This window comes from Candidatus Pantoea floridensis (assembly GCF_900215435.1).
Taxonomy (GTDB): domain Bacteria; phylum Pseudomonadota; class Gammaproteobacteria; order Enterobacterales; family Enterobacteriaceae; genus Pantoea; species Pantoea floridensis.
Genome location: NZ_OCMY01000001.1, coordinates 2872453 through 3103138, shown reverse-complemented (window position 1 = coordinate 3103138; position 230686 = coordinate 2872453). Strand labels below are relative to the sequence as shown.

The following is a 230686-nucleotide window of genomic DNA, read 5'->3' as shown; positions in this document are numbered from 1 at the left end:
CGTTATAACCTGATCTCCGCCGCCGTTACCGATGCGCAAGGCAAGCTTATTGGTCGTATCACCATCGAAGACGTGGTTGATTTGGTCAATGAAGAGAATGAAAGCAACATTCGTAAAATGGGCGGTATCAGCCAGGGCGAAGATGTGTTTGCGCCGGTGCGTAAAGCGGTTGGTAAACGGTGGGCCTGGCTGGCGGTAAACCTGTGCACCGCGTTTGTTGCGTCCCGCGTGATTGGCCTGTTTGAAGCGACGATTTCACAGCTGGTGGCCTTGGCCGCACTGATGCCGATCGTTGCGGGCATCGGCGGCAATACCGGCAATCAAACCATCACCATGATTGTGCGTGCGCTAGCGCTGCACCAGGTGGAACCGGGTAACTTCTCGTTTCTGATTATGCGTGAACTCGGCGTGGCGCTAATTAATGGCCTGTTCTGGGGCGGTATTATGGGCGGCGTCACCTGGCTGATGTATGACAATCTGCAATTGGGCGGCGTGATGATGCTGGCGATGGTGCTCAATCTGCTGCTGGCCGCGCTGATGGGCGTGCTGATTCCATTAATCATGACCAAGATGAAACGCGATCCTGCCGTTGGCTCCAGCGTACTGATTACGGCAATCACCGACACCGGCGGGTTCTTTATTTTCCTCGGTCTGGCGACCCTATTTTTGCTGCATCACTAAGGCACAAAATCAAGCGCACAGCCAGTGAAGTACATATAAACTCTGTAAATATCACTGACCTGATGGAGAAAAAGCATGTTTAAGGTGGATGATTTTGTACAGTCGAAGACCGGTGGCCCAAAGATGCAGGTGCTGCGCGTGGAAGGCGATATGCTGTGGTGCGCACGCGTTGACGATCACATTAAGCGAGAAATTGAACTCAAAGCCGATACCGTGAATCTGTATCACGAAGACGGCGATTTCGGCGTCTGCTAAAAAATGGCCCCATTTCGGGGCCATTTTTACGGATTGTCGCGCTGAACATTATTCTGCCCGATACCGCCGATAAACGGCAGACGCAGCCTGAATGGGGTGAAATCCAGTCCCATATTCAGACCCAGCACATTCACCTCTAATCCCTCTTCCGCTCCCACCGTTACGCCAAGCACACCGAGTACAGAGAGCTGTACGCCGCGTCCTGAAGGCGGTAACCCCACCGGATTCAACAGTGAGCGATAATCCTTGCCGAGCGCATTGGCTGGCAGATCCAGTTTCAGCACGGGCACTTCACGGCCAATATGCGCCATAAAGGTGTTGCTGTTGGGTCCCGGCCAGGCGTGATAGGTCGTTGGCCATGGATACGATTTAATCGCCGCTTCGATCTGTGGAATCATCGCCTGTGCCGCGCTGCCACGATGATCAACCAATAAACGAGGTCTAGCGCCGTACCAATAGCCATCCGGCAGATTACTGTTACGCCGCACTTTATCGCCGCTGCCCCAGCTGATGACTTCATAGCGATTGTAGTGGGTCTCCCCGGCGCGCTTGAAGATAATCCACGGATGCACCGCCACTGCGCCTTTCCAGCCATACGTTGGCGCGGCATAGACCTGTACGATAGCTTCGGATGCGTAACGCTTAGGATCCGGTGCGATGCCGGCAGAATCGCGTCGGGCGGACGCCCAGCCGCCGCGTTCCGACGTTAACTCACCACCACGCGTTGCCTGCGCCAGACTGGCGCCTAATGAGAGCAAGATGATGCATAGAAAAGAGATCAGTACGGCTTTGAAAGGCAACATCGACGGCATCCTGATGAGTAAAAATCACTCGCTATATTGCAACGAAAGGGGCGAGTTTGTATTCACGAACTATGCGATTGAACTTTATTGAATGAACGCCCTATTACTAACCAAAATACAAATATAAAAAAGCCCGCAGTTAAGCGGGCTTCGTTTTTACGCATGACTCAGAGTCGGATTTATTCCCACTCAATCGTCGCAGGTGGTTTACCCGAAATATCATAAACCACGCGGGAGATGCCGTTCACTTCGTTGATGATGCGGTTGGAGACGCGGCCGAGGAAATCGTACGGCAGGTGCGCCCAGTGCGCGGTCATGAAGTCGATGGTCTCCACTGCGCGCAGGGATACTACCCAATCATATTTACGACCGTCGCCCATCACGCCCACAGAACGTACCGGCAGGAATACGGTGAAGGCCTGGCTGACCTTGTTGTACAGATCGGCTTTGTGCAGCTCTTCAATGAAGATAGCATCGGCACGGCGCAGCAGATCGCAATACTCTTTCTTCACTTCGCCCAACACGCGTACGCCTAAACCTGGGCCCGGGAACGGGTGGCGATACAGCATGTCGTACGGCAGGCCGAGTTCCAGACCAATTTTGCGCACTTCGTCTTTGAACAGCTCTTTCAGCGGCTCAACCAGCCCCATCTTCATCTCTTTCGGCAGACCGCCCACGTTGTGGTGCGACTTGATCACGTGCGCTTTGCCGGTCGCTGAAGCGGCAGATTCAATCACGTCAGGATAGATGGTGCCCTGCGCCAGCCATTTCACGTCTTCCAGACGCAGCGCTTGCTCGTCGAAAACTTCAACGAAGACACGGCCGATGATTTTACGTTTGGCTTCCGGATCGTTCTCGCCAGCCAGCGCATCAAGGAAACGCGCCTCAGCCGCAACGTGTACGATGTTCAAACCAAAGTGGTCGCCAAACATCTCCAGAACCTGCTCAGCTTCATTCAGACGCAGCAGACCGTTGTCCACGAACACGCAGGTCAGACGATCGCCGATGGCGCGGTGCAGCAGCATCGCGGTCACCGAAGAGTCAACGCCGCCTGACAGGCCAAGGATCACTTTATCGTTACCCACCTGCTGACGAATACGCTCAACCGCATCTTCGATGATTTTGGCTGGCGTCCACAGCGCTTCACAGCCGCAGATGTCACGAATGAAACGCTCCAGCATACGCAAGCCCTGACGCGTGTGCGTCACTTCCGGGTGGAACTGCACGCCGTAGAATTTCTTTTCTTCATTCGCCATGATGGCGAACGGACAAGTTTCGGTGCTGGCAACGGTTTCGAAACCGGCGGGAATAGCGGTAACTTTATCGCCATGGCTCATCCACACGTCCAGCAGCGGTTTACCTGCCGCGCTAATCGCATCTTCAATGTCACGCACCAGCGCGCTCTGGGTCAGCACTTCTACCTGCGCATAACCAAATTCACGCTCGTTGGAGCCTTCAACCTTGCCGCCCAACTGCATCGCCATGGTCTGCATGCCATAGCAAACACCCAGCACTGGAACGCCAGCGTTGAACACATATTCCGGCGCACGCGGGCTGTTCTGCTCGGTGGTGCTTTCCGGACCGCCAGAAAGAATGATGCCGTTTGGGTTGAACTGGCGAATTTGCTCTTCGGTGACATCCCACGCCCAGAGCTCGCAGTAGACGCCCAGCTCGCGCACGCGGCGCGCAACCAGTTGCGTGTACTGAGAACCAAAATCGAGGATCAAAATACGATGTTTATGAATATTTTCAGTCGTCATTGAGGCGTTTCCATTGGGATGGACTTAATAATAAAAGCGCCCGGCTGGTGCCGGGCGCTAAATTTTACGGGATTATGAACCCATGCGGTAGTTTGGTGACTCTTTGGTGATGGTCACGTCATGCACGTGGCTTTCGTTGATGCCCGCGCCGCTGATACGTACGAACTCTGCCTTGGTGCGCAGGTCGTCAATGGTGCCGCAGCCGGTCAGACCCATGCAAGAGCGCAGGCCGCCCATTTGCTGGTGCACGATCTCTTTCAGGCGGCCTTTGTAGGCAACGCGCCCTTCGATACCTTCTGGTACCAGTTTGTCTGCCGCGTTATCGCTCTGGAAGTAACGATCTGAGGAACCTTTTGACATTGCGCCCAGTGAACCCATGCCGCGATAAGATTTGAACGAGCGGCCTTGATAAAGCTCGATTTCGCCCGGGGATTCTTCGGTACCGGCCAGCATTGAGCCCACCATAACGGCTGCTGCACCGGCTGCGATCGCTTTAGCGATATCGCCAGAGAAGCGGATACCGCCATCTGCAATCACCGGAATACCGGTGCCTTCCAGCGCGGCAACCGCGTCAGAAACGGCTGTGATTTGTGGCACGCCAACGCCAGTGACGATACGCGTGGTACAGATTGAGCCCGGGCCGATACCCACTTTTACCGCGCTCACGCCGGCTTCCGCCAGCGCCAATGCGCCTGCGCCGGTCGCTACGTTGCCGCCGATAATTTCGAGGTTTGGATATTTTGCGCGGGTTTCACGAATACGCTGCAATACGCCTTCTGAGTGGCCGTGTGAAGAGTCAATCAGCAGCACGTCAACACCGGCAGCCACCAGCGCATCAACACGCTCTTCGTTGCCCGCGCCTGCGCCAACCGCTGCACCGACGCGCAAACGGCCTTCCGCATCTTTACAGGCGTTAGGTTTACGTTCGGCTTTCTGGAAATCTTTAACGGTAATCATGCCCAGCAGGTGGAAGCTGTCATCAACAACCAGCGCCTTCTCAACACGCTTTTCGTGCATTTTGTGCAACACGACTTCACGTGCTTCACCCTCTTTCACCGTCACTAAGCGCTCTTTCGGCGTCATCACTGCAGAAACCGGCAAGGTCAGGTCAGTCACAAAACGCACGTCACGACCGGTGATGATGCCCACCAGTTCGTTGTCGGTGTTCACCACGGGATAACCGGCAAAACCGTTACGCTCGGTCAGCTCTTTAACCGCCGCCAGCGCGGTGGTCGGCAATACGGTTTGTGGATCGGTTACCACGCCGCTTTCGTGTTTTTTCACCTTGCGAACTTCATCCGCCTGGCGCTCAATTGACATATTTTTGTGGATAAAGCCCAATCCCCCTTCCTGCGCCAGCGCAATAGCCAGACCCGCTTCAGTTACGGTGTCCATTGCCGCCGAGAGCATTGGGATGTTCAGACGAATGTTTTTTGTCAGTTGCGTGCTGAGATCAGCGGTGTTGGGTAAAACAGTGGAGTGAGCGGGAACGAGCAGAACGTCGTCAAATGTGAGGGCTTCTTTCGCGATTCTTAACATTGCAATATCTCCACCTGGGGGCGATTAAAACAGATAAAATATTGCCGCGGCATTATACAGGCCGAAACCGATTGCCTCCAGTGTTTTTTCAGAAAAAGTCTTGATCCTCAGGGTGAGCAATGTAGTATCAGTTGATTAACCCTCTGATTTAAAATTTGATCTACATCACATGTCGCTACCGCCAACCGCCAATATTTTTACTGTCAGCCGCCTGAACACCACGGTGCGTCAACTGCTGGAAAATGAGATGGGCCTGGTGTGGCTCAGCGCTGAGATTTCAAATTTTACCCAGCCCGCTTCCGGCCACTGGTACTTCACATTGAAGGATGATGGTGCGCAAGTGCGCTGCGCGATGTTCCGCAACAGCAATCGTCGCGTCACTTTCCGTCCTCAACACGGCCAGCAAGTTTTAGTGCGCGCCAGCATTACGCTGTATGAACCGCGTGGTGACTATCAGCTGATTATCGAAAGCATGCATCCGGCAGGCGAAGGCTTGCTGCAACAGCAGTTCGAACAGCTGAAGGCGCGTTTGGCGGCAGAAGGTTTATTTGATCAACAGTTCAAACAGCCGCTGCCGGATCCAGCCCGTCAGGTGGGCGTGATTACCTCCGCCACCGGAGCGGCGCTGCACGATGTGCTGCGCGTGCTGCATCGTCGCGATCCCTCCTTGCCCGTCATCATCTATCCTACGGCGGTGCAAGGCGTGGATGCGCCGGCCGGGATTGTGCGCGCCATTGAGCTGGCCAACCAGCGTGATGAGTGTGATGTGCTGATTGTGGGACGTGGCGGCGGTTCACTGGAAGATTTGTGGAGCTTCAATGACGAACGCGTGGCGCGGGCGATTTTTGCCAGTCGCCTGCCCATCGTCAGCGCCGTCGGGCACGAAACCGATGTCACCATCGCCGACTTCGTTGCAGATTTACGCGCGCCAACGCCTTCTGCGGCGGCAGAACTGGTGAGCCGGAACCAGCTGGAGCTCTTACGCCGTTTGCAATCGCAGCAGCAGCGTATGGAGATGGCGATGGATTTCTATCTGGCACAACAGCAGCGCCGCTTCACCCGTATCCAGCATCGTTTACAGCAGCAGCATCCGCAGCTGCGTCTGGCTCGCCAGCAAACCGCGCTGTTTCAGCTGCAGCGCCGTCTGGGCGAAGCAATGGACCAGCGCATGCGTGTGGCGAATCGTCAGCAGGACCGCCTGCTGCAACGCCTGAACGCACAGCAGCCGCAGGGACGTATTCTGCGCGCTCAGCAGCAGCTGCAGCAGTGGCACTATCGTTTACAGCAGGGCATGGAAAAGCAGCTCAATCATAATCGTCAGCGCTTTGGCAACCTGGCCGCGCAGCTGGAAGGTGTGAGCCCTTTGGCGACGCTGGCGCGTGGCTTCAGCGTCACCACTGACACGCAAGGTCAGGTGGTGAAGAAAACCCAGCAGCTGAGTAAAGGCGATCTGCTACGCACCCGGCTGGATGATGGCTGGGTGGAAAGCCAGGTTACCGCGCTGGAACCGCAGAAATCCCGGAGCCGTAAAGCGCGTTGATAGGTTAAAAACTATACTTTTGACATATTCATTTATGATCAGGAGTTAGTATGCCTTTTAGCGTTATTCCTCCCTACATGCTGCGCAATATCATTGATAACTGCACCGGTGCGCAGCAAGACTACGCGCGCCGCACTCTAACGCACGTGCAACAACTGATGGGTGAACATAACCATCAAGCCCCCAGCGTCGCCATTGCCAAACCAGGCATCGTACAGCGCGCGATTTACGACGCCGAAGGCACGCAAAATCTACCGGGTACGTTAATCCGCGCAGAGGGTCAGCCGGATAATGGCGATGTCGCCGCCCAGGAAGCCTGGGATTATCTTGGCATTACCTACGATTTCTTCTGGCAAACCTACCAACGCAATTCACTGGACAATAAAGGCCTGAAGCTTGATGGCACCGTGCATTACGGTAAGGAGTACCAGAACGCCTTTTGGAACGGTCAACAGATGGTATTTGGCGACGGTGATGGCCAGATATTTAATCGCTTCACCATCGCACTGGATGTGGTGGCCCACGAGCTTACGCACGGCGTAACGGAAACCGAAGCCGGACTGATTTACTTCCAGCAGGCTGGCGCCCTGAATGAATCAATGTCAGATGTGTTTGGCTCGCTGGTGAAGCAGTTCCATCTCAAGCAGAGCGCCGATCAAGCTGACTGGATTATCGGCGAAGGATTGCTGGCACAGGGCGTTAATGGTCGCGGGCTACGCTCGATGTCGTCACCTGGCACCGCTTATGACGACCCGGTGTTAGGCAAAGATCCGCAGCCGGCCGATATGCAACACTACATCGAAACGCGCGACGACAACGGTGGCGTGCATTTGAATTCCGGTATTCCCAATCGGGCATTTTATCTGGCGGCAAAAGCGCTGGGTGGCTTTGCGTGGGAAATCGCCGGGCAGGCCTGGTACGACACGTTGTGCGATAAAACCCTGCCGCAGGATGCTGATTTCAGCACCTTTGCGCGCTTTACCGTGCAGCACGCCAATCAACAGTTTAATCAATCAGTGGCGGAAAAAATTCAATCCGCCTGGCAGCAGGTGGGCGTAACGTGGACATCCAACTGACCGACGACGCCATCATCGAGCTGGCACGTGAAGGCGGTATCGCCTTTATTCCCAAGCTGCGCGGTGAGCGGCGCTTTGCGTTGTCAGAATTGCCTGAACCGCAAAAGCAGCGCGTCTGCCAGGTATTGGAACAGGCCATGCCGCTCGGCGAACCAGAGGATCAGGCTGCCAATCTGGGGCACGGAGACCAGCGTTACTATCGCATTCAAATCACCTATGCCACCCACCGTGAGGCCAGAACATTAGTGATGTTAATTCCCGAGCAGCTGGCGCCACCCGAGCTGCAATCGCTGTGGCGCGACGGCGAATAAGTTATAAGATATCTCTCAAGGAAAGACATAACTTATTGACTATACTCATTATGTGGCTAGCTAGTCCACGTCGAAGAAAACACCCTTAGATGAGGTCTCTGCTATGACACAAAAAAAGCAACGAGGTGGTGCCGGGAACTTTGCAGAGGACCCGGAGCGCGCCAGGGAAGCAGGTAGCGCTGGCGGCAAAGTCAGCGGGGGTAATTTCAGAAACGATCCTGAAAGAGCCAGGGAAGCTGGAAGAAAAGGAGGTCAAAAAAGCCGCCGCCCTTCTAAGCAGCAGTGAATAAGGTACCTTGAGGGATAAAGTGCGCTAAGGATGGTAAAAAAAAGGCCGGCATCATGATGTCGGCCTTTCTCATAGTGGAACTTATTTGCTGTCTGGCAACGCGTAAGCAATCACGTAATCACCACGGTCTGGCGATTGACGTGCGCCACCTGCGGAGATCAGGATGTACTGTTTGCCGGTTTTTGGCGAAACATAGCTGATTGGACCGCCCTGGCTGCCCACTGGCAGACGTGCTTTCCACACTTCTTTACCGGTTGAGCTATCGAAAGCGCGCAGATAGTAATCCTGCGTACCGGCGATAAATACCAGGCCGCCCTGCGTGGCCAGCGTGCCGCCTAATGTCGGCATACCAATTGGCATTTTCGCGCGCATTTTGATGCCGAACGGACCGGTATCTTCTACGGTACCAACTGGCACCTGCCAAACGATTTGGCGCGTTTTCATGTCAATCGCCGACAGTGTACCGAACGGCGGTGCCTGGCAAGGAATACCCAGCGGAGACATAAAGCGGTTTTTATTCACCGCGTAAGGCGTGCCTTTCAGCGGAACCGCACCCATACCGGTGTTGATCGCTTCACCACCGTTGCTGGCAGCCGTTTTGCTGGTGTCCTGCGGGATCATCTGTACCCACAGGCCCAAACGCATATCGTTGACGAACATGTACTGATTGTTCGGATCAAACGAAATACCGCCCCAGTTCATACCGCCCAGGGAACCAGGGAAGCTGAGGGATTTATCGGTATCCGGCACGGTGAACAGCCCATCGTAACGCATGCCTTTAAAGGCAATACGGCACACCAGCTGGTCGAACGGCGTTGCGCCCCACATGTCAGACTCGGTCAGCTTCTGGTTACCAATGCCCGGCATCTCCACTGAGTGCGGCTGGGTTTTGGTGTACTGCTCGTTCGGGATATGGCCCTGCGGCATCGGTTGCTCTTCAACTTTCGTTAAAGGCTTGCCGGTCAGGCGATCCAGCACCCAAATCATGCCGGTTTTGGCACCGATGACCACGGCTGGCTTATTGGTGCCATCCTTCATAGGGAAGTCGACCAGGCTCGGCTGCATTGGCAGGTCGAAATCCCACAGATCGTTATGTACGGTCTGATAAACCCACTTCTGCTTACCGGTGGTTGCATCCAGCGCCAGGATGGATGCGCCGTAAGTGTGATCCAGTTTGGTACGGTTCGCACCCCACAGATCCACTGACGAACTACCCATCGGCAGGAACACGGTGTTCATCGCCGGATCGTAAGACATCGGCGCCCACGAGTTTGGTGTGCTGCGAGTGTAATCTTTGCCCGGCATCAGGACCGCATTAGGATCGTCGTTGCCTGGGTCAAACGCCCAACGCATCTGGCCAGTGATCACGTCAAAACCACGCAGCACGCCGCCAGGCATGTCGGTTTGAACATTATCCGCGACGCGACCACCCACTACTACCGTGGTTCCGGCCATCGCAGGGGGCGACGTCAGCTGATATTGCGGATCGGGCGCGTTACCCAGACCGATTTTCAAATCAACCACACCGTGTGTACCAAAGCTGTCACACAGCTCACCGTTGTCGGCGTTGATAGCAATCAGGCGCGCATCAATGGTATTCATCAGAATACGACGCTGGCAGGTATCGCCTGCGGGCAGCACGGCGGCCGTGACCGGCGTTGAACCCGGCTGGCTTGGCTGCTGCAAGGGTTTAGTCGCATCGAAGTAGGCTAAACCACGGCAGCGGTTCCACACTTCAGCCTGCGCGTTGATTTCACGTTTCCAAATTTGCTTACCGCTATCAGCGGCTACCGCAATCACGTTGTTGTGTGGCGTGCACAGATACAGCGTGTTGCCAATCTGCAGCGGAGTTTGCTGATCTTCCGCACCGTTGCCCGTTGGGCTGATCGGCGTATCGCCCGTATGGAACGTCCAGGCAACCTGCAGATCTTTCACATTATCGCGGGTAATCTGATCGATGGCTGCGAAACGGTCGCCACCCGGCGTACGACCGTAGCTGCTCCAGTCCTGCTGCGGTTTCGATTTATCCACCGGAATCAGCGGCAGCTCTTTGCCATCAAACGCCACGGTAGGATGCGGCTGGAACATCTGCACGAAAGTCACCACCATGCCAACCGCGATAACCGCGGACAGTACATAGGAGACTTTCGCCAGGGAGTTTTTGCCTTCACGCTTACGCAGGGCTGGCCAGGTGATGAATGCCAGCAGCATCAAGCCAGCCGGAACCATCAGACGTGATACCAGCGGCCAGAAATGCCAACCAGCATCAAACAGTGACCAAATCAACGTACCGGCAAACACCAGAATAAACAGCGTGACGGCGGATGATTTGCGACGGAAGAACTGGACGGCCGACAGCAGCATCACGATACCGGCGATGAGGAAGTACCAGCTGCCGCCCAGCGCCACCAACTTGCCACCGCCGATAGCGAAGAACAAGCCGATTGCAACCAGGACCAGGCCTAACAGTACAGACCAGATGCTCAGCCCTTTGCCGGGACGAGCGGAATTTTCTGCCATAACAAAAACTCTCCTGAAAAAATAACGCGCTGGTGCCGGTAAGCCTGTGGCAGCCGGTATTGGCTCCTGCCGAGGCGGGAGACAAGAACATACCTTTACGCTTTATTTTATATCTATTGGTACGGGAGCAAGGCCCGTGATTCGTCGCTTGTGAGCGAGGACACAACGCAGATGAGAGTGATTCTCGCCCCAAGGCGGCAGGATTGTACCACCTGGTACATTAAAAAGTGAACATCCATAACGCGGTAGTTACTGGTTAATAGCATTTTTGCTACAAACCGGGTCGTAACCTATTAATAAATAGACCGGCGTTGAAAGACATTTCTCAGGAGGCAGGCAGATCAGGCACAAACTCCACGCGTTTTTTCGAGATTAAACCGTCGCCATGCTGACAAAAATAGTCCACGGCGCCGCAGGCTTTCAGCACCTGTAAGGGTTGATGGCAATCAGGACATAAGGCGATGTGTTCGAAATGACGTTCACAGCTGGAGCAGTTAAATCCGGTTTCATCGTGAGTCAGCGGCTGCTGGCAGATTGGGCATGGAGAATTCATAGATCATCCTCTGTATTTGGCGGTTGGTCACCATAAATGGCGCCCTACGTTTAAAGCACTCGGTTTTCGTAGGGTTCGCATTCATGCGCACCTGCATAAAAAAAGGGCCCTGCTGGGCCCTTCTCATTTTAACGCTTGTTTTTCTTCAGATGCGACATCAAACGCTGACGTTTACGCTGCTGCGTTGGCGTCAACAGGTTGCGTTTGCCCGCGTACGGGTTATCGCCTTCTTTGAACTGAATGCGAATTGGCGTGCCCATCACGTTGAGTGAACGACGGAAGTAGTTCATCAGGTAACGCTTATAAGAATCCGCGAGATCCTTCACCTGGTTACCGTGGATCACCACGATTGGCGGGTTATAACCCCCGGCGTGCGCATATTTCAGCTTCACGCGGCGGCCTCGCACCAGCGGTGGCTGATGATCGTCGGCTGCCATGGTCATGATGCGCGTCAACATTGCCGTGCCCACACGCTTGGTGGAGCAGTCGTAGGCTTCGGTCACGGATTCGAACAGGTTACCCACGCCGCTGCCGTGGAGAGCTGAAATAAAGTGGATGCGCGCAAAATCGATAAAGCCCAGACGGAAGTCCAGCTGCTCTTTGACTTCATCTCGCGCTTCCTGCGTCATGCCGTCCCACTTGTTGACCACAATCACCAGTGAGCGCCCACTATTCAGGATGAAGCCAAGCAGCGACAGATCCTGATCGGAAATTCCGGCACGCGCATCAATTACCAGCATCACCACGTTAGCATCTTCAATTGCTTGCAGCGTTTTGATCACAGAGAATTTTTCTACCGTCTCGGTAATCTTACCGCGCTTACGGACGCCAGCCGTATCAATCAGAACATACTCGCGCTCGTCACGTTCCATCGGAATGTAGATGCTGTCGCGCGTGGTGCCCGGCATGTCGTAGACCACAACGCGATCCTCACCAAGAATACGGTTGGTGAGCGTTGACTTACCTACGTTTGGACGACCAACGATAGCCAGTTTGATCGGCAGTGTAGTTGGGTCGAAATCTTCTTCTTCCTCTTCCTCCAGCGCCTTCTCGCCATCTTCTTCTAATGCGGCCCAATAGGCGGCGTTCTCTTCTTCTTCCGTGAGTTCCACTTCTGGAACGATTTCGTCCATCCACGGCAGCAAGGCGGTTTCCAGCAGGCTATTCACGCCGCGGCCATGCGACGCTGCAATCGGGTGAATTTCACCTAAGCCCAGCGCATAGAAATCCAGCACTGCCGCTTCAGGATCAATTCCATCCGTTTTGTTGGCGACGACAAAGGTCGCTTTCTCGCGTGCACGCAGATGATTGGCGATTTGCTGATCCGCCGGCATGACGCCCGCGCGCGCATCAACCATAAACAGCACCACATCGGCTTCTTCAATCGCCAGCAGCGACTGTTCCGCCATGCGGTTTTCAACGCCTTCCTCGGTGCCATCAATACCGCCGGTATCAATAACAATGAATTCGCGCCCTTCCACTTCGGCGCGACCATATTTGCGATCGCGAGTCAGTCCAGGAAAATCCGCTACCAGCGCATCACGTGTGCGTGTTAAACGGTTAAATAGCGTAGATTTTCCCACATTGGGACGCCCAACCAGCGCGACCACAGGTACCATAAGACTTGCCTCAGTTTTTTAAATAATTCGCCCGAATGGCGTGATTATAACGATATTTGACGCCAGACGTCAGGCTGAAGGCGCAAAGAATACCATGCCTGACTAAAAACGAAACGGCCCCTGACGAATCAGGAGCCGTTTAAGCGAGCGGAAAATGGATTCCCGCAGAGCCAAATCCTTAACGGGTAATGGCGTAAACCTCACCGCCTTTCGCCTGGATTAGCAGCTTGTCACCGGCAACAACCGGTTCAGTCTGGAAGCCATCGCTATCCAGTTTCTGCTGCGCCACGAAGCGTCCGTCAAGCGTGTTGATCCAGTGCAGATAACCTTCGCTGTCACCCACCACCAGATAACCGTTGAACAGCACGGGCGAAGTCAGGTTGCGATGCAACAGGTCGCTTTGACGCCAGATAGCCACGCCACCGTCAGCATTAAGCGCAATCACACGGTCATCTTGATCGACCAGATAGATACGTCCCGCATCGACCACCATGTCTTTCACACCACCAATCTCACGTTTCCACAAGATCTGACCGGAACGCAGTTCCAGCGCGGTAAGGTTGCCATTATAGGCCAGCGCATATACCACACCGTTAACCACGACAGGTGTGGTATCGACATCACTCAGACGATCGATTTCAGTGGCGCCACTTGGCTGAGAAATACGTTGCTGCCAGATCAGTTGGCCCTGATTGAGAATGACTGCACTCACACGGCCGTTATCACCGCCAACGATCGCGCCGCCGAAGGCAACAGTAGGTGCAGATTCACCGCGCAGCGACAGCGCAGGCATATCGAGGTTTACGCTCCACTTGATCGCGCCAGTGCTCTGATCAAGTCCCTGCAACATACCGTTGCTGGTGTGAATCAGAATCAGACCATCGCTCACAACCGGACGCGACAATGCTTCACCGGCCACTTTGGTCTGCCAGGCAATACCACCGTCGCTGGTATTCAGCGCAAATACCTGACCACGTTCGCTACCGATATAGATGCGGTCGCCGTTGGCGGTTACGCCACCCGAGAGCAGTGCAGAGATGTTTTTAGAGAAGAAGCCGGTTTTCTCAGAGAGATTAACCTTCCATTTCTCTTTGCCATTGCTGGCATCAAGCGCTTTAACCACGCCAAAACGATCCGCAGCATACACGGTGCCATCTAGCCAGGCTGGATGCAGATTGGAATAGAAATCACCCACGCCATCGCCAACAGACGTGCTCCACGCCGTTTGCGGCGTAAACTGGTTTTCTACCTTTGGCAGCGGGGCCATTTTCACTACATCTTCTTCGCCGCTGAACAGCGAGCAACCGCTGAGCAGAGTGACTGAAATCAGCCCTGGCAGCAGGTATTTACGTAATTCCATGTGCGCTCTCTTGACTGGCTTAACTTAAGTTATTCATCTTCATCTGCAGCATTTGCTTCAGCGCAGGAGAGGCCTGCGATTCAGCACCTTTGCTCCAGGCATCACGTGCGCCCTGCTTATCGCCTTTGCTCAGCAGTGCTTCTCCGCGAATATCCGCCACAATGGCTGTCCAGCCATCACCCTTGACATTGTTAAGGGTAGAAAGGGCGGCATCGGCCTGACTTTGCTGCAATTGAATGCGTGCCAGACGCAGGTTAATTACCGCCTGCAGGTTGGCATCTTTGGTATCTTTCAGCCCACTCTGTAACAGAGCGATTGCTTTGTCTAACTGATTGGCTTCAACGTACTGCTTAGCCAGATCCAGCGATGCCAGCGCACCATAGGTGTTGTTATTTTCGCTGGCGAATTTGGCTACCGCGTCCAGCGTTTGCGGCTTGTCAGCCTGCATCGCGCTGGTCAACTGCTGGTACTCTGCTGATGCCGCTTTATCGGTTCCTTCCTGATGGCTGGACCAAAAACGCCAGCCACCCAGCGCAGCGATACCGATGATCACGCCAACGGCCAGGAATTTGCCATTGTTGGCAAAGAACTGACGCAGCGCGTCAACTTGTTCGTTTTCGTTGCTGTAAACTTCCACGCAATCCCTCTCTTTAAAATGGCTGTTGCAGTGCTGCGGTTACTGCAGCAGCGTGCGCAACGTCGCAGCGGCGTCGCTCTGAGCCAGCGTCTGTTGATCGCCGGTACGCAAGTCTTTAACTACCACCTGGCCCGCTTTCACTTCATCTTCGCCCAGCACCAGTGCAATGCGTGCGCCCCACTTGTCTGCACGGGCAAACTGTTTCTTGAAGTTACCGCCACCAAAGTTGGTCATCAACTTCAGCGCCGGCTCGGCATCACGCAGTTTTTCCGCCAGTTGCATCGCGGCGGACTGAACGCCCTGCCCCGAAGCGATAACATAGACATCAACAATGCGCGTCGGTTCAAATTCTGGATTAACCGCCTGCACCAACAACACTAAACGTTCCAGGCCCATGGCAAATCCGACGGCTGGCGTGGCTCGGCCACCCAACTGTTCGACCAGGCCATCATAACGTCCACCAGCGCATACGGTACCTTGCGAGCCAAGACTGCTGGTGACCCACTCGAATACGGTACGGTTGTAGTAATCGAGGCCGCGCACTAAACGCTGATTGACGCGATATTTGATGCCGGCGTCGTCCAGCAGCGCGCACAGGCCGCTGAAGTGCTCACGTGAGTCTTGATCAAGGAATTCACCGAGCGTCGGTGCATCGTTGAGCAGTGTCTGAATATCAGGATTCTTACTGTCGAGTACGCGCAGCGGATTGGTATACATGCGGCGCTTACAATCTTCGTCCAGTGCTTCTTTATGCTGCTCAAGGAACGCTACCAGCGCATTACGGTAGTCAGCGCGCGCCTCCAGCGAACCGATAGAGTTCAGTTCCAGCTCAACGTGATCGGCTATTCCCAGCGCTTTCCACCAGCGAGCGGTCATCATGATCAGTTCGGCATCGATATCCGGACCCTGCAGACCAAAAACTTCCGCACCAATTTGATGGAACTGGCGATAGCGACCTTTCTGCGGGCGTTCATAGCGGAACATAGGGCCAACGTACCACAGGCGTTGTTCCTGATTGTACAGCAGACCGTGCTCGATACCGGCGCGCACGCAACCTGCGGTGCCTTCCGGACGCAGCGTCAGGCTTTCACCGTTGCGGTCTTCAAAGGTGTACATCTCTTTCTCAACCACGTCGGTGACTTCACCGATTGCACGGCTGAACAACGGGGTGTGCTCAACGATTGGCAGACGGATTTCACTGAAACCATAGCTGGCCAGCACCTGCTTCAGGGTGCCTTCAATACGCTGCCAAATCGCGGTATCCGCCGGCAGGTAATCGTTCATCCCGCGAATCGCTTGAATATTCTTCGCCACGTTAGAATCTCTTTAAGACAAAAAAACCTGAGCGGCATCATACCTTATGAGGATGAAACCGCACAGGTTCAATCACAAACTGGTACGCGATGCGCGCGTACCTTGGTTATTTTTCCAGCTGCTGTACGTTGATACGACGGCTTTCATCCAGCATGGAAGCTTTAGCACGAATACGCGCTTCCAGCTGATCGATCATGTCATCGTTATCGAGGCGATCGCGCTGTCGCACGCCATCTTCGTAGAAGCCACTTTTCTTGGCTCCGCCGGTTACGCCGAGGGTAGAAACCGTGGCTTCGCCCGGACCATTCACCACACAACCGATGATCGAAATATCCATTGGCGTGATGATGTCCTCCAGACGTTCTTCCAGCGCATTCACTGTGCCAATGACATCAAACTCCTGACGTGAACAGGTTGGGCAGGCGATAAAGTTGATGCCGCGCGAGCGGATACGCAGGGATTTGAGGATGTCATAGCCCACTTTTACTTCTTCAACTGGATCGGCTGCCAGTGATATACGCAGCGTATCACCGATGCCTTCGGCCAGCAGTAGGCCTAAGCCAATCGCCGACTTCACCGAACCGGCGCGTGCGCCACCCGCTTCGGTAATACCGAGGTGCAGCGGCTGATCGATGGCTTTCGCCAGCAGGCGGTAGGATTCAACGGCGAGGAAGACGTCCGAGGCTTTGACGCTCACTTTAAACTGATCAAAGTTGAGGCGATCGAGATGATCCACATGGCGCATAGCGGATTCGAGCAGCGCCTGCGGCGTTGGCTCACCGTACTTTTCCTGCAGATCTTTTTCCAGCGAACCGGCATTAACGCCGATGCGAATGGGGATGTTGTAATGGCGCGCACAATCCACCACCTGGCGGATACGCTCATTGTTACCAATGTTGCCCGGGTTGATACGCAGGCAATCCACGCCATACTCGGCGACTTTAAGCGCAATGCGATAGTCAAAGTGAATGTCCGCTACCAGCGGCACGTTGACCTGTTGCTTAATCAGTTTGAAGGCTTCAGCCGCATCCATGGTCGGAACGGAAACGCGAACAATATCCACCCCGACGCGCTCAAGCTGGCGAATCTGGTTGACGGTCGCGTCCACATCGGTGGTGCGGGTGTTGGTCATTGACTGAACGGCGATGGGCGCACCATCGCCAACTGGCACCTTGCCGACGTAAATCCGTGTTGATTTGCGACGGATAATGGGTGCTTCGTTATGCATATTCTCTCTCCACAATTCCCCGGAAAGCGCGCTGCGCGTTATTGCGCACCCAGCGTCAGACGGGCAACCTGGTTATTACGGATAAAACGACTTAAATCAACGGGCTGATTCTGATATTGCACGTCAACCGCACTCGGTGCGCCAATTTTCAGACGATACGGAGCCGTACCAGACAAACTCAGTTTACCGCCGCTACGTTGTAAACCGCTGAACAATTTCTTGCCGGTTGCATCGCTCACTTCCAGCCAGCAATCTGCCTTGAAGTTCATCACTACGGTATTTGGATCGCCTGCCGGCTGGCTGACTGCCGCGTTAGCGGTAGGCATTTGGCCGGCCGGAACGCTGTTAGCAGGAGCCGGAGACGTGGCCGCTGGCGGCGCATTATCAATCGGAGCCTGGCTTGGTGAAACCACGGCGTTATCGCTACCGTTGGTTTGCGCAGTATTACTCGCAGCAGGCGCGCTGCTCGCGGTGTTGCTTTCAGGCGTTGCGACGGCACCCGCACCGTTATCGACTGGCGTACCGGCTGCATTGGTATCCGCATCGGTATTGCTGTCGGTGCTGTTATCACCCAGTGGAATGGATTGGCTGTTGTCGCCGCTGCCATTTTGGTCGGCCATCGACACCAGATCCGCCTGTGACGCTTTATGGTTCTGCCACCACCACGCACCGGTTAAACCCACTACGACAAAAATCACCAACCAGGTGAAGATCATCAGCCAGCCATCGCGCTTTTTACGACGCTTACCCAATGAGAAGCTCTGCATTGGCTCGATCTTAGCGGCACGCACCGGAGCCTGTTTTGCCATCATCGGCAGCAGGTCATCTTCCGGCACATGCACCAATCGGGCATAGGAGCGAATGTAGCCGCGCAGGAAGGTAGAAGCTAAATCAGCAGGTGATTTATCCTCTTCAATATCACGCACGGTAGTAAGTTTCAGGCACAGGCGTTCAGCGACGTTTTGCTGGGTCAGCCCCATTTGCTCACGGGCCAGACGCAGGCGTTCACCTGTGGAATGTACTGCAGAATTCTCTTGAGTGGCTTCAGTATTCATTAGCTAAATAACGCTGGTACTGTATCGATTGTGGAAAACTTCGCGCCAACCGGTCGCCATAACGTGTAACGTCAGCAGCGTTTCCCTGTTGCGCGGCGAAACGTATCTGTAACCATGTGCTCTCTGCCGTTGCAGGCAAATGCTGATGGTACACTTCTAAAAGCAGCGGAACCGACGTATGTTCCGGCTGTTCAAGCCGCCTTTCCACTTCCCTTAGCAGTTGATTGCCCTGCTCCGGTGCGGCATCCAGCGCGTAACCTAACTGCTCGCGCGCTGCGGCACTCTCATCAGCTTGCAGGTAACAATAGCCCGAAAACAGAAAAGCATCCTGACGAGCGTCGATCTCCTGCGCGGTAATTGCCAGCTTAAACTGTTGATGCGCTTCGTCATACTGCCTTAAACCGCAGAGAAACGCACCGTAATTGTTAGCCACATAACCATTCAGCGGCGCTAATTGCTGCGCCCGTTGATAGTGCCAACGTGTTTGCGCGCTATTCTGCTGCGCCTGCGCCACGCGAGCCAGGGCCAGCGAGACACGATAATCATCCGGTGCTGCCTGCTGAGCACGCAATAAATTGCGCTGTGCTGCGGCATAATCCTTCACCGCCAGGTAGTGCAATCCGAGCTGCAGGCGGATATCCGCTGCACTCTGCTGTACAGGATGATTGACACAACCGGTTACAACAAAACCAGCCAGAATCGCTGCGGGTAATCCGTTACGCATTTCAGTCTCTCCCTAAAAAGTGTGCGGAGAGACTGACACGAGTTACGCCCGGTGAGTATCACCAGGCGCTGGCTTTCAGAGCGCCTTCACAGAGATGGCTTCACCCGCCATTTTCTTACGCAATGTCCGCTTGGTGCGGTCAATCACATCGCCCGCCAGCTGACCGCAGGCGGCATCGATATCATCACCACGGGTTTTACGTACGATAGTGGTGAAACCGTAATCCATCAGCACTTTAGAGAAGCGATCGATACGGCTGTTAGAGCTGCGGCCATAGGGCGCGCCTGGGAACGGGTTCCAGGGAATCAGGTTGATTTTGCACGGCGTCTCTTTCAATAACGCTGCCAGCTCATGGGCATTGTCGGTGCTGTCGTTAACGTGATCCAACATCACATACTCGATCGTCACACGGCCCTGATTGGCGTTAGACTTGCCGATGTAGCGTTTTACCGCCGCGAGGAAAGTCTCGATGTTGTACTTTTTGTTGATCGGCACGATTTCATCACGAATGGCATCATTCGGCGCGTGCAGTGAGATTGCCAGCGCTACGTCGATCATATCGCCCAGCTTATCCAGCGCCGGCACCACGCCTGACGTTGACAGCGTCACGCGACGTTTTGACAAACCGAAACCGAAGTCATCCAGCATGATATCCATCGCCGGTACCACGTTGTTCAGATTGAGCAGCGGTTCGCCCATGCCCATCATTACCACGTTGGTAATGGGGCGCTGACCGGTGATTTTCGCCGCACCGATAATTTTGGCGGCGCGCCACACCTGGCCGATAATCTCAGACACGCGCAGATTGCGGTTAAAGCCCTGCTGCGCCGTCGAACAGAATTTGCACTCTAGCGCACATCCCACCTGCGAGGAGACGCACAAAGTGGCGCGGTCAGCTTCCGGGATATACACGGTTTCCACCAGCTGATCGCCTACGCGAATCGCCCATTTAATGGTGCCATCGCTGGAACGCATCTCTTCCGCCACTTCCGGCGCACGAATTTCAGCGCGCTGCATCAGTTTGCCACGCAGCACTTTGTTGATGTCGGTCATCTGCTCGAAATCATCGCAGCAGTAGTGGTACATCCACTTCATAACCTGATCGGCACGGAATGGCTTTTCGCCCATTTCAAGAAAGAATTCGCGCATCTGCTGACGGTTAAGATCCAGCAGGTTAATTTTTTCGTTTTTTGGGGAAACAACCACGGGGGAAGCGGACGACGGCGTCACAATCTGTTCGGACATAATGTTCTCTGGCCTCGTTGTTACACGTTACGGCTCTGGTTAATAGTAGGAAAAAAACAGCGCCCTCGCTGAGTCGGACTCAACAAGGGCGCATAATTGTACTACATCTGCTGCATGATGCCAGGGGAACCGTTTCACAGATGTTGAACAGCTGTAAACGCGCGTGTCCGCTTAGGCATCAACGCGACTTAGCGAGTGCGTGGGCAGACTTCGTTTTCTGCGAAGAAGTACGCGATTTCGCGTGCTGCAGATTCAGCAGAGTCAGAACCGTGGGTTGCGTTCTCGGTGAAGCTGTCTGCGTAGTCAGCACGCAGAGTGCCTGCCAGCGCGTTGTCTGGGTTAGTTGCACCCATCAGATCGCGGTGACGCTGAACGGCGTTTTCGCCTTCCAGCACAGAAACCACAACTGGACCAGAAGTCATAAATTCAACCAGACCATCAAAGAATGGACGACCTTTGTGCTCAGCGTAGAAGCCTTCAGCCTGCTCTTTGGTCAGGTGCAGCATTTTTGCGCCAACGATTTTGAAGCCCGCGCTTTCAAAACGGTTATAAATTGCACCAATCACGTTCTTAGCGACGGCGTTTGGTTTCACGATTGAGAAAGTACGTTCGATTGCCATGTTGACCTCTAGTTAGCATCCTGAAGAATCCGGGAGTCCGCTCCCGGTAAGAAAACGCGCCGATTATAGGGATATCGTTGGGCGTTGCCTATTGGCGATTGGTGGAATTATTGAAAATAATTGATTTTTGTCGGGGCGCACAGGCAAAAAATATGCCATATCGCTCTACTTAACCGCGAGTGAATACCACCGATGACAGCTGCCCGGCTTCATCCATCACCACTAATTGATAGTTGCCCGGTTGGTCAAGCACTAACGCCGCACTATTTTTCCCGGCATCCCGCTCCAGCGGCTCTCCATTCAAAAACCACCAGCGCTCGGTACCTTGCCCGCCCTGAACGGCGACCGGCATTACCAGCACTACTTTGCCCGGCAGCGGCTGCACGCGCTGGCCGCTGATGACACCAGTGATCACCAGCGGCGGCGCATTGCCCTGATTGAGCGGCGGACAGGCGGGATCGATGGGCGGTAAACGCTGCGTTCGCCGCTCTGCAATCGGCAGCCATGGCTCAAGCGGCAATGGCCACATCACACGTTCGCGGCTTTGCGCGTCAGGACAATCGGCCGCCACCCGCAAACCGTGGCTATTCTGCCAGTAGCGCTGGCGCAAGCCATTGACGCTTTCCTGGCCCGGCGCCAGCAGCGTCGGCGGCACGGTTTGATTCAGTACCCAACTTTGACGGCGCTGACGGCAATTTTCGTCGTTTAAGGGCAACGGCTGTCCGCCGGGCCAGCAAATGCTCATTGCGCTGACAGAAGCTGGACGAGGATCGCGTGGCACGCTCACCGCCCCGTGTCCGGCCAGCAGATGATTGACCTGATTCATCACTGGCACTGCCGAAGCAAATCCAAACTGTCCGGCGACCGGCGTGGCATCCGGCCGTCCCACCCACACGCCAATCAAATAGCGCTGCGTGATACCTATGGTCCACGCATCGCGATAGCCGTAACTGGTGCCGGTTTTCCACGCCAGCGGTGCAACATCGGCGACTGCGCCACTGGCCGGCGGTTGCGCTGCACCCGCCAGAATTCGCCGTACAATCCATGCGGCACCCGGCGACAACAGCCGCCTTTCTTGCAACGGCTGTGTCGTCAGCCAGCGAAGCTGCGCCGCGTTACCGTGTCGGGCAAAAGCGCTGTAGGCCGCCACAATGTCATCCATCCGCGCACCGGTACCGCCAAGGATCAGCGACAGATTAGGTTCTGCTCCGGCCGGGAAGCGTAGGTTTAGCCCCACATTACGCAGTCGTGCAGCGACCGTTTTCGGCCCCAGGGCATCCAAAAGCTGCACCGCTGGCAGATTCAGCGATCGCTCCAGCGCTTCACTGGCGCTTACTGGCCCATGGAAGCCCGAATCAAAGTTGCCAGGACGATAGTCGCCAAAGCGGCGCGGTACATCCTGCAACAGTGATTCGCCATGAATCAGCCCCTCATCCAGTGCCATGCCATAAACAAAGGGTTTTAGCACCGAGCCCGGCGATCGCACGCTGGCTATCATGTCCACATGACCAAAGCGGCTGTCGTCAGTGAAATCCGCCGATCCCACATAGCCCCGCACCTTCATGCTCTGGTGATCCACCACCAGCAGCGCCAGCGAGGTGCGCGGCGGCAGGTTGCTTTTTAGCGACGCCGCCAGATTCTCCAGCTCGCGCTGGAGCGACAGATCAATTGTGGAGGTAATTTTGTTGTCGGGTGATAGCGACAATAAGCGCCGGGCCAGCAGTGGCGCACGTTGTGGCATCTGGCGCGGCGGTAGCCAAACGGCTTCTTGTTTGATTTCGGCGACATCTTGCATCGACCAGACGTGATACTCAGCCAACCGATCCAGCACTTTATTGCGTGCCGCTGCGGCGCGCTGCGGCCAGCGGTCCGGACGTAAGCGGCTCGGCGCCTGTGGCAGCACCGCAAGCAGCGCGGCTTCACCTTTGGTGAGCTGTGACGGCGGCTTTCCCAGCCAAATCCAGCTCGCCGCGCCAACGCCTTCCACCGTGCCGCCAAAAGGCGCGCGATTAAGATAGAGCGTGAGAATATCGCGTTTGGAGAGATGATATTCCAGCTGCAGCGCACGCCACGCCTGCACCACTTTACCGCGCACGGTGCGCGGCTGTGGATCGATAAGTCGTGCTACCTGCATGGTGATGGTGCTGCCACCGGAAACCACCCCGCGGTGCAACACGTTTTGCCCAACGGCGCGAACAATCGCCAGTGGGTTAATGCCGGGATGGCGCCAGAACCAGCGATCTTCGTAGGTGAGCAGCGCCTCGATATAGGCGGGTGACACCTCATCAAGAGTGACCGGGTAGCGCCATATGCCTTGCGGGTCTGCAAAGCGCCACAGCGGCGTGCCATCTTCTGCCACCACCACGCGCGCCGGTTGTACTTCACGCAGCGGCAATGGCATGAGGCGATCCAGCAGCCACAGCGCAGCCACCAGCAGCAGTAAACAAAGCGGCAGCCAGCGCCACCGCTTTGAGCGGTTCCTCCTACCCATCAACACTTATCGCACATTGATTTTTTCAGGCGTCGTACCAATCGCGCGCCACTCAGGCACATACATCGATTCCACCTGCGGCGGCGGCAGGCGATAGCTGCCCGGCGTGACCGCACGCGCCAGATACAGCAGCGTGCCCGGCGTGTAGCCGTCGAGCGCCAGCGCGGCGACAAAGCGATCGTCACGGAACTCAATATGTTTAATATTGGCCTGCTGCATATCCATCATGCTCTCTTTCAGCGCATCGGCGCTGTCGCCCAAGCTGGCGCTGCTGTCGCTCAGGTTCTGGTTTTCCAGCTCGAGTCCGGCAGGCAGCAGATCCACCACCAGCGCATCGCTGACCCGCTCGCTGGCCGCAATCTTCAATCGTACCACCAGCAGTTCGCCACTTTTCAGGTTGGTGAGGTCGGCGGGCTTACCGTCCAGTGAAAAGTATTCCCGGCTGATCTTCAGCACATTACTCATTGGCGCCGGTGCGTTGCGCGGATAGCCCACCACATTCAGCGTGCCATAAAGTGGCGACGCGTTGTCGCTTTTTACCGACACGCCTTGTCGCAGCTGATCTTCAGTCATGCCGATATTCAGTGGCTGATTGCTACTCAGCGGCTGCGCGTTGCCTTGCAGTGTCGCCTGCCAGTTTTCACCTTTGTACTGCTGCAAGGTGCGAGCGGCAAGGAACAACGCATTGTTTTCCTGGGTGGAGAACCAACGTTGCCCATGAACAGCTTTCGCCAGCTCGATCAGCAGCGGACCTTGCATCTCCGGCAGCAGTTGGTTTTCGGCGAGTAGCGACAGAATCAGCGCGCGATCGCGCACCGGGCTGCCGTAATCACCAAGCCAGCTGTTCGGCTTACGTTCAAGACCAATACCTTGCGCCAGCGCCAGCTGTGCGCGTTGCTGATCGCCCATCATTTTCAACGCCACGCCAAGCTGCACCATTGCCAGCCCGGATTTGGCCTGCTCACGCTTTTCATACAGTGCGCGCAATGCGCCAAGTGGAGCCTGTTGCTGGCGGGCCAGCACCAATCCAGCATAGGCCTGCACGCTGAAACGTAAACCATCGGCATCGCTGCTCCAGCTGGTTTCGATCTGCGCCGGGTCCTGCAGGTAGCGCAGCAAGCGTTCATCGGCGCGGCTGATCACGCCATCCGGAACGCTGTAGCCCGCTTCGCTGGCGCGCAACAAGAAATCGGTGACGTAAGCGGTCAGCCAAAACTCTTCCTGACTCTCTTTGCTCCACAGGCCAAAGCTCCCGTTGCCACGCTGCATGCCAGCCAGACGCGCGATGCCGGTATCAATTGACGCGCGGCGCGCCTCATCGCTACTGGTTTTAATGCCCATCGCTGTCAGCTGCGCATGGTTGGTGAACACCGAGGGCCAAATGCCGCTGGCGGTCTGCTCCAGACAGCCGTAAGGATAGGCATACAGCGAGCTGATGAAGCTGGCGATATTCAGCGGTGGACGGTTGCTGAGTGACAGTTGTCCGCTCAGGGTATCCTGCTGTAGTCCATTAAAAGCACTCGCCATCACCTGCCAGTTCTGGCCGGTTTGCATCACGTTATCGAAGCTCAGCGTTTGCGCCGGATAAGCCGGGCGTACGCCAATTTTCCAACTGCGCTCACTCGCTGCCAGGGTTTCGCCCGGCAAACTCATGCCGGATACGTTGACCTGCACATTGCCTTCGCCAAAGCCGCCCTGCGCTTTCACCGGGATCTGCAGCGTGGTGCGTGCGCCTTTCGCTAGCTGCACGCTGGCGGGGATCTGGCCGTTAAGAGCAACCAGGCCGCTGGCGCTGACGTTAATTTTTAGCGTTTGCGCTTGATCGGTGAGATTGGTGAGATCCAGTGCCAGCGTGGATTGATCGCCGCTGGCAAGGAAGCGCGGCGTCGCCAGTTCGCTGATCAACGGTGCGGCAACCACCAGCTTGCGATCGGCAGCGCCAAAGCTATCGTCGCTCCAGGCCTGTGCCATTAAACGCAGCTCACCATTAAAAGCCGGGATCGGCAGTTCCAGCGTGCCTTCACCGTTGGCATCCAGCGTCACCGGCTGCAGCTGTTGTGCGATGATCTGCACGTCGGTAATCGGCTTTTTACCGCCGCGCGAAAGCGCGTCCGCCTCGTCGCCGTCACCGCCAAAGCGCAGCGCGGCCAGCTTGCCGCCGCCTTCAATTAGCTGACCAAATACATCGTATTGATCGGCGTTATAGCGCTTACGACCAAAGAAGGCGTCCCATGGGTTGGGGGTTTTGTAATCGGTGATGTTAAGCACGCCGCTGTCTACAGCAGACAGCAATACCTGAACCTGCTTCGGCAATGCGCCACCTTCACGGCTGGCTTTTACCTTCACTTTTAAGGTCTGCTCAGGGCGGATTTTATCCGGCGCGTCCAACGCTAAGCTGAGGCGGCGCGCTTCAGTGGCCATCGGCAGATGCAACAAGCCGACCGCACGTTTCGGCGTAACGCCGCTGGCTTTGTCGCCGTCACGTACTACGATGGCGCTGAGATAGAGATCGTGTCGCTGCCAGCTGTCGCTAATCGGCACATCAATGGTTGCGCCGCCCGCCGGAACATCTAACGGTTGCCACCACAGCGTGCCGCTGCTGGATTCCACCATCAGATAGCCTTTACCGGCGGCGGGTGATTCAAACTGCACATGCGCGGTGTCGCCCGCTTGATAGGCGGTTTTATCAATCTTCAGTTTGACCTGATCCGGACGCAGCGCGCCGGTGCCGTTGGTGTTGTCCTGCCAGCCATATCCGGCCTGGAACCGTACGCTGCTGATGATGTTGTCACCGGCATGTACTTCCAGACGATAGCTGCCCCACTCCACCGGGAAACTCACTTTCTGACTGCCGCCAGCGGGAAGAGTGATGCGCTGCTGCTCTTCCTGCAGATCTTTTTGATCGTAGCGCGATTGCCAACCTTCGCTGTCGGAGAAGCTCCAGTAATAGTCGCGGCGTTCGTGGATCAAGCGTACATCCAGATCCTGCGCCGCCAGTTTTTCACCCTGCGCATTTGCGTATACCACATCAAACTCGGCGAGGCTGTTTTCCGCCACCGTGGGCTCATCGTGATAGCGATCGGTACGATAGTCATATACCGATTCACTGTTAAACAGCGGACGAATCCCCGGCAGCGCAGGCGCGGGCCAGATTGCCTGGGTAGCGCGACGCGTCACCGGACGGCCGCCGGTTTCCAGCAGGCTGGCTTGCAGAATCAGGTTGAGCGGCGAATGGCTCTCCTTCCAGCTGCTCTCAACCTTAAGCTGCAGCTTTCCGCTCTCATCCAACTTCTCGTCTACGTCATCCAGCGTACGTTTCACATCTTCGGTGATGTCACCAAACTGATAACCCGGCAGCGCCGCAACCGCGTCACGCGCTGGGCGCAGGAACAGTTGCCCTTGTAATTCATTGCCAGCAGCAGGCGCGCCGTATAGATAGCGCCCGTCCACATCAAAGGTAACGTCTGCAGCCGGATTGAGCGGCTGCGCGTTGTTACTCAGCGCCAGCGCCATGCGCTCGGGTAGGAAATCTTCGACGTGGAACGGCCAGCTACGCGGCTGGTTGTCACCGCTGTTAATGCGCAGTGTCCATTCACCGGTCATGGCTGAGGGAGGTAACGCGAAGCGATGTTGATAAACGCCGTTGTCCGCTTGCCAGACGAAGGTTTGCGATACTTCACCATTCGGCTGCACCACTTCGGCTTTCACCGGCTGCGGCGGCAAAGGTTTACCATCAGCATCACGCAGTAGCGCATTGACGATCACCGTTTCACCGGGACGATAGAGATCGCGCGGGCCAAAGATGAAGAACTGTTTGTCATAGCCTTGCGGGCCATCAATCGGGAACTCCGCCAGATCCAGCGCGGGTCGAGCGAGATCGATCAGCGAAGTTTGGCCTTTTTGTGTTGCCAGTAGCAACTTGCCTTTGGCATGCGCGGGTAAACGCAAATGGCCGTTACGGTCGCTGGTACCGCTCGCCAGCTGCTTGCCCTTTTCATCCAGCAACTGCACGCTGACGTCATCAAGCGGTGCGCCATTAACCAGACTTTGGGCAAACAGCTCCAACTGATCAGGGAATTGGTGCAGCGACAGACCGATGTCGCTCAGGGTAAACAGTGTCGCCGGTTGCGTGTAGCTGTAAGTTCCAGCCTGTTTCATCACCGCCAGATACACGCCCGGCTGTTTTAGCGCCTCGACACCGCCCAGCGGCAGCTGCATTTTTTCGCGCGTGTTACGCGCCGGATTAAGATCGAAACGCCCGCTATAGACCAGATCGGCGTTTTTGAGCAGATCGCGTGATTCCCAGTACGAGATGTTATTGCCGTAATTCCACTGAGCGAGGAAATCCGCCAGCGTGGCCTTCTTCACGCGGAAGAAATCCACGTCGACGTTGTTCACATTCAGTGCCAGCACCGGTAATCCCTGTGTCAGGCGCAGCGGCAGCAGCGAACCGCGGCTGGCAAAACCCACCATCGGCTGGATATCACGCGTGGTCAGGGTCTGGCTAAAGGGCGCAGATAACGTGCTGCCATCGATCGCTTTGAGGCCAGCATCGACATTGACGGTCAATTTGCGAGAGGGTTCAGGATGGCGAAAACGTAGCGCTTTACCGTTTTGCGCCAGCTCCCAGCCGCCATCAACTTTGCCACTTTTGTCATCGATAATTTGCACGCGTGCCGCGAAATCCTGCTGGCTATCGAGCGGCGCGTTAAAGGTCAACACCAGCGCTGCGGCACCGTCGAGTTGCAGTTCGGAGAGATCGATAACGGAGAGTGATTTCTGCGTTGCTGTTGCGGCTGCAGTTTCCGCCGCGTAGAGCGTCGATGCTGTGCCGCCCACTAGTACACCACCGATCAGCATGCTGAGCAGCAACCGGTTAGAAGGTTTTGCCATGGTAAATCCCTCACCACTCTCAAGTTAAGAAAACGTAATGTTGCGCAATTTCACATCAACCCGCCAACTTTAGCAATCATGCCCTTGAGATAGCGTTCACATTCCCGGAGACTGGTCTTTTCCCGTTTGCTGAGAAGAGGTTGCTATGACAGCCATATTTGTGTCCGCCGATTGGTTGAAAGAACATTACAACGAGGAAACGTTGCAGGTTATTGACGCCCGCATGTTGCCACCCGGCCAGGAAGCCGTAAGGGATCTGAAGGCTGAATATCTTGCCGGCCATTTACCGAATGCACCGTTCTTCGATATCGAAGCGCTTTCAGATCATACCAGCCCCTATCCGCATATGATGCCGCGCGCCGAAGCCTTTGCGGTAGCAATGCGCGAGCTGGGCATCAGCCGGGATAAACATCTGGTGGTGTATGACGAAGGCAACCTGTTCTCCGCGCCGCGCGCGTGGTGGATGCTGCGCGCCTTCGGTTGTGAAAACGTGTCAATTCTCGCCGCGGGATTACAGGGCTGGAAGGCCGCCGGTTTCGAATTAGCCAGCGGGCCGGTTACTCTGCCAGAAGCGGAATTTGAGGCGACCTATGACAGTACGCAGGTAAAACGTCTGACCGACGTGCTGCTGATTAGCCATGAAGGCGGCGCACAGATTGTGGATGCGCGCGCGGCTAACCGTTTTAACGCCGAAGTAGATGAGCCGCGTCCAGGGCTGCTGCGCGGTCATATACCTCATAGCCTCAACGTGCCGTGGAACAGTTTGGTGGCGAACGGTGAACTGAAACCGGCGGCAGAACTGCGCGATTTGTTTGAAAAAGCAGGCGTGAAGCTGGATCAGCCGGTGATTGCCAGCTGTGGTTCCGGTGTGACGGCGGTGGTGGTGATTTTGGCGCTGACCTCACTTGGCGTACGCGATGTGACGCTGTACGACGGTTCGTGGGGGGAATGGGGCAGCCGCGACGATTTACCGATTGAGAAGTGATGATCAGGTCGCCATGAATGGCGCCCCTACATCTAAGGTGCGCATTCATGCGCACCAGGCAATACATCAAATAATCCGCTGGCTGCCTTTGAAATCGCGCAGGAAACTGCCCCAGCGACGCTCGTAAAAAGGCGTAATGTGGGCAGTAAAGAAATGGCTGACGCCGCGATCTTCACTCACCACTTCACAGATATCAATCGGTGCATCGTCGGCGAGCGTATCGGTTGCCACCCCGCCCGCTGCCTGAATAATCTCATCAATATCGCTATCCGCTTCGATGCCAATCAATAGATTCGGCTCTTCCGCTGCGCTTTCACGAATGCTGGCAACGTAAGCACGGCGCACCTGCTTATACTTGGCAAACAGCTGCGTCAGCGAATCAATCATCTGCGCCGGTGGCTCTGCCACTTCGGAGAGCAGCAGCGCTTGTCCGCCTTCCAGCACGGTTTGCTGACTCAGCGCACTGCCCTCTTCACTCAGCAAATGGGCAATTTCGCCCGGCGAAAACTCTTTGCCGGCAGGCAGTTTCGCATTGAGAAACAGCGTGTCGCCCTGTGTAATCTCAAACAGCGTACGCACCGGCATGCGCAGATACGGCTGTTCACCTTTGATCGCCTCGCCCATCGCTTCTTCGGAAGTGAAGAACGGGATTACGCTGCCGCCGCCCTCTTTTTCCCAGTGCTGTAACTCAACCGGTGAGGTGGCATCAAACTGTTCGGCAGGACTTTCGCCAGGTACCCAAACATCGGCTTCCAGCAGCAGTTGGAAAAATTCCGGACGGTGCGCAGGCTCAGTGGCGGCCAACTTCAGCACCTCTTCAAGACGGTTACTCATGTAGTCATTTCCAAAAAAAGCAGGCCTGCGCCTGCCGTGATGGGGATTATTTCAGCAATAGATTGGCGACGGTACGCACACCTAAACCGGTTGCACCGGCGGACCACTGATCCACCGCACCTTTGCGATAGGTGGCAGAGCAGTCAATATGCAGCCAGCCCTGCTGGTATTTGCTGACGAAATGCGACAGGAACGCGGCCGCGCTGCTGGCACCCGCCGCGTGTGACGGGCTGGCGATGTTATTCAAGTCGGCAAAGTTCGAAGGCAAATGGCTCCGATGGAATTCCGCCAGCGGCAGACGCCAGAAGGCTTCGTTCTCACCGGTTGCGCTGCCGAGCAGCGATTCGGCCAGCACATCGTCAAAGGTAAATAGCGCGTGGTAATCGTTGCCCAAGGCCGTTTTTGCTGCGCCCGTCAGCGTGGCGGCATCAATCAGCAGCTCTGGATTTTGCTCGCTGGCATCGATCAGGCCATCGGCCAGCACCAGACGGCCTTCCGCATCGGTGTTCATTACTTCAACGGTTTTACCGTTGCGATAGCGGATGATGTCACCCAGACGGAACGCGTTGCCGCTCACCATGTTGTCTGCGCAGCACAGGAACAGTTTCACGCGCTTGTTCAGACCACGCGAAATCGCTAACGCCAGTGCGCCGGTCAGCGTTGCCGCGCCGCCCATGTCGGACTTCATTGAATCCATAAAAGCGCTCTGCTTCAGGCTGTAACCGCCGGTATCAAAAGTAATACCTTTACCCACCAGACACGCATAAACCGGTGCAGCTTCATCGCCGGTTGGGTTGAAATCAAGCGCCAGCAGTACCGGTACGCGCGAGGAACCACGCCCAACGGTGTGGATGCCGGCATATCCCTGCTCGCGCAGATCGTCACCTTTGGTAATGCGGTAGCTCACCGCTTTGCCGCCGACTTCGCTAATCAAATCAACCGCGTTATGCGCCAGCTGCTCGGGGCTGAGATCTTCCGCCGGCAGGTTGATGGTGTCGCGAACCCAATCAACGATCTTCAAACGACGCTCAAATTCAGCTTGATCGGCTTCATTGAATTCCGGCCACTCGACCTGGCGCTTGCCTTTCGGGCTACGATAGCCTTGCCAGAATGCCCAGCATTTTTCCAAATCCCAGCCTTCGCCGTGCAGCGCAACGTGGCGAATGCCCTGACCGTCCAGCTTGCGCCCGGCGCGCTGGATGCTCATCAGCGCGTCGGCGCCAGTCAGGTGAACGGTCATGCCACTTTCGTTGCTGCTCAGCAATGCTTTGTCACCCCAGCGCGCGTCGGCGGCCTGGGAGCTGAGCGTAATTATCATCGGTTGTGTTGTCATCGCGTGGCTCCGTTTGCGTTAGGTGTCACCTTGCGCCAGAACCGGCGCAAGGGGTGCATGAATTAGCGGGAGGTTGCCGCAGGCGATACTGCCCGCAGGCGCGTTACCGCTTTATTAACCAGCTCGATAGCGTACTCAATTTCTTCTGCGCTTGTGAAACGTCCGAGCGAAAAACGCAGCGAGCTGTGTGCCAGCTCCTGCTCAACGCCCATTGCGCGCAGTACATATGAGGGTTCGAGACTGGCCGAGGTACAGGCGGAACCGGATGAGAGCGCCAGATCTTTCAGCGCCATAATCAGCGATTCGCCATCAACGTGGGCAAAACTGATATTGAGGATGTTTGGTGCGCCCTGTTCGAGCGAACCGTTGAGGTTCACATTACCCAGTTTACTGATGCCGCTCCACAGACGCTGGCGCAGCTCAGCCAGACGCGCCATTTCGCTGCTCATCTCTTCACGCGCAATGCGATAGGCTTCGCCCATGCCAACAATCTGGTGCACCGGCAAAGTGCCTGATCGCATACCACGCTCGTGTCCACCACCGTGCATCTGCGCATCGATTTGCAGACGCGGTTTACGTCGCACCCACAACGCACCGATGCCTTTGGGGCCATAGAGCTTGTGCGCCGAGAACGACATCAAATCCACCGGCAGTTCACTGACGTTAATCGGTAACTTGCCGACGCTTTGGGTGGCATCAACGTGGAACAGCACATCTCGCGCATGGCACAGCGCGCCGAGGGCAGCGATATCCTGAATCACACCGGTTTCATTATTAACGTGCATCAGCGACACCAGCACCGTATCGTCGCGCAGTGCAGATTCAAGCATCTGCGGCGTGACAATGCCGTCGCTGCCCGGCTGTAAGAAAGTGACATCAAAGCCTTCATGCGCCAGCTGCAAACAACTGTCGAGCACCGCTTTGTGTTCGGTTTGGCTGGTAATGATGTGTTTGCCGCGCGCCTGATGGAATTGTGCTGCTCCCTTAATTGCCAGGTTATCAGCTTCTGTTGCGCCAGAGGTAAAAACGATTTCACGCGGATCGGCATTGACCAGCTCAGCAATTTGATTGCGAGCAACATCAACGGCCTCTTCAGCCTGCCAGCCAAAACGGTGAGAACGGGAAGCGGGGTTACCGAAGGTGCCATCCATGGTGAGGAACTGCATCATTTTGGTGGCAACACGTGGATCGGCAGGCGTGGTGGCTGCGTAATCCAGGTAAATCGGTAATTTCATTGCGCTAAAACTCCGTATAAAAAATCATACGTCTTTATAGCATGCTTCGGCCTAACCTACCTTAGCAGGAAAGGCCGAAGTGAGATCAATTACGCGCGGAGATTAACGTTGATGGTTTCTTGCACACGATGCTGCTGGAAGCGGCGATTATCGATCGCGTTCTGGCGATCGGCAACATCGAGGATTTCCTGATTATTCACCAGTTCCGCCAGCGTGATGTTGTTAAGGAAGTCGCTGATGCGCTCACTCAGATCGCGCCACAGAACGTGCGTCAGGCAACGCTCGCCGCCCTGGCAGCCTTCTTTACCCTGGCATTTGGTGGCGTCGACAGATTCATCAACGGCGGTGATTACCGCACCCACGGCAATGGCGCCAGAGTCTTTACCTAACAGATAACCGCCGCCCGGACCACGAACGCTGGCCACTAAGCCATGCTTACGTAAGCGTGAGAATAACTGCTCCAGATAGGATAGCGAAATGCCCTGACGCTCAGAAATGTCAGCTAGCGGCACAGGGCCTTCGTGTGAGTGCAGTGCAACGTCCAGCATAGCGGTTACGGCATAACGTCCTTTGGATGTCAGTCTCATAGCATACAACCTCGTAAGCGTCCGTCCGGTTATCGGCGGGTTATCTGATGAATTGACGCCAGTCTGACATTCCCGAGTAAAACGGTCAACTATTTAACCAAGTAATTTACTCAACTATTTAACCAACTGTTTCACTCAACTATTATCCCCATTACCTTTGCGCTTTTCGAATGAGGCCATCATGCCGCGCAGGATATTCAGCTCATCGCGTTCCGGACGTGCGCGCGTGTATAAACGACGCAGCTTGCTCATCACCTGGCTTGGCGTGCCTTCACGAATAAAACCGCTGTTCAACATCATCTTCTCAATGTGCTGATAGAAGCGCTCCAGATCGTCGACCAATGGATACGGGGATTCTTCAGGCTCGGCAACCGGCGCCGCTTTATCTTGCGCGTCCAGCCACGCCATCCGCACTTCGTAAGCGATGATCTGTACTGCCATCGCCAGATTTAGCGAGCTGTATTCCGGATTGGCCTGAATCGCCACATGGTAATGACACTTCTGCAACTCTTCGTTGGTCAACCCCACACGCTCACGGCCAAATACCAGCGCAACCGGTGCCTGCTGGCCCTCTTCCACGCTTTTAATGCCGCACTCACGCGAGTCAAGCATGGGCCACGGCAGGGAACGCGAACGGGCGCTGGTGCCGACGACTAAACTACAACCGGCAATGGCTTCATCCATGGTATCGACAATGCGCGCATTGCCAATGACATCGCTGGCGCCGGCGGCGAGGGAAATGGCCTGAGAATCAGGTTTTACCAACGGGTTGACCAGATAAAGGTTGGTTAAACCCATGGTTTTCATGGCGCGTGCGACAGAGCCCATGTTGCCGGTGTGAGACGTTTCTACCAGTACGATTCGGATATTTTGCAGCATAATTAGAGGCGATCAGGGAAATGATGGCGCGCATCCTAACATAAAAGGAGGACATTTGCTGAACACACTGATATACTCCGCGCCGTTTTCCCCGTTCTTTAACATCCAGCGAGAGATACCGATGCATCCGATGCTCAACATCGCCGTGCGCGCAGCGCGCAAGGCCGGAAATTTAATTGCCAAGAATTACGAAACCCCGGACGCTGTCGAAGCCAGCCAAAAAGGCAGCAACGACTTCGTTACCAATGTTGACCGCGACGCAGAACGTCTGATTATCGAAGTAATTCGTAAATCGTACCCGAAACACACCATCATCACCGAAGAAAGCGGTGAACTGGCGGGCGAAGATCAAGACATTCAATGGGTAATCGATCCGCTGGATGGCACCACCAACTTCATTAAACGTTTACCCCACTTCTCAGTATCTATCGCTGTGCGCATCAAAGGCCGCACCGAAGTGGCTGTGGTTTACGATCCCATGCGCAACGAACTGTTCACCGCTGTACGCGGTCAGGGCGCACAGCTGAACGGTTATCGTCTGCGCGGCAGCACCGCTCGCGATCTGGACGGCACCATTTTGGCTACCGGCTTCCCGTTCAAGCTGAAGCAGCATGCCACTCCTTACATTAATATCGTAGGCAAACTGTTCACCCAGTGTGCAGATTTTCGTCGCACCGGTTCGGCTGCGTTGGATCTGGCTTACACGGCGGCTGGACGCGTGGATGGTTTCTTTGAAATTGGCCTGAAGCCGTGGGATTTTGCGGCGGGCGAACTGCTGGTACGCGAAGCGGGCGGCCTGGTGACTGACTTTACCGGCAACCACGGTTACCTGATGTCAGGTAACATTGTCGCCGGTAACCCACGCGTGGTTAAAGCGATGCTGGCCAACATGCGTGAAGAATTAAGTGAAGCGCTGAAGCGCTAAGTAAGAGAAGGCGGCTGAATCAGCCGCCTTTTTTATTACCGACGTTCGTGACTTAATACCTGATGCGGCTGTGTCTTACGACCAATCCGCCCCAAAACGCCCGCCAGAACCGCTTCGATGATCAGCATAAAGAAGGTAAACCAGCTTGCTTTTGCCGTTGCCGCAGCCGCTTTCTCAGCAACTTCACGTGCTTTCTGCTCCGCTTGCTGTTTCAACTGCTGATACTGCTGTACGGCTTTTTGGTAACTTTGCTCGGTCTGCGTAACAATTTGATCAACTTCCTGATCGCTTTTACCGGTACGAGCTTTAATAATATTTTTCAGTGCGTCGCGATCGGCCGCTTGTAAGGTATCGGAATGACGACTCATTACCCCTTTCAGCCAATTTGCCAGATCGGTATCCGCATTTTGTGGATTTTGCGCGCTTTGTTTCGCCTGATCCTGCGCATTATTTGCTTCGCTATTTACCTCTTTTTGTAAATTCTCAGGTTGCAATTCCGGCTTACCCGTCTGACGAAGGGTCGTTTGCAGTTCATTCTTTAAATCATCCAGATTAATGTTATTTTCCTGAAGCTGTTGTTTTGCCATATTGGTTACCGATGGCGCAACGGCTGAAATTCCACTGCCTACGGCATTAACACCCGCACCTAAAATATTAAAAGCACCGCCAATAATACCGGTTGCTAAGGTTATCGCCAGCCACAGGGTTAAAATGGTACTCACACCAAACATCAATAACCCATGTAGTGCGCCCTCCCGTTGCGCCAGCCGTCCAGCGACATAGCTACCTACACCAATCGCCAACAGCATACTTACGCCGGTCCAAATTAACGCCCCCGTGCCCAGATGTTGCAGCGGATTTTGTTCCTGTTGCGGATCGATGGATGTCGCGCCAATGGCTGTACCTAAAATACCTAATAATATATGGATGATTAGCGCAGCGATAACGCCGGCAAATACTGCGCTCCAGGAAATACGTTTCAACGGTAAACCGACATGGGCTTCATGCACAGTTTCCACGCTGCCATTATTAATCCGAGATTCAGGCATCGTTCTCTCCTCGCAAAATATCACGATAATTTTTTATTATTGCTAAATGGACCAGAAGTCTCACTGGTGTAATTGAGCTTAGTAAGAGAACGCTATTTTCACCAGATAACGACGAATGAGATATTTAATTATATGAAGTAGAGAACAAAAATAAACGCAGCGGAAGGATGTTCCCGCCGCGCTTATTATTTTTTTACTTAAATGAAAGGACGAATTCCGCCGCCAATACCCGGCGAAGCACTTTGCCACAAAGCAACGCCTGCAGCGATTAATAGCACGCTTCCCAATAAAGCGAGCAGCGGCATCAGCAGCTTTGCTGACTGGCCGGTGCCACGTGAATTTCCTAAACGTAGCGCCAGTGTACGTGAACACTGCACCAATAAACCCAGTGCCGAAACGGTTAATGCCGTGCCCGCCGCCATCGCCACGGCTGATGCCACACCCCAGACATAAACACCAATTACTTTAGAAAACAGCAGCATCATAATGGCACCGGAACAGGGCCGCAGCCCCATGGAGAGCACCACCAGCGCCTGCGTTTTAGCGCTCACTGCCTTGTCCATCTGCGCCGCCGTTGGCAGATGCGCGTGGCCGCAACCGCAGTGTTCATCATGCTGATGCTGCAGATGAATCGCTCGAATCTGCATTCTCTGCGCAGGACGTAAATATTGGCTCAGCAAACGTAGTGCACGCCAGCCTACCCACACGCCAAGCGCAATCACCAGCAGATAACTGCCCTTCTCCAGCCAGTAGCTGCCGAGATGCAGCTGACGTGATGAGGTCTGCAGCACCACCAGCATCATCGTGACTAAACCGATCGCCACGCCGCCCTGTAACAATGCCGCCAATAGCGTCAGCTTCAGGCTGGTTTTGAGCTTCGCGGGATGCGTTGCGAGAAACGTACTGATCACCACTTTGCCATGCCCCGGGCCAAGCGCGTGAAGCACGCCGTACGCCAGGCTAAACAGCATCAGCGTTCCCCCCGCCTGCTGCGGTTTTTCAGCCACCTGTTGCAAGAGTTGCGTCATCTCGCGATTGAGAACTTTTTGCCACAGCACGCTTTGCAGCAAAATTTGCGTCCAATGCTGCCAAAGCAGCACGCCAGCCAGCAGCAGCAGCACCGCCATTAGCCACAGCGGCCATAGACGACGTGAAGGAGAAGAAATCAATGACATGTCAGGGTTACCGTTTGGGCAAATTGCTGGCCGAGATCCATATCTTCCGGCGGCGCATCGGCCTTATCCAGCGACAGCGCATACTGCTTGAGCGAGTCATCGGGTTTAGGCGTATGCAAATCGATTTGGCAGTGTGATTTAACGGTGTCGTCCATGGTTAATGCCTGCGGATTGTCGTAATACATATCCACGAAATAGCTTGGATCAAACGTCTGAATGCGATACTGCTTCGCGCTTAATGACTGCGGCTCCCCCAGCGGCACAATAAACTCCAGCACCGCTTTGTTACCCGCGCGCGACAAGTTGTACTCCTTCGGCAAGTTGAGGAATTTAACCCGATTTTTGTCTTGCCACACTTCGGTGAAATAGTGCTGACCCAGCACATTAGCCATCACCTGCGCCGCCAGCTTTTTCCACACCACGTCGCCGGGCTTCGCTTTTCCTGCGTCGTAGAGCAGGTCAGCCGAGGTGATTTCATCCATGGTCCAGACCATTTTCATACCACTTAAACGATCGTTTTCACTGATGAACTGGGTTTTCATATCAATAAAGCTATGCGGATGAGACCAGGCTAGCGTGCTGAATAACAGCGTAAACGTAATGAGAGCAATTTTCATGTGTTATAACGTAACAATTTTAAAGTGAAGTGGAGAGTGGTCCAGAAAAATTGTGACCCGCCCTAAAGCTCTGAACAAAAGTCACGACAAAGTACAGGGCTACCACGTGGAGTTAGCTATTCTTAGCTCAAAAATGACCTGCGGATTAACCCTTGATGAGTTCTGCACCTTCTTCTGCACCACTCTTCAGCCGTTCCCAGCGTCGTTGTCATCTGCTACTGCTGCTATTTCTGCCCGCTCCCGCGTTGACGCTTGAAAAGCTCTGCCAGTTAAATGGCGTGGCGCCTGTTGTCGCCAGACAGGATATCGCGGATGTGGGAGAGGAGATACAGCGTTACCATCAACTGGAGCTACACCAGATGGTAGATGGCAGCTTCCGCATTCACGGGACGGAACTGGACAGGCGACTCTGCCTGATCCACTGGCTGCGACGCGCGCTGCGTTTGTCGCAGGATTTCGTCTGCGAGCATTTTGCCCCGGTTCTGCGCCAGCGCCTGAAAGTATTGAAAATTGAGAAAGCGCTCTGGGATGAAACCAATCTGCAGGCGTTAATTCAGCACTGTAGCCTGCGACTCGCGCGTGAGTTTAGCCCACGCGATCGTCTGTTTTTGCAGATCTTTATGAAGTATTCCCTGTGCCAGCGCCAAAACGCCATCTTTAGCGAGGCGCAGCGCGCGTGGCTGGCAGAGAAGATAGAACGAAGCGCCGCTGATGATGTTATCCACCATTGGCAGAAACGCTGCCATATAGCGCCTGATGTGAGCGAAGCCGATTTCTGGACGCTGCTGTTTAGCCTGATTCACGCGCCTGATGGTGCGCAGCTCCGCGATCCTCAGGCGGTGAAACTGATGGGTGCGGTACACGCGCTCATTGCACGCTTTGAACAATTGGCGCAGACGCAGTTTAGGAATCAGCCTGAGCTCACCCTGCAACTCTTTACCCATCTGGCGCAGGCGCTGGACCGCAGCCATTTCGCTATCGGTATCGATAACAGCGTGGCGTTGGATGTGGCACGGCTTTACCCACGCCTGCTGCGCACTACGGAGCGCGCACTGCAGCATTTCAGCAGTGATTTTGGCACGCGTTTTAGCGCTGAGGAAGTGAGCCTGGTGGCGGTGTTATTTGGTGCCTGGCTGATGCAGGAAAGTGCGCTGCAGGAAAAACAGGTCCTGCTGCTGACCGGCGCAGATTCGGCGCTGGAAGAGCTGCTGGAGCAGCAGCTACGTGAGATGACGCTGTTGCCGATCAACATCACTTATCAAGACGTGATGCACTTTCAGCGTGAAGGGGCATCACGTGATATTGCGCTGGTCATCACGCCCTATGCTATCTCGTTACCGCTTTTTTCACCGCCGCTGATTCATGCCGAGCTGCCGCTGAGTAGCCATCAGCAGCAGCGCATTCGCCAGCTGCTGGAGACTTAAGCCACGCGCGGGCGCAGGAACAGTGCCGGAAGCGCCACGAGGGCCATTACCCAAAACAGGTGTCCTTGCAGATGGGTGAAAAGTACGCCGCAAATCATCGTCATTACCGCAATACCGCCGCCCATCGCCAGCGCGGAGTAAAGCGACTGCAAACGAATCACTTCTGCGCCTTTGCGTGCGGCAATAAAGCGCATCGCAGCCAGGTGGCAAACGGTAAAGCTGCCACAGTGCAGAATCTGCGCCACGATCAGCAGCGGCAACGCCGTGCTGGAACCGAGCAACGTCCAGCGCACAATGGCGCATACGCCAGACAGCAGTAATAGATCGCGCGCGGTCCAGCGGCGGAACAGCTTGCTGCTGAGGGCAAAAACAACGATTTCGGCCACCACGCCCAGCGACCACAAATAACCGACAATCGACGCTGAATAGCCACTCTCTTGCCACCAGATAGCGCTAAAACTGTAATAGGCTGCATGCGCGCCCTGCAATAACGTTACGCACAGCATGAAACGCCATACGGCATTTTCACGCAGCAGCTCACGCCATGCTTGCCAGCCTCCGTCGGTCGTTGCCTGACGTTCATTGCCTTGTGGCTTCGTCGCTGGCGTTAACATCATGCCGCCTAACATGCTCATCGCCCCCAATGACAGCAGCACGAGAATCGCCTTTGATGAAAAGGCGCTGACTAACATGCCGGTCAAGGCGGAACTGATGACAAATGCCAGCGATCCCCAAAGGCGAACCGGGCCGTAAGCCAGGCCGATTTGCTGGGTCCAGGTTGCGGCTAATGCGTCGCTGAGGGGCACCAAAGGCGAGAAAAACAGGTTAAAGCCCACCATGACTAACAGCAGCCACATCCACTGCTGTCCAATCCAATAGCCGATCGCAAACAGACATGTCATTAACGCCAGCAGGCGTAGCGCGGTGATGAGCTGCGAAGGATTTTTCACCTGGGAAGCAATCAGCAAACTCCCCACAAAACGAGCCACCATGCCGCAACCAATGAGCAGGCCAATTTTTTCGGCATCCAGACCGGTACCTTTTAGCCAGACGCTCCAGAAAGGCAGGTAAATACCGTAGCAAAAGAAGTAAGTAAAGTAGCCTAATCCAAGCCATTTGGCCGAGCCGATTGCCATATTCCCTCCAGCAAAAAATGCTGCTCAGCAGCATGAGTGGCCGCTACTTTGTCAGAGCCCCGCGGCCACGGCAATAAAAAAAGGATGGCTTACGCCATCCTTTTTATACCGCATCGGCAAGCGTAAAACTTACGCGTATACCGGCAGACGGGTGCAGATATCCAACACTTTCTGCTTAGTGCGTTCGATAGTTGCTTCGTCGTTAATGTTGTCCAACACGTCGGCGATCCAGCCCGCTAATTCACGGACTTCAGCTTCTTTGAAGCCGCGACGGGTAACGGCTGGAGTACCAATACGGACGCCAGACGTCACGAATGGGCTTTTCGGATCGTTTGGTACGCTATTTTTGTTTACGGTAATGTTGGCGCGGCCCAGAGCAGCATCCGCTTCTTTACCGGTCAGATTTTTGCTTACCAAATCGATCAGGAACAAGTGGTTGTGCGTGCCACCCGAAACGATGTTGTAGCCGCGCTCAAGCAGTACTTCCACCATCGCTTTGGCATTCTTAGCAACCTGCTGCTGATAAGTTTTGAACTCTGGCTCCATCGCTTCTTTGAACGCCACCGCTTTACCAGCAATCACGTGCATCAAAGGACCACCCTGACCGCCCGGGAACACCGCGGAGTTCAGTTTTTTGTACAGCTCTTCGTCACCGTTTTTCGCCAGGATCAGGCCGCCACGTGGACCCGCCAGGGTTTTGTGGGTGGTCGAAGTGACGATGTGTGCATGTGGAACAGGGTTTGGATAGACATCTGCCGCGATCAGACCCGCAACGTGTGCCATGTCAACGAACAGGTACGCGCCAACGCTGTCAGCGATTTCACGCATTTTGGCCCAGTCGCAAATGCCAGAGTAGGCAGAGAATCCGCCTACGATCATTTTCGGCTTGTGGGTTTGCGCCAGCTCAGCCAGTTCGTCGTAATTGATTTTGCCGGTTTCATCGATGCCGTAAGGGATAACGTTATACAGCTTGCCAGACAAGTTAACCGGAGAACCGTGCGTCAGGTGACCACCGTGCGCCAGGTTCATACCCAGGATGGTGTCGCCCGGCTGCAGCAGCGCGGTATATACCGCGAAGTTAGCCTGAGAACCCGAGTGCGGCTGCACGTTAGCGTAATCTGCGCCGAACAGCGCTTTAGCACGATCAATTGCCAGCTGCTCAACGATATCAACGTATTCGCAGCCGCCGTAGTAGCGCTTGCCCGGGTAGCCTTCAGCATATTTGTTGGTGAGCTGTGAACCTTGTGCCTGCATTACGCGTGGGCTGGTGTAGTTTTCAGAAGCAATCAGTTCAATGTGCTCTTCCTGACGCACTTTCTCTTGCTCCATCGCCTGCCACAACGCGGCATCATAATCGGCAATGTTCATATCACGCTTTAACATCCGGACTCTCCTGACTCAGCTTACTTTTTAACGGCAGTTTAGGCCCCGGCAAAGGGGCGAAGGCGAACAGTGTAAACGGTTTTGCCAGGTGACGGTAGCGCCAACACCCTCTTTTTGCGCAATCGATTGGCATGGCATTGGAACGGGTTTTTTACGCTTTTTTTGCAGCCAGTAAATCATGATATTTCCTCACTCTCATCCCGATAAAATTTCAGGTTTGCGGCCCAGCCCGCACCTTTTTTGCTTAATCCTTAATCATTACGAGGGATTTACAGGCGCTTAGATTGAACTTAAGATGCATTTAAAATACATGTTTAAATTCACCCTAAGGATTTCACCATGCTTGATGCCCAAACTATCGCCATTATCAAATCGACCTTGCCTGCTATAGCGCAAATCGGCCCCCAGCTTACCGGCCATTTTTATCAGCGCCTGCTGACGCAGCATCCCGAATTGAAAAATGTGTTCAACATGAACAATCAACGCAGTGGTAATCAACGGGAAGCGCTGTTCAATGCGATCGTCGCTTATGGCAGCAATCTGGAAAATCTGGCCGTACTGCTGCCTGCAGTAGAAAAAATTGCCCAGAAGCATGCCAGCTTAAATATTCAGCCCGATCAGTACGCCATCGTCGGAGAAAATTTGTTGGCAACCATTGATGAGCTGCTGCATCCGGGTGAAGAGGTGTTAACCGCGTGGGGTAAAGCTTATGGCGTGCTGGCGGATGTGTTTATTCAGCGAGAAGAAGCCATTTATCGTGAATCCGAAGAGAAAATAGGCGGCTGGCGCGGCGCGCGTGATTTCCGTATTCGCGCCATCAAACAGGAAAGCTCCGTGATCAAACGCTTTGAGCTGGTGCCAAATGATGGCATGCCGGTGGCGGCCTTTCTGCCCGGCCAATATCTGGCCATTAGCCTGCATCCAGCGGGCAGTGAAAATATCCAGCACCGCCAGTATTCTTTAACGCATCAGCCTAACGGCAAATTTTATCGAATTGCCGTGAAGCGCGAAGCCTTAGGCAGCGTCTCGGGCTGGCTGCACGATAACGCGCGGGTCGGAGATATTTTGCAGTGCGCTGCGCCAGCTGGCGATTTCTTCCTGCAGGCGCACCCTACGACGCCCGTTACGCTGATTTCGGCTGGCGTTGGTCAAACGCCCATGCTGGCGATGCTGGCAAATCTTGCCGAGCAACAACACCCTGCCGCAGTCAACTGGCTGCACGCGGCTGAAGCGGGTTCACAACACGCATTTGCTGAAGAAGTGCAGGCACTCGGTGCACGTCTGCCAAACTTCACGCCATACATCTGGTATCGCCAGCCGGCAGCCACCGATGCCGGGCGCTTTGATGCGCAAGGCTTGATGGATCTGGCGAGTATCTCTTCCGCACTCAATCAGGCCGATCGTCAATTCTGGATCTGCGGCCCGCTGTCGTTCATGCAGTTTGTCGCACGTCAGTTAATTGATGCGGGTGTAAACGCCGATCGCATTCACTACGAAGTGTTTGGCCCACACAAAGTGTTGTAAAACAAAAAGCCTGCGCAAGGCAGGCTTTTTCAGGTAATGCGCGGAGGGGCTTAAATTGCCTCTTCGTCCTCTTCACCGGTACGAATACGTACCACGCGCGCCACGTCGAAGACAAAGATTTTGCCATCACCAATTTTGCCGGTTTGCGCGGTTTTCATAATGGTTTCTACGCAGGTGTCGACGATGTCGTCACCCACCACCATTTCGATTTTCACCTTTGGCAGAAAATCGACCATGTACTCGGCACCGCGATACAGTTCAGTATGGCCCTTCTGACGCCCAAAACCTTTCACTTCACTGACGGTCATCCCGGTGATGCCTACCTCGGCTAAAGCTTCACGTACATCATCGAGTTTGAATGGTTTGATAATTGCATCGATCTTTTTCATGACAGATCCTTTTTAACTCCCTCCATGATGGACGGATACCGTTAGTATAATTGTTCCTGACGCTGCCGCAGCAAGCTACTCTTTAAATTCGCTGGCGTCCAATTCATGGCGCGACAGCAGCTTATAGAATTCAGTACGGTTACGTCCAGCCAGACGCGCGGCGTTAGTCACATTTCCTTTGGTCATCTGCAGCAGCTTGCGCAGATAGTTCAGCTCAAATTGATTGCGTGCCTCAACGAAAGTAGGCAACGCAGTATTTTCTCCGGCCAGCGCCTGCTCCACTAGCGCATCCCCGATCACCGGTGCGGTACTTAGCGCTACGCACTGCTCAATCACATTCACCAGCTGGCGTACATTACCCGGCCACGACGCGCCCACCAGCCGTTTCATGGCATCGACAGAGAAACTGCGCACAAAGGGTTTATGGCGATCGGCGGACTGACGCAGCAGATGATTGGCCAAGAGCGGGATATCTTCCGCGCGCTCATGCAGCGCGGGAATTCTGAGATTTACCACATTGAGGCGATAGTAAAGATCCTCGCGGAAACTTTTTTTCTCCATCGCTTTCGGCAAGTCGCGATGCGTCGCCGAAATAATACGCACATTAATAGTTAAATCGCGGTTGCTGCCTAGCGGGCGCACTTTGCGCTCCTGCAGAACACGCAGCAGTTTCACCTGTAGCGCCTGCGGCATATCACCAATTTCATCAAGGAATAGCGTGCCGCCTTCCGCAGCCTGGAACAAGCCTTCGCGTGCGCTAACGGCACCGGTAAACGCGCCTTTGGCGTGGCCAAACAGCTCAGATTCCAGCAGTTGCTCCGGCAGCGCGCCGCAGTTAATCGCAATAAACGGTTTTGTCGCGCGCGGGCTGGCCGCATGAATCGCCTGCGCCAATACCTCTTTACCGGTGCCGCTTTGACCATTGATCAAAATACTGACGTCGGATTGCGCCACCATATGTGACTGCTCCAGCAGGCGCAGCATTTGCGGATTACGCGTCACAATCGCTTCACGCCATCCCTCATCGCCGATGGGCGCACGCTGCGCCAGCGCTTCATCAATCGCTTTGTAGAGCGCATCACGGTCCACCGGTTTTGTCAGAAAGCTAAACACGCCTTGCTGGGTCGCCGAGACGGCTTCCGGAATCGAACCGTGGGCGGTGAGGATGATGACCGGTAATCCCGCGTGACGTTTCTGGACTTCGCCGAACAGAGCCAGACCGTCCATCTCATCCATGCGCAGGTCGCTTATCACTAAATCGACCTTCTCTTTTTGCAGATGACGCAACGCTTCCGGACCACTGGCCGCCGTCGCCACCTGATAACCTTCACTGCTCAGACGCATACCGAGCAATTTCAGTAAGCCCGGATCGTCATCCACCAGCAGTAAGCGTGCGGCTTGTTTCATGATTACTGATCCTCACTTTGCACATCGCTACCGTGCGATGTGTCGCTGCTGTCTGCGGCTTTGCGCGATGACAACTGGCGTTCAATATCCGTTAAACGCTCGAGTTTGCGTTGGGTATCCGCCAGTGACTGACGCATTTTGGTTTGCTGCTGACGCAGGTTATCCATTTCAGCATCATTGCTCTGCTGCAGGGCAGCGTAACGTCCACGCGCTTCACTCAGCTGCAGCTGGGCCGCTTGATTACTGCGCCACAGCTGCAGCAACGGCCGAACTGACGCCGGATAAAAGGTGCCGTAACTATCTAAGGTATCGACATAAGAGCGGCGCTCAACCGGCGTCACGTTGCCGTTCGACAGTAAGATGCCTTGCTTAAAGGCGCGCGCCCATCCCTGTACCGGCCAGCGACGCGCTTCGGCGCGCGCTTCAGCAGGTGATAAGCGCTCTGCACAATCAATGGCGCGCTGCCAGTAAAGCGGGTTGCTTACAGCGGCTGGCGTTTCGATTTGCCACAGGTTTTGGCAATCGGTCGCCAGATAATCGGGCAGACGCACGTCCGGCTCAGGCAAGCTGGCGCCATTATGCTGCGCAGGATCGCGTGAGGGGGCCTGGCAGGCGCTAAGGCCCAACGCCAGCAATGCACAGCTCACAAATTTGCATAGGGTTAATTTCATTAATCAGGCATTCCCGGCGCTGGTCGTCAAAATTATACGAAAACAGACATCCGCATCCTTGCGCGTTACCAACTGCAAATCACCTTGCATCCTGCGCAGGCAATCTTTGGCAATGCTTAAACCTAGCCCACTGCCTTTAACCGGCCCTTTACGCTGTTGGCTGCCCTGATAAAAGGGCTCGAAAATCATCGCCTGCTCTTCAGCCGGAATTGGTGTGCCGGTGTTTGCCACCTCAATCCACACCTGGTTGCCTTTCTGCTGGCTCTGCAGCCAGATGTTACCGGATTCGCTGCCGTAGTTCACGGCGTTCGAATAGAGGTTATCAATGACGCGCTGCAGCAGCGTGGCTTCCGCCAGGCAGTGATGAACTTGCAAATCTACGTGCGTTGTCATTGCTCGCGCGTTAGCCGGCAGTGAATGTACTTTCAGCACCGCAGCGATGATGTCATTTAACGCAACCGGTTCCAGCGTCAGGGGGCCATCGGCCAGCTTGCGGTTGTAATCCAGCAATTGTTCAATCAGCCGCTGTAAATGACGGCTGCTGGTATCGAGTATCGCCACCACTTCCTGCTGCTCGGCATTCAGCGGTCCAGCGACCTGATCGGCCAGGAGTTCTGTCCCTTCGCGCAGGCTGGCGAGCGGCGTTTTCAGTTCATGGGAGAGATGGCGCAAAAATTCATGGCGCTGCGCTTCGAGCCAGCTCAGACGCTCACTCAACCAGACAATGCGTTGTCCCAGCGAGCGAATCTCGCGCGGGCCACGAAAACTGCCGCTATCACCCAGCGATCTGCCCTCACCCAGACGATTAATCATGCGCTCAACACGTTTTACTGGGCCAATGATCATGCCGGTAAACAGCAAAACCAGCACCAGGCTAATCAGGAAGAGAATCAGTGCCTGCCAGCCAAAGAACTGACCGCGATCGGCAATTTCACGCTGCAGCTGGAGGCCGCGCGAAAACACCACTTCACGCGTCGCCTGAACCATTTGTGTGTTGGCGTCGGAAAATCGTTCCAGCGCACTACCAGCCTGAGCTTCGGGATTCCCGTTATCGCATTGCATCTGCTGCAGCTGCGGCAAAGTGGTTTGCAGCACTTTAAAAGAGGGAAGATCGGGCAAACTGGCGGCGTGGCTGCTCAGCATCTGGCCGAAGCGCGTCCACTGCGTTTGATATAGCTTCGCCAGTGACACATCACCCAATACGCAATATTGGCGATAGCTACGCTCCAGCTCAAGGGCGGTACGCGCCATTGCCTCGCTACGACGAACGTCGGTGAAGGTATTGCGGTTGGTATCCGCCGCCTGATTGCTCAGCGCCGAGAGGCTTTCCCACGCTTGCCATGCCAGCACCAGCAATGGCAGTAGTACCAGCAGAAAGGCCATCAACACCAACTGCCGCAGGGATCGGGGGAACAAACGCCATTTCTTCACAACCGCGCTTCCTTAAATGTGAGCTGCAGGCATGCTAGCGAAGTATCAAAACGGAAGAAAGGCCGGATATGAAAACGGCAGGCCTTTTGGCCTGCCGTGAGAGCGACGCCGCAGCATCGCTTGCAAAATAGGTGGAGCCTAACTCAACGTTGCGTCCGATGTTTGATAACGTTGCAAAGCAAGCGATTATCGATGAGGTGGACGACAGGCTCCGTTTGGTGCGTCATTCAGTTTTTATGAGCTCAACCGCCGAAGCGGGGCAATCATAAACAGGAGAATGAGCCACAATGTGAGTATAGCAAGTATCGTGCCAGAAAATAAATAGTGTTGATTATCAGAGGAGTGCCAACAAGGCAGCGAGAATTGTCGGTAAAGCGGACCGATTGGTCAGATACAAGTGTCGCCAATTAGCAACGCGTTAAGAGCCCTCATTTTTCAACATTATAAATCAATGGGTTAAATGTCACCTTTTGACGACACTGGCATGGCGGGATTGTCGCCTTTTTCCGACAGTTTGCATACTTGTGCGGTTTTTAGCCAGGTCGCCATTAATGGCGACCCTACAAAAAAATAAAGGCCGCGGTTAAGCGGCCTTGTAAGGTGCGCATTGATGCGCACCAGCATAACAACTCAGGATGAACGCTTAGTCCAACTGCTTACGCGCATTGCGGAAGATACGCATCCACGGGCTGTCTTCGCCCCACTCTGCCGGGTGCCATGAGTTGCTCACGGTGCGGAACACGCGCTCAGGATGCGGCATCATAATGGTCACACGACCGCTTTCGTTGGTGACTGCGGTGATGCCGTTTGGAGAGCCATTCGGGTTCGCCGGATAGCGCTCCGTCACTTTGCCAAAGTTATCGACGAAGCGCAGCGCCACCAGACCTTTGCTCTCCAGCTGTGCCAGATGCGCACCGTCACGCACTTCGACAAAACCTTCGCCGTGTGATACGGCGATGGGCATGTGCGATCCTACCATGCCGTCCAGCAGCAGCGATGGGCTCGCCGCCACTTCGACCAGGCTGAAACGCGCTTCAAAGCGCTCGGACTGGTTACGTACAAAGCGTGGCCACAGTTCGCTGCCTGGAATCAGTTCACGCAGGTTCGACATCATCTGGCAGCCGTTACAAACGCCCAACGCCAGCGTTTGTGGGCGATGGAAGAAGTTCTCAAACTCATCACGTACGCGGCCGTTGAACAGGATGGATTTGGCCCAACCCTCACCCGCACCCAGTACGTCACCGTAAGAGAAACCACCGCACGCAACCAGCGCCTGGAACTCTTCCAGGCCGCGACGACCGGCCAGCAGATCGCTCATGTGTACGTCAACCGCAGTAAAGCCAGCACGATGGAAAGCAGCCGCCATCTCCACGTGAGAGTTGACGCCCTGCTCACGCAGCACCGCCACACGCGGACGCGCGCCGGTGGCGATCATCGGTGCCGCAACGTCTTCTTCTGGCTTAAAGGTTAGATGCACGTTCAGACCTGGGTCCTTGTCATCTTTCTTCGCTTCATGCTCCTGATCGGCGCAGGCTGGGTTATCACGCAGACGCTGCATCTGCCAGGTGGTTTCTGCCCACCAGGTACGCAGCGTGGTGCGGCTTTCGCTGTACACCGCACTGTCGCCAGAACGGATCACGAAGCGGTCGCCCGGCAGCGCTTTACCCATCACGTGCACGTTAGCGCTCAGGCCGTAGTCAGCGAACACCTGCTCCACTGCCGCGCGATCCGCTGCGTTGATTTGCAGTACTGCGCCCAGCTCTTCGGTGAACAGCGCTGCCAAAGCATCGCTGCCCAACGCGGCGATATCAACGTCGATACCGCAGTGTCCGGTGAAGGCCATTTCTGCCAGCGTCACCAGCAGGCCGCCGTCGGAACGATCGTGGTAGGCCAGCAGTTTCTGCTCGGCCACCAGCGCCTGAATAGCATTGAAGAAGCCAGCCAACTGAATGGCATTACGCACATCGGCTGGCTTGTCGCCAAGTTGGCGATAAACCTGCGACAGCGCGGTTGCGCCCAAAGTATTAGCGCCGTTACCCAGATCCACCAGCAGCAGCAGATTGTCTTGATCGGCCTGCAGCTGCGGCGTGACGGTGCGACGCACATCTTCAACGCGCGCAAACGCGGTGATCACTAATGACAACGGCGAGGTCATTTCACGCTGCTCGGTGCCTTGCTGCCAGCGGGTTTTCATCGACATCGAATCTTTGCCTACTGGGATAGTGATACCCAGCGCCGGACACAGCTCTTCGCCAACCGCTTTCACTGCGGCATATAAACCCGCATCTTCTCCCGGGTGGCCAGCTGCGGCCATCCAGTTCGCAGACAGCTTGACGCGTTGCAGTGAACCAATTGAGGTGGCTGCGATGTTGGTCAGCGCTTCGCCTACCGCCAGGCGACCGGAAGCCGCGAAGTCGAGCAGCGCGACCGGTGCACGTTCACCAAGGGAGAATGCTTCACCATGATAGCTATCGAGGCTGGCGGTGGTGACAGCGCAGTTGGCAACGGGGATCTGCCATGGACCCACCATCTGATCGCGCGCGACCATGCCGGTTACGCTGCGATCGCCGATGGTGATCAGGAAGGTTTTTTCCGCCACGGTTGGCAAATGCAGCACACGATGCACCGCATCAGCAATCGTAATACCTTCACGCTGCAGCGCATCGCCTTTGGCTTGCTGGCTGGCAACATCGCGCGTCATCTTCGGCGTTTTGCCCAGCAGCACGTCGAGCGGCATGTCGATTGGCTTATTGTCGAAATGGCTGTCAGCGAGGTTCAGATGCAGCTCTTCGGTGGCTTCACCAATCACCGCATACGGCGCGCGCTCACGCTGGCACAGCTCATCGAACAGCGCCAGTTTCTCTGGCGCCACCGCCAGCACATAACGTTCCTGCGACTCGTTGCACCACACTTCCAGCGGGCTCATGCCTGGCTCATCACTGAGGATGTCGCGCAGGTTGAAGTTACCGCCACGGTTACCATCGCTGACCAGTTCAGGCATGGCATTCGAGAGACCGCCCGCGCCGACGTCGTGGATAAACAGAATCGGGTTGGCTTCACCCAGCTGCCAGCAACGGTCAATGACTTCCTGGCAGCGACGTTCCATTTCCGGGTTGTCACGCTGTACCGAAGCAAAGTCAAGATCGGCATCTGACTGGCCTGAAGCCATCGAAGAAGCTGCACCGCCGCCCAAACCGATGTTCATCGCCGGACCGCCCAGCACGATCAGCTTGGCGCCCACCACAATCTCGCCCTTCTGTACGTGATCGGCACGGATGTTACCGATGCCGCCCGCCAGCATGATTGGCTTGTGGTAGCCGCGCAGTTCCACGCCATTGTGGCTGTTAACGCGCTCTTCATAAGTACGGAAGTAGCCATTCAGGGCAGGACGACCAAATTCGTTGTTGAATGCCGCGCCGCCCAGCGGGCCTTCGGTCATGATGTCCAGCGCAGTGACAATGCGATCCGGCTTACCGAAATCCTCTTCCCACGGCTGTTCGAAGCCTGGAATGCGCAGGTTCGAAACCGAAAAACCGACCAGTCCGGCTTTTGGTTTCGCGCCACGGCCGGTTGCGCCTTCATCGCGGATTTCGCCACCGGAACCGGTCGCGGCACCCGGCCATGGCGAAATGGCAGTTGGATGATTATGGGTTTCGACTTTCATCAGGATGTGCGCTTCTTCCTGATGGAATTGATATTCGCCCTGCTGCGCATCCGCGTAGAAGCGACCAACCTCAGAACCTTCCATCACCGCGGCATTGTCTTTATAGGCCGACAGCACGTGCTCAGGGTTATGTTCAAAGGTGTTTTTGATCATTTTAAACAGCGATTTCGGCTGCTTTTCGCCATCAATAATCCAGTCGGCGTTGAAGATCTTGTGACGGCAGTGTTCGGAGTTTGCCTGCGCAAACATATAGAGCTCAATGTCGTTAGGATTACGCCCCAGCTTAGTAAAGGCATCAAGCAGGTAATCGATCTCATCATCGGCCAGCGCCAGGCCCAGCGTGGTATTGGCCTGTTCAAGCGCGCGGCGGCCTGCGCCCAGCACGTCGATGCTTTCCAGCGGCTGCGGCTGATGATGGGCAAACAGCTGCTGCGCATCGCTAAGGTCAGCGAATACGGTTTCCATCATGCGGTCATGCAGCAGGCTGGCAAGCTGCTGCCACTGCGCTTCCGTCAGCTCGGGGGCCTGCACATAGAAAGCCATACCGCGCTCAAGGCGTAACACCTGGGGCAGATCGCAGTTGTGTGCGATGTCGGTGGCTTTCGATGACCACGGCGAGATGGTGCCGGGACGCGGCGTAACCAGCAACAGACGCCCTTGGGGCGCATGTTCGGCGAGAGAAGGACCGTATTTCAGCAGGCGTTGCAGGCGGGCGTGTTCATCCGCGCTGAGCGGTGCGCTGACATCGGCAAAATGGACGTACTCGGCGTAAATATCACTCACTGGAAGGTGAGCGTCCTGAAAGCGGGTCAGCAGTTTGTTTACACGAAATGCCGACAGAGCGGGCGAACCACGCAGAATTTCCATCATTAAAGATCTCTCGTCTTTGAAGTGCCGGGCGACGCTTCATTGGGCGCAACAGGGGAAAACGGGCGGTATTATAGAGAAACAGCACGGGATACGAAACCGTTTGCGCATAAATTCTGGCACCTGGCGTTTGGCTGAATTTTGCACAATTCTTGCTATAAAAGTTGCCCTGCCTCTTTTTGTTGCGCAAAATGCCCCTCGCTCTGGGAGTTCAAACAACATAAATACTGCCTTTTAAAAGACAGAGGCCTGTGAGCCATTACGAGACAACTATTTGAAACGCCTAAAAATAAACTATCTGTTTATCGGTCTGATCACCGTGCTGCTTGCGCTAGCACTGTGGCCCTCCATCCCGTGGTACGGGGGAGGAAAAGACGCGCTATCACAGATCAAATCACGCGGAGTGCTGCGCATCAGCACGGTGAACTCTCCGCTGACTTACTACACCATTAACAATGCACCAGCCGGAATGGATTACGAGCTGGCGAAGCGCTTCGCCGATTATCTTGGCGTGAAACTGGAAGTTGAGGTGCGTCCTAACCTTGGCGATCTGTTTGACGATTTGGATGATGGTAAAGCGGATTTGCTTGCCGCCGGTTTGATCTATAACAGCGAACGCCTTGCGCACTATCAAAGTGGCCCGAGCTACTATTCGGTGTCGCAGCAGCTGGTGTACCGCATTGATAAGCCTCGCCCAAAAAATCTCGGCGATCTTAAAGGCCGCCTGATTGTGCAGTCCGGTTCGGCATATCTGTCAACTTTACGTTCCGCCAAAGCTGACAGCTATCCCGATCTCGACTGGGCGATCTCCACCGATCAAGGGCAGAAAGCGCTGCTTGAAGCCGTCGCCGACGGTAAGCTGGATTATACCGTAGGTGATTCGGTCACCATTGGCTTGCTGCAACGCATTCATCCGCAGCTGGCGGTGGCATTTGATGTGACGGATGAAGAGCCGGTGACATGGTATCTGCCGCGTAACGATGATGACAGTCTGAATGCGGCCATGCTCGACTTCTATAGCCAAATGGGTGAAGAAGGCGCGATGGCGCGGCTGGAAGAGAAGTATCTTGGTCACGTCGGCACTTTCGATTACGTAGATACGCGTACTTTCCTGCGCGCCATCGATAATACGCTGCCCGATATCAAACCGCTGTTTGAGAAATATTCCGCCACCATGGATTGGCGCTTGTTAGCGGCGATCTCTTATCAGGAGTCGCACTGGAATCCGCAGGCCACCTCGCCCACCGGCGTGCGCGGCATGATGATGTTGACGCGCAATACTGCGGACAGCCTTGACGTGAACGATCGGCTCGATCCCGAGCAGAGTATTCGCGGCGGCAGTGAATATCTCAAGCGCATGATGGAAAAGGTGCCGGAAACGATTCCTGAAGATGAGCGCATTTGGTTCGCGCTGGCGGCCTACAACATGGGCTACGCGCACATGCTGGACGTGCGTAAGCTGACCGCGAAACAGGGCGGCAACCCGGATAGCTGGGCAGATGTGAAGCTGCGCTTGCCAATGCTGAGCCAGAAACGTTATTACACGCAAACCACTTACGGTTACGCACGCGGCCACGAAGCTTATAACTACGTGGAGAATATTCGTAAGTATCAGATCAGTTTGGTGGGATATTTGCAGGAGCAAGAGAAGCGCATCGCGCAACAGTCGGCGCTGGAAGCGGAATTAGGCGCCGGTTACCCGGCAGTCGAACCAAAAATTGCGATGAATTAACCGCTGCGCTGCGCCTGTCGCAGCGCTTTCTTTTGCTCGCGACGCATGCGGAAGAAGTCACTCAGCATCCCGGCACACTCGTCTGCCAACACACCGCAATCAATCTGGATTTGATGATTCATGCCGGGATGACCAATAACGTCCAGTAAAGAACCCGCCGCACCGGTTTTCTCATCTTTGGCGCCAAATACTAACCGCGTGATGCGACTGTGCACCATCGCACCGGCGCACATCACGCAAGGCTCCAGCGTCACATACAGCGTCGTATCCAGTAAACGATAGTTTTCCAGCACTTTGCCGCCCTGACGCAGCGCCATGATCTCCGCATGCGCGGTAGGATCGTGCTGACCAATCGGACGATTCCAGCCCTCTCCAATCACGTTATCGCCCTGCACCAGCACCGCACCCACTGGAACCTCGCCCTGCTCCCACGCACGACGCGCCAACTCCAGCGCATAACGCATCCAATATTCATCTGTTTGTGGGTTCACCGGGCAACTCCTGCGGGCATCAAAGGCGGCGCATTATAGCGATGCTACTGCCGGAATCGAAGCGTTATTCCAGCTGTTGCAGCTCGCCGCGCGGCGTAACGCGCCAGCGATGCTGACAGAAGAACAGCAGCGGGTTGTCCTGCTTGCTGTCGCTGTAGCCACTATACAGCTGAAGAGGCGTGCCAATTTTCTCCTCCAGCTGCGCCACCTTTTCGTGCCCCAGGCAACGCATGGCCAACAAACGTCCACCGCGGCCCGGTTTCATCTGGCTGGCTATAAGTTGCACGCGCGGCAGGAACGCTGAATCAAAATAAACTTTTTCTACCAGCGACTGCGGAGAACCGGTAATCAGCCAGACATCGGCATCATTGCTGCTGAGATAATCGGTAAGTCGCTGTTGCACCACCGGAAAGGCGGTCACGCGTTCGCGGAACCAGTCAGCAAATTCGGCTTCACGCTGACGCAGGCGCGTTTCACTGTGGCCAAAAGTAATCGCCCATAGCAGTAAACTCATCGGCCAGCGCGCCGCGCGACCTTTGATCAGCATACCGAGCCCAATCACCGGTAACAACGGCACCACCAACAGCACATTGATCGGCTGACGTCGCAGCAGGTAGCGCATAAAGGTGCCAAACATATCTTGCTGATGCAGCGTGCCGTCCAGATCGAAGAACACCACGCGTCGTTGCGTACCTTTTGTCAAACAACACTCCTTTTCTATCCTTCGCGGTTTCTGCACTACAGTGTAGCCAGCTTCAGCGTTCGGGGCGAAAACTGCTATTTTTAATTCCAATGACTACAATGCCAGCTGAATAGTTTATTCTCTTTGCCCGCGCGTTGTTATCTGGCCGAAGCCTGCCAGCACCACGAGTGCAAAGCGCTCCGCGCTATCTGGAAAGCTGAATTAAGGATCTAACCATGAGTTCATTGCTGCGAATTCGCCAACTTTATCCTCGACTGGCGCTAAATGAGCGTCGATTGGCGGATTTTTTGCTGTCGCAGCCGGATCGGGCACGGCATCTGAGTTCGCAAAAGCTGGCGGAAGAAGCCGGCGTTAGCCAGTCCAGCGTGGTGAAATTTGCGCAAAAGCTGGGCTATAAAGGATTTCCGGCGCTGAAGCTGGCGCTGAGCGAATCGATGGCCGACCGCGATGCGATTACGGTACACAATCATATTCTTAGCGACGATCCGCTTAAAGTGGTGGGTGAGAAACTGCTCACCGAGAAGATCTCCGCGATCCGCGCCACGCTGGATATCAACAGCGAAGAAAAGCTGATGCAAACGTTGCAGCTGTTGAAAAATGCCAATCGTATTTTACTGGTTGGTATTGGCGCATCCGGTTTGGTGGCAAAAGATTTCTCGTGGAAGCTGATGAAAATCGGCATCAATGCGGTGGCTGAACAGGATATGCATGCGCTGCTGGCCAGCGTGCAGGCAATGGCGCCCGGCGATGTGTTATTGGCAATTTCCTATACCGGCGAACGGCGTGAAATCAATTTGGCGGCGCAGGAAGCGGCGCAGGTAGGCGCCGATGTGCTGGCCTTCACCGGCTTCACGCCAAATGCGTTACAGCAGTGTGCAACCATTTGCCTGTATACCGTGGCCGAAGAGCAAAGTACGCGTAGCGCGGCGATATCATCCACCAGCGCACAACTGGCGCTGACCGATCTGCTGTTTATGGCGCTAGTACAAAACGATCCTGAACGCGCGTCCAGCCATATTCGCCACAGCGAAGCGTTGGTGAAAAAGCTGGTCTGATGAGATGAGCCGCGTATAATACCCGCGCCTTTTCTGCTGTTATTGGATTTTTGCTATGGCCCTAGTCATCACCACAAAATGCATCAACTGCGATATGTGCGAACCTGAATGCCCAAATCAGGCAATCAGCTTAGGCGACGCGATCTATGAGATTGATGTTGACCGCTGCACCGAATGCGTGGGCCATTATGATGTGCCGACCTGCCAAAGCGTCTGCCCGATTGATAACACCATTATTGCGGATCCACAGCACCCGGAAAGTCGTGAGATGCTGTGGGAGAAATTTGTGGTGTTGCACCCTTAGTTCTCGATAATTACCGTCGCGCAAGCGTAATGGCGTTCATCCGCTAACGTCACATGCACGTGCTGTACGCCGAGCTGGCTGGCAATCACTTTAGCCTGTTCAAAGAAACGTAACCCCGGCTTGCCCAGCGCGTCGTTGTACACTTCAAACTGATTGAACGCCAGGCCACCGCGAATGCCGGTACCGAACGCTTTCGCGGCCGCTTCTTTTACCGCAAAACGCTTGGCAAGAAAACGCACCGGCTGCTGGTGCGCCTGATATTGCTGCCACTCGGCTTCGCTCAATACGCGGCGCGCCAGGCGATCGCCGGAACGCTCAATCACGCCCGCGATACGCTCGATCTCTACGATGTCGCTGCCAAGTCCGAGAATCGCCATTAGCGACGCGCTTCCCGCATCAGTTGTTTCATCTCAGTAACCGCATCCGCCAAACCGCTAAACAGCGCGCGACCAATGATTGCGTGACCGATATTCAGCTCATGCATCTCAGGCAGTTCAGCAATCGGCTGTACGTTATGGTAGGTCAAACCGTGGCCGGCATTCACTTTCAGGCCAAGGCTGGCCGCGAAGGTAGCGGCTTTTCGGATACGCGACAGCTCAGCCTGGCGCTCGAGTCCTTCTGGCGCTTCGGCGTACGCGCCGGTGTGAATTTCAATATAGGGCGCGCCACTGGCAACGGCGGCTTCAATCTGGCGATGATCGGCATCGATAAACAGCGACACCAAAATCCCCGCTTCACTTAGCAAACGCACCGCCGCATTGATTTTATCCTGCTGGCCAGCCACATCCAGCCCACCTTCGGTGGTGACTTCCTGACGCTTTTCCGGCACCAGACAAACGAAGTGTGGTTTGATTTCGCAGGCAATGTCGATCATCTCGTCCGTGACCGCCATCTCCAGATTCATGCGCGTCTGAATGGTATCACGCAGAATGCGCACGTCGCGGTCGGTAATGTGGCGACGATCTTCACGCAGATGCACGGTAATGCCGTCGGCACCGGCCTGCTCGGCAACAAACGCGGCCTGTACCGGATCGGGATAGTTTGTGCCACGCGCATTGCGCACGGTAGCAATGTGGTCAATGTTGACGCCTAACAGCAACTCAGCCATGACAATCCTTAAATGTGTTCAGTGTGTTTGCAGTGTACCGTGCTGAATATATCAGGCGGTAGAACCAGCGCTAGTCGTTTGCCACATCGGGTTTCTTTTTTGGCACAAACTGGCGAAACAGCTCCTGACTCTTCAGCGGCTTACCACCAAGATAGGGCTTCAGTGCCATGCGCGTAAAGCGTTTAGCAGCGCGCAGGCTATCAGCATCCGGAAAATCACGTTCCCATATTGCCCGCAGCTGACGGCCGGTAAAGCTACGCTGGTTCACCACCAAACTGGCAATAAACCCTTTCTCTTCACGATAGCTGTAGGTCATCTCATCGGCGATCTCTTCGCCGCTGCCGGCGCAGTGCAGGAAATCCACGCCGTAACCAAGATGTCCCAGTAGCGCCAGCTCAAAGCGGCGTAGCGCCGGTTCAGGCGAGCCGTTGCCTGCCGCCAGCGTTTGGATGCAATGCAGATAATCGAAGAACATGTCAGAGAAGGGAATTTGCTGCTCCAGCACGCGTGAAAGCAGTTCATTAACGTACAGCCCGCAGTAGAGCGTGATGCCGCTCAGCGGTAATGCCAGTGAAACGGCTTCGGCGTTGCGCAGCGTTTTGACGTCGCCGCGGCCGCCCCAGCGCACCAGCAGTGGCGTGAAGGGTTGCAGCGCGCCTTTTAATTGAGAGCGGCGCGAACGGGCGCCTTTGGCAAGGACGCGGACGCGCCCTTCGCTTTCGCTGAACAGATCGAGGAGCAGGCTGGTTTCGCTGTAAGGGCGACTATGCAGCACAAAGGCGCGTTGCCAGCCTTCCATTGATTAACCTTCGTCAGAGTAACCTAAGCTGCGCAGCGCACGTTCATCGTCCGCCCAGCCAGATTTCACTTTAACCCACAGTTCAAGATGCACTTTCGCCTCAAACATCTCTTCCATGTCTTTACGCGATTCAATGCCGATGGTTTTGATCTTGGCGCCTTTATTGCCGATCACCATCTTCTTCTGGCCTTCGCGCTCAACAAGGATCAGGCCATTGATGTCATAGCCGCCGCGATCGTTAGAGACGAACTGCTCAATTTCTACGGTGACGGAATAAGGCAGCTCAGCGCCAAGGAAGCGCATCAATTTTTCACGGATGATCTCAGATGCCATAAAACGCTGCGATCGGTCGGTGACGTAATCTTCCGGGAAATGATGCTCAGATTTTGGCAGGCATTTGCGCGCAATCGCTGCAATAGCGTCAACGTTTTTGCCGCTTTCCGCAGAGATTGGTACGATTTCAAGGAAGTTCATCTGCTGGCTGAGGAACTGCAGATGGGGCAATAGAATGCTCTTATCCTGAATGTTATCGACTTTATTGATCGCCAATACCACAGGAACTTTGTTATCACGCAGCTTGTTAAGCACCATCTCGTCGTCTGGCGTCCAGCGCGTGCCTTCAACCACAAAGATTACCAGCTCAACATCTCCGATGGAGCTGCTGGCTGCACGGTTCATCAAGCGGTTGATCGCCCGCTTCTCTTCCATGTGCAGCCCTGGCGTATCCACGTAGATCGCCTGATAAGCGCCTTCGGTGTGGATGCCCATAATACGGTGACGCGTGGTTTGCGGCTTGCGTGAAGTGATCGACACCTTCTGTCCCAGCAACTGGTTCAGCAAAGTGGATTTACCGACGTTTGGTCGGCCTACAATCGCGACAAAGCCGCTATATGTTTCGAGTTCGCTCATTCGAGTCCTGACTTGGGCAGCGCCGCTTTCGACGCTGCGATGTGACTTATTTATTCGAGGCCAAGCTTAATTAATGCCTGTTCGGCGGCAGCTTGCTCGGCTTTACGGCGGCTGGAACCAATGCCCACCACCGGTTCTGCCATACCACTCACCTGACAGTGAATGGTGAATTCCTGATCGTGGGCTTCGCCACGCACCTGCACCACCAGATACGAGGGCAGCGGCAGGTGACGCCCTTGCAAATACTCTTGCAGGCGCGTTTTCGGATCTTTTTGCTTATCGCCTGGGCTGATCTGCTCCAGACGCGAGTGATACCAATCAAGAATCAGCTTTTCGACGGTCTGAATGCTGCTATCAAGGAAAATGCCGCCAATCAGCGCCTCAACGGTATCCGCGAGAATCGATTCCCGACGGAAACCGCCGCTTTTCAGCTCGCCCGGACCAAGACGTAAACATTCGCCGAGGTCAAATTCACGCGCCATCTCTGCCAACGTATTGCCGCGCACCAGCGTGGCACGCATGCGGCTCATATCGCCTTCATCGACGCGCGGGAAGCGGTGATAAAGCGCATTAGCGATCACGTAGCTGAGAATAGAATCGCCAAGGAATTCAAGACGTTCATTGTGTTTGCTGCTGGCACTACGGTGCGTCAATGCCTGCTGCAATAAATCCGGATGAGTAAAAGTGTAGCCCAGTTTGCGCTGCAGCTTGTTAATGACGATGGGGTTCATGCGATTCCAGTTGTTCTGTGCGTCTGTCACTCTGCATACGAAACAGGGCTGCGTACCAACCTGTTCTGTTTCGTGTGCACTGGCCTCCCTTACGGAAGGCCAACCTTTTTTTAAAGCTAATTAGTGAATCCCACCAATGCGGCTAAAGCGCACGCCGGTCGGCCACTGTCCTTCTTGTTTCTCGAAGCTCATCCAGATAGCAACCGCTTTGCCAACCAGATTCTTCTCGGGCACAAAGCCCCAGTAGCGGCTGTCGGCGCTGTTATCACGGTTATCACCCATCATGAAATACTGCCCTTCCGGCACAATCCAGGTCGATTGCGGCTGACCCGGCTGCTGATAATACATGCTTGCCTGACTCTGCGCTTCGTTTACTAACAAGATATCGTGCGTTACGTTGCCCAATGTCTCTTTACGCGTGCCGAGACGCAGGCCGCCCTTCATGGTTTCGCCCTGCGGTGCTTCGAAGAAGCCGTTGCCGGTTTCATTACCATCGAAACCGCTGAAGGTCTGAATGAAGTTGCTTGGCTCAACGTTAGTGTACGTCACCGGCAGTGCCGTGTCGCAATTGCCGCTGCTGCAACCCGGATTGATAGTCAGGGTTTTGCTGTACGGATCAAACACCACTTTGTCGCCCGGCAAACCAATCACGCGCTTGATGTAATCGACGCTTGGATCTTTCGGGTATTTGAAGACCGCGACATCACCACGCTGCGGATGACCGGTAGGGATCAGCGTATTTTGCGCAATCGGATCTTTAATACCGTAGGCAAACTTCTCTACGAGGATGAAGTCGCCAATCAGCAGCGTTGGCATCATTGAACCTGATGGAATCTGGAACGGCTCAAAAATAAATGAACGCACGATCAACACCACTGCCAGCACCGGGAATACCGATGCCGTAGTTTCAACCCAACCCGGTTGCGCTGCGACTTTCGCCAACGTTTTACTGTCGAGCGCGTTGCCTGCCTGCGCTTGTGCCGCAGCTTGTTTAGCACGACGAGCCGGAGCCCATTTAAAGCGATCGATACACCAGATAATGCCAGTGACCAGCGTGGCGATCACTAAAACCAGGGCGAACATGTTAGCCATTAAAAATCCTTATTTGCTGTCTTTACCGACATGCAGAATGGCAAGGAATGCTTCCTGCGGCAGCTCAACGTTGCCGACCTGCTTCATTCGCTTCTTACCGTCTTTCTGCTTCTGCAACAGTTTCTTCTTACGGCTAACGTCACCGCCATAGCATTTCGCCAGGACGTTTTTACGCAGCTGCTTGACCGTTGAGCGAGCGATAATGTGGTTGCCGATTGCCGCCTGAATCGCAATATCAAACTGCTGACGAGGGATCAGATCTTTCATCTTCTCCACCAGATCGCGGCCACGATATTGCGAGTTATCACGGTGAGTAATCAGCGCCAGCGCATCAACACGTTCTGAGTTAATCATCACGTCGACACGCACCATGTCAGAGGTTTGGAAACGTTTGAAGTTATAATCCAGCGACGCATAACCGCGTGACGTTGATTTCAGACGGTCGAAGAAATCGAGTACCACTTCAGCCATCGGAATTTCGTACGTCAGCGCGACCTGCTTGCCGTGGTAAACCATGTTGGTTTGCACGCCACGTTTTTCGATACACAGCGTAATGACGTTGCCGAGGAACTCCTGCGGCAGCAGCATATGACACTCAGCGATCGGCTCGCGCAGTTCGGCGATGTTATTCAGCGGTGGCAATTTCGACGGGCTGTCGACGTAAATCGTTTGACCGTCGGTGGTTTCCACTTCATACACTACGGTTGGCGCGGTGGTGATCAGATCGAGATCGTACTCGCGCTCCAGACGTTCCTGAATGATCTCCATGTGCAACAGACCGAGGAAGCCGATGCGGAAACCGAAGCCCAGCGCGGTTGAGCTCTCTGGCTCGTAGAACAGTGACGCATCGTTCAGACTCAGTTTGCCCAGCGCATCACGGAATGCTTCATAGTCGTCGGAACTGATTGGGAACAGGCCAGCGTAAACCTGTGGCTTCACTTTTTTGAAGCCCGGCAACACTTTTTCCGCCGGATTGCGCTGCAAGGTCAGCGTATCGCCCACTGGCGCGCCGAGGATGTCTTTAATCGCGCACACCAACCAGCCTACTTCACCGCAGTTCAACTCGTTGCGATCAACGCGTTTTGGCGTGAAGATACCTAAGCGGTCAGCGTTATAGCTTTGGCCAGAGCTCATGACCTTCACTTTGTCGCCTTTGCGCAGCGTGCCGTTCTTAATGCGAATCAGCGACACCACACCAAGATAGTTATCGAACCATGAGTCGATGATCAGCGCCTGTAAAGGACCTTCTGGATCGCCTTCTGGCGGCGGAATATCGCGCACCAAACGTTCCAACACATCGGGTACGCCGATGCCGGTTTTCGCCGAGCAACGTACCGCGTCGGTCGCATCGATGCCGACGATATCTTCAATCTCTTCCGCCACACGCTCAGGATCGGCCGCAGGCAGGTCGATTTTGTTCAGTACCGGTACCACTTCCAGATCCATTTCCATTGCGGTGTAGCAGTTTGCCAGCGTCTGTGCTTCAACGCCCTGTCCTGCATCGACCACCAGCAATGCTCCTTCACACGCCGCCAGCGAACGGGATACTTCATAGGAGAAGTCAACGTGACCCGGAGTATCGATAAAATTGAGCTGGTAAGTTTCACCGTTCAGCGCTTTGTAATCGAGCGTTACGCTCTGCGCTTTAATGGTAATGCCGCGCTCACGTTCCAAATCCATTGAGTCAAGAACTTGCGCAGCCATCTCACGATCGCTCAGGCCACCACAAATTTGAATCAAACGGTCAGAGAGCGTTGATTTGCCGTGGTCAATGTGAGCGATGATGGAGAAATTTCGTATGTGCTTCATTTATATGAATATCTTCACGTAAAAAATCAGTGGAAAACTTGAGCACAGACACTTTCAGGAAAGGGAGCTTTCCCCGAAACCTTGTCGGCCTCATTAATGACGACGCATATTACACTGTTAACGTCGCGCGTTAAAGAATGGAACTGTGGGGAATCGCAACAGAATTCAGAGATTAAGCAGAACGAAAAAGGCCGCACTAGACGCGGCCTGATGGGGATCAAGCTTCGTTTTCCACACGCAGTGCATCAGGAGGTAACGCAACGCTGAGAATCACGGGCTGAAAAGCCTCGCGATCGCCAAATAAGTTAGAAACACCTTTAGCGACAATAAAGCCACCGATTCCGCCCAACAGCGCGCCACAGGCCGCCGCTAAATCGCTGTGGAACAGCATCTGAAAAATCCCTGCAACTAAAAACAGGCCAAACAGCGGCGTCATGTAAACCAGCAACGCTGAACCCAAAAGGCTACTTTCACGGATGCCCAACTCAATACGCTGACCCGGTTGGAGCGGCTCAGCGCTGGCGATTGTCATCACGTGGGCGTTTTTAGGGCCCAGCTGATTAAGTGCGTGGCTGCCACAGCCTTTGCGTGCTGAGCAGCTATTACACGAGGTTTTTGCTTCCGTGTGCAGCGTGGCAACACCTTCTTTCCACGCCACAACGGTGGCCCATTCTCTCATCATTTTTGTGCACCCGAATCTATACTGTCCGCAATACGTTTGGCAGTGGCGGGCGGTAATTCACCCACCACCGTAATTTCACGATTATCGCGCACTTCTGTCTGCACCGTACGACGCCCAGTGCGCAATGCTTGCACGCTACTGCTTTTATCGGCAGGGGTGATATTGATAGCAAAACTAAATAAGCCATCGCTATACAGACGAGATTCAACGGTTTTGTTCATCGACGGAATATCACGTCGGCTTTGTGAAATCAGCTTCATGCCCGCCGGAAGCCAGTTTGGCTGCCAACTGAGTTCAACTTTGTCACCAGCCGGTAACGATAGCGAAGGCGGCAAGTTGGCCTTTTCCAGCCCCTGCATCAAATTACGTACGCCTTCATCGACGGCAAAACTGATCACGCGGAACTGCTCCAGCGTTTCGCCATCACGATCCAGCAGATCGATCCGCAGCGGCAATTTGGTATCGACATCCAGCCACACCACATAGCTGTAGCGCGTACCATCACGTGACACGATGCGCACCACTTCACACAGCTGATCGGCCATGCGCGAGCGCCCCACCGGGATGAAATCGTAGGCCTCACCCAAACGGGAGAAGTCCGCGAACATTAACCCAGGTAGCGCATCAATAATGTGATTGCCCGGCAGAGAGAAAGGATCCAATCCTGGCTCGAAATAGCTGATGTCATTACCACGCTGGATGACTTCACGGCGCGGCCCATCCATCTGCAAGAGTTGGGCGAAGATACGATTGTCGATAACCGCGTGACGATAACGCAGAGATTCAATGCCAAGGCGCGAGACATTGATGTAGGCAAATTCGTAGTTGAGGTTCTGGCTTGCCTGCTCCATCTGTTGCAACAACGCCCCGGACGCAGAGGTCTGCGCCGAGGCGATAGATGAGCAAAACAGGCTGCCTGCCAGCAGGCTAACGGCACACCAAAGCTGCTTCATTACTGCTGCTGAGTTCCTAACGACTGATTTCCGGGAACATTAGCCTGAGCCTGTTGCGGATCGTTCTTTTCAAACTGAACCTGATCGGCATGCAGACGACGTTGCAACTCATAATCCTGCAGCATGGCATTCACGCGACGACGCTGTTCCTGCACCTGCTGGTTAGAGCTGTTGGTATCAAATGCTTCTGAAGGCACGCCCAAGCTAACTGGCGATGCTTTACCCATCATTGGCAGCGTATTAAACGCTGGTGAATCAGAGGCTTCAGTAGCACTGCCCGATGGAGAACTGTTGAAATGCTGAACACCAACGATGACTGCCAGTGATACGCAAGCCGCCACACCAACCTGAGTCAGTTGAGCAGCCCAGCTCCCACCGCGGCGCCAAAACGGCATTTTCTCATAACGAGACGGCTCAGGCTGCGCTTCAGGGATCAGCGGAGTCACTTTGCGCGCTGGCTCATTTTCGATGGCCGCAGCCACGCGTGCGGAGATATCAAAATGCAGCACTTCTCCGATATCACCTCGCAAGGTGTCGCGGATGATGTGGTAGCTTTCCCAGCTTTGCTGAAGATCCGTATCCCTGGACAACGATGCCAACACTTCGTTATCTAAAGTTTCACCATCCATTAAAGCGGAAAGTTTTTCTTTCTGCATGCTTTGGTACCCTTCCAGTAGCCGTTATCACTGACGTTGGATAAGCGGTTGAACTTTATTATCAATAGCCTCTCGTGCACGGAAGATACGCGAACGTACGGTACCAACCGGACAATCCATGATGACGGCAATCTCTTCGTAACTTAGGCCATCCAATTCCCTGAGGGTAATAGCCATACGAAGATCTTCGGGAAGCGCCTCAATGGTGCGAAAGACGATTTGTTTCAGTTCCTCAGACAACATTAAGTTCTCAGGGTTCGAAATTTCTTTCAGTGCGCCTGCACTTTCAAAATTTTCCGCGTCAATCGCATCCACATCGCTGGATGGTGGACGTCGCCCCTGAGCAACCAGATAATTTTTCGCTGTGTTAACCGCAATGCGGTACAGCCATGTATAAAAGGCGCTGTCGCCACGGAATGATTCCAGTGCGCGATACGCTTTAATAAAAGATTCCTGAACCACGTCAGGCACATCGCCTGAAGGAACATAGCGTGAAACCAGGCTCGCCACTTTATGCTGGTAACGAATCACCAGTAGATTAAAGGACTTTTGATCTCCCTTCTGAACCCGCTCAACGAGAACCTGATCCGTTAACTGCTCGCTCATCCGAGGTAATGTCTCCCCAAAACTTTTTTATGCGTAAGTGAACTGCCAGCACATCTCATTGTTCTGAGCAAGCATGCGCTTAGAGTGATCTGTTGGCCTGAAGTTCACTACGACCAGAATTTTTCCGTATCGGAACCACGACATCATTGTTGTTGATTGTCTTTCAGTGTAGCGACTTGCCACACTGGCGGTGTCTTTTGCGGCACCGATAATCGCTGGCAGAGTACCTTATGACGCCTGCATTTTCATCTTTATTACCTGAATTTTCAGAGTGTTTGATATAAAAAACACGTTCTGTTTATTTTTCAACTTAACTCACTGATATCGCGTTACAATCTCTCTTTGCTGGATAATTTTTCCACGTATCTTGTTCAAAATACTTCACAGCAACCGCATCCGGGCTTATGCTCAAGCCACCTTTTGTTTAGTAAATTAAACATTATGACTACGCTCCCTGAATATCAGTGTGATGTGCTTATCGTCGGAAGCGGTGCCGCAGGTTTGTCATTAGCATTACGCCTGGCACCGCATTATCAGGTTACCGTGCTGAGCAAAGCCCAGGTCAATGAGGGTTCAACTCTATATGCCCAAGGCGGAATCGCGGCCGTATTTGATGAGACCGACAGCATTGAATCGCATGTGGAAGATACGCTGATTGCCGGTGCAGGCTTGTGCGATCGCGACACCGTAAACTTTATTGCCAGCAACGCGCGTCATTGCGTGCAATGGCTGATTGATAATGGCGTCGCCTTTGACAAAGAGCCGCACGGTGATGGGGAAGCACGTTACCACCTCACGCGTGAAGGCGGCCACAGTCATCGTCGCATTCTGCACAGTGCCGATGCCACCGGTCGCGCGGTGGAAACCACGTTGGTAAGCCAGGCGCTTAGCCATCCCAATATCCGTATTATTGAACGCACTAATGCGGTGGATTTGATCCTCTCCGATAAACTCGGCCTGCCAGGGAAACGTCGCGTAGTGGGCGCGTGGATCTGGAACCGCAATCGTGAACAGGTAGAAACCTGCCGCGCGCGCGCCGTGGTGCTAGCGACAGGCGGTGCGGCGAAAGTGTATCAGTACACCACCAACCCCGATGTCGCATCGGGCGATGGTATTGCCATGGCATGGCGCGCCGGCTGCCGCGTGGCCAATCTGGAATTCAATCAATTCCATCCCACCTGTTTATTCCATCCGCAGGCGCAGAACTTCCTGTTAACCGAAGCATTGCGCGGTGAAGGTGCCTGGCTGTTGCGTCCCGACGGCACGCGCTTTATGCCAGATTTTGATCAACGCGCCGAGCTGGCGCCGCGCGACGTCGTGGCCCGTGCCATCGATCACGAGATGAAACGCCTGGGCGTTGATTGCATGTATCTCGACATCAGCCATCAGCCGGAGAGTTTTGTGCGTGCGCACTTCCCGATGATCTATGAAAAGCTGCTGACGTTTGGCCTCGATCTCACCAAAGATCCGATTCCCATCGTACCCGCAGCACACTACACCTGCGGCGGCGTGATGGTCGATCAACAGGGCCGTACCGACGTTGACGGGCTGTATGCCATTGGCGAAGTCAGCTACACCGGTTTGCATGGCGCGAATCGGATGGCATCAAATTCGCTACTGGAGTGCCTGGTTTATGGATGGTCAGCGGCTGAAGACATGATCGCTAGCCTACCCGATGTCACCGCAGTCGAACATTTGCCTGCATGGGATGAGAGCCGCGTAGATGATGCAGATGAACGGGTTGTTATCCAACACAACTGGCATGAGCTGCGGCTCTTTATGTGGGATTACATGGGCATTGTGCGCACCACCAAACGTCTGGAGCGCGCGCTACGGCGTATCAATTTGTTGCAGCAGGAGATCGATGAGTACTACGCTCACTTCCGCCTCTCTAACAATCTGCTGGAACTGCGCAATCTGGTACAGGTCGCCGAGCTGATGGTGCGCTGTGCGCTGGAGCGCAAAGAGAGCCGCGGGCTGCACTTCACCCTCGACAATCCCGAGCTTCTTGCCGACGCGTTACCCACCATCCTGCAGCCTAAAAGTTAGCGGAATAGGTAGAACGCTTTGACCAGGCTGAGCCAATCTGCCGAATAGCTTTTATCTTCATTACGAATGGCAAGACGTTCCAGCAACGTTTCGCCAGCGGTGGGTGAAAAGCCCAGCACCAGGCGATTCGGCGGACGCTGGGCATAAGCGGCAACGTCGTAGCGATAACGCAGATGCCATCCATCCGCCTGCGCCAGCGAAATCAGCGTTTCACCCGCCTCAGCGGGCAGCACCACGCAAAACAGGCCCTCTTCTTCGATCAGCTGTGCGGCACAGCGCAGCAGCGTGCGATGATCGAGCGTGGTGGTGCTGCGCGCGGCATCTCGCTCTGCGCTGCTGGAAGCCATGCCTGGCGCAAAGAAAGGCGGATTACTGACGATCAGTGAGTAGCGCTTTTCACACTGCTTGCTCCAGCTCACGATATCCTGATGATGGACCGTTATTCGATCCGCCCACGGCGAGGCCTGCATATTTTCCTGCGCCTGGCTCGCCGCATTGGCTTCCAGTTCAACCGCATCAATTTCAACCGGTTGCGGCGTGCGTTGGGCCAGCATTAACGCAATTAGCCCGCTACCGCAGCCAATGTCGAGAATGCGGCGCACACCCGCAACCGGTGCCCAGGCACCGATTAATACGCCATCCGTACCGACTTTCATCGCACAGCGATCGTGCGCTACAAAAAACTGCTTAAAGGTAAAACCATCTTTTCTTAACGTCGCCCGCACCGGCGGTTGGTCCTGAGACATGCTTAACTACCATTGAATTTTTTACTGCCGGAAGTGTAACGTGGTGGGGATGGGAATTCACCTGCGCCTGTAATACCTACACAAACAGATGAAGATTATATTCGTTCTGTCTATAATCAGCGCCCCAAACTGAGGTAGACCATGACCGTAACCACATTCTCCGAACTCGAACTCGACGAAAGCCTGCTACAAGCTTTGCAGGAAAAAGGCTTCACTCGCCCTACTGTTATTCAGGCCGAGACCATTCCTGCCGCGCTGGAAGGCCGTGACGTTCTGGGTTCGGCTCCAACCGGGACGGGGAAAACTGCAGCGTTTTTGCTGCCCGCTTTACAGCATTTGCTCGATTTTCCGCGCAAAAAGTCAGGCCCACCGCGCATTCTGATTGTTACCCCGACGCGTGAACTGGCGATGCAGGTTGCCGATCACGCACGTGAACTGGCTAAACATACGCACCTTGATATCGCCACTATCACCGGCGGCGTGGCGTATATGAACCATGCTGAAGTCTTCAGCGAAAACCAGGATATCGTGGTGGCGACCACCGGCCGCTTACTACAGTACATCAAAGAAGAGAACTTCGACTGCCGCGCCGTCGAAACGCTGATTCTTGATGAAGCTGACCGCATGCTCGACATGGGCTTCGCTCAGGATATCGAGACCATCGCCGCAGAAACCCGCTGGCGCAAACAGACGCTGCTGTTCTCTGCGACGCTGGAAGGCGAACACATTAAAGACTTCGCTGAGCGCTTGCTGAACGAGCCGGTTTTCATTGAGGCCGACCCAAGCAAAAGCGAACGTAAAAAGATTCAGCAATGGTATTACCGCGCCGACGACCTCGAGCATAAAAACAAGCTGCTGATTCACCTGCTGAACCAGCCCGATGCAACGCGCGTTATCGTGTTTGTACGCAAACGTGAGCGTCTGCATGAGCTGGTTACCTGGCTGCACGAAGCCGGCATTCGCACGAGCTATCTTGAAGGTGAAATGGTGCAGGTGAACCGTAACGAAGCCATCAAGCGCATGAATGATGGCCGCGTTAAGGTGATGATCGCCACTGACATTGCCGCGCGCGGTATCGACATTGACGATATTTCGCACGTCATTAACTACGATTTGCCACGCACCGCTGATACCTACCTGCATCGTATAGGTCGTACTGCGCGTGCGGGCCGTAAAGGTACCGCGATCTCTCTGGTTGAAGCGCACGATCACGTGCTGCTGGGCAAAATCACCCGTTACATCAACGAACCGTTGAAAGCGCGCGTGATTGAAGAGCTGCGTCCAGCAAGCCGCGCGCCAAGTGCCAAAGTAACCGGAAAACCGTCGAAAAAGGCGCTGGCGAAGCGTAAAGAGAAGAAAGAGAAAGAAGAAGAGAAACCGCGCGTGAAAAAACGCCATCGCGATACCAAAAATGTCGGTAAACGCCGCAAGCCAAGCGGCAGCGAGGCGTCAGAATCCGGTGCGGAATAAAACAGCACTCACTACATTTAATCGCCTCTTTTGAGGCGATTTTTTTATTTAAGCGTAGCGAAATACTGCTTTCGCAGTGGAATTACTTTAAGACTACGATCCGGTCCACTGAACTGAACCCCTAAAAAGCAAAAAAGCCGCGTCGATCGGCCTCGACGCGGCTTGTATTGCTGTGTGTATTTTCGTCAGCGCTAAAATTACAGGCTTTCGGTGAACGTACGGGTAATCACATCACGCTGCTGTTCTGGCGTCAGCGCGTTGAAACGAACTGCATAACCAGAAACGCGGATGGTCAACTGCGGATATTTTTCTGGATGGTTTACCGCATCTTCCAGCGTTTCACGACGCAGCACGTTAACGTTCAGATGCTGGCCACCTTCAATGCGCACCTGCGGTTTCTGTTCCAGCGGGATTTCACGATAGGCAATTTCACCCAAATCGCTGATCGCAACGATTTGATCTTCAACGAAATCACCTTTGGCGCACAGGCAGCGCGCTTCGGCTTTATCATCATCCAGCAACCAGAATGAGTTCAATAGCTGTGGATTGTTTGCCTGAGTAATTTGAATACCGGTAATCATAGAAGGCCTCCAGGGCATTACGCCGTCGCATCAGGACGGCGAGGTTAATGACGTTATCGAATGCTCTGGTATATCACCGCGAGAAGACCGCTGTTTTGACCTGTATCAATTTCGCCCAATCATCAATCAGCGGTTTAAATCTAACAAATTGATTCATAACAATTTAAATAATTAACTTTTTCTGCAATTATTCAAATTATTTTTACCCTTCTGCTGTTGAGCATGACACGTTAAGCTAGTTGCAAAATTTTGCAGGGAGTCAATGATGGCTGAGAAGCTAACCTGGCACGACGTGCTGGCTGAAGAGAAAGAGAAACCTTACTTCGTTGAGACGCTCAAAGCGGTTGCCAATGAACGCGCCGCGGGCGTGACGGTTTATCCGCCGCAGAAGGATGTATTTAACGCCTTCCGCCTGACTGAATTGGGCGATATCAAAATGGTCATTTTAGGGCAAGATCCCTACCACGGCCCAAATCAGGCACATGGATTGGCCTTTTCGGTGCTGCCAGGCGTGGCTATTCCGCCGTCACTGCTAAATATGTACAAAGAATTAGAGCAGGATATTCCCGGCTTTATTCGTCCGCAGCACGGTTTTCTTGAAAGCTGGGCGACGCAAGGCGTGATGTTGTTGAACACCGTGTTGACGGTGGAAGCCAGTAAGGCGCATTCACACGCGCGCTTTGGCTGGGAAACCTTTACGGATAACGTCATCAGCGCCATCAATCAACATCGCGAAGGCGTGATTTTCTTGCTGTGGGGATCGCACGCGCAGAAGAAAGGCAGCATCATCGATACTCAGCGACATCATGTATTGAAGGCGCCACATCCCTCTCCGCTCTCCGCACATCGCGGCTTTTTTGGTAGTAAACACTTTTCTCAGGCTAACGCGCTGCTAAGCCAATCAGGTCAAACGCCGATTGACTGGATGCCAATTTTGCCCTGAAAAACAAACGGCCGCATTCAGCGGCCGTTGTCATTACAGTAACGGATTAGCCTTTGGCTTTCGTCACTGCCACCATCGCCGGACGCAACAGGCGGCCGTTAAGGGTGTAACCGCGCTGCATCACCATCAGCACATGGTTTGGCGCCATATCGTCAGACTCCATCATTGACATCGCCTGATGGATTTCCGGGTTGAACGGCACGTTAGTATCGCCAACCACTTCTACACCAAACTTACGCACCGCGCCCAGCAGCGACTTCAGCGTCAGCTCGATGCCTTCAATCATCGAAGCCAGTTCGGCGTTATCTTTGTCTGCAACTTCCAGCGCGCGCTCCAGGCTATCAATCACTGGCAGCAGCTCGTTGGCAAATTTTTCCAGCGCAAACTTATGCGCCTTTTCTACATCCATCTCGGTACGGCGGCGGATGTTTTCGATCTCCGCTTGCGCACGCAGCTGTGCATCACGCACGCCGGTCTGCGACTGTGCTAATTCAGCTTCCAGTTGCGCGATACGTTCATCACGAGGATCCACCTCAGCGGTTGTCTCTGCGTCCACGTGCTGCTGATCCTGTTGAATTTCTTCTGAGACTTGCTCGTTTGGGGTGTTCTGTTCTTTACTACTCATGAATTTCTCCGCGTTTTGCACATTCATCTCGCTGGTTGGCTTATTATGGGGATCAGTTTGACGGTTTCAAGTAAACCCATCACATTGCCGGGCCGTTTTGGCTTATAAGGAACTCGCGCTAAATGAACAAACACTTTAACTGCATCGGGATTGTCGGTCATCCGCGTCATCCTACGGCGTTAACCACCCATGAAATGCTCTGGCGCTGGCTAACAGCGAAGGGTTATGAGGTGATTGTTGAGCAGCAGATTGCGCGCGAGCTGGATTTAAAAAACGCCGAAACCGGCAGCCTGGCGGACATTGGCCAACGTGCCGATTTAGCCGTGGTTGTTGGTGGTGATGGCAATATGCTCGGCGCGGCACGCGTATTGGCGCGCTATGACATCAAAGTCATCGGCATTAACCGTGGCAATCTCGGTTTTCTCACCGATCTCGATCCAGACAACGCACAACAGCAGCTTGATGATGTGTTGCAGGGCGACTATTTCGTTGAAAGCCGCTTCTTGCTGGAGGCGCAGGTGTGCAAGGAAGCGTGTTCACCGCGAATTGGCAGCGCCATCAATGAGGTCGTGCTGCATCCCGGTAAAGTGGCGCACATGATTGAATTTGAAGTCTATATTGATGAGGTTTTCGCTTTTTCACAGCGTTCCGATGGACTGATTATCTCTACGCCAACCGGCTCAACAGCCTATTCGCTCTCGGCTGGCGGCCCTATTCTTACGCCATCGCTGGACGCGATTACCCTGGTGCCGATGTTCCCGCATACGCTCTCCGCGCGTCCGCTGGTGATCAATAGCAGCAGTACGATTCGCCTGCGCTTTTCATCTTTGCGTAGCGATCTGGAGATCAGCTGCGACAGCCAGATCGCCCTACCAATCCAGGAAGGTGAAGATGTCCTCATTCGTCGCAGCGCCAATCATTTGAACCTCATCCACCCAAAAAACTATAACTATTTTAATACGTTAAGTTCAAAGCTAGGCTGGTCAAAAAAATTGTTCTGAAAATCACCGCTGAGCACTTTACTGTATAAAAAACCAGTTTATACTGTATGTAAAACCATATCTGTTTTTACATACAGGTGATTCTATGTTGGCACAATTGACCATCAGTAACTTTGCTATCGTTCGTGAACTGGAGATCGACTTTCATCGTGGTATGACGGCGATCACGGGAGAAACCGGCGCAGGTAAATCCATCGCAATCGATGCGCTGGGTCTGTGTTTGGGCGGCCGCGCTGAAGCAGATATGGTGCGTCAGGGTGCCCGTCGCGCGGATATCTGCGCCCGCTTCCAGTTGAAATCGTCCCCCTCAGCGCAACGCTGGCTGGTAGAAAATCAGCTGGATGAAGGAAACGAATGCCTGCTGCGTCGCGTGATTAGTGCCGACGGACGGTCGCGTGGCTTTATCAATGGCACATCGGTGCCGTTGTCGCAGTTACGTGAATTGGGTCAATTATTGATTCAAATTCACGGCCAGCATGCCCATCAATTGCTGCTGAAATCGGATCATCAAAAACATCTGCTGGATGCGTACGCTGCACATGATGGCGTGCTGGCTGAGATGCGCCAGCATTACCAGCGCTGGCATCAGAGCTGCCGGGCATTGGCGCAGCATCAGCAGCTTTCACAAGAGCGCGAATCGCGTCGTGAGTTGCTGCAGTATCAATTAAAAGAACTCAATGAATTTGCCCCTCAGTCAGGCGAATTTGAACAGATTGATGAAGAGTACAAACGCCTGGCAAACAGCGGCCAACTGCTTTCGACCAGCCAGCAGGCGCTCCAAATCTTGGCCGATGGTGATGACACGAATCTGCAAAGCCTGCTGTATAGCGCTCGCAATATGCTGGGTGAGCTGCTGACGTTGGATAATAAAGTCAGCGGCGTATTCAATCTGCTGGAAGAAGCGGCAATTCAGCTCAGTGAAGCCAGCGACGAACTGCGCCATTATTGTGAACGTCTGGATCTCGATCCCAACCGTCTGCATGAACTGGAGCAACGTCTGTCACGACAGATTGCCCTTTCGCGTAAGCATCACGTTTCCCCTGAAGCCTTACCCGTTCTTTACCAGCAACTGCTTGATGAAGCGGAGCAGTTGTCGCAGCAAGAGAGCGACCAGGAGCTTCTGCAGTCTGAGGTGGTAGCCCATCATCAGGCAGCATTAGCCAGTGCGGAAAAACTGCATCAACTGCGTGAACATTCGGCGCAGGAATTGAGCCAACTGATCACACAAAGCATGCGCACCTTAGCCATGCCGCACGGCCAGTTTGCCATTGTGCTGGAGTTCAATGCCGATCAACTCACCGCTGATGGCGCGACGCGCATTGATTTTCGCGTAACCACTAACCCAGGCCAACCCTTACAGCCGCTAGGTAAAGTGGCTTCAGGTGGTGAACTGTCGCGTATAGCTCTCGCGATTCAGGTGATCACCGCCCAGAAAATGGAAACGCCAGCGATGATTTTCGATGAAGTGGATGTCGGCATCAGCGGCCCAACCGCCGCTGTCGTGGGGCAAATGCTCCGTCAGCTTGGTGAGTCAACGCAGGTGATGTGTGTAACGCATCTGCCGCAGGTTGCCGGTTGTGGCCATCAGCACTTCTATGTCAGCAAAGAAACAGATGGTGCGATGACGGAAACCCATATGCAGCCGCTGGACAAACGTGCCCGCTTACAAGAGTTGGCCCGTTTACTGGGCGGAAGCGAAGTCACGCGTAACACGCTGGCTAACGCTAAAGAACTTTTAGCCGCCTGATAACGCACTTTTTTTCCGACTGGTGGTCTTATGCTTGCTCTGTAGAGGTTTCAAATAGCGAAAAGGTTTATTATCATCGGCTGTTATAAAGATCGAGTGATAAAGCCTGCCGCAGGCAGAGTTCAGAATTTGATGGCAGAAAAATAGCCTGCTGAAAGGCGTTTGGCCCCAGAAAAGGAATGTATAGATGCGCTGTAAAACGCTGACTGCCGCGGCAGTAGTAATGTTGATGATGACCGCCGGATGTTCCACCCTTGAGCGCGTTGTGTATCGTCCGGATATCAATCAGGGGAACTACCTGGTCGCCAACGATGTGTCGAAGATTCATAACGGTATGACGCAGCAGCAGGTCGCCTATACCCTTGGCACGCCGATGATGCATGATCCCTTTGGCAGCAACGTTTGGTATTACGTGTTCCGTCAGGAACCAGGCCATGAAGGCGTTAAACAGCAGACGCTGACCTTGACCTTCGACAGCAATGGTACGTTGACCAACATTGATAACAAACCAAAGCTCTCTGGTAGCGAAGGCTAAGTGAACACCATAAAAAAAGGCGCCTGGGCGCCTTTTTTGTTTTTTAATCTCAGCTATTTCTTCTCAGCGGAACGTTCTGCACGTTGACGACGCAATTCTTTAGGGTCAGCAATCAGTGGACGATAGATTTCAATACGATCCCCATCCTGCACAACATCGCCTGGCTTTACAGGGCGACTATAAATACCAACTTTGTTGCTATTTAAGTCAATATCCTTACGTAGCGACAACAAACCCGATGCGTTAATGGCTTGCTCAACCGTTGTGCCCTCTGCCACTTTTATCGAGCGCAAATACTGCTTATCGGGCAACGCGTAAACCACCTCGACGCTGATATCAGGCACGATAAACCTCTTTCGCGCGCTGACTGAACGCCTGCACCATGCTGTTGGCAAGCTCTTTAAAGATACGGCCAAATGCCATTTCAACCAGCATATTGGTAAATTCAAAATCGAGATTCAACTCAACTTTACAAGCATCATCACCTAATGAAGTGAAGTGCCAACCGCCTGTCAATTTTCGAAATGGGCCATCAACCAGCTGCATTAAAATACTCTGGTTACTGATCAACGTATTGCGGGTGGTGAAGGTTTTACTGATGCCCGCTTTCGAGACATCAACCGCCGCAGTCATTTGATCCCCGTTGTTATCCAGCACGCGGCTGCCCGTGCAGCCCGGCAGAAACTGCGGATATGCGTCTACATCATTCACAAGACGGTACATTTGCGCAGCGCTATAAGGGACCAGCGCTGAACGACTAATCTGGGCCATAATGGTTCCTGTTCGTCACAAAACCATTGAATAATACCATTTTCGGTCACCAAACAAAAATTCACGGCTTTGCCTGGTGTGCTAAAATGGAGTGTTTTTTACCGCCCTGCAGGACAGGGGATGCGCCCATAAACTGAGTGATGTAGACTACGCCGCACTATGACAAAGAAAAAAGCTAACAAACCCGGTTCAGCCACTATTGCCCTCAATAAACGCGCACGCCACGAATACTTCATTGAAGAAGAGTTTGAGGCGGGTATGTCGTTACAAGGATGGGAAGTCAAATCACTCCGTGCCGGCAAGGCTAACATCAGCGATAGCTACATACTGCTGCGCGATGGCGAAGCTTATCTGTTCGGCTCGACTTTCCAGCCGCTGGCCGTTGCCTCAACACACGTGGTGTGTGATCCCACGCGCAATCGTAAGCTGCTGCTGAACCAGCGCGAACTTGATTCGCTGTACGGTCGTGTTAACCGCGAAGGTTTTACCGTGGTTGCACTATCAATGTATTGGAAAAATGCCTGGGCCAAACTGAAAATCGGCGTGGCACGCGGCAAGAAAGAACATGACAAACGTGATGATGTTAAAGAACGTGAATGGAAAATGGATAAAGCACGTATCATGAAGAATTCAAAGCGTTAAGCGCTGGATTTCAACGTCTGTTTTCTGTAGTATAGAAATTTCTTGGGGCTGATTCTGGACTCGACGGGATTGTGAAGCCTTAGGAGCATGCCGAGGGGCGGTTTGCCTCGTAAAAAGCCGCAAAAAAATAGTCGCAAACGACGAAAACTACGCTTTAGCAGCTTAATAACCTGCTTTGAAGCCCTCTCTCCCTAGCTTCCGCTCTTAAGACGGGGATCAAGAGAGGTCAAACCCAAAAGAGATCGTGTGGATGCCTTGCCTGGGGTTGAAGCACTAAATCTAATCAGGCTAGTTTGTCAGTGGCGTGTCTGTCCGCAGCTGGCCGGCGAATGTAAAGACTGACTAAGCATGTAGTGCCGACGGTGTAGTAATTTCGGACGCGGGTTCAACTCCCGCCAGCTCCACCAAAATCCTTCGAAGATGATTCCAGAGTCATCCGTAGAAGTCCTAGAAGCCCGCACGGCACAAGCCCTGCGGGCTTTTTTGTGTCTGTAATCTTCCGAGACGATCCGCCTGAATCCAGTGATAATTGGTATACGAATTGGTATACGCTAGAATGTATGCCAATTCCGTATACCAATTCATGCAGGAAATACAGACATGGCAAGGACTACGCGCCCATTAACCAACACAGAAGTTCAACGCGCTAAAGCAGATGATAAAGATATGACCCTGCATGATGGCGATGGGCTTTTTCTGGTCATAAAAACCAGTGGAAAAAAGCTTTGGCGCTTTCGCTATCAACGCCCGGTAACGAAGCAACGGACCATGATCGGATTAGGGCCCTTCCCTGCCCTTTCACTTGCCAATGCCCGTAGCTTAAGAGCGGATTATCTTTCCCTATTAGCTAATGGGATCGATCCGCAAGTACAGGCAGAGGTTGCAGAGGAGCAGCATCAGATTGCTCTGGATAGCATTTTCTCAACTGTCGCTGCTAACTGGTTCCAGCTTAAAAGCAAAAGCGTCACACCTGATTACGCGAAAGATATTTGGCGCTCATTAGAGAAAGATGTATTTCCTGCCGTTGGTGAAATACCTGTTCAGAAAATTAAAGCCAGAACGTTAGTTGAGGCACTTGAACCCATCAAAGCCAGAGGTGCTTTAGAAACGGTTCGCCGATTAGTGCAGCGTATAAACGAAATAATGATTTATGCTGTAAATACAGGTCTAATCGATGCCAATCCAGCATCTGGGATTGGCATGGCTTTTGAGAAACCTAAAAAACAAAATATGCCAACTTTAAGGCCAGAAGAACTTCCAAAATTAATGCGCTCTTTAGCCTTATCAAATCTTTCAGTTTCGACACGGTGCCTGATTGAATGGCAACTAATTACTCTTGTCCGGCCTTCGGAGGCTTCAGGGACGCGCTGGGCTGAGATAGATTTCGATGCAAAACTATGGACTATCCCAGCTGAACGAATGAAGGCTAAGCGGGAGCACATCATTCCGTTGCCGACTCAAGCTTTAAGTATTCTTGAACTGATGATTCCAATTAGTTCACATCGAGAATACGTTTTTCCAAGCAGGAATGATCCGAAGCAAGCAATGAATAGCCAGACGGCTAACGCCGCTTTGAAACGAATGGGATATGGAGGCAAGTTAGTTGCACATGGTTTACGTTCAATAGCTAGTACAGCCATGAATGAAATGGGTTTCAACTCTGATGTTATCGAAGCTGCACTTGCTCATAGCGACAAAAATGAGGTCAGAAAAGCCTACAACCGAACAACATATTTAATGCAACGAACCGAGTTAATGAGTTGGTGGGGCGACGCCATTTATTCAATTGATTTCTTTAAAAGGGAGCCGAAATGAGTAAATATCAAAAAATAGATTTAGCATATAACTTTCTAATTGAGAAGGAAAAGGAAGGAGCCACTTTTAAGTTGACTGAGTTGTCAGCGGCAAGCACGTGGTCACTGAAAACCTGCTCAACACATATATCAAAAAAGCTTAGCACCTATTTCCAAAGAGAAGGTGAAGATTATATAACCAATGGTATTCTTTTTTTGAGTAAAAATGACTTCAGAGCAACACTAAGTCAAATATCGACACTCTCGAATAATTACTCCAGAAAGGGGATCCTTCTTAACAAAGCCAAAGAATTTGCAGTGCTTGCTGTTTCCACCTATAACAACCCAACCATAAAATTCAAAACTTATGGTTTTATAGTGAACATGAACATAGCTTTCACATCGTTGTTTCACGCCATATTTGAGAAAAATGGAGTTGATTACTTTTACAAAGATGGACTTGGGGTTACTATATTCATTGATGGAGAAGAAAAAGCATGGGAACTAAAGGAATGTACAGAGAAATATTGGCCAGGCACAACCTCTCCAATTAAGTCGAATCTTCACTTCTTAATTGGCCTTAGAAATAAAATTGAACATCGTTTCTTACCTGTAATTGACTTGATGTGTAGTGGGGAATGTCAAGCAGCGTTAACTAATTTTGAAAATATCATTACTAAAGAGTTTGGCGATGAGCATGCTTTGCTGGTAAACCTAGCTGTATCTATGCAACTTAGCCGAGCATCTACCGAAGCTAAGGTTGAAGCATTAAAACAATTCCAATCACAAAACTACTCCGTTGTGAGGGAGTTTATGAGTGCCCAACATCATGAGCTAGACCAAGAAACATTGGAGAGTCAAGAGTATCGTATCAAAGCCTTTTTAATTCCTAAAATTGGAAACCACGCCTCCACATCAGATTTATCAATAGAGTTTGTTAACTTTAGGAAGCTTAATGATGAAGAAAAAGAGCAATATGAACAAGGAATAACCTTTATAAAGGAAGTAAGGACTCCGTTTATACATAAGCCATCTGACATCGTATTAAAGATAAAGGACACACATCAGTTCTTTAATATGGCACTGCATACCAAGTGCTGGAAATTTTTCGAAGCCAGACCGATAGAAGTGAACGTTGACTTCAAAGGACCTTACTCTGGATTTGTTTTGGGATTCAATAACTACCTTTATACTAATGATTGGATTGTATATTTAAAAGAACAGCTCAACGATGAAGTTACACTACATAATATTCGTGCATATTAAGGATTAATGATGAGTGGCTATTTTCGGTTAGATAGAGACTGGGGCTTCTTACAGGCTTTAGAGGAAATCAATTCTCACTATAAACCCGGAGGCATGGTTTCCGGAATGGCTAGAAATGTTCAAATACAAAACTGGGGGGTCATAGTCGGTCGAACTCGAGCACTTGCCGAGGTTGAACTTGCAATATCATCATCAGGCTCAAAAAACAAACTTTGCAAATTAATACAAATCTCAGCTTCATCATTGAATTCTATGATTAGTTTTTTTGAACGTCTTCCTAATGACATTAATAATCATGGCACCCTACAGGGAATATCAGTCGCAGGTCATTTTTTACTTCGTCAGATAGGAAATGGAGGGAATGCAGTAGTTTGGAAAACGAGGGATGAGAATAATAAATTCCACGTAATGAAAATCGCGAGACGCGCCAAAGGCATATCTTTATCAAGATTCAATGATGAGATCGCTACATTAAAAAAACTAGCCGCCATCAATGACAGCAACATTCACACAATACCCATAATAAGCAATTATTCAAACTTGGATGATGATGGATTAGCTTGGTTTACTATGCCTGAAGCCATTCCATTAGATAACTATTTCGAGAAACACTCGTCAACTCCCCTGAGTATTCTAAAAGGCATGATTGACATTTGTATAACCATTGAAAGACTTCACGCAAACCACATATTCCACCGAGACATTAAGCCGGACAATATTCTTATTCATCAAAACAAATGGGCTTTAGGTGATTTCGGCATTGCAACATTCCCTGATAAGGAAAAAGTAACGAAGGAAGGGACTAAGATGGGATCATTGCATTACTATGCGCCGGAAATGTTAAGCAACTCCCCTGAAAACTCAGGTTCACATGCAGATGTATATAGCTATGCAAAGTCATTATGGGCTCTATTAAGTGGAAATAGATTCCCCATAGCTGGAGAACTCCGCTTAGACCGTCCCGAGGCCTTAATATCAACTTACTGTAAGCTTGAGAATGTTGAGTTATTGGACGAAATAATCTCAGCTTGCACAAGTTATACGCCAACGAATCGCCCTTCAATTTCTGAGCTAAAGACTACCCTTGAAAAAGTGATTGAGGGTAAGTGATCCCCCGCAGCGCGCACTCGTACCCCCGCCACGCCTGCCCGCTTTATGTAGCAGTTATCATGCGGTTGCATGAGTCCCTTCAGGCCGCGCCACTGCTGGCCTGAATTGCATTAAGTCAGCTGCATTTATTCATGCGTTTTCATGCAGCATAGGCATGCACTCATGCGCTTCAGGCTGGCCAGAGAAAAGGGATGTAAAAAACCGGCACGATGACCGGTAAAGTGTGGCTGATAAAAACTCAGCTGGGGGCGTTCTGGCGGTTCGATAGTCTGCTGGCTGATCCATAACGGTTTAGCGTCTGCCGTTGTGGCGGTAATTCTTTCTTGGGGACATCTTCAGTTACCTTCTGCGGTTTCATGATAATGGTGTCCAGACTCTCCAGAGTAGTGAACGTGCAGGAGCAGTCGATATTACGACACTGATACCACGTCTTTTTTAACGTACCTGTCTGATATTCGCTGGTACGCGTGTGTGCGGTCATGCTGCATTCAGGGCATTTCATTGCCATCACGTTTTTTTCCTTCTGTTTAACGCCAGTCCCCGTCCAGGCTGGAGTTACGGTTTATAAAGCCGTTATCGTTAGCTTTCTTTGTAGGGGGAGAGCCAATGGCGGCTCCGGTGAATGCATTGTGCCGTTGCTGGCACAGTCGAGCTATCGGATGGCGTTGTGTGATGGCCCAGACAAAATGACCTTCTTCTGGCTGGCGGCAAGGTGACATATTGGCTCCCTGCTCAACTTTTAAATTTATATATATCCTTCACCATTCTTCACCTTAATAAAAAAGAGAGTAAATACAGTATATTAAAGGGTGAACAATTAATGGTTATCCCTTCACCCAGTGTTCACCATGCTTCACCTGGCTTTTTATGCAGATAAACTTTATCGAGTGTTTATTTCGATTGGTTTAAACATAATTAATCATTGAAAACGATTTGCATAATTCATCTCAGCACTATTGGTCTATATTGCCCTATATTTACCTGAGCAAAAAACAGGCGGTTAATTTTTGCGCGCCTGTGCCAGCCGCAGCACCATCTCGCCTTGTTGCTTTGGCAGTAAATATGCTGAGAATAAAGAGCTACCCGACTCCGGACGTATCTGTCCGTATCACCACGGACTCAATAAGAGGTAGCTCATGCACACCGTATTATCCGCAAACTCCTCCGCTCCTGCGGCCCCGGCTTTACCCGTAAACCCGGTGCTAAATGACCGCTTCCTGCGGCTGCCGGAAGTCATGCACGTCTGCGGCCTGTCCCGCTCCACCATTTACGACCTTATCAGCCGCAACGCCTTCCCGGCGCAGGTGTCGCTTGGCGGCAAGAACGTGGCATGGCTCGCCAGTGAAATCAGCGTCTGGATGAGCGATCGCATTGCAGCACGCGGTCAGGAGCGCACCGCATGAGGTTTTTAAACCGTGCGGGTAAATCACGCGAACCCTCTGTCGCGCATACAGTGCCGCCTGTGCATGTGACTGGCGCCGGGATGGGTAAACCGCTACAGCCGCAGCGCTTTCGCGCAACGAAGCCAGCCTTAAGCCTGCAATGTGCAGGCGTCCCGCCCTCCGGTATCCGGACTGTTTCCCGTGGCGACATTTCTCCCGCCAGCTGCTGAGGTTGCCTGATGTCACTTTTAACTGCTGCCTCCGGCTTGCGCGCCGGGGCCATTCCCTGGTACAGTAAATCCGCTGTCGCAAAATCGGCAGCCGGGCGTAGGAACCCGAGTTACTCAATGGCGACACCAGACGCGCCATGCGTCTTTTTTTGTGTCCAAGCCTCAGTGCACCCATTTTTCGGGCAACGGTTCTGTATCCGTTGCGCCGTCTGCGTAATGGTGGCCCGGGCGGGGCAGCCTTCGGGCTGGCCGGTATCCATTGAGGCCGGTATTCCTACCCCCGTTCGGGCTACCACCCATGAGTGTAGGAACTCCGGTGGTAGCGATAACCGCTACTCTCTGGAGACTGCCATCATGGCTACGGTCCTTAATTCCCCATACCCTCAGTTTGTTTTCGTCTTTGCCGCCGTGCGCCGCTGCGAGCGCCAGCAGCATATTCATATGCTCCGCACCGTTGCCGCCGATGAGCGCGCCGCCCGCCTTTTGCTGGCCCGCGACTACGTGCTGTCCTTTGCCGCCCGCCTGCCGGTCCGGGAGGTGCGCGCATGACTCACGCCACGATTTCTCACGCCGACCTGGTACGCCTTGAGCACCTGCGTAACGCCGGGCGCTTCGTCAGCGACATGACCGCCTTTCAGGAGTGCCACGAACTGCCGCAGCCCGCTCAGCGCGCGCAGCTGGCTTCGCTGGTCTTTCTCATCACCGAGCAGCTGGATGACGTGGTGACGCGCTGCCAGAACAACTGGATGAACGCGGAGGATGAATCATGAAAGACCGCACCCTTTCGCCTGAACTGCGCGCCGCGCTTTCTCGCCGCGCCGTCGCCTGCGCGTGGCTGACCGTCTGCCGCGAGCAGCAGCGCTACCCCGGCCTGACGCTGGCGCGCCTTGAGCACATTATCGAAACCGAGCTGGAGGGCTTTTACCTGCGCCAGCACGGACGCCTGCGCGGTCAGGAAATTGCCTGCGCGCTGCTGGACGACCTGCTGTCCACCGGGCCGCTGAAGTCGGCCCCGCGCCTGAGCTTTCTCGGCCAGGTAATGATGGATGAACTCTGCGGGCGCATGACAGACGCCCCGGTGCTGCACTGAGGGAGAACAGAACGATGAAAATGACCGTATCAGAGGCGGCCACTGCTGCGCGGGGCCACTGGCCCCGCATTCTGCCCGCGCTGGGCGTGAAGGTAATCAAAAACCGCCACATGCCGTGCCCGGTCTGTCAGGGAACGGACCGCTTTCGCTTCGACGATAAGGACGGTCGCGGCACGTGGATTTGTAATCAGTGCGGAGCCGGTGACGGCATGGACCTGGTGAAAAAGGCGCTCAGCATTACGTTCAGAGAGGCCGCCGCGCGCGTAAACGACCTGACCGGCAACCTGCCGCCGGTAGCGGCCGGCAACAGTACCGCAGCCGGTCCCGAAACGGACGAGGCATCCCGCGCCGCAGCGGCTGCACTGGCGCAGCAGCTGGTCAGCACGGCAAAGGAAGCGGCGGGCAACGCCTATCTGTCCCGGAAGGGGCTGCCAGAGCAGGCGTGCCTTACGCTTTCAAAGGCGCATAAGGTGGCGTTAACGACCTACCGCACCGGCGATGTGGTTGTGCCCCTGCACGACATGAGCGGCCGGCTGGTTAACGTGCAGCTCATCAATGCCAGCGGAGAGAAGCGCACGCTCAAGGGCGGCCAGGTGAAAGGCGCCTGCCACGTTCTCAGCAGCGCTAAGCCTGCAAAGCGCATCTGGCTCGCAGAGGGCTACGCGACCGGCCTGACGGTGCACAACCTGACCGGTGATGAGGTGTGGGTTGCGCTCTCATCGGGCAACCTCCTTTCTCTGGCTGGCCTTGCCCGGGAAAAGCACGCCACGCTGCAGCTGATGATTGCCGCCGACCGCGACCTTAACGGCAACGGTCAGGACAAGGCGAAGAAGGCCGCTGATGTCAGTAACGCCGTCGTCGCGCTGCCGCCCGTGTTCGGCGACTGGAACGACGCCTTTGTGCAGCACGGCGACGTCCCGACAAAGCAGGCGCTTGCTGAGGCCGCCGCGCCCGCCACCGCCTGCCCGTTTGACGTGATGAGCGAAGCGGAGTTTTCGGCGATGAGCGCCAGCGAAAAAGCGGAGCGCGTTGCTGAGCACTACCGCAATGCGCTGGCGGTGGATGCCAGCGGCGAAATCCTGTCACGCTATAAGGCGGGCGCGTGGAAGGTCATTTCGGGTAAGCAGTTTGAGCGCGACGTAGCGAAACTGTTCCAGCGGCTGCGCGCGCCGTTCTCGGCGGGCAAGATTTCAGGCGTGGTGGATACGCTGAAGCTGATGCTGCCGCAGCAGTCCGACCCGGCGCGCCGCCTGATAGGTTTCCGCAACGGCGTACTGGACACGCGCACCGGCAGCTTCAGCCCGCACAGCAAACGCTTCTGGCTGCGCACGGTCAGCGAGGTGGACTTTACCCCGCCCGTCAAGGGTGAGACGCTGGCGAGCCACGCGCCGCACTTCTGGCAGTGGCTGGACCGCGCGGCCGGACGCGACGCGGCAAAGCGCGATATTATTCTCGCCGCGCTGTTTATGGTGCTGGCAAACCGCTACGACTGGCAGCTGTTTCTGGAGGTCACGGGCCCCGGCGGCAGCGGCAAAAGTATCATGGCCGAAATCGCCACCATGCTGGCCGGAACGGACAACACCACCTCCGCGACCATCGAGACGCTGGAGTCATCGCGCGAGCGCGCGGCGGTGATTGGCTTCTCGCTGATAATTCTGCCCGACCAGGAGAAGTGGAGCGGCGACGGCGCGGGCATTAAAGCGATTACCGGCGGCGACGCGGTATCCGTGGACCCGAAATACCGCGATGCCTACACAACGCACATTCCGGCGGTGATTCTGGCGGTAAACAACAATCCCATGCGCTTCACCGACCGCAGCGGCGGCGTGTCGCGCCGCCGGGTTATTCTGCACTTCCCGGAAATTATCCCGGCAAACGAACGCGACCCACAGCTGAAGGAAAAAATCAGCGGCGAGCTGGCCGTTATCGTGCGCCAGCTGATGCAGCAGTTCAGCCAGCCGCAGGACGCAAGGACGTTGCTTCAGTCGCAGCAGAACTCCGATGAGGCGATGCGCATCAAGCGCGACGCGGATCCGATGGTGGACTTCTGCGGCTATCTGTTCACCACGCCGGAACCTACTTCGCTTTACATGGGGAACGCCAGCATCAGGCCCTTACAGCCGAGACGCTATCTTTACCATGCCTATCTGGCTTACATGGAGGCGAACGGCTACAGGAATCCACTCAGCATGAAGATGTTCAGTCTGTCGCTGGAGAGCATTATGCGCGAGTACGGGCATCATTATCTGAAGCGGCGCACGAAGCTGGGGATGCAGACCAATCTTGATCTGACTGAGGAAAGCAGTTCTGACTGGCTGCCCAAGTGTGATGCCACCTGAAACTCATAATATTTAGAACCGGCGAAAGCCGGTTTTTTTGCGCTCGTTATAGGCGTTAAATTCATCCAGATGCATATAAAAAACACATTCTCTGTTATGCAAGAGAATTTCGCTTGCCACATCTTAAATTAATCGAGTCTGCTATGAGCGGGGTGCGTACATTTAGAGCAGTGCCTCCATTTTAATCTCTTTTGATTGCTATAGGCGACAAGATATATTACTGATGGCAAATTGATATTACTTAGGCTTTCAAGGACGGCCCATGTACATCCAGCACATAGAGATATCTAATTTCCGAAAGCTACTTTCTGTGCGAATTGATTTCGCTAACGAGACCACGCTGCTTGTAGGTGCAAACAACAGCGGCAAATCCTCTGCCATGCTGGCACTACGGAGATTTTTGGTTTCTAAGGCTTCAGCTTTTCGGCTCCAGGATCTGACTCTTTGTCATCTCGCCAAGCTGGATGAGATTGGTAAAGTGTGGGAGAACGCGCCGGAAAACTATGAAATCCCTACAGCCAAGGACTGGGCTGACTGGCTCCCTAGTCTGGATATCTGGGTGTCGGCAGATCAAGGGGAGTTTCATTACATCCGGGATCTCATACCCAACTTTGCGTGGCGCGGGGGGCTAGTGGGAATGCGTTTTCTGCTTGAACCTGATGATATGAATACGCTGTACACTGACTATCGTAAGGAGCGCACGAGGGTTGTAGAGCTTGAGGATGCTCTAGAGATGGAAGAAACACCCGGTAGGCCGCTGAAGCTATGGCCGCAGAGCCTACATGATTACCTGACCCGTCGGCTGGGAGATAAATTCAAAATACGTTGGTACCGCCTAGATCCGCAACAACTTAAAAAGCCTAACAAGTCGACTAGAATGGCGCAAATGCAGCAATTGAGCCCTACTGCCCATCCCTTGGAAAGCAATCCTCTCAGTGGATTAATTCGAGTACATGAAATCAATGCACAGCGGGGATTCGGCGACCATTCTGACGACAAACAGGGAGATTACATTAGACCCAGCGGCGCTCAAAAACTCTCGGAACAACTCAGATCTTATTACTCCCGACACCTTGACCCAGGTGACAGCCCAGATGTCTCAGACCTCGAAGCGTTGCGGGCGATAGAAGCAGCTCAATCGGCATTCGATACGAGGCTTAGTAGCAGCTTCGAACCTGCTATTAGAGAGGTTGAGGGATTGGGCTACCCAGGCCGTAATGACCCACGCATTAAAGTCGCAAGTCGCCTAGCAACAACCGACGGCATGAACCATGAAGCGGCCGTCCTTTTTGAGTTGGATTCAATCCAGGGTGCCCCTGGATCCCCTCCTCTTCATTTACCAGAGACCGCTAACGGGTTAGGATATCAAAACCTGATATCTATGATTTTCCGGCTGATGGGCTTCAGGGACGAGTGGCTGAGAAAAACCAGAGCAGCCAGCACGGAAGTAATAGACCGCGTCGAGCCCATCCACCTCGTGCTCATTGAAGAACCTGAAGCCCACCTTCATGTTCAAGTGCAGCAAGTGTTCGTGCGGCACGCTTACCAAGTTCTATGTCGAGACGCTTTGCTTGAACGCTACCCAAATCTGAAGACTCAGCTTTTGGTGAGCACTCACTCCAGCCATGTAACACATGAAGTGGAGTACCAGAATCTTAGGTATTTCAGGCGACTTCCAGCCGGGATGTATGATATCGGTGTACCGGTGTCGACGGTCTCTAATCTCTCTAACGTGTTCGGTGAAGGAACAAAGACGAAGGAGTTCGTTACCAGGTATCTGCGGGCACAGCATGCAGATATATTCTTCGCCGATGCCGTCATATTGGTAGAGGGTTCAGCAGAGCGAATGATGCTGCCGCATTTTTTGCGAAATAAGTTTCCATTCCTTGACCGCTGCTACATCACAACCCTCGATATCGGTGGCAGTCACGCACACCGATTAAGGCCTTTAATTGACGCCCTTGGCATCCTCACCCTGGTTATTACAGACCTTGATGCAGGGCTTAATAAAGCTGCAAAACCGGTGCAAAGAAACTCAGATCAGATTACGAACAATCCGACATTGCGAAGCTGGATGAAACTGATGCATCTGGGCAGCACAGTGAATGAACTGCTTGAGTTACCAGCGAACCAAAAAGAGCACAAAATCGACGACCTGTACTCTGTACGCATAGCCTATCAAACTCCTATTTCAACCCATCTGCCCGCTACTGGTGAAGAAATACAAGCTCTTCCAAATACCTTTGAAGACAGCTTTGTGCTTAGCAACGCTGGTTACTTTGCGGAAAAGACAAATGGTACTGGTCTGATGAAGGCTTTCGTAAAAGTTTTGAATGAGGCGCAAACATCAGAAGCCGTCGGAGAAGGTTTTTTCAAAGAATTACGCGAAGGAAAGAAAGCAGAGTTTGTGTTGCTTGTTTTGGGCGACAAAGATTTTCCCAGCCTCAAAATCCCTGAATACATCATCGAAGGCCTCAACTGGCTTGAGTCCAAATTGCGAAGCAAGCAAAAAGAGCTTCTGGTAATTCCGCCCGAGGGCGCGGAGGTGACGTCATGAGCGAAGCAGTTGTCGCAGATGCCGACACAATTATGCAGGCTTGTCTGAATCTGGCAGATCCGAAGAGTTTTTTTCTTTACGCAGGAGCGGGCTCAGGAAAAACCCACTCACTCGTCGAGGCTATCCGCGAACTCAAAAGCCGCGAGCGAGAACGCCTGACATTCGAGGGGAGGCGCATTGCGGTGATTACCTATACAAACGCAGCATGCGAGGAGATTCTTCGAAGGCTAGAGTTTGATCCACTCGTGGAAGTCTCAACCATTCACGCGTTCGCATGGCGCCTAATCCAAGGATTCGACAACGAGATCAGAGAGTGGCTAAGGATCAAACTTGCCCAGGACATTGAGAAGATCGAGGGCGAGCTAGCACGCTCGAGAGGCGACAATAAAACATCTCGAGCAAACCGACGGAAGCTACGAAGCAAAATACGCAGACTTGAGACTCTCGACGAGATTACTAAGTTCATCTATAGCCCTACAAGTAACAACAAAGAACGACAAGCACTTAATCACGATGAGGTCATCAAGTTGACCGCAGCATTCGCTCCTAAGCGCCCTTTGTTGGATGTTCTAGTAGACCTCTACCCAGTTGTATTGATTGACGAAAGCCAAGACACCCACGCGCCATTAATGGAGGCTTTTCTGAAAGTCCAGCAATTGGCGCAGACACGCTTCTGCCTTGGGCTACTAGGCGACACCATGCAACAAATTTACAGCCACGGGGTAACGCATCTTGATAAAGCGATACCGGGTGACTGGCGGAAACCTGAAAAGGTCGTTAATCGCCGCTGTCCTCGTAGAGTGGTAGACCTTATCAACGTGATTCGAAGCACCGTAGACAATCATCAGCAGACCCCAAAGCCTGATGCCATTCAAGGTGTAGTGCGCATGTACTGCATTAGTCAAAACCAAGAACAGGCACCAAATCTTGAAGAAGGCATCGCTCATTCAATGGCTGCAATCACCGACGACGGAGAATGGGCTACCGGCCCTAAAGGCCGAAAGACATTGATTCTCGAACATAAGATGGCTGGACGGCGGATGGGGTTCGAAAAGCTGTTTACGCCCCTCTACGCAGTTGAGCACCTTCAAACAGGCTTGTTGGATGGAACCCTGACCGCACTTCGCGTTTTCAGCGAAGGCGTTCTTCCTATCCTTACCGCAAAGGACGATCACTTCCTTCTGCTTGAAGCAGTACGATCTCGTTCCTCCTTGCTCAGCAAGGACGCTATGCAGTCAACAGTGGATCAATCGGCCCACATGCAGCGTATAGAGGACGCGACGCACGCCCTGCTCTCTCTTTTCGAAAGAAACGATCCAACACTGAGCGAAGTTGCAACGCTTCTGTTGCAAACTCAACTGCTTGATGTACCAGAAAATTTGGTTGAGGCAATGGTGTTTGAATCTTCTGGAGAAGCGCCCGATCCTGAAGATACGAACGCGATAACCAATTATGCCTATCAGCTATTTCTTGAGCGCCCATTTTCGGAGCTGGCAGCTTTTACAACTTATACAGATGGCCTTTCACCCTATGGTACGCACCAAGGCGTAAAGGGACTCGAGTTCCCTCGAGTTATGGTTGTCATCAACGATGATGAGGCAGACGGCTTTTTGTTCAGCTACGACAAATTGCTGGGTGTGAAAGAACCAACAAAAACTGATCAAAACAATGAGCGTGATGGCAAGGACCACGCACTGGCTCGTACTCGCAGGCTTCTCTACGTAACGTGTAGTCGTGCTGAAAATAGCTTAGCGATTGTCGTATACACACCTCAGCCGGCACTGGTCAAGCGAAACGTTGTTGCTGCTGGCTGGCTCCAAGAGAGCGAGATCGAAATCCTATGAAGTTTTTTCTTGGTCTGATTAGCTCCTGACTTTGAAGATGTTGCAAACGTACGCTTCTGGCATAGAGCGACATGCGCGCTTGGCAAGGTCTGCTATGAGCGAGGAGCAGACGTTCGCAGTTGTTCTCACAATGTTAAGAGTATTAATTACATCGTGGTGTCTTGATCTGCACGGAGGAGGTCAGTCGCCCTGCATGTTGGTTAATTGATGTTGTAAGTTCATGCACAATGACCAGTGCTCATTAACAGGCACAACAGCTCGTGAACGCTGCTCTATAGGCAATTGTGGCTGGGTCCACAGGAAAGGATAAAATGAGTAAACCGCGTCACCATTCATTTCAGATGTTTCTTCACGCCAGCCTTTCCAGCGTACGCTTTGATAGAATCGATCCAAATTGCCACAGAGAACCCAGTGCAGAAAACCTGAATAATTAGTATCAAGGCTCTCCCATTCCAGAGAATCCGGTGCGAAATAATATACGCCGCCTCGATCTTCACCGAATTCACCACCGTTAAGTGCAAAAAAGCCTCCCGATACATCATCAGCAACCAAGAGCGCCTGAAATACCCGGCCTGTTGTTACCGATTTCGTCCAGGAAGCAGGAGCTCGTGCCAGCTTGGGATGACCAGAGCCTAAAATCCGCAACCAGCCATTATCAACCAAGATGCCTCCCGTTTCGTATAACACAGCGCCTAACGTGGAGAGCGTTGTAACCTGAAGCTGATGTAAGGTAGATCTTGCGAGCGTCGGGTCACAAGGAAGCACTTCATAATTATTGTTCGCTTCTTTCAGCCATTGCTGCACCATAAGCCAGCCAGAGCTTTGCTGATCAATTAATTCAGTCAGTTCCCTCATGCATTATCCTTTACCACACTTCGCATCTTTAGCTTATATATCGGACGACTAGCCGATAACCTGAATATGGTCACTTACATGCTTCTTTAGATAAACATAGCATTAGGTTAGCAATGTCCGCTTCTGGCACTAAGCGGGCAGTTTGACTATTACAAAGGTCCGTTATGAGCGAGGAGCGGACTGTCCGGCTGGCAATTGCGACGTTCAGTCACAGGAGGTAAGAGAACGCCGTTTGAATAGCAATAATCTGCTCTTGATTATTTATTCTACAGGGGCGTGGACAAAACAGAGCTTATTCCCTTCTGGGTCCCGACAATAAGCCGCATAAAAGTCAGAAGCATATTCTCTGAAACCGGGTTTACCCTCGTCGGTTCCCCCCATTTTTATAGAGAGGCGCCAAATCTCCTGAACCTCTTCCCGAGAAGCGACTAAAAAACTGACTTGCACACCGTTGCCCCAGGTTGAAGGAAGGCCATTTTCAGGCACTTGCACGTAAAACTGAGGCCATCGTTTATCAGGATATTTCCAGCCAACCCCTTTAGCCTGACCGCCATTACCCTCTGGCATCTGTTCAAAGCCTAACTTCGTAAGCAGAGCTTCATAGAAAGCAACTAATGCGTTGAGATCTCTTGCGCCAACGTGAACATGACTAAACATCACCGATTCTCCTGAACGAAATGAAAAATTCTAACGTAGTCCGTTCATGTTGTAGTTCAAGGCAGAAAGAGAATCAGGCAGTAGCATGAGGTTAGTATGTCCGCTTCTGGCACTAAGCGGGCAGTTTGACTATTACAAAGGTCCGTTATGAGCGAAAAGCGGACGTTGTATTATTGGTATCATTGAACTCTTCGGGCATTCCACTCATCGCGGGTGATTTCCCAAAGCTCAGAATCCAGAAGACCGCTGACATACTCCTTCTTAACAGTTTTGATAAGCCGCATTCCGCTACTGACTGAAATACGCTGAGAGCGGCTGTTAATGGCTGCTTTAGGTGCGCGCATTACCGGCTTATTCAACACATTGAACCAGTAATCTGTAGCCGCAATACTAGCCTCACGCATAAAGCCTTGACCCTGATATTCTGGTGCCAGCCAGAACCCGCGGTTGTTATCTTCTTCATCGTAAAAGCATATCAAGCCCATGACTTTGTCTGGTATCTCACGCTTTCTGATAGTCCAGAACCATGCAATTCCTTTCGCCATGTCAGGCAGAGCAACGTTATTGACGTAATTCTCTGCACCATTCTCTGGATAAGGCCAAGGAACCGATGCCACCATATAACGGACTATTTCCCAGCGGGGATAAAGCTTCTGGATCTGCTGAGCATCTTCGGCAACTAACGGTTTTAATAACAACCGATCTGTTGTAAGCGTGGGGATTCGCATGGGCAATTATCCTTGCAGGTTAATAAATTCCTAGTCAGGTTTTGTTTACCTTACGAAAAATATCCGCATACAGTCATCTATTAAATCATGCAAAGATGGTATTACGGCTTCAACGTCCGCTTTTGGCACAGAGCGGACATTGATGGCAGTAGGAAGTATGAGAGTGCCATTGTCATACTGGACACAATCATAATACTGTCCAGACTATGCAGATTGAAATCACTGGAAGAATCATGGATATCCAACTCACAAGCGTCACCCCGGACAGCCTAGGATTTGCTGAGTTAAGATCGCAGAGCATGGCCGAAGGATTTAACATGTTACGCCGACTGGAAGATAACTGGCTTAGCGGACACAACCGCTTTGATAGACCCGGAGAAAAACTAATTGGGGCTTCTGTAGAGGGATTAATCGTTGGCGTTTGTGGACTCAACATCGACCCGTTTACGCTAAAAACTGGCATCGGACGTCTGCGACATCTCTATGTAGACTCAGGATGGAGAAAAAGGCAGGTTGGCAGCGCCCTGCTCAGTGAGATACTTAAGGATTCTGGCCACTGGTTTGATTTTATCAACACAAACGCTCCTCCATCAGCATTCACTTTCTACGAACGAGCTGGCTTTGTTGCTTTAACTGGCATAGAAAAAGTCACGCACTATCTATGCCTCAGAGACCCAGCGCGTTGATACAGTCACCTCCTGAATAGACCGCATATTCTGTCCGGTAAACCGCTTTTCAGGAACGCCTGTCGGGATACAGCACTGACGTAACCAAACCACTTTCAGGCAAATCATAGCCATTACAGTTAAATCCGCGCCGCCCTGGACACGCTGCTTTTCTGACCAAGCATGCAGAACGGCGGCTGAAACATTTTCAGGAAATCAAAGGAACTGGCTGGCAGCTTTGAGCGAAAAGCGGACATTCATACCGTAATAAATCAAAGCAGCTGACAGGCACAATCACTGACGTTTTGTGTCAGTCGGTCTGTGCAACATGAAAGCCTCTGGCAGTATCCCGCTCATTACGCCGTCCCGGTCTATCATTGCATGCTTGAGGGCAATCAGGATATGTCCGGCGATGACAACCAGCCTAGCGCCATTGTGCTGGCTTTATGTATTAGCTTTTCGCCATGGCATTCGAGTTCATTCATGGCATGCTTCATTAGATACCGAACACGTTCACACCGAACCCGAGATCAGGTCCCACCTCACGCAGGAGCGAAGAGTCGGACGTCATGTCCGAGCGCAGATTGAGTGCGGAGACAGTGACCGCGACGAGCGCCATGGGCCGCCTAGCCCAGAGCGGATAACGAACGAAGCCGGTATCGCACGCCAGCCTCATCTCAGAAGTCCCAGCCGCCCCGTAACCTGATTCACTTGCGCTCGCGGTCCATGGATCGCGAGGCCAAGGGGACGACTCGACTTGTCAGGGTCCTGGAGAGTATTTGTGTAGGACGTGTAATCCCTCGATGCGACGGCGGCGTCGGACACGTCCAGTACAGTAAGTCCTCTGATCTGAAGTACCTGTTCGTAGATCGAACGCAGGGTTTCGCGATCAGCTACCAGGACGGGCAGTCCCACCATGCTCATACCCCGATGAGCTACGCCATTCGCATCAACGACATCCGGACCTACGATTCCCTGCACATGATAGCCGATACTTACGCCGAGAAGCCCGATTACATTTGCGGCAACCCCGCGTTCGAGTTCGCCTTCAACCACTATAACCATCTTGTCTGTCATAAAACCGCACCTCTGCCTCATGAATCAAAATAAAATTGTTGCATATTCTGTTTAATGCGTCAAAAATCGAATTTTATTCACAATATAGGCTGCGGAATGGAATTTGACGAAATAGATCAGACGATATTAGAGCGATTGCAGAAAAATGCTCGGCTCACAAACCGGCAGCTTGCCCGTGAACTAGGGATCGCTGAGTCGACCTGCCTTGCGCGCGTCAGCTCTCTTGAGGGTAAAGGCGTCATTTCAGGATTTCATGCCGCTGTTGATTTCAGGAAAATCGGGCGCGGTGTGCAGGCACATGTCTCGATCAAAATCAGGCCACAGGCGCTGCCAAAGGCGTCCCTGTTTTGTGATGACATAGCGGATTTACCGGATGTCGTAGCCATCTACATGGTAACGGGCGCGGCGGATCTGATCGCGCATGTCGCGGTAGCGTCAACCGACGCCCTCAGGGATTTCGTGCTTAATCTGGCACGAAGAGAGGAAATCGCCGACATCCGGACCTCAATCATTTACCTGAGCCGGCGAGCAAGCTTCCTGTCGGTTTCGGACGACTGACCGCAGGACCTTTTACACATCTGAGACCTGACGCACTGGCACCAACTGGTGAGCTAACTGACGGACACTGGCGTAAAAGTTATGAGCAGATACCTGCTGGCCTGAGTCAGCAGAGTTACGGGACTTAAGGTGTCCTGAGCAGTTTATATGTCCGCTTTTGGCACTGAGCGGACTGTCACGCAGAGTTAATCTCACATGCTCCCGGTGGTGGGAGGTGCTCATACCATTATTTGTAAGCTCGACTTTGTGCTCGCTCGTCAGCAGGCAAGCCGTTGTCGCGGCGCGGCGCGGCGCGGCGCGGCGCGGCAGATTTTGTTTCAAAGAGAAAGTGGCTTCTCAAGAATAAAGATCTAATTACTATTACTAAGTAGCCCCGATATTGTTTTAGGCGCTATATTCAAGTCATAGTGAAAATATAAATGACTGTTTTAAGCGAGTAGCTGACTAATCTGTAAACACAGTAAGGGACTTATGATGAAATCATTTACAGAAATGTTTCCTATTTGATGGAGCTTATCGGACCTGTTTAGCTGAGACTTTACTTCTTACTGTAGCTATGGGACAGAAAACGTATAATGAACGCAAGTTGTGATCGTACTGGCTTCCACTTTTACCCCTATGGCAGTAATATAATGAAACATAAACCAGTATTGGTACAACAACTGGCTGAAGATCCTTGGACTTACCTGCTCAACAAGAGAACCCTGCATTATTTTAACGTTAACTAATGGAGAAGCACGTGGTAATCACTGTTTATTCAAATAAAATTAAAATAGAGTTGAACAAAGAGCAATTAGAAAGATTATATCTTAAAAATGTGTCAGGTAACTTAGATAGTTTTCGAGGATTAGTACATGAAGATGCAAAATGCCCTGTTTTCAACGTGAAATGCGCATATTATGTATCGGAAGGCTATTCGAAGATAACTGGTGAAAAAGTTAAGTAGGTGTTTTTTTGCACTTAAGGATAAGTCATGATCATATAAAACCAATTAGCTTGTTTGTTTCTTCAAATTACACAGTTACGTACTGAGGTGGTATATGTCAATTATACAAATAAGGAAGTATCTTAATGGTTTCCCGTTATTCTCCATGGATTATAATAAATTAAAAATTGGGTCAGGTGAAAAAATAATTATTTCTGACATATGGGCTTTTTGGGACTATATCTTGAAACGTTACATCGAGAAAACAACCAAAACGACTACTGATAAACTAAAAAAAGAAAAAGTCCTATTTTCTTTTCTAGAGCAGGCAAAAAACTTTTACGAGTCAGCAGAAAATAGCCCGGTAAAATCCCAGCCGTTATTATATTACTATGCATTTCTTAACCTCTCAAAAATCGCAATAAACATTTCTAGGTCGGACAATATTTTATTTAAGGGATATACACATGGTATTTCTGAAGATTATCAGAGTGAATTTTCTAAATCGAGCGTAACCATAAAAACAAGTAATAACGGTGATATTCAAGTTGCCCATGAGATGTTGCGTCTTTTTGATTTATCGAAAGCTCCGCCCTATAATTTTGGACCGAAAAATTTAAATATCAGAGATATACTATCACATTGCATAGGCATACACAGGTCATATAGTGAAATATATAAAAAACCGGAGTTTTTTATTAAAATCATTGACCACACATTATTTAGAAAAGGTAAAACATTATATTTCCGTGGAGACTTGGGGTGCTTAAGTGAGACAGATGCAGAAAAATTAGTTAAGGCTGGATATAACATCATAAAGTTTGAGGATGATATCTGCTATTCACCAAGCATACAAAATGGTTCTAATGTTCATTGGAGTTTAGATACCGGGGTAATTTACCCAAACTTTAAAAATGGACATTATTATTACTTTTGTTCAATCACTATGCGCTATTCTAAAGATCCTACTCACTCAGAATATTACAACCTTTCCAAGGAGATAAGAAAAGATGGAGTTTGGTACTACATTGGCTCAAATGGTTATACACTTTATATATCGAAATGTATGGACCCGTCATTCAGATATAGTCAGGAATCCATCATTTATATGATGATGTTTTATCTTGGCTCTATCACAAGATATCGCCCACACCTCTTTGATAGCTTGTTTTCAAATAAAGAACAATGGTTGGTGAGTGAATTTTTGAAAACACAACCTAAGCAATATCTATATTTATTAACAGCTCAAATTTTAGGACAACAAGTGACAAAGGCATACGCGATGTTCTAATTTATAGTGATTTTAATTACAAGCTGTTCTTTTCTTCCTGGACAGCTTAATTTCAATAAGCAATCACTAAATAAATTGCAAACACCTCAGATTATTTTAGAACTCTGATCTAAGCCGCTGTAGCGATTGTGATTTCCGCTTTTGGCACAGAGCAAACAAGATACTCGCTCTAAAGGTCCGCGATAAGCGATAAGCGATAAGCGATAAGCGATAAGCGATAAGCGAACATTAGCAGTACTGGAGTATCGTTCTCAAGGTGTCCCATCAATAAAAAATTATGAATCGGCATGGGGATAATCTAGATATTTCCTTGCCAGTTTGAGCACGCTAGTAAGGCTCCCCCCATGTAGCCAATGTATCAGAGGTCGGGTCAATACCTTTCTGAACATATAAATCTGAACCAATATCTTCTAATAGCCTGTTCCGCAGCGAATAATCAATCCGGCCAAGTAGGGATATATTGTCAATATGATCTGAACCACACTTGCAGTCTTCTTCATGAATAACACGCTTCCAATAGCCGTTATCATCGATTCGATAGTGCATCCCAAAGAAGCGCCCAATACCCATAATGCGCAAACCCGGATGATCAATACCATATTCAAATACACATACAATATTTACAGGCATTTTTACTATTCCCACGCCCTTCCCATATTTTGTACCCATACCATGGTAAACAAGCCCATCAAGTTCAATTGATATCTCATTATATTTTTCTAGCAGCTTGTTGATTTCTGGAAGAGTAAAACAAGGATCACTTGCACCATGATATAGGGCTCCCCCACATAGAATCTGAACTATTTGTGAAGTGATAATTGTCTGACAGTCTGGAGGCGGGGGAAGGTCCCTAGTCCAAAAGGGTCTATACATTGCGCTACTTGAAGGCATGTGCTTTTGAAGGTGACAAGCATACTCAGGTAACTCCAATGATCTCTTGAATGCCTCAAGCCCTTCATTCGAAAGATGTCGCATCTTCACCCATGGCATTGATAAAAGTTCACGATACACAGGATCCTCAGATGGGTCTGGAAATAGCCAGCCAGCACTATACCCCTCCGCAAATTTACGCAGGACTTCTGCTGGAGCGCTGATATGACAAATAATACAGTCTCCGTCTAATCCTTCCCGAACTAAAGGCCCAACCATGTACGCATCCTGTCGTACATACCTCGGAGCGCCATGATCTGTCGCAATTTCGGATAGATGAACAGCCTGAAGTTCGTATTGCCTTAGTAACTTCTGGCTTATTAGGTAAAGGTGGCCAATGTCTTCGGATGGAACAAACCAAGCATTCAGAGTACGCAGCCAAACAGGATCTTCAAAGCAATCCTCTACCAAATTAACCACATATTTAGAATCAAACTTATTACATGCTAACCAAGCAGCGACACGCGGATCTCCACTAGCATCAAGGAAAAAGGAACGAAAGCCATAATGCTGAAGGATTGCTTGGTTGGTTGCACTATCGCCGGTATCATTCCAGCCGCGTACTAAGTGTTGTAAGGCTTTCTTTGCATAATATGTCCATATAATCATCAGGTCGGGTATGCATCCATGACGCTGAAATGACGTAGGCATTGAGGGTGACCCATCTGAAGAGAGGTAATGATGAGTCTGTCCTCTGTAGAGAACTCCTGGCCCATATTGTTTAATAGTTAACTTGAGTTCTTCGAGCGTCTCGCAGTGACAATGTTCCATCCCACCTCCCCGTTCGTATTAATCAAGGGACTTATAGCCCCATTAATTAGTCTACGTTCCAACTTTTTAATGGACAAATAAATGCTTTCGACCCAAATTCAGTGTGCCATTACATTCATTCATCCTTAAGTTGAACGGTATCTATTCGTCTACCATCATCTTTTGATAGGTACAACCTCGTCTGATAGAAGCCTCTTGGATTGTCAATTTTGGGCCCAACTCAATCTGTAGCGCGTGCATTCTCAGACCAAAGAAATCAAAATGCTGAAGATCTGTCTTTAACTCGTCAATGAATACGGATTTATAAGCATTTGCATCAAATCCCTGGAACATTACTCCAGCATTATCCAATGCGGTAAAAACTCTTGAAACTGCAGAATTGAATATCGGCAATAAGTCCAAATACACTTGCTTTGTGGGATATCGATCTTTTTTTGTTTTTTCCCACACTTTTTCGAAGGCAAGACTATTTTCCAAAGAGACGAATCTGGCTAATGCATTTGCTTTACCCATTGGGTTTAAGTAGCCCGATATATAACGTGGATCTAAGCGACTGTACACATCTTCTAACTTTATCAGATGCATCATCGGAGGGGGGTTACCGCCTGTCGTTCGATGCCTAGCAATTAAATATTCAGCCCCAATTAGGCGCTCTGGCTCCCCATCCAACCAAATAGTCTGGAGAAAACTATGAAACAGAGGATGATCACGGTGATGAAGAGCATTTCGAATAGAAATTAGGAGACTTGTATCAGGATGTTCATGAAAGTCAAACATTGCCTGTGATACATCATATAACGTATGAAAACCCTCAAGAATTTGCTCGAATGCTCGATCAAGGTTGTGGATAGCCTCTTCGTGGTCGATTGCTGCCAATTCTCGATATTTAGAGAAGGCTTCCCCATAGAGTCGCATGTTGTTAGCAAAACGCCCAAGAGCATTAGTAATAATTGATACATCGCCCATATAAGCCCTCAGCCTAGGAGTGTTTATTAACTATCATTGTGAGCCTTTGATTGGATTGAACAATTCTATAGTGGTGCACTGAACTTAGCTATCAAATCAGAGCTGGGGAATGCCCGCTTTTGGCACTAAGCTGACAGTCGCCTATATAAACCCTGCAGAAGGTGAAACACTGCAAACTTAGGCGTCAATTTTCTGGGAGTGACTAGACCGCGCCACCAGAGGTAACGCGGAAAAACGCAACCTTATCCTGGCTGCACTGTTTATGGTTTTGGCAAACCGTTGCGACTGGCAGCTGTTTCTGAAAGTCACCGGACCCGGCAGCAACGGCAAAAGCATTATGGCGGAAATCGCCACCATGCTGGCCTGTGCGGACAACGCCGTGTCAGCCTCCATCGAAACGTTGGAATCATCCCGTGAGCACGCGGCGGTGATTGGCTACTCGCTTATAAGGCTGCCCGACCAAAAGAAATGGAGCGGCGACGGCGTTGGCCTGAAGGCCATTACCGTGGGCGATGCGGTGTCAGTCGATCCGAAATACCGGGATGCCTACTCAACGCATATCCCGGCGGTGATACTGGCAGTGAATAACAATCCGATGCGCTTCACTTACCGCAGCGGCAGAGTATCACGCCGCCGGGTAATCCTGCACTTTCCTGAGATTATCCCACCAAACGAACGCGATCCCCAGCTGAAGGAAAAAATCAGCGGCGAGCTGGCCGTTATCTTACGTCAGCTGATGCAACAGTTCAGCCAGCCACAGGACGCCAGAGTATTGCTTAGGTCACAGCAGAACTCAGATGAAGCCATGCGCATCAAGTGCGACGCCGATCCAATGGTGGATTTCTGCGGCTACCTGTTCACCACACCGGAACCGAATGGGCTATATATGGGAAATGCCAGCATCAGGCCGCTCCAGCCTAAGCGCTACCTCTACCACGCTTATCTGGCCTACATGGAGGCCAACGGTTACAAGAACCCACTCAGCATGAAGATGTTCGGCCTGTCACTTGAGAGCATCATGAGGGAGTAAGGGCATCACTACCTGAAGCGGCGCACAAAATCAGGGATGCAAACCAACCTCGATCTCACAGAAGAAAGCAGCAGCGACTGGTTGCCGAAGTGCGATGATCCCACAGCAGCATGACTAACCAGAACCGGCGAAAGCCGGTTTTTTAACGACCATACTTCACCAGCGGTGAAACATAACTCTCAATATTCACAGACCATTCACCATCTAATGCATTGTTATTATTTGCAAAAGACACAAGGTGAACAGTGTGAAGGATAAATTTAAAAAACTTTTTTCACGTAATATTAAATGATGATTTTCGTAGAAGGGATTTAAATGGAAGCAACAAAAAAATTCATCTTAGATGGTTTAGCGGACTTTGGTTTAAGCGATCTACCAGGAAGGCCTTACGACAGTGCGTTCGAACTTTTAGCATCCCCTCCAGTTAGAAAGCGCGTGATAATGATGGGATTCAATGGCTCCCTCGCAGACGCTCACATCACCAACGCGCAATCCATTGAGAAAGATTTCGAGTCCCCCACCATCTCTAATGTTCAGAACGGAATCGAGGGTGCCTGGGGAATAACTCACCTCGCGAAGCGGTTGCAACAAATCCCTGTAGGGCTTGGTTATGATTGGCAGGATGTCGTTTACACTAATGCTATTATGATGTGCTCCCAAAATGCAGCATCCATACAAAAGGAAGCATTGAAGCAGAATCTATCCGTTGAGCAACTGGTGAAAACTCAATGGGCTTCTTCGAGAATGTAACGCTACAGCTTTGCAACCCAGAGGTGATTATCGCTTATAGCAATGGGCTGACCTCACTGTCCGCCGCCAGTTTGTTGCTCAAATATTTTGGAGAGGCAGGTACGTTGAAGTATTCCCATCCTAAAGGGTATTACACCACATACGCCTTTTATGCTAAATTCCACACCCACCGGGTTCCGGTTGTGTGCGTGCGGCATATGTCGAGGTTTAAACCTCATGAAGAGTATATTAAATCAGCTATTTCGCTGATGAGATAAGATGGCCCAATTTCGAGTTTTGACCTGTTACTTTCCTGAATTGGTATACGTTAAGGTATACGACGGAAACTTGAATTGAATAAAACATTTTATTTTCATAAGGTTATTTTGCTTTTTCAGACTCCGCCAGCTCTTGACCGATGATTACCAGAGTCATTGGGTTAAGTCCTGAAAGCCCGCACGGTGTAAACCCTGCGGGCTTTTTTGTGCCTGAATTCTTTGAGACAATCCCATTCAACAAGACAAAATGGATAAGCATTTAGTCAATCATTGAAAGGCTTCCCATTGAAATTTAAGCATTTTATCAGTGAGTTTGACGACCTGGGTTATCCCTTCATTCTGGTATTGCCGTTTGTGTTATTGATACGAAAAGCGGCCGAAATAAGGTATAAAGCCGCATGAAAATTCCAAATAGACTCCAACCCCTCGTTGATGATGGCCTGATCGACGAAGTGCTCCAGCGACTGAGAAGCGGCAAAGAAGCTGACGTTTACACCGTCTTAACTTGCGGCAAAATCCAGTGCGCCAAAGTGTATAAAGAAGCCACGCAGCGTAGCTTCAAACAGGCGGTGCATTACCAGGAAGGTCGCAAGGTCCGCAACTCGCGTAATACCCGCGCGATGCAAAAAGGCTCCAAATTCGGGCGCAAGCAACAAGAAGAGACCTGGCAAAGCGCAGAAGTTGATGCGTTATTCCGCCTGGCCAATGCTGACGTACGCGTGCCTCAGCCCTATATTTGCATTGACGGCGTGCTGTTAATGGAGCTGGTCACGGACGCAGAAGGCATGGTTGCGCCTCGGCTGAGTGACGTGATGCTTTCGGAAAAGGACGCCATTACAGATTTCGACACCATGATTCGTAACATCGTGCGCATGTTGTGTGCAGGCATTGTGCATGGCGATCTGTCGGAGTTTAACGTGTTGCAAGACGCCAACGGGCCGGTCATCATCGACCTGCCACAAGCTGTCGATGCCGCTGCCAATAACCACGCCGAATCGATGTTTGAGCGCGATGTTAATAACATCACCGCTTACTACGGTCAGTTTGCACCGCAGTTATTGCAAACACGCTATGCGAAAGAAATCTGGCAGCTATATGAAGATGGAAAACTAACGCCAGAAACGCCGCTTACCGGTCTCTTCGTCGAGGAAGTGCACGAGGTTGATGTGGATTCGCTGATGGATGAAATCATTGCAGCCGAGGATGAGTTCTACGAACGTCAGCGCGCAGCAAAGGAACGTGAAGATGAATAAATACTGCGCCAGATTTCAGGCAAACTTGCAATGAACGCCTGGGCGACAGCATTTTTGTTGCCGCCTGGATTCCATAACGTCACCATCGTAATATTCAACCCCTGATTGCCCACTTCAGTGCACAATATCTGCACATCATGCCATTGCTGCGCCTGAAAATGCGTCGGCAAGAATCCCCAGCCTGCACCGCTTTCCAGCAATTGCTGCAAAATGGCACGATCATTAACGAACAGTGATTTGCCCGAGATTTGCAATCGTCGGCTAACTTGTTCATCGCTGACGTGATGCATCACCAGCTGCGGAACCAGGGAAAGATTGAGGAGCGTCACCGGCTGGGGTTGATCATTAAACAATCCCCTGGCAGCGTAGAAATTGAGTTCGACGGTTCCCAATGCCTGCCACTCCATCTCATTACCCAACGTTCGATGCTGTGCCTGGCAAATGGCAACATGCGCTTGCCCATTTTTAAGCGCCCTTTCAGCCTCGTCACGTGTGCCGCTCCATGCGCTGAACCGGATTTTATTCGCTGCCATATGTTCAATTAAGGCATGGAGAAATGCGTGCGGCACGAATGGATCGTAAACCAGCACTAACTCTTCTTCGACTGCGGCAGGTAGACCACGTGCAAACGATTCAAATGCCTGCGCCTGACGAAGAAAAAGATGTGCCTGACGATGCAGCTGTTGGCCGTTGTCAGTCAGGCGCAACCTGCGCCCCTCCCGGAAGAACAGCGTATAACCCAGTGCATCTTCCAGATAATCCAGCAGGTCACGCACCGTAGTGCGGTCCTTTCCCAGCAGCTGAGCAGCTTTCGACACACTGCCAGTTTCAGCGATCATGGCAAACGCTTCAATTTGCGAAAATGAATAGCGTAAAGCAGACATACAACGCTCCAATAATTGGGGGGGATTCTCCCCCGTTGAATGATTTTATCAGGGGATAAACCATTCATATACTGCTATGCATTCATTCCTGAAATGGTAGAAAACATAATGAGTAAACGTCTTTTACAACCGATGCTGCTGGCCGCCTCACTGAGCACTCTTACTTTGTCATTCGCTTCACCTGTATTCGCGGCGGAAGCACAAAACTGTGGTGGCGTGATGCTCGCGTCTTGCCCGCAGCCTTTTGATAAAAAGCTGCCGGATCCCCATCAGATGTTGAGCTGGAGCCAGGCGGATCGCGTGGTAGGATTTCGTAATGATTACCGCAATTACGCAGGTGATGTTTTTCATCACGGCGAGTCAACGCCGTTAAAAACGGCCAACCAGTCACTAAGCAACGCCAGCTATACCTTCAACGGCAAAAACTATTCGTTGCAAGATTACCTGAAACGAGAAAATGTCAGCGGTATGCTGGTGCTGAAAAAGGGTCAGATCGCCTATAAATATCTGGGTGAAGGTAATAGCGATCACACGTTATGGACTTCACGCTCCGTGGGAAAATCCGTGGTTTCAACGTTAGTGGGCATCGCCATCAAACAGGGTAAAATCCATTCACTTAACGATCGCGTCACCGATTATGAGCCGGACCTAAAAACAACCGCCTGGAATGGCGTGACGCTGAAGCAACTGATTCAACATACTTCAGGTGTCGCCTGGAATGAGGATTACACCAATCCTGACTCTGACTTTGCGCATCTGACGCAGTGCGAAGCACGTCCAGGCACCTATGATTGTGTACGTAACATCATCAAGCAGTTGCATCGGGCCCACCCGGCCGGAGAATCGTGGTCGTACTCATCCGGTGGTGCATGGCTGCTTGGTGACGTACTGGAAAAAGCGACTGGTATGTCTATCGCAGCGTGGCTTGAGCAAAGTCTCTGGAAACCTTACGGCATGGCAAGTGATGGCGTCTGGCACGCCTATGAAAAAGGAAAGCACGACGTTGGCGCGCATGGCTTTAACGCGACGCTGGAAGACTGGGGCCGCTTCGGTTTATTCATCATGAATAATGGTCGTTTGCCGAATGGTCAGCAAATGCTGCCCGACGGTTGGCTGGATGAGGCATCCAGCTGGACGCAGGCGCGCAATTCGGTGTCAGCCGCCCATCCTGATGGCACCTATGGTTATCAGTGGTGGAACAACGCCGTTGCCGCCAACGCGCATAATGTTTCACCCAGCGCTGATAAATCGCTGAAAAATTCGCTGTGGGCACTGGGTATTTATGGTCAGGTGATTATGGTCAATCGTGCTGAAAAGCTGGTTATCGTGCAGTGGTCGACCTGGCCTGAAGCGGAGCCGAAAATGAATGCTCAGCCGCTGGAAGCCGCACTCATGTACAGCGCGATTGCGCAGCAGTTAGCGGACTGAAACTTTTGAGCCATCACCAGGATGGCTCTGTTTTCTCTTCGATAACCTAAAATGCTATGTATGCGTGATTTTCCCACCGAAACTAGACCTTTTTCATTCCTGGTTTATTCTTAAATCTTTCCATCGTGGCTTATGCCAGGATGAATACCTGAGACGACATATTTCATGAAAGAGGGAATTATGAAAAAGACAATTATTGCAGTATCGGCTCTTCTGCTGGCTTCTTCGGCTTTTGCCGCCACTACACATGCAACTGATGAAACCGTCGCTAACGCGCAGGCTGGCGCAAACACTGCCAAAGAGAAACTGCATCAGGCGCAGAACGAAGGCAAAGAGCAGCAGCTGAAAGCTAAGCATGCCGCAGAAGGTAAAAGCGATAACCTGAGCAGCAAAGCAAGTGAAGGTACGCAAAAGGCCTGGAACAAAACCAAAGAAGGCTCTGAAAAAGGTTGGGATGCCACTAAAGAAGGCACCCAGAAAGGCTGGAATAAAACCAAAGAAGGTGCCAGCGATCTGAAAAAGAAAGTTAGCGAATAACTTTCCACGCTCCACAATGAGGCCGCGACAGCGGCCTTTTTTAATGCTTTGACATCACTAAGGTGATATCGATTCAGGTTGCGGAAAAAACATTCATAATCACCCCACCCGAAATTATTAAGATCATTGCAAACACCGCAATGATATCAGGCTTCTGTTTATAAATGAGCATTGAACACAACGTGACGCCCACAATGCCAAATCCGCACCAGAGTGAATAAGCTACCCCAACAGGAATCGTACTCATCGCGCGCGTAAGTGCAAAATAACAGAGTCCATAGGCACAGATAACTAATAATGAAGGCCCTGGCTTACTAAAGCCCTGGGTTTTTTTAATCATCGACGTACCGGTAATTTCCGAACCTATAGACAACGCTAACCATAAAAATCCGAGATTAAGCATATAATATTCCTTTTATATTTTAAGTATCATCATTATGCATTTAGGGATGTGACTTTAACTCTCTGCGTGCTCGCCCATTTTCGAGAAAAGATTCATGATAACAATGCCGCTTGCAATAATTACCATGCCGATAATTGATGCCGCATCGGGATGCTGATCGTAAAATAGCATGCCTAAAGTCGAAACCAATAAAATCCCTGTACCAGACCATGTTGCATACGCGAGCCCAACGGGGATGTCCTTAACTGCACGAGACAATGAATAATAACAAACAGCATAAAACAGGATGAGAAATATCAACAACAATCCTTTTGTTATGCCTTCACTGGAATCAAAAAACTTCAGCGTTGAGGTTGCAGAGGTTTCAGAAATAATGACCAGCAGTAGCCAAAGCCAGCATTTATTTTTAGCAGACATAATTAACTCCTGATTTTAAGTAACGTTAGGTGTTCTTTTTTTGATTCTTTAAATAGTCGGATGCAGCATCAGTTAACAATGCCCCTGGTATATCCGCTTTCACTTTCTTATTAATGATGTCATTAACCGTGATATAACGACGCACAGATGCACGAGCATCAGGAATTTCACTTCCCATCAAATTAGCGATCAGTTCATCTAAAGAACATAATGTGACACCCATCTTTTTTAAGGTCAGGAGCGTTGCCTGAACATGTTTAACATAACCAGGATGTGCGCTATTACCTTTCAACCGATTAATTTCACTGTCAGGATCGCAGTAATAAGGCAATGCAAACACGGGTAGCCCACAACTGAGAGCCTGATGTATTGCCTTAGCAAATGGCCGGTGCATAACGCCATTGACTACATCCGCCGCCAGCGCATAACTGAGAAACGGAATAACCATGGCCCGATAAGGAACGGAAGATAAGGTTCGCAGCCAGCCTTCGTCCTCGTGTACATTTCCTAATGAGTGCCACAGCGCCTCTTCTGCTCCCCCTTCAAAAGCGAGACGATAAACGCAGTGACAGGCTTCAAGTCGCGCATGAATGATCTTTTGGTATTCCTGCGCTTCAGATATCAAAAGCAACGTTGGAGGGCGCAAACGCTGCAGTGTCAACGCGACAATGCGTTCAATATCCTTTTCCGTCATGACACATCCTCTTTAATGCACCAGAGACACCATCTCGCCGTTATTTAAACCTGCCGCATTCGCTTCTTCCGTATCAAGATGGCACTCAAGAACAAAGTTCTCATTGACCCGTACAATCACAGCATCGAACAGTAAACTGCGCTTTCCCTGGGTTCGTACTTTAACCTGTTGCCCATTACACACATTCAATCTGCTCGCATCCTGGGGTGACATATGAATGTGTCGCCAGGCACAAATCACCTGCGAACGCAGTTCAACATGGCCAGCAGGGCCGATTAACAGCGCACTACCGGCATTTTCCAGCGCGCCAGATTCCCGTATTGGTGCTTTGATGCCCAAGACAAAACAGTCTGCGCGGGAAATCTCCAACTGCGAGGCAGGCCGTTGCGGTCCAAGAACACGAACGTGCTGCAAGCTACCTTTTGGTCCAACAACGGTGATGGTTTCTTTCGCTGCGAACTGACCAGGCTGACGTAACGGCTTGAAGGGGGTAAGCTGATAGCCTTTACCAAACAACGCTTCCACATCATCATGCGATAAATGAACATGACGATTTGAAATACCGACCGGTATTAAGGCGTTAGATGTAGATAGCTGATGGTCAATGCGCTGTAAAACCTGTGCATCAATCATGATTTATTCCCTTTCTTCACCGACGCTTTTTCTTCTCTACCCATTTGAGAATCCATCACTTCCGGCATAGCAGGTGCTTTGAATGCCGATGGCGCGTTTTGCTGGCAGAATCCTTTGCCTTTCAATTTTTGCAACGCCGTTATCACGCTCCGCTCGGGACGCGCAATAACCAACGAGGCCAGCAGCTGTTTTTTTTCAATTACGCCGGTGCCGTGTTCGATGGCCGCACGGATGGCACTGATCTCCCCCTCAAAGCAAATATTTACCCGTCCGGAACCTACCGTGCGATAGCCAATACACTGCACATCGGCGGCTTTACAGGCAGCATCGGCTGCTTTTATTGCGGCAGCCAAGCCTATCGTTTCAATGATGCCTAAACTTTTCATTACGCCTCCGGTTAATGACGAACTAAGCGAATATCAAAATCAAACTGCGCCAGGAATTGTTCGAGACGATGCAACTCCTCTGCACTATAAGAAGGATCATTTAGAATGGGATATTCCATCCCTAGTCGTTCATATTTCATTTTTCCTAATTGGTGATAAGGTAAAAAATCGATACGTTGAATATTGCCCCGCTTAGCAAGCCTGCAAATATAGTCAATCGCTCCCGTAATTGAATCATACGAATCGTTATAACAACGAACTAGCGGCATTCTGACTATCACCTTCGCGCCTGAATCCACCAGCCATTCAAGGTTGCGCAGCACAGACTCGTTGCCAATACCGAATAAGCTTTTATGCTGCTCGCTACTGATTTGTTTAAGGTCAAATAAAAAGGTATCTGTAACGGGCTGAAGCTTTTGATAGTTAGCAAGAGACGTTGTTCCTTGCGTTTCAACCGCCGTATTGATCATCATTTTTTTACATTCAGTGAACAGCGCCACAGCAAAATCCGTTTGCAAGCTCATTTCACCGCCACCAATCGTGACACCACCACCGGATGAGATATAGAAATCGTAATCCTGCATGATAATGTCCATCAACTCAGAGACGGTGACATCTTTACCTAGAATATCCAATGCATTTTTGGTGCAAATATTTTCACATTGTCGGCAACCAATGCAATCTATGCCACGATCAACAATATGTTTGCCATCAATATTTTTATGAATACCTACCGGACAAATATTTACGCATTCACCACAATCAATGCACTTGTCACGTGAGAACATTACCTGAAAGTTTTTAACCAGACCCTCTGGATTCGCACACCAGGGGCAACGTATATTGCAGCCTTTAAAAAAGACTAGCGTACGAATACCATCACCATCATAAATGGAGTACTTTTGGATATTAAAAATCCGCCCTTTTAATTCAGCCACTGCTTCCATACCGCGCTCCTTATCAGACATCCTTGTCGCTAAATATCCTGATAATTAAAATTTCTCAATCACGGTGCGACTGATTATTTCGTCCTGAACCTCTTTACACAGCTCAACGAAATAGGCGCTGTAACCCGCCACACGCACAATTAAATCACGGTATTTTTCCGGCTCGAGCTGTGCCTTTTTCAGCACTTCATTATCCACATAGCTGAACTGCATCTGCCCGTTGCCGAGGATGGAAGCCGTGCGCAACAGTGTAATCAAGCCCTGCCGCCCTTCCGGCGTGTCTAATAATCCTTTGAGGAATTTGAAGTTATGCACCATGCCGATATTCATCGTTTCAACATTCATGGTACTCACTGACTTGATAACTGCAGTCGGCCCCTGTTTATCAGCCCCCTGGGTTGGGCTGATGCCATCAGAAAGCGGCATCCACGCCAACCGCCCATTTGGCGTGGCATTGGTGAGTTCCCCGATGGGAGTATTATTGGAAATTGAAAGCGTACCGTGACTGAGTGTGGAATAGAGCATTTGATACTGGCGACACTCTTTTTCCGTCCACTCCGTAATATCCAACGCCAGCAGATCGACACTTTTATCGTCGTTGCCATATTTCGGCGCGTTCAGGCAATCACGGCGCAGGGCATCATAGCCGACGAAATTTGCCAGCATCGCATCACGCATCTGTTCCAGGGTGTATTTACGATCTTCGTAAACCAGTTTGCGAATTGCCGCCATGGAATCGATGTAGGTGGCCAGACCGGAGAAGATGAGGCCCGGACCGTGATTGATCATTGCGCCGCCCGACGCAACGTCTTTTCCACTCTCCATGCAACCTTCTACCAGCAGTGACATGAGGGGTTTTGGGGCAACGTCACGATGGACGCGCTGGCTGATCACGGTACCTACAGCGGACAGACGCACAATGTGGGCCACCTGTTTTTTCACTGCGGTATCAAAATCTGCGAAGGTTTTAAGCTCGCTAAGCTCGCCGGTATCAAGACCTTGATAGCTGTCAAACAGCACCATACGGCCGCGATTCAACACAAACTCAATGGCGATTGGCCATTGCGTATAGCCGGTAGAGGTCCACTGATAAATACGCCCCGATTTTTGTGGCTCTACGCAGCCCATCAGGCAGTAGTCGCGCGCATCGTCAAAATCAAAACCTTTGCGCAGCATCATTTTGATATGAGAATCATCGAAGTGGCATGCCGGGAAGCCCATACCTGCTTTTACAACATCGACGATTTTTTCCATGTACTTTTGCGGCGACTGATTGTGAATTCTGCAGGCTAATGAAGGCTGATACACCTTCACAAATCGCACGGCATCCATAATCAGATAGGTCAGATCGTTACAGGCATCGCCGCCGCTACGTTTCTGTCCGCCCACTGTCAGGTTGATAAACGGCTGATAGCCAGCGAAATACTTCGCTCCCGCCTCGCTAGACATCCACATCAGCTCAGCACATTTGATAATGAAGGCCTGCAGCATTTCAACTGCGGTTTCTGCGGTTAAACGCCCTTCGCGGATGTCTTCCGCAAACATGGGATAGCAGTATTGATCAACGCGCCCCAGCGATAATCCGGTTTGGTTTTCTTCAATTTCAAACAATGACTCCACTGTCCAGATGCTTTGTAGCGCCTCCTGCAAAGTCTTAGGTGGATTAGCGGGTACATTTTCGTTGACCTCAGCAATGGTGAGCAACTCTGCACGGCGCTGGGCATTTGGCTCCGATACGGCAAGTTCACGCGCTTGGGCTGCAATACGACGAGCGTAACTCATTACACCTTCGCAGGTTTCAATCGCCGCTTTGTAGTAATAGATACGATCGATGTCTTCAGGATTTTCCATGCTGAGCGAAGCCAGATGGGCCTGCGCATCGGCTTTAATACCGTTCATGCCTTTAGTGAACAGCAGCACGTCGTAACCAGGGCAAGTATCGCCACCGCCGTTAATTTGGTGATAGGAAAGATCGCTAACAAAGGTTTCACCGCTGAACGACCACACACCCGCTTCACGATACTGCGCTTCGCAGATCTCATCCAGCGAGCGCCCTTCCCAAAACGGGACGATCTCTTCACGAATAGTTTTCTTGTCCTCTTCGCTGATCACGAAAGGATCTTGTGGACGTGTGCCCATCGTATCCAGCTCATCACGCACCCAGCGCCAGGCGATATCGGGTGAAAAAGCGCCGGCGCGTGGCTTACCGCACGGATGGCCGACGATCAATTCATCTTTCTGAATCAGGATGGGCGCCGTCTCACAGGCACGACGGAAGGCTTTTGCTCGCTGTAAAACTACGGGCAAACCCGGATTATTTTTCACCACCTCGGTGAATGCCAGCGCCCTGAAGATGGAAACGCTCGGACGCGCCTGCAAATAATGGTTGCGTAAGCGCTGCACGCGCGGTGTTAACCCCTCCATCACGGGCATGTCATCAGGAGTGCCGGCACGGCCGTCTGCGGAAGGGGTGCTGCTGAACAGGCGTACAGGCAGATTCAGCGCACTGAGGTTGTGCTGGGCGCTGAGGAATAACGAAGAGAGTTCATTGATAACGATATGGCTTTCATCGATCGTGTGGCCACGCAGCATCGCATCAAACATAGGGTAGCCTTGAATGGCATGATCAGCGCGGACTTCGCTCAGCTCTGCCAGCTTAAACCAGAGGCTTTCAACAATCTCATAACCCTGCTGCGCGGTGATTTTGCCGTTTGTTACATCATGTTGATACCATGGGAAAAGCGCTTTATCAGCACCGCATGGATTCACGGCATACTCCCCGTTATCCATTAACACCGCCAGTTGAAACAGATAGAAAGCCTGACAAGCTTCTTTAAAACTACGGGCAGGATACGCGGGCACATGACGTAACATCTCGGCACTTTCACGCAGTTCAGCCTGTCGATAACTATTCGGCTCAGCGATAGCCAATGTCTCCGCACGATCTGCCAGATTCTTTGCCAGTGTAACCAGTGCATCGCAAGCATAGATCGCGGCACGACACGCATTGGCTTCATCCATACTGCTGCGGCTAATGCTACTGCTTAACGTCTCACACTGTTTTTCAAGTTGATTACGCATGGCCTGCACGCCTTGCTCAATAACCACGTTGTAGTCCGGAGAAACCAGGGGCGCATCAAGGCTTAAAAACTGGAACACTGAAGTGCGGTTGCGTGTCACTTCATCATGAAATATCGAACCATGCGGCCTGGCGGTCGCATTGCCAACAATCAGCTGATCGGCTTCGACGGTGGCAGGCACCTGGCGCATCAACTCATAGAAACGACGCGCCGGTTTCACGGCTGCAGGCACCCCACTCATCTGGGCGTCGATAGCATGAAGTAAAGTCGCATGCTCGGAACACAGTGTACTTTTGTGGGTAAGTAAACGATCCGCCAGAACTTTGACGCGCGGCGTTAGGCTGTAGTGTGACATGAGGATCTCCTGATGTTCTTATTTGTATTCCTGAGCACGCAGAGCTAAGGCACGATCGCTCCACGCCTGGCGCAACAATGCGATAAGCGAGGACAGGTCAGGCTTGCGTGGGTTTGTGGGGGTACAACTGTCGCGCATAGCCTGTTGGGCCATCGCCGCCAGCTGCTGCTCAAATTGCTCTGCACCAATCGATAATTCGTTAATGCCGAGCGGCAACTTCATCTCCTCTTGCATGGCGCGAATCGCCAGCAGCAAGCTGCTAACGCCCTGTTGCGTGGTGTTCGCCGGTAGTTCGAGCAAGCGTGCAAGACGGGCATATTTTTGCGCCGCGGCGTTGTCGCACTCACCGGCATAATCCGCATTCCAGGCCACAATATGTGCCATCAGCAAGGCATTAGCGCGCCCATGCGGAATGCTGAATACGCCACCCAGTGCATGCGCAAGACTATGGGTGATACCGAGCGACGCGTTGGTGAAGGCCATGCCGGCCATGCAAGAGGCGTTATGCATCTTCTCGCGTGCTAATGCGTCATCGCCGTTGCGCCAGCAGGACGGCAGATAGCAGAACACCTGCTGTACCGCTTTCTCTGCCAGTGCATCTGAGAAGTCACTTGCGTGAAGCGAGACATAGGCTTCAAGCGCATGACATAGCACATCCATGCCGGTATCTGCGGTGATGGCGGGTGGTACCGATGCAACAAACGCCGGGTCAAGAATGGCGATATCGGGCAGCATCTCGGTATCCACCAATACCAGTTTTTCGCCCTGCGCTTTCACGACTGAAAAAGCAGTCACTTCCGAGCCTGTCCCACTGGTCGTTGGAATGGCGACAAAACAGGGGCGCTCACGCTTTGGTGCTGCCGCATCGTTAGCCAGAGTGAACAGCACCGCTTTCGCCGCATCAATTACCGATCCGCCCCCGAGTGCGACAATAAGTTGAGGAAAGTGGCTTTCCATCAGCCGGATGCCGCGCGCCACGGTGGCTACATCCGGATCGGCTGTCACGTCATCCCATATTTGATAGCTGATGCCTTGCTGCTGCCATATCTGGGTTACTTTCTGCGCATATCCCAGCTTGACCATTGCACTGTCAGTCACTAACAGCGCATTGAGAGCCGGTAATCGTTCAAGTAGCGCCAGAGCATCCTTGCCAAACTGGATTCGCGGCTTTAGCTGAAACTCCCTCATGCTTTGTTCACTCCCTTACGTCACGGAACACTTTCTCGACAATGGCAACCACCGACATCGCTTTGTACTGCTCTTTGTTCAGGGCGAAATAATTTTCAGCCAACACCACATCGCCCATTCCTGCCCCAACGCTATCGACGGCAACCCAGGTTCGGTCCGGCATCGTCTGCTGATCATCATCCAGAGCGGTAATCAGCAATAAATTACTGCCCCGCAGCGCATCACACTTTTGCGTCGCAACCACATGGCCCGTAACCTTTGCGAGAATCATCGTAATAACCGCCTTTATTCAAAAAGTTGCCGGAGATTGTTTAGCCAGAACCTGGCGGATGATGCGTTCAACCTGTTGCGAGCTGACGTCACCGGTTGACGCTGTTTCCGTTGCCACGTGGTTAAAGCGCTGGTCATCCGCACCCTGTTTAAAACGCGCATCATCAAAAATGCTCGCTGGCGAAGGGCTGGCGGTAACCGCTTCAGGCAGTACTGTGGTTATTGGGGTTTGCGGAGGACGTAAATCGGTCATCGACCGCACGCCATATCCCACTTTACGAATGTTGATAAGATTGAGCGGGCTAACATTGTCCGAGCTGGAACCCCCGCCAATCGCGCCACAACCCAGCGTTAGAGCGGGCATGATATTGGTGGTTGCGCCAATGCCGCCCAGTGCCGCAGGGGTGTTGACCAAAATGCGATGGACCGGTTTTTCCAGGCTGAACTGGCGAACAACCTGCTGGTCGCGGGTATGAATAACTAACGTATGCCCAACTCCCTCGTTAGTCAGCAGCTCAACCACGCGCTGACAGGCATGATGTCCATCTTCTTCGACATACATTCCCAGTACCGGACACAATTTCTCGCGCGCATAAGGGTTCGCACGCGATACCTCAGTTTGCTCAGCAATCAACACTCGCGTGGTGGGCGGCACGCTGAATCCAGCCATGTTGCTCAGTACCTGGGCGCTTTTACCGACCACTTGCGGATTGATGCTGCCATTAGCTCGTAGCAGTAATGCCGCCATTTTTGCCGCCTGGTCTGGATTCATGAACCAGGCACCTTGAGCTTCTAATTCGCGTCGCGTTTCGGCATAGATGCATCGTTCAACGATGATCGACTGCTCTGAGGCGCAAATAACGCCGTTATCGAAGGTCTTACTGGTGATGATGTCCGAGACGGCCTGCTTAATGTCTGCACTGCGTTCAATAAATGCGGGACCGTTACCTGGCCCGCCGCTGATCGTTGGTGTGCCTGAGGCATAGGCCGCCCGCACCATGCCTTCACCACCCGTTGCAAGAATCAGTGAAATATCTTTGCTGTGCATCAGTTCAGCAGTGGCTTCCTGAGTGAGCTGGCTTAGCCCACTAACGATACTCGCAGGAGCGCCTGCTTCTGCGGCAGCCTGCGCGACTATTTCGATAGCGCGCAAACTGCACTGGCGTGCGCCGGGATGAGGTGAGAAAACAATCGCATTACCGGCTTTGAGTGCGATCAGCGTCTTGTAAAAAATGGTCGAGGTAGGATTGGTCGAGGGTACCAGCGCACAAATCACACCTAACGGCACGCCAATATCCATCACTTGCTTTGCGGAGTCTTCGTGGATAATACCCACGGTTTTCATCGCGTTGATGGCCGCAAAAACCTGCAGTGACGCAAACTGATTTTTTAAGGTTTTATCCTGCCAGTTGCCAAAGCCGGTCTCTTCGCAGGCCATTCGGCCCAAAGCTTCAGCGTGCTGTGCAGCCTGACGTGCAATATGTTCAACCACCTTGTCTATCTGCTGCTGAGTAAACATGGCGAATTGCGTCTGGGCACTTTTCGCCTTACGCACTAACTCCCGCGCCTGCTGGCGGGAGCTTAAATCGCGGTCTAGTTCATTCATGAGTCAATCCTTCATCAGCGCACAAATGGCGGAATGCATCAGGCTTTGTGTTGCGCCGCAATTTTTTCAATGTCGTTATGCGGACGCGCAATGACGCGGGCCGTCACAACTTCGCCAATGCGTTTGGCCGCTTCAACACCGGAATCCACCGCGGCATTAACCGCGCCAACATCGCCTTTCACCATGGCGGTCACCAGGCCGGACCCAACGTTTTCATAGCCAATCAGCTCTACGTTGGCGGCTTTACACATCGCATCGGCGGCTTCGATACAGGCCACCAATCCCTTGGTTTCAATCAAACCGAGTGCTTCTTTCATGATTGTGTCTCCCTTTATTCAGCCACTTTGTACTGCATAATGATTTTGTTGATGTCGTTGTGCGGACGCGCAATGACTAATGAGGTGACGACTTCACCGATACGCTGTGCAGATTCCACCCCTGAATCCACCGCCGCTTTCACCGCGCCGACATCCCCTTTGACCATCGCCGTCACCAGCCCCGAACCAACATTTTCATAGCCAATCAGCTCTACGTTGGCGGCTTTACACATGGCATCAGCGGCTTCGATACAGGCCACCAAGCCTTTGGTTTCAATCAGACCTAATGCATCGCCCATTTGCGTTCTCCCGTTTAAGCTTTGTGTTTGATGACAATTTTGTTGATATCGTTATGAGGACGCGCAATCACCAGCGACGTCACTACAGCACCCAGCCGTTCTACAGATTCCACACCGGATTCCACTGCGGCTTTCACGGCGCCAACATCTCCTTTCACCATGGCGGTAACTAAACCAGACCCCACATTTTCATAACCAATCAGCTGTACATTGGCGGATTTACACATTGCATCTGCTGCTTCAATACAGGCGACTAATCCTTTGGTTTCGATCAGCCCTAATGCATCTCCCATAACCCCTCCTTCATGGTTGTCGAGCGCCTAACTGGCCGCAGTAAACCGTCGTTACCGGTTCGAAACTCAATATAGGGAATGCAAAACTTAACGAAACATAAATCCACAGCCTTGAGATATTTAGATATAAATTCTGTTTTTTATGTCTCTGATACGTTCTTTTTATCCTTTCATCCTGTTTTAGTTATTCCCTCAGACAAGCTCACTGCCTGCATTGAAGCGCCGAATACGGTCTATAAGCTTTGTTATTTAAATGCTGCCTGGGTGATAAAAAGAGGTTCGCCACCTTGGGAAAAGTGTGGGCAACATCATTATTTCGTGTGGGATTAAGGACGGATGCTTTGGGGCTGGAGAGAGCTATAAATGAGCACTGCAGTGTCGTCGTAAGAAAAGAGCGTTCAGCTGAGTTTGTTACCCGGTTTCAGAGTGCAAACAAAAAGAGGGGAATTGATAGAACCGATCAGTACTGCTTTGTCGTTTAGCTTTTGTACGCTAAGAAAAAGGCCGTCATGGCTATCGGACATCTCACGCATGAAGTAATCGAATATCACATCGGGAGATTCATCTATAGAGGAGGCACTCGCTTGCCACTGAACAATACGATAGTGACGTTCAGCGGGCGAAATACGTTGACTGGAATAATTGAACGAAACATAGCGCTGTAAATACAGCGATCCTGATGCTGAGTGGGTATATCCCTCAACGATCAGTGAACCCTTACCCTGCTCGCGAAAATTAAAATGAACATTCGCATTGATGTTCTCATACTGCATGCCTTCAAAACGCATAATGGCTTTGGTTGCACAACTCAACTCATCTACCTGGCGCTCTGATAAAAAATGCCAACCTGAAATGAGTGCAGTTGCTGCAGTAACAAACGCAGAAGCGATAAAAAACGGACGCGGCGCGATTTTCATGTAGGATTCCATGAATAATAGAAATAGCTATCGCAGTAGCTGAAGTCATTCCCTCTCTGTTTAGCACAGTGGGCTAAGAAAACGCGACCAAGACCTTGCTTTTGCAATTTATCCCCATAGAAGAAAATAAATTTCCGGCCAGGTAAACACTCAACATTGAGGTTTTTTCGCACGGTATTAAAATTTTTGACATAGGCAGTTTGATTAAATGTCGCCAACATCTCTTCTTCTACAGATAATTCACATTGCTCCTGATGTAAATGTGTCAACGTTATGGCTGACGCAGCCAATCCGTCATAAAACGTGAATATCATCAGTAAAAAAGCCAGGCTCAATAATATTGCGCTGGCGAGATACCAGAAGGTTGTACTTAACGAGAAATTATCCGCGGTGGAGAAGGTATCCGGTGTATTGATGACAATATCAGGTAAAAGATTGGCTGAGGATGTCATAACTTCAACGCTAATGGCTGGATTTAGCTGAAGATTGCCTCGCGAGATGCTCACGATAACATTGTCTACGCCGTAAAGGCGGAATGTCTTACGCAGCATGCTGAGATATTGATTCAGGTTGCTATTGGATGAGGTGTGGCCGTTATCATCCCAGACGCGCTTAAGTACTTCGTCTCGATTAACAACGCCGGTATTTTGCAGAAAGAAAAGTAATAATGTACTGGCGGTGACAGAAAGATGACTTTCAGATGTCGCGCTGTCACACGGAGTTAGGGTGCCGTCTACCGCATCGAATATTAAGCAGGCATTGAGAGTATAACGCATCATCCTTTACCACTTGTCCCGGCTAACACATCCCTTTCCCGGTGCGTGATTGTTGATTCTATTTATTACGCACACCTTATCTGAAACAGCACGCATCATAGCGAGGAGCCCGGTGACATTTTTTTGACGCTTATCAATAACCCTCTCAACCTAAAGATCGACATGTAATTAGTGCGGTAAGGCTCACAAAAACAGCTCAATAATTGACGAATAAAGATTAATCATTTGATTGTAATAAATTTAATTTTAATGCGCTTTTATGTTGTAAGAAAATAGCTGAATGCTTGATTAAAATTAACACCACTATGCTTTTTTAAATAAGCCATTAACCGCAAACCTTTAAATAAACATCACCTTAAAATTACTATAACTTTAATTTATATCATTAATTACCCCTTGTAAGTGTCCCCGAACAGAAAGCGCCCTTCAGCGCAAAGCGGTGAAATAATCAGTGATTTTTGCATCTTCCATCCAATCCCCTTAGACTTTACCCATCACCCAATCAACCAGTTCCTCTTATGTCTGACACCTTTAAACGCCAGCCGCTCCCTTTACCCAACGGTCACAATAAAGTGCTGCTGCACTCGTGCTGTGCCCCCTGCTCGGGCGAAGTGATGGAAGCGATGCTGGCTTCCGGCATTGATTACACCATTTTCTTCTACAACCCGAACATTCATCCGCTGAAAGAGTATGAGCTACGCAAAGAGGAGAACATCCGCTTTGCCGAACAGTTTGGCGTGCCGTTTGTTGATGCCGATTACGACAAAGATAACTGGTTTGAACGTGCGCGTGGCATGGAGTGGGAGCCGGAGCGCGGCGTGCGATGCACCATGTGTTTTGATATGCGCTTTGAGCGTACCGCGCTGTATGCGCATGAAAACGGCTTCCCGGTAATCACCAGTTCTCTCGGCATTTCGCGCTGGAAGAATATGCAGCAGATTAACGACTGCGGTGTTCGTGCCGCAGCCCACTATCCTGACATGCTTTATTGGGAGTTTAACTGGCGCAAAGGCGGGGGATCGTCACGCATGATCGAAATCAGCAAGCGTGAACGTTTCTATCAGCAGGAGTATTGCGGCTGCATTTATTCGCTGCGCGACAGTAATCGACATCGCGTTGCCAGCGGTCGCGAGCGCATTGAAATCGGCGTGCAGTATTACCAGCCAGACGAAGAGTAAAGAAAAGGGCAGGAAATCCTGCCCTTTATTTTTGTTAACGAAACACCAGCGTTAACACCACGATGATCACCATCATTAAGATCAGATGGAACACCACCTTATTGAGATTCCGGTTCCGCATATCGCCTCCATGTGCTTAAAACCACTGACCGAAACGCTTGATGTAGAGCATTTTCATGCCCTGCGCGACCACGCAGTAGCCGAGAAGCGTTGCCACCAGCCATGGGAAGTAGGTCCACGGCAGCGGCACTAAACCCACCATGGTGCCAAGCGGCGAGAACGGCAGCAGAATACCGGCGATCATCACACATGCGGTAGTCAACAGCACCGGCAGCGCAGCACGGCTCTGAATGAACGGAATCTTTTGCGTGCGCAGCATGTGCACCACCAGCGTTTGTGACAGCAAGCCTTCAATAAACCAGCCTGACTGGAACAGCGACTGCATTTCTGGCGTATTCGCCGCAAATACGTACCACATCAGCGCAAAAGTGGTGATATCAAAAATTGACGATGTTGGCCCAATCCACAACATAAAGCGTTTGATATTACGCGCATCCCATTTGCGTGGTTTACGCAGGAATTCGCGGTCCATTTTGTCCCACGGCAGCGCCAGCTGGGACAGATCGTACATCAGGTTCTGGATCAGCAGATGAATCGCCAGCATCGGCAGGAACGGAATAAAGGCGCTTGCGACCAACACCGAGAACACATTGCCAAAGTTAGAACTGGCGGTCATATTCAGGTACTTGATGATATTGCCGAAGGTTTCGCGTCCTTTCATTACGCCCTCTTCCAGCACCATCAAATCCTTCTCCAGCAGAATGATATCGGAAGATTCTTTCGCGATATCGGCCGCGCTATCGACGGAAATCCCCACATCGGCATCACGCAGCGCTGGCGCATCATTAATGCCATCACCCAGGAAGCCAACGGTATGTCCCTGCTGCTGCAACGCACGCAGGATGCGAGATTTCTGTAGCGGCGTGAGTTTAGCGAAGACGGAACTTTGCGCCGCCGCGGCCGCCAACTGCTCGTCACTCATCAGGGCAATTTGATCGCCGGTAACAATCGCACCGCTATCAATGCCAACCTGCTGGCAGATGCGCGCCGTCACCACAGGATTGTCGCCGGTTAATACTTTAACGCTGACGCCATTTTCACGTAGTGCGCCGATCGCTTTAGCCGCGCTCTCTTTCGGCGGATCGAGGAAGGTCAGCAGCCCTTCAACGGTTAATCCCTGTTCATCCGCCACGCTTAGCGGCTGCTGTAAACCAGGCTCCGCCAGCACGCGACTGGCCACCAGCAGCACCCGGAAGCCCTGTTCATTATATTGATGCGCCAGCGCGAGCAGTTCTGCACGGCGCGTTTCGTTCAGCGGCTGTACCAGCTTGCCTTCACGCTCGGCGGTGGCGATGCTCAGCATCTCTTCCACCGCCCCTTTGCAGATCAGCATCTGCTGATTCAGGCGACGATCGCGTACCACCACCGAGACGCGACGACGGATGAAATCAAACGGCAGTTCATCCACTTTGATGTAGCTGTCGCCCACCGCCTCGCTGACGCGGTTTTTGCCGTACTGCAAAATGGCGCGATCCATCAGGTTCAGCGTGCCACTTTGATAGTGGCTGTTGAGCCAACTCAGCATCAGCACGCGTGAGTTTTCTACTCCAGCACAATCCAGATGATGCTCGAGAATGATGTTGTCCTGCGTCAGCGTGCCGGTTTTATCGGTACACAGGATGTCCATCGCGCCTAGGTTTTGAATCGCGTTCAGGCGTTTGACGATCACTTTGCGGCGTGACATGGCAATCGCGCCTTTCGCCAAATTGGAACTGACGATCATCGGCAGCATTTCCGGCGTCAAACCTACCGCCACTGCCAGCGCAAACAATGAGGCATCCAGCCAGTCCCCTTTGGTTAGGCCATTAATCAACAGAACGATCGGCACCATCACCAGCATGAAGCGGATCAGCAGCCAGCTGACGCTGTTAACACCGCGGTCAAAGGCGGTTTGTGAGCGGTTACCAACAATCGATTTCGCCAGACTGCCGAAGTAGGTTTCGCTGCCGGTCGCCACCACCACGGCTTTGGCGCTGCCGCTGGAGACGTTGGTGCCCATCAGGCATACGCTGCCCAATTCCAGCAGTGAAGCGCCCTGCTCGCTGGTGCTGCTACTTTTGCTGGTGACATTGGCCGTGACGTCATACTTTTCAACCGGCAAAGATTCGCCAGTCAAAATCGCCTGGCTGATAAACAGATCGCGCGAATCCAGCAGACGCACATCGGCAGGAACTAAATCCCCTGCGGAAAGATAGATAATGTCGCCCGGTACCAGTGTGGCGATATCCACTTCCTGTTTAACAGGGGGTTCCTGCGCCGATTCACGACGCAGCACGGTAGCGGTGGTGCGCACCATGGATTTCAGCGCCTGCGCCGCTTTGTTGGTGCGGAACTCCTGCCAGAAACGCAGCAAACCGCTGAGCGTTACCATCGTCACAATGATGATGACACCGGTCAGATCGGTCTCCTCCCCCTTGCGCAGCGGCAGCCAGTAATCGGTGAAAAAGCTCACCAGCGCCAGCGCCATCAAAACATAGATAAACGGGTTGTTGAACGCTTGCAGCAGTTGCACCAGCGCCGGTGGCGCTTTGTCATGTTCCACCTGATTACGGCCATACACCGCTAAGCGCGCTTCGGCTTCACGCTCATTCAGGCCAAGCGCATCGCTACGCAGGCGTACCAGCGTTTCATCGGCGGTAAAACCGGCTTCATCTTCAATCAGATAACGAGGGGTTTTTTGACGCGGCTGGCGCGTAGTGTTCCAGGCTTTTTTGTCCTGGTTGAGTTTCATGTCAGTCATGATGACATTCCTCTTTTTTACGGCAATAAATATCCCTGCGTGCCGGGCACACATAAAGGGGGAATTAAATTAACGCTTAAGCGTTGTTAAATTAAAAATAACCTGTCGGGAATTTCCATATCACCTCCCGGAAATTAATGGCGGATCGACGTCCTCGTTAAATAACGAGTCATTATTAATGACGATGGAAAACACCACGCAATAAGTCAGTAACAACCTGACTCGTGCGCAGGGAAATTTAGCACGCTGAGATTCAGCGCGCGCATCGAGGCGGAGGGAAAAGTGCGTTTAAAATCATGTGCATGATGCTATTCCCACGGGCTTTAGCCCGCTACAGTGTCGTATCAGAGGGAACAATCATCAGAAAGAGGAGGATTGCTGCCCGCCATAGTGGCAAGCAGCGACAAAAGAATTCGCGCGTCAGCTTGCCTTGTGTTGCCATCTAAAAGGGTGACTGTCCAACTGAATTCTCCTGCTTTGAAATTGCGGCTATTATATTCCTGGCAAAGGCGAAGTAAAGTTAATTATCTGTAACTCAACACTCATTTAAATTCCGTTGTAGTTGAGTTGATATTAACTATTCCGGTCGCCATTAATGGCGACCCTACAAGGAAATTTGTTTTTCGTAGGGTGCGCATTTATGCGCACCGGGCAAACAGCTTTAGGTCTAGAACAAGCCTTATAACTGAACCACACGACTTAGACCATTAATGCATATGCATAGCCTCAAATTGACTATTCTTCACTGCCGCGCTCTCGTAAACTCGCGTTACTTTTTAAGGCAAGGAAACAACATGAAAAAAATCATTCCCTCACTGCTGGCGCTATCGCTGGCGGCCGCCTTCTCGGTTCAGGCAGCAACACCAAAAGATACTCTGGTTATTGCGCAGTCAACGGATGATGCCGATAGCTTCGATCCCGCCCAGGGCTTTGAGCTCACGACGGTGCAAGCGTTCACTAACATCTATCAACGTCTGGTTCAGTCCGATCCCACTAATCCCACCGATTTGCAGCCAACGCTGGCCACCTCCTGGAAAGCCGGCGATGATAATCGCAGCCTGACGTTTGAACTGCGCAAAGGCGCACAGTTCGCCAGCGGCAACCCGCTGCGTCCGGAAGACGTCATCTTCTCACTCGGTCGCGTAGTTAAACTGAACCTCGATCCCTCCTTTATTCTTACCCAGCTCGGCTGGAATAAAGACAATGTTGATACCTTCCTGAAAAAGGTCGATGACAATCATGTACAGATTAGCTGGAGCGCCAACGTCAGCCCGGCCTATGTACTGAGCCTGCTGTCTGCGCCAGTCTCCTCAATTGTGGATGAGAAAACCGCGCAGGCGAATGCGAAAAACGGCGACTTTGGCCACGCCTGGCTCGGCACCCATTCGGCCGGCAGCGGCCCGTATCAGATTCGCAAAGTGGTGCTGCATGAAGCGATTCTGCTGGCGGCGAACCCAACCTCTCCAGCGGGCGCACCGAAGCTGAAAAATATCCTGATCAAAAACGTGCCGGAACCGGCTGCGCGTCGCCTGCTGCTGGAACAGGGTGATGTGGATATCGCACGTAACCTTGGTGCCGACCAGATTGCCTCATTAAAAGGCAAAGCGGGCGTGAAGACCGAAGCCATTCCTATGGCGTCGCTCTATTACATTCAGTTCAATACCGGCGATAACCCGGTGTTGAAGAACCCGGCACTGTGGGAAGCGGCACGTTACCTGTTCGATTATAAAGGCATCGCCAACGACCTGCTGAAAGGCCAGTTCGACGTGCACCAAACTTTCCTGCCGAAAGGTTTCCTCGGTGCAATTAACGACACGCCATACAGCTACGATCCTGAGAAAGCCAAAGCGATTCTGAAGAAAGCCGGCCTGACCAACGTCAGCTTTACGCTCTCCACCAGCAACCAGCCGCCTTATCTCGATATCGCACAGGCGTTGCAGGGCAGCTTCGCTAAAGGTGGTGTGAAAGTGGAAGTGCAGCCGGGCCTGAGTTCGGAAGTCTCTACCCGCGTGAAAGCGCACAAATATCAAGCCACTTTGAACGCCTGGGGCGCGGACTATTTCGATCCGAACACCAACGCCGCCTCCTTCGCTTACAACCCGGAAGATGGCAGTAAAACCGTGGCGTACCGTTCGGACTGGCACATTCCAGAGCTGAACAAGCAAACCCTGGCCGCCACCGCCGAGAGCGATACCAATAAGCGCGTTGAGCTGTATCAGGCGATGCAGCGTGAAGTGCTGAAAAACTCGCCGTATGTGATTGGCTTGCAGGCAAAAAACCTGATTGCGCTGCGCGACAATCTGCAAGGCTATGTGCAGGGCATCAACCCAGACATGGTGTATTACTCGCAGGTTTCTAAGTAATGGCAGTGTCAGCTTCACAGGCCGGGTTCGCCCGGCCGCTCTGGCAACGCGTTAGCCACCTCGTCACCAGCCTGCTTTCTCTGCTGGTGACGCTGATCGGTTTGTTAGCGTTCACTTTTATGCTATCGCATCTGTCGCCTGTCGATCCGGTGCAGCAGATCGCCGGCGATCACGCCAGCGAGGCCACCTATGCGCAGGTACGCCACGATCTCGGGCTCGATCAGCCGGTGCTGGTGCAGTTCTGGCGCTATATCAGCCATCTGGCGCGCGGCGACCTCGGCTTATCACATCTCACCAATCAACCGGTCAGCGCCGACCTGATGCGCACGTTCCCGGCCACCATCGAATTGGCGACCTGCGCGATGATTTTTGCCGCGGTGTTCGGCATTGCCTTAGCGCTGCTGGCGGCATGGAAACCGGGCAGCATTATTGACAACATCGCGCGTTTTGTTTCGCTACTCGGCTATTCTGTGCCGGTGTTCTGGCTCGGTTTGCTGGGGTTGCTGCTGTTTTACGCCGTGCTGCACTGGTCGGCCGGACCGGGCCAGCTCGACGACATCTGGATCTATACGTTGGAGCCGAAAACCGGCTTTGTGCTGATTGATAGTTGGATGTCCGGCGATCCCGAAATGTTCCGTAATGCGATTGCCCACCTGTGGCTGCCGGTGGTGATTCTTGGTCTGCTGGCGATGGCGGGCATTACGCGCCTGCTGCGCGCTGCGCTGCTGGAAGAGAGCAACAAAGAGTATGTGGTACTGGCGCGCGCCAAAGGCGCCAGCCGCAGCCGCATCCTGCTGCGCCATATTTTCCCTAACGTGCTGGGCACGCTGATTACCGTTATCGCCCTCTCCTACGCCACGCTGCTGGAAGGTTCGGTATTGACCGAAACGGTATTTGCCTGGCCGGGCGTCGGTCGTTATATGACTAACGCGCTGTTTTCCTCTGATGTACCGGCGATTCTCGGCTCGACCTTGCTGATTGGCAGCTGCTTCATTCTGCTCAACGCGCTGGCCGACGCCCTGACCTGGTTAACCGATCCGAGAACCCGATGACTCAACAACTCTCTGAACTGGAAACGCTGCGCCCGCGCCGCCGGCGCGCCCGCGTGACCTCGCTCACTATCGGCCTGACGCTGGTGCTGATTGTGGTGGCGATGGCGCTGTTCGCCCCCTTGCTGGCGCCGTTTGATCCCAATGCGCAGATCATCTCCCAGCGTTTACAAGCGCCGTCGGCGCTGCACTGGTTTGGCACCGATGGCTTTGGCCGCGATTTGCTGTCGCGCGTGATTTATGGTGCGCGCCCGACGTTGCTGCTGGTGTCGCTGATTCTGGTGCTGACCATTCCGGTTGGCCTGCTGGTCGGCATCACTGCCGGTTACGTGGGCGGCTGGACCGAACGCGTATTAATGCGCATCACCGATATCTTCCTGTCGCTGCCGAATCTGGTGATCGCGCTGGCGCTGGTCGCCATGCTCGGCCCGGGTTTGATGAATGGCGCGCTGGCGCTGGCGCTCACCAGCTGGCCGCCGTTCGCGCGTCAGGCGCGTGCCGAAACGCTGGCGCTGCGCCGCAGTGATTATCTTGCGGCCGCGCGGATGCAGGGCATCACCGGCTTGCGCCTGATGTTTGGCCACATTCTGCCGCTGTGTATGCCAACGGCGGTGGTACGCGCCGCGCTGAGCCTCGGCGGTATTATTTTGTCTGCCGCCGGATTGGGCTTTCTCGGCATGGGCGTGCAACCGCCAACCGCCGAATGGGGTTCGATGGTGGCCGAAGGCAGTAAAGTGATTTTCGACCAATGGTGGGTTGCCGCCGCACCCGGCGGAGCCATTCTGTTCGCCAGCCTGGCGTTTAACCTGACAGGCGATGGCCTGCGCGATCGACTGGATACTCGCCATGCCAAATGACCTGTTAATTGATGTACAAGGCCTGACGATCCGCAGCGATGATGCGCTGCTGGTTGACAATATCGGCTTTCAAATTGGCCGCGAACGCGTTGCGCTAGTGGGGGAATCCGGTTCCGGTAAATCGCTGACCGCCCGCACGCTAATGGGCTTGCTGTCGCCTTCGCTGCAGCTGCAGGCCGACCGTTTGCAGATTGTCGGCACCGATGCATTGAGCCTGCGCGAGCGCGACTGGATCCAGCTACGCGGCAGTAAAGTGGCGATGGTGATGCAGGATCCAAAATACGCGCTCAATCCCACGCGTACCATTGGCTGGCAGGTGGAAGAGCCGCTGGTGCTGCACCACAAATTGAGCCGCGCCGAGCGCAAAGAGAAAGTGTGTGAAATGCTCGATGCGGTCGGCTTGCCCGATCCGCGTCAGTTAATGAAGCGCTATCCGCATCAACTCTCTGGCGGCATGGGACAACGCGTGATGCTGGCGATCGCCCTGATTACCGATCCCGAATTGCTGATTGCTGATGAACCGACGTCGGCGCTCGATCATGCTATGCGCGATCAGGTGCTGGCGCTGATTCGCCGTTTAGTAGAACAGCGCAATATGGGTTTGCTGCTGATCAGCCACGATCTGCAACAGGTTGCCGAACACTGCGAACGCGTGATGGTGATGTATCAGGGCCGGGTGCTGGATACCTTACCGGCGTCCGAGCTGTCTAACGCCAGCCATCCTTACACCAGCACGTTGTGGGCCTGTCGTCCGAGCAAAGCCACGCACGGCGAACGTTTACCGGTGCTGGACCGTGCCGCGCTGGAGAGAAATTATGATTGAGTTAGCCAACCTGAGCGTGTCGCACAAGCAAGGTTACGAGCTGCGCACCGTAGTGCACGATGTGTCGCTGCAGGTGGCCGCGGGGGAATGCTTTGGTCTGGTCGGTCCGTCGGGCTGCGGCAAGTCGTCGCTGCTGTGGGTGCTGGCCGGATTGAATCCGCACTGGAGCGGCAGCATGTCGCTGGCAAACACCGCCGTGCAACCGGGCAAAGCGTTTACCGGACAGCTGCGCCGCGATGTGCAGATGGTATTTCAGGATCCCTATGCCTCGCTGCATCCACGTCATCGTCTGCGCCGCACCCTGGCAGAGCCGCTGAAAATGCTGAAGCGTGATAATATTGACGATCGTATTAACGCCGGTTTCCGCCATGTCGGGTTGGATCCGGCCTTGGCGGATCGTTATCCGCATCAGCTTTCGGGCGGCCAGCGTCAGCGCGTAGCCATTGTACGTGCCCTGCTGCTGGAGCCGAAGATCCTGCTGCTGGATGAGCCGACTTCGGCGCTGGATATGTCAGTGCAGGCCGAGATCCTCAACCTGCTCAACGATCTGAAACAGAAAGATGGGTTAACCATGGTGCTGGTCAGCCACGATCCCGACGTGATCGATCACATGTGCGATCGCGCGGCGCGTATGGCGCAGGGCCGCATTGTGGAGCAACATTCAACCACAAGGAACACCGTATGACGGTTAAGTTACGTCCGCTGGAGCGGGAAGATTTACGCTTTGTGCACCAATTAGATAACAACGCCAGCGTGATGCGTTACTGGTTTGAAGAACCGTATGAAGCGTTTGTCGAGCTTTCCGATCTGTATGACAAACATATCCATGACCAAACCGAGCGTCGCTTTGTGGTGGAGCATGATGGACACAAAGCCGGGTTGGTGGAGTTGGTCGAGATTAATCACGTGCATCGCCGCGCTGAATTTCAGATCATTATCGATCCTTCCCATCAGGGCAAAGGCTTAGCCACCAAAGCGGCAAAGTTAGCCATGGATTACGGCTTTTCGGTGCTGAATCTCTACAAACTTTATCTGATTGTTGATCAGGAGAATAAGAAGGCGATTCACATCTACACCAAGCTCGGCTTTGAAGTGGAAGGCGTGCTGAAGCACGAATTTTTCATTAATGGCGAGTACCGCAATACTATCCGCATGTGCATTTTCCAGCAGCAATATCTGGCGCAGCATAAACCCGCCACGGCGATGGTGAAACCTACCGCGCAGTGATGACGATTTGGTCGCCATGAACGGCGACCCTACGTTAATGCAGCCGGATTTTCGTAGGGTGCGCATTCATGCGCACCTGAATATCAGCCGCGCGCGCCTACTACGTTCAGCTTCGGCTGCGGATGTTCAGGTTTGAGATCGTACATGCCGCCATAGAAAGGATCGACCAGCAGCCAGCCGGGGAAGCCCAGCAGCGGGATATTGCCGATCAAATACCACAGATTCGCGTTGGCCTCGATCGGCAGCGTTACCGGCACGTAGCCCGGACTCTCCAGCATCACCTGATAGTGCTTCTTGCCAAAGTAGTTACCGGTGGATTTTGCCAGCTCGACGGTTTGTGGCGTATACCCCTGCGCTACCGCGCGGCCGGTCTCATCCTGCACGGTGAAACGTGCGCCTTGCGGCACAGAGTCAATTTTTACCGGTTGCGTTTCAGTGCCGACAATGGTGGCGCAACCGCTCAACAGCAGCGCACAGGCAGGAAAAAGGTGTCGCAGGTTCATAGCAGGTCCGCTTCAGCATCAGAAAGGAGAGTTTACCCCGCCCTTCTGTGCTTAATCGCGCTAGTACTGATGCTTTTCTGCGCTTTATTACGGTTGACAACAGGCGGCAATCGCCGCGATATCCTGCGGTGTGGTGCGGCAGCAGCCGCCAATCAGACGTGCGCCGGCCTGCTGCCATTCGGCGAATTTGTCGTGCAGCGTGCAACCCGACGGTGCCGAGTGCCAGGTTTTGCTGCTGGCATCGTACTGCTCACCGGAGTTCGGATAAACCAGCAGTGGCTTATCGCTCTGCGCCTGCAAGTTGCGCAGGGCTGGCGTTACGCTCTCCAGCGCCACGCAGTTGATGCCAATTGCTAGCACCTGCGGCGCGCCATTCACCAGCTCGGCCACTTGGCTCAGCGGCGTTCCATCGCTGATGTGCTCAGCATCGCGCAGGGTAAAGGAGAACCATGCGCAACTGTCAGGGAACTCGGCCAGCAAGCTTATCAGCGCCTGCGCTTCGGCAAACGACGGCAGCGTTTCACACGCCAGCAGATCAACACCCGCCTCCAGCAACGCCTTTACGCGTGGACGATGGAACGCTTTCATCTCCTCTTCCGGCAGCGCGTAATCACCGCGATACTCGGCGCCATTGGCCAGAAACGCACCGTACGGCCCGACAGAACCGGCCACCAACAGCGGTGCGGTGCTGGCAGATGATGCGCGATAGTCGTCGCGCGCACGCTGCGCCAGCTGCACGCTTTGTTTGATCAGGGCCAGCGCCTGCGCTTCATCTAATCCACGCGCGGCAAACCCCTGCGGCGTGGCCTGATAGCTGGCGGTGATTGCCACGTGCGCACCTGCGGCAAAATAATCGTGATGCACCTGATAAATCAGCTCAGGATGTTCCATCAGCACTTTGGCCGACCACAGCGCATCGGCCAGATTGCAGCCGCGCGCCTCCAGTTCGGTGGCCAGCGCACCATCCAGAATCAGCGTGTCAGTGTGGGTTAGTGCCTGGGCGATGGGATTACGCGGCATCGTTGGCCTCCTCAGCCTTAAGAGATGATTTACGTCGTTGCGTGACATGGTAGGCAGCATAGCAGAACAGCACAAAGGGAATGCCGCACCATAGCGCAATACGCTGCGACGGATCGAACGCTAAACCGACACATGCTAACAAGCACAACAGGAAACCGAGAATCGGCGTGAGCGGATAAAGCGGCGCGCGATAGGCAAGCTGTTGCAATGTGCCGCCCGCCTGCAGATGGCGACGACGAAACACATAATGCGAGGCGCAAATACTCAACCACACTGCCACCACGGCAAAACCCGCAATCGCCGACAGTGCGACAAACACCGTGTCCGCCGCAATCACGCTTGAGAATAGCGCCAGCAGCCCGCCCAGCATGCTTACCGTTAACGCCAGCACCGGAATGCCACGACGGTTCACGCGCGCAAAACAGCGCGGCAAGGTGTTCTCATTGGCCAGCGACCACAGCATGCGGCCGGAAGCGTACAAGCCGGAGTTAGCCGCTGACAGGATGGCAGTCAGGATCACAAAGTTAAAGATATCCGCCGCGTAAGGGATGCCGATCTTTTCAAATACCAGCACAAACGGACTTTTGACAATGCCCGCCTGATCCATCGGGATCAGCGCCGCCAGCACGAACACCGTGCCGATAAAGAAGATGATCAAGCGTGCAACCGTGGTACGGATCGCCAGCGGCAGCGCTTTTTGTGGCTGTTCGGTTTCACCGGCGGCGATACCGATCAATTCCGTGCCGGAGAAAGCGAAGTTCACCGCCACCATGGTCATCAGAATCGGCAAGGTGCCGTGCGGCAGCCAGCCTGATGCGGTGAGATTGTGTAATCCCGGCGCCGCGCTGCCATCTTTCATCGGAATAAAACCGAAGATCGCGCCCGCGCCAAGGATAATAAAGGCGATGATGGTAACCACTTTTATGATGGAGAACCAAAATTCGCCTTCGGCAAAGAAACGCGTCGAGACGATATTTAACAGGTAAATGGCGCTACAGAACACCAAGCACCACAGCCATACCGGCACGCTCGGGAACCAGTACTGCATACAAAAGCCGGCGGCAGTCAGGCTGGATCCCAGCGCAACCGTCCAGGTCAGCCAATACAGCCAGGCGACGGTATAACCGGTTGCCGGGCTGAGATAACGTGCAGCATAGACGTGGAACGCGCCGGTTTCCGGCATCACCACCGCCAATTCGCCGAGGCACACCATCACCAGCCATACCACCAGCGCGCCAATTAGATAGGCCAGCAAGGTACCGGCAGCGCCGGTAGTTGAAATGATGTAACCGGTATTGAAAAACAATCCGGTACCAATCACACCGCCCAGCGACAGCATGACCAGATGCCGTACCTTCATGGTGCGCTTAAAGTTTTCCTGTGGAGGGAGATCCTGAGTTTGCATCAATATTATCCGTATGGACGTCTGAACATCTATATGGACACAGGGTTATACGCGTCGGCGTGACGATTTGCAACGTGGCAGAAGGTAAGGATTTAGGGGAAAGGTGTGTGGCCCCGCGAATACGGGGCGCAGCATCAGGCGCCGAAAACGCCCTGCAGATAACGCTCAAGCGCCACGCGCGAGCTGAAGCCGTGCGGAATGCCGTAATGCTCCTGCGAATCGCCCATTAAATAGAGCGGGAATTGGGTGTAGTGATCGCAGGTTTTCATTTCCGACGCCGGTTCAGCAAAGCCGTGGCTTTTCTCTTTCAGCGTAGGGTGAATAATCAACGCAGTACGTCCCATACGCGCTTCACGATTGACGTAGACATAGTTTTCGCCGCGACGATAACCGTAAATCTTTGGCGTCTGGGTATCCATTTCGAAGCCCGCTTTCTCTAGTACGCGTGCTACCTCATCGGGTCGTAAATACATGCTTGCTCCTCTCTTCTCACAGCCCCGCAACCTTACAACAGCAGGATGGCATGGGCATTCGGAATTTTCCCTAAAGCCTGGCACATCCCTGCGTTTAGTCACGCTTCGTCTACACTCAGTATTACGTTTTAAATCAAAGGGAGCTAAAAAATGTTTAATCGAAGCGCAAAAAACGATGACATTGATATCAATCAGGATGTAAACGAACTGGCCGATTCGCTAGAGGCGTTACTTAAATCTTATGGCAGTGAAGCTAAAGATGAGGTTGATAATGCACGCAGCCAGGCGCAGGCGTTGCTGAAACAGACGCGTGCCAAACTGAGCGGCGGACAGAGTCGCGTGTCACAAGCGGCACGTGATGCGGGTACGCAGGTTGATGCCTATGTACATGACAAACCGTGGCACGGCGTTGGTGTGGGTGCTGCGGTCGGTCTGGTGCTCGGCGCGCTGTTGGTGTCTTCTCGCCGATAAGCTTGCCAGTGCAGGTAAATAGCCTCGCCTCGTGCGGGGCTTTTTTGTGGGTGCGATCTGTGCGCGCTTTCCCTCATCCCAACCTTCTCCCGCAAGCGGGAGAAGGGGCCGATCGCGCTCCGTAAATAACTATTGAGTACCACCTAACTATCCCCTCGCCCGCTTGCGGGAGAAAGGGCCGATCGCGCTTCGTAAAAAAACTATTGAGTACCACCTAACTATCCCCTCGCCCGCTTGCGGGAGAAAGGGCCGATCGCGCTTCGTAAAAAAACTATTGAGTACCACCTAACTATCCCCTCGCCCGCTTGCGGGAGAGGGTTAGGGTGAGGGCCCAATCGCACAAAATCCGACCTAATCTCCCACCTCATTCCCTTTACAAAAAATTTTTCCGGCCTGGAAGGCGCATGATCTCTGGACTTAGCGATTATCTGAAGATCAAAATAACAAAACCCTATATCTGGTGGGCTTGACCCTAAAGAGCACTACATCTAGTATCTAACTCATCAACCAGCTACCAAATGTCGTCAAGGACGAAGTTCGATGCAAACCGGATTTTGCTTCGTATCTCGCAATCTGACCGCAATCAAAGGGAAATACGAATCATGCGCATTATTATTTACACCAAAGACAACTGTGTCCAGTGCAATGCGACAAAAAATGCCATGGACCGCAAAGGTATCGATTACCAGCTGATCAACCTTGATACCCAACCTGAAGCTATCGACAACCTCAAATCTCTCGGCTATCGCCAGGTGCCCGTGGTGATGACGCAGGACGATCACTGGAGTGGCTTCCGCCCCGATAAAATCGCCGGTCTGCGCCAGCTCGCGACAGTCGGGGGATAAGGCCATGTTTCCACTGGTGTACTTTTCTAGCCAGTCGGAAAACACGCACCGATTCATTACTCGTCTGGGCCTGCCCGCCCGCCGCATTCCGGTTGACGGCACGCAGCACCTGCATATTGAACAGCCCTATATTTTAGTGGTGCCGAGCTACGGCGGCGGCAGTTCGCGCGGCGCAGTGCCCAGACAAGTGATTCAATTCCTCAATGATGATGCCAACCGACGCGGGATCCGCGGGGTGATTGCTGCCGGTAACCGCAACTTTGGTGAAGGCTATTGCCTGGCGGGCGACATCATTGCGCAGAAATGTCAGGTTCCCTATCTCTACCGCTTTGAGCTAATGGGAACCCCCGACGATATCGCTAATGTAAAAGCGGGAGTGACCCAATTTTGGCAACGACAGACACCCTGAACAGCACGCAGCTGGACTATCACGCGCTCAACGCGATGCTGAACCTGTATGATGCCGATAGCCGCATCCAGTTCAGCAAAGATCACGAAGCCACGCGCCAGTTCTTCCTGCAACATGTGCAGCCCAACACCGTGCAGTTCGCCTCGCCAGGCGAGCGCCTGCGCTATCTGGTGGCCGAAGGCTACTACGAAGCCGACGTGCTGAATCAGTACGCTTTCCATTTCCTGTGCCAGCTGCACGACGAAGCGGACGCAGCGGGTTTCCGTTTTCACACCTTCCTTGGTGCATGGAAGTTTTACACCAGCTACACGCTGAAAACATTCGACGGCAAACGCTATCTGGAAAGTTTTGAACAGCGCGCCTGCATGGTGGCGCTGACGCTGGCTCGTGGCAATGAAAGCTTAGCGCGCGAGTTACTGGCGGAGATGCTTAGCGGCCGCTTCCAGCCCGCTACGCCAACTTTCCTCAACTGCGGTAAACAGCAGCGCGGCGAGCTGGTCTCCTGCTTCCTGCTGCGCATCGAAGACAATATGGAATCGATTGGACGCGCGGTGAATTCCGCGTTGCAGCTGTCCAAACGCGGCGGCGGCGTGGCGTTCTTGCTCTCAAACCTGCGTGAATCCGGTGCGCCGATTAAGCGTATTGAAAACCAATCGTCCGGCGTGATTCCGGTAATGAAAATGCTGGAAGACGCGTTTTCCTACGCTAACCAGCTTGGTGCGCGTCAGGGCGCGGGCGCGGTGTGGCTGAATGCCCACCATCCGGACATTTTCCGCTTCCTCGATACCAAACGCGAAAACGCTGACGAGAAAATTCGTATCAAAACCCTGTCGCTTGGCGTGGTGATCCCGGATATCACTTTCCAGCTGGCGAAAGAGAATCGCGATATGGCGCTGTTCTCGCCGTACGATGTTGAGCGTATTTACGGCAAGGCGTTTGGTGATATCAGCATCAGCGAGCTTTATGACGAAATGCTGGCAGACGATCGCATCACCAAGACGTTCATTAAACCCCGCGATTTCTTCCAGACGCTGGCGGAGATTCAGTTTGAATCGGGCTATCCGTACATCATGTTCGAGGATAGCGTTAACCGCAGCAATCCGATTGCCGGCCGCATCAACATGAGCAACCTGTGTTCCGAAATTTTGCAGGTCAACAGCGCCAGCGAGTTCTATGACGATCTCAGCTATCGCCGCGTCGGCAAGGATATCTCCTGCAACCTCGGCTCGCTCAACATTGCGCATGCCATGGATTCACGTAATCTGGCACAAACCGTGGAAACCGCGGTGCGCGCGCTGACCGCCGTCTCTGAAATGAGTGAAATTAACTCGGTGCCATCGGTAGCGGAAGGTAATCGTCGTTCCCATGCGATTGGCCTTGGTCAGATGAACTTGCACGGTTATCTGGCGCGTGAAGGTATGGCGTACGGTTCAGAAGAAGCGCTGGATTTCACCAATCTCTACTTCTACTGCGTCACCTATTACGCCGTGCGCACCTCGAATCTGCTGGCGCAGGAACAGCAGAAGAGTTTCGATGGTTTCGCCGAGTCGCAATACGCCAATGGCAAATATTTCGATAAGTATGTCGAGCAAGCCTGGCAGCCACGCACCGCGCGTGTGGCACAACTGTTTGCCGATGCCGGGATTGCCCTGCCGACGCAGGCTGATTGGCGAGCGCTGCGCGAAGCGGTAATGCAGCATGGGTTATACAACCAGAACCTGCAGGCGATCCCGCCAACCGGTTCGATCTCGTACATCAACCACGCCACTTCAAGCATTCACCCGATCGTGTCGCGCATTGAGATTCGTAAAGAGGGCAAAACCGGCCGCGTCTATTATCCGGCACCGTTTATGACCAACGACAATCTCGACCTTTATCAGGATGCGTACTCGATTGGTCCGGAAGCGATTATTGATACCTACGCCGAAGCCACGCAGCACGTCGATCAAGGCTTGTCATTAACCCTGTTCTTCCGCGATGACGTGACTACGCGCGATATCAACAAAGCGCAGATTTACGCGTGGAAGAAAGGTATCAAAACGCTCTATTACATTCGTCTGCGCCAGATGGCGCTTCAAGGCACCGAGGTGCAGGGCTGCGTCTCCTGCTCACTGTGATAAAAACTATGCAACTAAAACAAATCCAAGCGATTAACTGGAACCGCATCCAGGATGAGAAAGACCTCGAAGTGTGGAACCGCCTGACCAGCAACTTCTGGCTGCCGGAAAAAGTGCCGCTCTCCAACGATCTGCCAGCCTGGCAGTCGCTGGACCACCAGCAGCAGCAGCTGACCATTCGGGTATTTACCGGCCTGACGCTGCTCGACACCATCCAGAACGTGATCGGCGCACCGGGCCTGATGGAAGACGCTATTACGCCACACGAAGAGGCGGTGCTCTCCAACATCTCCTTTATGGAAGCGGTGCATGCGCGTTCGTACAGCTCGATTTTCTCCACGCTGTGTAATACCGCGGATGTCGATGCGGCCTATCGCTGGAGCGAAGAGAATGAAGCGTTACAGAACAAGGCGAAGATTGTGCTGGAGCACTATCGCGCCGAGGATCCGCTGAAGAAAAAAATCGCCAGCGTGTTCCTTGAATCGTTCCTATTCTACTCCGGTTTCTGGCTACCAATGTATTGGTCGAGCCGTGGCAAGCTGACCAACACCGCCGACCTGATCCGGCTGATCATTCGTGACGAAGCGGTGCACGGCTACTACATCGGTTACAAGTACCAAAAAGCGTTAGAGACCGTCGATGCTGGCCGACGCGAAGAGCTGCAGCAGTTCGCGATTGATTTGCTGCTGGCGCTGTATGAAAACGAAGTGGTGTATACCGAAGCCTTATACGGTGAAGTAGGCTGGGCGGAAGAGGTGAAAACCTTCCTGCACTACAACGCCAATAAAGCGTTGATGAACCTTGGTTATGAAGCGCTGTTCCCGGCGGAGCTGACTGCGGTTAACCCGGCAATTCTCTCTGCGCTGTCGCCAAACGCCGATGAAAACCATGACTTCTTCTCAGGCTCGGGCTCTTCCTATGTTATGGGGAAAGCAGTAGAGACCGAAGACGAAGACTGGAACTTCTAAGCGTATTTATCAAATAACGCTCTGCTCTTGTAGGGTCGCCATTCATGGCGACCAGGATTCCCGGTGCGCATTAATGCGCACCCTACATTGAACTCCTCCATTGATTTATTAATAACGAAAAAACGCCCATATATTCCCGCTCTATTTTCATTCTGCATATCTTTTTTCACGCCATTGACACCATTTCTGTTGCGAAATAGCAATAAATCACACTCTCTTTCATAAAAAATTAATCCACGCTCATCCCTTGTGAGCACTGGCGATTTTAGCTATTCGTGCAGACGCGCGCCGCCAAATATCGCCATTCAGGGTTGTCAGATAATTTCACTATGCTAGGGTATAGGGCGCTTAAATTTAATCAGGACCACAACAAGAAATAGTTAAACATTTAACCGGGAAATTAATTACTGCATGGCAATTAAACTCGAAGTAAAGAATTTATATAAGGTATTTGGGGATAATCCCGAAAAGGCATTTAAGCTGATTGATAAAGGCGAAAGCAAAGAGAGTATTCTGGCGAAAACCGGTCTCTCCGTCGGCGTTAAGAATGCCAGTCTGGCCATTGAAGAAGGCGAGATCTTCGTCATCATGGGGCTCTCAGGTTCTGGGAAGTCCACCATGGTTCGCCTTCTCAATCGTCTGATCGAGCCCACCCGTGGCCAGGTAATTATAGACGGTGTCGATATCGCAAAAATATCGGATGCGGAACTGCGTGACGTCCGCAGAAATAAGATCAGCATGGTATTTCAATCCTTCGCGCTCATGCCACACATGACCGTACTAAATAATGCTGCTTTTGGCATGGAATTAGCCGGTGTACCGTTGCAGGAGCGTCAGGAAAAAGCGCTGGATGCTTTGCGTCAGGTTGGCCTGGATAATTATGCCCATTCGTATCCAGACGAACTTTCTGGTGGCATGCGTCAGCGTGTAGGATTAGCCCGCGCGTTGGCCATTAATCCCGATATTTTACTGATGGATGAAGCCTTCTCGGCACTTGATCCGCTTATTCGTACTGAAATGCAGGATGAGCTGGTAAAACTGCAGGCGAAACATCAGCGTACTATCGTATTTATTTCTCACGACCTTGATGAAGCCATGCGTATTGGCGATCGTATTGCGATTATGCAAGGCGGCGAAGTCGTTCAGGTCGGCACGCCGGATGAAATCCTCAATAATCCTGCCAACGATTATGTGCGCACCTTCTTCCGTGGCGTCGATATTAGCCATGTGTTCAGCGCTAAAGACATTGCCCGTCGCAGCGCTGGTTCCCTGATTCGTAAAGCCGCCGGTTTTGGTCCGCGATCTGCCATCAAGCTGTTGCAGGATGAAGATCGAGAATATGGCTATGTGCTGGAAAAACAGAAGTTTGTCGGCGTGGTTTCTACCGATTCATTGAAAGCTGCCCTGGCGGCCGGTGAAGGGCTGGATAGCGCACTGCTGGAGACGCCGTTAGCGGTTCCTGCCGATACTTCCCTCAACGATCTGCTCTCCCATGTGGCGCAAGCGCCCTGCGCGGTGCCGGTCGTCAGTGAAGAGAATCAGTATGTCGGTATCATTTCGAAAAGCATGCTGTTGCGCGCTTTAGATCGTGAAGGAGCCCAATCATGAGTGAACAAACGTCTAATCCATGGGATAGCGCCAGCCAGACCACGCAGCAACCTGCAACGCCTGATGCCAACGCCGCAGTCAGTAACAGCGATCCCTGGGCGAGCGGCAGTGCCGCCCCCGCTGATAGCGGTTCAGCGAACGGCTCTGCCGATGCGTGGGGCGATCCGGCGGCCGCCAGCAGCGGCGGGCACGACGCTGCCAGTCATGCAGCGAGCAGCAGCAGCGACTGGCTGAGCAGCGCGCCCGCTCCCGCACCTGAGCATTTCAACATCATGGACCCGTTCCATAAAACCTGGATTCCACTCGATAGCTGGGTAACCGAAGGCATCGACTGGGTGGTGAGCCATTTTCGCCCGCTGTTTCAGGGTATTCGCGTGCCGGTGGATTACATTCTCAGCGCGTTCCAGCAGTTGCTGCTCGGTATGCCTGCGCCGGTGGCGATCGTGGTGTTTGCGCTGATCGCCTGGCAGATTGCTAGCCCAGCGATGGGGATTGCGACGCTTGTCTCGCTGATTGCGATTGGTGCGATTGGCGCCTGGTCGCAGGCGATGGTGACATTAGCGCTGGTGCTGACCGCCCTGCTGTTCTGTATCGTGATCGGCTTGCCGCTTGGCATCTGGCTGGCGCGCAGCGAACGTGCCGCGCGCATTATTCGTCCGCTGCTGGATGCGATGCAGACCACGCCGGCGTTCGTCTATTTGGTGCCTATTGTCATGCTGTTCGGTATCGGTAACGTGCCGGGCGTGGTGGTGACCATCATCTTTGCGCTGCCGCCGATTGTGCGACTGACCATTCTCGGCATTAAGCAGGTGCCAGCCGACCTGATTGAAGCAAGTGAATCCTTCGGCGCCAGCCCGCGTCAGATGCTGTTTAAAGTACAGCTGCCGTTGGCGATGCCCACCATCATGGCGGGCGTGAACCAGACGCTAATGCTGGCCTTGTCGATGGTGGTGATCGCCTCGATGATTGCCGTTGGCGGCCTTGGCCAGATGGTACTGCGTGGCATTGGACGTCTCGATATGGGCCTCGCCACCGTGGGCGGCGTGGGCATCGTTATTCTCGCCATTATCCTCGATCGTCTGACGCAGTCGATGGGCCGCGACAGCCGCAGCCGTGGCAGCCGTCATTGGTATAGCACCGGGCCGCTGGGTCTGCTGCTCCGCCCTTTCAGTAAAAAAGCCTGATTTCAATGAGCGATCCGCCGGGATCGCTCGTCTCCGACGTAACACGTAAAATAAGGAATGACTATGCGCAAGACAGCTCTATTCGCCGCCGTCCTGACGACGTTCGCCGCGACGCACGTGTCCGCCGCCGACCTGCCGGGTAAAGGCATTACCGTAAAACCGACTCAGAGCACCATTTCTGAAGAGACCTTTCAGACGCTGCTGGTGAGCCGTGCGCTGGAAAAACTCGGCTATACCGTCGATAAACCCAGCGAGATTGATTACAACGTGGCTTACACCACCATCGCTGCTGGCGATGCCACCTTTATTGCCACCAACTGGCAGCCGCTGCACGATGATATGTATAAAGCGGCGGGCGGCGATGCGAAATTTTATCGTCAGGGCACCTACGTGGGTGGCGCTGCGCAGGGGTATCTGATCGATAAGAAAACCGCTGAGCAGTACCACATCACCAATATCGAGCAGCTAAAAGATCCAAAGATCGCCAAACTATTTGATACCAACGGCGATGGTAAAGCGGATTTGACCGGCTGTACGCCGGGCTGGGGTTGTGAAGCGGTGATTAATCACCAGATCGATGCTTATAAGCTGAGCAACACCGTTGAACATAATCAGGGGAATTATTCGGCGATGATCGCCGATACCATTACTCGCTTTAAGCAGGGTAAACCGGTGTTCTATTACACCTGGACCCCGTATTGGGTCAGCGATGTGCTGAAGCCGGGTAAAGATGTGGTATGGCTGCAGGTGCCGTTCTCCTCTCTGCCAGGCGAGCAGAGCAAAGTGGATACTAAATTGGCCAATGGTGCCAACTACGGTTTCCCGGTGAACACCATGCACATCGTGGCCAACAAAGCCTGGACCGAGAAGAACCCGGCAGCGGCGAAATTGTTTGCAGAGATGAAGCTGCCGATTAGCGATATCAACGCTGAAAACGCAGCGATGCATGCTGGTCACGCTTCTGAAGCCGATATCAACGGCCACGTCGATGGCTGGATTAAAGGTCATCAGGCGGAATTTGATAAGTGGATTCAGGACGCGCTGGCGGCGGCTAAATAACGCATTGAAACGCCGGATTTACATTAGCGTTTGTAGTGTGGCGGCGCGATTTTTCGCGCCGTTTTTTATGAGAAAAAGGCTCCACCAGCCAAAGACTGGATAAACCGTGCCGCTACAAAGCGTCAAACCTTTCTCGTTTACCCTTCTCGATAAGCGAAGCGTGCGCTATAGCGCACTGGTACGTCCTGTTAATTAACCCATCAATGAAATAATTTTTTGGGTTACTATTACCCACAAATGATTATCTCTCTCACTTCCGCGCAATGAACGCTCCTGCTTTGACTATTGAATCTCAGCCTGTGGATAGAACCGGGTTGCGTGGACTTTGTTAAGAACATGTTAATCAAGCCGTTGATTTACCTGCATTCCCTTGGCAGAAAAAGTGTTTAGAAATCGTAAAGATGGGCACTATCTGATGAGCGATACTGTTCATTAATGATTGGGTTTGTTATGGTTAGCAGAGCAGTTATTCACCAGAGTTATTTTTTCGCGCGAAATTATTTATCTGCAAAAAGGTTTCCCGAAACGAATTGATGACATCATCCGTCTTAATATCCGGCGGTATGTCAGGGCCAGATGCCCAGGGTTAAGGAATAACCTGGAATGTCAGATGTTGACAATGTGATCGTGCGAACAATCACGCACGGAAAATATGACTACGCTTTATCTGTCACCATCATTACTATACCAGTTGCAACTAAGAGGTTTTTTTAAAAATGGAAAGTTCGTTTACTCCCATTGAACAGATGCTAAACATCCGTGCTAACCGCCATAAAGATTTTCCGCTGCAGGAGATCATTCTGACCCGCTTGTGTATGCATATGCAGGGTAAACTGCTGGATAATCGCAACAAAATGTTGAAGGCGCAGGGAATTAACGAAACCTTATTCATGGCGCTGATTACCCTTGATGCGCAGGAAAATCAGAGCATTCAGCCATCAGAACTCAGTTCTGCATTAGGCTCCTCCCGTACCAACGCCACACGTATCGCCGATGAGCTGGAGAAGCGTGGCTGGATTGAACGCCGTGAAAGCGAGAACGATCGTCGCTGCCTGCACCTGCACCTGACCGAAAAAGGCAATGAGTTCCTGCGTCAGCTGCTGCCACCACAGCATCAGAGTCTGCAATATCTGTGGTCTTCGCTCTCGACTAACGAGCAGGATCAGCTGGAAACCATCACCCGTAAGTTACTTAACCGTCTGGATAAAATGGACGAAGATCAGGTTATCGCCTCTCTGTCGCGCTAATAGCAAGAAGTGCGACACAATCACCTTCCGAAATCGCTATTTTAATCCCCTTTTATCCGGCCAGCGCTTCAGCGCTGGCTTTTTCGACTCGGGCATCCGTGTTGAAGGATCAATGCATCCCGACTAAATGGCAACCTGGAGAACAACATGAGTGCGACAGCGGAAGCTCAAAGCCCGCAACAGCCAGCAAATAAAAAGAAGAAGCGCAAAGGTGTGCTGATCCTGCTGGCTATCGTGTTTGTAATTATTGGTATTTCGTATCTGGCTTACTGGTATTTGGTGCTGCGTCACTTCCAGGAAACCGATGATGCCTATGTGGCGGGTAACCAGGTGCAGGTGATGGCACAGGTTTCTGGCAGCGTAAATAAAGTTTGGTTTGATAATACTGACATGGTCAAAAAAGGTGACGTGTTGGTTTCGCTGGATAAAACCGATGCGCAGCAGGCGTTTGAAAAAGCGCAGACCGCATTGGCCACCAGTGTGCGTCAAACCCATCAGCTGATGATCAATGGCAAGCAATATCAAGCCACCATCAAGCTGCAGCAAACCGCGCTGGATCAGGCCGAAGCTGACCTGAAACGCCGCGAGCCGTTGGGTGCATCAAACCTGATTGGTCGCGAAGAGCTGCAACACTCGCGTGATGCTGTCGCCACGGCGAAAGCACAGCTGGATGTTGCGGTGCAGCAATATAACGCCAATCAGGCGATGATCCTGAATACTTCGCTGGAAAATCAGCCTGCGGTACAACAAAGTGCGGCTGAGCTGCGTGATGCCTGGCTGGCGCTGCAGCGCACCGACATCCGTAGCCCAATCGATGGCTTTATATCACGTCGTAGCGTGCAGGTTGGCTCGCAGATCTCTTCTACTACTCCGCTGCTGGCGGTAGTTCCGGCCACCAATCTGTGGGTGGATGCCAACTTTAAAGAGACGCAGCTTTCTGGCGTACGTATTGGACAATCGGCCACGGTAATCAGCGATATCTACGGCGATGACGTGGAGTATCACGGTAAAGTGGTGGGGCTTGATATGGGTACCGGTAGCGCCTTCTCTCTGCTGCCGGCGCAAAACGCCACGGGTAACTGGATCAAAGTGGTTCAGCGTCTGCCGGTACGTATTGAGCTGGATGCACAACAAGTTGCCGAGCATCCCCTGCGTATTGGTCTCTCTACGCTGGTGAAAGTGGATACGCAGAACAAAGACGGCGCTACGCTGGCAAGTGTTGTACGCCCACAAGCTGCTTATGAAAGTAATGCTTTGGCAATCGACCTTGCGCCGGTTAACCAGCTGATTACTGACATCGTTCGTGCCAACGCTGACTAACGCCGCGGGAGGCTGGTATGGCACAAAAACCGCTTGAAGGTGCGCCGTTAGTCCTGATGACCATCGCCCTGTCGCTGGCGACGTTTATGCAGGTACTCGACTCCACCATCGCTAACGTGGCGATTCCAACTATCGCCGGTAATCTCGGTGCCTCGAACTCACAAGGCACGTGGGTGATTACCTCTTTCGGGGTGGCGAATGCCATCTCGATTCCTATTACCGGCTGGCTGGCGAAACGCATCGGTGAAGTGAAGCTGTTTACCTGGGCAACCATCCTGTTTGTGCTCGCGTCCTGGGCCTGTGGCATGTCCGAAAGCCTGGAAATGCTGATCTTCTTCCGCGTCATTCAGGGCGTGGTGGCCGGTCCGTTGATTCCGCTGTCGCAGAGTTTGTTGCTCAATAACTATCCCCCGGCGAAACGCAGCGTAGCGCTGTCGCTGTGGGCGATGACGGTGATTGTGGCACCGATCTGTGGCCCGATTCTCGGCGGCTGGATTAGCGACAACTATCACTGGGGCTGGATCTTCTTCATCAACGTGCCGATTGGTGTGGTCGTGGTGTTACTGACGCTGCAAACGCTGCGCGGACGTGAAACCAAAACCGAAATCCGCCCGATCGATATGATTGGTCTGGTGCTGCTGGTGGTGGGCATTGGCTCGCTGCAGGTGATGCTCGACCGCGGGAAAGAGCTCGACTGGTTTAGCTCCAGCGAAATCATTGTGCTAACGGTGGTAGCCGTGGTGGCGCTACTGGTGTTGCTGGTGTGGGAGCTCACCGACGATCACCCAATAGTCGATTTGTCGTTGTTCAAGATGCGCAATTTCACCATTGGCTGCTTATCGATAAGCCTGGCGTATATGCTCTACTTCGGCTCAATCGTCTTGCTGCCGCAGCTGTTGCAGGAGGTATATGGCTACACCGCCACCTGGGCCGGATTGGCGTCGGCGCCGGTTGGCATTCTGCCAGTCATCCTGTCGCCGATCATTGGTCGTTTCGCACATAAGCTGGATATGCGAAAGCTGGTGACCTTTAGCTTTATTATGTACGCCGTGTGCTTCTATTGGCGCGCCTACACGTTTGAACCGGGGATGGATTTTGGTGCATCGGCGTGGCCGCAGTTTATTCAGGGCTTCGCAGTGGCGTGCTTCTTTATGCCGCTGACCACCATTACGCTTTCGGGCTTACCGCCGGAACGTATGGCTGCAGCATCGAGCCTGTCGAACTTCGTGCGTACACTGGCGGGTTCTATCGGGACCTCGATTACCACCACCATGTGGAGCAATCGTGAATCAATGCACCACAGCTATTTGTCGGAGTCGGTGAATCCGTTCAACGTCAATTCACAGCAGATGTATGACCAGCTGGAAAGTTTGGGGATGACCCAACAGCAGGCATCGGCGTATATCGCACAGCAGATTACCAATCAGGGACTGATTATTTCGGCGAATGAGATCTTCTGGGCATCGGCGGGCGTATTTTTGATCTTGCTGGTGCTGGTGTGGTTTGCGCGCCCACCCTTTGGTGCCGGCGGCGGCGGCGGTGGTGCTCACTAAGCGATACAACAAAAACGGGCCTTGCGGCCCGTTTTTTTATGCGTTCTGACGCCACCATTCGGCGAGCAGAATACCGGTTGCCACTGAGACGTTAAGGCTTTCAACGTTGCCAGTGCCGCCAATTGACAGGCTGAGATCACCCTGCTGGAACGCGCTGTCCGACAGACCTTCGCTCTCCTGACCTAACACCAGCACCATTTTGGCCGGCAGCTCCGCTTTTGCCAGCGGTGTGCCTTCATGACTGGAGGTGGTGACGATGGTATAACCTGCTTTACGGAAAGCTTCCAGGCCCTCAGCGAAGCTTTCGCCGCTGATCGCCTGTACGTGCTCAGCACCACCTTCGGCGGTACGTACTGCCGCACCCGACTCCAGCAGCGAAGCATCGTTAACCAGCAATCCTTTCACACCGAAGTGCGCGCAGCTACGCATAATACCGCCGAGGTTGTGCGGGTTACTGACATCTTCCAGCGCCAGCACGCAATCTTTGGTCGGTGCCTTGGTCAGCCACTCGCTAACCGGCATGCCCATACGCTTCTTAATAATGAAGCACACGCCGCCGTGGTGTTCGGTACCGGATGCTTTGGTCAGTTCGGCATCGTCTACCACGTGGTAGGCTTTGCGGTTAGCCGCCAGCCAGCGCAGGGTTTCGCGGAAGCGCGGCGTCACGCTCTGGATAAACCAGGCGCGCACGATGCTTTCAGGGCGGCTCAGGAACAGTGCCTGGCAGGCATTTTCACCGTAAACGCGCGTCTCTTCCTGACGTTGGCGGCGAATCTGCTCGGGATCGATTACCGGCTTATTGCTGGCTGCATCATCCAGCTGGCTGTCATCCGCAACCGGTGGACGCGAAACGGTGCGCCACGGTGAATCACCGAAACTGCGGTTGTCACTGCCACGATCGTCACGCTGACCAAAGCTACGGCCGCGTTCACTGTTGCGTGCGTCGCGCGGGGCAGAACCACGTCCGCCGGCTTCGCTGCGTGCGCCGCTACGGCCACTCTCTTCATTACCACGTGCGCTGCGAGGACCAGAACGACGATTATCTTCCTGGCGCGCAGCAGGACGGCCGCCTTTGCCGGTACGGGGATTAGGCTTTTGACCACCCTCCTCATCACGTACATACATCACTTTTACCTTGCCGCTTTTGCCTTTAAATTCGTCGTTCATCTGTTCCTCCAGCATTGAGAGCGCGAAGATTACCTGATGTGTCGGTGCTTAGCTATCAACTATTGAACCTATTGGGCAATCCAGATTGAGCATAGCACTCAACCTTTTCATAATGTCCGGCAATCATCAGATTTACAGGTCCGGGTTGAGGTAAATATGAATACAGTCTGTGCCTCCTGTCAGGCAACTAATCGCGTGCCCGAGTCGCGCATTGCCGATGGAGCAAAATGTGGGCGTTGCGGCGGTGAGCTGTTTAACGGTGAAGTTGCCAACGCGACATCCGCCACGCTGGATAAATATCTGCAGGACGATCTGCCGGTAGTGATCGACTTCTGGGCACCGTGGTGCGGCCCGTGCGTAAACTTTGCGCCAGTGTTTAAAGATGTCGCCGACGAGCGGCGCGGCAAAGTGCGTTTTGTGAAGGTAAACACGGAAGCTGAACCAGCGTTAAGCTCGCGGTTCCGCATTCGCAGCATTCCGACCATTATGCTATTTAAGAACGGTGAGATGGTCGACATGCTGAATGGTGCTATGCCGAAAGCGCCGTTCAATGAGTGGCTCGACGAATCGCTGTAAAGCACTAAGGGCCAGCCGCGCGCTGGCCTTCCTTATTACCTTTCCCTGTTAATTCCATTACACTGACGTTTTTTCCAGCCTGCGAATTTATGTCTGAAAATGCCGTCCTGCGCTTACGCGCGCAACGTTTAGCGCGCGCTACGCGCCCGTTTCTGGCGCGCGGTAATCGCGTGCTGCGCTGCCAACGCTGTTTGCTACCGCAGAAAAATTGTCTGTGCGCGACCATCCAGCCACAGCCAGCGCGTAGCCGCTTTTGTCTGGTGATGTTTGATACCGAGCCAATGAAGCCCAGCAATACCGGCAGGCTGATTGCTGATGTGCTGCCGGATACGCAGGCGTTCGGTTGGTCGCGCACCGAGCCAGATCCTCAGCTGCTGGCCGCAGTTAAAAGCGAACATTATCAGCCGCTGGTGGTGTTTCCCGCGTCGTACGCTGATGCCGATCGTGACGTGTTAACCCGCCCGCCTCTGACCGGCAAACCGCCGCTGTTTATCCTGCTCGATGGCACCTGGACCGAAGCGCGTAAGATGTTCCGTAAAAGTCCGTGGCTCGATGCATTCCCGGTGATGTCGCTGAACGTGACCACGCCATCGCGCTATACGCTGCGTGAAGCGCACGGCGTGGGTCAACATTGCACCGCAGAAGTTGCCGCTGCGCTACTGGAGCAGGCCGGCGATCTTGCCGCCGCTGCGGAACTACATCACTATTTCGAACGCTTCCGTCACGCTTATCTGGCGGGCAAGCCGCACCATCCCGTGCATAGCCTCGAAAATGTCCTTTAGGGATTTGCAGCTTTTGTAACCAGCCAGTTTGATTTATAGTCGCGCATCGCCACGGAGTTGGCCTTATATGCAAAGGATGCACGATGAAAACTTTCTGGCTGCTAATGCTGCTGCTCACCGGCTGCAGCACCGCCCCACAACCCGACCGCGCTTTTCCGCCGCAGCTGCAATCTGCCAGCACCCGCCCAACCGCACTGATTTCAAGCAGCGCTTTGATGCCCGGTGATTTGTTGCTCTCATCCGCCACGTCACCACAATCGTGGGGAATTCGCCTGTTTACTCTGACTGGCGTAAGCCATGCAGCGATTTATCTTGGCGATGAACAGGTCGCGGAAGCGGTTGGCAGCGGCGTTAAAATTATTCCGCTAAATCATGCTATTGATGAAAGCAATAGTCTGCTGGTGCTGCGCGTACCCGGCATGACCAGCGAGCAGATGCTGCGCTTACGGGAGTTTGCCGATTTACAGCAAGGCAAAAAATACAACTTCAAGGGCATCGTAATGTTTATGCCGTTTATGGTGTCACGCCGTCTGTGTGAACTGCCACTCGTCAATGAAGAGGTTCGCAGTGCCTGCCTTACCGCAATGGCCCGCGTACAGTTAGCTGATGTTGACGATCCTCAAGCCAATCGCTTCTTCTGCTCCGAATTTGTATTGGCGGGCTATCGTCATGCGGGTATTGAACTGTTGCAGGGGCAGGCCAATTGGGTCAGCCCGGCAGATTTACTGCATTTACGTGCCGGCGATGTCTCTGCATGGCGGGCGCAGCAGAATATGCAGTATGTCGGCCATTTAAAACGCTGGAATCTAAAAGAGATCCTCGGCCTGCGATCGGCGAATCAGCAAGCGCATTAAAAAGCGTTTACAATCATGCCAATCTTGATAGCAGGAGCGGATGATGAGCCAACGCGGACTGGAAGCGCTGTTACGACCTAAATCAATTGCGGTAGTCGGTGCCTCGATTACCCCGGGGCGCGCCGGCTACTTTATGATGCGTAATCTGCTGGCCGGCGGGTTTAGTGGTCCGGTGTTGCCCGTGACGCCGAAATATAAAGCAGTGAGCGGCGTGCTGGCCTGGCCTGATATCGCCAGCCTGCCCTTCGCGCCCGATCTCGCCATCATCTGCACCCACGCCAAACGTAATCTCGAACTACTGCAACAGTTGGGTGAAAAAGGCTGCAAGGCGTGCATTATTCTTTCAGCACCGGCCAGTCAATTGGAAGAACTGAAAGCCTATGCCAGCCAATGGCAAATCCGCCTGCTCGGCCCGAATAGCTTAGGTTTGCTGGCGCCATGGCAAGGGCTAAATGCTAGCTTCTCACCGGTGCCGATTGCAAAAGGACGTATTGCCTTTATTTCACAATCGGCCGCGGTCTCTAATACCATCCTGGATTGGGCGCAGCAACGAAACCTCGGTTTCTCGTGGTTTATCGCACTGGGTGACAGCCTGGATATCGACGTCGATGACCTGTTAGATTTCCTCGCGCGCGACGGTAAAACCAGCGCCATTTTGCTCTATCTCGAACATCTGAGCGACGCGCGCCGCTTTGTTTCCGCCTCACGCAGCGCCTCACGCAATAAACCCATTCTGGTGATAAAAAGTGGCCGTAGCCATCAGGCGCAGGCAATGATCGGCACCCGTAGCGGATTGGATGCGGCCTGGGATGCGGCGATTCAACGCGCTGGTTTACTACGCGTGCAGGATACGCACGAACTCTTTACGGCGGTAGAGTCGCTCAGCCATATGCGCCCATTACGCGGCGATCGGCTGATGATTCTCAGCAACGGCGCAGCACCGGCTGCGCTGGCGCTCGATGAGCTGTATGCGCGCAACGGCAAGCTGGCGACGCTGAATGAAGAGACATTACAGGCGCTGGCGGCGCTGCTGCCGGAAGGTGTCGGTCGCGGTAATCCGCTCGACTTAAAAGATGATGCAACACCGGCACGTTATGTGGCCTGCATTGAACGGCTGCTGGATAGCCATGAACTTGATGCGCTGATGATCATTCATGCGCCAAGTGCCGTATCGCCTTCCAGCGAAACCGCCGAGCAGATTATCGCTGCGGTTGCCAAACATCCGCGTGGCAAACAGGTCACGCTACTGACTAACTGGTGCGGCGAATACTCCTCACAGGCTGCGCGGCGCGCCTTTACGCAAGCTGGCATTCCCACCTGGCGTACGCCGGAAGGAACCATCACCGCGTTCATGCATCAGGTGGAATATCGCCGTAACCAAAAGCAACTGCGCGAGACGCCCGCACTGCCGCTCGGTTTAACCCAGAACAGCAAGCAGGCGCATCAGCTGATTCAACAGGCGCTGGATCAGGGTATTACCACGCTTGATACCCATGAAGTGCAGCCGGTGTTGCAGGCTTATGGATTAGCTACCTTGCCAACCTGGATTGCCAGTGACAGTGCTGCCGCTGGCAAAATCGCCGAACAGATTGGTTATCCGGTCGCGCTGAAACTGCGTTCGCCAGATATTCCCCATAAGTCTGAAGTACAAGGTGTCATGTTGTATCTGCGCAGCGCCGCGGAAGTGGAACAAGCGGCCGAAGCGATTTTCGATCGCGTGCGCGAAACCCATCCACAAGCACACGTTGATGGCCTGCTAGTACAGAGCATGGCGAATCGCGCTGGAGCGCAGGAATTGCGCGTGGTGGTAGAGCAAGATCCGCTGTTCGGCCCCATTATCCTGCTGGGTGAAGGCGGCGTAGAGTGGCAGCCAGATAAACAAGCCGCGGTTGCTTTACCACCGCTGAATATGACGCTGGCGCGCTATCTGGTGATTCAAGCGATGAAGAGTGGCAAGGTGCGCAGTCGTAGCGCGCTGAGGCCGTTGGATATCACCGGGCTTAGCCAGCTGTTAGTGCAGGTTTCAAACCTGATAGTCGATTGCCCCGAGATTCAACGCCTGGATATTCATCCGCTGCTGGCATCGGCGAATGAATTCACGCTTCTGGATGTGACTTTGCAGCTGGCGCCTTTTAGCGGCGATAACGAAACACGCCTGGCGATCCGCCCTTATCCCCATCATCTGGAAGAGCAGGTGCAGCTAAAAGATGGCCAACATTGTTTGTTCCGTCCCATTCTGCCAGAAGATGAGCCGCAGCTACGTGCCTTCATCGCTCAAGTAACCAAAGAAGATCTCTACTATCGCTACTTCAGCGAAATCAATGAGTTCACTCATGAAGACTTGGCAAATATGACGCAAATCGATTATGACCGTGAGATGGCGATTGTTGCAGTACGTCAGCACAATGGCGCCGACGAGATTATCGGTGTCACGCGCGCCATTTCTGATGCTGACAATATCGACGCAGAGTTCTCCGTTTTGGTCCGCTCCGATTTGAAAGGGTTAGGCATGGGGCGGCGTCTGTTGGAAAAGATGATCCGCTATACACGCGATCATGGCCTGCAACAATTGAACGGTATCACCATGCCGCACAATACCGGCATGATTACGTTGGCGAGAAAACTTAATTTTCGTGTGAATATTCAACTGGATGACGGCATTGTTAGCCTGAATTTGCCGCTTAGCGACGCCATCGGCTAACCTGTAGAGAAAGGTAAAAATCCTCCTTAACAGGCCGGTTGATGGTATTATTTAACGTTAGGATCATGATTTGATGGCAAAAGGCCATGCAATGAACAAAGAAGAAGTGCACTGTGATGTTGTCTAAATTTAAACGTAATAAACACCAACAACACCTCGCACAGCTGCCTAAACTGTCACAATCCGTGTCGGATCTGACCACGCTTTATTCGCCTGCCGAGTTTCGTGAAACCTTGCTGACGAAAATTGCCGCGGCAGAAAAGCGTATCTGCATTACGGCGCTGTATCTGGAAAATGATGACGGTGGCCGGGGAATCATGCAGGCGCTATACGCGGCGCGTCAGGCAAAACCAGAGCTGGATGTCTGCATTCTGGTTGATTGGCATCGTGCCCAGCGTGGACGCATAGGTGCCGCGCGTAGTGTAACCAATGCCGATTGGTATTGTGAAATGGCTGCGCAGCATCCTGATATCGCGATTCCCGTTTACGGTATTCCGGTAAACACGCGTGAAGCGCTTGGCGTGTTACATCTGAAAGGTTTTATCATTGATGATACGTTGCTTTATAGCGGCGCAAGCCTGAACGATGTCTATCTGCATCAGCATGATAAATATCGTTATGATCGTTACCAGCTGATCCGCAATCCGCAGCTGACCGATACGATGTATGCATGGATCTGTGAGAATCTTAAAGAGTCTGAGGCGGTCAATCGCCTCGATCAAAGCGAGCGCCCTTCAAGTCCTGAAATTAAGAATGAAACACGTCAGTTCCGCCAGGAGCTGCGCAGCTTTAACTATCAGTTCACGGGCAATGCGGATAATGAATCACTTACCGTAACGCCGCTGGTTGGCTTGGGTAAACGCAGCCTGCTGAACAAAACCATTTTCCATTTGATGCCGTGCGCGGAGCATAAGCTGACGCTATGCACGCCTTATTTCAACCTGCCAGCCATTCTGGTGCGCAATCTGATTCATTTACTGCGTCAGGGTAAAGAAGTGGAGATTATCATCGGTGACAAAACCGCTAATGACTTCTACATTCCGCCAGAACAGCCCTTCAAGATTATTGGGGCGTTACCCTATCTTTATGAGATCAATCTACGTCGCTTCCTGAGCCGCCTCCAGTATTACGTGAATAATGGCCAGCTGACCGTGCGCTTGTGGAAAGATGGTGAAAACAGTTATCACCTAAAAGGTATCTGGGTTGATGACGAATGGATGATGATTACCGGCAACAACCTCAATCCGCGTGCATGGCGACTTGACCTGGAAAACGCGGTGTTAATTCACGATCCTCTCAATGAATTAGCGGAGCAGCGTGAAAAAGAACTGGCGCTGATTCGCCAGCACACATCGGTAGTGCAGCATTTCCGCGAACTGGAGAGCATCTCTGATTATCCGGCTAAGGTACGCAAACTGATTCGCCGCCTGCGCCGTATTCGTATTGACCGTTTGATTAGCCGTCTGCTTTAACCGATGCGTGCGCTCATCCTCTGCGTAGTTTTGCTGTGTAGTGGATGTGCGCATGTGGCCCAGGATAACTGGACGGGCAAAGATAAAGCGGAACACTTCTTTTCTTCCGCCGCTCTGGCTGCAGCAGGCAGTGAAATCTCTCAGCATCAACATCAAGGTCGCGGGCAAAATTTGCGCTTCGGCTTTCTATTTTCCCTTAGCTTTGGTGTCGGTAAAGAGTGGTATGACAGCCGCTCATCGGGGAGCGGCTGGAGTTGGAAAGATCTAAGCTGGGACGTCGCTGGCGCTGCCAGCGGTATTGCGTTATGGAATCTTAGCCAGTAATTACAGCGCAATCCCCTTCCCTTTACGGTGAAGCATCAGCGAGACCAGGAATGCCAATGCCCCCATTGCCGATACATACCAGAAGAAACTGGTTTCGATGCCTTCTCTCTTCAGCAGTAACGCCACATACTCCGCCGAACCGCCAAATATCGCATTCGCAACCGCATATGACAGTCCGACACCCAGCGCTCGCACTTCTGGTGGGAACATTTCTGCTTTTAAAATGCCGCTGATCGCGGTGTAGAAACTGGTGATGATGAGTGCCAGCATGATTAATGCAAATGCTAGCCAACTGCTCTGCACATTTTGCAACAGCATGAGAACGGGAACAGTACAAATTGCTGCACCAGCGCCGAAGATCATCATAGAGGCGCGACGCCCGATTTTGTCTGACAGTGCGCCAATAATCGGTTGAATCAGCATAAAGACCAATAAAGCACCGGTCATTAACCCACTGGCGCTGCGCGCATCCATGCCTGCAGTATTTACCAGGTATTTTTGCATGTATGTAGTGAAGGTATAAAAACTCAGCGAACCGCCGGCGGTAAAGCCCAGTACCATGATAAAAGCACGAGAGTGATTGCGCAGCAGCCCTATAATGCTGCCAGCATCAGAGTGTTCACGGTTTTTTTTCTCAGAAGTTTCATTGAGAGAGCGACGCAGCCACAAAGCAACAATAGCCAATGCCGCTCCCAGGAAGAAGGGGATGCGCCAGCCCCAACTCCGCAACGCTTCATCACTTAGAATTTGCTGTAAAACGACCACGGTCAGTACAGCCAGTAATTGACCACCAATTAACGTCACATATTGAAACGAAGCATAGAAACCTTTGCGCCCCTCAAGTGCTACTTCGCTCATATAAGTCGCGCTGGTGCCATATTCCCCACCGACAGACAGTCCCTGAAACATACGCGCCAACAACAAAATAACGGGTGCAGCTAATCCTATTTCGCCATAACCCGGTAGGCAGGCAATCACTAACGATCCCAAACACATCATGCATACCGAGATCAACATGGATGTTTTTCGTCCATGCCGGTCGGCAATATAGCCAAACAACCAGCCGCCAATCGGCCTCATGAGAAATCCTGCGGCAAAAACGCCTGCGGTTTGCAGTAGCTGCGTTGTGGTATCGCCACTTGGGAAGAAGATATGGGCAAAATAGAGTGAGAAGAAGGAGTAAACGTAGAAATCGAACCATTCGACTAAATTACCCGAAGATGCGCCAACGATCGCCCAGATGCGTTGTTTACTGACGGCTGCTGTTTCCGGCTGTGCCACTTTTTGTTGTAGGGAGTCTGTCATACTTACCTCATTTCCTTGCGAAGAATTAACGCCAAAGGATTGAGTAAAGCATCTATTCGCTATTTGCGGGAATTGGCTGTAATCCTGGATTACAAATTGTGACAAGAGGGGAATTTTGGAATGTAATTTACGCCTTTTTCATGCGAATTCAGCGTACTGCTTCATTGCATCTTTGCAAAAAAACGTAAAAAAGCCCCGAACTTCCGTTCGGGGCTTTTTCACTTATTTAATGCCTGGCAGTTCCCTACTCTCGCATGGGGAGACCCCACACTACCATCGGCGCTACGGCGTTTCACTTCTGAGTTCGGCATGGGGTCAGGTGGGACCACCGCGCTAAAGCCGCCAGGCAAATTCTGTTTCGTTCACGAAGCCCTGTCAGGCACCGCAAACCAATCCATAAACAAGCTGAAAATCTCTGGTCTCTCACACCAAAACGCCTCTGGCGTTGTAAGGTTAAGCCTCACGGGTCATTAGTACCGGTTAGCTCAACGCATCGCTGCGCTTACACACCCGGCCTATCAACGTCGTAGTCTTCAACGTCCCTTCAGGACTCTCAAGGAGTCAGGGAGAACTCATCTCGGGGCAAGTTTCGTGCTTAGATGCTTTCAGCACTTATCTTTTCCGCACTTAGCTACCGGGCAGTGCCATTGGCATGACAACCCGAACACCAGTGGTGCGTTCACTCCGGTCCTCTCGTACTAGGAGCAACCCCCCTCAATTCTCCAGCGCCCACGGCAGATAGGGACCGAACTGTCTCACGACGTTCTAAACCCAGCTCGCGTACCACTTTAAACGGCGAACAGCCGTACCCTTGGGACCTACTTCAGCCCCAGGATGTGATGAGCCGACATCGAGGTGCCAAACACCGCCGTCGATATGAACTCTTGGGCGGTATCAGCCTGTTATCCCCGGAGTACCTTTTATCCGTTGAGCGATGGCCCTTCCATTCAGAACCACCGGATCACTATGACCTGCTTTCGCACCTGCTCGAGCCGTCACTCTCGCAGTCAAGCTGGCTTATGCCATTGCACTAACCTCCTGATGTCCGACCAGGATTAGCCAACCTTCGTGCTCCTCCGTTACTCTTTGGGAGGAGACCGCCCCAGTCAAACTACCCACCAGACACTGTCCGCAGCCCGGATTACGGGCCTACGTTAGAACATCAAACATTAAAGGGTGGTATTTCAAGGTTGGCTCCACGCAGACTGGCGTCCACGCTTCAAAGCCTCCCACCTATCCTACACATCAAGGCTCAATGTTCAGTGTCAAGCTATAGTAAAGGTTCACGGGGTCTTTCCGTCTTGCCGCGGGTACACTGCATCTTCACAGCGATTTCAATTTCACTGAGTCTCGGGTGGAGACAGCCTGGCCATCATTACGCCATTCGTGCAGGTCGGAACTTACCCGACAAGGAATTTCGCTACCTTAGGACCGTTATAGTTACGGCCGCCGTTTACCGGGGCTTCGATCAAGAGCTTCTCCTTGCGGATAACCCCATCAATTAACCTTCCGGCACCGGGCAGGCGTCACACCGTATACGTCCACTTTCGTGTTTGCACAGTGCTGTGTTTTTAATAAACAGTTGCAGCCAGCTGGTATCTTCGACTGGCTTCAGCTCCGGGAGCAAGTCCCTTCACCTACGCGCCAGCGTGCCTTCTCCCGAAGTTACGGCACCATTTTGCCTAGTTCCTTCACCCGAGTTCTCTCAAGCGCCTTGGTATTCTCTACCTGACCACCTGTGTCGGTTTGGGGTACGATTTCGTGTTACCTGGAGCTTAGAGGCTTTTCCTGGAAGCAGGGCATCAGTTACTTCACCACCGTGGTGGCTCGTCGTCACGCCTCAGCCTTAAGACACCCCGGATTTACCAAAGGTGTCAGCCTACACGCTTAAACCGGGACAACCGTCGCCCGGATAACCTAGCCTTCTCCGTCCCCCCTTCGCAGTAACACCAAGTGCAGGAATATTAACCTGCTTCCCATCGACTACGCTTTTCAGCCTCGCCTTAGGGGTCGACTCACCCTGCTCCGATTAACGTTGAACAGGAACCCTTGGTCTTCCGGCGAGCGGGCTTTTCACCCGCTTTATCGTTACTTATGTCAGCATTCGCACTTCTGATACCTCCAGCAACCCTCACAGGCCACCTTCAACGGCTTACAGAACGCTCCCCTACCCAACAACGCATACGCGTCGCTGCCGCAGCTTCGGTGCATGGTTTAGCCCCGTTACATCTTCCGCGCAGGCCGACTCGACCAGTGAGCTATTACGCTTTCTTTAAATGATGGCTGCTTCTAAGCCAACATCCTGGCTGTCTGTGCCTTCCCACATCGTTTCCCACTTAACCATGACTTTGGGACCTTAGCTGGCGGTCTGGGTTGTTTCCCTCTTCACGACGGACGTTAGCACCCGCCGTGTGTCTCCCGTGATAACATTCTCCGGTATTCGCAGTTTGCATCGGGTTGGTAAGCCGGGATGGCCCCCTAGCCGAAACAGTGCTCTACCCCCGGAGATGAGTTCACGAGGCGCTACCTAAATAGCTTTCGGGGAGAACCAGCTATCTCCCGGTTTGATTGGCCTTTCACCCCCAGCCACAAGTCATCCGCTAATTTTTCAACATTAGTCGGTTCGGTCCTCCAGTTAGTGTTACCCAACCTTCAACCTGCCCATGGCTAGATCACCGGGTTTCGGGTCTATACCCTGCAACTTAACGCCCAGTTAAGACTCGGTTTCCCTGCGGCTCCCCTATACGGTTAACCTTGCTACAGAATATAAGTCGCTGACCCATTATACAAAAGGTACGCAGTCACCCCATAAATGAGGCTCCCACTGCTTGTACGTACACGGTTTCAGGTTCTGTTTCACTCCCCTCGCCGGGGTTCTTTTCGCCTTTCCCTCACGGTACTGGTTCACTATCGGTCAGTCAGGAGTATTTAGCCTTGGAGGATGGTCCCCCCATATTCAGACAGGATACCACGTGTCCCGCCCTACTCTTCGAACTCACAGAATGTGCACTTTCGTGTACGGGACTATCACCCGGTGTCGTGCGACTTTCCAGACGCTTCCACTAATGCACAAACTGATTCAGGTTCTGGGCTGCTCCCCGTTCGCTCGCCGCTACTGGGGGAATCTCGGTTGATTTCTTTTCCTCCGGGTACTTAGATGTTTCAGTTCCCCGGGTTCGCCTCGCAACACTATGTATTCATGTTGCGATGATGCACTGGGTGCACCGGGTTTCCCCATTCGGACATCGTCGGCTGTAGCGGTTCATATCACCTTACCGACGCTTTACGCAGATTAGCACGTCCTTCATCGCCTCTGACTGCCAGGGCATCCACCGTGTACGCTTAGTCGCTTAACCTCACAACCCACAGGCGTTTTGCAACGCTTGGGACTGCAGGCATTGAGAGACTCGAACATGTTGTTATTCATTCCTTATTACGGAGAAATGAACCAACACGTCGTTTCAATTTTCAGCTTGTTCCGGATTGTTAAAGAGCATAATACTTCGCAGCACACCGTTTCCGGTTTGCTCTGAAGTATTGTTTTGAGTCACTGTAATGGTGGAGCTAAGCGGGATCGAACCGCTGACCTCCTGCGTGCAAGGCAGGCGCTCTCCCAGCTGAGCTATAGCCCCATACAGTTACTGCAGAGACCGCTACTACCACTCACCAGGAGTCCCGTTTTCACAAACGGTAATTTCTTTTCAGGCAAGGCAAAGTGTCGCGACGTATAGTTCACTATACGAGCGGCGCTTTAACGCAGCATGAGAAGAAATTTGGTAGGCCTGAGTGGACTTGAACCACCGACCTCACCCTTATCAGGGGTGCGCTCTAACCACCTGAGCTACAAGCCTGTAGAGGTTTTTTCTGCTCGTTACTTTTTATCAGACAATCTGTGTGAGCACTGCGCGGGAAGGTATCTTCAGGTAAGGAGGTGATCCAACCGCAGGTTCCCCTACGGTTACCTTGTTACGACTTCACCCCAGTCATGAATCACAAAGTGGTAAGCGCCCTCCCGAAGGTTAAGCTACCTACTTCTTTTGCAACCCACTCCCATGGTGTGACGGGCGGTGTGTACAAGGCCCGGGAACGTATTCACCGTAGCATTCTGATCTACGATTACTAGCGATTCCGACTTCACGGAGTCGAGTTGCAGACTCCGATCCGGACTACGACGCACTTTATGAGGTCCGCTTGCTCTCGCGAGGTCGCTTCTCTTTGTATGCGCCATTGTAGCACGTGTGTAGCCCTACTCGTAAGGGCCATGATGACTTGACGTCATCCCCACCTTCCTCCAGTTTATCACTGGCAGTCTCCTTTGAGTTCCCGGCATTACCCGCTGGCAACAAAGGATAAGGGTTGCGCTCGTTGCGGGACTTAACCCAACATTTCACAACACGAGCTGACGACAGCCATGCAGCACCTGTCTCAGCGTTCCCGAAGGCACCAAAGCATCTCTGCTAAGTTCGCTGGATGTCAAGAGTAGGTAAGGTTCTTCGCGTTGCATCGAATTAAACCACATGCTCCACCGCTTGTGCGGGCCCCCGTCAATTCATTTGAGTTTTAACCTTGCGGCCGTACTCCCCAGGCGGTCGACTTAACGCGTTAGCTCCGGAAGCCACTCCTCAAGGGAACAACCTCCAAGTCGACATCGTTTACGGCGTGGACTACCAGGGTATCTAATCCTGTTTGCTCCCCACGCTTTCGCACCTGAGCGTCAGTCTTTGTCCAGGGGGCCGCCTTCGCCACCGGTATTCCTCCAGATCTCTACGCATTTCACCGCTACACCTGGAATTCTACCCCCCTCTACAAGACTCTAGCCTGCCAGTTTCGAATGCAGTTCCCAGGTTAAGCCCGGGGATTTCACATCCGACTTGACAGACCGCCTGCGTGCGCTTTACGCCCAGTAATTCCGATTAACGCTTGCACCCTCCGTATTACCGCGGCTGCTGGCACGGAGTTAGCCGGTGCTTCTTCTGCGGGTAACGTCAATCGGTGAGGTTATTAACCTCACCGCCTTCCTCCCCGCTGAAAGTACTTTACAACCCGAAGGCCTTCTTCATACACGCGGCATGGCTGCATCAGGCTTGCGCCCATTGTGCAATATTCCCCACTGCTGCCTCCCGTAGGAGTCTGGACCGTGTCTCAGTTCCAGTGTGGCTGGTCATCCTCTCAGACCAGCTAGGGATCGTCGCCTAGGTGAGCCATTACCCCACCTACTAGCTAATCCCATCTGGGCACATCCGATGGTGTGAGGCCCGAAGGTCCCCCACTTTGGTCTTGCGACGTTATGCGGTATTAGCTACCGTTTCCAGTAGTTATCCCCCTCCATCGGGCAGTTTCCCAGACATTACTCACCCGTCCGCCACTCGTCACCCGAGAGCAAGCTCTCTGTGCTACCGTCCGACTTGCATGTGTTAGGCCTGCCGCCAGCGTTCAATCTGAGCCATGATCAAACTCTTCAATTTAAGTTTGATTTGCTTAAACAAGTTAAGCGGTGCTCATCTGTAAAACGTCATAATGAATTTCATTATGTGTTCACTCGTGAGACTTGATATTTTTTTGCGTCCGGAGACGCTGATATCAATCCTGCGAGTGCCCACACAGATTGTCTGATAAATTGTTAAAGAGCGTTGCGAACAGCGGGTTAACCGCCTGTCGCGAGGTGGCGTATATTACGCTTTCCCTCTTCAGAGTCAAACACTTTTTTCAGCGCTTTCATCCGGCGGGATGAATTTCTTCACTCCCTGCTGAGCCGCCTGCGTTGCCGCTTTGCCGTCTCAGTGGTGGCGCATTATAGGCAGTTCATTTCAACTGACAAGTGCTAATTTGAAGTTTTTGCGCGACCGCTCACTTTCCAGGCTATACGTTGCAAAAAGCAGCGAATTCTTGCGTAAAGCGCATAAAAAACGGGCCCGCAGGCCCGTTTTAATCAGAATGGATTATTGATGCGCAACAATCACATCATCTTTAACATCCATTTCAATGGTTTTACCCGGAACTAAAGCACCAGAAAGAATCTGCTGCGCCAGCGGGTTTTCAATTTGCTGCTGGATAGCACGCTTTAATGGACGCGCACCATAAACCGGGTCATAACCATTTTCACCAAGCAGTTTGAGCGCCGCATCAGAGATGTGCAGCTGGTAACCGCGCTCCTCAAGACGCTGATACAAGCGCTGCAGCTGAATCTGTGCAATAGAAGCAATGTGCTTTTCGCCCAGTGGGTGGAACACCACCATGTCATCGATACGGTTAATAAACTCCGGACGGAAATGCTGTCCAACAACCGTCATCACCACTTCTTTCATTTCCGCATAATCCAGCGCGCCAAAGCGTTCCTGAATAAGATCGGAACCAAGGTTCGAGGTCATGATCACTACGGTGTTACGGAAATCGACCGTACGCCCCTGACCATCGGTCAAACGCCCATCATCCAACACCTGCAATAAGATGTTGAATACATCTGGATGCGCCTTCTCAACCTCATCCAACAGAATTACCGAATAAGGGCGACGACGCACCGCCTCTGTCAGATAACCGCCCTCTTCATAGCCAACATAACCCGGAGGAGCACCCACGAGGCGTGACACCGAGTGTTTTTCCATAAACTCAGACATATCAATGCGCACCATCGCGTCATCGCTATCGAACAGGAAGTTGGCCAGCGCCTTACACAATTCGGTTTTACCGACGCCGGTTGGTCCGAGGAACAAGAAGGAACCAATCGGACGGTTTGGATCCGACAAGCCGGCGCGGCTACGACGGATGGCATTCGATACCGCTTCCACCGCTTCGTTCTGTCCAATCACTCGAGCATGCAACTCCTGCTCCATGCGCAGCAGCTTCTCTCGCTCGCCTTCCATCATGCGTGCGACTGGAATTCCGGTCCAACGCGCCAGCACATCAGCGATCTCCACATCTGTTACGCGATTGCGTAACAGCTTCATGGTTTTGCCTTCAGACTGCGTAGCGATAGCTAACTGTTTTTCCAATTCCGGAATTTTGCCGTATTGCAACTCAGACATCTGGCCAAGATCGCCCATGCGACGCGCTTGCTCCATTGTCAGACGCGCCTGTTCCAGCTCCGCTTTAATATTCTGCGTACCGGTTAAGGAGGCCTTTTCCGCTTTCCATTCCTCTTCCAGCTCAGCGTATTCTCGCTCTTTCTGGTCGAGTTCGGCTTCGAGCATTTCCAGACGCTTCACGCTGGCATCATCAGATTCTTTCTTCAGCGCTTGCTGCTCAAGTTTTAACTGGATGATGCGACGCTCAAGACGATCAAGTGATTCTGGCTTCGAATCCATCTGCAGACGAATACTGGATGCCGCTTCATCAATCAGGTCAATCGCCTTATCAGGCAGCTGACGATCGGAGATATAACGATGCGACAACGTTGCCGCAGCCACAATCGCGGGATCGGTGATCTGCACATGATGATGCAACTCATAGCGTTCTTTCAGTCCGCGTAAAATGGCGATGGTATCTTCCACACTCGGCTCAGCAACAAACACTTTTTGGAAACGACGTTCCAGCGCCGCATCTTTCTCAATGAACTGGCGATACTCATTCAGCGTAGTGGCGCCAACGCAATGCAGTTCACCGCGCGCCAACGCTGGTTTCAGCATGTTGCCTGCATCCATTGCACCGTCAGCTTTACCGGCACCCACCATGGTATGCAGTTCATCGATAAACAGGATGACGTTGCCTTCCTGTTTAGCCAGATCGCTAAGCACGCCTTTCAGACGCTCTTCAAATTCGCCGCGATATTTAGCACCAGCCACCAGCGCGCCCATATCCAAAGCCAGCACGCGACGACCTTTCAGACCTTCAGGAACTTCGCCATTAATGATGCGCTGCGCTAATCCTTCGGCGATAGCCGTTTTACCAACGCCAGGTTCACCAATCAGCACCGGGTTATTTTTAGTACGGCGCTGCAACACCTGAATAGTGCGACGGATTTCTTCGTCACGACCAATTACCGGGTCGAGCTTGCCAAGTTCAGCACGCTCGGTAAGGTCGATTGTGTATTTTTTTAAAGCCTGACGCTGATCTTCAGCACCCTGATCGTTCACGTTGTCTCCTCCCCGTAATTGGTCAATGGCCTTAGAGAGTTTTTCCGCTGTCGCACCAGCCGATTTTAAAATATCAGCCAGCGAGCCACGAGAATCGAGGGCCGCCAAAATAAAGAGTTCTGATGAAATAAAGTTGTCGCCGCGCTTTTGCGCCAGCTTGTCGCACAGGTTCAATACCCGAATTAAATCGGCGGATGGCTGCACGTCGCCATCAGTACCTTCCACCTGCGGTAGTCGATTAATCGCTTGTTCGATACTGGTACGTAAACCAGCCACATCGGCCCCTGCTGCGCTAAGCAGCGGACGTACCGATCCGCCTTCCTGATTAAGCAACGCGCTCATCAAATGAAGGGGTTCTATGAATTGATTGTCTTGTCCCAGAGCAAGGGACTGTGCATCGGCAAGTGCCAGTTGAAATTTATTAGTAAGACGATCCAGACGCATAATTCCTCCCATTACAGGTCAAAATGCTACTGGAGATTAAATGAGGTCATCCCTCAAATTTTTCAAGGTTAATGACCTGAGTTGTGAGCAAAAAATACGCTAACTGGACCGTCTTGTGGCGTAAGATTATCTCAGCCAAATCAAAGTTGCCATACGCCCAGTGATTCCGTCGCGTCGGAAGGAGAAAAAATCCTCGCGCTCATGATAAGTGCAACGCGTAGAAACGTTGATGGAACGCACCCCGGCGGTCAGTAAACGTTGGCGAGCCAGCAACCAAATATCGGCAAAGTATTTGTTACCAACCGGGCGAAAAGCCTCTTGCGCTTGCGGATCGTGAGCCATAAACGCCGTTTTGACTTCCGCTCCCACTTCAAAAGCCTGCGGACCAATTGCTGGACCAAGCCATGCATGAATGTCCTTCGTCGCACAATGGAACTGTGACAACGTCTGTTCCAGCACGCCATTGCAGAGCCCGCGCCAGCCAGCATGTGCTGCAGCCACTTCACTGCCATCTTTGCTGCAAAACAGCACCGGCAAACAATCTGCCGTCATGACGGCGCAAACCACCCCGCTTTCACGCGTGATTGCGGCATCCGCCCTGGGTAGCCGCTCACTGGCGGGCAAACGCGCAACATCCTGACCATGAATTTGATCAAGCCATTGCGGCATTGCCGGTAAGGCAAGCTGCTCAGCCAGGCAGTGGCGATTATGCATTACGTGCGCCTCAACATCACCAACGTGCGTACCGAGATTCAGCGAATCCCATGGCGCAGCGCTAATACCGCCGTGACGCGTAGTGGAACATGCCCGAACACGCTGCGGTGCAGGCCAGTCCGGGATGATCCACTCACTCATAGCCAATCCATCTGATCGCGGAATTCGTGCGTATCGGCTTTTAGGGCATCAATCAGATCGACCATATCCTGCGGCAACGGCGCATGCCACTCCATCTCAATACCGGTAATAGGGTGATAGAGACGTAACATCGTGGCATGCAGCGCCTGACGATCAAAACCACGCAGCGTAGTAATGAAAGCTTCAGATGCGCCTTTTGGCGGACGAGGGCGACCGCCGTAAAGGGGATCGCCCACCAGCGGATGATTGATATGCGCCATGTGCACACGAATCTGGTGCGTACGACCGGTTTCCAGGCGCAAACGCAAACGCGTATGGGCACGGAAATGCTCCATGATGCGATAGTGCGTAGTAGCCGGTTTTCCCATCGGATGCACCGCCATGTGCGTACGTTTGGTAGAGTGGCGCGCCATTGGCTGATCCACGGTACCGCCTGCCGTCATGGTACCAATCGCTACGGCTTCATATTCGCGGGTAATTTCGCGCAGCTGTAGTGTTTCAACCAGGTGAGTTTGCGCAGGAACGGTTTTCGCGACTACCATCAGGCCGGTTGTGTCTTTATCAAGACGATGAACAATACCGGCACGGGGAACATCAGCAATCGGCGGGTAATGGTAAAGCAGCGCGTTAAGCACTGTACCATCCGGATTACCGGCTCCTGGATGCACCACTAAGCCACGAGGTTTATTGATAACCAGAATATCGTCATCTTCGTAGACGATATTCAATGGGATGTTTTGCGCTTCCCAGCGTTGCTCTTCTTCGATCTCAGCATCGATCGAGACATGCTCACCGCCAAAAACTTTTTCTTTTGGTTTATCGATGATGGTGCCATTAACGCTGACCCGGCGCTCAAGAATCCATTCTTTTATGCGAGAACGTGAATAATCAGGGAACAATTCTGCCAAAGTCTGATCTAAGCGTTGTCCAAGTTGTGCTTCGGACACCGTTGCGGTGAGTTGAACTTGTTGTGCCATATACAGCTTCTTCGTTAACGTTGGGTTTTCACGGCGATGCCGTTTAATATAATGTGCTATCGTACCTGGCCATAACCGGGAGCTATACGGACAGCTTCTGCTATAACACTTTGAGGATAATCATTTCGTCATGACGCGTATGAAACATCTGGTGGCTGCTGCCACACTGAGCCTAAGCCTGGCGCTTGTGGGTTGTTCCGGCTCATCGGATCCCGTGCCGGACAGCCCGCCGTCTGAGATTTACGCCACGGCCCAGCAAAAGCTGCAGGACGGTAACTTTAAAGCGGCAATTAAGCAACTGGAAGCACTGGATAACCGCTATCCGTTTGGCCCTTATTCGCAGCAAGTACAGCTGGATTTGATCTACGCGTATTACAAAAATGCCGATCTGCCACTGGCGCAAGCCGCTATTTCTCGCTTTATGCGTCTGAATCCAACCCATCCGAATATTGACTATGTCATCTATATGAAAGGTCTGACGGATATGGCGCTGGACGATTCTGCACTGCAGGGCTTCTTCGGTATCGATCGTTCCGATCGCGATCCGACGCACGCTCGTGATGCTTTCCGTGACTTCTCGCAGTTACTGCGCGGTTATCCAAACAGCCAATATGCTGCGGATGCGCAGAAACGTTTAGCGTTCCTGAAAGAACGTTTGGCGAAGTATGAACTCTCGGTGGCGCAATTCTATACCAAGCGTGGTGCTTATGTCGCTGTTGTTAACCGCGTTGAAAGTATGATGAAGGATTATCCTGATACTGCAGCAACTCACGAAGCGCTGCCGCTGATGGAAAATGCTTACCGCCAACTTCAGTTAACAACTGAAGCTGATAAAGTGGCAAAAATCATCGCGGCTAATAATCAGTCCTGATTTTCAAGCCCACAAAAAAGCAGCCGTATGGCTGCTTTTTTTATGTCTGCTTTAGCTGAAAGCCGGTTGAAAACGTTCTTTATCGCTGCGGTTAACCCATCAATAGTGCGCCCTTACTGCTGCTCCATCAAGCATTTCCCGCTACTTTCCCAGCCTTTCTCACAATTCGTCTTTATTGACAAAATGTGACATTTCAATGTGATCCATATCACATAATTTCTTAATCTCCGCGGTATGCTGGTCCTACCCAGACGGAAAATGACAGAGAGGTTTAACTATGATTCTGAACATTACCAGCAAACAAATGGAAATCACCGAGGCCATTCGTAATCATGTCGAAGAGCGTCTCGCCAAGCTGGAAAAATGGCAAACACATCTGATAAACCCTCACATTGTGTTATCGAAAGAGCCGAAGGAATTTGTGGCAGATGCCACCATCAACACACCTAACGGAACACTGGTTGCCAGTGCGAAACATGATGATATGTATACGGCCATCAATGACCTGATTGCTAAGCTGGAGCGACAACTCAATAAAGCGCAACATAAACCTGAAGCTCGTCGCGCTAACAGCAGCGTCAAAGATTTTATCCCTGCAGGATAACTACACATTTTCCAGTAACGCGCCTTAGGGCGCGTTTTTTATTGACAGCCTTAAATCAGTACGGTTACTCTCAAACCACTTTAATGTTGGAAACAAGCATGAAACATCTCCCGTTCTTCTTCGCATTCTTTTTTACCTTCCCCTGATTGGGAGGCGATTCGTCATGTGAAAATGAATGCGAAGACGAACAACAAAGCCTCCCAAATGGGAGGCTTTTTTATTGGACATTTTACAGGTGAGCCCTATGAATCCGGAAAACCCGCTGCTGGCGTTACGCGATAAAATCAGCGCCGTTGATGAAAAATTATTAACGCTATTGTCGGAGCGCCGCACACTGGCCGTTGAAGTGGCGCAAGCAAAACTGGCTACGCATCGCCCAATCCGCGATGTTGAACGTGAGCGTGCACTGCTGGAAAACCTGATAGCGTTAGGTAAAAAACATCAGCTGGATGCGCATTACATCACCCGTCTGTTCCAGCTGGTGATTGAAGATTCGGTTCTAACTCAGCAGGCCCTGCTGCAAAAGAATCTCAACCACCCGCATGCGCACGCACCGCGGATTGCATTTTTGGGTCCGAAAGGCTCTTACTCACATCTTGCCGCACGAAAATATGCCACACGTCATTTTGATTCGATGGTTGAGCTCGGCTGCCTAAAGTTCCACGACATTATTCATCAGGTTGAAAGTGGTCAGGCAGACTATGCAGTGATGCCTATTGAAAACACCAGTTCTGGCTCGATCAATGACGTCTACGACTTACTGCAACAAACCACGCTATCAATTGTGGGGGAGCTCACCATTCCAATTGAGCATTGCGTACTGGTTAGCGGCAGCACTGATTTGCAGCAGATCGAAACAGTCTACAGCCATCCTCAGCCGTTCCAGCAGTGTAGCCAGTTCATCAATCGCTTCCCGCAGTGGAAAATTGAATATACCGAAAGCACGGCAGCTGCCATGGAAAAGGTGGCAGCGATGAATTCACCTAAGGTTGCCGCATTGGGTAGTGAGGCCGGTGGCGAACTGTATGGGTTACAGGTGTTAGAGCGTAATCTAGCCAATCAGCAACAGAACCACACGCGCTTCATTGTGTTAGCGCGTAAAGCGATCGAAGTTTCCAGTCAGGTACCCGCTAAAACGACATTGATCATGGCAACGGGCCAGCAAGCGGGGGCATTAGTTGAAGCACTGATGGTGCTGCGCAACCATGGTCTGATCATGAGTAAGCTGGAGAATCGCCCCATCAACGGCAATCCGTGGGAAGAGATGTTTTACATTGATGTGCAGGGTAATCTGCAATCAGAAAGTATGCAGTTGGCGTTAACTGAGTTAAGTGGTTTAACCCGTTCATTAAAAGTGCTCGGCTGTTATCCGGGCGAGAATGTGGTACCCGTCGAACCACGCCTCTAAGCAAAAAGGCATCCTTATGGATGCCTTTTATTTTACTGTCGGCTGTCGTTGGCCGATCGCAACATACTTCGGCTTTCTACGAGGAAGCGTTTAGCATAATCACCAAACCAATGCTCAACACGTTCGAAGCTATCGATGAACGCCTGCTTATCGCCCTGCTCGAGCAGTTTTATCGCATCGCCAAAACGCTGATAATAACGCTTAATCAGCGCCAGATTGCTCTCCGAGGACATGATGATGTCCGCGTAAAGCTGCGGGTCCTGGGCGAACAGACGTCCAACCATAGCCAGTTCAAGGCGATAGATTGGCGAGGACAACGCCAGCAGCTGATCGAGATTAACGTTCTCTTCTGCCAGATGCAGACCGTAAGCGAAAGTCGCAAAGTGACGCAGCGCCTGAATAAATGCCATATTCTGGTCATGCTCCACCGCACTAATGCGATGCAATCGCGCTCCCCAAACTTGGATCTGTTCCAGGAACCACTGATACGCTTCCGGCTGACGACCATCACACCAGACAACAACCTGCTTCGCCAGGCTCCCGCTGTCTGGGCCGAACATGGGGTGCAGTCCCAACACCGGTCCGGTGTGCGCAGCAAGCATTGCCTGCAGCGGACGGTTCTTCACCGACGCCAGATCGACCAGGATGCAGTCTTCTGGCAACTTCGGTAACTCACCAATGATCTGCTCTGTCAGATGGATAGGCACACTGATGATCACCATGCCTGCATCTTGCAGCAACGCGTCTGAACGATCCCAATCGCCTTTGTCCAGAATACGCACCTGATAACCAGACAGCGTGAGCATCTTTTCGAACAAACGTCCCATCTGGCCACGACCACCGACGATCACCACTGGACGCAATGTTGGGCAAAGGGTTTTGAAGCCTTTATCATTCTCATGCGCATAGGATTCGCGCATTAAACGACGCAGCACATCTTCAATCAAGTCCGGTGATACGCCGAGCGCTTCGGCTTCCTGACGGCGTGAAGCCAACATGCTGGCTTCACGCTCAGGAACATAGATTGGCAAACCGTAGCGGCTTTTAACTTCCCCGACTTCGGCTACCAGCTCCAGCCGTTTTGCCAGTAAACCCAGCAGTGCTTTATCGACTTCATCAATTTGATCGCGTAGCGCGGTCAGTTCAGCCACCATGACTCATTACACCTCGTGTGACAGACGCGCCGACAGCACTCCCTGCAGATCCTGATGGATTTCACGCAGCAAGGTTTCCGTGGTTTCCCAATCGATGCAAGCATCAGTCACGGAAACGCCATATTTCATTTCGCTACGAGGCTGTTCAGAAGACTGATTGCCTTCATGAATGTTGCTTTCCAGCATCAGGCCAATGATGGAGCGGTTTCCATCCTTAATCTGCGCGATAGCCGATTCGGCTACGCCAGGCTGACGGCGATAGTCTTTGTTAGAATTACCATGGCTGCAATCTATCATTAAGGCTGGGCGCAGTCCCGCTTTCAGCATCTCTTTTTCACACTGAGCGACATCTTCAGGACCATAGTTTGGTGCTTTCCCACCGCGCAGAATGACATGCCCATCCGGGTTGCCCTGCGTTTGCAGCAGACAAACCTGTCCTGCCTGATTGATGCCGACAAAACGGTGTGGCATCGCGGCGGCACGCATCGCATTGATGGCAGTACCAAGGCTGCCATCCGTGCCATTTTTAAAGCCAACCGGCATTGAAAGACCTGAAGCCATCTCACGGTGGGTTTGTGATTCGGTGGTGCGCGCACCAATCGCCGACCAGCTAAATAGATCGCCTAAGTATTGCGGGCTGTTTGGATCCAGCGCCTCAGTTGCCAACGGTAAACCCATTTCAACAAGATTAACCAGTAGCTGGCGCGCAATATGCAGCCCGGCTTCCATATCAAACGAATTGTTCATATAAGGATCGTTGATTAACCCCTTCCAGCCGACGGTGGTTCGAGGTTTTTCAAAATACACGCGCATAACGATGTACAGCTGATCCTTCAACTGTGCAGAAAGAGATTGCAACTGACGGGCATATTCAAGTGCGGCTTCGGTATCGTGAATCGAACAAGGACCACAAACCACCAACAGGCGCGGATCGCGGCCTGCAATAATGTCGGCGATGGTTTGGCGAGAAGACGCAATTTGCGCTTCCTGCGTCGCAGTAAGCGGGAATTTAGCTTTCAGCTCTTGCGGGGTAATTAAAATTTGTTCGTCGGCGATATGCACATTGTTCAGCGCGTCTTTTTGCATGATTGCGATCCTTTTTACTCGTTTATGCGGTTTGGGATCCTCACTGAGGATGGGACTTACTTTACCACAACATGTACGCCATGCAATCCACAAGCGTACACTTTTATTACCACTAAAATAAAAACGCACAAGAAGCATATTTATTTTAATAAATATCAGCAACATAATTACAAATCACCCAATCCGATAGTGTAAACAATAAATTACAACCCATCGGCTTTTGATGATGACCTTAGGCAAAAAGGCAGATAACATTATGTTATTCATTTATTTTTCAGGAGAGGTCATGTCTATATCTTTAGTAAAATTACGCCCCTTCACCCGGCAGGATATCGATGAATTCACGCATGCCGTAAACGAATCTCTTAGCAGCCTTAAGCCCTGGATGGCTTGGGCACACGATGATTATCGTAGTGATGAAGCGGCCAGTTGGATCGATTTCACTGAGCTCCAACGCAGTAAAGGTGAGGCAGAAGAGTTCGCCATCGTCGATGGTAGCGATCGACTATTAGGCGGTGCCGGTATTCGCTTCGCGAGGCAGCCGGGCGAATTTAGCGCATTAGGATATTGGGTGCGTAGCGATGCTCAACGGCAAGGGGTAGCAACCCGCGCGGTAGAGCAACTGGTCAAGTTTGCTTTTCAGCATCCGCACATTAATCAGTTAGAGATTCTGGCGGCGGAAAATAATCATGCTAGTCGCGCAGTGGCATTACGCAGTGGCTTTAAGTTTGTCGATTATCGCTATGGACTGATCATTCTAGAGAGCGGAGCCGTCAACACCGCGATTTATCATTTGCAGCGCCAATAAAAAAGGGGCTGGCCAAATGGCCAACCCCTTGTTTGCTATTAACTTTGAGAAGTCGCTTACGCGCCAAGACGCTCTTTGATACGAGCAGACTTACCGGTACGCTCACGCAGGTAATACAGTTTGGCTTTACGCACAGCACCACGACGTTTAACAGCAATGCTGTCAATTACTGGTGAGTGAGTCTGGAAGACACGCTCAACACCTTCGCCGTTAGAAATCTTACGAACAGTGAATGCAGAATGCAGACCGCGGTTACGAATAGCGATAACCACGCCCTCGAATGCCTGCAGACGCTTCTTAGAACCTTCTACGACCCATACTTTCACTTCCACGGAATCACCCGGACGGAATGAAGGTACGTCCTGCTTCATCTGCTCTTGTTCAAGTTGCTTGATAATGTTGCTCATAATTAAATCTCTTATCCTGGGTAAACTGATAGTGAGGGAAGATTACTCTCCCGCCTCATCGTTTTGTTGCTGCTGATGTTCACGCTGGAACTCATTTAGCAACCGTGCTTGCTCTTCAGTCAGAGCCAGGTTTTCCAGAAGTTCAGGTCTTCTTAGCCAGGTACGGCCTAACGACTGTTTCAGACGCCAGCGGCGAATATCGGCATGGTTGCCCGACAGTAAAACTGGCGGAACCTCCATCCCTTCTAACACTTCAGGTCGGGTGTAGTGCGGGCAATCCAGCAAACCATCCGAGAACGAATCCTCATCGGCTGACGCCTGTTTCCCCAACACGCCGGGAATAAACCTGGCGACCGAGTCAATTAACGTCATGGCTGGCAGCTCACCGCCACTGAGAACGTAATCACCGATTGACCATTCTTCGTCAATCTCAGTGTGAATTACGCGCTCATCTATCCCTTCGTAACGACCACAAACCAGAATCAACTTCTGATTCGTCGCCAGCTCGCAAACGCCCTGTTGGTCCAGTTTGCGCCCCTGAGGTGAAAGATAAATCACCTTAGCGCCCTCTCCCGCCGCCGCTTTCGCTGCGGAGATGGCATCCCGTAAGGGTTGCACCATCATCAACATTCCCGGTCCGCCGCCGTAAGGACGGTCGTCCACGGTACGGTGCCGGTCGTGCGTGAAGTCACGAGGACTCCAGCTTTGAATGTTGAGCAGGCCATTTTTTACTGCCCGGCCAGTTACCCCGTACTCGGTAATAGCGCGAAACATCTCTGGAAACAGGCTAATAACACCAATCCACATCGCGTTCGCCGTTACGTTACCGGATTGTCCGGAGATCAAAAACCAGGATCCCAATCTACTTCAATAAGGCCAGTAGAGAGATCGACTTTCTTGATAACCTGTTCATCAAGAAACGGAATTAACCGCTCTTGCGCACCAAATGCATCCTTCAGGTTTGCCTTAACGACGAGAACGTCGTTTGATCCGGTTTCCATCAAATCAATGACTTTGCCCATCTCATAGCCTTCGAGGTTGACTACTTTCATACCCATAAGGTCTTTCCAGTAGTAATCGCCTGCTTCCAGCGCTGGCAGCTGCGTGGAGTCAACCGTGATTTCGCAATTGGTTAACTGCGCCGCAGCGTCCCGATCGTCAATGCCTGTGACTTTGATGATCAAGTCCTGATTGTGGTGCTTCCAGCCCTCAAGTTCGACCTGCTGCCATTTACCGGCGCGCTGGATGAACCAGGGTTGGTAGTCGAAGATGCTTTCAGCGTCTTCAGTGGAGGAAAACACTTTGAGCCAACCTCGAATGCCGTAAGCCGCACCCATTTTTCCCAATACGATCGGGTTAACGGGAGGCTGCCCGGCAGGTTTAATGCTCATGCTCACCACCGTGACAGATTAAGCTGCTTTTTTTGCTTCTTTGATCAGCGCGTTAACGCGATCAGAAAGCGTTGCGCCCTGGCCAACCCAGTGCTCAATACGGTCCAGATCCAGACGCAGACCTTCAGCCTGACCAGAAGCGATCGGGTTGAAGAAACCTACGCGCTCGATGAAACGACCGTTACGCGCATTGCGGCTGTCAGTAACGACGACCTGATAGAACGGACGCTTTTTAGCGCCGTGACGTGCCAAACGAATTGTTACCATAACATCCTCATTAGTTAATAAAGCGCTCGGGCCCCATCGAGGAACGGGGCCCGAGCGCGATATAAAAAGCCCGAAAATTTTACTCATTTTGGCGCAAAAAGCAACCTGAGCGTGCTAAATTTCCGGCTTTTCGGCGGTCGCGTTAGCGACCAGGGAATCCAGGCGGCATCATACCTTTCATGCCACGCATCATTTTGGCCATGCCGCCTTTCTTCATTTTCTTCATCATGCGCTGCATATCATCGAACTGTTTCAGCAATCGATTGACGTCTTGCACCTGCATGCCCGAGCCCAGCGCAATACGACGTTTGCGCGAACCCTTGATGATTTCTGGCTTCTCACGCTCTTTACGCGTCATCGAGTTGATGATGGCTTCCATGCGAACCAGTACTTTGTCATCCATCTGCGATTTAACGTTATCAGGCAGTTGACCCATGCCCGGCAGTTTGCCCATCAGGCTCGCCATACCGCCCATGTTGCGCATCTGCTTCAGCTGCTCAAGGAAGTCGTTGAGATCGAAACCGTCGCCGGTTTTCAACTTCTTAGCCAGTTTCTCCGCCTGATCGCGGTCAACTTTGCTTTCGATATCTTCAATCAGCGACAGCACATCGCCCATGCCGAGAATGCGCGACGCGATACGGTCTGGATAGAATGCTTCCAGCGCCTCAGTCTTCTCGCCCATCCCCATGAATTTGATTGGCTTGCCGGTAATGTGGCGAATCGACAGCGCCGCACCACCGCGCGCATCACCGTCGACTTTCGTCAAGATGACACCGGTCAGCGGCAGCGCTTCATTGAAGGCTTTTGCCGTATTGGCGGCATCCTGACCCGTCATCGCATCGACCACAAACAGGGTTTCCACCGGATTAATCGCGGCGTGTACCTGTTTGATTTCATCCATCATCGCTTCATCAACGTGTAAACGACCGGCGGTATCCACCAGCAGCACATCGTAGAATTGCAGTTTGGCTTCTTTCAGCGCGTTCTGAACAATATCAACTGGCTTCTGGCTCAAATCAGATGGGCAGAAATCGACGCCAACCTGCTGTGCCAGGGTTTCTAACTGTTTGATCGCCGCGGGGCGATAAACGTCAGCAGAAACCACTAAGACTTTCTTCTTGTGCTTCTCGCGCAAGAATTTACCCAGTTTCGCCACGCTGGTCGTTTTACCGGCACCCTGCAAACCCGCCATCAGCACCACGGCTGGCGGCTGCGCATTCAGATTGAGCGCATTGTTTTCGGCGCCCATCGCCGCAACCAGTTCGTTGCGCACGATTTTGATGAACTCCTGGCCTGGCGTCAGGCTTTTGTTCACATCGTGGCCAACGGCGGCTTCTTTTACGCGATTAATAAATTCACGTACCACCGGCAGCGCAACGTCGGCTTCCAGTAGCGCCATGCGTACTTCACGCAGTGTGTCTTTGATGTTGTCTTCGGTCAGCCTTCCGCGGCCGCTGATATTGCGCAGGGTTTGCGACAAACGATCGGTTAAATTATCAAACATGCTCTCTCACTTAGAACCGTAGCGAGGCCGCCATAGGCGACACAATGCGGCGGATTATAACACGAAGATGGAGCGATCTCTGCAATTGACCGTCAGATCGTTTGGAGCCTGCTGCTGCTGGCGCTATACTGCTTTTTTCCTTATCTGACCGATACCTGAAAGGATCTATGTTCGTTTTCGCGATCGTGGCGCTGTTCGCCTACTCCCTCAGCCTTGCATTGATCATTCCCAGCCTGCTTAAACGCAATGGTGGCTGGCGTCGTTTTGCCGTACTTTCAGCCTGCGTGGCGCTGATTGCGCACGCCGTTGCCTTGCAGCAGCGCATTTTTGCCGTCGATAACGGGCAAAACCTTAGCCTGCTGAATATTGGCTCGTTAGTTAGCCTGCTGATCTGCGCCATCATGACGATTGTCGCCTCGCGTAATCGCGGCTGGCTGCTGCTACCGATTGTTTACGGCTTTGCGCTGATCAATCTGGCCTTTGCCACTTTTGTGCCGAATGCCTTTATCACTCATCTGGAAACCACTCCGGGCATGATGGTGCACATCGGCCTGTCGCTGTTTGCCTATGCCACGCTAATTATTGCTGCACTTTATGCATTGCAGTTGGCGTGGATTGACTACCAGCTGAAAAATAAGAAGCTGGCTTTCACCCAGGATATGCCACCGCTGCTCAGTATTGAGCGTAAGATGTTTCACATTACGCAAATCGGCGTGGTGCTATTAACGCTGGTGCTCTGCACCGGTCTGTTCTTTATGCACAACCTGTTTAGCGCCGAGAACGTGGATAAGGCGGTTCTCTCCATCATTGCCTGGTTTGTCTATATTGTTTTGCTCTGGGGACACTATCACGAAGGCTGGCGCGGACGCCGCGTCGTATGGTTTAACTGCGGCGGTGCGCTGCTGCTGACCATGGCCTACTTTGGCAGTCGCGTGCTTCAGCACCTGCTCACATCTCACTAAGGATTTTGTGTTGGAACACGTTTCAACCACCACGCTGATCATTACGCTGGTCATCATGGTGCTGGTCTCTGCGTATTTCTCCGGTTCAGAGACCGGTATGATGACGCTCAACCGTTACAAACTGCGCCATAAAGCGAAAAGCGGTAACCGCGGCGCACGCCGTGTGGAAAAATTACTGCGTCGCCCCGATCGCCTGATCAGCCTGGTTTTAATCGGCAACAACCTCGTCAATATCCTCGCTTCCGCTCTCGGCACTATTGTTGGTATGCGCCTGTATGGCGATGCTGGCGTAGCGATTGCTACCGGTATCCTGACGTTTGTGGTGCTGGTATTTGCTGAAGTGCTGCCGAAGACGATTGCTGCGCTCTATCCAGAGAAGGTGGCCTATCCAAGCAGTGTGTTACTGGCGCCACTGCAATATGTGATGCTGCCGCTGGTGTGGCTGCTGAATACCATCACCAAGATTTTAATGCGTATGGTGGGCATTAAAACCGATGGTTCAATCAATTCAGCGCTCAGCAAAGAAGAGCTGCGCACCATTGTGCATGAGTCACGCTCGCTGATGTCGCGTCGCAATCAGGACATGCTGCTCTCAGTACTCGATCTGGAGAAAGTCAGCGTGGACGACATTATGGTGCCACGCAATGAAATCGTCGGCATCAACGTTAATGACGACTGGAAATCCATTGTGCGTCAACTTAGTCATTCGCCACATGGACGCATCGTTCTGTTCCGCGATTCACTGGACGATTGCGTCGGCATGCTGCGCGTACGTGAAGCATGGCGCATGATGACCGAGAAAAAAGAGTTCAACAAAGATCGTCTGTTGCGTGCTGCCGATGAAATTTACTATGTGCCTGAAGGCACGCCGCTTAACGTACAGCTGGTAAAATTTCAGCGTAATAAGAAGAAAGTCGGTCTTGTCGTGGATGAATATGGTGATATCAAAGGATTAGTGACCATTGAAGACATTCTGGAAGAGATCGTGGGCGATTTCACCACTTCAATGTCGCCGTCTCTCGCCGAAGAGGTGATGCCGCAGAATGACGGCTCCGTTATCATTGAAGGCAGCGCCAACGTGCGTGAAATCAATAAAGCCTTCAACTGGACATTGCCGGAAGAGGATGCCCGCACCATTAACGGCATGCTGCTGGAAGCGCTGGAAGAGATTCCGCTGGTCGATACGCGCGTTACGCTAGGTGCTTACGATATTGATATCCTCGATGTGCAGGACAACATGGTTAAGCAGATACGCATCACGCCGCATCATGCGCTGAAATCCTCCATTGGATCCTGAAGTCAGCAAACAAAAACGCCGCGATAATCGCGGCGTTTTTCATTGTGCATAAGCACCATTTCAACTAAATGTGCAGCTCTTTCAACTTCTCAGCCGGCAGCTTCAGATCTTCGTTGCGGTTCACGCCAATGTCGTGAGCCAGCACATTGCGCGCGATCTGCTGCGCTTCATCCAGTGAGTGCAGCTTGTAGCTACCGCATTGGTATTCGTTCAGTTCAGGAATCTGGCTCTGCTCTTTAACCTTCAGCACATCTTCCATCGCGCCTTTCCAGGCTTTTGCCACGCGCTGCTCGTCAGGCGTACCAATCAGGCTCATGTAGAAACCGGTGCGGCAGCCCATTGGCGAGATATCAACGATTTCTACGCCATCACCATTCAGGTGATTACGCATAAAGCCGGCAAACAGATGCTCCAGCGTATGAATGCCACGCTCAGTCAGAATGTCGATATTCGGACGGCAGAAACGCAGGTCGAAAACGGTGATGGTATCGCCATGCGGAGTCTTCATGGTTTTTGCTACGCGCACTGCGGGTGCGCCCATGATGGTGTGATCAACAGTAAAACTATCCAGTAGTGGCATACGTCACCTCCTGTTTTGGAATTTTTTTTAAAACGATGAAACTTTTCTGTTCGCCCAACGTCTGAATATATGAAAGACGCGCATTTGTTATCATCATCCCTGACAACAGAGATGTTAATTTTGGCCACATTGATGTGGCCATTTTCTTTTCTAGCCTTCGCGACCTGCAAGGTAGCTTTCGAAATCCAGCGTATCGCTCTCTTCCAGCTTCTCTTGTGCCTGTACCGATTCCCGCGCCTGACGACTAAAATCATCTTCAGTAAGAATTTCTAGCGACTCCTCGCACAACAGATGACGATATTGTTCCGCCAATGCCACGCCTGCGCCGGTCAAACCGTTTTCTTTGATGGCATGAAGGATGCGCGCCGAATAGGTTAGCTCAGGATCGTCAAATGATGCCACCAGTTGATCGCAAACCTGTTGATATTGCGTGTTGCCATGATTGCTGTCGAGGACTTCCGCCACGCGACGCAGATCGGCAAACAGAGCCTTGCCCACTTCAACCAGCGTGTGTTCTGTTTCGCTACAGCCCACAGCAATAACCTGACCCGGCTTACGCCCTTCCATCACGACGCGATTCCAGTTATTACGCGTACACAGAAGCTCATCTGAACTCATTTCTGGCGCATCGGCCAGCGTACACCAAATCAGGAACAGATCGAGGAAACGTGCCTGATCGGCATCTACACCGATTGCGGAGAATGGGTTGATATCCAGTGAGCGCACTTCTATGTATTCGATACCGCCGCGCAGCAACGCATCGGACGGTGCCTCGCCTGAACGCGTCACGCGTTTCGGACGAATCGGCGCATACAGCTCATTTTCAATCTGCAGTACATTGGTATTCAGCTGTAGCCAGTTGCCTTCGGCATCTTTGGTGCCCATCGCCGCATACTCTTCCGACGGCGTTTTAATCGCTGCTTTCAGAGCCGCTACGTAGCCTTCCAGCGAGTTGAAGGTGATGCCTAATCCGCTCTGCGATTTATTGGTGTAACCCAGATCGCTTAAGCGCAATGACGTAGCGTGAGGTAGCCACAACGTCCCCTTGCCATCAGTTTCAAACGGCAACGTACTTTCACGCCCCTGCAGGAAAGAGGAGCAGATTGCCGGTGATGCACCAAACAGATACGGAATCACCCAGCCAAAGCGATAATAGTTGCGAATTAAGCGCAGATAGCCAGCAGAGATGGTCTCTTTACCGCTTTCTGCATCTTTCACATCCGCCCATTCCTGCCAGAACGACAGCGGCAGCGAAAAGTTGTAATGCACGCCAGAGATGATCTGCATTAGCGCGCTGTAACGGTTTTTAAGCCCCTGTCGATACAACGTTTTCATTTTGCCGATATTCGAGCTGCCATACTGCGCTAGCTCAATGCTATTAACGTCATCAATGTAGCCAGGCATGCTAAACGGCCACAAACGTTCCTCGCCCAATTCACGCGCCACATGACGGTGAATATCACGCAGGAAGGCCAGCGATCGATCGATGTCCTGATCAACTGGCGTGATGAACTCCATCAGCGTTTCAGCAAAATCGGTGGTAATCCAATCGTGCTTGAGCGCGGAACCGAGTGACTCAGGATGTCCTGTCGTTGCCAGGTGACCATCGGGCTTGACGCGTAATGATTCGCGCTCAATACCACGGCCGATACCCTTTAACGCGTCAGGATGCGCTTCCAGCCAGGAAAGCGCCTTTGATACGTCCGGGATCACATTAACCTCCCGCTGTGTGAATAATTTATTTTTGTTCAGCATAATGTTAACCGTAGCCTCGAATCTGTGCGAATCAATGCCACCATTGCAAAGTTTGTAAGGTGGCAGTCGCGATAACGATATAACGCAGCGTTTTACCGATGGTGAGGAACAGCACCGAAGGCAGCCAGGCAAAGCGTAACCAACCTGCAAGCACGCAAAGTAAGTCGCCCACTACCGGCAGCCAGCTAAAAATCAGTGCTGCAGGTCCCAATCGGTGTAACCACGTCATTGCTGTGTCGTGCCATCGCCCTTGCTTTTTAAGCGGCATCAGGCGACCAAGAAGAATGTTGGTCAGGCCACCCAGCGTGTTTCCCACTGATGCGGCCAATAACAATCCATAAACCGAGCCCTTTTGAGCGATCAGCAGTGCTACCAGCACTGCTTCCGAGCTTCCCGGTAACAGGGTTGCGCTCAGAAAGCTACTGCCGAATAACGATCCATAGGTCAGGAATTCATTCACAGTAAACGGACATCAACCACGTCCATGCCTGCTGCTTTAGCGGCTTGTACGCCAAAGTCAGCATCCTCAAACACCACACAGCGCTCGGGCGCGATACCCATCAATTCGGCGCAGCGTAAAAAGGTATCCGGTTGCGGTTTATGACGCTGTACGTCATCAGCCCCGACAACCGCATCAAACAGGTGGTAAACACCTAACTCTTCAAGCAGTGCTTTCGCCAGACTGTGCTCGCTGCCGGTGCCTACCGCCATCGGACGACGACCATGATAAGCCTTGACGACGTCCATCAACGGAAGCGGGCGCACATCATCCAACAGCATTGCTTTCAGTGCAGCGGTTTTTTCCGCCGCCAGCAGATGTGGATCGTGACTGGCATTATTCTGCTCAACAATGAACTGCGCCAGTTGCCAGGTTGGCGCACCGTTGAAACCCACCATTTTTTCTTCATCCATGGTGAAACCATAGCGGCTCAACACCTGCTGCCAGGCTTTTCGATGTGTCGGCTCAGTATCGAGAATGGTGCCGTCCATATCGAAAATCAGGGCGTCATATTGGTCGTACATTGTCACTCCGTCGAGTACCACAAAATGAGCCATTACTTTAGCTTAATGCGCTCAGGTTGTCGCCAGGCGCGCTTAACCGCAAATGCTTTGAAAGCATTAGCATTTTTCGTTTTAGGAAAAAGGTCAGAGTGCAATGCCGGGGATAAACGGCGGTAATTACAGCGTTTTTTAGTGGACTGAGAGATTGATGTTGGAGGATTCAGAAACTGAGTGTCAAAAACTGAGAGATATTGAAGAAGTGATGGTGCATCCAGGAGGATTACTCGGCTATCGCTCGCCCTTCGGGCCGTTGCTAAAGCAACGTTATCCTCCTTAGTGCTTACTGAACGTTTATCACGTCATGACACACTGAGGCACTTTCCATATCCGAGAATATGGTGCATCCAGGAGGATTCGAACCTCCGACCGCTCGGTTCGTAGCCGAGTACTCTATCCAGCTGAGCTATGGATGCATTGAGGTTTTCTTACGATGGACTAACTGAAACAACCTGAGGATGATACGAAGAATGGTGCATCCAGGAGGATTACTCGGCTATCGCCTTGCCCTTCGGGCCGTTGCTAAAGCAACGTTATCCTCCTTAGTGCTTACTGAACGTTTATCACGTCATGACACACTGAGGCACTTTCCATATCCGAGAATATGGTGCATCCAGGAGGATTCGAACCTCCGACCGCTCGGTTCGTAGCCGAGTACTCTATCCAGCTGAGCTATGGATGCATTGAGGTTTTCTTACGATGGACTAACTGAAACAACCTGAGGATGATACGAAGAATGGTGCATCCAGGAGGATTCGAACCTCCGACCGCTCGGTTCGTAGCCGAGTACTCTATCCAGCTGAGCTATGGATGCATCGAATTAATTCTTGTACAACGCAGGGTGCTAACAACTCACCATGAAAGGAACTGCTCGTTCATTCTTACTTCATCTTTCCGAATGGTGCATCCAGGAGGATTCGAACCTCCGACCGCTCGGTTCGTAGCCGAGTACTCTATCCAGCTGAGCTATGGATGCATCGGAAATGGCGGTGAGGCGGGGATTCGAACCCCGGATGCAGCTTTTGACCGCATACTCCCTTAGCAGGGGAGCGCCTTCAGCCTCTCGGCCACCTCACCTTACGCGTTCTTCCGAACCGTGCTTCTGAACTTGTTTCTGCTCATCGGCACTGCGTGGCGCACATATTACTTTCCCGGACTTATAAGTCAAACATTTATTTCCAGCCATTTGTTTGATTGCACAAATGACACTCAATTCGGATGTTTTGACGACAAAAAGAGTGATTTATCAACAAAGAAAGGACATTACAGATAATAAAATGGGAACAAAGACATTCAGGAACGCGAAAGGAAGATGAGAGAGAAAGAGAGAGAAAAGGCAGAAAGATAGAGGAAACCGGTAGCGCCTCGCTGATTAGCGAGGCGCTGAATCCGTTAGTAACTCGTTTGCTGAGTTTTTTCGGCTTGAATACGCTGATAGATCTCTTCGCGATGTACCGAAACTTCTTTAGGCGCGTTAACACCAATGCGGACTTGGTTACCCTTAACACCCAGCACCGTTACAGTCACCTCATCGCCAATCATGAGGGTTTCACCAACTCGACGAGTTAGAATAAGCATTCTTTGCTCCTTGAAAGATTAAAAGAGTCGGGCTTGTTCGGTCTCCCGGCCGTATCCATCATATAACGCTGAACAATGCCTATGACAAATACACCATTGTGCTTCGCCATGCCAATACATTCTGCTGATAGTTAGTTTAGCCGAAATACACTACATCAACCGGACTTTGTCATTACCTGGTGCGCACCGCGTTAAAAAAGCGCCAGAAAACGGGCTTCTGGCGCTTATCACAATGCGAAGTTTTATACGTTACAGTCGGTTACTGACCCATTCCTGCACGCCAGCCAGCGCGCCAGCCAGCGCCTGCGGATCGGTTCCGCCTGCCTGAGCCATATCTGGGCGACCACCGCCTTTACCGCCAACCTGAGAGGCCAGTTCGCCCACCAGTTCGCCAGCTTTTACGCGGTCAGTGAGATCTTTGGTCACGCCAGCAATCAGTGAAACTTTTCCTTCATCAACGGTTGCCAGCACGATAATGGCAGAACCTAACTGGTTTTTCAGATCGTCAACCATGGTACGCAACATTTTTGGCTCAACATTGCTCAGTTCTTTCACTAACAACTTAGTGCCTTTAATTTCAACTGCTTTGCTGCTCAGTGAAGCGCTTTCCTGCGCTGCTTGCTGATCGCGAAGTTGTTGTAACTCTTTTTCCAGCGCGCGGACGTGATCAACCAGGCCGCGCACTTTCTCGTTGAGATTACTGCTGTTGGCCTTCACCAGCTGCGCGACATCCTGCAACTGTTGGCTCTGCGCATTAATTTGCGCCAGTGCGCCTTCACCCGTTACGGCTTCGATACGACGTACACCGGCCGCAGTACCCGATTCAGACTGAATACGGAACAGACCGATATCACCGGTACGAAGTGCGTGGATACCACCACACAGCTCGGTAGAGAAATCGCCCATGGTCAGCACACGGACGCGCTGATCATATTTCTCGCCAAACAGCGCCATTGCGCCTTTCTGTTTCGCGTCGTCGAGGTCCATGATCTCCGTTTCAACCGCAAGGTTGCGGCGAATCTGCGCATTGACAATATCCTCAACCTGACGGATTTCCTGCGGCTTCATCGCCTCAAAATGCGAGAAGTCGAAACGCAGATACTTGTCGTTAACCAGTGAGCCTTTCTGTCCAACGTGGTCACCTAAAACCTGACGCAGCGCAGCATGCAGCAAGTGCGTGGCGGAGTGGTTCAGTCGAATGCGTGCGCGGCGAGCTTCATCAACCTGCGCATGTAAACGATCGCCAACGCGTAATTGACCGTGGCTCAGCTTACCGATATGACCAATTGCTTTACCATACTTCTGCGTATCCTGAACGCTAAATTCAGCATTCTGCCCAGTCAGCACGCCGGTATCGCCAACCTGTCCACCCGACTCGCCGTAAAATGGCGTTTCCTCGAGAACGACAACCGCATCCTGGCCTGCGTCAATCTGCTCAACTTGCTGGCCATCAACGAACAGCGCCTGAACAACAGCATTCAGTTCCAGATGGTCATAACCTTTAAAGTTGGTCGCAGCGTCAATGCGGATAACATTGTTGTAGTCAGCACCAAAACCACTGGCTTCACGCGCGCGCTGGCGTTGTTGTTCCATTGCCGCTTCAAAGCCCGCTTCATCGATCTTCAGATTGCGTTCGCGGCACACATCAGCCGTCAGATCCGCCGGGAAGCCGAAGGTATCGTACAAACGGAAGACCGTTTCGCCGTCAAGCGTATCGCCCTGCAATTTCGCCAGTTCATCATCCAGCAGCGCCAGTCCACGCTCCAGAGTTTTAGCAAACTGCTCTTCTTCATTTTTCAGCGCATTTTCAACATGCTTCTGCTGACGCTTCAGATCTTCACCCGCTGCGCCCATCACTTCAATCAATGGCGCTACCAGCTTGTAAAAGAAGGCATCTTTCGCCCCCAGCATGTTGCCATGACGCACTGCGCGACGAATGATACGACGCAATACATAGCCGTGGTTTTCATTCGACGGGATCACACCATCGGCGATCAGGAAGGCGCAAGAGCGAATATGGTCAGCAATAACGCGCAGCGACTTATTATCCAGATCGGTCGCACCAGTCACCTGCGCAACGGATTTGATCAATTTGGCAAAAAGGTCGATTTCGTAGTTGGAGTTAACGTGCTGCAACACCGCAGCAATACGCTCCAGCCCCATACCGGTATCGACGGAAGGTTTTGGCAGCGGCTGCATGGTACCGTCGGCCTGACGGTTAAACTGCATAAAGACGATGTTCCAGATCTCGATGTAACGATCGCCATCCTCTTCCGGGCTGCCCGGAGGGCCACCCCAGATATGATCGCCATGATCGTAGAAAATCTCGGTGCACGGGCCACAAGGGCCAGTGTCGCCCATCTGCCAGAAATTATCAGATGCGTAGGCGCTGCCTTTGTTGTCACCGATACGGATAATACGCTCACGCGGTACACCAATATCGTTGGCCCAAATTTCAAAGGCTTCATCGTCAGTTTCATAGACGGTCACCCAGAGACGCTCTTTTGGCAGCTTAAACCACTGCTCACCCGTCAGCAGTTCCCATGCATAAGCGATCGCCTCTTTCTTGAAGTAATCGCCAAAGCTGAAGTTGCCCAACATTTCAAAGAAGGTGTGGTGACGCGCCGTGTAGCCCACGTTTTCTAAATCGTTATGCTTGCCACCGGCACGTACACAACGTTGGGACGTAGTTGCACGGCTATAGTCGCGCTTGTCCTGCCCGAGGAAAACGTCTTTAAACTGGACCATTCCGGCATTGGTAAACAGCAATGTCGGATCGTTGTTTGGCACGAGGGAGCTACTAGCTACAACCTGATGCCCCTTGCTATGAAAAAAATCGAGAAACGCTTGACGGATCTCAGCAGTGCTCTTGCTCATAAAATTCCTGGAATCACGCTAACGAACGTTCCCTTTCGCAGACAAACCACATCCATCCGGCCTGCCGCTGATTGAGGAACAAAAAGTGGGAATAAGATAAATTTTCTTCAGTGGGAAGTAAAATCACATCGCCTTTCAGTCGTCACTATTTCTGAAAACAGCCTGAATATCTTCCATCATAAAGCCTTTTGACATTAAAAAGCGCTGCACTTTGCTTTTCTCAGCCCAGGTTTGGGGCAATGGCTCGCCAAACTTGCGCCTGGCGAGATCGGCAGCACACTGGCTCCAGTCAACCTCTGTATCAAATAGAGCCTGGTTAATCTCGTCCCGGTCGATCCCTTTTTGCTGCAGCTCCATCCGGACGCGCTGAGGACCATACCCCTTGCGGGCACGGCTTTGAATGAAGCGTTCAGTAAAGCGCTGGTCGTTTAACCATCCGCTTTCCTGACACCAGTCGAGAACTTTATCCAGTAACTCTTCTGGAATCGGTATGTTTTCTTGCTGCTGTAGGTAAGCGGCGCGTTGGGAAGAGAGCTGAAGTTTACGCTTCAACTCTTCGCGGCTATGGTCACGCTGCGCAAGAATGCGCATGGCACGGTCGAGTAAACGGGAATATGTTGGTGCAGGTGCCGCTGATGATGATGACATGTGATCAACCTTGTTCTAACCGTCGTGCAGGGTCGCAGGGTAAAGCAAGAAGACGAGGAGGAAAAGCGCTGGCAGGGGAAAAGCAAAACGGGAGCATTTCTGCTCCCGTTGTTATTTTAGAAATCTTCGTTGGTTTCGCTAGCTTCTTCGCGATCCTCAGCAGAGATAGTCGTAGTCTCTGCCGCCGCGGCATCTCCGCTCAACAGCAAGTCACGTAACTTCTTGTCGATTTCATTAGCGATCGCCGGATTCTCTTTGAGGAAGTTGGTTGAGTTCGCTTTACCTTGACCAATTTTCTCACCGTTATAGCTGTACCACGCACCGGCTTTTTCAACCAGTTTGTGTTTCACGCCAAGATCCACCAATTCACCAAAGGTGTTAATACCTTCGCCGTACATGATCTGGAATTCAGCCTGCTTAAACGGTGCCGCAATTTTGTTCTTCACGACTTTCACGCGGGTTTCGCTACCCACCACTTCATCGCCCTCTTTGATCGCACCGATGCGGCGGATATCCAAGCGGACAGAGGCGTAGAATTTCAGTGCATTACCACCGGTTGTGGTTTCTGGGTTACCGAACATCACACCAATTTTCATACGAATCTGGTTGATGAAGATCAGCAGCGTGTTGGACTGCTTCAGGTTACCGGCCAGCTTACGCATCGCCTGGCTCATCATACGCGCGGCCAGACCCATGTGCGAATCACCGATCTCGCCTTCAATTTCCGCTTTAGGCGTCAGTGCTGCCACGGAGTCGACGATGATCACGTCAACCGCACCTGAGCGTGCCAGCGCATCACAGATCTCCAGCGCTTGCTCGCCGGTGTCCGGCTGCGAGCACAGCAGGTTGTCGATATCGACACCCAGTTTTTTCGCATACACGGGATCCAGCGCGTGTTCAGCATCGATAAAGGCGCAGGTTTTGCCTTTGCGCTGCGCGGCAGCAATAACCTGCAGGGTCAGCGTAGTTTTGCCTGAAGATTCTGGTCCGTAAATCTCAACGATACGTCCCATCGGCAAGCCACCCGCGCCAAGCGCGATATCCAGTGACAGTGAACCCGTAGAGATGGTTTCGACATCCATTGAGCGGTCTTCACCCAAGCGCATGATGGAGCCTTTACCAAATTGCTTCTCAATCTGGCCCAGTGCGGCAGCTAAAGCCTTCTGTTTATTCTCGTCGATCGCCATTTCTACTCCTAATCATGCTGGGTGAGCCGACATCAAGTATGTCGCTCGTTCTGTTGCTGCTAATTATACTGTATGGTCATACAGTATCAAGTTTAATTTGTCAGAAATTCATCAAGCAGTGTTTGTAGCGCCCAGGCTACTGACTGACGACGTACTGCATCCCGGTCACCGGCAAAGATCTTACGCTGCGCTAATACGCGCCCCTCTGGACCCGCAATAGCAAACCAGACGGTACCCACTGGTTTATCGACAGAGCCGCCATCCGGTCCCGCAATGCCACTGACAGCAATTGCGTATTCTGCCGACGCTGCCTGCCTGGCGCCACTTGCCATTTCACGCACAGTTTGTTCGCTAACGGCGCCATACTGCTCTAATGTCGTACGATGTACGCCCACCATCTGCTGCTTAGCTTCATTACTGTACGTCACGAAACCGCGCTCAAACCAGGCGGAGCTTCCGCTAATGTCAGTAAACACTTTGGCAATCCAGCCCCCGGTACACGATTCCGCCGCGGTTACCGTGGCCTTACGTCTCTTCAACTGCTCGCCAATGTGGCGACTTAAGTGCTGTAACTGTTCATCGTTCATTGGCTTCTCCCGGTGTGGCGCTTAACGTTAGCAGTAAATGGTGCGCCGAAAAGCCCTTTTCAACCTTGATCGACCAATTCTGCGCACTCGCTTCCAGTTACCTTAACGGGTTTTCACTGCAACCATAAACAGTCGCGGGAAAGCCAGCAAAACCCGGCCATCATTGCGAACAGGATAGGCAGGAATCAGTGCCTGATGGTAATCATGGAGAAAGGCAGCTTGCTGCGCTTCATCCAGCGCCGAGAGGAAAGGACGTAGCCCGGTGGCGCGCAACCAGGTAATGATGCCCTGCGTATCCGCCATCAGGTGATAATAGGTCGTACGCCAGATATCAACCTGACAGCCCGCATCAATTAACAGATCGTAATAGCGATCGGTGGTGAGCAGCCGTTTGCGGTCGGCCGCCTGCGGCGAAATCAGCCCCTGCCATTTTTCACTCGCAGCGACTTCACGCATCAAGCGGTGTGATGGTTCTTCAAGATTGTCGGGCATTTGAATAGCCAATACACCACCGACGGCAAGCTGGTTCACCAGATGTGGCAGTAAGGTAGGGTGATCGGTTAACCACTGTAATGAAGCGTTTGCATAGATGACCTGCTGCGGTTGCTCGGCTTGCCAGGTGCGAATATCCGCCTGCTGAAAATGGCAATTTGGTAGCCGCTCACGTGCCTGCACCAACATCGCTTCAGAGCTGTCAATGCCGGTTATCTGCGCATTCGGCCAGGCGTGGGTCAACAACTCCGTACTGTTTCCAGGGCCGCAGCCAAGATCGGTAGCAAAGCGCACATCTGTGTGCGGTATACGCTCCAATAGCTCTCGCGCCGGACGCGTACGCTCAGATTCGAATTGACGATACAACTGTGGATTCCAGTCTTGCATGGCAATGCTCCTGTCTTGGCTGAAGAGGCACACACTACCTGCTTTTCTCTTCAGAATAGAAAGAGAAAAGTGCGGTGCCTCACCTTTTTGGCCCCGCCGACTGGTTAGCGTACGTAGATGACACTAAATTAAAATGATGTTTCATTTTTATGATGGAGATAGCTATGTCTGCGCAACCTGTATTAACCGGCGTATGGTGTCCATCAGTGACGCCCTTTGACAGCAACAATAATCTGGATATGGATGCGCTCGGGCGACACTTTTCACGTCTCAGTCAATCGGGTATTGATACCCTGCTGTTGATGGGCAGCATTGGCGAGTTTGCATCGCTTACTCAGCAGGAGCGGCTATTACTGATACGCGAAGCGAGACAACTTTCGCCGCTGACGATGGTGGCCAATGTCTCAAGTACCTGCATCCCGGATATGTTGCAGCTAGCAAATGCCGCCTGGCAAAGCGGGTTTGATGCTGTGATGGTGTTACCCCCCTATTATTATGGGCAGACACAGAAACAGCTGCTGAGCTATTTCAAAGCTCTGGATAAACAGTTAGGCGGCAAATGGTTTGCCTATAATTTTCCTGCACGCACCGGCTGCGATTTAACGCCTAACCTGGTGGCGGAACTGGCGGCAGAGTTGCCTAATTTTATCGGTATTAAAGACACCATGGATTGTTTGTCGCACAACCGTGCGTTAATTGAAGAAACGAAAAAGGTGCGCAGCGATTTCACCGTGCTTTCCGGCTACGACGAATATTTACTGCCCAATCTTTTAGCGGGCGGATCCGGGGTGATTTCAGGATTGAACAATATTGTGCCCGAACTGTTTGCTCGCGCGATGCAGGCCTGGCGCGCGGACGATTTAGCACAGCTCTGTGAGATCCAACAGCACATCGGAAAACTGATGGCGATTTACAGCATTGGTGATGATTTTGTTACCACCATTAAAACTGCCGTTGCTCGCCGATTTGGCTCCATGAACGCTTACTCGCGCAATTATGGTGGCGAGCTGACAGCGGAACAGTGCGAGGACGTGGATCGTTTGCTGAGTTGAAACAGGCAGGACGGCGCAGTGCCGTCCTGTCATTAGTTCTTTTTCACAAACTCAGATTTGAGTTTCATCGGACCAAAGCCATCAATTTTGCAATCAATATTATGATCGCCTTCGACTAAGCGAATGCTTTTTACTTTGGTACCCATTTTCAGCGTGGTAGAGCTGCCTTTAACCTTAAGATCTTTGACCACGGTAACGCTATCGCCATCCACTAACAGGTTGCCATTCGCATCGCGGACCACTAAACCCTCCGCTGCATCATCGGCATTTGCGGTCCAGATATGTCCACAAGATGGGCAATTCAGGTTATCGCCATCTTGCCAGGTGTAATCAGCCTGGCAGGCAGGGCAAGCAGGTACGGTACTCATAAGCGCTCCTCAGAAGTCGGATGCGGTGAAGATGGCACCGCAAAAGGGGCGCCATCTTATACCCATACACTTTACATGGACAGCATTAAAACATGTTGCCCTGGCGCGCTTTCGCGACGGCTTCACCCAGCTGCCACACCGCCATGGCATAGTGCGTACTGTGGTTATAGCGCGTGATGGCGTAAAAGTTAGGCAGGCCATACCAATATTGATAACTGGTGCCGAGATCTAAACGCAATAAGCTAACCTGATTGTTTCCGTCCAGGGAGCCCTGCGGCGTTAAACCACTTGCGGCTAATGTGCTTACCGGGTAGCGGGTCTTAAAGCCATTCTCAAGTGCCGGAGCCTGACCGCTGGCGGGCACCGCTACGTTTTCGCCCGCACGCCAGCCATGTTCTTTGAAGTAATTAGCTACGCTGCCAATCGCATCAACCGGATCCCAAAGATTGATATGTCCGTCGCCATTAAAATCGACGGCATACTCTTTATATGAAGACGGCATAAACTGCCCATAGCCCATCGCCCCGGCAAATGAGCCGCGTAGATCCAGCGGATCATCTTGTTCTGTGCGCGCCATCAGCAGGAATGTCTCCAGTTCGCTGCTAAAGTAGGCCGCACGACGTGGATAGCTGAATGACAGCGTTGCTAATGCATCTAGCAGACGCGTTTTACCCATCACCCTGCCCCAACGTGTTTCCACGCCAATAATGCCGACAATGATTTCCGGCGGTACGCCGTAAACCTGCTGGGCGCGTTGGAGCGCATCCTGATACTGATTCCAGAATGCCACGCCATTCTGCACGTTATCCGGCGTAATGAATTTATTGCGATAGCGTATCCACGCGCCATTTGGACCGGTTGGCGGCGTATAGCTCGGGGCCTGCTGATCCATCAGACGTAACACGTAATCCAATCGCTTCGCCTGGCCAATAACGGCATGCAGTTGTTCACGGTTAAAGCCATGTTTTGCCACCATTTGGTCGATAAACTGCTCGGCGGCAGGGTTACCGGCAAAATCGCCAAACATGGGTTGAACAGCATGTGAAGGCTCAAGTAAGAAACCGCCTTTTGGTGCAGGAACAACGGCGGGTTGCTGATGGGATGCAGGCTTACTGCTGCAGGCAGCGAGCAGAATAATAAGCGGGAGAAGAGCAACCTTAAAACGCATTGGATATCCATAAGCCAAGTGAAAACGTAATCACTAATGGTAATCGTTCATCGGAGAGGGATACAGAGCTATGTCTTAAAAAGGTGTCATTTTTTCGCCGTTTTAGAGGATTGCAATAATCATGTATGCCATATCCGCGATTCTTGCTACCTCGAGCAGGAAGAGCTGATTTTTTTTACACTCAAAACTTAAGCATTTTCCCACACAAGTCCAGGACATCCCCCTGTTGCCGCTAAAACGAAAAAGAATTTAAACTATCTACAGCGGCAGCCTTAAAATATTACAGGCAATTATCTTCAACAGCACTCAGCGCTGATTTTAGAATAACGAGTGTAGCAATAGCAGATTTATGCGCGGCATAAAGAATAGTATTTAATGTCACTTTTGTTTTTGGAAGTAACATTTAAAAAAATCAAAAAAATGATATGTAAGAAGGATAACCAGGGAACAAAATGAAAACGAGAACCTCACTGTTCTATTTTATTCTGGTGACATTATTAATAATCTCAGACTCAGCTTTAGCCGTTTGTAAATGGATGCCCGGCCACACCGGACCGGTAAAAACCTCAGTAAACTTTGGTGATATATATGTCCCCCGCGACGCACCGATTGGGCACATTGTGGCGTCTAAATATGTATTAGGATCAAATAATGCTGTGTTTGTGTGTACCACGGACTGGACTTGGGGGGGAAGAACAGTGCTTTTCAATACGCTAAGTTCATATGGCAACCGGGTATTCAATACTAACATTAGTGGTATTGGGATCAGGATTAAGCAGTCAGGAGCCAATGAATGGGCATATCCTTTTGAAGAAAAGGGCGAAGCAGATAATCCATTCTTTTTACTCAGTTACCAGGTTGAACTAGTCAAAACGAGTGCTAACTCGGTTGGAGCAGGTGAAATTACAACGGGAGAAATTGGTCGGGCGCTGAGTGTGACTGATCCAAGATATTACACCTCATTGTCCTTAACCGGCAGTAATAAAATCATTCCTGTGGCCTGCAGCGTAAAAAATACGGTAATTGATGTCAAACTCGCTAATGTAAGTAGTTTAGACTTTAAGGGCGTTGGAACCACAGCTAAACCGAAAGGGTTTAATATTGACCTCGACTGTGATGAAAATGTCAGAGTCAGCGTTACGCTTGATGGCCCCATCGCTGGTCCAGCTAGTGTCTTAGCCTTAAATGCAGGTGAAGATCAGGCGAAAGGGATTGGCATTCAGTTATTAAAAGGTACAACACCTATAAAATTGGGTTCGCCAGTAGATTTCGGCACGGTGACTAAAGCGGGAAACTTTAGTGTGCCATTAATTGCTCGCTATTATCAGCTCAGCGACCCTATTGATGGTGGAACCGCCAATGCCAACGCAACATTTACTATGGCCTATAATTGAGGCGACCAAACCCCAAGCAAAATTAATCTCCTCCCACTTTTTTGCGTTACCTGCCGGGAAAGATACAACAATTAGCCCATTTTGATAGGCATGTCATTCACCTCTACTCCCGTTCCGAAGTGATTGCTTAGACAAGCGTGTAATCTTGCGAGCCGCCTCGCGTGCGTGACCAAAACTAGCAAAATCCGATGCATTTCCGGTGGTTACTCTGTTAACGTCTTTCCCGCTGGATATGCATCGAGAGAAAGGCCAGGCCGTTTGGGTAACACATCCCTCTATCCTCAATCCCGCTGGTGAAACTCAGTTGTTGTCAGTGATAAGATACGGCTAATGGTAATCATTTCTGGTTTGATGTTAACCGGTCGCATTTTGACCGCAGTCGGCCATGATGATGATTTTCACTTACTTTTGCCTCCATCCGTTCAGCACCACCAGGCACTCTTCTGCAAAGTAACCTGGATACTTTAGAGATAAAATTTCGATTTTAGGAAGTTAAATCAAAAGCTTATGGTTAGCCATTACGTGCACCTGAAATCAATAAAACAAGTTAGGGTATTATGAAAGAGTCTATTGACAAGGATCTGGCCATCCACACGCCCATGATGCAGCAGTATTAAGAATGAGTTGATAACTAAATGATTATAAAAAAAATAAATGGAGGTAATTACTGCTGAGCTACCTAAGGAATACTTATTTTGAATGGATTTTGCTAAGAAAAACTTCAAACAGTGCAAAATAAACCCTAAAACTCATGTTTTATGTTAAGAGACATAATGCTTACAGGGTATAAAGAGTCTTCAAAATATATATCAGATCCTTTTTCTGATACTTACATCTTCTTCACTAACAACAATCGATTTTATTTTAATCTTTTCTTCTTCAGCAATCTTTTTTTCTATAATACCTCTAACTTTATCAATATCTACATCGAATACTAAAGAAGATAAGAACCACCAATCAACACTTTTATATTCGGCAAGTTCGGTCAATTCAAAACCATGAACAATAGTAAAAAGCTTTAAACACTCTTCCGAGTTGTAAAAATCTCTGAGCATGATATAAACAACATCCTCAGCAGGGTACATTTCATAGTCCTCAATTATATTGATTTTCTCAAGGAATGCCTGCAAATCATTATGAATCTTTGCTAAAAACACCTTAGCACCTTCTAAGGATAAACTTTCTTTTTCTAAAGCTATTTCACCTTTCATTTAACTCTCCTTTTTTATTTTTATTTAACACAAATTATAAACATGTCAATACTATAATTGTCATCTGAAAATTATCATTACTTAAAATAGTTGAAATTTATTTTATTCTCACTTAGTAAGAACTACCCCTATCAAAAAGCTAAAAATTTCAGAAAGGAATTTTTAAGGCAAATATTAATAGTTTTTAAATCAACCACCTGAAAATTTGCCAAAAAAAATCACTTATAAATCAAACTCACAAAAATATCTATTTCTTTGCAAAGTTCCTTAGGGCATTCTAAAGGTAAGAGATGCCCACAATCTTCTATAATTTTAAAAGAATAAGGATTGAAGTACACCAAAGTCCTTTTGATTTGTTCGGTGATATTAGGAACACTTCTATCATCATTACCAATTATTAACTTAACTGGTAATTTAACTTTATCAAAGACACCTTCATAATCCTCCTGACTTCCATTATCAGCCCATTTATGAAATGCTTTACAGTCAGCTCGTAGGGTGTCTTCAATAGCGAGTTCTTTTAATTCCGGTTTCAACGGCTGTGAACATGCACCGTCTACAAATGCTTTGGCTTCTTCTGAACTTCCCGTCCATTCTTTCTGTTGCAGGTATTGCTGGACAGTCATAGGCTGTGGAGTAAGTGGTGATGGAGCAACGAGAATAAGTCCACTAATTGCATCGGGGAACTGTAAAGAAATAATGGCCGCGATTTTACCAGACATTGAGTGACCAATCAGGAACGGTTTTTTTATCTTAAGATCACGAATATTTTCCCACACAGTTTTAGCCTGCGATTGAATACTCATATCTTTTAAGGCCCCAGAGTTACCAAAACCGGGCATATCAAAAGCAATACAATCGTAATCATGTTTGAGATTGTTAATTGCAGGAGTCCAGGTGTTAGCAGAACCACCAAGATAATGCATAAAAACTAATGTCGGTCCTTCCTGATTCCCCTGACGAGTGAAGCTAAGCATTTGTAACCTCTTACTGAACCTGTTTTTTTAATTTCTAATTAGACAGAGAAATTTTAGTCTAAACTTAGAACAAAGCAATGTTCAGTCAAACATATAATCTGTTAATTAATATTAACCATGTTTTGAAAATTCATTTTTTAGGGAGCAGACATTGGACAATGATAACTACCTTCAGAACATATACACTAATCGTTCTCAGGAAACTATTCATGAATGGTTACTGGAACTAGAAAATCACTTTAATGAAAAGGGTGTGATGTTCTATCCTGAAAAACTGTTAGCTCTGACAAGTGGTATTCAGCCCGAATTAAACCCGCAAATAAAAGCACTGTTATCTGATGTTAAATTACTCGTTGATAATGATCCGTTAGCAGAGGTTATGAGCGAAGAAAATTTTCACATGACTTTCCTCGCTATAACTCAGTCCATCTATGAAGCCTATAATGACATTTCTGAAATTGCCGATCTGACAGAACGGTTCAGCCTTACCATAAGAAATAACGAGCTTAAAGTGAAAGAGCTTCAGCTTGTAGCATTGCCTAATCAGTTATTATTGGCTGGAATCCCTGATAGTAACTCAATCAACCTGCGAAAAATATTTTGGGATGATCTTATGAGTTCTGACTGGCAGTTAAAGTTACAGGATCGATATCTGGGTAAAGCCCTACCCCCTGACTTCTGGCATACGACTATATTGAGATATAAATCTAATAAATTGCCACCACTCATTAGAGAGTATTTCCTTTCACACTCAGAAAAAAGATATGGTGAAATTGAAGGTAAAATCAAACTTGTGCTGACTCGATATGACTGGGACAAGCCTGTAAATATTATTTAGTTGAAAAAATATTAATGATGAGGATCGTAGTGAGATCCTCATCACACAAACTACAGCCATAGCAATAAAGTCCATATCTTGAGAGACAGTTGCCCTAATCCTGCCTGAAACCCCTGAGTAAGCTTGAGCACTATTACATGCTGTATGAGCGGAGCTTAATGATGTCTCATGTAAATCAGACAGTCACCTACGATAGTGACCATCAATCAAAAGTCAGAAGAATGAATCTCTTTGTATCCATTTCTGCTGCTCTCGCAGGGCTTCTTTTTGGACTGGATATAGGGGTAATCTCAGGTGCCCTGCCTTTCATCACAAAACATTTTCAGTTAACCAGTCATGAACAGGAATGGGTTGTCAGCAGTATGATGCTGGGAGCCGCGATTGGAGCAATTTGCAACGGCTGGGTTTCGCATCGTCTGGGAAGAAAATACAGCCTTATGGCTGGAGCCATCCTCTTCATTGTGGGATCACTTGGTTCTGCATTCGCAAACAGTGTCGAAGTTCTTCTTACATTCAGGGTTCTGCTCGGGCTGGCCGTTGGCATTGCTTCCTATACAGCCCCACTCTACCTGTCAGAGATGGCAACAGAGAATGTTCGCGGAAAAATGATCAGTCTTTATCAGCTCATGATCACTTTTGGAATTGTCGTAGCTTTCCTGTCGGATACTGCATTCAGTTACAGTGGCAACTGGCGAGCAATGCTTGGAGTTCTCGCTATACCAGCGGTTATTCTTTTCGTTATGGTGATATTCCTGCCTAACAGTCCCCGCTGGCTGGCTTCTAAAGGCTTGCATGTAGAAGCGGAAGAAGTACTCAGAATGCTCAGAGACACATCTGAGAAAGCACGACAGGAGCTGAATGAGATAAGGGAAAGCCTCCGTATGAAGCAGGGAGGGTTTGCACTTTTCAGGAAGAACAGCAATGTGAGACGAGCCGTTTATCTCGGTATGTTGCTACAGGGTATGCAACAGTTTACGGGTATGAACATTATCATGTATTACGCCCCTCAGATTTTTAAAATGGCTGGCTTCCAGAGCACTCAAGAGCAAATGATTGCGACCATTGTCGTGGGTCTGACCTTCATGTTCGCCACCTTCATTGCAGTTTTCACCGTTGATAAAACAGGAAGGAAGCCAATCCTGAAGATAGGATTTAGTGTAATGGCCTTCGCCACAATGGTTTTGGGATACTGTCTGATGAAAGCGGGTCAGGGAGAAATCAGTACGGGTCTGTCATGGGTGTCAGTGGGTATGACGATGTTATGCATCGGTGGTTATGCTATGAGCGCGGCTCCTGTGGTCTGGATACTGTGTTCTGAGATACAACCCCTGAAATGCCGGGACTTTGGGATTACCTGTTCAACCACGATGAACTGGGTTGCAAACATGATTATCGGTGCGACCTTCCTTTCACTTCTGGGTAGCATAGGTCCGGCAGGGACATTCTGGCTCTATACAGGGTTCAATCTGGTCTTCATCGTGATAACTTTTCTGCTCGTCCCTGAAACTAAAGGGGTTACTCTTGAGCACATTGAAAAAAATCTGATGTCTGGTAAGAAGCTTCGCGATCTGGGACAGTAAGTTTAAACCTAATAAAAGCCAGTCATTCATTGCTGGCTTTTATCTTTTCCAAAATATAATTTTTGAAAATTTATAGTCTTTTTCTACAATCATCACACTCACCATTTTCAGGATTCAATATACTACTTACCTTATTCTTTTCTTCCTTAACTCTTCTCCTAACCAACATATCCTCAAGGGTGTTATCAAAATTAGAATCAAGCAATTCTTCTACGATCCAATGCTCAATCTCGCCATTTTTTCCGGTATAATAAATTGATAAATCGAAGTTATTTATTATGAATAGTGCTTTTTCAGCAAAGCTAAGTTCAAAATGTTTCAAAAATAACTCAATCACTATATTTCCACTTGGAAAGTCTAAGAAATTGTCACTTACCCCCCTTTCACTTAATAATTGTGATGTAGTCTCTCCAAGCCTAACCACTACCTCTTTTATATCATCATCTGTGACTTCTGTCTTATCCATTTCAATCCCTCTCTTTGATTTAATGCTATATAATTTTTTATCTGATTTTAAAATAAAGTCAAACTCGCCACATTTATTAAAGGCTAAGAAGAACGAGGTTTAAGAATTTATAAAGTAGCATTTTACTTTATATTCATAGATACTTCTCCTAAGAAGAAAGTGAGGTATCCAATTTTAATTCATCAATTGGTCTTATTGATTTCTATACTTAATATTAATCAAGCATGTTTTCAGAAAACCTTTTTTATTAACTCTTTCATAATGTGACTCTAATCTTAAAATCTCAAATTAGTGATTCATGCTTAAAAGATGGATTTCTATAAATTCATCTTGTTTCATACTATCCTGACTCCCTTCCACTCAAGCACTTACACTCAAAGAGAAGCTATTAGATGGACCATTCACATATACCTGGCGAGGAGAAAAAAAGAGTTGCAACCGATAGAAAATTGATCAATTTTTAACCAATAGTTTTTTTGCTGTTCCATCAAGGAACTTAAATGACTGATAAAACTGATTACATTCATAAGCTTAAGGTTGCCCAGTATCTACGGATGTCTACAAACCTCCAAGAGTTTTCGCTGGATAATCAAGCCCAATTCATCAAAAAGTATGCTGATACGCACAATATGGAAATCATACATACCTATGACGATGCAGGTAAGAGTGGTGTAACTACTACTGGAAGGCATGACTTTAATAAACTAGTTAATGATGTTCTGACAAAGGTTATTAATATCGATGCAGTCCTTGTATACGATGTAAGTCGTTTTGGTCGATTCAAGGATCCCCAAGAAGGCATTTACTATAAATATCTCCTTAAAATGAATAATGTGAATGTCATCTATTGTGCCGAAAACCTCCCGGAAAATAGTGAAACTGAAACATTCATACTTTCTTCACTTATGTACGCAGCGGGAGCCTTAAGTAAAAACCTTTCAATAAAGGTATTTGCAGGACATGTTAACCTGGTGAAAAGAGGATACTATCAAGGAGGAAAACCCGGATATGGGCTTAAAAGAAAGTTACTTGATAATAATAATAAACCAAAGATGATACTCGCTCATGGCGAGAGAAAGAGCCTTCAAACAGACAGAATAGTTCTCACTCCTGGAACAAAAAAAGAAATTGAGCTGATAAAAAAGATTTTTAATATGTTCATTTTTGACGGATTGAATGAGTATCTTATCGCTTCACGACTTAATCAGGAGGGGTATAGATTCAGCGATAAAACAGAATGGACAAGAGGTCGAATTCACTCCGTTCTTATCAATAGCAGATATACAGGCAAATACACATACAACCGAACGTCACAAAAGTTAAAGACAAAAAAGGTTAGCAACCCTGAAGATGAATGGATTGAGTATAGTTCCTTTTTCAAACCCATCATTTCAGAAGAAAAATTTAAATTAGCTAAGGAAATAATTAATAATCGTTCTATAAAAATGAGCAATGAAAAAATCCTTGATTGTTTGAGAAAAATTCTTTCCAAGCATGGAAAAATATCAGGCTTTATTATAGATGAGGAGGATGATAGTCCATCAAGCAGTGTAATTGCAAACCGCTTTGGAGGTCTTCTTAATGCATATAAATTAATAGATTACACCCCTGATCGAGATTATCAATACTTAGAGATAAACTCTTACCTACGAAAAAAACACGGTGATATTGTTAACAAAATACAAAATGAAATTCTAAGTAGTGAAGTGAACATACTTGAAAATAAACTGGTTTCAATTAATAAATCTTTAAGCTTCTCCATAGTGCTTTCACGATGTAAAAAAGTAGGTTTAAACAAGCATAGATGGATAGTGCGATTGGACAGAAGTCTAAATCCAGAAATTAGTATCATTGCAAGAATGAACAGTCTCAACACAGAGCCTGTTGATTACTACATATTACCGTCATTAGATTTTTTTGAAAATGAATTAAAACTCAAAGATAACAATAACCTTTTGTTCGAAATGTATCGTTTTGATGATATCAAACCATTCTTTAATATGCTATCAACTGATAATAAGGATGTAATATAAATGCAAGATCAAAATGTTCACATGGTTAAAATATCTTCTATTAAGGTGGTAATCCCTCGGTCGAGGAACAAATTTCGTCATGCAGAAATAACTGAAAGCATTGATGCAAGCGGGCTAAGGAAACCAATAACGATTCGAAGGATCGTTGATAAAAAATACGACTTCGCACTTATTTGCGGTCAGGGCCGACTTGAATCGTTGACTGCATTGGGTGAGGAGTTAATTCCCGCTTTTATATTGGATATAGACGAAAACCAGGCTTACATCATGAGTTTGGTCGAAAACATGGCCCGAGTAATTCCTAGAGCAGGGGAACAGTTTCAACGAATAAAAGAAATGGCTGAACAAGGTTTAACTAATAAGGAGATATCAAGCTCTACCGGCCTATCTTTACACTGGATTACAAGCTTAACCATGCTTATTAATAAAGGTGAAAACAAACTTTTATCGGCTGTTGAATCAGGATGCATACCTATATCTTTTGCGGTAGAGATTGCAAGAGTGGACTTCGAGGGTGGTCAAGAACTATTGCTAAAAGCTTTTGACGAAGGTCTGATAAAGCATAAAGATGTTGGTAAAATTCGCGAAATTCTCGACTCGCGTGATGAAGGTCTTAAAGGTTTCATTAATAATAATTTTGGAGTTGCTAAGAAAAAGAAGAAGATGACTACTGATGAATTGCAGCAACTTTATCAGGACAATATCTCTCAACATAAAAAAATTAAAAATAAAGCTGAATATGTAGAGATTAAATTACTGGTTACAAGTCAGATTTTCAAAGAACTTACCAGCAATGAGAATTTTTCTAAAATAGTAGACGAAGAGAGTTTACAAGATGTAGTCAAAGTTATAGTTAAAAATACCACTAATTGAGGTGTAACATGATAAAATACTGTTTCAATGATAAATCAGTTAGTTTCAAACTTACCGACCTAACTTACACAAAAAAGCTACCTGTAAATTTTCAAATAAGTAAGAAATTCACACAAATAAAAAGCACTATATTAGCCATCGGCTTAGTAGAACCAATACTTGTCTTCATTGATCAAACAGACAACTCTGTGAAGATTCTCGATGGTCACCTTAGGGTTGAGGCCCTTAAAGACTTAGGCGAAGATAAAGTTAACTGTCTTATTTCGACCACATACGATACTTACACACCAAATAAAAAAGTCAACCGGATAACAATTATACAGATTCAACGAATGCTAAAAGAAGCAGTAAGAGTAGGAGTTCCTGTTGAAATGCTTTGCACCGCATTAAATATAAGTATTGAGTCTCTGAAATCTAACCTGTCAGTTTTAAAGGGGATCTGCCCGGAAGTGATAGATTTGTTTAACGATAAAGATATCCCAGTTAATACTTTTAGAACATTAAAAAAAATGGTTCCTTTAAGACAGATAGAATGTGCGAACCTGATGGTAAAGTTTGAAAATTATTCAACCCTATTTTCAGAATCGCTATATCACAGTTCCTCTCCTGAATACCTTATACAGCTCCCAAAAAAGAAATCAGACTCAAAACTTGCGAACAGGAAAGCGATAGAACGACTTGAGAAAGAAATGGCTCAAGTTCATTTTGACACTCAAAAAATCAAAGAAACCTACGGCTCGAATAGTTTAAAGCTCACGATTATCATATCTCATATTAAGAAACTGCTTGAGAACCCAAAAGTTTTTCATTGGCTTCTGAGAAATAAAAGCGATTACTTGAATGAGCTGACAGAAATCTCCGACATTAACAAACTAACTTAAAGCTTGTTTTTTTGTGGCTTACATAATTTCCTTTTGTAAATATTAGGATCTACATCTATTTTGCAGATCCTGACTTCGTAACCAAAATTTCTAATACTCTTGTGAAAGTTTTTTAAATTGATTTTTGAAAACAAAGGCAAATCTTCAGGCAGTTTTTTGTTCGTAGCTATGGCGAAAACTAGTTTATAATTTTTGGCATCAGGTCGCTTTACATGATCAGCTAATTTTATATGGTCAGGAAGCTTCTCATTAAGTTTCCCACGGAACTCTGAATCGCTTATAAAAAGTTCAGAACCGACAAATCCTTGTGAGAAAAGGTGGCTCATACTTTGTGAACCACTATAATATTTCACATGAATAAAATCTGATGCATCTTTTATAAGGTCGCAAAATTCAATTTTACTTTTTCCTCCACCATGATGAATAAATTTTTGATCCATGTGTGTAAATGATGTGTCACCAAGACAAACATTTTTATTGTAATCTTCTTCTCTTTTATAAGAGTATACCGGAAACTTATCAGACTCCTCATAATGTAGAATCTTTTTCATCTCATCATCAATGGTTGTTACGAATTTTCTATCGGCAACATACCATATCGAGTCTCTTAAAATATAGTTCTGGTCGCCCTCTTTTATCTCAGCATAAAAGCATCTATATAGGGACCATTTTTTTATGGATTCAAAATCGGCATTCAAAACATGCAGGCAATTTTTTTTAAGATCGTCAATAGTTATCTCTGTATTTTTACTGTCGAAAAAATCACAAACTTGTTCTACTGACAAGTTTTCATGTACAAATCGTTGTCTCTTCTCGAAGCAATAACCTATTTGATTTTCCCAGTCAACTATTTCAGGCTCTCCAATCCATACATCATCAAATTCTCTTGATTTTATTTTCTCAATTAAAATGAGATCCAATATTTCAATTTCTTCTTCGTCGGCTTCTTTAATATTATTAACCCACTCGAATTCTTCAGGAAGTGGTAAAAGATAAATAGAATTTATTTTAGATAACAATTCGGGAATAGCTTTCAATTCAATATCAGGCATAATTACAAAAGCATCTTTTCCAGTTATTTTATTTCCTAAAACATCTTCAGTGGAAGTGCCCGTGAGGGTCGTGAGAATATCCATCTCAGAATCTATTTTAAGATTATATATATCGACTTCTTTACTACTTTGACTACGGGTTAAAAGATTGGTTTCGTTATGACTACCTTTATCCAGGCTACGGATTTTTTTATGTTCAATACATTTAAGGGTTGTTTTCAGTCCAAAACCTTTGACAATGCAACTATCATTAATTAAGTGATGACCAGTTCCAAACGGAATAAGATACCTTGAGTTATCAACCTCAACCACCAGTACTGCTCCAGTGCTACTATTCATACCAAAAAAATCGGGCTTTATGTCTGCCTTTTGGCTTGTAAATAAAGTAGTCCATTCAGGTAGCACTGGGTCAGAAATTTGCTTTGCAAAGAGGTATGCTCTTGCATCATCCATTTCAAATTCAATAGGTTTTTGGACTTTTTCCAAATTCAAAACCTGATCAATGTCATCAGTAATTTTTTTTGTTTTATAAATTGAAAGTTTTATCTTCATTATATTTACTCCCAATGTCTTATCGGGCCAGTATATTTAAGGAGTTCAATAGCTGAGTGTCTAATGTTTCTCTTACTGGAGTAGGCAATCCATTCGCAACCCTATAATTCTTAATTGCTGTCCTTGTGGCTGGCCCCATGCTCCCGTCAATATTACCGTTGTAAAAACCTTTATCGAGCAAGGCGAACTGCACTCTCATGATTAACCGCTTACGTTTTTCTGTATCAGCAGTCAGCCCACTACTTGCACGGTTGGCACCTGTGGTTCCTGCTGAGCTTGTTGTAGTTGAGCTATCCGTGTCATTAGAACGAAGCGAACGGACTGAGGAGGAGGAGGACGACGAACGAGTTCCTGAACTGGATGAGTCTGAAGTGCTTGGCGAGCTGTATGTTTTGGGATAGTAAGGAGTGCTTCCGCCATAGTAACCACCGCCTGATGAGGAACGGTGTGAGCTGTGGCTACGGTGAGAACTGTGACTTCTGTGTCCTGCAATGTAGAACGGCACTTCGGTGTTGAGCGGGGCTATCACCAAATCATGTTCGTTCAGGGTCATGCCAGGTAAATCACTGGCACCAGTAGATGAATCACTTGCCCATACAGAGTTATTAAGAGCCAAAAATCCAGGAAGCAGAGCCGCGAAATTAAACTTTTTCATATTATTGGTCTCGGAGGTTGATGAAAACGGCCTTTTGACGAACTGAAATAACCAGCACAGGAAGACTTCTGAGTGCATTCATCACATTCTTTGGGATAGTAATTTTTCCAGTCTGAGATGGACTGTGTAGCAAAATCCCATGCCCTTTCAGGAAGGTGACACAGTGGATAATTGAAGATGGTAAGAGGGATACCTGACCTGTGTGCAGTGTCTACAGCCGAAAGGATTTGTTCGCTGTAGTTGTCGTGCTCTATAAAGATTGATGACCAGTTTTTACGGGCCCATCCAATCGACTCAAGTCCCATCAGGGAGATCTGGTTAATGTTCGAGAACACACGACCAGCAAACTCTACTATGTCATCAAGCTCTTTGAAGTTCGCCTGAGTAGGGATGACTCTCAGTTCTATGTTGATCCCTGAGTTACCGGCATTGATCATTCCCCTGACTGTTTCATCAAATGCTCCCTCGCTTCCGACAAGGTAGTCGTGCACTGATGCTCTTGAGGAATAAAGCGGTATCCCAAACGTGATTTTGATCTTCTCGCTTCTTTCTTTCATCTGCTGGGTAAAGCTGACATCCGCAAATTTCCGTCCGTTGGTAAGAACATGCAGTGCTGTGTCAGGGGAATTTTCGATTATGAAGTCCAGAAAATGCAGGAAGTCTTCGCCATAGAGCAAAGGCTCTCCCCCGCTCACTCCCACTACTCCATTCAGAGAAAAGGAAGCTATAGCCAGAGCTGACTTGTTAAGAAGCCAGTCATCGTTTCCAGCTTTAGGAGGCTGAGAACAAAACAGGCAACTGTTGTTGCACCTTTCAGTGACAAGGACAGTGTTGTGGTTTGCTCTACGGGACAGTATCACCCGGAGCATGTTTCCGTTGTTCACAATCCCAATGTCACCATTTTCAATGGAATCGAAAAGTTCCTGGCTCACAATCGAGTCTGCAAAATATGCAGGCAGTCTGGAATCGAGTTGTGTTGAAGTGACAAGCAAATTTGGCAGATAGAATTGAGGATTCTCGGGCTTGGTTTTACACAGGCAATAGAAGCCTTGCTGAACGGGTAAATCTGATGAAAACCGGAAAATATCGTTTCTCAGCACCTCAGACATAAGCCCACCTTTTGAGCATCTCAGCCATTGGTCCATCCTGAGAGATTTCATTCAGGAGGAAGCGGAACATCCCCTTGTGATACTGGCAGAAGGTTGATCGACTCTTATCTCCAACAGGCTCCCCATGAACACTGATGTTCTGGCAAGGATCTGCTCCACAGAAAGGCTGATAAGCGCAGGTGTCACAACCTGGCATGGCGAAGTTGAATGATGATGAGAGAGCGGAACGGTAGTATTCGTTGCTACTGAATGAGAGTGAGGCAAACTCTCCGGCACTGAAATCTGCTTCGGGATTTACTTTCTGGAGCATACGGCTTTCGTCACTACCGTAGACCTTACCGTCATAGTTGAACAGGATGCAGTTCAGCACTACTCCGCTTGGTGATTTCAGATCTGCATAACCACTGAAACCCGGATTGAAAATCCGCTTTAGATGGATTGAAGCCGAATGCTCAACGACAGGTATGCCCTTCTGGTTCTGAAGCAACACTTCCTGCATTAACTTTTTATAAAACTCAAAATATTCAGGCATTGAAAAAGCAAAGCTCTGCTTCTGAGCAAACCCGTAGGGACTTACAGGCCGGATAAACATGTCAGTGATGCCAAGAGACAGATGAGCATCCACTATGGAAGCTGGCTCTTTTGTCAGCTCCTTAGTAACTGTGGTTACCGTAGCTACCCGGTTTGCTCCCAGCTCTTCTGTGATTTTTCTAATGCCCGTGACGGCTTTGTTGTGAGCCTGATAATCGGTAAGGATACGGTTTTTATTGTGGACAGCTTCATTACCATCAAGAGAAGCGGAGAAGGTGATATTCCGTTCTTTCACCCATGAGAGAATGCCTTCATCCAGTATTGAGAGACTGGTAGCAATAACCATTTCGAAAGCATCACTACCTAACGAACTCACACACTCATCATAAATTGACTGGACGAGATCGAACCTGAGAAGCGGTTCTCCGCCCTGCACTTCAATCTTGTAAGGTGGGATGCCCAGCTTCTTAATGGTGCTTACGATTTGTGGTATCAGTTTTGGATTCAGATCGTAACCATCAGCGGTGACCGATGCTCTGCTGACCTGGCAATACTTGCAAGTGTGATCGCACCTGAGAGTCGGCACTATCATGAAGATTGGACGGACGGCCAGTTCATTCATCAGTCGTTTGGCAAAGGCTGAACTCAGAGAAGCTTTTGAAACTGCCTGAGTTGCATCGTCAGCAATGAACAATCGGCTTTCAAGTAGTCGGGAGGTGGTTTGCTCTGGAGGAAAGCTGTTATCGGCAAGTAAGCTCAGTTCTTCGTTATTAACGAAGCTGTGAAAGCCAGCAAGGTTGCTGATGAAGACTTTGCCATTGCTCAGGCGGTCAAAGTTGAATGGCATAGTGTTCATTGAGAGAGTCTCGAATCAATACTCCTCAGAACATTATCGATGATAGAAGACCTGACTTGGCCGGTTTGTGCCTGAAGCTTCTCTCTAAGTTTGTAATCATTCAGAAGTCGCTCAAACTCGAACTCAACCCCGTCATTCCAGTCATCGAACGAGACGAGCCAGTACTCATTGTCTTCATCCAGCTTCCAGCGGGTGACAGTGCTCATCCAATAGAGACTACTCCTCACCACCCACTCAGAATGCACTGTTTTATCTATATTTTTTTCAATCACATCATCACCAATAAAGTAAAATGCAAAATACAGAATTTTCTTTCGCTATAGTGAAAAAACCACACAGCAAGCTTAGAAATAAGATAATAACCGATTGATTTATGTTAACTTTTATTTTTTAGTAGGATATTTCTTAATTTATCTTAACCATTAAAATTAAAATGTAAATATTTTTTATAAATTACTGTGCATTATTTTTACATGATTTAATTTTTTTCAGGATGTGAAGCTCAACCGAGAAAAATACAACCAGTTGTTTTTATTGGTTTTTTTTATTAAGTTTTATTTTTGCTAGGCAACCTACTAATTAATGTAACTTCTGAGTGAATAATCGTAAGCAGTGTTAGAAGTTCATTTTACAATCACTTTTCAACCTTAAAAATAGAAAGAGATAACGTCTTATCCAACTGAAAATCAACCAGAAAAATAAAAAAACCTTTAATTTCAAAGAAATAATATTACTCTTAGTTTTTTTGCTAATTTTTAATAAACATGTTGATTTAATCGATTTATTACATTAAGTTAATTAATGATTGCGTATTAGATTACAATCTTGTCGAGAGAAAAATAGCATGAGTAAAGAAAAAAATACTGCCACATCTATCGAACCCTCTAAAAACGAAATTAAACCAAGATTACCATACGACTTGATTTTACTGTTTTTAATACTATCAGGTGGTTGGTTATTTGGTGAAATGATGATCAAGAATCCTAAATTCATTTCTTTATCTGAAAGCTTCAAAAATTTACCAGATTACATAAGCATTCTCCCTGCATTTTCGGGTGGACTATTTATAACAGCTTTATTTCTTTATCGAGGAAAATCTATAAAATCTCTAAATGATTGTGTTTTATTTTCTACATCTGCATATGCCTTATATCTTTTTTTATTCGACACTTCCCTTTATGATAAAACCAAAAATATAACCGAAGTATTGGTCGATCCTCTATTATTTTACTCAAAGATATCTATATTAATTTGCACTATTGGCAAAACCATTATCACGTTTAGTGAGTTCATCACTGAATGGACAAAAGAAGACGCAGAATCACGAAAGAAAAAAGATATAAAGAATGAAGATAACCAAAGGAATATACCAATTAAAATTATTGATCAAACTACTGCTGGCTTATTAGAAAAAAAAACAGTAATTTCTCCCATCATGTTGGAAGGTAACCCTGTAACACCCATCATTGCACTAGATTCTTTCCCAAAAAACGAACTCGATAATTTATCCTTTGATTATGCAATTGAGCATTCAAAAGATGGTATGGTTTTACATGAAAAAATATCCGTATCTCTATCTAATAAAAAAAACAAGAGTATAAGTGGCGAGTCCATTACCTCACATTCGAATAAATACGGAAAAGTAAACAATATTCTGTCGATTCTATACGTCCCCCCTTCAAAAAAATCAATTATTGTTTCACTTGTAACCATTGCGATTTTGCTATCAGCATCTCCTTTCATTTATGTGGTTATTCATCGTTAGGCATAACCCTTGAACACATATAAGCAACTATTATTATAACAGCTGTTATGTCCATCATTACCATGCCACGTATATATTCAGGCGAAAAAAAAGTAACAATTATATTTATAAGGACCACTATCAATGTAAAAATTATCATTAAACCTCCGAATTAATTAAATGGCATCTAATATCAATATAATAATAAATAATTTTGTCAAGATTTGAAGAGAATAATATTGTGAAAAAGCAAGGGCTAACTGAGCGATGCTCAGTTGCCTTGCTTTTTCCGCCCTTCGGTTGAAAAAGAAAGATCAAAGCCACCCCGCAATCAAATGCCAAACCATTGACACCATTGTTCTTTATGGTATTTATTATATATAGCATATGGGTTTGCTATTAAGCCTAAATATCAAAAGGAGTTGATATGGAAAAATTAAATATTATTTTCGATGATGAGTTTCCTTCTTCGTTTACCAATGTTCCTATCGCAAAGAAGCTACCACCCAATCGTCGTCGCAGTTACTCAGTAACTGTAAGATTAAATGAAGTTGAGCTGAGTCAAGTAAACCAGTCCAGAGGACAGCTAAGCAGGAGCTGTTGGCTGAGATCTTCAGCTCTCAAACAATTGCCTCCCTCAGTTCCAGAGGTAAACAAAGAAGCCTGGCATCAACTGACGGCTTCTCTGCAAAAATTGAATGACCTCGGTTCATATCTCATTCGTCGCGGAACTGATGCTCAGCCTTTGAGTAATGAGGTAGATACTCTCAAGCTAAAGCTGTCTCATGTGAGAAATGCCCTGCTCTCACTCGATAAGTGATGCTCTGCTCGTGAAAGGAATGCAGAAAATCCGCAGGGGTAAGAGCTTCAAAGGTGTCGTCTCATATGTACTTGCCCCAGCACCTCATCACAAGACAGATCCCATGATAATCGGCGGTAACATGATTGGCTTATCTGTCGTTGAGCTGACTGTTGAGTTCATGCGAACACATAAGCTCCGCCCAGATGTGCAGAAACCTGTCTGGCACAACTCCCTTCGCCTTCCTATAGGAGAATCAATCAGTAATGAGCAGTGGAAGCTTGTTGCTGACGACTACATGAAGCGAATGGGCTTCTGTGACACTCATCTTCGTTGTTATGTCCTACACGATGATGAGGCCGGCCAGCACATACATATAATTGCTTCTCGCATAAACGTTTTAGCAGATGGCCTGTTTTACTTGGGTAGGAACGAGAACCTTAAGAGCACTCGTATCATTCAGGAACTTGAGCGAGACCATAATCTTACTCGAACTAAAGGTCTATCTCTTCCTTCAACACCCAAAGTCAGGAAAACTGGCAGGAATGAAGAAATGATGGAAGCAAGGACAGGCAACAAAGCACCAAAAAAAATCATCCAGGAAGCAATTGAGGCGGTGCTCAGTTTCTATGGCACCATCACCATTGAAGATTTTGTTTATGAACTCAGCAAGCTAAAGATAACAGCCAAAGCGAGCATTGCTTCTACGGGTAAAATGAATGGCTTCTCATTTGAGTATGCAGGAATCGCCTTCAAAGCATCTCAGTTAGGTAAAGCCTACTCATGGTCGAGCCTGAGTAAGAGGGTTATCCTCACCGCTGCTGTCGAGCCTCAGAAGATAGCTGATACAGAGTTGCCTGAAGAGGAGTTAGTAGCAGTGGAAAGAGTGACGGACATAGAAGACGAGCCTGTGTTCCACTCCCCTGCTATTCCACATATTGAGGAGACGAATACTAAACAGGTTCGCTGGCTACTATGGGTCCCATACCTGAAACAGATTATCCAAGCCTTGAAAGCAACGGGTCTGAGTATTCTTAAGCCGTCAATCAAGATGAAACCTTTCCACATCGTTACTCCCACCCAAAACACTGGCGATAAAAAATCACTCGCAATCATCAAAGAAAGCACCACCGGGAAAAAAAGATTTTCTATTTGATGCCTCTTAAACCTTCTAGTTATCAGTAGCTTAAAACTAAACATTAAGTCAAATACGCTTTATATCCTTATTAATAATCATATTGATAGGAAAAACCGATCGATCGTTTTTACAGATCAATTTTTATATCATGATAGTTTATAACTATCAAAAAGATCTGATCGATCGGTACAAATGATTTGCTAGACACTCATTACTGGCCGTAATGTAACTTCAAACGAAGCGATATAGCTCACTGATTTATCAGCAAAATAAACTGAAGGATCAGTGCGATCTGAATACAACGAAACGATACCGGATGGTCTTATGACAACAATGACTGAAGTTAAGCAGCCTAATTTCCTAATGATGAAACGAGTATGGATTGCCATCGCTCTGCCAATTGTCATCTTCTACTTCTTGGGTATGAGAGGATTAGTGCAACTCGCTATTATTTGGGTTTTCGCAAGCATCATGCTTTTGATGTTTGCTTATAAAAAATTCCGCATCAAAAAGTGGAATGCCAGCACCAGGGACCATTTTGGCGAGCAGGACGGGATGTGGAGCCATGAATTTGGCCCTACTTCAATGAAGCTCGACCAGCACAGAGGACTGATTCATCTCAGGGAAGAGAATAAACATAAGACCTATCCCTTCTCTGCGGTCAAGGAGTGGAGATACAACTTGTCTACCACAAGACAAAGAACAGGCTTGGATAGAGAACTCGACCGCACCCATGACTTCAGAGAATCAGGGTTTTACATCGCAGTAGACGATGTTCAGTATCCAGAATGGCGGGTAATGTTCTTTCCTCAAAAAGGTGACTTCAACTCACAGGAAGGTATCCGTGATACGGAACTGCAACTTAAGCGGTGGATGCACATCTTCGATAAAATCATCAATCGATAAATTTAAAAATGATTACTTATCAATAGATTATAAAAACCAATCTTATGATTGGTTTTTTTTTGGCTCACCACCCTAAAGATTATCTTAACGATCCCGATAAGTTATATGTTTCATCAAATTTTAATAGGGAAATAAAATGTCTGAAGCATTAAACGAAGGTAAAATCATGCAGGCTCTCAATTGGGCTTACGATAAGGCTCTGGATGGAAGCTTACCAGGAACAGATTCAGCCTATGAAATGGCCGAAAGCTATCTTAAAAGTAACGACAGTTTAGCAGAAAAAGTAAAATCATTAATTCGTTGGCAAAATACCAAATCAGCCACTGCTGGATTCATCTCAGGTGTTGGTGGAGTCATCACCCTCCCGGTTGCAATCCCTGCCAGTATAGCTACAGTCATTTACGTCCAAATCCGTATGATTACAGCCATCGCTATCATGGGCGGATATGATGTAAAAGATGATCGTGTAAAAACCATTGTCTATAGCTGCCTTGCTGGAAATGCCGCTAAAGACATACTAAAAAGTACAGGCATCATCATCGGTTCCAAAATGTCTACTCAGTTGATCAAAAGTATTTCAAAGGAAACTATTTTTGCTATCAATAAGCAGGTGGGTTTTAGATTACTAACGAAATTTGGGGAAAAAGGAGCCATAAACTTAGGCAAGATGATACCCGTAGTCGGTGGAATCATAGGCGGTACTTTCGATGGAATTTCAACTAATATTGTTGGAAATGTAGCACGTAAAACCTTCATTGATAGCAGTGCATTGCTAAAGAATTAAAGATTAACAGTTTAGAGCGTCTGATACACGAACGAAAAGCCTTCTAATCTTTCAAAAAAAAGAATAATTGTTGGAAAAATAATCTTTAAAAATACTTTAAAAAAAGATTTGCAACATTTAATCTTTTTTATTAATCATAACAACCTAAAAAACACCTAATATAAAGGATTGTAATCGTGACAAAAAAAAGAATTTATCACAATCAAAATGCGTTAAAAGTCAGACTTAGAGATGAAGAAAAACCCATAACTTTTGTTCTGGGTTCTGCTATTTCAAGAAAAAAAGAAGGCGTTGGTATATGTGATGTTCAAGAAACATCGGCTCTAATCAAAGACGTAATTTCGAAAAGAAACAGAACCTTCGAGTACGAAGAATTTCTATTAGAAAACAGTCTTAATGATGAGTACAAATCTCTCTTTGAATTTATTTCATCAATTCAAGGTCAGAATGGTATAAATGATATTATAAAAAAAATTGTTACTGACAACATTGATCTCAGCACAAATAAACACAGGATACCTACTGCTATCGATGAGTTTACATCTTCAATAGCAAACGGAGAATATAGAGTAGCAAACATCGTTACTACAAACTTTGACACTTTAATTGAAGAATCTTTTGAAGAAAAAAACATTAAGACTAATTGCTTCAGCATGGTTTCAGATTCGCACCTGTCAGAAGGACACAACGATGAATTAAATATATTCCATATTCATGGTGTCTGGAGCAAAAATGATACTATGCACTCGCATAGCCAGTTAAATGTCAAAAGAGAAAAACTGGAAGGTTCTCTACACGAGTTATTTTTAAATACTTCAGTTGTCATAATGGCTTATGGAGGATGGGAGGATAGCTTTACACGTACATTAAGCAATATAGTAAATTTTCCAAATGCTGATTATAAAATTGCATGGTGTTTTTATCCAACTTCAATTGAAACGATAGAAGATAGCTTTGAAAAATGGTTTGATCGGCTATCACCCGCAATCGCACAAGGAAGAATTCAGTTTTTCAAAGGTATCGACTGTTCAGTATTTTTTAAAGATGAGAACTTAGTAGAAGTTCAAAAAAAAAAGTAGTATCTAAAGCAGCAGCTAACATCTCACAGAGCTTTAACTTTTCTCATTTCGATAGAAGAACTCATTATTTGTATACTCGACAAAATGAAAAAAATAAGGCTCTGACTTTTCTAACTGAAAAGCAAAATGTTTTTATTGAGTCAGGTCTTGGTTATGGCTTATCTGATTTCTTATACTCAATAGCAGATGCAATGGATTTTGATGACTCTGCGCTAATTCAGATTGATCTCTCTGAAGTTATATCTAAAAAACAGCTTGAATCCAAGATAAAAACAGATGCTGGAGCAGATATTTCGCAGATAATTTTTCATTATATAAGTCATCACGATGAGAAAATAATTTTACATTTTAAAAACTGCTCGAATGATCTCGACGAAGATGCAGTATCCTATCTACGATCCTTAACAAATCAGATATCATCTACCAACCCAAATTCAATAATAGTTTTCTCCTCTGATGTATTTATCAGGGCATTTAGAGACATTTCAGTCAAGCTCGATAGTCTTTCCTACAATGAAGTATCATTAATACTTAAAAACCGCTTTGAAGAAAGAACTTTCTCTCATGAAGAACTTCACTCTTTTCATACATTATCAGAAGGTATTGTAAAGAAACTTGACCGTATTATATACTACTTGGATGATGCATCTGCACAGGACGTAATTGAAAAAAAATCACTTTTTGTTGGCGTTAGCTATTTTGAAACCATATCTGAAAAAACTTTAAAACAGATAGAAACTTTAAAAACATCCACAAGTGATACTTTAAGTTTCACTCTAATAAAAATACTCTCAATTTTAAAAAATGGGGAGTCATTAAAAAATATTACAAAAAGCAAAATTGGCAGAGATATAGACTTAGATAACATCAAAAAAATTGTTGATATGGGTATAGCAAAAACCATCATGATAGACAATAACACTCACATAGCAAAAATCAATCCTATTGTAAAAGACTATATTATTTCGGGAATGCAAATAGAAGAAATTAATGCTATTTCGAGTGAGTTTTTAAATATAACTATTGTTGAAACTAAAGATGGCTTAAAAATAAACTCTACAAACAGAAGAGTTCTTGAGCAGGGTTATAGCACAGAAGGAGACAATGGATGTTATTTACTTGTTCGAAATATATTCGAATGTAAGCATAATTTAGATAAATTCGTTGACACACCTGAAGAGTATGAGCGCCATCTTCGTCATTTATCACGACTATCAACTTTATCATTAAGATATGTATATGCTTTAAAGAACGCCTGCGTCTATAATGAAGTAATATCTTCTAGCCTTGAACTGCTTGAGGCTTATGGTGATACTCCGCCTCCACATTATTACAAATACTATTTATTTATAGCATCATCATTTCGTATTCTTGGCAAGTATAAAGATGCTAAAACATACTTAGAAAAATGTCTTAATACATGTCCTTCAGATGACAAACCTACCTTATCTGAATGTTACGTTCAGGAACTTTATCTTTTAGAGAAAACAGATGAAGGCAAAGCTATTGAATTAGCAAAAAGGAGAAAGAAAGAATTCAGAACAAGCTCAATAGCACATATTGTATCTGATAGCGTTTTGTCCTTAAATAAGCCAAAACAAGAACGTATTAAATCGCTAACTTCATTAGTTAGAAAATCCAGAAAACTCAACTTCCACACTCTTGCAAATAACATTTCTCTTGACTTGAACAAGGAAAGAAAACCACAGGATAGAATATCATCTCTTGATGAAGTTTTGCATTATGAAACAAGCTCATATAATCAATGCCGTGCACTTCTCGTTAAGTATGAAACGTTCGAAGAAAATAATATGCTTGAAAACATTCAGGATGAAGATATTGCTAAATTGAGAAATGTTTACAACTATCTTTTTAATCAAAGATTTGACCATTTATTTAAACGTTGCCATATTTTGTTATGGAAAATAGCTGAATACCGCAAGAACTTAGATATTATTTTCATGATTTATTATAAAGGACAAACAATATGGATACTTAATAATGACACGGAGTCTGAAGAAGAATATAGTGAACGATTTATTTCACTACTTAACTAAGTAAAATAAGAATTTATGGAGTGATTTAGCTAGCATAATTCACTCCACAGACAAACATCATTTTATGTTAATGATTATGTTATCGCCTGAATCAAGTTAGATTTAACATACCATTATATTAGATAAATACCCCACCACCTGCTTAAGAATATGTTTGAAATATACCTTAGCCTTGACGATGATTGCGAATATTGAAAAATACTTCGATTAATTTTAACCCTAATTATCAAAGCAACAATGTCGTAAAAACTAAAAAAACCTATCTTTTTGCATGTTAGTAAGAACAAACCTCTTATAAAAAGCTTAATGCAATATATAAAAAACTCCGCATAAAAAAATAAATTAAAAAATCGATACAATTAAACAAAATAGTTAGGGTTAGAAATATAAATAAGATGAAAAATACATGATAAAAAATCTTTATTTATTTTAATTGGCGAAACTTTCGCATTTAGCATGAGCTTGCCAAATGAAAGTTAAATGCTGTCAAGGTCTTGCCTTTCAGTGACAACCCCGTTTATTAAATTACTTCACCTCTCCTAATAACATTTTAGAATGCATTAAATTTAGCACGTTTTTATAACCATGCTAAAATGAAATAATCATAAAAAATATAATGCTAAGATTTTTTAAAAAAATATGGCCTTATAACATTCACCAAAAGAGCACTAACTAAAATCAGGCTAAAACCAATTACTTGCTTGCTTGTAGGTTGTTCATCGAGAAATGTTGAAGCAATAATTACTGTTATAACGGGTGATAGCAGAGTCGCATAGCTTGCGAATTCTGCACTCTCGTTCTGAATGAGATAAAACCAGATGAAATATACCAGTGCATTACCTACAATACCGAGATAGAGAACACAAAGAAGACACTCAGTATTAGTGAAAGCAGTGACAATAGGTTGTAATAATGGACCTGATTGAAAGAAAGGATAAGTAATGGAAACCAGAATAGTTGAAACCAATATCTGCCAGAATAATCTCGCCTTAAATGGAGTGACAGTCACTATCTTTTGAGAAACGACAGCTCCCATAGCCCAGAAAATGGCACTACACAGAATTACAACCTCACCCAACCCAACATGCACTTCTTTAAGTATCAACAAGATCCCCGAGATACAAAGAAGGAGTGAGAACAGGGAGAGTAAGTTCAGCTTTCTTGCTAAGCCCATCAGGATAATCGAGGTAAAGCAAGGCATTGTGTAAACAAGGATTGTCGCATTCGTAACAGAGGTGAAGTGAAGTGCGATGCTATTGAGCGTTGGAACCAGGAAAACATTTGGCACCGCAATTATTGCGATTCTTAAAAATTCATCATAGTTAAGGGTTTTAAGGCTTTCACGGATACTTTTGTTGAATATCAAAAAAATAATACTACATGATACAAGAGAACCCGCCATTCGGAATGCATAAGGCCCTATCACATTGATCGCAATTTTTGAAACAGGAAATGAAGTGCCCCATATTGAAGCCATTAACATCGTAAGCCAAAAAGAACTTTTAGTCATTAATCTATGCCTTCCCATACCTTGCTATAACAGACATTCGCCTGCTTTTCTGATTAGCTGTAACCATCGATACGAAATGAGGAACCTGTTTCTCTGATGTATCAAAAAGAAACAACTCAGCAAAACCTGGGGTCAATGTATCAACTACCTTCTTTCTATCCTGATCAAGTATATGTGTTAAACCACCAAAGTTCGGGTCCCAATTTTGAGTAATATTCAAGGCCACCCCGACATTGTTACCTGAATCCGTATGGGTGTTGAGAAAATGGCCTTTATCGAAACGATTGATATAGAAAAGGTCGGTATTCCCTATCTTCCTTCCGGTTAAGCAAGTAATCAGATCTTTAAACTCATCGGAGTTACAAAAGTTATAAGCAATTGTTGAAGCTTCACATGAAGCAACATTATCTTTCACTTCATTGGAGATTCTTCTGAAGAAGAAACTGAATTTATTATCGCAAAAATCTGCAAAACAAGAATTGAAACTCTTTTCAATCTCATCTGCCGGAGTCAAGAATGAGAGATCTTTTTGTTCTAAGGAATTTTTGTATATGTAAGTCCAGGACTCCTCTGATGAATCCTGTGACGACTCCATAATCTCATAAATTTTTGAAGCGAATTGAGATTGTATGTTTTTGGTAAGATAACCTTTGTCGTTAAAGGCAATACTATCAATGCTCATTTAAAAAATCTCTTCTTCGCGAGACTTGAAATCTTGCAATGAAAGAATGAATTTTTTACCCACAAGGTGTGGTTTGTCGTAGCCAGTTATAGTTTTGACAACCTGATCCGTAACAATACCAGCCATGATTGATAATGAGGGAGCACTTTGCCAGGCATTTACCTTCCTGTCACCATCTATGAACGAGTGCTTAAGGCGGGCTTCCTGAAACTTTCTAATGTTTGAATTGCTGTCGTAATATTTATCCTTAACAGAATTCTTAACTTCATCGAATCCACTATGAACACCATCATTGAGGTAGATGGGACCAACGGAGATCTCTAAAGGATCACCACCCAGCTCAATAACAGGGATGGCTTTGTCTTTAGCTATGCTATGGATGATTTCTTCAGCAGTGTCCTTACGATAGTAACCCAGTGCTGCCCAGGCAAGGATGATGAAGGTGCTGTCACCAATGAGTTCTTCAAGTCTTGTTCTGTCGGGAGAAGCGAACTCAAAGAATGTCTCCACATTCACGTTTTCGTTATAGGCAAGGATCGTATCTTTGGCCGCATCAACTTTGTTCTTGCCTACATCATCTGTGCGATACAACACCTGCCGGTTGATGTTTGACAACTCGACATCATCCCCATCAATGAGTCTTAAGGTGCCTATACCTGACATAGCCAGTTGAAGTGCACACCATGTGCCCCATCCTCCCATCCCGAAGATGGCTACCTTACTTTGCTTTAGCCGTTCCTGATACACGAAAGGATGTTGGTTATCAGCATCTATCAGGGAGAACTGAAGAATTTGCCTGTTGTACCTTTCTACTTCCTCACCAGACAGCACTTTTGAGAAGAAGGAGTTGTCCTGAAGGAGCTTCCTTTCCGCCAGGCCCGCAACCAGTCCATCCAGATGTTCACTTTCAATCTGGACACCCTCACTGACCAGTTCTTTAAAAATCCGGGGAACTGTCCTTTTACCATCCATTTTGGCAAGAGCTGGTCTTACCCAGGAAGGAGGATCATTGATGACCTGAGATACTCCTGGGATTTCTCCAATACAAATATCTCCATCATCTGCGAGAATGATGTGATGAGATTCTTTAATGAGGGGTTTAATATTCGTTAGTGACATGGTGTGCTCCAAAAAAAGTAAGGCCGCATACGAGATGCGGCCTTTGTCATACGTTATCAGCTAAGGACGATAACCTGACCTTTGGTATACATAGCATTTTCTTCAGTGATAGCAGAAATGCGCTGAGACAGAGTAGAGAACTTGATCATAGTGATACCCTCTTGCTTGTTCAGTTAGGTTTGTAAAGTTGTGTTTGTGTATCGATACCACTCCAATAAACAACATTAATGATTTCCTCGTCAATAACCCTAGCGGTAAAAAGCCATACTCTTTGTTAATTTGAAATCTTAAAAGAACAACCCCCTATATTTACAAGAAAATTCTGAACTTAGATCATGCCAATAATGTTTTTATCAGCATTTTGTTAACATGCACTTAAAAAGTGCAACTTGAAAAGCACTCATTAGTAACCCTAAGAAATAGTTAGAATTCTTACTTAGTTGGTAAACTTATGACAGCACGGTTCAGGGTTCAGGGTTCAGGGTTCAGCAGGAAGCAGGAAGCAGGAAGCAGGAAGCAGGAAGCAGGACAAGTGAGTGAGGAGCTGTAAATGCTTAAAAAAATGGCCTGTATGACTGCCCTTTGAGAAAGTCGAAAAGCCATTACTGAAGAAGTTATTAACCTGGGATTAACTAATGAAAAGTTATTACAACCTCTTTTTCTTACAAGAAGTTGGGTCTTTAATTTCATAGGGAATCTCTTTTCTAAAAATTAGCTTCTGAGTTCTGAATACAGCCTCAACTTCATACTCATTCCATATTATGTATTCAATAATGAATTTATAAAAATATAAAACACGATCAAGACTAATGTTCGAAGGTATTGCATAGAAGTTTGGACTAAGTAAAGCCGAACTCAAAATAGCAATAATATTGCTGGGCCCTTTTAGATAAGGATTTTCGTAATCTTGCTGATATTTAAAGAAGTAACCCACACAGAAAAGATAGGCATCTTTAACAACTTTATTTTTATTACATTGTGACTCATCGTATCGTATGATAAATCGATTAAGAAGAATCAAAAACCTTTGATCAGGCAAATATTTTTGTAATTTATCCATAATAAGCATCCTTGCTAAGTTGTCATCCTTGACATGTTACTTATAACGCATATGAACTAAAAATCAATAGCTAAACTATCTTCGAAACTTTTCAATAATTGCTTTCAAACCATTTAAAAAACCTCCGCGCGATTTTGGTTCTTCTGCCTCAGGCTCAGGCTCAGGCTCAGGCTCAGGCTCAGGCTCAGGCTCAGGCTCAGGCTCAGGCTCAGGCTCAGGCTCAGGCTCAGGCTCAGGCTCAGGCTCAGGCTCAGGCTCAGGCTCAGGCTCAGGCTCAGGCAGGAACGATGCTGAATTTAGATAGTCTGAGTCAACATAGCTAACATCATTAGCTTCAAAATCCGATATATTTGTCTCATTCGCAGTCAGTTCGTATAAGTTAGTTTGTGAAACTATCGAAATTTCATTACTCGTATTGAAAGTATCTTTAACATCATCGATAAAAGAAACATAAACCAATTTGAAATGATTTGTATGTAGCAACAGTGGTTCTTTATCATCAGGAAAACCAAAAAAGAAAACAGTTAGAAACTTATTAGCTTTTTTATAGGACTTTGTTTTTTTATCAAAAAGGGACTTCCTGTACCTCTCAGCTTTCTCTCTTTGCTTTTCATACTCTTTAAAGAAAACATCTTTCTGGCTTGAGTTCCAGTTTGATGCATCAACTTTAAGCTTAAAGGCTTCTTTTGTTCCTTTTTTGCGAGCAAGAAAAACAATCTCATACTCATCTGCATTAGGATCTAAAGTAAGATTAGATTGTAGTGCACCAAAATATATTGCGGGTTTAAAATACTTAACATCTGGTTTATATTTTAACTTCTGAAATGTCTCATTATAAGTCCTTTTTTCATAGGGCGGTATTGAAAGGAACTCGTTATTGTTGACTCCTGAAAGATAGTAATCAACTATTGGTTTAATACTTGAAGACGAAACAGGATGTTCTCTTACAACAACTTCTTCATCGTTTACTTTTCTGGTCCTATTATCGTTTTTTTCTCTGTGAATTCTTTCATCATTTTCCAGACGAAGAATTGAAATGAATGGAGCTGGAGGAGAGTTATGTGTTTTTTCATCATTAGAGTTGTTTCGGTTGCGATTTTTTGCATCATGTATGCCACAACCTGACTTGTGCTCGCCAGTATATTTGAAATATGATTGATTAACATTCTCGGATCTGTAACTGCAAGGTGTCGCTTTTATTCTGCACTTCAGATAGGGGCATAAAAATTCAGTTGTTCGAACATAAAAATCATCCATACCCCTAAGGTCATTACCATGCACAATATCATCAGTTGAACTATCCTTCGCTACCGTCAAAACTCATGCCCTCGTTAAGTTGCCTTTAACAACATAGTAACGAAATGACAACACGGTGATCAATAAAAGTTACTTAACTTTAAAGTGCAATATTAATCGTTAAAATTCAATTACTTACATAAATTAAACCTAATCTTAACTCCTTTCTCTATCAACTGAAATTAAGGGTTCATTGAGTTGATGTTCTTTAATTCCATGTTTGTGAGCATTATATTGCCATATCACAAATTGCTGTTTTAAAACTCTGACTTCTTCTTTGAGCGATTCATTTTTCAACTGCAAATTTTTTATCTGCTGTGAAGCTATGCTGAGGTTTGCAGGTCTTTTGACTTCAGATGCTCCAGATTTTATGTTCTTCTTTTGAAGCTCAAAAGCCCTGACTATAGCTGTATGCTGACTTAGAGACTGTCTCGTTGGTCTCTTACCCAAAAGCTCGGTAACAGAGTCACAAAGGTTTTCCCAGGTAAACTTCCCCTGCCTTAAGGTCTGCCATCCTGCTATAGAATTTATAATTATTTGTAGATCTTTATTAGTAAGGTGTTTGGCCATTATTACTCTCCTTGTTAGTTATCTTGTTATCCTTCTTCATTTCTAAAATACGAGAAAAGTGTGAAAAATCGTCCCCATGCGTTCTTACAAGCGAACCATCAGGTAGTTCGGGATATTCCATCAATGCAATAATCCCCTTCACTCTTTCAAGTGTCTTCGTTTGATGCTGATACCACTTGTCAGCTCCAAGTTCCTCTTCACTGATAGCTTCTTTAGCCTTATCAACGAGGTCTTCAGTCGTATCAAGTAAGGACCTGAGCCTTTCAAGTTTCTGCTTCTCCCCTTTGACACATACCTGCTCACTACAGTTGATACAATCAAAGTATTTGCTACAGGGAGCAAAAGTATAATCATGAACACAATATCCATACTCAGTAGTATGAACAGCACCATGCTCTAACTCATTTTTTAATTCATGAATAGTTGAAATTTCAAAGTTCCCATTCACATCACTATCGCAGGGAATTATATTATTTTGATTAATGCCCAGAGCTTTCACTTTTTCAATCATTTCGTCTTCAGTGATGTGGTTGTAAACTCTGTTCTGGGTAATGGACACTCTGCCTGACCACTTTGCTATGTCCAGTTCTCCGAGGCCCCCTCTTTGGGCGAGAGTGTTAAGTAGATGTCTGGCTTGATGAGTTCTAAGAAAGAAAGGTTTATTATCCTCATCGTGATAACCATGCCTTTCGAAAAGATTCTTATGCTTACTGATTTTTGAATAGCCTAACTCTTTAGAGAAGAAAGCATTTGTTATTTTAAACAGATCATTACCTGTTCGTCGTTTCATACTGAGCTGGTTATTGAGGAGAGCACATAGAGCATTACTGAAGCGAACATCTTTCTCTTTATCAAACCAGATTGTTCCACCTGACCCATTTTTTATTTCTTCCTCAAGCATCTTACTTCTTGCTCTTGAATTTTCAGATAACTTTAACAATCTCTTAATTGCAAGTTTGGCAGTAGGAACCATAATTTCAGGTATCCACTTAATGTTTGCCCCAAAACCTTTCAGTGAATAGAATCTCAGGCCATAGCATTCCTTTCCTTCCCTGTTCTTCTCAACAATTTCACAATCAGCTCTAAGTGATAATATTTCAGATATACGACTGGGTGCGCACATCAGCAATGCAAACACTGAAGTAACAAACAGGTCTCTTTCGTGAAGGTCATAATCCTGCATTGAAAAGATTTCACCAATTGCTCGTAATGCTCTTTCATTAGGCAGTTTCGCTAATCTGGTATTGTCTGCATTATCAGAAATCGACAGCCTTGATTCAGGTGGTCTGATGTAACTACTCCACTTCATTAATCCACAATTAAGGAATTCTTTCTCATTCAGGAAAGCAACCAATCTCTCCATAAATTTACCACAACTATATGCAACTCCTTTAGTGTAGTTTTTATTAATGTCGGACAAGCACTCATCGAGAATGACTTGGTTTAGTGATTTTATATCACCAGACCCAGTAAAAACTAATAAATTTTTTTCAATCACCCTAAGCACAATTGGAAAAGTTAGTTTATCAAATCCTTTAAGATTAGAGCAAAAAATATAAGCTACATATGATTTGCAAAATTCAATGTAAGAGGAATCAAGATCTTCAGCTTTAATGAACGAATCCAACTTGACATTCTTCATCTTAAATTTAGAAAATTTAAATATTTTCTTCCAATGATTACTCTCCCATTTGTTATCAAGTAGATTGCCACTTAGTTGTTCTTTACAATTTAGAATAAATTCGTTAAGATTTTCCCCTGCTAAGATTTCTGTTTTATTCCTAAAATTAATTATATCACTTTCATTCATACCTATTGCTCCTTTGTAATTTTAAAGTCTCACATTTTTTCACTACTTCTTCTACAGCCATTATTGTTCTGTCTAATGTTTTACTCATAGTTTCATCATTAGTATCAGTCATAATTCTTTCTCTTTGTTTTAATAAATGATCTCGTAGTTCTATATGTGGTGCATCAATAAATGGGCGAAAGTGATGGCAGGTATAACAAGGGACAGGAACATTAGCCCGACATGATTTACAACCACCACATGCTCCAGTGACATCCCCTGATAAATCCCTAACTGCTAATTCATTTTTCTTTATTGAGTCATCACCCTGAATTTTACCTTGGAAAAAACCAGCATATTTTTTCATATGATTTCCCACTGCATCATCAATTCTTGCAACATGATCAGCATTAAATTCAACGTATACCCCCGTATATTGAGTTGTAGAGTGATCTAATAGTTCTGCAATAACTAATTCGCTGGCACCTTCTCTCGCAGCTCTTGTGCCAACCGTATAACGAAATCGTCGAGGGTTTACATTTAATCTTTCATAAGTTCTTTCCGAAATAACATTTTCTGTTTTAGCAATAAAAGCAAGTGTCTTATTTATCTTTACAGAGTATTCGTGAGCTTTATCCGATACAAATATCTCTCTCAATTCATTATTTATTTTGAAGCTTTCTAACTTTTGCATTGATATAAATAGCGGTGTATTTTCAATCTCTTTGTTAGTTAGCTCTCTTTTAAGTATGCTACGAATTTGCTCGATGCTCAAATCGCACTGCTTACGGAGTAAATCGTATAATTCTTTTGTCACTTGAAAATTTCTGCAAGCTTCCCTGAATCCCAAGCCTTGCTTTATCCTTGGGATGCTAATGACATATGAATAGCTATTCTCATTTACTTTTAGCCTTCTTATATCAGATACCTTCATCTGTGAAATCTGTAGTGGCCTTCTTCCGGTTGCGCTTGTCAGCAAAGCCATCGCTAATTGAGTAATATCTATGTTTCCTTTTTCATATGCTCTATAGCAAGCTTCAAGAAAAGATTGTAATTCTATATCAGTAAGTGGGCCTTTAACTTTATCTCTTCTTCTTACAACTTCTCCTTTTTTGTTGTCAGTGATTATCAATTTACACAAGAAATCATATGCATCTTCATCTATTCCAGAGTAACCCAATTCATACCATTTTTTTATGAGTATCCTTACCGATGACATAATATTATTGTTCTTGCCATCAGATCCTCTAAACCTCACAAGGGAAAACTCATCAACTCGCTTTGGCTCTACACTTACAATAAACCTCCTGAAATTATTATTTATTACTTTAACTGAAGCAGGGCTTAATTCACAAGCCAGATATTTAAGCACCTTTAAATATCCTTCCATTAATTCTTTATCAATTACATCCTTAACCATTTTGATATTTACCGTCACATTTCGGCTTAGTCTCCATGCCTCATCATTTAGGAAAAAGTAATAACCTTTCGTTTTAGCTTCATAAGCGCTCCCATTATCTTCACCATTAACATATACTTTTAACATTAAACACCTCCTCTATTGATCATATCTTTCTGCATATTCAGAGCTAACTCTGCGGCCTTGTTTTCGATGAATCTTCTGTTATAAGTAGAAGCAGTCCCCGAACCCTCTTTCCAGCCCATGAGTAAAGACCTCATTTGTTCTTGCTCATATTGATTAGGTGGACTCTCCATACGGTCCATCTTTGAAGAAAATTCATAATTCCAGGTGTGTCTTAATTTATGCCCTGTCATTCTAGAAAGGTCGGGGCAAGATATCCTTAAGGCATTAATTATTTTATGATATGCCTGAATAGATAATGGTTCTCCAAACGTATTTCCCTTTTTATGACAAATAAAAAGATAACCATTATCTTTTTTCATTCTGTGCTTTCTTCTTTCTACTTTAATATAATTGGAAATTTCCTGACTTAAGTCATCAGATATTGATAACTTCCTACTTAGGGTTTTAACAAGTGGTTGTTTAATCCTTGAGTCATGAGGATCATCAGCTCTCCTGTTGATAAAAATTGTCTGAGAACCTATATCAATATCTGCGATTTTGATGTTTAGTAACTCTCCTGCCCTTAATCCCAAGTTATAAAGAATCAGTATCATTAGTCTGTTTCGCCTTTGAACATCAGAATTAAATGGATTCATTTCTGAACCTATTTTCAAAATCTCAAACAAAATATTAATTTGATTTTGATTGAGGTTTCTATCTTTTGCTGGATCTTGGTTTTTGAATCTGATCTTAGGTCTGTGACTTTTCAATTTCGCAATGAATTTTTCAATAAGTTTGTGATCTCTTTTATAACTCACTGTGAAGAAGTCACATAACCATTCAAGATATTTAATAATTGCTGTTAATCTGAAGTACTGAGTATTACTATTAACCCTGCACCCGCTATCAAGATTTGCAACCTTCTCTTTTTTCATTCTCTTAGTTATAAATTCTTTTAGTCCATCAATCTCTTGAAGATGAAGAAACTCTGCTGTTCTGATCCTTGCTTCTATGTCTATGTTCTTGAGATTCAGAAATCTATAAAAAAGAGCTATACTCGCTGAATGTAGCTCAATAGTTGAAATTGATTCGTTTTTCTTTCTTAACTCAGTTGATATATACAAACACGGATAATAAAGCGGCACTTTTGAAACTTTATCAGTGATCAAACAACATCTCTCTCCAGTATCCATTTTTATTGTATTAGTTACTATTCTATCCATATGTCTCCTTATTTTATTTACATTATTTTAGTTCCATTCTTAATTAAAAATCTTGCAAAATAGGTATATGTATAACCTACATAGAAAATGACCTATAAGTATCTTGCAAATAAATTATTGTCTTTTACTTAATAAATCCAGTAATATCAAGTGGATCTAAAATTATTTTTACATTTATATATAAGGTAGATAGAAGGTTTATTCTATTTACCTGATACTAACTATTCACTACTTTATCCCTTGGTATCTCTCACTTTTAAATAATTCCAGTAAAGTATTTTGCAACATACCCTTGAATAAATCATTTATATCTTGCATTTTTAAATTAATTTTAATTCATTTATTCCTTAGAATGATTATTTAATTAGCACACCAAAAACACTTAGTCAAATTTAATATGCCATTCTATTTGTCCACTACCGAATTAAGGATCTTTTAAAAGATTTTTAAAGTTGATATTTTACTAACATTGATAATCATGGATGAGGATGGTAGTTATAATGATAAGAACCAATTTTAATAAGGGAGTATTAATAGAAGGGGTTTAGCTTAGCACTAAAAATAATTTCATTAAAAACAAAATTAAAGAAAGGCCAACCCAATAAAATGGATTGGCTAAAATATTTTCTAGATCATAAAATCATCAAGATTTTTACCAGTGTCGAGAGCGCTTTTTATAGCTTTAGGTGTACGCCCCTGCCCTGTCCAGCTTTTCTCATTGCCATTTTCGTCGGTATATTTATATTTTGCAGGTCGAGGATTGCGGCTTGACTTTTGTTTTTTTGAAGCTGAGCTTGAACCATAATGACCAAGTAATTCCTGTGGATCGATTCCATCTGCAAGGAGTTGCTCTCGGATAGCGTCAAGTTTTACTTTCCTCTCTTCTTTTTCTTTCATGCCTGACTCTTCTTCGTGACGTTTTTCTTCAACGATTGATGTCAGTTTTTCAAGAATTTCTTCGAGAATTTCTAGTGAGGTTTCACGTGATTTTGCTCTTAAAGTCCGAATGTTGCTAAATGCTTTAAACTCTTCACTCATTGCAAATTTTCCCATTTTAAAATTTTTAAGAACTACAATAAGAACTACAAGTGGTTTACTCAATGATTTTAGACGAAGAATTCTGAGTGTCACCCTATAAAACTAAAATTATGTAAGAAAGATCAAATCTAGAGATTCTTTTAGAGTTCCAAAGAATTTTTCAGAAATTTATTTATTTCGTGCTTTTCTTGCATCGTAATAGAATTCAATATCATTCGCTTTAAGAATTTAACAAATGTTGAATGCCAAATTTCTCTCTCATCTGCCCATACCCAATCTTTAAGTAGAGCTTCTTCAATTGAAAGCCATATCAAACCATAATCACTATCTTTCATGTAAATTTTAAAATAGTCATCTGTAACCCTGAGAGCATGACCGACAATCGCCCTCCCGTTACTTATGGTCCAAAATGGTTGCGGGCAAGTAAAATCTGATAGGGATGTGAATGCCAATCCCCTAACCTGAGCGGCCTGCATGGTGCCACTAACTCTATGATTGTTTCGCCAAGCTCTAAGATCGCCAAGAAGATAGTTTACTCGCTGATTTCGGGCTTTGCTTTCAGAAGACTGATACTGCACATAGGGTGGGCCATCTCCATTCTGGCGATAACGAGCAAGGGTTTTAACACTTACCCCTAAATACAATGCCGCTAAATCTACACCAATGGTGGCATCATCCGGCATGTCGCCGAACAAACTCCAGACCTCTGACATCTCTCTCAAGGTTTCAATAGCACTCATGCTTGCTTCCCAGAATATTCAGGTATTGGTGGGTATTTTGCTGAAGCCAGTAAATTATTATATAACCCTGGCGCAGTCATCAGTATATGTAGCTCAATCCGCTGTAGTGCCTCAAACACTCGGTTTTTGTCCGGTTCAGCATACCTCTCGGTAGGATCGGTTGTGTTACGGTGATTCAGGAGCTTCTTTACAACAGCATAGGAGCCAATCTCTTCAGCGATCCTGCCAAAGGTTCTTCTCAGGTCATGAGTGCCTACCTTAGCGATTCCGGCTTCTGCACATAGGTATTCTCTAAGTGTTTTACTATCACTATAGTGCCCGCTTTTGCTTCGAGGTGATCGTGCTGGAAACACCCATTTTCTGCGACTCGCTTTTACTTCTTTATCAAAAACGATATCCCTTCTTTGCTCTAATAAACACTTGACAGCATCACAGATGGGAAGCTCATGATTAGTCCTGTTCTTGGTATCAAAGAAGAAAATTTTCTTATTAACCAAATCGACATAGCTCGTAGACTTTGCTTCTTCTGCCGATAGCTCCTCTCTCCAGCATAGAGAAGCCGTTTCTTCCTTTCTCGCACCAAGCAACACCGTTAGAAGGAGATAATCGCAACCAAGGCGGTTAAAGCTTCTCTTGTTGTTCAGCGCCTCCAGAAACTTACCCAATGTATCTTTTGCTGAAAGCGGATTTCTCACACCTTTTGACTGATAGCTTTCTTCCAGTTCAGAGCGACTACGATATTTCTTTTGCACTCTGAGCACAGTGAATGGGTTGTAAGTGAGAACAGGAAGTCGTTGCTGGCTCTGTGCATTCATCGCCTCTACATCGATAGAATGTTGAACTGCCACATTTGCCCACCTGAAAGTCTGCTCAGCCGTCGTTCTGGTTTTTGAGGCTATCTCATCAAACTTCTTAAGAATGAGGCTTCCTGTGAGGTCACGGACCCTATACCGCTCCCACTCTTTAAGCTTTTGTTCCGCTTTATCCAGCACCCGGATTGAATTTGGTTTTGCTGGTTTGCTTCGTCCTAGCAGGTGCTGACGATATTGAGTAAAAATCTCACTGAGGGTTAGCTCTGCGATATCAGCTTCTCGTTTAACTGTATTTGGGTTTCTTTTAGTAGATTTCATCGATTGTGCATAGGTTCTCGCAACTTCACGAGCCTGATCAATCGATGCAAAATCCGATACATTACCTATCGTCGCTCTGATTACCTGTGAAGGTGACTTGCCCTCTGAAGGACTTCTGTCCCCTCCTGAAACTCTTCTCTGGATGATATAGGTCTTCTTCGTTGCACTGATCTTTACACCAAAGCCTACGGGTGAATCACGGTGGCTGTCAGTGATAAGATACGGCTTACCAGAAATGTTAGGCACATACACAACTCGTCCGTCTGAATCTAACTCAGGTTTGGTTTCTATCGATAACTTATTGATAATTATTGATTGATTCAGAGTCATCTTCACTGTTGTTGCCTCAAGTATACCAAAAGAGCCATGTTGTATTCTTGATAGTAGCTAGAATACATCTGGCATACAAACTTTCGGATTTAGATGGATTTATCAGGGTTTCAAATGGGGCCACTTGAGTACTTCTAAAGCCATAAAAATGAGTTAATTCAATATGAAAGAGTCTACAGATAAGGACTTTTCAACCCATACGCCGATGATGCAGCAATACCTGCGCCTGAAGGCCGATCATCCTGACATTCTGCTGTTTTATCGCATGGGCGATTTCTATGAGCTGTTTTACGATGATGCGAAACGCGCCTCGCAGCTGCTGGAAATCTCGTTAACCAAACGCGGTGCATCCGCGGGTGAACCGATTCCAATGGCCGGCGTGCCTTACCATGCAGTAGAAGGTTATCTGGCAAAACTGATCCAACTCGGCGAATCAGTGGCGATCTGTGAGCAGATTGGCGATCCCGCCCTGAGCAAAGGCCCGGTAGAGCGCAAAGTCGTGCGCATTGTTACGCCCGGCACCATCAGTGATGAAGCGTTGCTACAAGAGCGTCAGGATAATCTCCTCGCCGCCATCTTCCAGAGCCAGCGCGGTTTTGGCTATGCAACACTGGATATCAGTTCTGGTCGATTCCGCCTAAGTGAACCTGCCGATTTGGAAACCATGGCAGCCGAGTTGCAGCGCACTAATCCGGCCGAGTTACTCTACCCCGAAGATTTTCAGGCCATGGCGCTGATTGACCAGCGCCGCGGCCTGCGCCGTCGTCCTCTTTGGGAGTATGAAATCGATACTGCGCGCCAGCAGCTCAATCTGCAATTTGGCACCCGCGATCTCAGTGGCTTTGGCGTCGAACAGGCGCACCTTGCCCTGCGCGCCGCAGGATGCCTGCTGCAATATGTCAAAGATACGCAACGCACCTCGCTGCCGCATATCCGCTCGCTGAGTATGGAACGTCAGCAGGACAGCGTGATTATGGATGCTGCTACGCGCCGTAATCTGGAGATCACTCAGAATCTGGCAGGCGGCATCGAGAATACGCTGGCGGCGATCCTGGATAAAACAGTTACGCCAATGGGCAGCCGCATGCTGAAACGCTGGCTGCATATGCCGCTGCGCGATGTCACCACTATCGCACGCCGTCAGGAATCTATCGCTGAGTTGCAATCGCTTAGCCAGGATTTGCAGCCGGTGTTGCGGCAGGTAGGCGATCTGGAGCGTATTCTGGCGCGCCTGGCACTCCGCACCGCTCGCCCACGCGATCTAGCGCGTATGCGCCATGCTTTCCAGCAGCTCCCGGAATTAAATCAGCTGCTTGAAGGGGCTGAGGCAACTCAGCTGGTCAATCTGCGATCGCAAATGGGTGAGTTCAAGGAACTGCGCGAGCTGCTGGAGCAGGCCATCATTGAATCTCCGCCGGTACTGGTGCGCGACGGTGGCGTGATTGCACCCGGCTATAATGCAGAACTGGATGAATGGCGGGCTTTGGCGGATGGCGCGACCGATTATCTTGATCGTCTGGAGATCCGTGAGCGTGAAAAGCTGGGGCTGGACACGCTAAAAGTCGGCTTTAATGCCATCCACGGCTATTACATTCAGGTTAGTCGCGGACAAAGTCATCTGGTACCAATTCACTACGTACGCCGCCAGACGCTTAAAAATGCCGAGCGTTATATCATTCCTGAACTGAAAGAGTACGAAGACAAAGTTCTGACCTCGAAAGGCAAAGCGCTGGCGCTGGAAAAAGGCCTTTATGATGAGTTATTCGATCGCTTATTGCCACATCTCGAAGCGCTGCAAATCAGCGCGGCCGCGCTATCAGAACTGGACGTGTTAGCAAACCTGGCCGAACGTGCCTGGACACTTAATTACTGCCGTCCGGTGTTACAAGAAAAAGCCGGCATTCGTATTACTGCTGGGCGCCATCCTGTGGTGGAACAGGTGCTAAAAGAGCCCTTTATCGCTAACCCGCTATCGCTCTCACCCCAGCGTCGCATGTTGATCATCACCGGGCCGAATATGGGTGGTAAAAGTACCTATATGCGCCAGACTGCATTGATTGCATTAATGGCGTGGATTGGCAGCTATGTGCCGGCGGAAGAGACGGTCATCGGCCCAATTGATCGTATTTTTACCCGCGTTGGTGCAGCCGACGATCTGGCTTCTGGTCGCTCAACCTTTATGGTAGAGATGACTGAAACCGCCAACATTCTGCATAACGCCACCGAAAATAGCCTGGTGTTGATGGATGAAATTGGTCGCGGCACTTCTACCTATGATGGGCTATCGCTGGCATGGGCGTGCGCCGAGAGCCTGGCAAATCGCATTAAGGCCATGACGCTGTTCGCCACCCACTATTTTGAGCTGACAACCCTGCCTGAGAAAATGGAAGGCGTGGTGAATGTGCACCTGGATGCCGTTGAGCATGGCGATACCATCGCCTTTATGCACAGCGTACAGGATGGTGCGGCGAGTAAAAGTTATGGTCTTGCTGTAGCAGCGTTGGCGGGCGTACCTAAAGAGGTAATTAAGCGCGCGCGTAACAAGCTTAAAGAGCTGGAAGCGTTATCTGGCAGTTCTGCTGCATCAACGGTTGAAGGATCACAAATGCAGCTTTTGGTCGCTGAAACCTCTCCGGCGGTCGACGCTCTTGAGGCGCTGGATCCCGATAGTCTAACGCCAAAACAAGCGCTGGAATGGATTTACCGGCTCAAAACGCTGGTCTAGCATTAGCTGGGGATAAGCAATCAGTGCATTGCGTATCCTCATAATCGTCTGAATACAGGACAAAAAAAAGGTGACCTTTAGGTCACCTTTTTTACTGGTTAGTTAACGCTTATTCACGAAACAGTGCTTCAATGTTCAGGCCCTGTGTCTGCAGGATTTCGCGCAGACGACGCAGCCCTTCCACCTGAATCTGACGGACACGTTCACGGGTCAACCCGATTTCACGGCCCACATCTTCCAGCGTTGCCGCTTCATAGCCTAACAGGCCGAAACGACGCGCCAACACTTCACGCTGCTTGGCATTAAGTTCAAACAACCACTTAACGATGCTTTGTTTCATATCATCGTCC

Annotated in this window: 206 protein-coding genes, 7 tRNA genes, 3 rRNA genes, 1 other RNA gene, 1 pseudogene and 1 other annotated feature (2 of these 219 running past the window's edge); of the genes and pseudogenes, 85 read left to right on the top strand and 133 right to left on the bottom strand. The window is 50.0% G+C overall.

Annotated features, from left to right (window positions below; genetic code table 11):
• Together mgtE and CRO19_RS14470 are read left to right on the top strand one after the other, a co-directional pair.
• Positions 1-681, top strand: the final stretch of a protein-coding gene (gene mgtE, locus CRO19_RS14475) for a magnesium transporter (protein WP_097096442.1). Its footprint begins 753 nt before the window's first position; the window shows 681 of its 1434 coding nt (coding positions 754-1434); its start codon lies off the left edge, out of view; the stop codon is at positions 679-681.
• Positions 682-756: 75 nt separating this feature from the next.
• Positions 757-936, top strand: coding sequence for a GDFGVC terminal motif YodC-like protein (locus tag CRO19_RS14470; RefSeq protein WP_097096441.1), 180 nt, complete (start codon positions 757-759; stop codon positions 934-936).
• A 26-nt stretch (positions 937-962) separates the two neighbouring features.
• Here CRO19_RS14470 and CRO19_RS14465 read toward each other — a convergent pair whose 3' ends face one another.
• From CRO19_RS14465 to guaB, 3 genes are all read right to left on the bottom strand, one after another.
• Entirely contained in the window at positions 963-1739 is a 777-nt protein-coding gene (locus tag CRO19_RS14465) for a DUF3750 domain-containing protein (protein ID WP_097096440.1), read from the bottom strand.
• Positions 1740-1918: 179 nt separating this feature from the next.
• Positions 1919-3499, bottom strand: coding sequence for a glutamine-hydrolyzing GMP synthase (gene guaA, locus CRO19_RS14460; protein WP_097096439.1), 1581 nt, complete (start codon positions 3497-3499; stop codon positions 1919-1921).
• Positions 3500-3571: 72 nt separating this feature from the next.
• Entirely contained in the window at positions 3572-5038 is a 1467-nt protein-coding gene (gene guaB / locus CRO19_RS14455; protein ID WP_097096438.1) for an IMP dehydrogenase, read from the bottom strand.
• Positions 5039-5207: 169 nt separating this feature from the next.
• Here guaB and xseA point away from each other — a divergent pair, with 169 nt between their 5' ends.
• From xseA to CRO19_RS14435, 4 genes are all read left to right on the top strand, one after another.
• Positions 5208-6578, top strand: coding sequence for an exodeoxyribonuclease VII large subunit (gene xseA / locus CRO19_RS14450; RefSeq protein ID WP_097096437.1), 1371 nt, complete (start codon positions 5208-5210; stop codon positions 6576-6578).
• A gap of 50 nt (positions 6579-6628) precedes the next feature.
• Positions 6629-7654 carry a M4 family metallopeptidase gene (locus CRO19_RS14445; RefSeq protein ID WP_097096436.1) on the top strand — a complete coding sequence of 342 codons (1026 nt, stop codon included), beginning with the start codon at positions 6629-6631 and terminating at the stop codon, positions 7652-7654.
• On the top strand, positions 7639-7965 hold the full coding sequence (locus CRO19_RS14440; RefSeq protein WP_097096435.1) for a protealysin inhibitor emfourin: 327 nt from the start codon (positions 7639-7641) through the stop codon (positions 7963-7965). The genes CRO19_RS14445 and CRO19_RS14440 overlap by 16 nt, the downstream gene beginning before the upstream one ends.
• 103 nt (positions 7966-8068) lie before the next feature.
• Positions 8069-8251 carry a con-10 family general stress protein gene (locus tag CRO19_RS14435; RefSeq protein ID WP_045814915.1) on the top strand — a complete coding sequence of 61 codons (183 nt, stop codon included), beginning with the start codon at positions 8069-8071 and terminating at the stop codon, positions 8249-8251.
• Positions 8252-8335: 84 nt separating this feature from the next.
• Here CRO19_RS14435 and CRO19_RS14430 read toward each other — a convergent pair whose 3' ends face one another.
• From CRO19_RS14430 to CRO19_RS14370, 13 genes are all read right to left on the bottom strand, one after another.
• Positions 8336-10774, bottom strand: coding sequence for a glucose/quinate/shikimate family membrane-bound PQQ-dependent dehydrogenase (locus tag CRO19_RS14430; protein ID WP_097096434.1), 2439 nt, complete (start codon positions 10772-10774; stop codon positions 8336-8338).
• Positions 10775-11099: 325 nt separating this feature from the next.
• A complete protein-coding gene (locus tag CRO19_RS14425) occupies positions 11100-11327 on the bottom strand; it encodes a zinc ribbon domain-containing protein (protein WP_097096433.1) in 228 nt (75 codons plus the stop codon).
• Between the two features lie 128 nt (positions 11328-11455).
• Positions 11456-12946, bottom strand: coding sequence for a ribosome biogenesis GTPase Der (gene der, locus CRO19_RS14420; protein WP_097096432.1), 1491 nt, complete (start codon positions 12944-12946; stop codon positions 11456-11458).
• A 178-nt stretch (positions 12947-13124) separates the two neighbouring features.
• The gene (bamB, locus tag CRO19_RS14415) at positions 13125-14306 is read right to left on the bottom strand and encodes an outer membrane protein assembly factor BamB (protein ID WP_097096431.1); all 1182 of its coding nucleotides are present in this window, start codon (positions 14304-14306) and stop codon (positions 13125-13127) included.
• Positions 14307-14325: 19 nt separating this feature from the next.
• The gene (locus tag CRO19_RS14410; protein ID WP_097096430.1) at positions 14326-14943 is read right to left on the bottom strand and encodes a YfgM family protein; all 618 of its coding nucleotides are present in this window, start codon (positions 14941-14943) and stop codon (positions 14326-14328) included.
• 39 nt (positions 14944-14982) lie between these two features.
• On the bottom strand, positions 14983-16257 hold the full coding sequence (hisS, locus tag CRO19_RS14405) for a histidine--tRNA ligase (protein WP_097096429.1): 1275 nt from the start codon (positions 16255-16257) through the stop codon (positions 14983-14985).
• Between the two features lie 106 nt (positions 16258-16363).
• Entirely contained in the window at positions 16364-17485 is a 1122-nt protein-coding gene (gene ispG, locus CRO19_RS14400) for a flavodoxin-dependent (E)-4-hydroxy-3-methylbut-2-enyl-diphosphate synthase (RefSeq protein ID WP_097096428.1), read from the bottom strand.
• Positions 17486-17523: 38 nt separating this feature from the next.
• A complete protein-coding gene (rodZ, locus tag CRO19_RS14395) occupies positions 17524-18540 on the bottom strand; it encodes a cytoskeleton protein RodZ (protein ID WP_097096427.1) in 1017 nt (338 codons plus the stop codon).
• The gene (pilW, locus tag CRO19_RS14390; RefSeq protein ID WP_097096426.1) at positions 18530-19264 is read right to left on the bottom strand and encodes a type IV pilus biogenesis/stability protein PilW; all 735 of its coding nucleotides are present in this window, start codon (positions 19262-19264) and stop codon (positions 18530-18532) included. Before pilW ends, rodZ begins: the two co-directional genes overlap by 11 nt.
• A gap of 75 nt (positions 19265-19339) precedes the next feature.
• Positions 19340-20509 (bottom strand): dual-specificity RNA methyltransferase RlmN, encoded by a 1170-nt coding sequence (gene rlmN / locus CRO19_RS14385; RefSeq protein ID WP_097096425.1) that lies wholly within the window; start codon positions 20507-20509, stop codon positions 19340-19342.
• A 188-nt stretch (positions 20510-20697) separates the two neighbouring features.
• A complete protein-coding gene (ndk, locus tag CRO19_RS14380) occupies positions 20698-21129 on the bottom strand; it encodes a nucleoside-diphosphate kinase (RefSeq protein WP_007884899.1) in 432 nt (143 codons plus the stop codon).
• Between the two features lie 169 nt (positions 21130-21298).
• The gene (gene pbpC, locus CRO19_RS14375; RefSeq protein ID WP_097097665.1) at positions 21299-23620 is read right to left on the bottom strand and encodes a peptidoglycan glycosyltransferase PbpC; all 2322 of its coding nucleotides are present in this window, start codon (positions 23618-23620) and stop codon (positions 21299-21301) included.
• Between the two features lie 6 nt (positions 23621-23626).
• Positions 23627-28513 carry an alpha-2-macroglobulin family protein gene (locus tag CRO19_RS14370; RefSeq protein ID WP_097096424.1) on the bottom strand — a complete coding sequence of 1629 codons (4887 nt, stop codon included), beginning with the start codon at positions 28511-28513 and terminating at the stop codon, positions 23627-23629.
• A gap of 145 nt (positions 28514-28658) precedes the next feature.
• Between CRO19_RS14370 and sseA the strand changes: the two genes are divergently transcribed.
• Positions 28659-29498, top strand: a complete 840-nt coding sequence (gene sseA, locus CRO19_RS14365) for a 3-mercaptopyruvate sulfurtransferase (protein ID WP_097096423.1) — start codon at positions 28659-28661, stop codon at positions 29496-29498.
• 66 nt (positions 29499-29564) lie between these two features.
• On the opposite strand, the gene sseB is transcribed toward sseA, so the two are convergent.
• The 5 genes from sseB to trmJ form a co-directional block, all read right to left on the bottom strand.
• A complete protein-coding gene (sseB, locus tag CRO19_RS14360) occupies positions 29565-30332 on the bottom strand; it encodes an enhanced serine sensitivity protein SseB (protein WP_097096422.1) in 768 nt (255 codons plus the stop codon).
• Positions 30333-30378: 46 nt separating this feature from the next.
• On the bottom strand, positions 30379-31665 hold the full coding sequence (pepB, locus tag CRO19_RS14355) for an aminopeptidase PepB (protein WP_097096421.1): 1287 nt from the start codon (positions 31663-31665) through the stop codon (positions 30379-30381).
• Positions 31666-31727: 62 nt separating this feature from the next.
• Entirely contained in the window at positions 31728-32900 is a 1173-nt protein-coding gene (locus CRO19_RS14350; protein ID WP_097096420.1) for an IscS subfamily cysteine desulfurase, read from the bottom strand.
• Between the two features lie 89 nt (positions 32901-32989).
• Entirely contained in the window at positions 32990-33487 is a 498-nt protein-coding gene (gene iscR / locus CRO19_RS14345; RefSeq protein ID WP_097096419.1) for a Fe-S cluster assembly transcriptional regulator IscR, read from the bottom strand.
• 135 nt (positions 33488-33622) lie between these two features.
• On the bottom strand, positions 33623-34366 hold the full coding sequence (gene trmJ / locus CRO19_RS14340) for a tRNA (cytosine(32)/uridine(32)-2'-O)-methyltransferase TrmJ (RefSeq protein WP_097096418.1): 744 nt from the start codon (positions 34364-34366) through the stop codon (positions 33623-33625).
• A gap of 121 nt (positions 34367-34487) precedes the next feature.
• On the opposite strand from trmJ, the gene suhB reads away from it, so the two are divergent.
• On the top strand, positions 34488-35291 hold the full coding sequence (suhB, locus tag CRO19_RS14335; RefSeq protein ID WP_097097664.1) for an inositol-1-monophosphatase: 804 nt from the start codon (positions 34488-34490) through the stop codon (positions 35289-35291).
• A gap of 35 nt (positions 35292-35326) precedes the next feature.
• Here suhB and CRO19_RS14330 read toward each other — a convergent pair whose 3' ends face one another.
• The 3 genes from CRO19_RS14330 to CRO19_RS14320 all read right to left on the bottom strand — a co-directional run bounded on the left by CRO19_RS14330 (position 35327) and on the right by CRO19_RS14320 (position 38132).
• Positions 35327-36340, bottom strand: coding sequence for an MFS transporter (locus CRO19_RS14330; RefSeq protein ID WP_097096417.1), 1014 nt, complete (start codon positions 36338-36340; stop codon positions 35327-35329).
• A 197-nt stretch (positions 36341-36537) separates the two neighbouring features.
• Positions 36538-37515 carry a nickel/cobalt transporter gene (locus tag CRO19_RS14325; protein ID WP_097096416.1) on the bottom strand — a complete coding sequence of 326 codons (978 nt, stop codon included), beginning with the start codon at positions 37513-37515 and terminating at the stop codon, positions 36538-36540.
• Positions 37506-38132, bottom strand: a complete 627-nt coding sequence (locus CRO19_RS14320; RefSeq protein ID WP_097096415.1) for a DUF1007 family protein — start codon at positions 38130-38132, stop codon at positions 37506-37508. The genes CRO19_RS14325 and CRO19_RS14320 overlap by 10 nt, the downstream gene beginning before the upstream one ends.
• Before the next feature lie 155 nt (positions 38133-38287).
• On the opposite strand from CRO19_RS14320, the gene csiE reads away from it, so the two are divergent.
• On the top strand, positions 38288-39556 hold the full coding sequence (csiE, locus tag CRO19_RS14315) for a stationary phase inducible protein CsiE (RefSeq protein WP_097096414.1): 1269 nt from the start codon (positions 38288-38290) through the stop codon (positions 39554-39556).
• Here csiE and CRO19_RS14310 read toward each other — a convergent pair.
• Positions 39553-40692, bottom strand: coding sequence for a 3-phenylpropionate MFS transporter (locus CRO19_RS14310; RefSeq protein ID WP_097096413.1), 1140 nt, complete (start codon positions 40690-40692; stop codon positions 39553-39555). The two genes, csiE and CRO19_RS14310, sit on opposite strands and share 4 nt — an antisense overlap.
• A 129-nt stretch (positions 40693-40821) precedes the next feature.
• Positions 40822-42075 carry a serine hydroxymethyltransferase gene (gene glyA, locus CRO19_RS14305; RefSeq protein WP_097096412.1) on the bottom strand — a complete coding sequence of 418 codons (1254 nt, stop codon included), beginning with the start codon at positions 42073-42075 and terminating at the stop codon, positions 40822-40824.
• Positions 42076-42414: 339 nt separating this feature from the next.
• Here glyA and hmpA point away from each other — a divergent pair, with 339 nt between their 5' ends.
• On the top strand, positions 42415-43599 hold the full coding sequence (gene hmpA, locus CRO19_RS14300; protein ID WP_097096411.1) for an NO-inducible flavohemoprotein: 1185 nt from the start codon (positions 42415-42417) through the stop codon (positions 43597-43599).
• Between the two features lie 50 nt (positions 43600-43649).
• On the opposite strand, the gene glnB is transcribed toward hmpA, so the two are convergent.
• From glnB to purL, 5 genes are all read right to left on the bottom strand, one after another.
• A complete protein-coding gene (glnB, locus tag CRO19_RS14295; protein WP_007886217.1) occupies positions 43650-43988 on the bottom strand; it encodes a nitrogen regulatory protein P-II in 339 nt (112 codons plus the stop codon).
• Positions 43989-44063: 75 nt separating this feature from the next.
• A complete protein-coding gene (gene glrR, locus CRO19_RS14290) occupies positions 44064-45395 on the bottom strand; it encodes a two-component system response regulator GlrR (protein WP_097096410.1) in 1332 nt (443 codons plus the stop codon).
• A gap of 2 nt (positions 45396-45397) precedes the next feature.
• The gene (qseG, locus tag CRO19_RS14285; RefSeq protein WP_097096409.1) at positions 45398-46066 is read right to left on the bottom strand and encodes a two-component system QseEF-associated lipoprotein QseG; all 669 of its coding nucleotides are present in this window, start codon (positions 46064-46066) and stop codon (positions 45398-45400) included.
• A 3-nt stretch (positions 46067-46069) separates the two neighbouring features.
• A complete protein-coding gene (locus tag CRO19_RS14280; protein WP_097096408.1) occupies positions 46070-47497 on the bottom strand; it encodes a sensor histidine kinase in 1428 nt (475 codons plus the stop codon).
• 643 nt (positions 47498-48140) lie between these two features.
• The gene (gene purL, locus CRO19_RS14275; RefSeq protein WP_097096407.1) at positions 48141-52031 is read right to left on the bottom strand and encodes a phosphoribosylformylglycinamidine synthase; all 3891 of its coding nucleotides are present in this window, start codon (positions 52029-52031) and stop codon (positions 48141-48143) included.
• Between the two features lie 271 nt (positions 52032-52302).
• Here purL and mltF point away from each other — a divergent pair, with 271 nt between their 5' ends.
• On the top strand, positions 52303-53760 hold the full coding sequence (gene mltF, locus CRO19_RS14270; protein ID WP_097096406.1) for a membrane-bound lytic murein transglycosylase MltF: 1458 nt from the start codon (positions 52303-52305) through the stop codon (positions 53758-53760).
• Here the strand turns inward: mltF and tadA are convergent.
• Both tadA and yfhb read right to left on the bottom strand, forming a co-directional pair.
• Positions 53757-54251 carry a tRNA adenosine(34) deaminase TadA gene (gene tadA / locus CRO19_RS14265; protein WP_097096405.1) on the bottom strand — a complete coding sequence of 165 codons (495 nt, stop codon included), beginning with the start codon at positions 54249-54251 and terminating at the stop codon, positions 53757-53759. The genes mltF and tadA overlap by 4 nt on opposite strands.
• Positions 54252-54315: 64 nt before the next feature.
• Complete coding sequence (gene yfhb / locus CRO19_RS14260; protein WP_097096404.1) at positions 54316-54954, bottom strand: phosphatidylglycerophosphatase C; 639 nt, start codon at positions 54952-54954, stop codon at positions 54316-54318.
• Positions 54955-55169: 215 nt separating this feature from the next.
• Here yfhb and CRO19_RS14255 point away from each other — a divergent pair, with 215 nt between their 5' ends.
• Positions 55170-56009, top strand: a complete 840-nt coding sequence (locus CRO19_RS14255) for a MurR/RpiR family transcriptional regulator (RefSeq protein WP_097096403.1) — start codon at positions 55170-55172, stop codon at positions 56007-56009.
• A gap of 55 nt (positions 56010-56064) precedes the next feature.
• A complete protein-coding gene (locus tag CRO19_RS14250) occupies positions 56065-56313 on the top strand; it encodes a YfhL family 4Fe-4S dicluster ferredoxin (RefSeq protein WP_097096402.1) in 249 nt (82 codons plus the stop codon).
• On the opposite strand, the gene acpS is transcribed toward CRO19_RS14250, so the two are convergent.
• The 11 genes from acpS to rpoE all read right to left on the bottom strand — a co-directional run bounded on the left by acpS (position 56310) and on the right by rpoE (position 65658).
• On the bottom strand, positions 56310-56690 hold the full coding sequence (acpS, locus tag CRO19_RS14245) for a holo-ACP synthase (RefSeq protein ID WP_007886180.1): 381 nt from the start codon (positions 56688-56690) through the stop codon (positions 56310-56312). The genes CRO19_RS14250 and acpS overlap by 4 nt on opposite strands.
• Positions 56690-57421, bottom strand: a complete 732-nt coding sequence (gene pdxJ / locus CRO19_RS14240) for a pyridoxine 5'-phosphate synthase (protein WP_097096401.1) — start codon at positions 57419-57421, stop codon at positions 56690-56692. The genes acpS and pdxJ overlap by 1 nt, the downstream gene beginning before the upstream one ends.
• A gap of 70 nt (positions 57422-57491) precedes the next feature.
• Positions 57492-58220, bottom strand: a complete 729-nt coding sequence (gene recO, locus CRO19_RS14235) for a DNA repair protein RecO (RefSeq protein ID WP_097096400.1) — start codon at positions 58218-58220, stop codon at positions 57492-57494.
• A gap of 3 nt (positions 58221-58223) precedes the next feature.
• A complete protein-coding gene (gene era, locus CRO19_RS14230) occupies positions 58224-59129 on the bottom strand; it encodes a GTPase Era (protein ID WP_008101512.1) in 906 nt (301 codons plus the stop codon).
• 50 nt (positions 59130-59179) lie between these two features.
• Entirely contained in the window at positions 59180-59860 is a 681-nt protein-coding gene (rnc, locus tag CRO19_RS14225; protein ID WP_036620136.1) for a ribonuclease III, read from the bottom strand.
• A gap of 120 nt (positions 59861-59980) precedes the next feature.
• Positions 59981-60952, bottom strand: a complete 972-nt coding sequence (lepB, locus tag CRO19_RS14220; protein WP_097096399.1) for a signal peptidase I — start codon at positions 60950-60952, stop codon at positions 59981-59983.
• Positions 60953-60961: 9 nt separating this feature from the next.
• Positions 60962-62761 carry a translation elongation factor 4 gene (lepA, locus tag CRO19_RS14215; protein WP_097096398.1) on the bottom strand — a complete coding sequence of 600 codons (1800 nt, stop codon included), beginning with the start codon at positions 62759-62761 and terminating at the stop codon, positions 60962-60964.
• Between the two features lie 217 nt (positions 62762-62978).
• Positions 62979-63443 (bottom strand): SoxR-reducing system protein RseC, encoded by a 465-nt coding sequence (gene rseC, locus CRO19_RS14210; protein ID WP_097096397.1) that lies wholly within the window; start codon positions 63441-63443, stop codon positions 62979-62981.
• A complete protein-coding gene (gene rseB / locus CRO19_RS14205) occupies positions 63440-64396 on the bottom strand; it encodes a sigma-E factor regulatory protein RseB (RefSeq protein WP_097096396.1) in 957 nt (318 codons plus the stop codon). Before rseB ends, rseC begins: the two co-directional genes overlap by 4 nt.
• Positions 64396-65052, bottom strand: coding sequence for an anti-sigma-E factor RseA (gene rseA / locus CRO19_RS14200; RefSeq protein WP_097096395.1), 657 nt, complete (start codon positions 65050-65052; stop codon positions 64396-64398). Before rseA ends, rseB begins: the two co-directional genes overlap by 1 nt.
• Positions 65053-65079: 27 nt before the next feature.
• A complete protein-coding gene (rpoE, locus tag CRO19_RS14195; RefSeq protein WP_007886161.1) occupies positions 65080-65658 on the bottom strand; it encodes an RNA polymerase sigma factor RpoE in 579 nt (192 codons plus the stop codon).
• A 441-nt stretch (positions 65659-66099) separates the two neighbouring features.
• Here rpoE and nadB point away from each other — a divergent pair, with 441 nt between their 5' ends.
• Positions 66100-67707, top strand: coding sequence for an L-aspartate oxidase (nadB, locus tag CRO19_RS14190; protein ID WP_097096394.1), 1608 nt, complete (start codon positions 66100-66102; stop codon positions 67705-67707).
• On the opposite strand, the gene trmN is transcribed toward nadB, so the two are convergent.
• Positions 67704-68453 carry a tRNA(1)(Val) (adenine(37)-N(6))-methyltransferase TrmN gene (gene trmN, locus CRO19_RS14185; protein ID WP_097096393.1) on the bottom strand — a complete coding sequence of 250 codons (750 nt, stop codon included), beginning with the start codon at positions 68451-68453 and terminating at the stop codon, positions 67704-67706. The genes nadB and trmN overlap by 4 nt on opposite strands.
• Positions 68454-68594: 141 nt before the next feature.
• Between trmN and srmB the strand changes: the two genes are divergently transcribed.
• Positions 68595-69923, top strand: a complete 1329-nt coding sequence (srmB, locus tag CRO19_RS14180; protein WP_097096392.1) for an ATP-dependent RNA helicase SrmB — start codon at positions 68595-68597, stop codon at positions 69921-69923.
• A 197-nt stretch (positions 69924-70120) separates the two neighbouring features.
• Here srmB and grcA read toward each other — a convergent pair whose 3' ends face one another.
• Positions 70121-70504, bottom strand: a complete 384-nt coding sequence (grcA, locus tag CRO19_RS14175) for an autonomous glycyl radical cofactor GrcA (protein WP_097096391.1) — start codon at positions 70502-70504, stop codon at positions 70121-70123.
• Between the two features lie 265 nt (positions 70505-70769).
• Between grcA and ung the strand changes: the two genes are divergently transcribed.
• Entirely contained in the window at positions 70770-71447 is a 678-nt protein-coding gene (ung, locus tag CRO19_RS14170) for a uracil-DNA glycosylase (protein WP_097096390.1), read from the top strand.
• A gap of 46 nt (positions 71448-71493) precedes the next feature.
• On the opposite strand, the gene grpE is transcribed toward ung, so the two are convergent.
• Positions 71494-72072, bottom strand: coding sequence for a nucleotide exchange factor GrpE (gene grpE / locus CRO19_RS14165; RefSeq protein ID WP_097097663.1), 579 nt, complete (start codon positions 72070-72072; stop codon positions 71494-71496).
• 122 nt (positions 72073-72194) lie between these two features.
• Here grpE and nadK point away from each other — a divergent pair, with 122 nt between their 5' ends.
• From nadK to bamE, 3 genes are all read left to right on the top strand, one after another.
• Entirely contained in the window at positions 72195-73073 is an 879-nt protein-coding gene (nadK, locus tag CRO19_RS14160) for an NAD(+) kinase (RefSeq protein ID WP_097096389.1), read from the top strand.
• Positions 73074-73158: 85 nt separating this feature from the next.
• Positions 73159-74820: a DNA repair protein RecN gene (recN, locus tag CRO19_RS14155; RefSeq protein ID WP_097096388.1), complete on the top strand. Its 1662-nt coding sequence runs from the start codon at positions 73159-73161 to the stop codon at positions 74818-74820.
• A gap of 187 nt (positions 74821-75007) precedes the next feature.
• The gene (gene bamE / locus CRO19_RS14150) at positions 75008-75355 is read left to right on the top strand and encodes an outer membrane protein assembly factor BamE (protein ID WP_097096387.1); all 348 of its coding nucleotides are present in this window, start codon (positions 75008-75010) and stop codon (positions 75353-75355) included.
• A 53-nt stretch (positions 75356-75408) separates the two neighbouring features.
• Here the strand turns inward: bamE and CRO19_RS14145 are convergent, their stop codons facing one another.
• Together CRO19_RS14145 and CRO19_RS14140 are read right to left on the bottom strand one after the other, a co-directional pair.
• Positions 75409-75699 carry an RnfH family protein gene (locus CRO19_RS14145; protein ID WP_097096386.1) on the bottom strand — a complete coding sequence of 97 codons (291 nt, stop codon included), beginning with the start codon at positions 75697-75699 and terminating at the stop codon, positions 75409-75411.
• Positions 75692-76126, bottom strand: coding sequence for a type II toxin-antitoxin system RatA family toxin (locus CRO19_RS14140; RefSeq protein ID WP_097096385.1), 435 nt, complete (start codon positions 76124-76126; stop codon positions 75692-75694). The genes CRO19_RS14145 and CRO19_RS14140 overlap by 8 nt, the downstream gene beginning before the upstream one ends.
• Before the next feature lie 159 nt (positions 76127-76285).
• On the opposite strand from CRO19_RS14140, the gene smpB reads away from it, so the two are divergent.
• From smpB to CRO19_RS14115, 5 genes are all read left to right on the top strand, one after another.
• Complete coding sequence (gene smpB, locus CRO19_RS14135) at positions 76286-76768, top strand: SsrA-binding protein SmpB (protein ID WP_097096384.1); 483 nt, start codon at positions 76286-76288, stop codon at positions 76766-76768.
• A 44-nt stretch (positions 76769-76812) separates the two neighbouring features.
• Positions 76813-77175, top strand: a transfer-messenger RNA (tmRNA) gene (ssrA, locus tag CRO19_RS14130).
• A 193-nt stretch (positions 77176-77368) separates the two neighbouring features.
• Positions 77369-78583 (top strand): integrase domain-containing protein, encoded by a 1215-nt coding sequence (locus CRO19_RS14125; RefSeq protein WP_097096383.1) that lies wholly within the window; start codon positions 77369-77371, stop codon positions 78581-78583.
• Positions 78580-79827: a DUF3644 domain-containing protein gene (locus CRO19_RS14120; protein WP_097096382.1), complete on the top strand. Its 1248-nt coding sequence runs from the start codon at positions 78580-78582 to the stop codon at positions 79825-79827. Before CRO19_RS14125 ends, CRO19_RS14120 begins: the two co-directional genes overlap by 4 nt.
• A 6-nt stretch (positions 79828-79833) precedes the next feature.
• On the top strand, positions 79834-80937 hold the full coding sequence (locus CRO19_RS14115; RefSeq protein ID WP_097096381.1) for a protein kinase domain-containing protein: 1104 nt from the start codon (positions 79834-79836) through the stop codon (positions 80935-80937).
• Between the two features lie 238 nt (positions 80938-81175).
• Here CRO19_RS14115 and CRO19_RS14110 read toward each other — a convergent pair whose 3' ends face one another.
• Positions 81176-81445, bottom strand: a complete 270-nt coding sequence (locus CRO19_RS14110) for an ogr/Delta-like zinc finger family protein (RefSeq protein WP_097096380.1) — start codon at positions 81443-81445, stop codon at positions 81176-81178.
• A 628-nt stretch (positions 81446-82073) separates the two neighbouring features.
• Between CRO19_RS14110 and CRO19_RS14105 the strand changes: the two genes are divergently transcribed.
• The 7 genes from CRO19_RS14105 to CRO19_RS14075 all read left to right on the top strand — a co-directional run bounded on the left by CRO19_RS14105 (position 82074) and on the right by CRO19_RS14075 (position 90379).
• Positions 82074-82340 carry a helix-turn-helix transcriptional regulator gene (locus tag CRO19_RS14105; RefSeq protein WP_097096379.1) on the top strand — a complete coding sequence of 89 codons (267 nt, stop codon included), beginning with the start codon at positions 82074-82076 and terminating at the stop codon, positions 82338-82340.
• Positions 82341-82558: 218 nt separating this feature from the next.
• Positions 82559-83098 (top strand): host cell division inhibitor Icd-like protein, encoded by a 540-nt coding sequence (locus CRO19_RS14100; RefSeq protein WP_097096378.1) that lies wholly within the window; start codon positions 82559-82561, stop codon positions 83096-83098.
• On the top strand, positions 83095-83319 hold the full coding sequence (locus CRO19_RS14095) for a hypothetical protein (protein WP_097096377.1): 225 nt from the start codon (positions 83095-83097) through the stop codon (positions 83317-83319). Before CRO19_RS14100 ends, CRO19_RS14095 begins: the two co-directional genes overlap by 4 nt.
• Positions 83316-83639 (top strand): DUF5375 domain-containing protein, encoded by a 324-nt coding sequence (locus CRO19_RS14090; protein ID WP_097096376.1) that lies wholly within the window; start codon positions 83316-83318, stop codon positions 83637-83639. Before CRO19_RS14095 ends, CRO19_RS14090 begins: the two co-directional genes overlap by 4 nt.
• A gap of 14 nt (positions 83640-83653) precedes the next feature.
• Positions 83654-85978, top strand: a complete 2325-nt coding sequence (locus CRO19_RS14085; protein WP_097096375.1) for a phage/plasmid primase, P4 family — start codon at positions 83654-83656, stop codon at positions 85976-85978.
• A 262-nt stretch (positions 85979-86240) separates the two neighbouring features.
• Positions 86241-88535: an AAA family ATPase gene (locus tag CRO19_RS14080; protein ID WP_097096374.1), complete on the top strand. Its 2295-nt coding sequence runs from the start codon at positions 86241-86243 to the stop codon at positions 88533-88535.
• The gene (locus CRO19_RS14075) at positions 88532-90379 is read left to right on the top strand and encodes a UvrD-helicase domain-containing protein (protein WP_097096373.1); all 1848 of its coding nucleotides are present in this window, start codon (positions 88532-88534) and stop codon (positions 90377-90379) included. Before CRO19_RS14080 ends, CRO19_RS14075 begins: the two co-directional genes overlap by 4 nt.
• Positions 90380-90559: 180 nt before the next feature.
• Here the strand turns inward: CRO19_RS14075 and CRO19_RS14070 are convergent, their stop codons facing one another.
• The 3 genes from CRO19_RS14070 to CRO19_RS14060 all read right to left on the bottom strand — a co-directional run bounded on the left by CRO19_RS14070 (position 90560) and on the right by CRO19_RS14060 (position 92619).
• The gene (locus CRO19_RS14070; protein WP_097096372.1) at positions 90560-91234 is read right to left on the bottom strand and encodes a DUF2625 domain-containing protein; all 675 of its coding nucleotides are present in this window, start codon (positions 91232-91234) and stop codon (positions 90560-90562) included.
• A gap of 261 nt (positions 91235-91495) precedes the next feature.
• The gene (locus tag CRO19_RS14065) at positions 91496-91891 is read right to left on the bottom strand and encodes a VOC family protein (RefSeq protein ID WP_097096371.1); all 396 of its coding nucleotides are present in this window, start codon (positions 91889-91891) and stop codon (positions 91496-91498) included.
• Between the two features lie 179 nt (positions 91892-92070).
• Complete coding sequence (locus CRO19_RS14060) at positions 92071-92619, bottom strand: GNAT family N-acetyltransferase (RefSeq protein ID WP_072927197.1); 549 nt, start codon at positions 92617-92619, stop codon at positions 92071-92073.
• A gap of 233 nt (positions 92620-92852) precedes the next feature.
• Here CRO19_RS14060 and CRO19_RS14055 point away from each other — a divergent pair, with 233 nt between their 5' ends.
• The gene (locus CRO19_RS14055; protein ID WP_097096370.1) at positions 92853-93305 is read left to right on the top strand and encodes a GNAT family N-acetyltransferase; all 453 of its coding nucleotides are present in this window, start codon (positions 92853-92855) and stop codon (positions 93303-93305) included.
• Positions 93306-93956: 651 nt separating this feature from the next.
• Here CRO19_RS14055 and CRO19_RS14045 read toward each other — a convergent pair.
• Positions 93957-94361 carry a DUF2000 domain-containing protein gene (locus CRO19_RS14045; RefSeq protein ID WP_176519155.1) on the bottom strand — a complete coding sequence of 135 codons (405 nt, stop codon included), beginning with the start codon at positions 94359-94361 and terminating at the stop codon, positions 93957-93959.
• 96 nt (positions 94362-94457) lie between these two features.
• On the opposite strand from CRO19_RS14045, the gene CRO19_RS14040 reads away from it, so the two are divergent.
• Positions 94458-94919, top strand: coding sequence for an Lrp/AsnC family transcriptional regulator (locus CRO19_RS14040; RefSeq protein ID WP_097097662.1), 462 nt, complete (start codon positions 94458-94460; stop codon positions 94917-94919).
• Positions 94920-95959: 1040 nt separating this feature from the next.
• Complete coding sequence (locus CRO19_RS14035; protein WP_097096367.1) at positions 95960-97135, top strand: YaaC family protein; 1176 nt, start codon at positions 95960-95962, stop codon at positions 97133-97135.
• A 327-nt stretch (positions 97136-97462) separates the two neighbouring features.
• Here the strand turns inward: CRO19_RS14035 and CRO19_RS14030 are convergent, their stop codons facing one another.
• Both CRO19_RS14030 and CRO19_RS14025 read right to left on the bottom strand, forming a co-directional pair.
• A complete protein-coding gene (locus CRO19_RS14030; RefSeq protein ID WP_320204486.1) occupies positions 97463-98674 on the bottom strand; it encodes a hypothetical protein in 1212 nt (403 codons plus the stop codon).
• 303 nt (positions 98675-98977) lie between these two features.
• The gene (locus CRO19_RS14025; protein ID WP_097096365.1) at positions 98978-99802 is read right to left on the bottom strand and encodes a hypothetical protein; all 825 of its coding nucleotides are present in this window, start codon (positions 99800-99802) and stop codon (positions 98978-98980) included.
• 151 nt (positions 99803-99953) lie between these two features.
• Between CRO19_RS14025 and CRO19_RS26100 the strand changes: the two are divergent.
• The 3 genes and pseudogenes from CRO19_RS26100 to CRO19_RS14010 all read left to right on the top strand — a co-directional run.
• Positions 99954-100946: pseudogene (locus CRO19_RS26100) on the top strand (DNA primase family protein); the annotation flags it as partial.
• Positions 100947-101147: 201 nt separating this feature from the next.
• Positions 101148-101582, top strand: a complete 435-nt coding sequence (locus tag CRO19_RS26245) for a hypothetical protein (RefSeq protein ID WP_320204485.1) — start codon at positions 101148-101150, stop codon at positions 101580-101582.
• A 655-nt stretch (positions 101583-102237) separates the two neighbouring features.
• Positions 102238-103092: a PA4780 family RIO1-like protein kinase gene (locus CRO19_RS14010; protein WP_097096364.1), complete on the top strand. Its 855-nt coding sequence runs from the start codon at positions 102238-102240 to the stop codon at positions 103090-103092.
• On the opposite strand, the gene CRO19_RS14005 is transcribed toward CRO19_RS14010, so the two are convergent.
• The gene (locus CRO19_RS14005) at positions 103059-103976 is read right to left on the bottom strand and encodes a LysR family transcriptional regulator (RefSeq protein WP_097096363.1); all 918 of its coding nucleotides are present in this window, start codon (positions 103974-103976) and stop codon (positions 103059-103061) included. The two genes, CRO19_RS14010 and CRO19_RS14005, sit on opposite strands and share 34 nt — an antisense overlap.
• 108 nt (positions 103977-104084) lie before the next feature.
• On the opposite strand from CRO19_RS14005, the gene CRO19_RS14000 reads away from it, so the two are divergent.
• Positions 104085-105404, top strand: coding sequence for a serine hydrolase domain-containing protein (locus tag CRO19_RS14000; RefSeq protein ID WP_097096362.1), 1320 nt, complete (start codon positions 104085-104087; stop codon positions 105402-105404).
• 180 nt (positions 105405-105584) lie between these two features.
• Positions 105585-105941 (top strand): KPN_00521 family repetitive protein, encoded by a 357-nt coding sequence (locus CRO19_RS13995; RefSeq protein WP_064739688.1) that lies wholly within the window; start codon positions 105585-105587, stop codon positions 105939-105941.
• A gap of 73 nt (positions 105942-106014) precedes the next feature.
• Here the strand turns inward: CRO19_RS13995 and CRO19_RS13990 are convergent, their stop codons facing one another.
• The 15 genes from CRO19_RS13990 to CRO19_RS13920 all read right to left on the bottom strand — a co-directional run bounded on the left by CRO19_RS13990 (position 106015) and on the right by CRO19_RS13920 (position 118522).
• Positions 106015-106344, bottom strand: coding sequence for a DMT family transporter (locus CRO19_RS13990; protein ID WP_097096361.1), 330 nt, complete (start codon positions 106342-106344; stop codon positions 106015-106017).
• A 54-nt stretch (positions 106345-106398) separates the two neighbouring features.
• A complete protein-coding gene (locus CRO19_RS13985; protein ID WP_097096360.1) occupies positions 106399-106761 on the bottom strand; it encodes a DMT family transporter in 363 nt (120 codons plus the stop codon).
• Positions 106762-106786: 25 nt separating this feature from the next.
• Positions 106787-107455 carry a hypothetical protein gene (locus tag CRO19_RS13980; protein WP_097096359.1) on the bottom strand — a complete coding sequence of 223 codons (669 nt, stop codon included), beginning with the start codon at positions 107453-107455 and terminating at the stop codon, positions 106787-106789.
• Positions 107456-107467: 12 nt separating this feature from the next.
• On the bottom strand, positions 107468-108088 hold the full coding sequence (locus CRO19_RS13975; RefSeq protein ID WP_097096358.1) for a phosphate propanoyltransferase: 621 nt from the start codon (positions 108086-108088) through the stop codon (positions 107468-107470).
• Complete coding sequence (locus CRO19_RS13970; RefSeq protein WP_097096357.1) at positions 108085-108474, bottom strand: BMC domain-containing protein; 390 nt, start codon at positions 108472-108474, stop codon at positions 108085-108087. Before CRO19_RS13970 ends, CRO19_RS13975 begins: the two co-directional genes overlap by 4 nt.
• A gap of 11 nt (positions 108475-108485) precedes the next feature.
• A complete protein-coding gene (gene cutD / locus CRO19_RS13965) occupies positions 108486-109421 on the bottom strand; it encodes a choline TMA-lyase-activating enzyme (protein WP_097096356.1) in 936 nt (311 codons plus the stop codon).
• A 45-nt stretch (positions 109422-109466) separates the two neighbouring features.
• On the bottom strand, positions 109467-112856 hold the full coding sequence (cutC, locus tag CRO19_RS13960; RefSeq protein WP_097096355.1) for a choline trimethylamine-lyase: 3390 nt from the start codon (positions 112854-112856) through the stop codon (positions 109467-109469).
• Positions 112857-112874: 18 nt separating this feature from the next.
• Positions 112875-114044: a 1-propanol dehydrogenase PduQ gene (locus CRO19_RS13955; protein ID WP_097096354.1), complete on the bottom strand. Its 1170-nt coding sequence runs from the start codon at positions 114042-114044 to the stop codon at positions 112875-112877.
• Positions 114045-114051: 7 nt separating this feature from the next.
• Positions 114052-114315 (bottom strand): EutN/CcmL family microcompartment protein, encoded by a 264-nt coding sequence (locus CRO19_RS13950; protein WP_097096353.1) that lies wholly within the window; start codon positions 114313-114315, stop codon positions 114052-114054.
• An 18-nt stretch (positions 114316-114333) separates the two neighbouring features.
• Positions 114334-115920 (bottom strand): acetaldehyde dehydrogenase (acetylating), encoded by a 1587-nt coding sequence (locus CRO19_RS13945; RefSeq protein WP_097096352.1) that lies wholly within the window; start codon positions 115918-115920, stop codon positions 114334-114336.
• A gap of 38 nt (positions 115921-115958) precedes the next feature.
• Positions 115959-116237, bottom strand: coding sequence for a BMC domain-containing protein (locus CRO19_RS13940; RefSeq protein WP_064739610.1), 279 nt, complete (start codon positions 116235-116237; stop codon positions 115959-115961).
• A gap of 14 nt (positions 116238-116251) precedes the next feature.
• The gene (locus tag CRO19_RS13935; RefSeq protein WP_097096351.1) at positions 116252-116536 is read right to left on the bottom strand and encodes a BMC domain-containing protein; all 285 of its coding nucleotides are present in this window, start codon (positions 116534-116536) and stop codon (positions 116252-116254) included.
• A 14-nt stretch (positions 116537-116550) separates the two neighbouring features.
• The gene (locus CRO19_RS13930; protein WP_097096350.1) at positions 116551-116829 is read right to left on the bottom strand and encodes a BMC domain-containing protein; all 279 of its coding nucleotides are present in this window, start codon (positions 116827-116829) and stop codon (positions 116551-116553) included.
• Between the two features lie 398 nt (positions 116830-117227).
• A complete protein-coding gene (locus CRO19_RS13925) occupies positions 117228-117746 on the bottom strand; it encodes a FidL-like protein (RefSeq protein WP_097096349.1) in 519 nt (172 codons plus the stop codon).
• Positions 117743-118522, bottom strand: a complete 780-nt coding sequence (locus CRO19_RS13920; RefSeq protein WP_097096348.1) for a winged helix-turn-helix domain-containing protein — start codon at positions 118520-118522, stop codon at positions 117743-117745. The genes CRO19_RS13925 and CRO19_RS13920 overlap by 4 nt, the downstream gene beginning before the upstream one ends.
• A 518-nt stretch (positions 118523-119040) precedes the next feature.
• On the opposite strand from CRO19_RS13920, the gene CRO19_RS13915 reads away from it, so the two are divergent.
• A complete protein-coding gene (locus CRO19_RS13915) occupies positions 119041-119700 on the top strand; it encodes an epoxyqueuosine reductase QueH (RefSeq protein WP_097096347.1) in 660 nt (219 codons plus the stop codon).
• 136 nt (positions 119701-119836) lie between these two features.
• On the opposite strand, the gene mgtA is transcribed toward CRO19_RS13915, so the two are convergent.
• Positions 119837-122560, bottom strand: coding sequence for a magnesium-translocating P-type ATPase (mgtA, locus tag CRO19_RS13910; protein WP_097096346.1), 2724 nt, complete (start codon positions 122558-122560; stop codon positions 119837-119839).
• A 794-nt stretch (positions 122561-123354) separates the two neighbouring features.
• Between mgtA and CRO19_RS13905 the strand changes: the two genes are divergently transcribed.
• The 6 genes from CRO19_RS13905 to speG are packed head-to-tail and all read left to right on the top strand — an operon-like array spanning position 123355 to position 128879.
• Entirely contained in the window at positions 123355-124923 is a 1569-nt protein-coding gene (locus tag CRO19_RS13905) for an ABC transporter substrate-binding protein (protein ID WP_097096345.1), read from the top strand.
• Positions 124923-125975 (top strand): ABC transporter permease, encoded by a 1053-nt coding sequence (locus CRO19_RS13900; RefSeq protein WP_097096344.1) that lies wholly within the window; start codon positions 124923-124925, stop codon positions 125973-125975. The genes CRO19_RS13905 and CRO19_RS13900 overlap by 1 nt, the downstream gene beginning before the upstream one ends.
• Positions 125972-126829: an ABC transporter permease gene (locus tag CRO19_RS13895; RefSeq protein ID WP_008101592.1), complete on the top strand. Its 858-nt coding sequence runs from the start codon at positions 125972-125974 to the stop codon at positions 126827-126829. Before CRO19_RS13900 ends, CRO19_RS13895 begins: the two co-directional genes overlap by 4 nt.
• A complete protein-coding gene (locus CRO19_RS13890) occupies positions 126819-127652 on the top strand; it encodes an ABC transporter ATP-binding protein (RefSeq protein WP_097096343.1) in 834 nt (277 codons plus the stop codon). The genes CRO19_RS13895 and CRO19_RS13890 overlap by 11 nt, the downstream gene beginning before the upstream one ends.
• Positions 127645-128337 carry an ABC transporter ATP-binding protein gene (locus CRO19_RS13885; protein WP_097096342.1) on the top strand — a complete coding sequence of 231 codons (693 nt, stop codon included), beginning with the start codon at positions 127645-127647 and terminating at the stop codon, positions 128335-128337. Before CRO19_RS13890 ends, CRO19_RS13885 begins: the two co-directional genes overlap by 8 nt.
• On the top strand, positions 128334-128879 hold the full coding sequence (speG, locus tag CRO19_RS13880) for a spermidine N1-acetyltransferase (RefSeq protein ID WP_007886431.1): 546 nt from the start codon (positions 128334-128336) through the stop codon (positions 128877-128879). Before CRO19_RS13885 ends, speG begins: the two co-directional genes overlap by 4 nt.
• Before the next feature lie 83 nt (positions 128880-128962).
• Here the strand turns inward: speG and CRO19_RS13875 are convergent, their stop codons facing one another.
• From CRO19_RS13875 to CRO19_RS13860, 4 genes are all read right to left on the bottom strand, one after another.
• Positions 128963-129382, bottom strand: a complete 420-nt coding sequence (locus tag CRO19_RS13875) for a hypothetical protein (protein ID WP_097096341.1) — start codon at positions 129380-129382, stop codon at positions 128963-128965.
• Positions 129383-129469: 87 nt separating this feature from the next.
• Positions 129470-130402 (bottom strand): homocysteine S-methyltransferase, encoded by a 933-nt coding sequence (gene mmuM, locus CRO19_RS13870; protein WP_097096340.1) that lies wholly within the window; start codon positions 130400-130402, stop codon positions 129470-129472.
• Positions 130392-131807, bottom strand: a complete 1416-nt coding sequence (mmuP, locus tag CRO19_RS13865) for an S-methylmethionine permease (protein ID WP_097096339.1) — start codon at positions 131805-131807, stop codon at positions 130392-130394. Before mmuP ends, mmuM begins: the two co-directional genes overlap by 11 nt.
• A gap of 134 nt (positions 131808-131941) precedes the next feature.
• Positions 131942-132280 (bottom strand): DUF2002 family protein, encoded by a 339-nt coding sequence (locus tag CRO19_RS13860; RefSeq protein ID WP_007886422.1) that lies wholly within the window; start codon positions 132278-132280, stop codon positions 131942-131944.
• 150 nt (positions 132281-132430) lie between these two features.
• On the opposite strand from CRO19_RS13860, the gene CRO19_RS13855 reads away from it, so the two are divergent.
• From CRO19_RS13855 to emrB, 11 genes are all read left to right on the top strand, one after another.
• On the top strand, positions 132431-132751 hold the full coding sequence (locus CRO19_RS13855) for a DUF883 family protein (RefSeq protein WP_097096338.1): 321 nt from the start codon (positions 132431-132433) through the stop codon (positions 132749-132751).
• A gap of 602 nt (positions 132752-133353) precedes the next feature.
• Positions 133354-133596: a glutaredoxin-like protein NrdH gene (nrdH, locus tag CRO19_RS13850; protein WP_097096337.1), complete on the top strand. Its 243-nt coding sequence runs from the start codon at positions 133354-133356 to the stop codon at positions 133594-133596.
• A 4-nt stretch (positions 133597-133600) separates the two neighbouring features.
• The gene (gene nrdI / locus CRO19_RS13845; protein WP_097096336.1) at positions 133601-134005 is read left to right on the top strand and encodes a class Ib ribonucleoside-diphosphate reductase assembly flavoprotein NrdI; all 405 of its coding nucleotides are present in this window, start codon (positions 133601-133603) and stop codon (positions 134003-134005) included.
• On the top strand, positions 133984-136122 hold the full coding sequence (gene nrdE, locus CRO19_RS13840) for a class 1b ribonucleoside-diphosphate reductase subunit alpha (RefSeq protein WP_097096335.1): 2139 nt from the start codon (positions 133984-133986) through the stop codon (positions 136120-136122). Before nrdI ends, nrdE begins: the two co-directional genes overlap by 22 nt.
• An 8-nt stretch (positions 136123-136130) precedes the next feature.
• Positions 136131-137090, top strand: coding sequence for a class 1b ribonucleoside-diphosphate reductase subunit beta (gene nrdF, locus CRO19_RS13835; RefSeq protein ID WP_097097661.1), 960 nt, complete (start codon positions 136131-136133; stop codon positions 137088-137090).
• A gap of 411 nt (positions 137091-137501) precedes the next feature.
• Positions 137502-138698: a glycine betaine/L-proline ABC transporter ATP-binding protein ProV gene (gene proV / locus CRO19_RS13830; protein WP_097096334.1), complete on the top strand. Its 1197-nt coding sequence runs from the start codon at positions 137502-137504 to the stop codon at positions 138696-138698.
• Entirely contained in the window at positions 138695-139882 is a 1188-nt protein-coding gene (gene proW, locus CRO19_RS13825) for a glycine betaine/L-proline ABC transporter permease ProW (protein WP_097096333.1), read from the top strand. The genes proV and proW overlap by 4 nt, the downstream gene beginning before the upstream one ends.
• 57 nt (positions 139883-139939) lie before the next feature.
• Positions 139940-140941 carry a glycine betaine/L-proline ABC transporter substrate-binding protein ProX gene (gene proX, locus CRO19_RS13820; RefSeq protein WP_370659793.1) on the top strand — a complete coding sequence of 334 codons (1002 nt, stop codon included), beginning with the start codon at positions 139940-139942 and terminating at the stop codon, positions 140939-140941.
• 716 nt (positions 140942-141657) lie between these two features.
• Positions 141658-142188 carry a transcriptional repressor MprA gene (gene mprA, locus CRO19_RS13815; RefSeq protein ID WP_007886395.1) on the top strand — a complete coding sequence of 177 codons (531 nt, stop codon included), beginning with the start codon at positions 141658-141660 and terminating at the stop codon, positions 142186-142188.
• Positions 142189-142335: 147 nt separating this feature from the next.
• On the top strand, positions 142336-143508 hold the full coding sequence (gene emrA / locus CRO19_RS13810; protein WP_097096331.1) for a multidrug efflux MFS transporter periplasmic adaptor subunit EmrA: 1173 nt from the start codon (positions 142336-142338) through the stop codon (positions 143506-143508).
• Between the two features lie 17 nt (positions 143509-143525).
• Complete coding sequence (gene emrB, locus CRO19_RS13805; protein ID WP_097096330.1) at positions 143526-145061, top strand: multidrug efflux MFS transporter permease subunit EmrB; 1536 nt, start codon at positions 143526-143528, stop codon at positions 145059-145061.
• Positions 145062-145097: 36 nt separating this feature from the next.
• Here emrB and CRO19_RS13800 read toward each other — a convergent pair whose 3' ends face one another.
• Positions 145098-146228 carry a tRNA/rRNA methyltransferase gene (locus CRO19_RS13800; protein WP_097096329.1) on the bottom strand — a complete coding sequence of 377 codons (1131 nt, stop codon included), beginning with the start codon at positions 146226-146228 and terminating at the stop codon, positions 145098-145100.
• 156 nt (positions 146229-146384) lie between these two features.
• Between CRO19_RS13800 and trxC the strand changes: the two genes are divergently transcribed.
• The 6 genes from trxC to CRO19_RS13770 all read left to right on the top strand — a co-directional run bounded on the left by trxC (position 146385) and on the right by CRO19_RS13770 (position 152937).
• Positions 146385-146804, top strand: a complete 420-nt coding sequence (gene trxC / locus CRO19_RS13795; protein WP_007886387.1) for a thioredoxin TrxC — start codon at positions 146385-146387, stop codon at positions 146802-146804.
• 89 nt (positions 146805-146893) lie between these two features.
• Complete coding sequence (locus CRO19_RS13790) at positions 146894-147586, top strand: tRNA-uridine aminocarboxypropyltransferase (RefSeq protein ID WP_097096328.1); 693 nt, start codon at positions 146894-146896, stop codon at positions 147584-147586.
• Positions 147587-147669: 83 nt separating this feature from the next.
• Positions 147670-148440 (top strand): YaeF family permuted papain-like enzyme, encoded by a 771-nt coding sequence (locus CRO19_RS13785; RefSeq protein ID WP_097096327.1) that lies wholly within the window; start codon positions 147670-147672, stop codon positions 148438-148440.
• A 43-nt stretch (positions 148441-148483) separates the two neighbouring features.
• A complete protein-coding gene (locus CRO19_RS13780; protein ID WP_097096326.1) occupies positions 148484-151141 on the top strand; it encodes a bifunctional acetate--CoA ligase family protein/GNAT family N-acetyltransferase in 2658 nt (885 codons plus the stop codon).
• 116 nt (positions 151142-151257) lie between these two features.
• Positions 151258-152613, top strand: coding sequence for a CDP-diacylglycerol--serine O-phosphatidyltransferase (pssA, locus tag CRO19_RS13775; RefSeq protein ID WP_097096325.1), 1356 nt, complete (start codon positions 151258-151260; stop codon positions 152611-152613).
• Between the two features lie 3 nt (positions 152614-152616).
• Positions 152617-152937, top strand: a complete 321-nt coding sequence (locus CRO19_RS13770; RefSeq protein ID WP_097096324.1) for a YfiM family lipoprotein — start codon at positions 152617-152619, stop codon at positions 152935-152937.
• Here the strand turns inward: CRO19_RS13770 and CRO19_RS13765 are convergent, their stop codons facing one another.
• The 9 genes from CRO19_RS13765 to rluD form a co-directional block, all read right to left on the bottom strand.
• The gene (locus CRO19_RS13765; RefSeq protein ID WP_097096323.1) at positions 152938-154242 is read right to left on the bottom strand and encodes an MFS family transporter; all 1305 of its coding nucleotides are present in this window, start codon (positions 154240-154242) and stop codon (positions 152938-152940) included.
• A gap of 231 nt (positions 154243-154473) precedes the next feature.
• Positions 154474-154589, bottom strand: a 5S ribosomal RNA gene (gene rrf / locus CRO19_RS13760).
• Between the two features lie 102 nt (positions 154590-154691).
• Positions 154692-157598: ribosomal RNA gene (locus tag CRO19_RS13755) — 23S ribosomal RNA — on the bottom strand.
• Between the two features lie 200 nt (positions 157599-157798).
• A tRNA-Ala gene (locus CRO19_RS13750) sits at positions 157799-157874 on the bottom strand.
• A gap of 142 nt (positions 157875-158016) precedes the next feature.
• Positions 158017-158093 (bottom strand) — tRNA-Ile (locus CRO19_RS13745).
• A gap of 73 nt (positions 158094-158166) precedes the next feature.
• A 16S ribosomal RNA gene (locus CRO19_RS13740) occupies positions 158167-159707 on the bottom strand.
• The 16S, 23S and 5S rRNA genes sit together here with 2 tRNA genes alongside, the layout of an rRNA operon.
• Before the next feature lie 474 nt (positions 159708-160181).
• On the bottom strand, positions 160182-162755 hold the full coding sequence (clpB, locus tag CRO19_RS13735) for an ATP-dependent chaperone ClpB (RefSeq protein WP_097096322.1): 2574 nt from the start codon (positions 162753-162755) through the stop codon (positions 160182-160184).
• Positions 162756-162881: 126 nt separating this feature from the next.
• The gene (yfiH, locus tag CRO19_RS13730) at positions 162882-163610 is read right to left on the bottom strand and encodes a purine nucleoside phosphorylase YfiH (protein ID WP_097096321.1); all 729 of its coding nucleotides are present in this window, start codon (positions 163608-163610) and stop codon (positions 162882-162884) included.
• The gene (rluD, locus tag CRO19_RS13725; protein WP_097096320.1) at positions 163607-164587 is read right to left on the bottom strand and encodes a 23S rRNA pseudouridine(1911/1915/1917) synthase RluD; all 981 of its coding nucleotides are present in this window, start codon (positions 164585-164587) and stop codon (positions 163607-163609) included. Before rluD ends, yfiH begins: the two co-directional genes overlap by 4 nt.
• Before the next feature lie 130 nt (positions 164588-164717).
• Between rluD and bamD the strand changes: the two genes are divergently transcribed.
• The 4 genes from bamD (at position 164718) to pheA (ending at position 167470) form a co-directional block, all read left to right on the top strand.
• A complete protein-coding gene (bamD, locus tag CRO19_RS13720) occupies positions 164718-165458 on the top strand; it encodes an outer membrane protein assembly factor BamD (protein ID WP_097096319.1) in 741 nt (246 codons plus the stop codon).
• A 277-nt stretch (positions 165459-165735) separates the two neighbouring features.
• Positions 165736-166062, top strand: coding sequence for a ribosome-associated translation inhibitor RaiA (raiA, locus tag CRO19_RS13715; protein ID WP_097096318.1), 327 nt, complete (start codon positions 165736-165738; stop codon positions 166060-166062).
• 97 nt (positions 166063-166159) lie between these two features.
• Positions 166160-166284: a sequence feature (Phe leader region), on the top strand.
• Positions 166161-166208, top strand: coding sequence for a pheA operon leader peptide PheL (gene pheL, locus CRO19_RS25770; protein ID WP_100703679.1), 48 nt, complete (start codon positions 166161-166163; stop codon positions 166206-166208). It overlaps the preceding feature by 48 nt.
• Positions 166285-166306: 22 nt before the next feature.
• Entirely contained in the window at positions 166307-167470 is a 1164-nt protein-coding gene (gene pheA / locus CRO19_RS13710; RefSeq protein ID WP_097096317.1) for a bifunctional chorismate mutase/prephenate dehydratase, read from the top strand.
• 32 nt (positions 167471-167502) lie between these two features.
• Here the strand turns inward: pheA and tyrA are convergent, their stop codons facing one another.
• Together tyrA and CRO19_RS13700 are read right to left on the bottom strand one after the other, a co-directional pair.
• Positions 167503-168624, bottom strand: a complete 1122-nt coding sequence (tyrA, locus tag CRO19_RS13705; protein ID WP_097096316.1) for a bifunctional chorismate mutase/prephenate dehydrogenase — start codon at positions 168622-168624, stop codon at positions 167503-167505.
• Positions 168625-168630: 6 nt separating this feature from the next.
• The gene (locus CRO19_RS13700; RefSeq protein WP_097096315.1) at positions 168631-169710 is read right to left on the bottom strand and encodes a 3-deoxy-7-phosphoheptulonate synthase; all 1080 of its coding nucleotides are present in this window, start codon (positions 169708-169710) and stop codon (positions 168631-168633) included.
• A 286-nt stretch (positions 169711-169996) separates the two neighbouring features.
• On the opposite strand from CRO19_RS13700, the gene CRO19_RS13695 reads away from it, so the two are divergent.
• Positions 169997-170518 (top strand): GNAT family N-acetyltransferase, encoded by a 522-nt coding sequence (locus CRO19_RS13695; RefSeq protein ID WP_097096314.1) that lies wholly within the window; start codon positions 169997-169999, stop codon positions 170516-170518.
• Between the two features lie 56 nt (positions 170519-170574).
• Here CRO19_RS13695 and rplS read toward each other — a convergent pair whose 3' ends face one another.
• The 5 genes from rplS to ffh all read right to left on the bottom strand — a co-directional run bounded on the left by rplS (position 170575) and on the right by ffh (position 174087).
• Positions 170575-170925, bottom strand: a complete 351-nt coding sequence (gene rplS, locus CRO19_RS13690) for a 50S ribosomal protein L19 (protein WP_007893316.1) — start codon at positions 170923-170925, stop codon at positions 170575-170577.
• A 42-nt stretch (positions 170926-170967) separates the two neighbouring features.
• Positions 170968-171732, bottom strand: coding sequence for a tRNA (guanosine(37)-N1)-methyltransferase TrmD (gene trmD / locus CRO19_RS13685; protein ID WP_049852675.1), 765 nt, complete (start codon positions 171730-171732; stop codon positions 170968-170970).
• 35 nt (positions 171733-171767) lie between these two features.
• Complete coding sequence (gene rimM, locus CRO19_RS13680) at positions 171768-172316, bottom strand: ribosome maturation factor RimM (RefSeq protein ID WP_097096313.1); 549 nt, start codon at positions 172314-172316, stop codon at positions 171768-171770.
• A gap of 18 nt (positions 172317-172334) precedes the next feature.
• Positions 172335-172583, bottom strand: a complete 249-nt coding sequence (gene rpsP, locus CRO19_RS13675) for a 30S ribosomal protein S16 (protein ID WP_007893313.1) — start codon at positions 172581-172583, stop codon at positions 172335-172337.
• Between the two features lie 142 nt (positions 172584-172725).
• The gene (ffh, locus tag CRO19_RS13670; protein WP_097096312.1) at positions 172726-174087 is read right to left on the bottom strand and encodes a signal recognition particle protein; all 1362 of its coding nucleotides are present in this window, start codon (positions 174085-174087) and stop codon (positions 172726-172728) included.
• Positions 174088-174254: 167 nt separating this feature from the next.
• On the opposite strand from ffh, the gene CRO19_RS13665 reads away from it, so the two are divergent.
• Together CRO19_RS13665 and CRO19_RS13660 are read left to right on the top strand one after the other, a co-directional pair.
• Complete coding sequence (locus CRO19_RS13665; protein ID WP_007893311.1) at positions 174255-175049, top strand: cytochrome C assembly family protein; 795 nt, start codon at positions 174255-174257, stop codon at positions 175047-175049.
• A 10-nt stretch (positions 175050-175059) separates the two neighbouring features.
• Complete coding sequence (locus CRO19_RS13660) at positions 175060-176346, top strand: HlyC/CorC family transporter (RefSeq protein WP_097096311.1); 1287 nt, start codon at positions 175060-175062, stop codon at positions 176344-176346.
• Positions 176347-176410: 64 nt separating this feature from the next.
• Here CRO19_RS13660 and luxS read toward each other — a convergent pair whose 3' ends face one another.
• The 15 genes from luxS to tam form a co-directional block, all read right to left on the bottom strand.
• Entirely contained in the window at positions 176411-176926 is a 516-nt protein-coding gene (gene luxS, locus CRO19_RS13655; protein WP_097096310.1) for an S-ribosylhomocysteine lyase, read from the bottom strand.
• Positions 176927-177076: 150 nt separating this feature from the next.
• Entirely contained in the window at positions 177077-178681 is a 1605-nt protein-coding gene (gene gshA, locus CRO19_RS13650; protein ID WP_097096309.1) for a glutamate--cysteine ligase, read from the bottom strand.
• A gap of 31 nt (positions 178682-178712) precedes the next feature.
• A complete protein-coding gene (locus CRO19_RS13645) occupies positions 178713-179141 on the bottom strand; it encodes a YqaA family protein (RefSeq protein ID WP_097096308.1) in 429 nt (142 codons plus the stop codon).
• On the bottom strand, positions 179138-179704 hold the full coding sequence (yqaB, locus tag CRO19_RS13640) for a fructose-1-phosphate/6-phosphogluconate phosphatase (RefSeq protein ID WP_097096307.1): 567 nt from the start codon (positions 179702-179704) through the stop codon (positions 179138-179140). Before yqaB ends, CRO19_RS13645 begins: the two co-directional genes overlap by 4 nt.
• A gap of 375 nt (positions 179705-180079) precedes the next feature.
• Positions 180080-180156, bottom strand: a tRNA-Arg gene (locus CRO19_RS13635).
• A 189-nt stretch (positions 180157-180345) separates the two neighbouring features.
• Positions 180346-180422: transfer RNA gene (locus CRO19_RS13630), tRNA-Arg, on the bottom strand.
• A gap of 55 nt (positions 180423-180477) precedes the next feature.
• Positions 180478-180554 (bottom strand) — tRNA-Arg (locus CRO19_RS13625).
• Between the two features lie 85 nt (positions 180555-180639).
• Positions 180640-180716 (bottom strand) — tRNA-Arg (locus CRO19_RS13620).
• Positions 180717-180724: 8 nt separating this feature from the next.
• Positions 180725-180817: transfer RNA gene (locus CRO19_RS13615), tRNA-Ser, on the bottom strand.
• Positions 180818-181132: 315 nt separating this feature from the next.
• Positions 181133-181318: a carbon storage regulator CsrA gene (csrA, locus tag CRO19_RS13610; RefSeq protein ID WP_004155916.1), complete on the bottom strand. Its 186-nt coding sequence runs from the start codon at positions 181316-181318 to the stop codon at positions 181133-181135.
• Between the two features lie 249 nt (positions 181319-181567).
• Entirely contained in the window at positions 181568-184195 is a 2628-nt protein-coding gene (gene alaS, locus CRO19_RS13605; RefSeq protein WP_097096306.1) for an alanine--tRNA ligase, read from the bottom strand.
• A gap of 135 nt (positions 184196-184330) precedes the next feature.
• Positions 184331-184843, bottom strand: a complete 513-nt coding sequence (locus tag CRO19_RS13600) for a regulatory protein RecX (RefSeq protein ID WP_176519154.1) — start codon at positions 184841-184843, stop codon at positions 184331-184333.
• Between the two features lie 116 nt (positions 184844-184959).
• Complete coding sequence (gene recA, locus CRO19_RS13595) at positions 184960-186030, bottom strand: recombinase RecA (protein WP_097096305.1); 1071 nt, start codon at positions 186028-186030, stop codon at positions 184960-184962.
• Between the two features lie 92 nt (positions 186031-186122).
• Complete coding sequence (gene pncC / locus CRO19_RS13590) at positions 186123-186617, bottom strand: nicotinamide-nucleotide amidase (protein ID WP_097096304.1); 495 nt, start codon at positions 186615-186617, stop codon at positions 186123-186125.
• Positions 186618-186719: 102 nt separating this feature from the next.
• Positions 186720-187496, bottom strand: coding sequence for a trans-aconitate 2-methyltransferase (gene tam / locus CRO19_RS13585; protein ID WP_097096303.1), 777 nt, complete (start codon positions 187494-187496; stop codon positions 186720-186722).
• Between the two features lie 164 nt (positions 187497-187660).
• Between tam and CRO19_RS13580 the strand changes: the two genes are divergently transcribed.
• Positions 187661-188548: a dihydrodipicolinate synthase family protein gene (locus CRO19_RS13580; protein WP_097096302.1), complete on the top strand. Its 888-nt coding sequence runs from the start codon at positions 187661-187663 to the stop codon at positions 188546-188548.
• Between the two features lie 32 nt (positions 188549-188580).
• On the opposite strand, the gene CRO19_RS13575 is transcribed toward CRO19_RS13580, so the two are convergent.
• Positions 188581-188916: a zinc ribbon domain-containing protein YjdM gene (locus CRO19_RS13575; protein WP_097096301.1), complete on the bottom strand. Its 336-nt coding sequence runs from the start codon at positions 188914-188916 to the stop codon at positions 188581-188583.
• An 85-nt stretch (positions 188917-189001) separates the two neighbouring features.
• Positions 189002-190084 (bottom strand): lytic murein transglycosylase B, encoded by a 1083-nt coding sequence (mltB, locus tag CRO19_RS13570; RefSeq protein WP_097096300.1) that lies wholly within the window; start codon positions 190082-190084, stop codon positions 189002-189004.
• A 452-nt stretch (positions 190085-190536) separates the two neighbouring features.
• Between mltB and CRO19_RS13565 the strand changes: the two genes are divergently transcribed.
• Positions 190537-191478 (top strand): fimbrial protein, encoded by a 942-nt coding sequence (locus tag CRO19_RS13565; RefSeq protein ID WP_097096299.1) that lies wholly within the window; start codon positions 190537-190539, stop codon positions 191476-191478.
• An 809-nt stretch (positions 191479-192287) separates the two neighbouring features.
• On the opposite strand, the gene CRO19_RS13560 is transcribed toward CRO19_RS13565, so the two are convergent.
• Positions 192288-192689 (bottom strand): hypothetical protein, encoded by a 402-nt coding sequence (locus tag CRO19_RS13560; protein WP_097096298.1) that lies wholly within the window; start codon positions 192687-192689, stop codon positions 192288-192290.
• A 218-nt stretch (positions 192690-192907) separates the two neighbouring features.
• Positions 192908-193666: an alpha/beta fold hydrolase gene (locus CRO19_RS13555; protein ID WP_097096297.1), complete on the bottom strand. Its 759-nt coding sequence runs from the start codon at positions 193664-193666 to the stop codon at positions 192908-192910.
• A gap of 151 nt (positions 193667-193817) precedes the next feature.
• On the opposite strand from CRO19_RS13555, the gene CRO19_RS13550 reads away from it, so the two are divergent.
• Positions 193818-194504 (top strand): hypothetical protein, encoded by a 687-nt coding sequence (locus CRO19_RS13550; protein ID WP_097096296.1) that lies wholly within the window; start codon positions 193818-193820, stop codon positions 194502-194504.
• A gap of 161 nt (positions 194505-194665) precedes the next feature.
• Positions 194666-196084 carry a sugar porter family MFS transporter gene (locus CRO19_RS13545; RefSeq protein ID WP_141400271.1) on the top strand — a complete coding sequence of 473 codons (1419 nt, stop codon included), beginning with the start codon at positions 194666-194668 and terminating at the stop codon, positions 196082-196084.
• A gap of 70 nt (positions 196085-196154) precedes the next feature.
• Here CRO19_RS13545 and CRO19_RS13540 read toward each other — a convergent pair whose 3' ends face one another.
• Positions 196155-196550: a hypothetical protein gene (locus tag CRO19_RS13540; protein ID WP_097096295.1), complete on the bottom strand. Its 396-nt coding sequence runs from the start codon at positions 196548-196550 to the stop codon at positions 196155-196157.
• A gap of 500 nt (positions 196551-197050) precedes the next feature.
• On the opposite strand from CRO19_RS13540, the gene CRO19_RS13535 reads away from it, so the two are divergent.
• Genes CRO19_RS13535 through CRO19_RS13525 form a run of 3 tightly spaced genes read left to right on the top strand, consistent with a single transcriptional unit; the run spans position 197051 to position 200337 of the window.
• Complete coding sequence (locus CRO19_RS13535) at positions 197051-198583, top strand: recombinase family protein (RefSeq protein ID WP_097096294.1); 1533 nt, start codon at positions 197051-197053, stop codon at positions 198581-198583.
• Positions 198584-199456: a ParB/RepB/Spo0J family partition protein gene (locus CRO19_RS13530; RefSeq protein ID WP_097096293.1), complete on the top strand. Its 873-nt coding sequence runs from the start codon at positions 198584-198586 to the stop codon at positions 199454-199456.
• 8 nt (positions 199457-199464) lie between these two features.
• Positions 199465-200337, top strand: a complete 873-nt coding sequence (locus CRO19_RS13525) for a plasmid partitioning protein RepB C-terminal domain-containing protein (protein WP_097096292.1) — start codon at positions 199465-199467, stop codon at positions 200335-200337.
• On the opposite strand, the gene CRO19_RS13520 is transcribed toward CRO19_RS13525, so the two are convergent.
• The 5 genes from CRO19_RS13520 to hxsD are packed head-to-tail and all read right to left on the bottom strand — an operon-like array spanning position 200334 to position 205364.
• Positions 200334-201941 carry a TIGR04141 family sporadically distributed protein gene (locus CRO19_RS13520; protein WP_097096291.1) on the bottom strand — a complete coding sequence of 536 codons (1608 nt, stop codon included), beginning with the start codon at positions 201939-201941 and terminating at the stop codon, positions 200334-200336. The genes CRO19_RS13525 and CRO19_RS13520 overlap by 4 nt on opposite strands.
• 19 nt (positions 201942-201960) lie before the next feature.
• Complete coding sequence (hxsA, locus tag CRO19_RS13515) at positions 201961-202596, bottom strand: His-Xaa-Ser repeat protein HxsA (RefSeq protein ID WP_097096290.1); 636 nt, start codon at positions 202594-202596, stop codon at positions 201961-201963.
• Positions 202593-203705, bottom strand: a complete 1113-nt coding sequence (gene hxsC, locus CRO19_RS13510; protein WP_097096289.1) for a His-Xaa-Ser system radical SAM maturase HxsC — start codon at positions 203703-203705, stop codon at positions 202593-202595. The genes hxsA and hxsC overlap by 4 nt, the downstream gene beginning before the upstream one ends.
• Positions 203698-205092: a His-Xaa-Ser system radical SAM maturase HxsB gene (gene hxsB, locus CRO19_RS13505; RefSeq protein WP_097096288.1), complete on the bottom strand. Its 1395-nt coding sequence runs from the start codon at positions 205090-205092 to the stop codon at positions 203698-203700. Before hxsB ends, hxsC begins: the two co-directional genes overlap by 8 nt.
• Positions 205089-205364 carry a His-Xaa-Ser system protein HxsD gene (gene hxsD / locus CRO19_RS13500; RefSeq protein WP_097096287.1) on the bottom strand — a complete coding sequence of 92 codons (276 nt, stop codon included), beginning with the start codon at positions 205362-205364 and terminating at the stop codon, positions 205089-205091. Before hxsD ends, hxsB begins: the two co-directional genes overlap by 4 nt.
• A gap of 572 nt (positions 205365-205936) precedes the next feature.
• Here hxsD and CRO19_RS13495 point away from each other — a divergent pair.
• The 7 genes from CRO19_RS13495 to CRO19_RS13465 all read left to right on the top strand — a co-directional run bounded on the left by CRO19_RS13495 (position 205937) and on the right by CRO19_RS13465 (position 213599).
• Entirely contained in the window at positions 205937-206857 is a 921-nt protein-coding gene (locus CRO19_RS13495) for a hypothetical protein (protein WP_097096286.1), read from the top strand.
• A 406-nt stretch (positions 206858-207263) separates the two neighbouring features.
• Positions 207264-207656 carry a hypothetical protein gene (locus tag CRO19_RS13490; protein WP_097096285.1) on the top strand — a complete coding sequence of 131 codons (393 nt, stop codon included), beginning with the start codon at positions 207264-207266 and terminating at the stop codon, positions 207654-207656.
• A 10-nt stretch (positions 207657-207666) separates the two neighbouring features.
• The gene (locus tag CRO19_RS13485) at positions 207667-208791 is read left to right on the top strand and encodes a relaxase/mobilization nuclease domain-containing protein (protein WP_097097658.1); all 1125 of its coding nucleotides are present in this window, start codon (positions 207667-207669) and stop codon (positions 208789-208791) included.
• A gap of 306 nt (positions 208792-209097) precedes the next feature.
• Positions 209098-209679 (top strand): DUF4755 domain-containing protein, encoded by a 582-nt coding sequence (locus tag CRO19_RS13480; RefSeq protein ID WP_097096284.1) that lies wholly within the window; start codon positions 209098-209100, stop codon positions 209677-209679.
• A gap of 136 nt (positions 209680-209815) precedes the next feature.
• On the top strand, positions 209816-210463 hold the full coding sequence (locus tag CRO19_RS13475; RefSeq protein ID WP_097096283.1) for an EcsC family protein: 648 nt from the start codon (positions 209816-209818) through the stop codon (positions 210461-210463).
• A 176-nt stretch (positions 210464-210639) separates the two neighbouring features.
• The gene (locus CRO19_RS13470) at positions 210640-211542 is read left to right on the top strand and encodes an SIR2 family protein (RefSeq protein WP_176519153.1); all 903 of its coding nucleotides are present in this window, start codon (positions 210640-210642) and stop codon (positions 211540-211542) included.
• A gap of 68 nt (positions 211543-211610) precedes the next feature.
• Entirely contained in the window at positions 211611-213599 is a 1989-nt protein-coding gene (locus CRO19_RS13465) for a hypothetical protein (protein ID WP_141400242.1), read from the top strand.
• Positions 213600-214218: 619 nt separating this feature from the next.
• Here CRO19_RS13465 and CRO19_RS13460 read toward each other — a convergent pair.
• From CRO19_RS13460 to CRO19_RS13400, 13 genes are all read right to left on the bottom strand, one after another.
• On the bottom strand, positions 214219-215109 hold the full coding sequence (locus CRO19_RS13460) for a DMT family transporter (RefSeq protein ID WP_320204484.1): 891 nt from the start codon (positions 215107-215109) through the stop codon (positions 214219-214221).
• A gap of 4 nt (positions 215110-215113) precedes the next feature.
• The gene (locus tag CRO19_RS13455) at positions 215114-215791 is read right to left on the bottom strand and encodes a 2OG-Fe(II) oxygenase family protein (RefSeq protein WP_097096279.1); all 678 of its coding nucleotides are present in this window, start codon (positions 215789-215791) and stop codon (positions 215114-215116) included.
• A complete protein-coding gene (locus CRO19_RS13450; protein ID WP_097096278.1) occupies positions 215792-216910 on the bottom strand; it encodes a ThiF family adenylyltransferase in 1119 nt (372 codons plus the stop codon).
• Between the two features lie 56 nt (positions 216911-216966).
• Positions 216967-217059 (bottom strand): pantocin A family RiPP, encoded by a 93-nt coding sequence (locus tag CRO19_RS13445; RefSeq protein WP_012770338.1) that lies wholly within the window; start codon positions 217057-217059, stop codon positions 216967-216969.
• Positions 217060-217556: 497 nt separating this feature from the next.
• Entirely contained in the window at positions 217557-217970 is a 414-nt protein-coding gene (locus tag CRO19_RS13440; RefSeq protein ID WP_320204483.1) for a hypothetical protein, read from the bottom strand.
• Positions 217971-218045: 75 nt separating this feature from the next.
• On the bottom strand, positions 218046-219287 hold the full coding sequence (locus CRO19_RS13435) for a hypothetical protein (RefSeq protein ID WP_097096277.1): 1242 nt from the start codon (positions 219285-219287) through the stop codon (positions 218046-218048).
• A 135-nt stretch (positions 219288-219422) separates the two neighbouring features.
• Positions 219423-219836 carry a hypothetical protein gene (locus tag CRO19_RS13430; RefSeq protein ID WP_097096276.1) on the bottom strand — a complete coding sequence of 138 codons (414 nt, stop codon included), beginning with the start codon at positions 219834-219836 and terminating at the stop codon, positions 219423-219425.
• Positions 219817-221646, bottom strand: a complete 1830-nt coding sequence (locus CRO19_RS13425; protein ID WP_097096275.1) for a hypothetical protein — start codon at positions 221644-221646, stop codon at positions 219817-219819. The genes CRO19_RS13430 and CRO19_RS13425 overlap by 20 nt, the downstream gene beginning before the upstream one ends.
• Positions 221639-223171, bottom strand: coding sequence for a site-specific integrase (locus CRO19_RS13420; RefSeq protein ID WP_097096274.1), 1533 nt, complete (start codon positions 223169-223171; stop codon positions 221639-221641). Before CRO19_RS13420 ends, CRO19_RS13425 begins: the two co-directional genes overlap by 8 nt.
• Positions 223171-224373, bottom strand: a complete 1203-nt coding sequence (locus CRO19_RS13415) for a tyrosine-type recombinase/integrase (RefSeq protein WP_097096273.1) — start codon at positions 224371-224373, stop codon at positions 223171-223173. The genes CRO19_RS13420 and CRO19_RS13415 overlap by 1 nt, the downstream gene beginning before the upstream one ends.
• A 627-nt stretch (positions 224374-225000) precedes the next feature.
• Positions 225001-225411, bottom strand: a complete 411-nt coding sequence (locus CRO19_RS13410) for an H-NS family histone-like protein (RefSeq protein WP_097096272.1) — start codon at positions 225409-225411, stop codon at positions 225001-225003.
• Between the two features lie 140 nt (positions 225412-225551).
• Positions 225552-226151 (bottom strand): hypothetical protein, encoded by a 600-nt coding sequence (locus CRO19_RS13405; RefSeq protein WP_097096271.1) that lies wholly within the window; start codon positions 226149-226151, stop codon positions 225552-225554.
• Complete coding sequence (locus CRO19_RS13400) at positions 226148-227617, bottom strand: tyrosine-type recombinase/integrase (protein WP_097096270.1); 1470 nt, start codon at positions 227615-227617, stop codon at positions 226148-226150. Before CRO19_RS13400 ends, CRO19_RS13405 begins: the two co-directional genes overlap by 4 nt.
• Before the next feature lie 157 nt (positions 227618-227774).
• Here CRO19_RS13400 and mutS point away from each other — a divergent pair, with 157 nt between their 5' ends.
• Positions 227775-230336, top strand: coding sequence for a DNA mismatch repair protein MutS (gene mutS / locus CRO19_RS13395; RefSeq protein WP_097096269.1), 2562 nt, complete (start codon positions 227775-227777; stop codon positions 230334-230336).
• A gap of 109 nt (positions 230337-230445) precedes the next feature.
• Here the strand turns inward: mutS and rpoS are convergent, their stop codons facing one another.
• On the bottom strand, positions 230446-230686 hold the final stretch of the coding sequence (gene rpoS / locus CRO19_RS13390; RefSeq protein ID WP_097096268.1) for an RNA polymerase sigma factor RpoS. The gene runs 758 nt beyond the window's last position; the window shows 241 of its 999 coding nt (coding positions 759-999); the start codon falls outside the window, past its right edge; it ends in the stop codon at positions 230446-230448.

Coding starts and splice junctions, on each gene's coding strand:
- CRO19_RS14065 (WP_097096371.1), bottom strand. CDS start 91,891: ATGTTTAGTCATGTTCACGTTGGCGCAAGAGATCTCAACGCATTAGTT.
- CRO19_RS14085 (WP_097096375.1), top strand. CDS start 83,654: ATGAAAATGACCGTATCAGAGGCGGCCACTGCTGCGCGGGGCCACTGG.
- hxsB (WP_097096288.1), bottom strand. CDS start 205,092: ATGAACACTATGCCATTCAACTTTGACCGCCTGAGCAATGGCAAAGTC.
- CRO19_RS13890 (WP_097096343.1), top strand. CDS start 126,819: ATGCCAAATGACCTGTTAATTGATGTACAAGGCCTGACGATCCGCAGC.
- CRO19_RS26245 (WP_320204485.1), top strand. CDS start 101,148: ATGGAAGCAACAAAAAAATTCATCTTAGATGGTTTAGCGGACTTTGGT.
- CRO19_RS13970 (WP_097096357.1), bottom strand. CDS start 108,474: ATGAAAAGTTTAGGCATCATTGAAACGATAGGCTTGGCTGCCGCAATA.
- CRO19_RS14430 (WP_097096434.1), bottom strand. CDS start 10,774: ATGGCAGAAAATTCCGCTCGTCCCGGCAAAGGGCTGAGCATCTGGTCT.
- CRO19_RS13800 (WP_097096329.1), bottom strand. CDS start 146,228: ATGAACGACGAATTTAAAGGCAAAAGCGGCAAGGTAAAAGTGATGTAT.
- CRO19_RS14140 (WP_097096385.1), bottom strand. CDS start 76,126: ATGGCCCAGATTAGTCGTTCAGCGCTGGTCCCTTATAGCGCTGCGCAA.
- rpoE (WP_007886161.1), bottom strand. CDS start 65,658: ATGAGCGAGCAGTTAACGGATCAGGTTCTCGTTGAGCGGGTTCAGAAG.
- CRO19_RS14370 (WP_097096424.1), bottom strand. CDS start 28,513: ATGGCAAAACCTTCTAACCGGTTGCTGCTCAGCATGCTGATCGGTGGT.
- CRO19_RS13770 (WP_097096324.1), top strand. CDS start 152,617: ATGCGTGCGCTCATCCTCTGCGTAGTTTTGCTGTGTAGTGGATGTGCG.
- nrdH (WP_097096337.1), top strand. CDS start 133,354: ATGCGCATTATTATTTACACCAAAGACAACTGTGTCCAGTGCAATGCG.
- CRO19_RS14425 (WP_097096433.1), bottom strand. CDS start 11,327: ATGAATTCTCCATGCCCAATCTGCCAGCAGCCGCTGACTCACGATGAA.
- CRO19_RS13480 (WP_097096284.1), top strand. CDS start 209,098: ATGACAACAATGACTGAAGTTAAGCAGCCTAATTTCCTAATGATGAAA.
- acpS (WP_007886180.1), bottom strand. CDS start 56,690: ATGGCGATTCTCGGACTTGGCAGCGACATCGTAGAGATCGAGCGTATC.
- CRO19_RS13520 (WP_097096291.1), bottom strand. CDS start 201,941: ATGAAGATAAAACTTTCAATTTATAAAACAAAAAAAATTACTGATGAC.
- CRO19_RS14330 (WP_097096417.1), bottom strand. CDS start 36,340: ATGCCTGAATCTCGGATTAATAATGGCAGCGTGGAAACTGTGCATGAA.
- CRO19_RS14095 (WP_097096377.1), top strand. CDS start 83,095: ATGACTCACGCCACGATTTCTCACGCCGACCTGGTACGCCTTGAGCAC.
- gshA (WP_097096309.1), bottom strand. CDS start 178,681: ATGCTGAACAAAAATAAATTATTCACACAGCGGGAGGTTAATGTGATC.
- alaS (WP_097096306.1), bottom strand. CDS start 184,195: ATGAGCAAGAGCACTGCTGAGATCCGTCAAGCGTTTCTCGATTTTTTT.
- CRO19_RS13985 (WP_097096360.1), bottom strand. CDS start 106,761: ATGTCTGCTAAAAATAAATGCTGGCTTTGGCTACTGCTGGTCATTATT.
- CRO19_RS14250 (WP_097096402.1), top strand. CDS start 56,065: ATGGCCCTAGTCATCACCACAAAATGCATCAACTGCGATATGTGCGAA.
- CRO19_RS14445 (WP_097096436.1), top strand. CDS start 6,629: ATGCCTTTTAGCGTTATTCCTCCCTACATGCTGCGCAATATCATTGAT.
- emrA (WP_097096331.1), top strand. CDS start 142,336: ATGAGTGCGACAGCGGAAGCTCAAAGCCCGCAACAGCCAGCAAATAAA.
- sseA (WP_097096423.1), top strand. CDS start 28,659: ATGACAGCCATATTTGTGTCCGCCGATTGGTTGAAAGAACATTACAAC.
- CRO19_RS14470 (WP_097096441.1), top strand. CDS start 757: ATGTTTAAGGTGGATGATTTTGTACAGTCGAAGACCGGTGGCCCAAAG.
- CRO19_RS13460 (WP_320204484.1), bottom strand. CDS start 215,109: ATGACTAAAAGTTCTTTTTGGCTTACGATGTTAATGGCTTCAATATGG.
- CRO19_RS14350 (WP_097096420.1), bottom strand. CDS start 32,900: ATGAAATTACCGATTTACCTGGATTACGCAGCCACCACGCCTGCCGAT.
- CRO19_RS13420 (WP_097096274.1), bottom strand. CDS start 223,171: ATGTTAAAAGTATATGTTAATGGTGAAGATAATGGGAGCGCTTATGAA.
- CRO19_RS14040 (WP_097097662.1), top strand. CDS start 94,458: ATGGAATTTGACGAAATAGATCAGACGATATTAGAGCGATTGCAGAAA.
- CRO19_RS14115 (WP_097096381.1), top strand. CDS start 79,834: ATGATGAGTGGCTATTTTCGGTTAGATAGAGACTGGGGCTTCTTACAG.
- CRO19_RS13525 (WP_097096292.1), top strand. CDS start 199,465: ATGATAAAATACTGTTTCAATGATAAATCAGTTAGTTTCAAACTTACC.
- pncC (WP_097096304.1), bottom strand. CDS start 186,617: ATGAACGATGAACAGTTACAGCACTTAAGTCGCCACATTGGCGAGCAG.
- CRO19_RS14000 (WP_097096362.1), top strand. CDS start 104,085: ATGAGTAAACGTCTTTTACAACCGATGCTGCTGGCCGCCTCACTGAGC.
- grpE (WP_097097663.1), bottom strand. CDS start 72,072: ATGAGTAGTAAAGAACAGAACACCCCAAACGAGCAAGTCTCAGAAGAA.
- CRO19_RS13495 (WP_097096286.1), top strand. CDS start 205,937: ATGAGTAAAGAAAAAAATACTGCCACATCTATCGAACCCTCTAAAAAC.
- CRO19_RS14110 (WP_097096380.1), bottom strand. CDS start 81,445: ATGGCAATGAAATGCCCTGAATGCAGCATGACCGCACACACGCGTACC.
- ffh (WP_097096312.1), bottom strand. CDS start 174,087: ATGTTTGATAATTTAACCGATCGTTTGTCGCAAACCCTGCGCAATATC.
- glnB (WP_007886217.1), bottom strand. CDS start 43,988: ATGAAAAAGATCGATGCAATTATCAAACCATTCAAACTCGATGATGTA.
- CRO19_RS13980 (WP_097096359.1), bottom strand. CDS start 107,455: ATGACGGAAAAGGATATTGAACGCATTGTCGCGTTGACACTGCAGCGT.
- bamD (WP_097096319.1), top strand. CDS start 164,718: ATGACGCGTATGAAACATCTGGTGGCTGCTGCCACACTGAGCCTAAGC.
- CRO19_RS14075 (WP_097096373.1), top strand. CDS start 88,532: ATGAGCGAAGCAGTTGTCGCAGATGCCGACACAATTATGCAGGCTTGT.
- CRO19_RS13915 (WP_097096347.1), top strand. CDS start 119,041: ATGTCTGACACCTTTAAACGCCAGCCGCTCCCTTTACCCAACGGTCAC.
- guaB (WP_097096438.1), bottom strand. CDS start 5,038: ATGTTAAGAATCGCGAAAGAAGCCCTCACATTTGACGACGTTCTGCTC.
- cutD (WP_097096356.1), bottom strand. CDS start 109,421: ATGGAAGCAGTGGCTGAATTAAAAGGGCGGATTTTTAATATCCAAAAG.
- xseA (WP_097096437.1), top strand. CDS start 5,208: ATGTCGCTACCGCCAACCGCCAATATTTTTACTGTCAGCCGCCTGAAC.
- rlmN (WP_097096425.1), bottom strand. CDS start 20,509: ATGTCCGAACAGATTGTGACGCCGTCGTCCGCTTCCCCCGTGGTTGTT.
- proV (WP_097096334.1), top strand. CDS start 137,502: ATGGCAATTAAACTCGAAGTAAAGAATTTATATAAGGTATTTGGGGAT.
- ung (WP_097096390.1), top strand. CDS start 70,770: ATGGCTGAGAAGCTAACCTGGCACGACGTGCTGGCTGAAGAGAAAGAG.
- csrA (WP_004155916.1), bottom strand. CDS start 181,318: ATGCTTATTCTAACTCGTCGAGTTGGTGAAACCCTCATGATTGGCGAT.
- emrB (WP_097096330.1), top strand. CDS start 143,526: ATGGCACAAAAACCGCTTGAAGGTGCGCCGTTAGTCCTGATGACCATC.
- CRO19_RS14045 (WP_176519155.1), bottom strand. CDS start 94,361: ATGACAGACAAGATGGTTATAGTGGTTGAAGGCGAACTCGAACGCGGG.
- grcA (WP_097096391.1), bottom strand. CDS start 70,504: ATGATTACCGGTATTCAAATTACTCAGGCAAACAATCCACAGCTATTG.
- CRO19_RS13855 (WP_097096338.1), top strand. CDS start 132,431: ATGTTTAATCGAAGCGCAAAAAACGATGACATTGATATCAATCAGGAT.
- guaA (WP_097096439.1), bottom strand. CDS start 3,499: ATGACGACTGAAAATATTCATAAACATCGTATTTTGATCCTCGATTTT.
- CRO19_RS13430 (WP_097096276.1), bottom strand. CDS start 219,836: ATGGCCAAACACCTTACTAATAAAGATCTACAAATAATTATAAATTCT.
- bamB (WP_097096431.1), bottom strand. CDS start 14,306: ATGGAATTACGTAAATACCTGCTGCCAGGGCTGATTTCAGTCACTCTG.
- CRO19_RS14320 (WP_097096415.1), bottom strand. CDS start 38,132: ATGAAAATTGCTCTCATTACGTTTACGCTGTTATTCAGCACGCTAGCC.
- CRO19_RS14090 (WP_097096376.1), top strand. CDS start 83,316: ATGAAAGACCGCACCCTTTCGCCTGAACTGCGCGCCGCGCTTTCTCGC.
- CRO19_RS14060 (WP_072927197.1), bottom strand. CDS start 92,619: ATGCGAATCCCCACGCTTACAACAGATCGGTTGTTATTAAAACCGTTA.
- pheA (WP_097096317.1), top strand. CDS start 166,307: ATGAATCCGGAAAACCCGCTGCTGGCGTTACGCGATAAAATCAGCGCC.
- trmN (WP_097096393.1), bottom strand. CDS start 68,453: ATGTCTCAGGACCAACCGCCGGTGCGGGCGACGTTAAGAAAAGATGGT.
- raiA (WP_097096318.1), top strand. CDS start 165,736: ATGATTCTGAACATTACCAGCAAACAAATGGAAATCACCGAGGCCATT.
- yfiH (WP_097096321.1), bottom strand. CDS start 163,610: ATGAGTGAGTGGATCATCCCGGACTGGCCTGCACCGCAGCGTGTTCGG.
- CRO19_RS13700 (WP_097096315.1), bottom strand. CDS start 169,710: ATGCAAAAAGACGCGCTGAACAATGTGCATATCGCCGACGAACAAATT.
- CRO19_RS14035 (WP_097096367.1), top strand. CDS start 95,960: ATGTCAATTATACAAATAAGGAAGTATCTTAATGGTTTCCCGTTATTC.
- smpB (WP_097096384.1), top strand. CDS start 76,286: ATGACAAAGAAAAAAGCTAACAAACCCGGTTCAGCCACTATTGCCCTC.
- CRO19_RS13535 (WP_097096294.1), top strand. CDS start 197,051: ATGACTGATAAAACTGATTACATTCATAAGCTTAAGGTTGCCCAGTAT.
- CRO19_RS13790 (WP_097096328.1), top strand. CDS start 146,894: ATGTCTGAAAATGCCGTCCTGCGCTTACGCGCGCAACGTTTAGCGCGC.
- sseB (WP_097096422.1), bottom strand. CDS start 30,332: ATGAGTAACCGTCTTGAAGAGGTGCTGAAGTTGGCCGCCACTGAGCCT.
- CRO19_RS13530 (WP_097096293.1), top strand. CDS start 198,584: ATGCAAGATCAAAATGTTCACATGGTTAAAATATCTTCTATTAAGGTG.
- mgtA (WP_097096346.1), bottom strand. CDS start 122,560: ATGACTGACATGAAACTCAACCAGGACAAAAAAGCCTGGAACACTACG.
- trxC (WP_007886387.1), top strand. CDS start 146,385: ATGAATACAGTCTGTGCCTCCTGTCAGGCAACTAATCGCGTGCCCGAG.
- CRO19_RS14325 (WP_097096416.1), bottom strand. CDS start 37,515: ATGTCATTGATTTCTTCTCCTTCACGTCGTCTATGGCCGCTGTGGCTA.
- rnc (WP_036620136.1), bottom strand. CDS start 59,860: ATGAACCCCATCGTCATTAACAAGCTGCAGCGCAAACTGGGCTACACT.
- qseG (WP_097096409.1), bottom strand. CDS start 46,066: ATGAAATTAACCCTATGCAAATTTGTGAGCTGTGCATTGCTGGCGTTG.
- mprA (WP_007886395.1), top strand. CDS start 141,658: ATGGAAAGTTCGTTTACTCCCATTGAACAGATGCTAAACATCCGTGCT.
- nadB (WP_097096394.1), top strand. CDS start 66,100: ATGACTACGCTCCCTGAATATCAGTGTGATGTGCTTATCGTCGGAAGC.
- glyA (WP_097096412.1), bottom strand. CDS start 42,075: ATGTTAAAGCGTGATATGAACATTGCCGATTATGATGCCGCGTTGTGG.
- mmuP (WP_097096339.1), bottom strand. CDS start 131,807: ATGCAAACTCAGGATCTCCCTCCACAGGAAAACTTTAAGCGCACCATG.
- CRO19_RS14125 (WP_097096383.1), top strand. CDS start 77,369: ATGGCAAGGACTACGCGCCCATTAACCAACACAGAAGTTCAACGCGCT.
- mmuM (WP_097096340.1), bottom strand. CDS start 130,402: ATGCCGCGTAATCCCATCGCCCAGGCACTAACCCACACTGACACGCTG.
- CRO19_RS14080 (WP_097096374.1), top strand. CDS start 86,241: ATGTACATCCAGCACATAGAGATATCTAATTTCCGAAAGCTACTTTCT.
- CRO19_RS13885 (WP_097096342.1), top strand. CDS start 127,645: ATGATTGAGTTAGCCAACCTGAGCGTGTCGCACAAGCAAGGTTACGAG.
- CRO19_RS14055 (WP_097096370.1), top strand. CDS start 92,853: ATGGATATCCAACTCACAAGCGTCACCCCGGACAGCCTAGGATTTGCT.
- CRO19_RS13545 (WP_141400271.1), top strand. CDS start 194,666: ATGTCTCATGTAAATCAGACAGTCACCTACGATAGTGACCATCAATCA.
- tyrA (WP_097096316.1), bottom strand. CDS start 168,624: ATGGTGGCTGAACTGACCGCGCTACGCGATCAAATTGATGAAGTCGAT.
- recO (WP_097096400.1), bottom strand. CDS start 58,220: ATGGAAGGCTGGCAACGCGCCTTTGTGCTGCATAGTCGCCCTTACAGC.
- hxsA (WP_097096290.1), bottom strand. CDS start 202,596: ATGAAAAAGTTTAATTTCGCGGCTCTGCTTCCTGGATTTTTGGCTCTT.
- trmJ (WP_097096418.1), bottom strand. CDS start 34,366: ATGCTGCAAAATATCCGAATCGTACTGGTAGAAACGTCTCACACCGGC.
- mltB (WP_097096300.1), bottom strand. CDS start 190,084: ATGCGTTTTAAGGTTGCTCTTCTCCCGCTTATTATTCTGCTCGCTGCC.
- CRO19_RS13540 (WP_097096295.1), bottom strand. CDS start 196,550: ATGGATAAGACAGAAGTCACAGATGATGATATAAAAGAGGTAGTGGTT.
- CRO19_RS14310 (WP_097096413.1), bottom strand. CDS start 40,692: ATGGCAATCGGCTCGGCCAAATGGCTTGGATTAGGCTACTTTACTTAC.
- ispG (WP_097096428.1), bottom strand. CDS start 17,485: ATGCATAACGAAGCACCCATTATCCGTCGCAAATCAACACGGATTTAC.
- CRO19_RS13665 (WP_007893311.1), top strand. CDS start 174,255: ATGTTCGTTTTCGCGATCGTGGCGCTGTTCGCCTACTCCCTCAGCCTT.
- purL (WP_097096407.1), bottom strand. CDS start 52,031: ATGATGGAAATTCTGCGTGGTTCGCCCGCTCTGTCGGCATTTCGTGTA.
- CRO19_RS13940 (WP_064739610.1), bottom strand. CDS start 116,237: ATGAAAGAAGCACTCGGTTTGATTGAAACCAAGGGATTGGTGGCCTGT.
- luxS (WP_097096310.1), bottom strand. CDS start 176,926: ATGCCACTACTGGATAGTTTTACTGTTGATCACACCATCATGGGCGCA.
- lepA (WP_097096398.1), bottom strand. CDS start 62,761: ATGAAGCACATACGAAATTTCTCCATCATCGCTCACATTGACCACGGC.
- recN (WP_097096388.1), top strand. CDS start 73,159: ATGTTGGCACAATTGACCATCAGTAACTTTGCTATCGTTCGTGAACTG.
- CRO19_RS13455 (WP_097096279.1), bottom strand. CDS start 215,791: ATGAGCATTGATAGTATTGCCTTTAACGACAAAGGTTATCTTACCAAA.
- rluD (WP_097096320.1), bottom strand. CDS start 164,587: ATGGCACAACAAGTTCAACTCACCGCAACGGTGTCCGAAGCACAACTT.
- CRO19_RS13780 (WP_097096326.1), top strand. CDS start 148,484: ATGAGCCAACGCGGACTGGAAGCGCTGTTACGACCTAAATCAATTGCG.
- CRO19_RS13555 (WP_097096297.1), bottom strand. CDS start 193,666: ATGCTTAGCTTCACTCGTCAGGGGAATCAGGAAGGACCGACATTAGTT.
- CRO19_RS13425 (WP_097096275.1), bottom strand. CDS start 221,646: ATGAATGAAAGTGATATAATTAATTTTAGGAATAAAACAGAAATCTTA.
- CRO19_RS14255 (WP_097096403.1), top strand. CDS start 55,170: ATGAGTTCATTGCTGCGAATTCGCCAACTTTATCCTCGACTGGCGCTA.
- srmB (WP_097096392.1), top strand. CDS start 68,595: ATGACCGTAACCACATTCTCCGAACTCGAACTCGACGAAAGCCTGCTA.
- yqaB (WP_097096307.1), bottom strand. CDS start 179,704: ATGTACGACCAATATGACGCCCTGATTTTCGATATGGACGGCACCATT.
- rpsP (WP_007893313.1), bottom strand. CDS start 172,583: ATGGTAACAATTCGTTTGGCACGTCACGGCGCTAAAAAGCGTCCGTTC.
- proX (WP_370659793.1), top strand. CDS start 139,940: ATGACTATGCGCAAGACAGCTCTATTCGCCGCCGTCCTGACGACGTTC.
- clpB (WP_097096322.1), bottom strand. CDS start 162,755: ATGCGTCTGGATCGTCTTACTAATAAATTTCAACTGGCACTTGCCGAT.
- CRO19_RS13925 (WP_097096349.1), bottom strand. CDS start 117,746: ATGAAAATCGCGCCGCGTCCGTTTTTTATCGCTTCTGCGTTTGTTACT.
- CRO19_RS13475 (WP_097096283.1), top strand. CDS start 209,816: ATGTCTGAAGCATTAAACGAAGGTAAAATCATGCAGGCTCTCAATTGG.
- ndk (WP_007884899.1), bottom strand. CDS start 21,129: ATGGCAATCGAACGTACTTTCTCAATCGTGAAACCAAACGCCGTCGCT.
- speG (WP_007886431.1), top strand. CDS start 128,334: ATGACGGTTAAGTTACGTCCGCTGGAGCGGGAAGATTTACGCTTTGTG.
- CRO19_RS13785 (WP_097096327.1), top strand. CDS start 147,670: ATGAAAACTTTCTGGCTGCTAATGCTGCTGCTCACCGGCTGCAGCACC.
- CRO19_RS14025 (WP_097096365.1), bottom strand. CDS start 99,802: ATGGGCGATGTATCAATTATTACTAATGCTCTTGGGCGTTTTGCTAAC.
- recA (WP_097096305.1), bottom strand. CDS start 186,030: ATGGCGATCGACGAGAATAAACAGAAGGCTTTAGCTGCCGCACTGGGC.
- cutC (WP_097096355.1), bottom strand. CDS start 112,856: ATGTCACACTACAGCCTAACGCCGCGCGTCAAAGTTCTGGCGGATCGT.
- CRO19_RS13995 (WP_064739688.1), top strand. CDS start 105,585: ATGAAAAAGACAATTATTGCAGTATCGGCTCTTCTGCTGGCTTCTTCG.
- CRO19_RS13415 (WP_097096273.1), bottom strand. CDS start 224,373: ATGGATAGAATAGTAACTAATACAATAAAAATGGATACTGGAGAGAGA.
- pbpC (WP_097097665.1), bottom strand. CDS start 23,620: ATGGGTAGGAGGAACCGCTCAAAGCGGTGGCGCTGGCTGCCGCTTTGT.
- CRO19_RS13975 (WP_097096358.1), bottom strand. CDS start 108,088: ATGATTGATGCACAGGTTTTACAGCGCATTGACCATCAGCTATCTACA.
- tam (WP_097096303.1), bottom strand. CDS start 187,496: ATGCAAGACTGGAATCCACAGTTGTATCGTCAATTCGAATCTGAGCGT.
- pilW (WP_097096426.1), bottom strand. CDS start 19,264: ATGCGTAACGGATTACCCGCAGCGATTCTGGCTGGTTTTGTTGTAACC.
- CRO19_RS14005 (WP_097096363.1), bottom strand. CDS start 103,976: ATGTCTGCTTTACGCTATTCATTTTCGCAAATTGAAGCGTTTGCCATG.
- CRO19_RS14105 (WP_097096379.1), top strand. CDS start 82,074: ATGCACACCGTATTATCCGCAAACTCCTCCGCTCCTGCGGCCCCGGCT.
- CRO19_RS13900 (WP_097096344.1), top strand. CDS start 124,923: ATGGCAGTGTCAGCTTCACAGGCCGGGTTCGCCCGGCCGCTCTGGCAA.
- nrdI (WP_097096336.1), top strand. CDS start 133,601: ATGTTTCCACTGGTGTACTTTTCTAGCCAGTCGGAAAACACGCACCGA.
- nadK (WP_097096389.1), top strand. CDS start 72,195: ATGAACAAACACTTTAACTGCATCGGGATTGTCGGTCATCCGCGTCAT.
- CRO19_RS13565 (WP_097096299.1), top strand. CDS start 190,537: ATGAAAACGAGAACCTCACTGTTCTATTTTATTCTGGTGACATTATTA.
- CRO19_RS13445 (WP_012770338.1), bottom strand. CDS start 217,059: ATGATCAAGTTCTCTACTCTGTCTCAGCGCATTTCTGCTATCACTGAA.
- iscR (WP_097096419.1), bottom strand. CDS start 33,487: ATGAGACTGACATCCAAAGGACGTTATGCCGTAACCGCTATGCTGGAC.
- pssA (WP_097096325.1), top strand. CDS start 151,258: ATGTTGTCTAAATTTAAACGTAATAAACACCAACAACACCTCGCACAG.
- CRO19_RS14435 (WP_045814915.1), top strand. CDS start 8,069: ATGACACAAAAAAAGCAACGAGGTGGTGCCGGGAACTTTGCAGAGGAC.
- pepB (WP_097096421.1), bottom strand. CDS start 31,665: ATGACAACACAACCGATGATAATTACGCTCAGCTCCCAGGCCGCCGAC.
- nrdF (WP_097097661.1), top strand. CDS start 136,131: ATGCAACTAAAACAAATCCAAGCGATTAACTGGAACCGCATCCAGGAT.
- hxsC (WP_097096289.1), bottom strand. CDS start 203,705: ATGTCTGAGGTGCTGAGAAACGATATTTTCCGGTTTTCATCAGATTTA.
- CRO19_RS14070 (WP_097096372.1), bottom strand. CDS start 91,234: ATGAGGGAACTGACTGAATTAATTGATCAGCAAAGCTCTGGCTGGCTT.
- trmD (WP_049852675.1), bottom strand. CDS start 171,732: ATGTGGATTGGTGTTATTAGCCTGTTTCCAGAGATGTTTCGCGCTATT.
- glrR (WP_097096410.1), bottom strand. CDS start 45,395: ATGAAACAAGCCGCACGCTTACTGCTGGTGGATGACGATCCGGGCTTA.
- lepB (WP_097096399.1), bottom strand. CDS start 60,952: ATGGCTAACATGTTCGCCCTGGTTTTAGTGATCGCCACGCTGGTCACT.
- CRO19_RS13575 (WP_097096301.1), bottom strand. CDS start 188,916: ATGAGTACCGTACCTGCTTGCCCTGCCTGCCAGGCTGATTACACCTGG.
- CRO19_RS13905 (WP_097096345.1), top strand. CDS start 123,355: ATGAAAAAAATCATTCCCTCACTGCTGGCGCTATCGCTGGCGGCCGCC.
- CRO19_RS13450 (WP_097096278.1), bottom strand. CDS start 216,910: ATGTCACTAACGAATATTAAACCCCTCATTAAAGAATCTCATCACATC.
- CRO19_RS13560 (WP_097096298.1), bottom strand. CDS start 192,689: ATGAAAGGTGAAATAGCTTTAGAAAAAGAAAGTTTATCCTTAGAAGGT.
- bamE (WP_097096387.1), top strand. CDS start 75,008: ATGCGCTGTAAAACGCTGACTGCCGCGGCAGTAGTAATGTTGATGATG.
- pdxJ (WP_097096401.1), bottom strand. CDS start 57,421: ATGGCTGAGTTGCTGTTAGGCGTCAACATTGACCACATTGCTACCGTG.
- CRO19_RS13490 (WP_097096285.1), top strand. CDS start 207,264: ATGGAAAAATTAAATATTATTTTCGATGATGAGTTTCCTTCTTCGTTT.
- hmpA (WP_097096411.1), top strand. CDS start 42,415: ATGCTTGATGCCCAAACTATCGCCATTATCAAATCGACCTTGCCTGCT.
- mutS (WP_097096269.1), top strand. CDS start 227,775: ATGAAAGAGTCTACAGATAAGGACTTTTCAACCCATACGCCGATGATG.
- CRO19_RS13920 (WP_097096348.1), bottom strand. CDS start 118,522: ATGCGTTATACTCTCAATGCCTGCTTAATATTCGATGCGGTAGACGGC.
- csiE (WP_097096414.1), top strand. CDS start 38,288: ATGAGTTCTGCACCTTCTTCTGCACCACTCTTCAGCCGTTCCCAGCGT.
- CRO19_RS13600 (WP_176519154.1), bottom strand. CDS start 184,843: ATGTCATCATCATCAGCGGCACCTGCACCAACATATTCCCGTTTACTC.
- CRO19_RS13765 (WP_097096323.1), bottom strand. CDS start 154,242: ATGACAGACTCCCTACAACAAAAAGTGGCACAGCCGGAAACAGCAGCC.
- era (WP_008101512.1), bottom strand. CDS start 59,129: ATGAGCGAACTCGAAACATATAGCGGCTTTGTCGCGATTGTAGGCCGA.
- rseA (WP_097096395.1), bottom strand. CDS start 65,052: ATGCAGAAAGAAAAACTTTCCGCTTTAATGGATGGTGAAACTTTAGAT.
- CRO19_RS14030 (WP_320204486.1), bottom strand. CDS start 98,674: ATGATTATATGGACATATTATGCAAAGAAAGCCTTACAACACTTAGTA.
- suhB (WP_097097664.1), top strand. CDS start 34,488: ATGCATCCGATGCTCAACATCGCCGTGCGCGCAGCGCGCAAGGCCGGA.
- CRO19_RS13950 (WP_097096353.1), bottom strand. CDS start 114,315: ATGATTCTCGCAAAGGTTACGGGCCATGTGGTTGCGACGCAAAAGTGT.
- CRO19_RS13405 (WP_097096271.1), bottom strand. CDS start 226,151: ATGAGTGCTATTGAAACCTTGAGAGAGATGTCAGAGGTCTGGAGTTTG.
- rodZ (WP_097096427.1), bottom strand. CDS start 18,540: ATGAATACTGAAGCCACTCAAGAGAATTCTGCAGTACATTCCACAGGT.
- rplS (WP_007893316.1), bottom strand. CDS start 170,925: ATGAGCAACATTATCAAGCAACTTGAACAAGAGCAGATGAAGCAGGAC.
- CRO19_RS14100 (WP_097096378.1), top strand. CDS start 82,559: ATGTCACTTTTAACTGCTGCCTCCGGCTTGCGCGCCGGGGCCATTCCC.
- CRO19_RS13935 (WP_097096351.1), bottom strand. CDS start 116,536: ATGGGCGATGCATTAGGTCTGATTGAAACCAAAGGCTTGGTGGCCTGT.
- CRO19_RS13580 (WP_097096302.1), top strand. CDS start 187,661: ATGTCTGCGCAACCTGTATTAACCGGCGTATGGTGTCCATCAGTGACG.
- CRO19_RS13955 (WP_097096354.1), bottom strand. CDS start 114,044: ATGAGGGAGTTTCAGCTAAAGCCGCGAATCCAGTTTGGCAAGGATGCT.
- CRO19_RS13895 (WP_008101592.1), top strand. CDS start 125,972: ATGACTCAACAACTCTCTGAACTGGAAACGCTGCGCCCGCGCCGCCGG.
- CRO19_RS13945 (WP_097096352.1), bottom strand. CDS start 115,920: ATGAATGAACTAGACCGCGATTTAAGCTCCCGCCAGCAGGCGCGGGAG.
- CRO19_RS13875 (WP_097096341.1), bottom strand. CDS start 129,382: ATGAACCTGCGACACCTTTTTCCTGCCTGTGCGCTGCTGTTGAGCGGT.
- rimM (WP_097096313.1), bottom strand. CDS start 172,316: ATGAGCATTAAACCTGCCGGGCAGCCTCCCGTTAACCCGATCGTATTG.
- rseC (WP_097096397.1), bottom strand. CDS start 63,443: ATGATGAGAGAATGGGCCACCGTTGTGGCGTGGAAAGAAGGTGTTGCC.
- CRO19_RS14120 (WP_097096382.1), top strand. CDS start 78,580: ATGAGTAAATATCAAAAAATAGATTTAGCATATAACTTTCTAATTGAG.
- CRO19_RS13860 (WP_007886422.1), bottom strand. CDS start 132,280: ATGTATTTACGACCCGATGAGGTAGCACGCGTACTAGAGAAAGCGGGC.
- rseB (WP_097096396.1), bottom strand. CDS start 64,396: ATGAAGCAGCTTTGGTGTGCCGTTAGCCTGCTGGCAGGCAGCCTGTTT.
- CRO19_RS13695 (WP_097096314.1), top strand. CDS start 169,997: ATGTCTATATCTTTAGTAAAATTACGCCCCTTCACCCGGCAGGATATC.
- der (WP_097096432.1), bottom strand. CDS start 12,946: ATGGTACCTGTGGTCGCGCTGGTTGGGCGTCCCAATGTGGGAAAATCT.
- CRO19_RS13930 (WP_097096350.1), bottom strand. CDS start 116,829: ATGGGAGATGCATTAGGGCTGATCGAAACCAAAGGATTAGTCGCCTGT.
- proW (WP_097096333.1), top strand. CDS start 138,695: ATGAGTGAACAAACGTCTAATCCATGGGATAGCGCCAGCCAGACCACG.
- CRO19_RS14465 (WP_097096440.1), bottom strand. CDS start 1,739: ATGTTGCCTTTCAAAGCCGTACTGATCTCTTTTCTATGCATCATCTTG.
- CRO19_RS13440 (WP_320204483.1), bottom strand. CDS start 217,970: ATGGATAAATTACAAAAATATTTGCCTGATCAAAGGTTTTTGATTCTT.
- CRO19_RS13990 (WP_097096361.1), bottom strand. CDS start 106,344: ATGCTTAATCTCGGATTTTTATGGTTAGCGTTGTCTATAGGTTCGGAA.
- CRO19_RS13410 (WP_097096272.1), bottom strand. CDS start 225,411: ATGAGTGAAGAGTTTAAAGCATTTAGCAACATTCGGACTTTAAGAGCA.
- CRO19_RS14010 (WP_097096364.1), top strand. CDS start 102,238: ATGAAAATTCCAAATAGACTCCAACCCCTCGTTGATGATGGCCTGATC.